Genomic DNA, 228524 nt, shown 5'->3' on the forward strand with positions numbered 1-228524 from the left:
AGCTGACTGGTACTAATAGGCCGAGGGCTTGTCCTCAGTTGCTCGCGTCCACTGTGTTGTTCCCGGGTTGCGAACAGTTATCGCACCGGTTGAACAGATCCACTTACTTAATTGAAGAGTGTGCTTGTTCGCTAAGCCCGATAGGGTTTCGGTGGTCATAGCGTTAGGGAAACGCCCGGTTACATTCCGAACCCGGAAGCTAAGCCTTTCAGCGCCGATGGTACTGCAGGGGGGACCCTGTGGGAGAGTAGGACACCGCCGAACAATCTTTCAGGACCCTTGGTCCAGCGTTCATGCTGGACCAAGGGTCCTTTTTGTTTTTCCCGAAGCGCGTCGGATGGCCGACTGCGCGAGAATGACTGCGTTACCCCAAGACAGGAGCCAACCGATGTCCACCAACTCTTCCGACGATCGTCCGGAGCGCGAGCCGCGCCGGCGAGACGGCGATGACAGGGGCGGATACCGCGGCGGTCGTGACGACCGTGCGCCGCGCCGGGACAACGATCGCGGTGGGTTCCGTCGTGACGACCGCCCCACCGGCGGCGGATACCGCGGTGGTCGTGACGACCGCCCCAGCGGGCCGCGCCGTGATGACGACCGAGGCGGGCGTCCCAGCGGTGGTGGTGGTGGCTTCCAGCGTCGCGACGACCGGCCGAGCAGCGGCCCTCGCCGCGACGACAACCGGGGCGGCCGCCCCGCAGGCGGTGGTGGCGGGTTCCAGCGTCGCGATGACCGTCCGAGTGGTGGCGGCGGTTACCAGCGCCGCGATGACCGCCCCAGTGGTGGCGGGTTCCAGCGCCGCGATGACCGTCCCAGCAGTGGGCCGCGTCGTGATGACGAGCGTGGTGGCGGGTTCCGTGGCGGTCGTGACGACCGTGCGCCGCGTCGGGACGACCGTCCGAGCGGTGGTGGGTTCCAGCGCCGCGACGACCGCCCCAGTGGTGGCGGTGGCGGGTTCCGTGGCGGTCGTGACGACCATGCGCCGCGTCGCGACGACGACCGCCCCAGTGGCGGTGGGTTCCAGCGTCGTGATGACCGCCCCAGTGGTGGTGGCGGTTACCAGCGTCGTGACGAGCGTCCGAGTGGTGGTGGGTTCCAGCGTCGTGATGACCGTCCCAGCAGTGGGCCGCGTCGTGATGACGAGCGTGGTGGCGGGTTCCGTGGCGGGCGTGACGACCGTGCGCCGCGTCGGGACGACCGTCCGAGCGGTGGTGGCGGTTACCAGCGTCGCGATGACCGTCCGAGCGGTGGTGGCGGTTACCAGCGTCGCGATGACCGCCCGAGCGGTGGTGGCGGTTACCAGCGTCGCGATGACCGTCCGAGCGGTGGTGGCGGTTACCAGCGTCGCGATGACCGCCCGAGCGGTGGTGGCGGTTACCAGCGTCGTGACGAGCGTCCGAGTGGTGGTGGGTTCCAGCGTCGTGATGACCGCCCCAGTGGTGGCGGTGGCGGGTTCCGTGGCGGGCGTGACGAGCGTGCGCCGCGTCGCGACGACGACCGCCCCAGTGGTGGTGGGTTCCAGCGTCGTGATGACCGGCCGGCAGGTGGGGGTTACCAGCGGCGTGACGACGAGCGGGGGGCTTCGTTCCCGCGTGACGACCGGTCCAGGGGGCCGCGTCGTGATGACGAGCGTGGTGGCGGGTTCCGGGGCGGGCGTGACGACCGTGGGCCCCGCCGGGACGACCGTGCGCCGCGTCGGGACGACCGTGACGGTTACCGCGGGCAGCGTGACGACCGGGAGCGTGAGCCCGTCAAGCGGCTCCCCATCCCCGAGGACGTCACGGGCCACGAGATCGACAAGGACGTGCGCCAGGAGCTCCAGAGCCTGCCGAAGACGCTGGCCGAGGACGTCGCCAAGAACCTCGTCATGGTCGCCAACCTCATCGACGACGACCCCGAGGAGGCCTACGCCTACTCGCGCATCGCGCTGAGGCTCGCCTCGCGCGTGGCCGCCGTACGGGAGGCCGCGGGCTTCGCGGCGTACGCGACGCAGCGGTACACGGAGGCGCTCGCGGAGTTCCGCGCCGCCCGCCGTATGACCGGAAGCGTCGAGTTGTGGCCCGTCATGGCGGACTGCGAGCGCGGGCTCGGGCGGCCGGAGCGGGCGATGGCGATGGCCGGTGAGCCCGAGGTGCAGAAGCTCGACAAGGCGGGCCAGGTCGAGATGCGCATGGTCGCGGCCGGCGCCCGCCGGGACATGGGGCAGATCGACGCGGCCATCGTGACCCTCCAGGGCCCCGAGCTGGCTTCGAACTCGGTGCAGCCGTGGACCGCGCGGCTTCGGTACGCGTACGCCGACGCGCTGCTGACCACCGGGCGGGAAGCCGAGGCGCGTGAGTGGTTCGCCAAGGCGATCGAGGCCGACAAGGACGGGCTGACGGACGCTTCGGACCGGCTGGCCCAGCTCGACGGCGTCGACTTCGTCGACGCTCTCGACGAGGACGGCGAGGAGTCCGGGCAGGCCCCTGTGGAGGCTCAGACCGTCGTGACGGACGACTCCGACTCCGGTTCTGACGCCGCCGAGGCCGACGGTGACTCCGCGGCTGAGGGCGAGAAGGACTGACTGAGTCCGTATGTGTGAAAGGGCGGCACCCCACCGGGGTGCCGCCCTTTCGCGTTCGGGGTCGGCTCAGCTCACGTCGAGGCTGCGCAGGACCAGGCCCGTCGCCGGCTTCGGGCCGAACGAGGTGGACTTGCGGGGCATGGTGACGCCCTGACGGGCCAGGTCCCGGACGACCTCTTCGCGTACCGGGTGCATCAGGACGGCCGTGCCGCCGTGGCGCTCCGCCTGGGTGACGGCTGCCTCGGTGCCGTGGATGTACGCGATGTGCTCGGGGGCGTCGGGGATCGACCACACATGGTCCAGGAGGGCCGCGTGCAGGACCGTCGCGTCCAGGGTGCGCCAGGCCTCGGGGCGGCCGGACGGAATCGTACGGGACAGCAGGGCCTCGTCGGGGCGGTCGACGAGGTGGAAGCCGCCGTCGCCGGCCAGCAGGAACGCGTTGCCGGCGCCGGCCGCGTCGGCCAGGGCGTCCAGGGCACGGGGGAGCGGGCCCGGGACCTCGCGGACGCGGAAGGTGTCCGCGACGGCCGCCAGGGCGTCGGCGACGGGGAGGCGGTGCAGCAGGCGGTGGATGGCACGGACCTGGAGCGGGTAGCGGGCCGTGTCGATGAGAAGGACGAGGCCGGAGTCCCAGGGGCCGTCGGCCGGGTGTTCCGCCTGGAGGCGGAGGTACGTCGCCCAGCGGTGGTGGCCGTCGGCGATGAGCGCCTGGTGGTGGGACAGGTCGGCCGTGGCCTCGGCCAGCTCGGCGGGGTCCGTGACGGACCACAGGCGATGGCTGAAACCGTCCTCCGTCGTGGTGGCCAGGAGCGGCGGGCGCAGGATGGTGCGCTCGATGACGGCGCTCGCGCCGGTCTCGGCGCCGCCGCCGCGGTACGTCAGCAGGAGCGGTTCGAGGTTCGTGGCGGTGGCGCGCATCAGGGCGGCGCGGTCGGCGACGACGTGCGGCATGACGTCCTCATGGGGGAGGACGACGCCGTCGGCGGGCGGGGAGAGGGTGAGGGCACCGATCAGGCCGCGCTGGAGGAGGTCGCCGCTGCGCTGCTCGTACACGTACAGGGCCGGCTCCGGGTCCGGGGCGAGCACGCCTTCGGACAGCCAGCGGCGCAGGGTGTCGGCGGCCTGCTGGTTGCGGACGGCCGGGGTGGCGGCCTGCGGGAGGATCAGGCGGACGATGTTGTACGGGTCGGCCGACTCCAGGTGGTGGAGGCCGTCGGGCCGTACGACCACGTCGTACGGCGGGGACGTGACAGCGGCCAGGCTGCTCACTCGCTCGGGGACGTAGCGCAGTCCACGGAACGGGGCCAGGCGCAGGCCGTGGTCCTCCTCGGGCCGACCAGGTGTACTCATTGGTGCATCGTAAGTGGGGTCGTCCGATGAGCGATGATCGGGGGACGAGCGAGGATCTAGGAGCGATACGGAATGAGCCAGCGGACCAGGACCCGGCCCGACACGAGCGCGCGTGCGCTGAGGGAGGCGTACGACACGGCTCTGCTGGATCTCGACGGGGTGGTGTACGCGGGCGGCGTGGCCGTCGCGCACGCCGTGGACGCGCTCGGGGTGGCCCGCGAGGGCGGGATGCACCTCGCGTATGTGACGAACAACGCGTTGCGGACGCCCGACGCGGTCGCCGAGCACCTGACGGAGCTCGGAGTGCCGGCGGAGGCCTCCGACGTCATCACCTCGGCGCAGGCGGTCGCGCGGCTGATCGCCGATCAGGTGCCCGCCGGGGCCCGGGTGTTGGTGGTGGGCGGCGACGGGCTGCGGGTCGCGCTGCGCGAGCGCGGGCTGGTGCCCGTGGAGTCGGCGGAGGACGATCCGGTGGCCGTGGTACAGGGGTACGGCGGGCCCGATCTGGCGTGGGGCCGGTTCGCGGAGGCGTCGTACGCCGTCGCGCGGGGGTTGCCGTGGTTCGCCTCCAACACCGACCTGACGATTCCCAGCGCGCGGGGGATCGCGCCGGGCAACGGCGCGGCGGTGGAGGTCGTGCGGATCGCCACGGGCGCCGAGCCGCAGGTGGCGGGCAAGCCGCTGCCGCCGATGCACCGGGAGACGATCCTGCGCACCGGCGCCGAGCGGCCGCTGGTGGTCGGGGACCGGCTGGACACGGACATCGAGGGGGCGAACGTCGGCGGCGTGGACTCGCTGCTCGTCCTCACCGGGGTGACGGACGCCGCGCAGCTGCTGGCGGCGGCGCCGAAGTACCGGCCGACGTATGTGGACGCGGATCTGCGGGGCTTGCTCACCGGGCAGCCGGAAGTGGCCGGGCGCGACGGCGGGTTCGCGTGCGGTGGCTGGACCGCTGCCGTGCGGGACGGGGAGCTGGTGGCCGACGGCGAGGGCGCGGCGATGGACGGGCTGCGGGCGCTGTGCGCGGCGGCCTGGACGTACGCGGGGGACGGGACGTGCGAGCTGGACGCGGGGAAGGCGCTGGAGCGGGTGGGGCTTTGACCTCACGGCGTCGCGGCACGGGGTCGTCGGCACGGCGTGGCGGCAGAGTGCCGCGGGGCGCCGTCGCCGCTCGGCGTCGTGGGAGGCCGGCGGGGGTGCCGCGTCCGTTGGTCGTAATGCGAGGGTAGGCTAACCTAACTGCGTGTTGGTCGAGAGTTCCCCCAAGCAGAGCGCGGTGCAGGCCCCTCCGGCCCCCGCGTCCCCCAGACGCAACGCCGTGCGCGCCGTGGGGCTGTTCGTCTCCGTCGGCGTCCTGTTGCTGGTCGTCGTCGCGAGCATCGCGATCGGCGCCAAGCCGCTCGCGCCGGGCGACGTGTGGCACGGCCTGTTCCAGGCCACGGGGACGGGCAACGACGTGATCGTCCAGGACGTACGGGTGCCCCGCACCATCCTGGGCGTGCTCGTCGGGGTGGCGCTCGGGCTCTCCGGCGCCGTCATGCAGGGGCTCACCCGCAACCCGCTCGCCGAACCGGGCATCCTCGGTGTGAACGCCGGCGCGGCGGCCGCCGTCGTGTCCGCCATCAGCTTCTTCGGCATCACCTCGCTGACCGGATACGTCTGGTTCTCGTTCGTCGGCGCGGGCGTCGTCTCGGTGCTCGTCTACGTCCTGGGGGGCAGCCGGGGCGCGACCCCCGTACGGCTGGCGCTCGCCGGCACTGCCGCGACCGCCGCGCTCTACGGCTACGTCAACGCCGTACAGCTGATGGACTCGGCGGCGCTGGAGCAGATCCGGTTCTGGACCGTCGGCTCGCTGGCCTCCGCCGACATGGAGATCATCGGCAAGGTCTGGCCGTTCATCGCCGCAGGTGTGGTGCTCGCCCTGCTGATCGCCCGGCCGCTCAACGCCATGGAGATGGGCGACGACACGGCGCGGGCGCTGGGCGCTCATCTCACCCGTACGCGCGTGCTCGCCATGGTCGCCGTGACACTGCTGTGCGGCGCCGCGACCGCCGCCTGCGGGCCGATCGTCTTCATCGGGCTGATGGTCCCGCACCTGGTGCGGACCCTCACGGGACCCGACATGCGCTGGATCCTGCCGTACGCCGCCGTGCTGGCGCCGGTGCTGCTGCTGGGCTCCGACGTCATCGGGCGGGTCGTGGCCCGGCCGTCCGAACTGCAGGTCGGCATCGTGACCGCGCTCGTCGGCGGACCCGTCTTCATCCATCTCGTACGCCGCCGGAAGATGGCTCAACTGTGACTGTTACCTCTCCTTCGCGGCCCCGGAACCCGTCCAGGACCCGGACCTCGCGCGCGATACGCACCGGCGGCGGGCTCTCCTTCCGGATCGAGCCGAGGGCGCTCCTCGCCACGCTGCTGCTCACCGCCGCGGCGGTGGGCATGGGGGTCGTGCTCATCGGCAGTGGCGACTTCCCGATGTCACCGGGCGACGTCGTACGTACGCTCCTCGGCAACGGCACGGCGTCGCAGGAGTTCATCGTGACCGAGCTGCGGATGCCGCGGGCCGTCGTCGCGCTGCTCGTCGGTGCGGCGCTCGGGGCCTCCGGCGCCGTCTTCCAGTCCATCTCCCGCAACCCGCTGGGAAGTCCGGACGTGATCGGTTTCGGGCAGGGCGCCACGGCCGGCGCGCTGACCGTGATCGTGCTGTTCAAGGGCAACGCGCTCGCGGTGACGGGTGGCGCGCTCGTCGGCTGCCTCCTGACGGGAGCCGCCGTCTACTTCCTCGCGTGGAAGCGGGGCGTGCACGGCTTCCGGCTGGTCCTCGTCGGCATCGGCGCGGCCGCCATGCTGACGGCGCTCAACCACTACCTGATCACCAAGGCCAGCATCGTCGACGCCACCCGGGCGACGGTGTGGATGACGGGCTCGCTCGACGGACGCGGCTGGGAGCAGGCGTGGCCGCTGCTCGGTGTGTGCGCCGTACTGATCCCGCTGGTACTGGGGCACGGGCGGTCGCTGCGCATGATGGAGATGGGCGACGACGCGGCGTACGCCCTGGGAGTGAGCGTCGAACGCGCCCGGCTCGTGCTGATGCTGTCCGCCGTCCTGCTCATCGCCGTGGCCACGGCCGCCGCCGGGCCCATCGCGTTCGTGGCGCTGAGCGCGCCGCAGCTCGCCCGCAGGCTGACGCGGTCGCCGGGCGCCAACCTCGGCGCCTCGGTGTGCATGGGCGCCACCCTCCTGGTGGTCGCCGACTGGGTCGCCCAGCAGGCCCTCGGCGGCACCCAGCTGCCGGTGGGTGTGGTGACCGGCGTGCTCGGCGGCTGCTACCTGCTGTGGCTGCTGGTCACCGAGCGCAAGGCGGGACGTATATGACGACCGAGAAGAACCCCAGGAGCATGCCAGTGCAGCGTCAGCGCCTCAGCGCGGAGTCCGTGACCCTCGCGTACGACCAGCGGGTCATCGCCGAAGACCTCTCCGTCGGGATACCCGACCACTCGTTCACGGTCATCGTCGGACCGAACGCCTGCGGCAAGTCCACGCTGCTGCGCGCCCTCTCACGGATGCTCAAGCCCACGCAGGGGCGGGTGCTCCTGGACGGGCACGCCATCGGCTCCATGCCGGCGAAGAAGGTCGCCAAGACCCTGGGGCTGCTGCCGCAGTCGTCCATCGCGCCCGACGGGATCACCGTCGCCGACCTGGTGGCGCGCGGCCGCTACCCGCACCAGGGGCTGCTGCGGCAGTGGTCGCCGCAGGACGAGCGGATCGTCGAGGAGTCGATGCGGTCCACGGGCGTCGGCGAGCTGGCCGACCGGTACGTCGACGAGCTGTCCGGCGGGCAGCGCCAGCGGGTGTGGATCGCGATGGCCCTGGCCCAGCAGACGCCGCTGCTGCTGCTCGACGAGCCGACGACCTTCCTCGACATCCAGCACCAGATCGACGTGCTCGACCTGTGCGCGGAACTGCACGAGACGCGGGGCCGCACCCTGGTCGCCGTACTGCACGACCTGAACCACGCCGCGCGGTACGCCACGCACCTGATCGCCATGCGGGACGGCGAGGTCGTGGCGCAGGGGCCGCCGGCCGAGGTGGTCACCGCGGAGCTGGTGGAGCGGGTCTTCGGGCTGCGCTGTCAGGTCATCGACGATCCGGAGACGGGGACGCCGCTGGTGGTGCCGGCGGCGCGGCAGGCGCGCGGCCGGGCCGTGGCCGCGCCGGCTACAGCAGCTTCCTGAGCCGGATCAGGTCGCGGAACCCGGCCTCCAGCCGGACCCGGCCCGAGGCCCAGGCCCTGGCGAGGTTCAGCTCGCCGCCGACCATGGCCACCAGGTCGTCGCCGGTCATGGCCAGGCGGATCTCGGCGCGCTCGCGCGGCGGCCCGTCGTGGGTGTCCCGTACGTCGATCCGGCCGTCCGCGAGGCGGCCGGTGAAGGTGACGTCCAGGTCCGTGATGTGACAGCTCAGGGAGCGGTCGAGCGCGGCGGCGCTGCGTACGCCGTCGTCGTCGGCCCGGGCCAGGTTGTCCGAAAGTGTGTCGAGTGCGCCGCGGCACTCCTCCGTCGTTGCCATCGGATCGACGGTACCCCAGGGCTTCGGGGTAGCGTCGGGGCATGAACCACGAGGTCGAGGACGCCCCCCGCCCCGGCAGCGGCGTGAGTGGCGCGCACACCGATCACGCCCGGTACGGCGACGACGACGCGGCGGCGGTGGCCGCCGGCCCGGTGCCTCTCGGCGTGGAGCGCACGCCCACCGGGCACGAGGGCGTCGACGCGCTGCTGGAGCGGCTGGGCGACGCCGACCACCTCCCGGCGGACGGGCACATCGAGGTGTACGAGGATGTACACCGGGGACTGCGTGAGGCGCTGACCGCGCTGGACGCACGCCCGGGACCTCCGGCGCCCCCTTCCTCGTACGACAACAGGAGCTGAACCGATCGTGGCAGGAGTCGCGCGCCGACGCCTCGACGCCGAGCTGGTCCGCCGGAAACTCGCCCGCTCACGGGAGCACGCGACCCAGCTGATCGCCGCAGGGCGGGTGAAGGTGGGCGGCGCCGTCGCGACCAAGGCCGCCACACAGGTCGAGACGAGCGCCGCCGTCGTGGTGCTCGCGGACGACAGCGATCCGGACTACGTCTCGCGGGGCGGCCACAAGCTGGCCGGCGCGCTGGAGGCGTTCGTACCGCTGGGGCTGAAGGTCGAAGGGCGGCGGGCGCTCGACGCCGGGGCCTCGACGGGCGGGTTCACCGATGTGCTGCTGCGCGCGGGGGCCCGGCAGGTCGTCGCCGTCGACGTCGGGTACGGCCAGCTCGCCTGGTCCTTGCAGTCCGATGAACGCGTGAGAGTCAAGGACCGTACCAACGTGCGGGAAATGACACTCGACACGATTGACGGGGAGGCGGTCGACCTGATCGTCGGTGACCTGTCCTTCATCCCCCTGGGGCTGGTGCTCCCGGCGCTGGTGCGGTGCGCCGCGCCCGACGCCGATCTCGTGATGATGGTGAAGCCGCAGTTCGAGGTGGGCAAGGACCGCCTCGGCAGCGGTGGCGTCGTACGCAGCCCCGATCTCCGGGCGGAGACGGTACGTGCGGTGGCGCGGCAGGCGTGGGGGCTTGGTCTGGGCGTACGGGGCGTCACCGCCAGTCCGCTGCCCGGGCCTTCGGGGAACGTCGAGTACTTTCTGTGGCTCCGGGCCGGTGCTCCCGAGCTCGACCCGGCGGATGTTGACCGTGCAGTGGCGGAGGGGCCGAGTTGACAACGACGACAGCGACGACCGACAGATCTGCCGAGACCCCTGGAGCGGAACGCACTGTCTTCCTGCTCGCGCACACCGGACGCCCCGCGGCGATCCGCAGTGCCGAACTGGTCGTACAGGGCCTGCTGCGCAGTGGGATCGGCGTACGCGTGCTGGCGGCGGAGGCGGCCGACCTGCCGCTGCCACCGTCCGTGGAGACGGTGGCCGAAGCCTCGCCCGCCGTACTCGTCGGCTGCGAACTGCTGATCGTCCTCGGGGGCGACGGGACGCTGCTGCGCGGTGCCGAGTTCGCGCGCGCCTCCGGAGTGCCGATGCTCGGAGTCAACCTGGGCCGCGTCGGCTTCCTCGCGGAGGCGGAGCGCGACGACCTCGACAAGGTGGTCGACCGGGTCGTCACGCGGGCGTACGAGGTCGAGGAGCGCATGACGCTCGACGTTCTGGTGCACAACAACGGCGACATCGTGCACGAGGACTGGGCGCTCAACGAGGCCGCCGTGCAGAAGGTCTCGCCCGAGCGGATGCTCGAAGTCGTCCTGGAGATCGATGGGCGGCCGGTGACCGGCTTCGGCTGCGACGGCATCGTCTGCGCCACCCCGACCGGCTCCACGGCGTACGCCTTCTCGGCCGGCGGGCCCGTGGTCTGGCCGGAGGTGGAGGCGCTGCTGATGGTGCCGATCAGCGCGCACGCGCTGTTCGCGAAGCCGCTGGTGACGTCGCCGAACTCGGTGCTCGCCGTCGAGGTGCAGCCGCACACGCCGCACGGCGTGCTGTGGTGCGACGGCCGCAGGACCGTGGAACTGCCCTCCGGTGCGCGCGTGGTGGTGCGCAGGGGCGCGGTGCCCGTACGGCTGGCGCGGCTGCACCACGCGTCGTTCACCGACCGGCTCGTGGCCAAGTTCGCCCTTCCCGTGTCGGGGTGGCGGGGGGCGCCGCACTGAGTGCGGGGTACGGGGCCCTCGGGGTACGGGGGTCTGCTCCGCCGGGTGCTCGCGCCGTCGCGTCGCCGTGACGGTCGCGCGGCGGCGCGTCACCCCCCGCGCCGACGCGCGTATCGACATGTAGACCGCACCGATCATCCGCGGAGCTGACCCGCCCGCCCCCGAACTCCTGAACGCGTGGTGAAGGGCGAAGGGGGCGGGCCCCGTGGAGCCCCCACCCGGTTCCTGGTGGGGGTTTTCCTCGTCACGCCCGGCGGATCGGGAGGGAGCGACGGGGCCCGCGGGGGAGTGTCGGTGCGGGGGCCGTCGCAATGGGGGGCCGGGACCTCGTAAGGTCGTGTCCGTGTTGGAGGAGATGCGGATACGGTCGCTGGGCGTCATTGATGACGCCGTCGTCGAGCTGTCACCGGGGTTCACCGCGGTGACGGGTGAGACCGGCGCGGGCAAGACCATGGTCGTCACCAGCCTCGGGCTGCTGCTCGGCGGGCGCGCCGACCCCGCGCTCGTGCGGATCGGGGCCAAGGCGGCGGTCGTCGAGGGGCGCATCACCGTGCCCGCCGACGCGCCCGCCGCCGTACGCGCCCAGGAGGCCGGGGCCGAACTCGACGACGGGGCGCTGCTGGTCAGCAGGACCATTTCGGCCGAGGGCCGTTCGCGGGCCCACGTGGGCGGGCGCTCGGTTCCGGTGGGGCTCCTCGCGGAGCTGGCCGACGACCTCGTCGCCGTGCACGGGCAGACCGATCAGCAGGGCCTGCTGCGGCCGGCCCGGCAGCGGCAGGCGCTCGACCGGTACGCGGGTGACGCCGTCGCCGTGCCGCACGCGAAGTACGCGGCCGCCTACCGGCGGCTGCGCGCGGTCGCGGTGGAACTCGACGAGCTGACCACGCGGGCGCGCGAGCGCGCCCAGGAGGCGGACCTGCTGCGTTTCGGGCTCGACGAGATCGCGGCCGTCGAACCGCGCGCCGGCGAGGACGTCGAACTCGCCGCCGAGGCGGAGCGGCTGGGACACGCCGAGGCACTGGCCTCGGCGGCGTCGGTCGCGCACGCAGCGCTCGCCGGGAACCCCGAGGATCCGGAGAGCGTCGACGCGACCACGCTGGTCGCCGGGGCCCACCGGGCGCTGGACGCCGTACGGTCGCACGATCCGGCGCTCGCCGTGCTCGCCGAGCGGATCGGCGAGATCGGGATCCTGCTGGGCGACGTGGCGGGGGAGCTGGCCGGGTACGCCGACAACCTCGACGCCGATCCGCTGCGGCTGTCCGCCGTGGAGGAGCGGAGGGCGGCGCTCACCCAGCTCACGCGCAAGTACGGCGAGGACGTCGGCGCCGTGCTCGCCTGGGCCCAGGACGGGGTCGCGCGGCTGACGGAGCTGGAGGGCGACGACGACCGGATCGGCGAGCTGACGGCCGAGCGGGACGCCCTGCGGGACGAACTGGGCGCACTGGCCCAGGCGTTGACCGACGCGCGGACCGGGGCGGCGAAGAAGTTCGCCGACGCGGTCACCGAGGAGCTGGCCTCGCTCGCCATGCCGCACGCCCGGGTCACGATCGACGTCCGGCAGACCGACGACCCCGAGGGGATCGAGGTGGGCGGGCGGCCGGTGGCCTACGGGGCGTCCGGGGCCGACGAGGTCGAACTGCTGCTCGCGCCGCACCCCGGCGCGCAGCCGCGGCCGATCGCCAAGGGCGCCTCCGGCGGTGAGCTCTCCCGCGTGATGCTCGCGGTGGAGGTGGTCTTCGCCGGGTCCGATCCGGTGCCGACCTACCTCTTCGACGAGGTCGACGCGGGTGTCGGCGGCAAGGCGGCGGTCGAGGTCGGGCGGCGGCTGGCGAAGCTGGCGAAGTCGGCGCAGGTCGTCGTGGTGACGCACCTGCCGCAGGTCGCTGCCTTCGCCGACCGGCAACTGCTGGTGGAGAAGACCAACGACGGGTCGGTCACCCGGAGTGGCGTCACCGTGCTGGAGGGCGAGGACCGGGTGCGCGAGCTGTCCCGGATGCTGGCGGGCCAGGAGGACTCGCAGACCGCCCGGGCGCACGCGGAGGAGCTGCTGGCCGCCGCGCGCAGCGGGGCGTAGCCGCGCCCCCGCGCTCGCGCGGGGGCTGGTGGGCTGCGGGGATCCGTGCGGGGTCCGCGGGTGTGAGCTCCGCGTGGGATTGGTGCGCTGCGGGCTCGCGGGTGAGCTCACGCGGGGCCGGCGGCGGTGAGCTCCGCGCGGGGCCGGCGGGCTGTGGGTCTTTGCCACCCGTTCGGGTGTGTACGCGTTCCTTGTTCACCCGTGTGGGTGATAACGGTCTGGTGCGACCAGCGGTTGGACCCTTTCGCGGTGCCGGAACGCGCGTACGGGCTGGCATCCTGAGCGACGCACCACCTCCGTTCGACGCCGACTCAGGAGCTCCGCGACGTGAGCAGCACCCCGGTCCCGCCGTACGGTCGGTCGCCGCTGAGTGTCGTCCAGGTCCTCGGCGGCGGCAGCGCGGGCAGTACCGCGCACGTCAGGTCGCTGGCCGCCGGGCTCGTCGCGCGGGGTCTCCAGGTGGCCGTGTGCGCCCCCGCCGTGGTGGAGGGCGCGTACGACTTCGGTGGTTCCGGGGCGCGTTTCGTCGCCGTGCCGCGGCGCAGTGATCCCGCCGCCGTGGCGGCGCTTCGCGCGGCCTGCGCCGGGGCCGATCTGGTGCACGCCCACGGGCTGCACGCCGCCGTGCGGAGCGCGCTGGCGCTGCGGGGGCGGCGGATTCCGCTGGTGGTCACCTGGCACACCCGTGCGGAGGACGACGGTCCGCGCGGTCATCTGGTGCGGCTGCTGGAGCGGAAGGCGGCGCGGGCGGCGGCCGTGGTGCTGGGGACGTCGTCCGACCTCGTGGACCGGGCCCGTACCAGGGGAGCGCGCGACGCGCGGCTCGCGCCGGTCAGCGTGCCGGCGCCGCGTCCGCCCGAGAACGCCGGCGAGAGCAAGGCCCGGGCCGACCTCGGGGCCGTCGACCGGCCGCTGGTCATGGCCGTCGGGAGTCTCGTACGCAACCGGGGGTACGACGACCTGCTCGACGCCGCCCGGACCTGGCGGGACATGGTTCCCACCCCCCTGCTCGTGGTGGCCGGCGAGGGCGGTGAGCGGGGCGCCCTGCAGCGGCGCATCGAGGCCGAGTCGCTGCCGGTGCGGCTCGTCGGGCGGCGTGACGACATCGGAGAGCTGCTCGCCGCCGCCGACGTCGCCGTGCTCGCCAGCCGGTGGGAGGGGCGGTCCGTACTGGCGCAGGAGGCCCTGCGGGCGGGCATCCCGCTGGTCGCCACGGCGGTGGGCGGAGTGCCGGAGCTGGTCGGTGACGCGGCCGAGCTGGTTCCGTACGGGGACAGCGCGGCGCTCGGGAAAGCCGTCGTACGGCTGCTGGGAGATCCGGCGCGGCGGCAGTGGCTCGCGGAGGCGGGCAGGGCGCAGGCGGCCACCTGGCCGACCGAGGACGAGACCGTGGCGCAGGTGCTGAGCGTGTACGACGAGCTGACCGGCTGAGAGAAGAGCGGGCCGGCCGGGGGCCGGCCAGGTGGTGTGGCGGCCGGCTGAGTGGTGCGGCGGCGGGCTAGGTGGTGTGGCGGCGGGCGCGCAGGGCCAGGCTCAGGGCCAGGACCGTCTGCGGGTCGTCGAGGTCCGTGCCGAGGAGCTCGGAGATGCGGGCCAGCCGGTTGTAGAGGGTCTGGCGGTTCAGGTGCAGCTCACGGGCCGTCTCGGCCTTGCGGCCGGCGTGCGCCAGATACGTCTGGAGGGTCGGCAGCAGGGGCGGGCGGGACGTCCGGTCGTGGTCGCGCAGCGGACCGATCGCCCGGTCGACGAAGGCCGCCAGGTCCGGGTGCTCGCGCAGGCGCCACAGGAGCAGGTCGATGTCGAGGCGGCGCGCGTCGTACCAGGGCCGGTCGGACAGGCCCTGGGCGGCCGTCGCCGTCTCGGCCGCGTGGCGCAGGCCCGCCGACGCCGCCGTCCAGCCGCCTGCCACGCCCACGACCACCACGGGAGGATGCGCCCCCGCCCGTTCCAGCCCGGCCCGTTCCACGCCCGCGCGCAGCGCCGCCGCGACCCGGTCGGCGACCGCCGTGCGCTCCGACTCCGAGCGCAGGCCCAGCAGCAGCGGTACGCGGCCCTCCACGGGTCGTACGCCCAGCAGCACCGGTACGCCGACCGAGGACAGCTCCTCCAGGACGGCCCGCGCCAGCACCGCCCAGTTGCCCGCCGGCTCCAGCTCGGCCGCCAGGCGCATCACGACGGGCAGCAGCGGGCCGTCGCCCGGCTTGAAGCCGAGCACCCTGGCCTGCGCCGGCGCGTCCTCGGCGGAGATGCGGCCCTCCGCCAGGTCGGTCAGGAAGTCGCCGCGGCCGCGCGCGGCGAGCTCCTCCTCCTGGCGTGCCTGCATCAGGACGACCGCGAGGATTCCGGCCGCCCGTTCCGCCGCGATCCGGTGGACCGGCAGGAGGGGTCCCGAGACCGCGAGGAGAGCGATTCTGGCCCGTACCGCTCCCGTGCCGTGGCCGCCGCCCGGCACGTCCACCAGCACACCGTTCGCGGGCGGACCCGACTCCCGGGCCTCCCGCTGGCCGCGCAGCCCCTCCCACACCTGGAGCGGATCGGCGCACGCGTCGCCCGACTCGGGCCCCGCCGCGTACAGGAGCTGCCCGTCCGCCGTCTCCAGGAAGACCGGGTTGGCCGTGAAGTCCGCCAGGATGCCGAGGACCTGGGGGATCCCGCCGCCGCCGAGGAGTGCCTCCGTACAGCGCCGGTGGACCTCCTCGGCGCGCCGCAGCAGGGTGTAGTGGCCGTTGACGATCTCCGTGTGGACCTCTTCGGTCACCGAGACGAACGCCACCTCGCGGTGCAGCTGGACGAGCGGCAGCCCGGCCGCCCGCGCGGTCTCCACTATCGTCGAGGGCAGCCGGCTGAAGCGCGGGCCCAGCTCCACGACCAGGGCGGCGATGCCCCGGTCCGCGAGGCGGCGTACGAAGGCACGCTGCTCGGCGGGGCGGGTACCGAGGCCCAGGCCGGTCGTCAGGAGCAGCTCGCCGCCCTTGAGCAGCGAGGCGATGTTCGGCACCTCGCCCGCGTGCACCCAGCGCACGGTCCGGTTCAGCCGGTCGGCGCCGGCGACGACCTCGGGGAGTCCGCCGCGCAGCCCCGGCAGCTCCAGCGCCCGCTGCACGGTGATGCCGCCTTGCGTGTCCACTGCGATGTACCTCGTGACGTCGTTCCCGCGGTGCCCCAGGAAGGCACCGCATTCGATGGACGCTACCCGCGTGTCCGTTCCAGGAACATCACCCTGCGGTCACGGGACAAGTCGCGCCGCCCGGCGGCCCGACAACTCGTCGCCCTCGCAACACTTTTGAGTGACCCCGTGTCGATTGTGGTCTGCGTCACCCGGCCCAAGACTGTCGCCCCCCGTACAACAGAGAGGGCGCGGCATGTCTGACAAACCCGCACGTCAGGTCCAGCGGCTCAAGGCGAACTCGGTGGGACTGGTCGGTGTGGTCTTCATGGCGGTCGCCACCGCGGCGCCGATCACCGCGATGACCGGAAACCTCCCCATCGCCGTCGGCTTCGGCAACGGGACGGGCGCTCCCGCCGGCTACCTCTTCGCGACCCTCGTCCTGACCGTCTTCTCGGTCGGGTACGTCGCCATGGCGAAGCGCATCACCGCCGCCGGGGCCTTCTACGGATACATCTCGCACGGCCTCGGCCGCATCGCCGGCATGGCGTCCGGGATGCTCGCCGTCCTCGCGTACATCGTCTTCGAGGCGTCGATCGTCGGCATCTTCGCCTACTTCGGCCGGACGACCGTCGCCGACCAGCTCGGCGTCGACATCCCGTGGATCGTGTACGCCGCCGGGATGCTCGCCGTCACCGGCGTCCTCGCGTACTTCGACATCAACATCACCGCCAAGGCCCTCGGCGTCATGCTCGTCGCCGAGATCGCGGTCCTCTTCGCCGTCGCCACCGCGGTCCTGCTCGCGGGCGGCGGCCCCGACGGCATTCCCACGGAACCGATCAACCCCGTGAACGCCTTCACCGGAACGTCGGCGGGGCTCGGGCTCTTCTTCGCCTTCTGGTCGTGGGTCGGCTTCGAGTCGACGGCGATGTACGGCGAGGAGTCCCGCGACCCGAAGCGCGTCATCCCGCGCGCGACGATCATCTCGGTGGTCGGCGTCGGGCTCTTCTACATCTACGTCTCCTGGATGACGATCGCGGGCAACGGCCTCGACGGCTCGGTCAAGGTGTCGTCCTCGGCCTCCCCGCTCGATCTCTTCTTCGATCCGACGCGGGCGTTCATCGGGGCGTGGGCCGTCGACGCGTTCCAGTGGCTGCTGCTCACCGGCTCGTTCGCCTGCGGCATGGCCTTCCACCAGTGCGCGTCGCGCTACCTGTACGCGATCGGCCGGGAGGGCTTCCTGCACCCCGCCCTCGGCCGCACGCACCGCTCGCACGGGTCGCCGTACATCGCGTCGTACGTCCAGTCCGCCATCGCCGCCCTCCTGGTCGCCGCCTTCTGGCTGGCCGGTGAGGACCCGTACATCCACCTCTACACGCTCCTGGCGATCCTCGGCACGATGGCGATCCTCATCGTCCAGACGCTCTGCTCGTTCGCGGTGATCGGCTACTTCCGGAAGAACCACCCGGAGGACCGGCACTGGTTCCGGACCTTCACCGCTCCGCTCCTCGGCGGCATCGGCATGATCGCCGTCGTCGTCCTGCTCGTGCTCAACATGGAGACCGCGGCCGGGCTCGCCGCCGACTCCCTCTTCTTCGAGCTGATCCCGTGGATCGTCGGCCTCGTCTTCCTCGGCGGCCTGGGACTCGGCTTGTACCTCAAGGCCAAGCAGCCCGAGCGCTACGAGATCATCGGCCGGATTGTCCTCGAGGACGCGGCCGAGCGCACCGACGACAGCCAGACCAGTCAGCCAGCCGCGACCGTCTGAGGAGCTCTCCCATGTCCCGTACGCCCGTCATGCACGCACTGCGACAACTCGCCGCCGAGCACGCCGCCGCCCGCAGGCTGCGCATGCCCGCCGCCGAGATCCGCGGCTCCAGCCGCCGTGAACTGCTCGCCCGGGCCGCCGCCCTCGGCCTGGGCGCCGCCCTGGCCGGTCCCGTTCCCGCCGCCCAGGCCGCGCCGGTGCGGATGGCCGCCGCGGGCGCGGCGGCGCCCAGGATCGCCGTGGTCGGCGCGGGCATAGCAGGCCTCACCGCCGCGCTGACCCTCAAGGACGCGGGCCTCGGCTGCACCCTCTACGAGGCGAACCCGGCCCGGGTCGGCGGCCGCATGTGGACCCAGCGGGGCCACTGGGCGTACGGGCAGACCTCCGAGATCGGCGGTGAGCTCATCGACACCAGCCACAAGAAGATCCTCGAACTGTGCCGCCGCTTCGGCCTGGCGACCGAGGACTTCCTGGGCGGCGGTCCGAACGGCGCCGAGGAGGTGCTCTGGTTCAACGGGGCCTACTACCCGCGCGAGCAGGCCGACGAGGACTTCAAGGACGTCTTCCAGGCCCTCCACCGCGACCTCCAGGAAGCGGGCGAGGTGAAGTGGGACGAGAGCACCCCGGCCGGGACCGTCCTCGACACCATGTCGATCCGCCAGTGGATCGACTCGCGCGTGCCCGGCGGCCACTCCTCGTCGCTCGGCCGCTTCATCGACGTCGCCTACACCGTGGAGTACGGCGCCGACACGTCCGAGCAGTCGGCGCTCGCCCTGGTGCTGCTGATGGGCTACCAGCCGAACCCGGGCCACTTCAACGTCTGGGGGCTGTCCAACGAGCGGTACCACATCACCGGCGGCAACGATCAGCTCCCGCGCGCCGTCGCGCAGGCCCTGCCGGCGGGCACGATCCGGATGGGCAAGCAGCTGACCGCGGTAAGGGCCAACGCCAATGGCACCCAGACCCTTACCTTCAGCGACGGGGGAACGACCACGACCGTCACCGCGGACCACACCGTCCTGTGTGTGCCGCTGCCCGTTCTCCAGCGCCTCGACCTGTCCGCCGCGGGATTCGACCCGCGCATGACGAACCTGCTGCGCGATGCCCGCATGGGCGACTGCACCAAGCTCAACATGCAGTTCTCGGCGCGTCCGTGGCGGGGCACGGGCCCCTGGCCCGGGGTGTCGGCGGGCGACTGCTTCACCGACAGCGACGTACAGCAGACCTGGGACACGACCAAGCTCCAGCCCGGGACCGGCGGCATCCTCATCCAGTACGGCAGCGGCCGGCTCGCCAGGGAGCTTGCCCCGGCCACGCCCTTCGCCACCGAGTCGGACCCCTACGTACGGGACCTCGTCGCGCGCCGTTCCCGGGAAGTGGACGCGTTCTTCCCGGGAACGTCGAGAACGTGGACCGGGAAGGCCCAGCTGTCCGCCTGGCACCGCGACCCGTACGCCCTCGGCGCGTACTCCTACTGGCCCGTCGGCTATCTGCACCGGTACGCCGGCTACGAAGGCACCCCGCAGGGGAACGTCCACATCGGCGGCGAGCACTGCAGCTACGACTTCCAGGGCTTCATGGAGGGCGGCGCGACCGAAGGGGAACGCGCCGCCCGCCAGGTGATCGGCAAGCTGCTCTAGTCAGCCGCCGTACGCGCCGCTCGCCGTCAGCCGCAGTGCCGTGTCGATCAGCGGCACGTGGCTGAAGGCCTGCGGGAAGTTGCCGACCTGGCGCTGCAGCCGGGAGTCCCACTCCTCGGCGAGCAGCCCCAGGTCGTTGCGCAGCCCCAGCAGCTTCTCGAAGAGCTTGCGCGCCTCGTCGACCCGCCCGATCATCGCCAGGTCGTCGGCGAGCCAGAACGAGCACGCCAGGAACGCGCCCTCGTCGCCCTCCAGACCGTCCAGGCCCGCGTGGTCCCCCGCGGTCGGGTAGCGCAGTACGAAACCGTCCTCCGTGGACAGCTCGCGCTGGATCGCCTCGATGGTGCCGATGACCCGCTTGTCGTCGGGCGGCAGGAAGCCCACCTGCGGGATGAGGAGCAAGGAGGCGTCCAGCTCCTTGGAGCCGTACGACTGGGTGAAGGTGTTGCGCTCCGGGTCGTAGCCCTTCTCGCACACCGTGCGGTGGATCTCGTCGCGCAGCTCGCGCCATTTCTCCACCGGGCCGTCCGCGTCACCCATCTCGATCAGCTTGATCGTCCGGTCGACGGCGACCCAGGCCATCACCTTGGAGTGCACGAAGTGGCGGCGAGGGCCGCGCACCTCCCAGATGCCCTCGTCCGGCTGGTCCCAGTGGTCCTCCAGGTAGCGGATCAGCTTCAGCTGGAGCAGCGAGGCGTAGTCGTTGCGCGTCAGACCCGTCATGTGGGCCAGGTGCAGCGCCTCGGTGACCTCGCCGTACACGTCCAGCTGCAACTGGTGCGCCGCGCCGTTCCCGACCCGTACGGGCGTCGAGTTCTCGTAGCCGGGCAGCCAGTCCAGCTCCGCCTCGCCCAGCTCGCGCTCGCCCGCGATGCCGTACATGATCTGGAGGTTCTCCGGGTCGCCCGCGACCGCCCGCAGCAGCCACTCGCGCCAGGCGCGCGCCTCCTCGCGGTAGCCGGTGCGCAGCAGCGACGACAGGGTGATCGCCGCGTCGCGCAGCCAGGTGTAGCGGTAGTCCCAGTTGCGTACGCCGCCGATCTCCTCGGGGAGCGAGGTCGTCGGCGCGGCGACGATGCCGCCCGTCGGGGCGTACGTCAGCGCCTTCAGGGTGATCAGCGAGCGGATGACGGGCTCGCGGTAGGGCCCGTGGTACGTGCACTGCTCGACCCAGTCGCTCCAGAACTCGGCCGTCGCCTCCAGCGAGGCCTCGGGATCCGGCAGCGGCGGCTCCGCCTTGTGTGAGGGCTGCCAGCTGATGGTGAAGGCGATCCGGTCGCCGGGCGCGACGGTGAAGTCGGAGTACGTCGTCAGGTCCTTGCCGTACGTCTCGGTGTCGGCGTCGAGCCACACCGCGTCGGGCCCCGCGACGGCGACCGTGCGCGTGTCGACCTTGTGGACCCAGGGCACCACGCGCCCGTAACTGAAACGCATGCGCAGGGCGGAGCGCATCCGCACCCGGCCGCTGACACCCTCGACGATCCGGATCACCTGGGGGGCGCCGTCACGCGGCGGCATGAAATCCGTCACCCTGACGGTCCCGCGCGGGGTGTCCCACTCGGATTCGAGGATCAGGGAGTCCCCGCGGTAGCGGCGGCGGGCCGCGGCCGGGGGCCCCGCGTCGGCCGCGTGGGCCGGGCCGATGCGCCAGAAGCCGTGTTCCTCGGTGCCGAGCAGCCCGGCGAAAATGGCGTGTGAGTCGAAGCGGGGGAGGCACAGCCAGTCGATCGTGCCGTCCCTGCAGACCAGCGCCGCTGTCTGCATGTCTCCGATAAGTGCGTAGTCCTCGATGCGCCCGGCCACGTTGCAATCTCCAGTCGAACGGCCACGTTCGCCCCCATGGGGCACTTGCGGTCAGGGGATTTCCGACGAGCTCTTGGTCCCGGGAGCGGGCGGGGATGGTGCCTTCGCCGGCCGGCTCGCAGCGATGTATCCGAGCAGGATACGTCGCAGCCAAGTGCTCTGCGCGACGGTACCGGCAACACGAGTCTGCCGAACGGCCGAGCTACGGGTGAGTTGTGTGGGGACTCGGGGTGAGCGGCAGGTGGCCGGTAGCCGCCTGTACGGCCCGCGTCGCGGCGCGTGGCCGGAAGCGGCCTCCTTCCGTCGCTGATAGGCTGGTACCCCGTGGACCGGTGGCCAGTCTGTGACGATCAGGCGCCCCGAAACCGCAGCGACGGCGCCACCCGGATTCCGGGCCGGCGGCCGGTACGCACCTCACTTCGCGACCACGGGAGCCCCCTCTTGGCGATGCCGCCCAAATCCATGACGACCAAGCACATCTTCGTCACCGGGGGTGTCGCCTCCTCCCTCGGTAAGGGCCTGACGGCCTCCAGCCTGGGTGCGCTGCTCAAGGCGCGGGGCCTGCGGGTCACGATGCAAAAGCTCGACCCGTACCTGAACGTCGACCCCGGCACGATGAACCCCTTCCAGCACGGCGAGGTGTTCGTCACCAACGACGGCGCCGAGACCGACCTGGACATCGGGCACTACGAGCGCTTCCTCGACGTCGACCTCGACGGCTCGGCCAACGTCACCACCGGCCAGGTCTACTCGCAGGTCATCGCCAAGGAGCGGCGCGGCGAGTACCTCGGTGACACGGTGCAGGTCATCCCGCACATCACCAACGAGATCAAGCACCGCATCCGGCGCATGGCGACCGACGACGTCGACGTCGTCATCACCGAGGTCGGCGGCACGGTCGGCGACATCGAGTCGCTGCCGTTCCTGGAGACGGTCCGCCAGGTCCGCCACGAGGTCGGCCGCGACAACGTCTTCGTCGTGCACATCTCGCTGCTCCCCTACATCGGCCCGTCCGGTGAGCTGAAGACCAAGCCGACGCAGCACTCGGTCTCGGCGCTGCGCAGCATCGGTATCCAGCCGGACGCCATCGTGCTGCGCGCCGACCGCGACGTGCCGCTGTCCATCAAGCGCAAGATCTCGCTGATGTGCGACGTCGACGAGGGCGCGGTGGTCGCCGCGATCGACGCCAAGTCGATCTACGACATCCCGAAGGTGCTCCACACCGAGGGCCTGGACGCGTACGTCGTCCGCAAGCTGGACCTGCCGTTCCGCGACGTGAACTGGACCCAGTGGGAGGACCTGCTGGACCGCGTCCACAACCCCGACCACGAGGTCACGGTCGCGCTGGTCGGCAAGTACATCGACCTGCCCGACGCCTACCTGTCGGTGACCGAGGCCATGCGCGCCGGCGGCTTCGCCAACAAGGCCCGCGTCAAGGTCAAGTGGGTCACCTCCGACGACTGCAGGACGCAGGCGGGCGCCGCCGCGCAACTGGGCGACGTGGACGCGATCGTGATCCCGGGCGGTTTCGGCGAGCGCGGCGTCAACGGCAAGGTCGGCGCCATCCAGTACGCCCGCGAGAACAAGATCCCGCTGCTGGGCCTGTGCCTGGGCCTGCAGTGCATCGTCGTCGAGGCCGCGCGGAACCTGGCCGGCATCGAGGACGCCAACTCCACCGAGTTCGACGCGGCCACCTCCCACCCGGTGATCTCCACCATGGAGGAGCAGCTCGCGTACGTCGAAGGCGCCGGCGACCTGGGCGGCACCATGCGCCTGGGCCTGTACCCCGCCAAGCTCGCCGAGGGCTCGATCGTCCGTGAGGTCTACGGCGACCAGCCCTACGTCGACGAGCGCCACCGCCACCGCTACGAGGTGAACAACGCCTACCGCGCGGAGCTGGAGAAGAAGGCGGGCATCGTCTTCTCCGGCACGTCCCCCGACAACAAGCTCGTCGAGTACGTCGAGTACCCGCGCGAGGTGCACCCCTACCTGGTCGCCACCCAGGCGCACCCCGAGCTCCGCTCCCGCCCGACCCGCCCCCACCCGCTCTTCGCGGGCCTGGTGAAGGCCGCCGTCGAACGGCAGCAGGCCGCGGCCAAGACCGGCCCGGCCGCCCAGTAGGCGCAGGAGATACGGTTGCCGGGGTACGGGCCTTCTGGGCCGGTACCCCGGTTTTCTGCTTTCCGCTCTGGGAGGACGCTTTCATGGCCATCAAGGACACCCCCGAGGAGTGGCAGGTCACCGCGACCGCGGTCCCCTTCACGGGCAACAAGACGAGTGTCCGCACGGACGACGTGGTCATGCCCGACGGGAACGTCGTCCGCCGTGACTACCAGGTGCACCCCGGCTCCGTGGCCGTCCTGGCCCTCGACGAGAACGACCGTGTCCTGGTCATCCGCCAGTACCGGCACCCCGTGCGGCACCGCCTCTGGGAGATCCCGGCCGGGCTGCTCGACGTGCCCGGTGAGAACCCGCTGAGCGCCGCCCAGCGCGAGCTGTACGAAGAGGCGCACGTCAAGGCCGAGGAGTGGCACGTGCTGACCGACGTCTACCCGACGCCGGGCGGCTGCGACGAGGCCGTACGGATCTTCTTCGCACGCGATCTCTCCGACGTCGAGGGCGAGCGCTTCGAGGTCGAGGAGGAGGAGGCGGACATGGAACTCGCCCGGGTCCCCCTGCGGGACCTCGTGCGGGGCGTGCTCGCCGGAGAACTGCACAACACCTGCCTGGCCGTCGGCGTGCTGGCACTGAGCGCCGCGCTCACGGGCGACGGCGTAGAGGCCCTGCGCCCCGCCGACGCGCCGTGGCCCGCCCGCCCCTTCGAGGCGTGACGATCACCACCCGAGAGTGACGGTCATCTGAAAATCCGCTGATCCGATCGGGTGATCCACCCGCCGCGCTCCGCACGGTTCGTAGCAGAGCGTGAACTACGCTCGAAGTTCCCGACCGCAGTCGCGGCGGGCTTGTGCGCAGGCGGACGGGAGCGTGGCCCGTGACGGATCAGGCGGTGGACACCAGCGGCATGGCGGCGGGTTCCGCGGCAGGGCGGACGACGGGCGAGTTCTTCGGCAGAGTGCGCGAGCTGAAAGAGCTGCGGGATGACATCGAGCGGACCGGACTCGACACCCTCGCCGGCCGCAGGGCTCCCAGGGCGCGCGTGCTGCTGATCGCCGGCCGCCCGGGTTCGGGGCGCACGGCCCTCGCCGCCGCACTGGCGGCGAACCTCGCCGGCGACTACCCCGACGGCACACTCCGTGCCCGGCTGACGGACCCGGGCGGCGAGCGCGTCCCCACCGAGCGGACCGCCCGCGCCCTGCTCGACGAGCTCGACGTCCCGGTCCCGCCGGGGGCCGGTGACGACGAGTTGTCCGAGCTGGTCCGCGCGGCACTCGCGCACCGGCGTGTCCTGCTGCTCCTCGACGACGCCGCCGACGCCGAGCAGGTCGATCCGCTCCTGCCGGACAACCCGGACTGCCTGGTCGTGGCCACGGCCCGGGGCCCGCTCACCGGTATCCCCGGCGTGCGGCCCTGCACCATCGGCGGCCTGGACACCGGCTCCGCCGTCGAACTGCTCGGCCGCTTCACGGGCGCGGTGCGGATCACCGTCGATCCGACCGCCGCCGACTCGCTCGCCGAGGAGTGCGGGGGACAGCCCGCCGCGCTCACGCTGATCGGCGGCTGGCTCGCCGCCAGCCCCAAGGCGTCGGTCGCCGATGTGACGAAGCGGCTGCACGACATGCCCGTCGACCCGGGCCAGCCCACCGGCGCGCGGCCGCTCGCCCGCACGTTCCGGTTCGTGTACGAGTCGCTTCCGCAGCCTTCGGCCAGGATGCTGCGGCTGCTGTCCCTCGCACCGGCCGGCGTCGTGGACGCGCACATCGCGTCCGCGCTGGCGGGCTGCTCCGTCTCCGGGGCCCAGACGGCACTGGACGACTTCGCCGCGCTCGGCCTGCTGCACCGGGTGGACGGCAGGCAGTACGAGGTCCCCGGCTGCCTCGCGCCGCTGCTGAAGGCGCTGATGGAGGACCGCGACCGTCCCGCCGAGGTGCAGCTGGCCCGGGCCAGGATGCTGGAGCGGACCGTGCGCCGGCTCCAGTCGTGCCGGGCGATCACCGAACCCGACGGCTCGCCGGCCCGGAAGAAGCTCGCCGGACTGCCGCGCGCGCTGCGCTTCCCCAACGTCCCGGCCGCCGCCGAATGGCTGCGGATCCGGCAGCCGGCCCTCCTCGCCTCGGCCCGGATGGCCGTCGAGGACGGAGAGCTCGACACCCTGGCGAGGCGGCTGGTGGCCGCGCTGGTACGGGCGCTCGCGGCCCACCGGGGCACCGAAGCGGCGGCTCCCGAGCTGTACGGGCTGCACCGGCTCGTACTCGACGTCGCCGAGCGGTGCGGTCTGCACCGCGAGAAGGCCGCCGCGCTGCTGAACCTCGCGGATCTGGACGCGCGGACCGGGCGTACGCAGGAGGCGCTGACGCGCTACCGGGCCGCGCTGGACGCCGGGCGGGCGGCGGGTGACCCGTACGCGACAGGCCGTGCGATGGAATCCGTAGGCGGTACGTACCAGGAACTCGGGGACTGGCAGCGTGCCTCCGACTGGTACGGCCGGGCGCTGGAACAGCGGCTGACCCGGGGGGAACGCGCGGACGCGGCACGGCTGTACGGGCGGCTCGGGGCCGTCCACACCTACGCGGGCCGCTACGGCGAGGCGCTGCGCAACTGGCGGGCCTCGGCCGCAGGACACCGCAAGGCCGGTGATCTGCCCGGCCACGCAAGGGCGTTGAGCGAAGTGGCCCGGGTCCAGGAGTACGCGGGACGGCCCGAGGAATCGCTGCGCACCTGCCGCGAAGCCGTGGAGTGGGCGCGGCGGGCCGAAGACGTACGGCTGCACGCGGCCCTGGAGTTGCGGCTCGCGGACACGCTCGACCGGCTGGGGGACCCGGCGGCGGCCCGGCTGCACAGGAGCGCTGCGGAAAGACTGCTGGGAGACGAGGGTTCTGCCTACGAAATCCGCAGTACTTCGGCGAGAGATTGATGCTTTGTAAGGCTAGACAGCGGGAAATCCTTCATTAGACTGGCTCTGCCGCGTCATGCTGCGGTGTTGCCCGGGTGTGCCGTGCGTACCTGGGTATGTATGGCAATGACCCACTTTTCCCCCTGAGCCAAGGACCGTGATCGACGTGAAGGTCGGCATCCCCCGCGAGGTCAAGAACAACGAGTTCCGGGTGGCCATCACCCCCGCCGGTGTGCACGAGCTGGTGCGCCACGGCCACCAGGTCTTCGTCGAGCAGAACGCCGGCGTCGGATCTTCGATCACGGACGGTGAGTACGTCGCCGCCGGTGCGCAGATCCTGGCGACCGCCGACGAGGTCTGGGCCACCGCTGACCTGCTGCTGAAGGTCAAGGAGCCCATTGCCGAGGAGTACCACCGCCTCCGCAAGGACCAGACCCTCTTCACCTACCTCCACCTCGCCGCCTCCCGCGAGTGCACGGACGCGCTGCTGGCGTCCGGCACCACCGCGATCGCCTACGAGACGGTCGAGACCGCGAACCGCGCCCTGCCGCTGCTCGCCCCGATGTCCGAGGTCGCGGGCCGGCTGGCCCCGCAGGTCGGCGCGTACCACCTGATGCGCTCGGTCGGCGGCCGCGGTGTGCTGCCGGGCGGCGTCCCGGGCACGTCGGCCGGCGAGGCCGTCGTCATCGGCGGTGGCGTCTCCGGCTGGAACGCCACGCAGATCGCCGTCGGCATGGGCTTCCACGTGACCCTGCTCGACCGTGACATCAACAAGCTGCGCGAGGCCGACAAGGTCTTCGGCACCAAGGTCAAGACGATCGTCTCCAACGCCTTCGAGCTGGAGAAGGCCGTCGTCGAGGCCGACCTGGTCATCGGCGCGGTCCTGATCCCCGGCGCCAAGGCCCCGAAGCTCGTCACCAACGAGCTCGTCGCCAAGATGAAGCCCGGAAGTGTTCTTGTCGACATTGCGATCGACCAGGGCGGCTGCTTCGAGGACTCGCACGCGACGACGCACGCCGAGCCGACGTTCAACGTTCACAATTCGGTCTTCTACTGCGTCGCGAACATGCCGGGCGCCGTCCCGAACACCTCGACGTACGCGCTGACGAACGCCACGCTGCCCTACATCGTCGAGCTCGCGAACCGCGGCTGGGTCGAGGCGCTGCGCCGCGACGCCGCCCTGGCCAAGGGCCTCAACACCCACGACGGCCAGGTCGTTTACCGCGAGGTGGCCGAGGCCCACGCGCTGCCGCACGTCGAACTGAGCACGCTGCTCGGCTGACGCGTCAACGAAAGTCGTCAACCTCACGCAACCGGCCGGACCTTGTCGACCAGGGTCCGGCCGGACGCGTTTGCGACCGCTGGGGCGCACGTGTTCAACTCGCCGTGAACGTAACCCTTTAACCGTTTCGCGACCCCTCGAAACGCGCGGTCAGCGCCCCTCTTTCGCGTCCGCGCACCCTTGACACAGGGGTGTTCCATTGCCGACACATCGGGCCGCGTCCGGCCGATTGTGTTGCTGCGGACCGGTGACACGCCATAGAGTCGCCAACCGTCGGCATGGTGCCACGCTGACCTATCGATAAGTTTCCTGGTCACGTCCAAGGAGGTAAGACGACTTGTGAATGAGTCGACATTTACTCCCGGGGGTGGTCAACCAGGAATGCCTGCACGGGGCCAGGGCCCATCGGGGCTCCAGGCTGTCGGCTCCGTCGCTGTCCGCACCTTCGCCACTCATCAGCACATGACGACAGCCCACCAGAGCATGGACGGCCTACACGTGAACGCCATGGCCGGCGACCAGAGTGGGGACAAGTCCACCACCCGTTTCGCCGACTTCGACGAGGTGCCCGAGGGGCACTTCTACGATCCCGATGCCGAGTACGAGCCCGACCCCGAGTACGCGGCCACCCTCGCACCCGACGCTGCCCGCCAGCGCCGCGAGCGGATCGGCCCGACCGGACGGCCGCTGCCGTACTTCCCTATCCCGGGCCCGCTCACCGATCACGGCCCCGCGAAGATCATCGCCATGTGCAACCAGAAGGGCGGCGTCGGCAAGACGACGTCGACCATCAACCTGGGTGCGGCGCTCGCGGAGTACGGACGACGGGTCCTGCTCGTCGACTTCGACCCGCAGGGAGCCCTGTCGGTCGGTCTCGGCGTGAACCCGATGGAACTCGACCTGACGGTCTACAACCTGCTCATGGAGCGGGGCATGTCGGCCGACGAGGTCCTCCTGAAGACCGCGGTCCCCAACATGGACCTGCTGCCGAGCAATATCGACTTGTCGGCGGCCGAGGTCCAGCTGGTCAGCGAGGTCGCGCGCGAGTCGACACTTCAGCGCGCGCTCAAGCCGCTGATGGCCGACTACGACTACATCGTGATCGACTGTCAGCCGTCGCTCGGCCTGCTCACCGTGAACGCCCTGACGGCCGCTCACAAGGTGATCGTGCCGCTGGAGTGCGAGTTCTTCGCGCTGCGCGGTGTGGCCCTGCTGACCGAGACGATCGAGAAGGTCCAGGAGCGGCTCAACCCCGACCTGGAGCTCGACGGCATCCTCGCCACGATGTACGACTCCCGCACGGTGCACAGCCGTGAGGTGCTGGCGCGCGTCGTGGAGGCCTTCGACGAGCACGTCTACCACACGGTGATCGGACGTACCGTCCGCTTCCCGGAGACCACGGTCGCCGGTGAGCCGATCACGACGTACGCCTCCAACTCGGTCGGTGCGGCCGCTTATCGCCAGCTCGCCAGGGAGGTGCTCGCCCGGTGTCACGCCGAGTGAGTCTGCCGGGGGCCGACGAGCTGTTCCGCACGACCGGGGGAACGGCGCTCCAGTCCTCCTCCCCTCGGCGCCCGCCCGTCAACGGCGAGGCACGGGTGCCGGGACCGGCGACCGAGAGCGACCCCGGCGCGGCGGCCGAGCCGTCCGAGGGCGCGCCGGGCGCGGGTCAGCCCGGCGGCCGCGAGGGCGCGGAGCACGCCGCCGCCGGCGCGGAGGCCGGCGGGCATCGCAACCGGGCCGTGGAGGGCGACCAGGCGGCCGCTGCCGCCGCCAAGGCCCGCCGGGCGCCCGAAGGGCAGCCGCCCTCCCCGCAGGCCGCCCAGCAGCGTCCTGCGGGTCCCGCCGCGGGGGCCCAGCCGCGCCGCAGGGGCGGGCGCGGGGCGAATCGCCGTCCGAGCGGACGCGAACGCCACGACGAGAAGATCACGGTCTACGTCTCGGCCGAGGAACTGATGGACCTGGAGCACGCGCGGCTGGTGCTGCGCGGAGAGCACGGGCTCGCCGTCGACCGGGGCCGGATCGTGCGGGAGGCGGTCGCCGTCGTACTCGCCGACCTGGAGTCGCGCGGCGACGCGAGCATTCTCGTACGGCGCCTGCGCGGACGCTGAGCGGACCGGGGGTAGCCTGCGCTGCTGCCCCTGCCCTCGTTCCCGCACCCTGGACCACCGCCATGCCACCGCGCCCCGACGACTCCGCCCCCGCCCCCCGCCGCCGCCTGGGGCGCGGGCCGGGGGCGCCGCAGCCGGCCGACGGGGCGGGCGGGCCGGGCGCCGCCGGGCCGACGCCGGAACCGGAGAGCGTGCCGGAGGCCGGGGCGGGCGAGCCACCCCCCGCGCCTGAGCCGCCCCCCGCGCCTGAGCCGACCCCTGAGCCCGAGCCGACCCCCGCGCCACCGCCGGAAGCCGCGGGTGGGTCGCCGGACCGCCGGGACGACGCTCCGGGGGACGGGCGGTTCACCGTTCGGCTGGTGAACTTCGAAGGGCCGTTCGACCTGCTGCTCCAGCTCATCTCGAAGCACAAGCTCGACGTCACCGAGGTCGCCCTCTCCAAGGTCACCGACGAGTTCATGGCGCACATCCGCGCCATGGGGCCCGACTGGGACCTCGACCAGACCACCGAGTTCCTCGTCGTGGCCGCCACGCTCCTCGACCTCAAGGCCGCGCGGCTGCTGCCCGCCGCCGAGGTGGAGGACGAGGCCGATCTCGCGCTGCTGGAGGCCCGGGACCTGCTCTTCGCCCGGCTGCTCCAGTACCGCGCGTACAAGCGGATCGCGGACATCCTCAGCGAGCGGCTCGACGCGGAGGCCCGCCGGTACCCGCGTACCGTCGGACTGGAACCGCACCACGCCGCGCTGCTCCCCGAGGTCGTCATCAGCATCGGCCCGGACGGCTTCGCGAAGCTCGCCGTGAAGGCCATGCAGCCCCGGGCGGAGCCGCAGGTGTACGTCGACCACATCCACGCGCCACTCGTGTCCGTGCGGGAACAGGCCGAGGTGGTCGTCGCGCGGCTGCGGGAGCGGGGGGAGGTGACGTTCCAGGTGCTCACCGAGGACGCGGCCGACACCCTCACCGTGGTGGCCCGCTTCCTCGCGCTGCTGGAGCTCTACCGGGAGAAGGCCGTCGTCCTGGACCAGGAGGAGGCCCTCGGGGAGCTCATGGTGCGATGGACCGGTGGCGAGGCGGCGCGGCCCGTCGTGACGGACGAATTCGATCAAGTGGTGGAGGAGACATCGTGAGCGAGCCCGCGGGGGTCGCGGAACTCGGCCTCAAGCCCGCCCTGGAGGCGGTCCTCATGGTCGTCGACGAGCCCGCCACCGAGGAACACCTCGCGAAGGTGCTCCAGCGGCCCCGCAGAGCCGTCGCGGACGCGTTGCGCGAGCTGGCCGACGAGTACGCCGTACAGGGCCGCGGGTTCGAGCTCAGGCTGGTCGCCGGAGGGTGGCGCTTCTACACGCGCCCCGCGTACGCGGCGGCGGTCGAGAGCTTCGTTCTGGACGGACAGCAGGCCCGGCTCACCCAGGCCGCCCTGGAGACGCTCGCGGTCGTCGCGTACCGGCAGCCGGTGAGCCGGTCACGGGTCTCGGCCGTGCGGGGCGTGAACTGCGACGGCGTCATGCGGACCCTCCTCCAGCGCGGGCTGGTAGGGGAGGCGGGCACGGAACCCGAAACAGGTGCGATCCTGTACAGGACGACGAACTACTTTCTGGAGCGGATGGGCCTGCGTGGCCTGGACGAGCTTCCGGAGCTCGCGCCATTCCTCCCGGAGGCGGACGCGATCGAGGCTGAGACGCTAGAGGGTGTGCCGTCGTTCGATCCGGACGCCCCGGACACAGACGCAGACGACAAGACGGAATTTTGATGCGAAGCAGCAGCGGCAGGAACAGCGGAAGCGGCAACGACCGGAATCAGCGGGGCGCGGGCAAGGGGCGCGACGACAAGCAGAAGCGTTCGGACCGCCCGGACCGCCCCCGTCCCGAGGAGCGCCGTTACGACGTCGGCCGTGATGCCCCCGGCGCCCGGGAGGGCGGCGGGGCGGGCCGCGGCGGCAGTGGTGCCGGCCGCGGCGGCAGTGGTGGCGCGGGCGCCGGTCGTGGTGGTGCGGGCGCCGGTCGTGGTGGCAGTGGTGGCGCGGGCGCCGGTCGTGGTGGCAGTGGCGCCGGCGGTTCCGCGGGTACCGGCAGCCGCGGCGCGTCCGCGCGCGGTGGCGCCAAGGGCGGCCCGAAGGCCCCGCAGGGCGGCTTCCGCACGCCCGGGCTGCGCCGCGGCCCGCAGAGCGCTCCGTCCCGTCCGCGCGAGCTCGACGCCAAGCTCGAGGAGCGCGTGCGGGAGCGGCACAGCAAGCCCCAGGTGAAGACGCCCAAGACGTTCCCCGGAGCCGAGCAGGAGGGCGAGCGCCTGCAGAAGGTCCTCGCCCGCGCGGGCATGGGTTCGCGGCGTGCCTGCGAGGAGCTGATCGAGCAGGCCCGGGTCGAGGTCAACGGCGAGATCGTGACCGAGCAGGGCCGCCGGGTCGACGTGCACAAGGACGAGGTCAAGGTCGACGGCCTGACGGTCGCCACCCAGTCGCACCTCTTCTTCGCGCTCAACAAGCCGGCCGGTGTCGTCGCCACCATGGGCGACCCCGACGGCCGCCAGAACCTGAACGACTACGTCAACAACCGTGAGACGCGTCTCTTCCACGTGGGCCGGCTGGACACGGAGACCGAGGGCATCATCCTGCTCACCAACCACGGCGAGCTGGCCCACCGTCTGACCCACCCCAAGTACGGCGTGAAGAAGACCTACCTCGCCGCCATCCAGGGACCGCTCCCGCGCGACCTGGGCAAGCGGCTCAAGGACGGCATCGCGCTGGAGGACGGGTACGCCCGCGCCGACCACTTCCGCGTCGTCGAGAACACCGGCAAGAACTACCTGGTCGAGGTGACCCTCCACGAGGGCCGCAAGCACATCGTCCGCCGCATGCTGGCCGAGGCCGGCTTCCCGGTCGAGCGGCTCGTGCGGACGTCCTTCGGGCCGATCCCGCTGGGCGACCAGAAGTCCGGCTGGCTGCGCCGCCTGACCAACACCGAGGTCGGCATGCTGATGAAGGAAGTCGGCCTGTAACCGGCTCCTCCCTCCGTCTTTAAGCCCCGGCGGGTTCCTGTACGTACAGGAACCCGCCGGGGCTTTCTGCCGCTTGTGGAACGGCCCCTCACCCCTTTATGGTCATCCTGACTATAAAGGAGGCGGGCGTGAGTCTCGCGGACATACTCGGGCCGTTGCAGCAGCCGCTGGTGACCGTCCTGGACACCCCGGTGAGCTGGACAGAGGTTCTCGGGTTCGGCAGTGGCGCGCTCTGCGTCTGGCTCGTCGCCCGGCAGCACCTCGCGAACTGGCCGATCGGCATCGCCAACAACCTCTTCTTCGTCCTCCTCTTCACCCAGGCGGGCCTGTACGCCGACGCCGGCCTGCAGGTCGTCTTCATCTCCCTCGCCGCCTACGGCTGGTGGACCTGGACCCACGGGGGTGGACCAGGCTCCTCGTCCCTCCCGGTACGGCGCACGAGCCGCACCGAGTGGACCTGGCTGCTGGCGGCGGGGGCGGTGGGGACCCTGGCCCTCACCCTGCTCCTGGACCGCGCCACCGATTCGACCGTTCCCTTCTGGGACGCCCTGACGACCGCGCTGTCCCTCATGGCGACGTACGGGCAGTGCAGGAAGCGCCTCGAATCGTGGTGGCTGTGGATCGCGGCCGACATCGTGTACGTCCCGCTGTACGCGCACAAGGAGCTGTACCTGACCTCCCTGCTGTACGTCGGTTTCATGGCCCTGTGCGTTCTCGGGCTGCTCAACTGGCGGCGAAGCGGTGCTTCCCGGGAACAGCCCGTTGTGCGGGCCGCCGTATGACCGCGTACAAGCACGGCCTCGTGCTCGGGAAGTTCTATCCGCCGCACGCGGGACACCACCACCTCGTGCGCACCGCACGGGAACGCTGCGAACGGCTCACCGTTCTCGTGTGCGCCTCGTCCGTCGAGTCCGTGCCGCTCGACGAAAGGGTGGCGTGGATGCGGGCGGTGCACCCGGACGCCGATGTCGTCGGCGCCGTGGACGACATCCCGGTCGACCTCACCGACCCCGCCGTGTGGGACGCGCACATGGCCGTGTTCCTGGCCGCCGTGCCCGAGGCCGTCGACGCCGTCTTCACCTCGGAGACGTACGGCGAGGAGCTCGCGCGGCGCTTCGGCGCGGACGCGGTGTGCGTGGACCCGGACCGTACGGCCTTCCCGGTCTCGGGAACGGCCGTACGCGCGGACCCCGCCCGCCACTGGCACTTCCTGGAGGCGCCGGTACGGGCCGCCCTCGCCCGGCGCGTCGTCGTCCTGGGGGCCGAGTCGACCGGGACGACGACCATGGCGCGCGCGCTCACCGCGCACTACCGGGCGCGCGGCGGCGTCTGGGAACGGACGAAGTGCGTTCCCGAGTACGGCAGGCAGTACAGCGAGCGCAAGCTCGCCGCGCTGCGCGCACAGCGGCCCGGCGCCGACTGGACGGACGTCGTCTTCGGCACGGAGGAGTTCCCGCTGATCGCGCGGCGCCAGTGCGAGACCGAGGACGCGGCGGCCGGGGAGGGCTCTCCCGTGCTGTTCTGCGACACCGACGCCTTCGCCACCACGGTGTGGCACGAGCGCTACCTCGGCGCCCCCAGCCCCGACGTCGCCCGCGTCGCCGCGCGGGGCGGCCAGCACCTGTGGCTCCTCACCGACCACACGGACGTGCCCTTCGAGGACGACGGCCTGCGCGACGGCGAACACCTGCGGCCCTGGATGACGGGTCGCTTCCGCGAGGAACTCCTCCGTACGGGACGCCGATTCGTCACCCTGCGCGGACCGCACGAGGAACGGCTCGCGGCCGCCGTCGCCGCCGTGGACGCGCTGCTCGCCGAGGACTGGGGCTTCACCGACCCCCTGCCGGAGAAGCGATGAGCGGGAACGACGCGACGCCGTACGACCCGCACGCCTTCGAGCCGTTCGCCGTGACCGTCGACCTCGCCGTCTTCACCGTCCGCGAGGGCGGGCTGCACGTCCTGCTGATCCGGCGCGGCCAGGACCCGTACGCCGGGGCGTGGGCGCTCCCGGGCGGCTTCATACTGCCCCGCGAGTGCGCCGAGGACGCCGCCCGCCGTGAACTGGCCGAGGAGACCGGCCTGTCGCAGGAGTCCGCCGCCGCCCTCCACCTGGAGCAGCTGCGCACGTACAGCGATCCCGACCGCGACCCGCGGATGCGTGTCGTCTCCGTCGCGTACACCGCGCTCGTCCCCGGTCTGCCCGAGCCGCGCGGCGGCGGCGACGCGGCGCACGCGCAGTGGACGGCCGTCGGGGCCTTGCCGGCACTCGCCTTCGACCACGCGCGGATCATCGCGGACGCGCGGGAGCGCGTCCGCGCCAAGCTCGAGTACACCAGCCTGGCCACCGCCTTCTGCCCGCCCGAGTTCACCCTGGGCGAGCTCCAGCAGGTGTACGAGACGGTCTGGGGCGTCGAGCTGGACCGGCCCAACTTCCGGCGCAAGGTGCTCGCCTCGCCCGGCTTCGTGGAGCCGGTGGAGGGGGCGCCCCGGCGTACCGGAGGACGCGGCAAACCCGCCGCGCTCTACCGGGCGGGGACCGCCACCACCCTGCATCCCGCACTTCTGCGCCCCGAACGACGATCCGAAGGAGAACGGTCCGTATGAAGCAGGCAGCCACCGGGGCCCTCGTCGGGCTCGCACTGGGCGACGCGTTGGGCTTCCCGACCGAGTTCAACGACGTACCCGCGATCCTCGCGAAGTGCGGTCCGTGGCGGGAGATGGCACTGCCGTCGCCCGCGATCGTCACGGACGACACCCAGATGACGCTCGCCCTGGGGCGCGGCATACGCACCGCCATGGATCGCGGGGTGCTCGGGCCGCCGAGGCTCGCGCGGCCCGTCCGCGAGGAATTCGTCGACTGGTACCACTCGCCCGAGAACAACCGGGCCCCCGGCAACACCTGCCTCGTCGCCTGCCGGCTGCTCGACAGCGACCGGCCGTGGCAGCAGGCCAGTCAGCTCGGCTCCAAGGGGTGCGGGGCCAACATGCGGGTCGCGCCGGTCGGGCTCGTACCGGGGCTGAGCGACGAGCAGCGGGCCGGGGCCGCGCAGTTGCAGTCGGCGCTCACCCACGGCCATCCCACCGCACTGGCGGCGAGCGACCTGACGGCGCACGCCGTGCGTCTGCTCGCGCAGGGAGCGGAGCCCACCGGCCTGGTGGGGCTGCTCCGTTCGTACGCGTACGAGAACCGCCTGCGGTACCACGAGCGCTGGCTCGGCGACCTGTGGACGCACGCCCACGACGCGTCGCCCGAGGACTTCATCGCGCGCGGCTGGGACGAGTGCCTGGCCGTACTGGAGCGGCTCACGGCGGCTCTGCGCACGCCGTCGCCGGAGACGGACCCCTGCCTCGCGACGGGCGACGGCTGGATCGCGGAGGAGGCCCTCGCGACCGCGCTGCTGTGCTTCCTCCTCTTCCCCGAGGAGCCGCTCACCGCGCTGCGCCGCGCCGCGTGCACGAAGGGCGACTCGGACTCGATCGCCTGCCTCGCGGGAGCGTTCGCGGGAGCGCACCTGGGCGCGGCCGCGTGGCCGGCCGAATGGGCCGAGCGCATCGAGTACCGGACCGAGCTGCTGGCCCTGGGCGCGCTCTGGGACGCTTGACCGATGAACGCGTACGAGAAGCGCCTGCGCGAGGCCGGGCTGCCGGACACCGACCTCTCCCCTGTCCTCGCCGAGGAGACCGACCCCCTGCTGTTCGCGACCGTCTCGGGAGCGCACCTCTACGGGTTCCCGTCCCGCGACTCCGACGTCGACCTGCGCGGTACGCACCTGCTGCCCGCGGCGGACCTCGTCGGCCTGGACGAGCCCGAGGAGACGCGCGGGCGCATGTGGGTGCGCGACGGTGTGGAGATGGACCTGGTCACGCACGACCTGCGCAAGTTCGTACGGCTGATGCTGCGCCGCAACGGCTATGTGCTGGAGCAGTTGCTGTCGCCCCTGATCGTGCGTACGACGGACGCGCACGCGGAGCTGGTGGAGCTGGCGCCCGCCGTCCTGACCAGCCACCACGCGCACCACTACCGGGGTTTCGCGGGCACGCAGTGGAGGCTCTTCGAGAAGACCGGCGAGTTGAAGCCGCTGCTCTACACCTTCCGGGCACTGCTGACCGGCATCCACCTCATGCGCAGCGGCGAGGTGCTGGCCCACCTGCCCACGCTGCTGACGCGCGTGGACGCCCCGGCCTACTTGGAGGAGCTGATCGCGGCGAAGGCGGAGGCGGAGCACGGCGCGGCCACCGGGCCGGACCGGGAGCGCCTGCGCGCCGACGCCGAGGCCCTGCACGGTGTCCTCGACGAGGCCCAGGCCGCTTCCCGGCTTCCGGCCGAGGCGACGGGGTACGAGCGGCTGAACGACTTCGTCGTACGGGCGAGGCTCGGCGGCACCGTGACCACGCCCGCCGTCGTCTCAGTGCGCTGAGGCGCGGCGAGTACGCAGCAGGAAGTCCTCCACGCGCGGACGGTCCGGCTCCGCAGGGAGAAGGCTCTTCGCCACTGCCTCGTCCGCCTCCGCCGCGAGAACCTCCATGCGGCGTTCGACCTCCCGCCACGCGACCTCCCCGCGCTTGACGGCGAGCAGCCGCTCGCGGTCCTCGCCGACGTCGGTCACCAGCTCGCCCGTACGCAGCAGATCGCGGCAGCTGCCGAGGAGCCGCAGCAGGTGCATGGCGTGCTTCCAGCGGGGGGCGCCGTGCTGCCGTACGTCCGCCATCAGCTTCTTGTGCTGACCGGCCGCGTACCGCGCGAACGTCTGGTGGACCCGGCGGGAGAGGAACGCGCCGCGCAGGGCGAGCAGCTCGCGGCCGGTGGCGTCGGCGTGCTCCACGAGGGGGGAGTGCAGGCACTCCAGGATGTTCGGGTTGGCCCGCAGGGCCAGCTCACAGAATCGTTCCAGCTCCCAGGAGAACTGCTCCTGCGCCGGCCCCTCGACGTGTGTCGGCGGCTTCTCGAAGCGCCAGAACAGCGGTGTCGGCGCGAGGAAGACACCGCGCCGGTCGGTGTCGCTGCCGTCCGTCGCCAGCCCGAAGGCGCGCGAGCCCATCACGCAGGAGTACACGGTGTGATGGCGTACGAGCTCTTCGGGCGTCGGCGCCGAGGAGGCGGGGACGGCGGGCACGCCTGCGGTCGTCCGGTCGGCGGTCGTCCGGTCGGCGGTCGTCGGGTCGGCGGTCGTCGGGTCGGCGGTCGTCGGGTCGGGGGTGGCGGGCGGGATCATGCCCGGGATTGTGCCGCAGTCAGGGCAGCCGGATCGAACCGCTTTCCACGGTGATCTGCCGCGGGGGGAGCGGCCTGCGCGCCGGGCCGCTCGCGACGGAGGCGTCCGCGACGCGGAACTTGCTGCCGTGGCAGGGGCAGTTGATGGTGCCGCCCTCGACGCTGCCGACCGTGCAGCCCTGATGGGTGCAGATCGCGGAGAAGGCTTTGAAGATGCCTTCCTCGGGCTGCGTCACCACGACCTTCTCACCGTCGAAGATCTTGCCGCCGCCGACCGGGATCTCGGAGGTGCCGGCGAGAGCCCGGCCGCCCCCGGGCGTCTGCCCGGCGGAAGGGGATTCCCCGGCGGAAGGGGACTCTCCGGTCGGCGCGGGCGGCTCGGAGGCCGTCGGCCGCGTCTCGTCGGCCTCGCCGCCGCCCTCTCCGTCGCCGCAGCCGACCGTCAGGGCGGCGCCCGCCACGGCGGCGCCGGCCGAGAGGACCGCCCGGCGGCTCGTACCCTTGCCCATCACGTGCTCCTCACCCTTCGCTCCGGACATTCGGCGCGAAGGCCAGCATCTTCGCGCGCAGGGGCCCGGAGAAGAAGCACCCGGCGGCCGGGTTCGCGTGTCTCACCCCGCGGAACGCGCCGGCCCCCGCTCCACCGTGCCCAACTACGCTGGATCACGCAGAGGCACATGAGGCACGGAGCGAGGAGCACGACGTGGCAGTACGAGCGGTGCGCGGGGCCGTCCAGCTGGAGCGGGACGAGGCCGGGCACATGGACGAGCGGGTCAGCGAGCTGCTCACGGCCGTCCTGGAGCGCAACGGGCTCACCCCGGACGACCTCATCAGCATCTGGTTCACCGCCACCCCGGATCTGCACAGCGACTTCCCGGCCGCCGCGGCGCGCAAGTTCGGCATCGTCGACGTTCCACTGATCTGCGCCCAGGAACTCGACATATCCGGAGCCATGCCCCGGGTCGTGCGCGTCCTCGCGCACGTCGAGTCCAGCCTGCCCAAGTCCTCGGTCTCCCACGTCTACCTCGGCGCCGCCGCCGCCCTCCGCAAGGACATCGCCCAGTGAGAACTGCCCTCGTCATCGGAACCGGCCTCATCGGCACGTCCGCGGCCCTCGCGCTCGCCGGGCGGGGCGTCACCGTCCACCTCACCGACCACGACCCCGCGCAGGCCCACACCGCCGCGGCCCTCGGCGCCGGCACCGACGAGGCGCCGGAAGGCCCCGTCGACCTCGCCGTCGTCGCCGTGCCGCCCGCACACGTGGCCGCGACGCTGGCCGACGCCATGGGGCGGGGGATCGCCCGCGCGTACATCGACGTCGCCAGCGTCAAGGGCGGACCGCGCCGCGAGCTGGAGGCGCTGGGCTGCGACCTCACGGCGTACATCGGTACGCACCCGATGTCCGGCAAGGAGCGTTCGGGTCCGCTCGCCGCGACCGCCGACCTCTTCGAGGGCCGCCCCTGGGTCCTCACCCCCACCCGCGACACCGACACCGAGGTCCTGAACCTCGCGCTGGAACTGGTCGCCCTGTGCCGGGCCGTCCCCGTCGTCATGGACGCGGACGCCCACGACCGCGCGGTCGCGCTCGTCTCGCACACCCCGCAGCTCGTCTCCTCCATGGTCGCGGCGCGGCTCGCGGACGCCGACGAGACCGCCGTACGGCTCTGCGGCCAGGGGATCCGCGACGTCACCCGCATCGCCGCCTCCGACCCCCGGATGTGGGTCGAGATCCTCTCCGCCAACCCGGGCCCCGTGGCGGACGTGCTCACCGGCGTCGCGGCCGACCTGGAGGAGACCGTCCAGGCGCTGCGGGCCCTCCAGTCCGCCGACGACGACAAGCGCCGGGGCGGCGCCGACGGCATCGAGGACGTCCTGCGGCGCGGCAACGCGGGCCGCGAGCGGGTACCGGGCAAGCACGGGGCCGCCCCGGCGGCGTACGAAATCGTCGCGGTCCTCATCAGCGACAGTCCGGGCGAGCTGGCCAGGATCTTCGCGGACGCAGGCCGGGCGGGCGTCAACATCGAGGACGTCCGCATCGAGCACGCGACCGGCCAGCAGGCGGGTCTGGTGCAGCTGATGGTCGAGCCGTCGGCCGCCCCCGGGCTGATGGACTCGCTCCGGGAGCGGGGCTGGTCGATCCGCCGGTAGCGGCGCTCGCGCCCCGGGGCGATGTCCGGTTTGCGGTGGCTTCGCAGGGGCGTCGAGGGCGGGGCCGGGGACTCGGTAACCTTGTGTGGGGTCCCGTGGGTCCCCGTCCGCCCATGCCCGTGTACCAGGAAGGTGTCCTACACCGTGGAAACCGCCGCCCGGACCGCCCCGGCAGCAGTGATTGTCGCCATCGACGGCCCCTCCGGCACGGGCAAGTCCAGCACCTCCAAGGCCGTCGCCGCCAAGCTCGGCCTCAGCTACCTGGACACCGGCGCCCAGTACCGGGCGATCACCTGGTGGATGCTGACCAACGGCATCGACGTCACCGACCCCGTCGCCATCGCGGACGCCGCGGGCAAGCCCGTGATCGTCTCCGGCACGGACCCGTCCGCGCCCACGATCACGGTCGACGGAATCGACGCCTCCGGGCCGATCCGCACCCAGGAGGTCACCTCCAAGGTGAGCGCCGTGAGCGCCGTTCCCGAGGTGCGCACCCTCATCACGGAACTCCAGCGCTCCATCGCGAAGGGCGCCGCGCTCGGCATCGTCGTCGAGGGACGCGACATCGGTACGACCGTCCTGCCGGACGCCGATCTCAAGATCTTCCTGACCGCGTCTCCCGAGGCGCGCGCCGCCCGCCGCAGCGGCGAGCTCAAGGGCGCGGACGTGTCCGCGACCCGCGAGGCCCTGCTGAAGCGGGACGCCGCCGACTCCAGCCGCAAGACCTCGCCGCTGGCCAAGGCGGACGACGCGGTCGAGGTCGACACCAGCGACCTCACGCTGGAGCAGGTCATCGAGTGTGTCGTTACCCTGGTCGAGGGGAAGCGGGCCGCGAAGTGACCGCACCCACACTGCGTGGTGCGGCCGTCGGACGCGGCATCGGCATCGGGCTCATGTACGGGCTGTGGAAGCCCCGCGTCCTGGGTGCCTGGCGGGTGCCCGTGAGCGGGCCGGTGATCCTGGCGGTGAACCACTCGCACATGATCGACGGCCCCATGCTGATGGGGACCGCCCCGCGTCCGGTGCACTTCCTGATCAAGAAAGAGGCGTTCGTCGGCCCGCTCGACCCGTTCCTGCGCGGAATCGGTCAGCTGAAGGTGGACCGCGCGAGCGCCGACCGTACGGCGATCTCGAACGCGCTCGGCGTCCTCGCGGACGGCGGCGTGCTCGGGATCTTCCCCGAGGGCACCCGGGGCGAGGGTGACTTCGCGTCGCTGCGCGCCGGTCTGTCGTACTTCGCCGTACGCGGTGGGGCGCCGATCGTCCCCGTGGCGGTGCTCGGCAGCACCGAGCGGCGCGGCCGGCTCATACGCGGGCTGCCGCCGCTGCGCGGCCGTGTGGACGTCGTGTTCGGCGACCCGTTCGAGGCCGGTGACGGCAGCGGACGGCGTACGCGCAAGGCCCTGGACGAGGCCACCGTGCGAATCCAGGAGCGGCTGACCGCCCACCTGGAAAGTGCCAGGCGCTTCACCGGGCGCTAGGCGAGACTTGAGTAGTGGACCGCGCGCATCGGGTGGTCCATCGATGATGATGAACGAGGAACGGACTTCATGAACGACCAGATTCACTCCGGCGACGAGCACGGAGCACTTGGCGACGCCGAGTACGCGGAGTTCATGGAGCTCGCCGCGCAGGAGGGCTTCGACCCCGAAGAGGTCGAAGGTGCCATCGGCGAGGCGGGCCACGGCCCGCTGCCCGTCCTCGCCGTCGTCGGCCGCCCCAATGTCGGCAAGTCGACCCTGGTGAACCGCATCATCGGCCGCCGTGAGGCCGTCGTCGAGGACAAGCCGGGCGTCACCCGCGACCGCGTCACCTACGAGGCCGAGTGGGCCGGCCGCCGCTTCAAGATCGTCGACACCGGCGGCTGGGAGCAGGACGTCCTCGGCATCGACGCGTCGGTCGCCGCCCAGGCGGAGTACGCGATCGAGGCCGCCGACGCGGTCGTCTTCGTCGTCGACTCCACGGTCGGCGCCACCGACACCGACGAGGCCGTCGTCCGGCTGCTGCGCAAGGCGGGCAAGCCCGTCGTGCTCTGCGCCAACAAGGTCGACGGTCTGAGCGGCGAGGCGGACGCGACCGCCCTGTGGTCGCTCGGCCTCGGCCAGCCGCACCCCGTCTCCTCGCTGCACGGCCGCGGCACCGGCGACATGCTGGACGCCGTACTGGAAGCCCTGCCGGAGGCCCCGGCCCAGACCTTCGGCCAGGCCGTCGGCGGCCCGCGCCGGATCGCGCTCATCGGCCGCCCGAACGTCGGCAAGTCCTCGCTCCTGAACCGGGTGGCCAACGAGGACCGCGTCGTCGTCAACGAGATCGCCGGCACCACCCGTGACCCGGTCGACGAGCTGATCGAGCTCGGCGGCATCACCTGGAAGTTCATCGACACGGCCGGCATCCGCCGCCGCGTCCACCTCCAGGAGGGCGCGGACTACTACGCGTCCCTGCGTACCGCTGCCGCCGTCGAGAAGGCCGAAGTCGCGGTCGTACTGATCGACGCCAGCGAGTCCATCAGCGTGCAGGACCAGCGGATCATCACGATGGCCGTCGAAGCGGGCCGCGCGCTGGTCATCGCGTACAACAAGTGGGACACCCTCGACGAGGAGCGCCGCTACTACCTGGAGCGCGAGATCGAGACCGAGCTCGCCCAGGTGGCGTGGGCGCCGCGGGTGAACGTCTCCGCGCAGACCGGCCGGCACATGGAGAAGCTCGTCCCGGCGATCGAGACGGCGCTGGCCGGCTGGGAGACGCGCATCCCGACCGGCAGGCTCAACGCCTTCCTCGGCGAGATCGTCGCCTCCCACCCGCACCCGGTCCGCGGCGGCAAGCAACCCCGCATCCTCTTCGGGACGCAGGCGGGAGCCAAGCCGCCGCGGTTCGTGCTCTTCGCCTCCGGCTTCCTGGAGGCCGGCTACCGGCGGTTCATCGAGCGCCGGCTGCGCGAGGAGTTCGGCTTCGACGGCACGCCGATCCACATCTCGGTGCGGGTGCGCGAGAAGCGCGGCCGCAAGAAGTGACGCCGAGGCCCCGAGCGGCCTAGAACCCCCTACGGGGAGCGGGCGGCAGCGCGGCCGGGAAGTGGTTCCCGGTGTGCTGCCGCCCGTTGCTGTGGGGGGTGGTGCCGCTGTCGGTGCTGGTGACCCGCCAGTAGCCGGTGTGTCCGCCGTGCGCGCCCTGACCGGTGTGACTCGTGGAGCCCTGGCCGTGACGCGGTCCCGAGGAGAAGCCCGTGAAGCCCAGATCCTCCTCGCCGGTGCGGTCGCCGGGCAGCGCCCGGAAGGACCTGCGGTACTCCGAATAGAGCGCGTCGTAGATCGGGGTGTGCGAGTGGTCGGTCTGGGTTTCCCGCGAAGGACGCATCGCGGGGATCTGGCTCTGGTACGGCTGATGGCGTGAGGGGTCGTATGAGTGCACGTATGTGCCAACGACCCCAGCGCCCGTCGGATGCGGGCCGAGTAGGGAATTCCCTGCTCGGCGGGGGTGAGCGGTCCGCACGGGCCCGCCGGACGGCCCGTGCCGGTCAGGTGCCGGCCAGCGGCATGGCGGCGGCGGCCAGCACACCCCGGGCGGCGGCCCGCTCCAGCGCGTTGCGCAGCAGGTCCTCGCGCGGCTGCTGGCCGATCGAACCGGCGGGCGCGGTGTAGACGAGGACGGTGCTCGACTTGTTGGCCGCCGTCCGCCAGCCGTCGGTGACCTGGAGCGGCTGGTGCGCCTGCCACCAGGAGACCGGGTTGCCGCCGTTGGACCCGGGCTGGAGCACGGCGTGCAGCTGGCCCATGGCGAGCAGCACGGACCAGCCCGGCAGCGCGGCGGGTACGTCGTTCATGTCGGCGACCGGCTGGAAGCCCTGCTCTGTGACGAGGGACAGGAACTCGTCGGTGGTCCGGTCGGAGCCGGGGCGGGCGACGGGCCCGGTCGGCTCGACGACCAGGGCCGGGTGCAGCTGGCCGTCGATCAGGACGAGGCCGCTGGTGATCCCGAGCACGGCCTGGCCGGGCGCGCCGCCGAACTCCTCGGCGCCGGGCAGGTCGGGGCCGCCGCCCGTGATGCTGCGTACGGCGCCCTGGAGCTGGTCCTCGGCCACCTGGACGACCTGCGAGGGGATGCAGGTGGCGTGGGCGAACGCGAGGACGGCCGTTTCGTCGCCGATGAACAGGACGGTGCTCGTGCGCTCCAGTTCGGAGTCGCCCTGGGTGCGACAGGAGGTGCAGTCGTAACTGCCCGGGGCGTTCTCGCCGGCGAGCAGGCGGTCGGCTTCTTCGTTGCCGATCTCGGCGCGTACGTCGTCGCTGACGTCGAGCATGCGCGGCACGGGGGACTCCTCGGACTCGGTGCGGGTGCCGGGCGGTTCCCGGCTCGTCAAGAAGACAACGGGTGAGCTGTCGCCGGGGTCACGCCAAGAAGGGAACAGAATCGAACCGGCCGGCCCCTGCTCGCGCGGGCCGGCGCGCGGTGGCTCCGCGCCGGGTCCCCGGCGGTCTTCCGGTCGGCCGACCGGGTGGGGCTTCGGGGCCGGGCGCGCGGCATCCGAAGCGCGGCGCGGGAGGCTGCTTAGCGTGGCGCGATGCCGAAGCTGCCGCAGTCCCGCCCTGTGCCGGTCGCCCTGCTCGCCGTACTGCTGGTCCTGTGTCCGACGGGCGCGCGGGCCGCGTCGCCGCCGTCCGCGCCCGGCGCCGCTCCTGTGCCCGGCACCGGCGGCTGCACCGCCGAGCAGGGGCCCTGGAACTGCCTCGCACAGTGCGAGAGCGGCGGCGACTGGCACATCAACACCGGGAACGGCTACTACGGGGGGCTCCAGTTCTGGCAGCCGACGTGGGTGGAGCACGGCGGGCTCGCGTACGCCCCGCGCGCGGACCTCGCCACCCGGACGGAGCAGATCGAGGTGGCGCAGAAGGTGCTCGCCACCCAGGGGTGGAAGGCGTGGCCCGTCTGTGCGAAGCGCTACGGCCTCTCCGGGCGGGCGCACGTGGTGAAGGCCGGTGACACGCTCGCCTCGATCGCCCGCCGCTACCGGCTCAAGGGCGGCTGGAAGGCGCTGTACGAGGCCAACGCGAAGGCCGTCGGCGGCGATCCGGACCGCATCCGCACCGGGATGACGCTGGTCATTCCGCCGGCGAAGGGCGCGGGGGCGCGTACGTCGGTCACGACGCCCGCCCGCTGAGGACGAGCGTTCCACGGCGCGGTGCGCGCACGCTCCTCGCGGACGACAGCTCACGCGCGCGTGCGTCGGGGCGCCTCCGCACCGCCAAGAGCCCTGCTCCGCGCGCGGATCGCTGATTCCTACCCGCCCTGATGCGTGGAGCGGGAGTTTGGTTGCGCGCTTGTGCTATCGATGTCACAACCGTATTAGAACGATTTGATGCGGCTCAGACCGATCAGTTTCCGCCCAGTACAGTCCATTTCTGAAAGCAGTCGGACATGACCGGTCCGCTGAAGATCTGGGGGTCGCGTCGTCGTATGCATATCTCTTTCCTGCTCCACAACGCGTACGGCATCGGGGGCACCATCCGTACGACGTTCAACCTCGCCCAGGCGCTGGCCGAGCGGCACGACGTCGAGATCGTCTCCGTCTTCCGTCACCGTGACCAGCCGCAGATGGGCGCCCCCGCCGGCGTACGGCTGGACTACCTGGTCGACCTGCGCGAGAAGAGCCACGGATACGACGGCGGCGACGAGCGGTTCAAGCTCCCCGCGAAGGTCTTCCCGGTGGGCGACGGCCGCCACAGGCAGTACAGCCGCCTGACCGACGCCCGTATCGCCACGCACCTGAAGTCCACGGAGGCGGACGTCGTCGTCGGCACCCGCCCCGGGCTCAACGTGCACATCACCCGCCAGACCAGGCGCGGCCCGGTGCGCGTCGGCCAGGAGCACCTCACCCTCGCCGGCCACAGCTACCGGCTGCGCCGGGAACTGAGTCACCGTTACGGCCTGCTGGACGCCGTCACCACCGTCACCGAGGCCGACGCCCACGCCTACCGCACCCGCCTCAAGCTGCCGGGCGTACGGATCGAGGCCGTGCCCAACAGCGTGCCCGCGCCCCTCGTCGCACCGGCCGACCACGGCGCCAAGTGGGTCGTGGCGGCCGGGCGCCTCACCCGGGTCAAGCGCTACGACCTGCTCGTCGAGGCCTTCGCGAAGGTCGTCGCCGCCCGCCCCGACTGGCGGCTGCGCATCTACGGCAGCGGCGACGCGAGCGGCAACGAGAAAAGCGCCCTGCACGCCCTCATCGGCGAACTCGGTCTGCACAACCACGTCTTCCTGATGGGACCGGCCAGCCCCATCGAACCCGAGTGGGTCAAGGGCTCGATCGCCGCGGTCACCTCCGAGCACGAGTCCTTCGGCATGACCATCGTCGAAGCGATGCGCTCCGGCCTGCCGGTCGTGTCCACCGACTGTCCGCACGGTCCGCGTGAGATCATCACCGACGGCCGCGACGGGCGCCTCGTGCCGGTCGGAGACACCGGCGCGGTCGCCGACGCACTCCTCGGCCTGATCAACGACGACGAACAGCGCCGCGCCATGGGAGCGGCCGCCCTCGCGAGTTCGGCCCGCTTCGACCCCGGGCGCATCGCCGAGCGGCACGAGGCACTGTTCACCGAACTGGTCTCGCGCGGCGGCAACGGCCGTTCGCGCAGCCGGATCCACGACGCGCTGTACTCCTCCCGGGGAGCGGTGCTCGACGGGGCCTGCTCCCTGCGCTACAAGGCCGCCTCCGTGCTCCGGAAAGGGCAGACCGCATGAACACCACCCCGACCCGCACGGAGCCGCCGCGCGCCGACTGCATCGCGGACTCCGCCGGCGGCATCACCTTCGACATCGTCGGTGAGGCGTCGCCGGGCGCGGTGCTCGTACTGCGGCGGCGCGGCGGGAACACGGCGGCGGACGTCGTGCGGCTGCCGCTCACGCCGACCGGCGAGGGCCGCCTGCGGGCGGTGCTGCCCAGCACGGTGGAGCTGGCCGAGGGACGCTGGGACGCGTTCACGACGCACGGCGACGAGAGCGGGGAGCAGCGCATCGAGCCCGGCATCAGGGACCTGCGCTCGCTCGTCGACCGCGCCCCCGACCCCCACCGTGCCCAGGTCGCCGTACGCATCCCGTACCCGACCGCCGACGGCAGGCTCGCGGTGCGCTGCTGGCTGCGCGCGCCGCACGCCGAGGCCGGCACCATCGGTTTCTCGCACGGTGCGATGACGCTGGAGGGGCGGCTGTACGGCGCCGGGCTCGACAGCGGCGCGGTCGCCGAGGCCCGGCTGCGCGGCGCGCACAAGGACGTGCACCGGGTGCCGGTGACGGTCCGGCCGGACGGTACGTTCGCCTTCACCCTGGACTACGAACCGCTCGCCGAGGGGCGCGGCGACGAGCAGCGGCTGTGGGACCTGTGGCTGTGCCCGGCCGAGGCGGAGCCCGGACAGGCCGCCGGGATACGGATCGGGCGCATCCTGGACGACGTCTGGGACAAGAAGGGCGTCTTCCGCTATCCGGTGCTGCCCGTCGAGGGGCCGCGCGTGACCCGGCCGACGACGGCGTACCCGTACTTCACCGTCGACAACGACCTCAGCGTGCGCCTCGACACCCTGAGATAGCGGCGGGGAGCCGCCGGAACCCGAGGGCCGTAGCTGTCCTCAAGCCCTGGCAGACTCGCCCCATGTTGGAGACCTCGGCACGTCTGCTGCGCCTGCTCTCGCTGCTCCAGGCCCACCGCGAGTGGACGGGCCCCGACCTGGCCGAGCGGCTCGGCGTCACCCCGCGCACCGTGCGCCGCGACGTCGACCGGCTGCGCGAGCTCGGCTACCCCGTCAACGCCAGCCCCGGCACGGGCGGCGGCTACCAGCTCGGCGCCGGCGCCGAGCTGCCGCCGCTGCTCCTCGACGACGAGGAGGCCGTGGCCGTCGCGGTCGGCCTGCGCACCGCCGCGGGCCAGGGCATCGAGGGCATCGGCGAGACGTCCGTACGGGCGCTGGCCAAGCTCGAACAGGTGCTGCCGAACCGGCTGCGCCGCCGCGTCGGCGCGCTCAACGCCTTCACCGTCCCCATGCTGCGCGGCCCGGGGGCGTCCACCGTCGACGCCTCCGTCCTGACCGAACTGGCCAACGCATGCCGGGACAGCGAGCGGCTGCGCTTCGAGTACCGCGACCACGGCGGCAGTTCCACCCGCCGGACCGTGGAGCCGCACCGCCTGGTGTGCACCGAGCACCGCTGGTACCTCGTCGCCTGGGACCTGGACCGTTCGGACTGGCGTACGTTCCGGGTGGACCGCGTCACGCCCACGCCGCCGCACGGCCCGCGCTTCGAGCCGCGCGATCCCCCGGCCGCGGACCTCGCGGTGTACGTCTCCCAGGGCGTGTCCACCAAGGTGTACGCGGCGAAGGCGGTGGTGCGGCTGCTGGCGCCGCTGGAGGAGGCGCGCCAGGCCGTCTCGCCGAGCGACGGCGTGCTCGAAGCGGTCGACGAGCACAGCTGTCTCCTGCGCACCGGGGCGGCGAGCCTCGACGTGCTGGTCCTTCACATCATGCTGATGGGCTTCGACTTCCAGGTGGTCGAGCCGCCCGAGCTCACGGAGCGGTTCCGGTCGGCCCGTGATCTCCTCGCGCGCGCTCTGGACCGAGGCGGGCCCGAGTGACCTGGGCGCCCGCCGGTCGGCCGCGAACGTACGGCGGCCGGGTACGTACCCGGGGCCGCGGCGACTCACCTTCGCGGGTGCGGATTCTGTGGGGGAACCGTGAATTCGCTACGACCCGTCAGTTGTGCGGCGGGAGCGCAGGGGCGGAATTCGGGGAGCGCACGAAGGTGCCGGGAATGAATTCAGAATCTGCTATTGCGTGATGATTCGAGGGGTGTTTCATTTCCGTCCCGCTGGGCAGTGGATGCCCTATTGGGCGAGGGCGTTCATGCCGAACGGCTGTCGTGATCCTGTGACACAAGTGTGACCGCTGAGGTATGTGAGGCGGTGACTCACCGCGCGGGCCCCGCACTTCCGTCCCCGTCCCCGGCGGCCTACGGTGAGGGGCATGTCACCTCTACCGACCCCCTCGTCACAGCCCGACGACGCCCCCGAGGCGTACGTGGGCCTCGATGCCGCCGGAGCGGAGCGGCTGGCCCGGGAGCGCGGCTGGACCACCGTCAGAGCGCTCGCGCCGGGCTCGATCATCACCATGGAGTACCTGGCGGGCCGCCTCAACTTCGAGGTCGACAAGGACACCGTCATCCGCTGCTGGAAGGGCTGAGAGATCCGGCCCGGCCCGGCGGGCGCGGGCGGGCACGGCGAAGGCCCCGGCGGGCTCCATCGGAGCCCGCCGGGGCCTTCGTGCGCGGGTGGGGCCTGTGCGTACCGCCCCGCGGTCCTGCGGGCCGTCAGCCGCCGGCCACCGGCCGGGGCGACGTGCCGGGGCGCGCCGCGCCCGTACGGTCGGCGTGCGGCGGCCGGCGGCTGCCCGCCGGGGTGACGGGGGTCCGCTCCGAGCGGGCCGTGTGGGGCCGCTGGGCGGGGTGGACGGCGGTCCTGGAGCCGCCCGGGGAGCGGCCGGCGCCCCCCGCGGCCACCGGCTCGCGGGCGGGGCCGTCCGCCTGCGCGGTGCTGCGGGCGGTGGGGTGGCGCTGCGGGAAGAGACCGGGCGACAGGCGTCCGCCGGCCGGTGCGGGCCGCGCGGCGCCGAGCCGGCGACGGTCGCGCCAGACCTCGCGCACCGCGAAGATCCACGCTTCGGTGCGGCCGATCAGCGGCTCGAACCACGGCAGGCTCAGCAGGATCAGCAGCCCCGCCGCCCAGCCGAGGAGCACATCGCTCACCCAGTGGGTGCCCAGGTAGACGGTCGTCGCGCCGACGCCGAGGGCGACGACGGCGGAGAGCACCGAGAGCCAGCGCCTGGCCCGCGGGGTGGTCGCCAGATAGGCCAGGATGCCCCAGGTGACCACGGCGTTCGCGGTGTGACCGGAAGGAAATATATCGCCGCCCGCGAACATCTCGGCCGAGCCGATCTCCGTCGCGTAGTGCGGGCCGCGCCGGCCGAGGCCCAGCTTCACCGCGCCCACCGTCACGTTCAGCAGGAGCAGCGAGGCGCCCAGCGTCAGCAGCGGGCGCAGGGTGTGCTGGCGCCAGGAGCGCCAGCCGAGCCAGGCCGCCACCATGACGGCGGTGGGGCCGCGCTGCCCGAGCACGACGAAGTAGTCCAGGAAGGCGTGCAGTTCCGGCCACTGCTCGTACGGCCGGAACAGCATGATCTTCCAGTCGAGAGCCACCAGCCAGGAAGTGATCAGCACGGCCCAGACGATGGCGATGTAGAACGCCAGCGTCGAACCGAAGATCGCCGTACGGGTACGGCTCATCCCGGGGATCTCTATCTTCGGCGGCTCCGGTTCCCGGTCCAGCCGGGCAAAGATTCGGTCGGTACGCACTGAATCGACGTTACAGCGAGTGAGCGACAAGCCCGGCCCATCCGGCATCTTTGTGATGACGATGTGATGTGGGGTGTGTCTCACCGGGGCGGTAATTCCAGGCCGTTCGGGAAAGCCTGAAGGTCCGCTGCGCAATTCATTCGGAGGCCCGCTCGTAAGAGTGAATGGGTGGCGATGAATTGCGTTCACCGGAACTCAACGCGGAATTTCCCGCTCCCTCACGCGCATCTCAAGATCGCGGGAGGCCCCCGGACCGGACCCCGGCCCGCCCGGCGTGACGTGGCGCACACCACACCCGGCCGTTCGCCCTGGTGAGAGGTGCGCCACGCGACCCGGGTGTGAACTCGCGTACTCTGACGGCTCACTCGCCCGTCGATGCCGGGCCCGCGGGAACGTTGGACAACGCCGTTCCCGCCGGTCCGCCGAGCGCGAGGGATGCGCCACTGGGAGGGACGTACATGTCAGGGACGACCACGGCCGGAACACAGCGGTCTGCGGGCGCCCCCGGGCACCGGCCGGGTGCGAGGGCCGTGCGGCCCGCGAAGGCCGTGCGGCGCGCCGGGATCGCCGGGCCCCTGAGAACCGTACGGGCCGCCCCCGGCAACCGGTGGGCCGTGCTGGTCGTCCTGTGCGTCAGCCTCCTGCTGGTCGCGCTCGACGCGACGATCCTGCACATCGCCGTGCCGGCCGTCTCCGAGGACCTGCGCCCCGGCGCGATGGAACTGCTCTGGATCGTCGACGCCTATCCGCTGGTCTGCGCCTCGCTGCTGATCCTCTTCGGCACCCTCGGCGACCGGGTCGGACGCCGCCGCGTCCTCCTGCTCGGTTACGGCCTCTTCGGCGGCGCGTCCGCGCTCGCCGCCTTCGCGGAGGGCCCGCACGTCCTCATCGCGGCCCGCGCGCTGCTCGGCGTCGGCGGCGCGATGATCATGCCCGCGACGCTGTCGATCCTGCGCCAGGTCTTCCCCGACCGGCGCGAGCGCGCCGTCGCCATCGGCATCTGGACGGCGGTCGCGGCCATAGGAGCCGCCACCGGACCGGTGCTCGGCGGCTTCCTCATCCAGCACTACTGGTGGGGTTCGGTCTTCCTCATCAACATCCCGCTCATGGCGCTGATCCTGCCCGTCGGCCGCTGGCTGCTGCCGGAGTCCCGGGGCAGCGGGCAGGGTCCGTGGGACGTGCTCGGCGCGCTGATGGCCGCGGCCGGTGTGCTCGGCGTGGTCCTCGGCGTGAAGCGGGCCGGCGGCGAGGGCGTCGCCGACGCGAAGACGCTGCTGCCGCTGCTGGTCGGCGCCGCGCTGCTCGTGCTGTTCGTACGGCGTCAGCGGACCCGGGCGCAGCCGCTGATCGACGTGACGATGTTCGCCAGGCCCGCCTTCTCGACGTCCGTCGGCTGCATCGTCCTCGCGATGCTCGCGCTGGTCGGCCTGGAGCTGATCGCCGTCCAGTACCTCCAACTGGTGCTCGGACTGGGCCCGCTGGAGACCGGGCTGAGGCTGCTGCCGCTGACCTTCGCCGCGATGGCCGCCGCCGCCACCGGCTCGTACACGCTCCAGCGCCTCGGCCCGCGCGCGATGGTCTCGTGCGGCTTCGCGCTGACCGCCGCGGCCGTGCTCGTACTGACCCTGATGGGTCAGCACGACCGGCCCGCGCTGCTGACCGCCGGCTTCGTGCTGCTCGGCTTCGGGCTCCAGACCACGCTGTTCGGCGCGTACGAGTCGATGCTGAGCGAGGCCCCGGCCGAGCACGCGGGCGGCGCCGCCGCCATCGGCGAGACCTCGTACCAGCTCGGCGCCGGCATGGGCATCGCCCTGCTCGGCAGCGTCATGAACGCGGCCTACGCGCCCGCCGTCGCCCGGATCCCCGGCGTCTCCCCGGCGCAGAGCGCGGGCGCGGCGAACTCGCTCGGCGAGGCGTACACGGTGGCGGACCGGATCGGCGGGCCCGCCGGTGACGCGCTGCGCTTCACCGCGCGGCACGCCTTCGTCCACGGCCTGCACGTGACGCTCTTCGTCAGCGCGGGGCTGCTGCTGCTCGGCGCGCTGGCCGCGCTGAGGCTGCCGCGGCTGATGGACTGCGGGGCGCGGGGCGCGGAGAAGGAGTACGGGGGCGAGCCGTTGCCGCAGGTGAGGCTCCCGGCCTCCCGGGAGCACGCCGGGTCTGGACGCGCCGCTCGCTGACCCCGTAACGTCGGCAGCGCGCCGTAACTACCACCGCTAGTTTTACGTCGATCGCACGCACCGCACCCCACGTACCGCCTCGCACCGTGAGCCGAGCAGCCGCCGGAGGGCCAGGAATGTCCGCAACCTCGAAGCTTCCGCCGTTCGACCCCAGCGACCCGATCGGCATCGACGACCTGCTGGCCCCCGAGGACCTCGCGATCCGCGAGACCGTGCGGAACTGGGCCGCCGACCGCGTCCTGCCGCACATCGCCGACTGGTACGAGCGCGGTGAACTCCCCGGCATCCGCGAGCTGGCCCGCGAGCTCGGCTCGATCGGCGCCCTCGGCATGTCCCTGGAGGGCTACGGCTGCGCGGGCGCGTCCGCCGTCCAGTACGGCCTGGCCTGCCTGGAGCTGGAGGCCGCCGACTCCGGCATCCGCTCGCTGGTCTCCGTACAGGGTTCCCTCGCCATGTACGCGATCCACCGCTTCGGCTCCGAGGAGCAGAAGCAGCGCTGGCTGCCCGGCATGGCCGCCGGCGAGATCATCGGCTGCTTCGGCCTGACCGAGCCCGACCACGGCTCCGACCCGGCCGGGATGCGGACGTACGCGAAGAAGGACGGCGCCGACTGGGTGCTGACGGGCCGCAAGATGTGGATCACGAACGGGTCGGTGGCGGGGGTGGCCGTCGTCTGGGCGCAGACGGACGACGGCATCGGTGCTATTCGCGGATTCGTCGTACCGACCGACGCCGCCGGCTTCTCGGCGCCCGAGATCAAGCACAAGTGGTCCCTGCGCGCCTCGGTCACCAGCGAGCTGGTCATGGACGAGGTGCGGCTGCCGGCCGACGCCGTACTGCCGGAGGCCACGGGGCTCAAGGGGCCGCTGAGCTGTCTGAGCCACGCGCGGTACGGCATCGTGTGGGGCGCGATGGGCGCCGCCCGCGCCAGCTTCGAGGCCGCGGTCGACTACGCGAAGACCCGCGAGCAGTTCGGGAAGCCGATCGGCGGCTTCCAGCTCACCCAGGCCAAGCTCGCCGACATGGCGGTCGAGCTCCACAAGGGCATCCTGCTCGCCCACCACCTCGGGCAGCGCATGGACGCGGGGCGGCTGCGCCCCGAGCAGGTCAGTTTCGGCAAGCTGAACAACGTGCGGGAGGCGATCGAGATCTGCCGCACGAGCAGGACGATTCTCGGCGCGAACGGGATCTCGCTGGAGTACCCGGTGATGCGGCACGCGACGAACCTGGAGTCGGTGCTCACCTATGAGGGCACCGTCGAAATGCATCAGCTCGTCCTGGGCAAGGCGCTCACCGGCCTTGACGCCTTCCGGTGAGCGGCCCTGCCTGTCAGCTCTGGTTGAAGAAGCCGTGCGTGTCGCGGCCCGCGGCCTCACCGCTGACGACCTCGGTGTCGGCCGGGCTCAGCAGGAAGACCCGGTTCGCGACGCGCTCGATCGAACCGCGCAGGCCGAAGGTGAGGCCGGCGGCGAAGTCGACGATGCGCTTGGCGTCGGAGGGTTCCATGGACGTGAGGTTCATGATGACCGGGACGCCGTCCCGGAAGAGCTCGCCGATGCCACGCGCGTCCCGGAAGCCGTCCGGGGTGACCGTGGCGATCCTGGGGCTCTTGTCCTCGGCGGACTCGGAGACCGCCCTCACCCGCGGGTCCGTGACCCAGGGCTCGGCCGTCTCGTTGCTTCCCTCGGCGTACTCGTCGTCGTAGTAGCGGTCGTCGTCGCTGTCCTCGACGAGCCCGAGCCAGGCACTGGCCTTGCGCACCGATCCCATGGGACGCCTCCTTTCACCGCGGTCGGTCTGTGTACCGCTCCCCCTATCGTCGTCCATCATGCGGATTACGCGCCAAGTGGATAGCCGCCGCGCAGGGGATTCGTGACGGTACTGGTGCAGAAGTTGTGGCGATTCGTCAAGGTTCCACCCCTGTCAGGCTGCTGACAGAGTGAAAAATAGGACCGTCGGGCCACACGGGTGAGGAAGGGGACGGACGGGTGAACCCGGGGGGCCCGCGACCGCCTCGGTACGATGCGGGCCGCACTGTTCAACAACTCACGGGGGAGCGCCTTGTTCGGAATCGTCAGGCCATGCGGTCATCGGCTCTCGGAGGCGCTCAGGACCGAGTGGACCGCCCATCTGTGCGGTCTGTGCCTGGCACTTCGCGGTGACCACGGGCAGCTCGCGAGGGTCGTGACCAACTACGACGGGCTGATCGTCTCGGTTCTGACGGAGGCTCAGTCCGAGCGCGCCACGGGATGGCGGCGCACGGCCGGACCCTGCCCCCTGCGCGCCATGCGGACCGCGCCCGTCGCCCAGGGCGAGGGGGCCAGGCTCGCGGCGGCCGTCTCGCTCGTCCTGGCCTCGGCGAAGATGCGCGACCACGTCGCCGACCGGGACGGGCTGTTGGCCCGCAGGCCGGTGGCGGCGGCCGCCCGGCGGGTCGCCGCGGGCTGGGACAGGGCGGGCGCGCGTACGGGCGCCTCCCTGGGCTTCGACACCGCGCTGCTGGTCGACGCGGTGGACCGGCAGGCCGGGATCGAGGCGCTGGCGGGGCCCGGCACCTCCGTCCTGACGGTCACCGAACCGGCCGAGACGGCGACGGCGGCGGCCTTCGCGCACACCGCCGTGCTCGCGGGCAGGCCGCAGAACGCGGCGCCGCTCGCCGAGGCGGGCCGGCTCTTCGGGCGGCTCGCGCATCTGCTGGACGCCGTGGAGGACCTGGAAACTGACGCGGCGTCGGGTGCGTGGAACCCGCTGACGGCGACGGGCACCACGCCGGCCGAGGCGCGCCGGCTGTGCGACGACGCCGTGCACGGCGTACGGCTGGCGCTGCGCGACGCGTCCTTCACGGACGCCAGGCTGGCTCACGTACTGCTGGCGCACGAGTTGAGCCGCTCGGTGGACCGGGTGTTCGGCACGGCGGCCTGCGGCCACCAGGGCCAGGTCCAGGCGTACGGGACACCGCCGCCCGGGGCCGGTCACGGCGGCGGCGGTCCGTACGGCTCGAACAACCCCTACGGCGGTGGCGGGGCCGGCGCTCCGGGCGGCGGTTACGGCGGCTACGGCGGTCCGGGCGTGCCCGGGGGCCCCGGCGGGATGCCGCCCGGCTTCACGGGCGAGCCGCACCGGCCCGGCCGGCGCGGCTTCTGGGCGGGGTGCGCCGTCGCGATCGGACTGTGCTGCACGTGCAAGCTCTGCTGCGCGTCGGAGTACGAAGGGGCCTGGTCGCGGAAGAAGCGCGAGGGCCTCTGCCACAAGTGCGACTGCGACTGCTGCGACTGCTGCGACTGCGACTGCTGACGCGGGAGGAAGCGGGCGGTCGCGCGGGTGGTCCGCGGGCGGGCGGTGCACGGTAGATCTGCGCGCGAGCGGGCGGTGCCCGAGTGGTCCTCGCACCGGCCGTCCGCGCGCCGGCGGCGGCAGCCGTGTCCGACGCGGGTGGTGGCTCTCGCGCTCCCCGTCCCCGCGGCGCGCGTGTGGAAGGGTGGCGCGCATGAGCACCGACCCCCAGCAGGACTGGAAGCACTGGCACGAGCGGCGCGCCGCGACGGTCTCCGCGCCGTACGGTCCGCTCTCGCTCACCGGCACGTACTGGCTCTCCGACTACCCGGAAGGCCGCGTTCCCGGCGTGCCGGGCCGGTGGACGGCCGACGGTGACGAGGTCCTCCTGACCGCCTCGCCCCAGGACGGGATCACGGCCGACGGCGAGCCGGCGGCCGGCGAGGTCCGGCTGACCGCGGACACCGGACCCGTACCGGAGTCCCGCGTCGCCGCCGCCGGACGGCGCCTGGTCGTCCTGCGCCGCGAAGGGCTGTGGGCGGTCCGGGTCTTCGACCCCCGGTCGCCCGCCCGGCGTGCGTTCGCGGGCCTGGAGGTGACGCCGTACGACGCGAAGTGGGCACTGCCGGGCCGGTTCCGTCCGTATGCCGAAGGACGCACCACCGTCCGGGTCGAGAACGCGGACGGGCGCGAGCGGGGGCTCGGGCTCGCCGGGGAGATCGCCTTCGAGATCGACGGCGCCGAGCACACGCTCCAGGTCGCCGTCGAGGACGACGGCTCGCTGTGGGCCGTCTTCGCCGACGCGACCGGCGGAGCCGGTTCGTACCGCTTCCGCTTCCTGCGGCCGCCCGCGCCCGCCGCCGACGCGACGGTGACGGTCGACTTCAACCGGGCGTTGCTGCCGCCGTGCGCCTTCGCCGACCACTTCATCTGCCCGTTCCCGCCGCCGGGCAACACCCTGCCGGTCCCGGTCCCGGCGGGGGAGCGGAACCGGATCGACCGCTGACCCGTCCCAGCGGCGGACCGGCGCCACGCCGCACCCCGGCCACGTCACCACCGCGTGGCGGGCGCCGCCGCGCAGCCCCGCCGGCCTCCGTGCCGCCGGGGCCGCGAGCCGTGCCGCGCCGCGCGTGCGGCCGAAAGGCGCCCTTGCGCGCGCTGTTGACGCCCCGAATACTCCCGAGGAGCGCTTGTCAGGAGCACAACCTGTCCGGAATCCGGACCGGTTCTCTGACTGCGCCTCACGGACCCTGCTCACCCCACGAGCGGGTCCCCTACTTCCCTCGGGAGGAACGAAAAGTGAGGATCAAGCGCACTACCCCCCGCAGTGGCATAGCCAGACGGTCCCGCCTGATCGCCGTCACGGCAGGTCTCGTCGCCGCAGCCGCACTCACCGTACCGAGCGCCAGCGCCGACACGGCCGGCACGTTCAGCGCCAACCAGCTCGCCTCCGCGAGTGACGCGGTCCTCGAAGCCGATGTCGCCGGTACCGCCTGGCACATCGACAAGGCGAAGAACGCCCTGGTCGTGACGGCCGACAGCACGGTCTCCGCCGCCGAGATCGCCAAGATCAAGCGGGAAGCCGGTGCGAACGCGTCCGCCCTCCGCGTCGAGCGCACCCCCGGCAAGTTCTCCAAGCTTCTGGCCGGCGGCGACGCGATCTACGCCACGAGCTGGCGCTGCTCGGCGGGCTTCAACGTCCGCAACAGCGCCGGTACGTACTTCTTCGTGACCGCCGGCCACTGCACCGACGGCAACCCGCCCTGGTACACCAACTCCTCCCGTACCACGAGCATCGGCCCGACGGCCGGATCGAGCTTCCCGGGCAACGACTACGGCCTCGTGCGGTACGCGAACACCTCGCTCGCGCACCCCGGCACCGTCGGCAACCAGGACATCACCAGCGCCGCCAACGCCACCGTAGGCATGTCGGTCACCCGCCGCGGCTCCACCACGGGCACCCACAGCGGCTCCGTCACCGGCCTCAACGCCACGGTGAACTACGGCGGCGGTGACATCGTCTACGGCATGATCCGCACCAACGTCTGCGCCGAGCCCGGCGACAGCGGCGGGCCGCTCTACTCCGGCAGCCGCGCCATCGGTCTGACCTCGGGCGGCAGCGGCAACTGCTCCTCCGGCGGCACGACCTTCTTCCAGCCGGTCACCGAAGCACTGAGCGCGTACGGAGTCAGCGTCTACTAGGAGCCCTGTCCCAGGACGAACCGGCTTCAGGTGAGTCCCCGTCCGGTCGAACCGGGCGGGGACTCACCGCTGAGCACAGCAGGGCCGCGCAGTCCATCAACCCGGCTTTTCGCGCGGCGAGTTGCCGCACTGCGTACGCGCGCCGCCGGAATCCGGTCCGCAGGGGCGAGTACCGGACAGGACTAGTCCTCACCCGCTGCTGCCCGGGTGATCGCACGCGGTGTTCGCGAACGCGACCGGCACAGGCGGCGCCTGGCGTGTAAAGACATCGAGGGCGTGCGGAGGCTGTCGTGTGCGCGTCCTGAAGTCGACCTTGTGTGCGGACGATCAGCCTCGGAATAGTGGGCGTACTCGGATCTGCCCCCACTTCGCAGGTCCGAAACCCCCACAGGAGGTCATTACGTGAAGCACCGACGCATAGCCAAGCGGCGTGTGGCGATGGCGGGAGCAGGCATCGCGGCGCTGGTCGCGGCGGGAGTCACCTTCCAGACTGCGAACGCCAGCGAGGAGACCCCTCAGTACACCGTCAAGACGCTGTCGGCGAAGGGGGCCGGAAAGCTCGCCTCGGACCTCGACTCGGTCCTCGGCGGCGACGCGGCAGGGGCGTACTACGACAGCGAGTCCAAGGCGCTCGTGGTCAACGTCGTCGACGAGGCGGCGGCCCAGGGCGTCCGGAAGGCGGGCGGCAAGGCGAGAATCGTCGAGAACTCCCTCGCCGAACTGAAGGCAGTGCGGAGCACTCTCACCGAGAAGGCCACCATTCCCGGTACTTCGTGGGCCACCGACCCGGTCACCAACAAGGTCGTCGTGACGGCCGACCGTACGGTCAAGGGCGACGCGTGGGCGAAGCTGGAGAAGGTCGTCGGCGCGCTCGGGCAGAAGGCCGAACTGAAGAAGTCGGCCGGGGAGTTCAAGCCGCTCATCGCGGGCGGCGACGCGATTCTCAGCGGCGGTGGGCGGTGCTCGCTCGGCTTCAACGTCGTCAAGGACGGCGCCCCGCACTTCATCACGGCGGGTCACTGCGGCCGGACGGGCAGCCAGTGGACGGACTCCACCGGCGGGGCGCTCGGCACGATGGCCGCCTCGACGTTCCCCGGCAACGACTTCGCGCTCGTGAAGTACGCCGACGGGGTCGAGCACCCGAGCGAGGTCAACCTCTACAACGGCAGCACGCAGCCGATCACCAAGGCGGGCGAGGCGACCGTCGGCATGAAGGTGACGCGCAGCGGCTCCACCACGCAGGTGCACGACGGCGAGGTCACCGCGCTCGACGCGACGGTGAACTACGGCAACGGCGACATCGTGAACGGGCTCGTCCAGACCACGGTCTGCGCCGAGCCCGGCGACAGCGGCGGCTCGCTCTTCGCGGGCGACACGGCGATCGGGCTCACCTCGGGCGGCAGCGGTGACTGCACGTCGGGCGGCGAGACGTTCTTCCAGCCGGTGCCGGCGGCACTGGCGGCGCTGGGCGCGGAGATCGGCTGACCTCGGGCCGGCCAGGGGGCCTCGTCCGGTACGCGCGTACGCCGCGTACCGGACGGGGCCTTTCGCACGCCGCCCGGGGGCCGTCCCGACCGTCAGACCCCGAACGGACGCGTGTCCGACGCGGCCGGTCTGCGCAGTACCGCCATCGCCAGGGTGATCGCGCTGCCGGCCACCGCCCACGCGGCGAGGACCAGGCACGGTCCGAGCAGCGCGTTCCCCTCGAAGTACGCGATCGAACGCGCCGCCCACGTGCCCGCCCCCGGCGGCAGGGCCGGCCCGATCGCCGCCCAGAACGGCGGCAGCATCGGCAGCGGGAACGCGCCTCCCGCGCTCGGATTGCCCGCGATCACCACCACCAGGACCGCCAGGCCGATGCCCACGATGCCGGTCAGCGCCTGGAGCGCCAGCGTGAGCGCGCCGACGGCGAAGACGACAAGCGCGCCGAGACCCCACAGCGCCAGCACGCTGCCCGGCAGGGCGCCGAGGACCGGGCCGACGATCACCGCGCCGCCGATCCCGCCCGCGATCGAGTAGAACGCCATGACGCCGAGCCTGATCACGGCCCGCTGCCCGTTGGCGGGCCGGGAGCCCGCGCTGATCGCCAGGATCGAGGCGCAGAGGTAGCCGCCGACGCACCACCCGACGACCAGGTAGAAGGCGGAGAGCCCGTCGAAGTCCTCGGGGGAGGCCGGGGCCACGTCCACGGTCCGCACGTTCCGCTGCCGGGGCGCCTCGATCTTGTTCGTGAGCGTGGTCAGGGCCGAGGACAGGACGGTGCCGCCGCCCGAGGCGACCAGCAGGGTGTCGGTGTTCGACGCGGGGTCGACGATCAGCGCGCCGTCGATGTCGCGGTTCACGATCTGCCGGCGGGCGGTGGCCTCGTCCGCGACCGTACGGGGGTCCAGCGGGTCTCCGGGCAGTCCTTCGAGCTGCTGGACGAGCCGGCCGGCCGCCTGCTCGGGCGCCACGACGGCGAAGGGGACGTCCCTCGGCTTCGGGTGGTGCAGCGCCCCGACGTACGACGTGATGAACAGCAGCTGCAGCGCCAGCACGCCGATGACGAGCAGCGCGGCCCGTGGTGTGACGGCGTTCTTCACCTCGTCGACGAAGGTCATGCCCCTCACGCTCGGTGTCCTGCGGTGTTTGCGCAGGTGGGGCCGGGCCGAATGGCTGAGGGCACGCGTATCGCACGCACGTTCGAAACTTGGTCTATGGTGGAGATGGGGGAGGTGAGACAGGATTGAGCCAGGGGATTCAGGAGGTGCGATGCCCGTGTTCACGCATCTGCACACCGTTTCCGGATTCTCCGTGCGCTACGGCGCCTCTCACCCGGAGCGGCTGGCCGCGCGTGCCGCCGAGCACGGCATGGACGCCCTCGCCCTCACCGACCGCGACACCGTCGCCGGCACCGTCCGCTTCGCCAGGGCCTGCGCGAAGGCCGGCGTCCGTCCGCTCTTCGGCGCGGAGCTGGCACTGGGGCCGGGGGAGCGCGGCCGTGACGAGGAGGGGCGCACGCAGCGCCGGCGCACGCCGGTGCGCGGCGGAGCCTTCGTCGACGAGTCCGCACCCCGCGCCACCTTCCTCGCCCGGGACGGCGCGGCGGGCTGGGCGGACCTCTGCCGGCTGATCACCGCCGCCCACGAGGCCGGCGGACGCAACCCCGTACTCGACTGGGACCGCAACCACGGCGACGGACTCACCGTGCTCCTCGGCCCGGGCTCCGACGTCGGCCGCGCGCTGGCCGCCGGCCGCCCCGACCGGGCCGCCACCCTGCTCGCGCCCTGGCGGGAGATCTACGGCGACGCCCTGCGCCTCGAAGTCGTCCACCACGGCCGTACGGGCACGGGCCCCGGCTCACTGCGGCTGGCCGCCCGCACCCTCGGCCTCGCCGCCGAACAGGGCGTGGCCCCCGTGCTCACCAACGCCGTGCGGTACGCCGACCCGGGGCTCGGGCCGGTCGCCGACGTACTCGACGCGGCCCGCAGGCTCGTCCCCGTCGACCCGCGCGGCCCTCTCGACAGCGGCGAGCGCTCGCTCAAGGGCGCGCAGGAGATGGCGCGTACCGCCGAGCTGGTCGCGGAGGCCGCCGGATACCGCCGCGCCGCCGCCCACCGGCTGCTGGCCCTGACCGAGGAGACCGCCGCCGCCTGCCGAGTCGACCCCGAGGACGACCTCGGGCTCGGCACCGTCCACTTTCCCGAGCCGCACCTCGTCGGCGCCGGCCGCCGCACCGCCCAGCGCGTGCTGGCGTCCCGGGCCACCGCCGGCATGCTGCTGCGCGGCTACGACCGGGGGCCCCGGGCCCGTGAGTACTGGCAGCGGATGCACCACGAGCTGGACATCATCGCCCACCACGGTTTCGCCTCGTACTTCCTCACCGTCGCCGGGGTCGTCGACGACGTGCAGAACATGGGCGTCCGGGTCGCCGCGCGCGGCTCCGGCGCGGGATCGCTCGTCAACCACCTCATCGGCATCGCCCACGCCGACCCCGTCGAGCACCACCTGCTGATGGAGCGCTTCCTGTCCAAGCGGCGCTCCGCGCTGCCCGACATCGACATCGACGTCGAGTCCGCCCGCCGACTGGAGGTCTACCGCGCGATCATCGGCCGCTTCGGCGCCGAGCGGGTCGCGACCGTCGCCATGCCCGAGACGTACCGGGTGCGGCACGCCGTACGGGACGTGGGCGCCGCACTGTCCATGGACCCGGCCGAGGTGGACCGCATCGCCAAGGCGTTCCCGCACATCCGGGCGCGCGACGCCCGCGCCGCGATGGAGGAGCTGCCCGAACTGCGCGAGGTGGCCGCCGACAAGGACCGGTACGGGCGGATGTGGGACCTGGTCGAGGCGCTGGACGCGCTGCCGCGCGGAGTTGCCATGCACCCGTGCGGAGTGCTGCTCTCCGACGCCTCGCTGCTGCGCCGCACGCCCGTCATGCCCACCAGCGGCGAGGGCTTCCCGATGTCCCAGTTCGACAAGGACGACGTGGAGGAGCTCGGGCTGCTCAAGCTCGACGTACTGGGCGTACGGATGCAGTCGGCCATGGCGCACGCGGTCGCGGAGCTGCGGCGGGCGGCGGACGTGACGCTCGACCTCGACGACCCGGAGCAGGTGCCGCAGGGCGACCCGGCGACGTACGAACTGATCCGCTCGACCGAGACGCTCGGCTGCTTCCAGATCGAGTCGCCGGGCCAGCGCGATCTGGTCGGCAGGCTCCAGCCCGCGACCTTCGGGGACCTGGTCGTCGACATCTCGCTGTTCCGGCCGGGGCCCGTCGCGGCCGACATGGTGCGGCCCTTCATCGAGGCCAGGCACGGTCGCGCGCCCGCCCGCTACCCGCACCCGGACCTGGCGGACGCGCTGCGCGAGACGTACGGCGTGGTCGTCTTCCACGAGCAGATCATCGAGATCCTGCGGATCATGACCGGCTGCGACCGGGGCGAGGCGGACCAGATGCGGCGCGGGCTCTCCGACCCCGGGACGCAGGGGCAGATCCGGGCCTGGTTCGCGGAGCGGACGGGGCAGCGGGGTTACTCGCCCGAAGTGACCGCCCGTACCTGGGAGATCGTCGAGGCGTTCGGGTCGTACGGCTTCTGCAAGGCGCACGCGGTCGCCTTCGCCGTGCCGACGTATCAGTCGGCGTGGCTGAAGGCCCATCACCCGGCCGCCTTCTACGCCGGGCTCCTCACGCACGACCCCGGCATGTACCCGAAGCGGCTGCTGCTCGCGGACGCGCGGCGGCGCGGGGTGCCCGTGCTGCCGCTGGACGTGAACCGGTCGGCGGCCGCTCATCAGATCGAACTGGTGTCTGGCGGAAAGGGTGCTAAAGGAGCTTCTAAGGGGATGTGGGGAATCCGGCTCGGACTCATGGACGTCCACGGCATCAGCGAGGCCGAGGCCGAGCGGATCGTCGCGGGCCGGCCCTACTCCTCGCTGCTCGACCTGTGGCAGCGGGCCCACCCGAGCCGGCCCGTCGCCGAACGGCTCGCCCAGGTGGGCGCGCTGGACGCGTTCGGCGCCAACCGCCGCGACCTGCTCCTCCACCTGTCCGAACTCCGGGCGGGGCAGCGGACCTCGGGCGCGTCCGGCGGCCAGCTCTTCCTCGGCGAGGGCCAGAAGGCCGCCCCGGCCGGGCTCCCCGATCTCAGCGAGGCGGAGCGCCTCAGCGCCGAGCTCGGCGTCCTCGGCATGGACGCCTCCCGGCACCTGATGGGGGACCACTACAGCTTCCTCAAGGAGCTGGGCGCGACCTCCGCCAAGCGGCTGCGGATGGCCGAGCACGGCCAGACCGTCCTGGTCGCGGGCGCCAAGGCCGCCACCCAGACCCCGCCGATCCGCTCCGGCCGCCGGGTCATCTTCACGACCCTCGACGACGGTACGGGCCTGGTCGACCTCGCCTTCTTCGACGACAGCCACGCGACGTGCGCCCACACCGTCTTCCACTCCTGGCTCCTGCTGGTGCGCGGAGTGGTGCAGCGGCGCGGGCCGCGCAGCTTCAGTGTGGTCGGGTCGGCGGCCTGGAACCTCGCGGAGCTCGTGGAGCTGCGGCGTACGGGCGGCCTCGACGCGGTCGCGGCGCGGCTGGCGGCGCCCGCCGGGCCGGCGGAAGAACAAGAGGGCGAGGCGGACGGCGGCCGGCGCGTCCACCTGCCCACCGGGTACGAGATGAATCCGTGGGCGGACCTCCAGCCGGCGGGCGAAGGCGTCCCGACCGGCCGCAAGTTGTGGCATTCGAGCCCGGGGAGTGCGGGATGATCCTTTACGTACGCTTCCACGCCGCGGACGCCGAGCTGTCCGAGGCCGCGCTCCCCACCCTGCTCGGGCTGATCGAGGACATCACCCCCGTCGTCCAGGCGCTGCCGCCCGACGGCGCGCTCGTCGACGTCCGGGGCGCCGAGCGGTACTTCGGGCGGGACGCGGCCGGGCTCGCCGCCCTGCTGCGGGTGCGCGCCCTCGCGCACTGCGGGGCCGACTGCACGATCGGCGTGGGCGCGAACCCGCTGCTGGCCAGGACCGCCGCGCGGGACGCGCCGCCGGGCAGGACGCTGGTCGTACCCGGCGGCCCGGAGGCTGCCGCGGAGTACCTCGGCCGCAAACCCGTCGCCTCGCTCCTCGGCGTCGGACCCGCCACGGCCCGCACCCTCTGCTCGTACGGGCTCGACACCGTCGGCCGGGTCGCCGCCGCGCCGCTCGCCACCCTCCAGCGGATCGTCGGCGCGCGGGCGGGGCGCGAGCTCCAGGAGCGGGCGCGCGGCATCGACCGTACGCCGGTCGTCCCCAACGCGGCCTCCCGCTCGCTCGCCGCCGAACGGCGCTTCGACCGCGACGAACTGGACCCGGTCCGCCACCGCCGCGCCCTGCTCTCCCTCGCGCAGGAGGTGGGGGTCAGGCTGCGCGGCGAGGAGCAGGTCTGCCGCTCGCTGGCGCTCACCGTGCGGTACGCCGACCGCTCCACCACCACCCGCACCCGGACCCTGGTGGAGCCGACGGCCCACTCGGCGGCGCTCACCGCCGGGGCGTACGGGCTCTACGCGTCCCTCGGCCTGCAACGCGCCAGGGTGCGGGCCGTCGCGCTGCGCGCGGAGGGGCTGACTCCGGCCGAACAGGCCGCGCACCAGCTGACGTTCGACCCGGCGGACGACAAGGCGCGCCGGATCGAGGCGGTGGCGGACCGGGCGCGAGCGAAGTTCGGCCCGCGAGCGGTGCTCCCGGGGTCACTGGCCGCCTGACGGGTGCGTCGGCCGAGAGTCGCGCCCGGCGGCCCGTCAACTGCCCCGGCACGCCCTGGCCGGCGGCGGGCGGTTGCCTCGGGTGTCCGCCGTGACCCGCTGGTTGACTCTTCGTCAACTTTTACCTACGCGTCACTTCACTCTTCACCTACTCGCGCGTAATTTAGCCGCAGCACGGCATCAGTGTGATCCGGATCACGCCGCCCTTTCCCCTTGAGCCGCAAGGAGATCACCCGATGCTGCCCTGGAAGCGTGCCCTCAGACCGGCCGCCGCCCTGCTCCTCGCCCTCGCCGTCATTCTCGGCCTCACCACCACCGCCACGGCGAGCACCGCGTCCGCCGCCCCCACCAGCGGATGGAACAACTACTCCTGCAAGCCGTCCACCGCCCACCCCCGCCCGGTGGTCCTCGTCCACGGCACCTTCGGCAACTCCGTCGACAACTGGCTCGGCCTCGCCCCGTACCTGGTCAAACGCGGTTACTGCGTCTTCTCCCTCGACTACGGGCAACTCCCCGACGTGCCGTTCTTCCACGGCCTCGGCCCGATCGACAAGTCGGCGCAGCAGCTCGACACCTTCGTCGACAAGGTGCTCGCCGCCACCGGCGCCCCCAAGGCCGACCTCGTGGGCCACTCCCAGGGCGGCATGATGCCGCGTCACTACCTCAAGTTCCTCGGCGGGGCCGACGAGGTGAACGCCCTCGTCGGCATCGCGCCCGACAACCACGGCACGACGCTCCTCGGCCTCACCGGACTCCTGCCGTACTTCCCGGGCGTCGGCCACCTGCTGACCACCAAGACCCCGTCCCTCGCCGACCAGGTCGCCGGGTCCGCCTTCCTGACCAGGCTCAACGCGGGCGGCGACACCGTTCCCGGCGTGCGGTACACGGTCATCGCGACCCGGTACGACGAGGTGGTCACCCCGTACCGCTCGCAGTTCCTGGACGGTCCCGGCGTACGGAACGTCCTGCTCCAGGACCTGTGCCCCGTCGACCTCTCCGAGCACGTGGCGATCGGCCTGATCGACCGGATCGCGTTCCACGAGGTGGCCAACGCCCTCGACCCGGGCCGGGCCACCCCCACCACCTGCGCGTCGGCCCTCGGCTGAGCACGGGGCTGCCGCCCCCACCCGGGAAACGAGGTGGGGGCGGCAGCGGTCGTACGGGTCCGGGTCAGCGGCGGGCGGCCCTGCGGCGGACCGAGCCGAACATCACCGCGGCGCCGACGGCGAGCGCGGCGGCGCCGCCGATCGCGATGTACGGAGTGGTGCTGTCGCCACCCGTCTCGGCCAGGTTCTCACCGGCGGCCGTGGTGACCGGCCGCGTGGCGTCGCTCTTGGCCTCCGGCGCGTTGACGCCGGGCTCCTCGGACGGCTTCCCGGCGGCGGGCTCGGCGGCCTCGTCGCCGGCGGGCCGGCCGTCGTCCTGGCCGGTGGCCGGGGCGGTCTCCTCGGCGCCGGTCTCGTGGTCGTCGTCGCCGTGGCCGCCGTGCTCCACGGACGACTCGTCGGCGCCGTCCGCGATGTCCTGCTCGCTGGGCGCGGACGCGACCGGGGCGGGCGCGGCGCCCGAGCCGCCGCCGGTGTCCTTGCCGAACACCACGTCGGAGCAGGTGTAGAAGGCCTCGGGGCTGTCCGAGCGCTGCCAGACGCTGTAGACGAGGTGACGGCCCGACTTGCCCGGGACGGTGCCGTCGAACACGTAGTCGCCGTTCTCCATGCGCGGGTCCGTGACGCTGACGAAGGGCTTGGCCTCCAGGTCGGACCACTTCAGCGGCTTCGCCGGGTCGTACCCGTCCTTCGTGATGTACAGCTCGAACGAGCCCTTGTGCGGGGCGGTGCCCTTGTAACGGAAGGTGTGCTTGCCCTCGGCGAGCGCGGACGCGGGCCAGTCGGCGCGCGGCAGGTCCAGCCCCTTGTACTTGTCGTTGCCGGCGCTGCACAGCTCGCCGTCCGGGATCAACTGCTGGTGCTTCCCGGCGGCGTTCGCGATGTTCACCGCGTTCCAGTCGTAGAACGCCTGCGCACCGCTGGCCGCGACCGCCGCCTTGCACGCCGCCGAGTCGGGGCTCTCCGGGCCCTCCGCGTAACAGGCCGACACCCGGGAGACCGGGTCCGTCATCGATCCGTGGGCGGAGGCCGGAGCGGTGGACAGGGCGGTCAGCGCCAGCGGCGCGAGGCCGAGGGCGGCTACGGAGGCTGCGGTACGACGGCGACGAGCGGTCATCGGGACGTTCTCCTTGCGGTGGGAAGCATGTGGGGGCACGGGGGCGGGGATCGAGTCCGGCGGCGCGGCCCCCCGAGAACCAGCGGCGCCGACGGACTGAACCCCACCCCGGCGATCAGCACGCTAGCCCCAGGAATCGGCGAAAACCCCTGCTGAGGACGGGGAACGGCGATCTTTATGGTCCCTTTAAGGGGCCACTCAGCGATCGTTAAGAACGGCCCGGGTCAGGCGTCGGCCGGCCCGTACGCGGTGGTCCGTCCCGGCGTCAGCCGACCCATCGGTAGCGGCGCTCCGGGCGGCCCGTTCCGCCGTACCGCAGCGTCACCTCGGCCCGGCCCGTGTCGGCGAAGTACTCCAGGTAGCGGCGCGTGCTCACGCGGGACAGCGACCCGGCCTCGGCGCACTCGGTGGCGGACAGGCCACCCGGGTGCTCCCGCAGGGTGCGCTCCACCAGCTCCGCCGTGTGCGCCGCGAGGCCCTTGGGCAGCTCGCGCGAGCCCGGCGGGCGGGTGCCGAAGATTTGGTCGACGTCGGCCTGGCGCGCCTCGCCCTGCTCGGCGAGTTCGTCGAAGCGGGCGCGCATGGACGCCACGTGCCGCAACTGCTCCTGCAAAGCGGCCCGGTTGAACGGCTTGATCAGGTAGTGCAGGGCGCCCGCCCGCAGCGCCGCCCGGATGATCTCCGCGTCCCGGGCCGCCGTGATGAACAGGGCGTCCACGGTGTGCCCGGTGGCGTGCCGCTCCTCCGCCGCGCGGAGTTCGCGCAGGACGCCGATCCCGTCCATGTCCGGCAGGTACACGTCGAGCAGGACCAGATCGGGACGAAACCGCTCGGCCGCGCGCAGCGCCTCGGCGCCGCTGTGCGCCACCGCGACGACGGTGAACCCGTCCATCGCGGACACGTAGCGGCTGTGCAGCTTGGCGACCATGAAGTCGTCGTCCACCACCAGCACCTTGGTCACCGCGCAAGGCTAGGGCGCGACCACAACGACCACAACGTCCGTTGATTGCGGAAGGGAGACAGCTTGTTAACACGCGGGCAACATGTGGGCCACTTCACAACTTCCCGTGAAACCCCAGTTCACACGACAGGTGGTGGCCCAGGTGCGCATGCGCACTCCCCTCGCCCTGCTCGGGGCGGCACTGCTGGTACTGGTGGGGCCGCCGCTGCTGACGACAGGCAGCGGCGCCGACACCGGCACGCAGATCCCCGGCCTGCGCTTCATGGTTCCCAACACACCCGGCGGCGGTTACGACATCACGGCCCGTACGGCCGCGAAGAACGCCGAGGACGCCGGCCTCACCCACACCATCGAGGTCTTCAACCTGCCGGGCGCCGGCGGCACCGTCGGCCTCACCCGGCTTGTCGGCGAACACGGCAACGGCAAGCTCGCCATGTCGATGGGCCTCGGAGTCGTCGGCGCCGTACACACCAACAAGTCGCCGAAGACCCTCGGTGACACGACCCCGATCGCCCGGCTCACCGAGGAGCAGGACATCGTCGTCGTCGCCAAGGACTCCCCGTACAAGACCATCGACGACCTCGTCGCGGCCTGGAAGAAGGACCCCGCCAAGCTCCCCGTCGGCGGCGGTTCCTCACCCGGCGGGCCCGACCACCTCGCTCCCATGCTGATGGCGCAGGCCGCCGGCATCGAGCCGAAGTCCGTCAACTACATCCCGTTCGACGGCGGCGGCGAGCTGCTCGCCTCCATCCTCGGCGACAAGGTCGCCTTCGGCGTCTCGGGCGTCGGCGAGTACCTCGACCAGATCAAGTCGGGCGAACTGCGCCTGCTCGCCGTCACCGGACCCAAGCGCGTCAAGGGCCTCGACGCCCCCACCCTGCGCGAGTCGGGCCTCGACACCGAGTTCACCAACTGGCGCGGCGTCGTGGCGCCGCCCGGCCTCACCGACGCCGAGCGCGACAAGCTCGTCACGCTCGTCGAGAAGCTGCACGACTCGCCCGAATGGCGGGAGTCGATGAGGAAGAACGGCTGGGACGACGCGTTCCTGGCCGGCGAGAAGTTCGGCGACTTCCTGGACGAGCAGGACAAGCGCGTGGACGCGGTGCTGAAGGAGCTGGGGCTGTGACCACCGGAACCCGCACCCCGGCCGAGGCCCGCACGCCCCGGTCCTGGCTGCGCGAGCACTCCGAGATCGGCGTCGGCGTACTGCTGTTGCTGCTCGGCGTCCTCGTGCTCACCGACGCCCTCACCATGGACGTCGACCTCACCCAGCGCGGCCCCGTCGGCCCCAGGACCGTCCCGGTCGTCGTCGGGACAGGCCTGCTGCTCGTCGCCGTACTCCTCGCCGTCGACGTCCTGCGCGGCGGGCGCGGCGAGGCCGAGGGCGGCGAGGACATCGACCTCAGCGAGCCGAGCGACTGGCGTACGGTCCTGCTCCTCGCGGGAGTCTTCCTCGCCCACGCCGTGCTCATCGGCCCGCTCGGCTTCCCCGTCTCGGGAGCCCTGCTCTTCTGGGGATCGGCGTACGCGCTGGGCAGCCGCCACTACGACCGCGACCCGCTCATCGCCGCCGGCCTGTCCCTCGCCACGTACTTCGTCTTCGACAACCTGCTCGGAGTCCCGCTCCCCGGTGGCCCCCTGATGGAGGTGCTCTGAGTCATGGACTCCCTCAACTCCCTTCTCGACGGCTTCGGTACGGCCCTCACCCCGGTCAACCTGCTCTGGGCCGCCATAGGCGTCCTGCTCGGCACCGCCATCGGCGTCCTGCCCGGCATCGGGCCCGCGATGGCCGTCGCCCTGCTGCTCCCCGTGACGTACGGGCTGGAGCCCACCGGCGCGTTCATCATGTTCGCCGGCATCTACTACGGCGCCATGTTCGGCGGCTCCACCACCTCGATCCTGCTCAACACCCCCGGCGAGAGCGCGGCGGTGGTCGCCGCCATCGAGGGCAACCCGATGGCGAAGGCCGGACGCGGCGCGCAGGCGCTCGCGGCCGCCGCCGTCGGCCACTTCGCGGGCGGCATGATCGGCACGATCCTGCTGGTGGCGCTCGCCCCGACCGTCGCCTCGCTGGCCGTGGACATCGGCGCGCCCGACTACTTCGCCATCATGGTGCTCGCCTTCATCGCCGTGACGTCCGTGCTCGGCTCGTCCCGCGTCAGGGGCGCGGCGTCGCTGCTCATCGGCCTCACCATCGGGCTCGTCGGCCTCGACCAGATGACCGGCCAGCAGCGCCTCACCTTCGGCTCGCTCCAGCTCGCCGACGGCATCGACGTGGTGATCGTCGCGGTCGGCCTCTTCGCGATCGGCGAGGCCCTGTGGGTCGCCGCCCACCTGCGGCGCGGCGTGTCCGAACCCATCCCGGTCGGCCGCCCCTGGCTCGGCAGGGCGGACGTGCGGCGCAGCTGGAAGTCCTGGCTGCGCGGGCCCGTCATCGGCTTCCCGTTCGGCGCCGTCCCGGCCGGCGGCGCGGAGATCCCGACGTTCCTCTCGTACGTCACCGAGAAGCGCCTGTCGAAGCACAAGGAGGAGTTCGGGAAGGGCGCGATCGAGGGCGTGGCGGGACCGGAGTCGGCGGCCTCCGCCTCGGCGGCCGGCACCCTCGTCTCGATGCTGACGCTCGGCCTGCCGACGACGGCCGTCGCCGCCGTCATGCTGGCCGCCTTCCAGCAGTACGGCATCCAGCCCGGCCCCCTGCTCTTCGAGCGGGAACCCGACCTGGTGTGGGGCCTGATCGCCTCGCTCTTCGTCGGCATGGTGCTGCTGCTCCTGCTCAACCTGCCGCTGGCGCCGCTGTGGGCGAAACTGCTGCGCGTCCCGCGCCCGTACCTCTACGCGGGGATCCTCTTCTTCGCGGCGGTCGGCGCGTACGCCGTGGGCGGCGAGGCGCTCGACCTGGTGATCCTGCTGGTCATCGGCCTCATCGGGTTCGGCATGCGGCGGTACGGGCTGCCGGTGCTGCCCGCGGTGATCGGCGTCATCCTCGGCCCGGCCGCCGAACAGCAGTTGCGGCGGGCGCTCCAGATCAGCGACGGCAGCGCGGCCGGACTGGTCGACACCCCCTTCTCGGTGACGGTCTACGCCGTCGTCGTGGTGCTGCTGGCCTGGCCCTGGCTGAAGAAGGCGGTGACGCGAGGCCGTCGTAACGTGTCGGCATGACCGACGACGCCATCCGTCCCGCCACCCCCGCCGACGTACCGAGGGTGAAGGCCGTGACCGACGCGGCCTATCACCACTACATCGAGCGAATCGGCGTCGTACCGGGCCCCATGGAGGCCGATCACGGTGCGAACGTCGCGGCGGGGCGGGTGTTCGTCACCGGCGACCCCGTCATGGGGGTCCTGGTCCTCGTGGCACACGAGGACCACCTCTGGGTGGACTCCGTCGCCGTCCACCCCGACGCCCAGGGCACCGGCACGGGCCGCCGCCTGCTCGCCTTCGTCGAGACGCACGCGCGCTCGCTCGGTCTGCCCGAGGTGCGGCTGCTGACGAACGCGAAGATGTGGGAGAACCAGAAGATGTACGCCCGCTACGGCTACGAGCAGGTGGAGCGGCGGGCGGAGGGCGAGTACGACCGCTTCCACTACCGCAAGCGGCTGCCGGCGTGAGCGCGACTGTCAGTGGCGGCTGCGACGATCGGAACCATGACGAGGATTGACTGGGACGCCACCGCCGACTCCTTCGACCGGGAGCCGGACCACGGCCTGCACGACCCCGCCGTGCGCGCCGCGTGGGCGGCGCGCATGAGGACCTGGCTGCCGGCTGACGGGCGGCCGGCCGAGGTGCTTGATCTCGGCTGCGGCACGGGCAGTCTGTCGCTCCTGGCGGTGGAGCAGGGCCACCGGGTGACGGGGGTGGACCGCTCGCCGCGCATGGTGGACCTGGCGCGGATCAAGCTGGCCGGCACGCGGGCCGAGATCCTCGTCGGCGACGCCCACCGGCCACCGGTCGGGGAGCGGAGATTCGACGTCGTGATGGCCCGTCATGTGCTGTGGCTGCTCCCCGACGCCGCGGCGGCTCTGCGGCACTGGTGCTCCCTGCTGAAGCCCGGCGGGCGACTGCTGCTGATCGAGGGGGCCTGGGGCGGCGACGGCATCCCGGCGGCCGAGCTGCTGGCGGCGCTGACCCCGCTCACCTCGCACGTACGGCACGAACCGCTGTCCGCCGACGCGACCCTGTGGGGCCGTCCGGTCGACGACGAACGGTACGCGCTGGTCGCCCGCCCCGCCCGGCGCCCCCGCCACACCGAAGTGGTCGACGTGCACCTCATCCTGCGCCGGGGCGACGAGGTGCTGCTCGCCCGCCGGTCCGGCACCGGGTACGCGGACGGGCTGCTGCACGCGCCGTCGGGGCACGTCGAGGACGGCGAGGACGTACGGGCCGCGCTGATCCGCGAAGCGGCGGAGGAGATCGGCGTCGCGCTGAGCCCCGACGACCTGCGCGTGGCCCTGGTCATGCAGCACCGGGGACCGCGCGGCAACCCGAGGACGGGCTGGTTCTTCGCAGCGGAGTGCGGCCCGGACCTCGCACCGTACAACCGGGAACCGGACAAGTGCTCCGGGCTGGCCTGGTACCCCTTGCACGCGCTGCCCGCGGACATGGTCGCCTACTGCCGGGCCGGCCTCGACGCGTACCGGGCGGGCGAGCGCTTCGTCCTCCACTGGCACGAGGACGGCGACGCGATCGTCCACGAGCCACAGGGTGTGCGCCGAGCGGTCCACCTGCCGGCGACGGACCCGCCGGCCTGAGAGAGCGCACGCGTGTACGCGAGGATGTACGGACGAGACGTGTCCCGGGCGCGCTCGCCGCCCTGCTGCCTCCGCTCGTGCTCGCCGCCTGCGGCACCGGGAAGGCGAACGACGCCGGGGGCCCGCGGTCGGCCGAACTCAGGGCGCGGGCCGGTGAGTCGGCGATCGAGCTGATCTACGTGACCGAGGCGCCGGGGTTCGAGCTGGCCGAGCAGTCCGTCGGCGTCATCGGGAACGACGGCTTCTCGGCCGCGTACGTCTCCGCCGGCACCGGCGGCCAGATACAGCTCTCGGTCGACCGGGGAAAGCTCGACGGCGCGGTCTGCCCGAAGCCGGGGGAGGGCTCCTCCGGGGCCGGCGCGACCGCCGTGTGCGAACGCGACGGCGACCTCCGGTACCGCGCGACGGGCACCACCCATGAGTACGCGCGAGCGTACGACGGCCACGTCGTGCGGGTCGGCGCCGACCCGAAGCTCGTGGACCGCGCGACCCTGCGGCGCGCCGCCGGGAAGGCGCACCGGGCCGACAACGAGGAGCTGGACGAGGTGCTCCCGCCGAGCGGCCGGGGCTCCGGCGCCGGTGGCGGCGGGATGCCCGAGCGCGGCGACCTGCCCCCGGTGGGGGGACGGCGCCCCCCGCGACGAGGTCGGCGCCTCCGGCTGATCCGCTTCCGCTCGGCCTCAGGGACCGAGCAGGCCGGCGAAGCCCCCGCCCCGGGCGCGCAGTTCGAGATCGTCGAGCGAGCGGCTCGCCTCGGCCGCCGCCTCGGGGTCGCGCGCCGCGAGCCCGCTCGCCGCGAACTCGTCCTCGTCCAGCCGCAGGACCTCGCCGCCGTCCGCCGACACCCACAGGTCGAGGTCCAGGTCCTCGACCTCCACCCGGCCGCCGCCGACGACCGCCGGGCGCGTCACGTCGCAGTACCAGCCCTTCAGCGTGCCGTCACCCGACCTGACCTCCTTGACGGCGTACCACCGGTCCCGCCAGTAGTGCTCCGTGAACACGTCGCCCGGCTCGAACCGGACGAAGCCGAAGTCCCGTACGCCGGGGGCCGCCCACGGCGCGCGCACCACGAGGTGCGTGCCGTCGTCGGAGAGGACGGACGCCGGGTAGCGGATCTTCGTACGGCCGGCCTTGACGAGCGCGATCTCGATCCCGTCGTCGTTGTCAGCCGAGTTCACGGACATGGCGTACCTCCGAGGCACAGATCTCGTAACCGAACCACTGATTGACGGCCAGCATGGGACGGTTGTCCGCGTCGTTGCTCGTGAACGCGTCCGTGTAGCCGGCGGCCCGGGCCCGGTGCAGCGAGTCGGCCTTGGCGAGCTTCGCGAAGCCGCGTCCGCGCTGGGCGCGCAGGGTGCCGGTCATGCCGGACCAGTACCGGGTGAGGCCGTCCGTATGGGCCGCGGTGAAGGCGGCGACGCGCCCGTCGGCCATCACCACCGTGGAGAGGCCGTGGTCGAGCAGCGGATGGTTCCAGGTGTGGCTGACCCAGTCGTCGAAGTCCGTGAAGTCGGTGCTGATGTCGCTCGGCTCGTCGGCCGTGGCCTCGGCGTCGGCCTCGAACATCGGCCTCGGGTCGTCCATGAAGTCCGCCGCCGTACGGAGTTCGACCCCGGCGGGCAGGGACGGACGCCCCGGCAGCCGGCCGTTCGCCAGGTCGAGGCGCTGGAAGTGCAGGGACCGGGTCGGCCGGTAGCCGCGCCGCTCCGCGAAGGCGCGGGACTCCGGCGTGTCCTGCACCCACGCGTAGACGGCCGTGGCGCCCTCGGCGCCGAGGTGCTCCTCCGCCGCGCGCAGCAGGAGCGCGCCCGCGCCCCGGCGGCGGTGGCCGGGGCCGATGTGGGGCGTGACGAAGGACTGGCCCGGTTCGGCGCTGTCGTACGCGATGCCCGCGAAGGCCGTGCCGATGACCTCGCCGTCCTCCTCGGCCACCAGCATGCGCATCTTCTTGTCCGGGTGCGCGGTCTCCCGCTCGAAGGCCACCGACTCCCTGGTCGTCACCATGAAGGGGACCGACGCGCGGCGCACCCGGATCCAGGCGTCGGTGTCGGCGGGCGAGAAGTCACGAACGAGCACGGTCATGGAGCGGCACGTTACGCGGCGGACGTCCGGTGGTGCCTCCCCTTTTCCGGCGGTGGGGGACAATCGGGCCGTGACCCTGAACATCGCCATCGACGCGGACTCCGGCAGCGCTCCGTACGAGCAACTGCGCGCCCAGATCTCGGAACAGGCCCGTGCCGGCGCCCTGCCGGTGGGCTACCGGCTCCCGACCGTACGCGGCCTCGCGGAGGAGCTGGGGCTCGCCGCGAACACCGTCGCGAAGGCGTACCGGGCGCTGGAGAGCGACGGGGTGATCGAGACGCGGGGGCGGAACGGGACGTTCGTGGCGGCGGCGGGTGACGCGGCCCAGCGCCAGGCCGCGGCGGCGGCCGCCGGATACGCGGAGCGGGCCCGGCGCCTCGGCCTCGGCCGCGCACAGGCGCTGGCGGCGGTGGAGGCCGCGCTGCGAGCGGAGTACGGGGAGTAGGCGCCGGGGTGCTCAGGCCCCCGGGGCGTCTCCTCGGCAGGGCGAACGCCGCACGGGCCGCAGCCTCCGCGCGGCGTCACGGCCGACGCCGCTACAGGTACAGCCCCGCGTCCGAGCCGTCCGGCTGGGCCGGGACCGACGCCGGGCCCGTGCCGCGGCGCAGTGCGTACAGCTCCGCCAGCGTCGCGCCGTCGCGGCCGACGGCCTCCTCCCGGCCGCTCACCTCCGGGCCCAGCCAGCCCATCGCCTCCGCCCGCGTCAGTGACCCGACCTCGATGCGCGCCATGCAGCGCCCGGGCCGCACCACCGCCGGGTGCAGGCGCTCCAGGTCCTCGTTGGTGGTGACGCCGACCAGGACGTTGCGCCCCTGCCCCAGCAGACCGTCCGTCAGGTTCAGCAGGCGCGACAGGGCCTGGCCCGCCGTGTGCTTGGCCTCGCCCCTGATCAGCTCGTCGCAGTCCTCCAGCAGGAGCAGCCGCCACCGGCCCTTCGCCGAGCCGTCGTCCTCGCCGATCGCGATGTCCATCAGATAGCCGACGTCGTTGAACAGCCGCTCCGGGTCGAGGACGCAGTCGACCTGGCACCAGTCCCGCCACGAGCGCGCGAGCGTACGCAGCGCCGACGTCTTGCCCGTTCCCGGCGGCCCGTGCAGCAGGAGCAGCCGGCCCGCGATGTCGTCCGGGGTCACCTTCATCAGCCGGTCCAGTGCCTCGGCGACCGGAGCGGTGTAGTTGGGCCGGACCTCCTCCCACGTACCGGCGGAGATCTGCCGCGTGGTGCGATGCGGGCCGCGGCGCGGGGAGACGTACCAGAAGCCCATCGTGACGTTGTCGGGCTGCGGTTCGGGCTCGTCCCGCACGCCGTCGGTCGCCTGGTCGAGGATCCGCTCCGCGAGCTCCGAGGTGGTGGCCGTCACCGTGACGTCCGCGCCCCGGGTCCACCGCGACACCAGCAGCGTCCAGCCCTCGCCCTCCGCGAGCGTCGCACTGCGGTCGTCGTCTCGGGCGGCGCGCAGGATCCGCGCGGCCGGCGGCAGGAGGGTCGCGCCCGGCTTGACGCGGTCGATCGACTTGCTGTGGGAGTACGGCTGCTCGCCCGTCGCGAAACGGCCGAGGAACAGCGCGTCGACGACGTCCGACGGCGAATCGCTGTCGTCGACGTTCAGCCGGATCGGCAGAGCGGCCTCAGGGTGTGCGGACATGGCGCCCATGATCCGGCACACGGCCGCCTGCTGCACCCCGGTTTCCCACGTTCATCCTTTCCACGCGGCAGCGTGCCGTTACGTGCCAGTTCCTCTGAATACCTACCGGAATGCCAACCCGCGCCGATACGCTGGACGGTGATGGGACGCCATGGGTGGAACTCCGGGACCGGGCGGTGGCGGCTCACCGCGTTGATCGGCGTGGGCCTTGCCGCGATGGCCCTCGCACTGACGATGTGCGCCACGTACTCCGACGGGCCCGGAGGCGGCCGTGACGCCGGCACCACCGCCGACGGCGACAAGGTGCACGGCACCCCCGTGCCGCCGCGCGGAGACCCGCAGCCCGAGCTCGGCTGGGGCTTCACGCACACGCAGTACAGCGCCGACGAGGGCGACGCCGACGCCCGGCGCCGGGCCGAACAGACGCTGTCCGCGCAGCCGGTGCCGCAGATCCAGCACATCATGGGATGGGGCGCGGAGAACCCGGAACCGTCCCCGGGCCGCTACCGGTTCGACGAGCTGGACAGCCGGATCGACCTGATCCGCAGGACCGGCGGAACCCCGGTCGTCACCCTGTGCTGCGCGCCCGACTGGATGAAGGGCGGCAAGGAGGGGGGCACCGACTGGAGCAGGAAGGCCCTGGAGACAGCTCCCCTGCCCGAGCACTACGACGACTTCGCGAAGCTCGCCGGCACCGTCGCCAAGCGCTACCCCGACGTCCGCCACTTCATCGTCTGGAACGAGTTCAAGGGCTTCTTCGACGACGATCGCGGGCGCTGGAACTACGAGGGCTACACCGAGCTCTACAACCTGGTCCACGCCGAGCTGAAGAAGGTCGACAAGGCCAACCTGGTCGGCGGCCCCTACCTCGTCATGGACAGTTACGAGCCGCGCGACCCGACGTACGCCTCCGCGCTCAAGGGGCCCTGGGGCAGCGTCGACCAGCGCGTCCTCGACGCCTACGCGTACTGGAACGAGCACAAGAGGGGCGCCGACTTCGTCGTCGTGGACGGCGCCAGCTACACCCGCGACGACGAGCTGCTGCCCGACACGTTCCGCGCCACGGAGAAGCTGACGGCGGTGAGCGAGTGGATCGGCGACCGGTCGGGCGGGCTGCCGGTGTGGTGGGCGGAGTACTACGTCGAACCGGGCGACGACGACGACGACCGTCACGGCTGGAGCGAACCGCGCCGCGTCGCCGTCCACGCGTCGGGCCTGATGGCGATGGCGAGAGGCGGCGCGAGTACGGCGTTCTACTGGAATCCGCAGAACAGGGGCGCCGCGTGCGCCGGATGTCTGTGGCGTTCCACGCAGCTGAGCGACGGCGGCGGGGCGCTGCCCATGATGAAACTGCTGTCGCGGTTCGCGAAGGAGTTCCCGCCCGGCACCCGGTACGACGACACCGTGCGGACCGCCGCCGCCGAGGACGCGCCCGACCTCCGTGTCCTGGCCGACGACGAGGTCGTCCTCGTGGTGAACACCCTCGACCGGCCCGTGCGCGCGAAGGTCGACGGCACGTCGCTCGACCTGCGCGGGTACGAGGTGAGGTGGCAGGCGAGGTGAGGCGGGCGGCGCGCCGAAGCCGCCCCGGCCACCCCTCCCACCTCACGACATCGTCAGGAAGCGCTGCACCAGCGACGCCAGCAGCACGGCCATCAGCGGCAGCGAGAACCAGAACGTGCTCTGGAGCCACTGCAACTGCCGCACGCCCGGCGCCACCGCCACCCGTACGACCTCCCGCGCCGCCAGCAGCACGATCAGCGCCAGCGCGGCCAGCGCGCCCACCACCGACCACGGCGTCCACGTGATCTTCGGACCCGGTGGGCCCGGGTCGGGCCGCTCGACCGGGCCGTCGGGCTGCTCGCGCAGCGCGTACAGCGACACGTCCGCGTTCGCCAGGACCTTCCTCAGCTCCGGCCGCTCGTCGAGGTTCGCGGTCAGCCGCTTCTCCCAGGTGGGCGAGTAGCCGGCGTCGAGCCGCAGATACGTCGACTGGCTCCGGTTGATCATGAGGTACGCGTTCGGCCCCGCGGTCTTGAGCGACTTGACCAGACCCGCGACCAGGACCGGGTCCCTGGGGGCGAGCGTCGGTACGTAAGCGACCTTCTCCATGTCCCGCGCGCCCCACGGGATCGCCGGCGTGACCTCGTCGACGGGGTCGTTGCTCATCCACAGCAGCCGCACCGACGGGTCGTCGTGCGCGTACACGAACTCCATCGCGGCCACCTCCCCACCCCGGGTCCGCTCGAAGGACTCGTTGCCCCAGCGGGAGACGAGGAAGCCGCCCATCAGGACCAGGCCCGTCAGCAGCGCGGCCAGCGGCGCGAGGCTCTTGCGGTCCGCCTCCCGCTCGGCGGCCGTGACCCCGGTCCGGGGGAACAGCGCGAGCCCGGCCAGCAGGGCGGCGCCCGGCAGCGCGAACATGAAGACGCGCAGGGCCATCTCGCCGCCGTACGACTGCATGCCGAAGCCGAGGAACGGCACGAAGGCCAGCACGAGCAGCGAGCGCTCGCTGTAACCGGCGAAGCGCCGCCGCCACCAGCCCCAGCACGCGAGGGCCATCACACCGCCGGCCATCGCGACCCGCACGTACAGCACCAGCTTGTGCGTCGAACTGCCGCCCTCGATGCGGCCGGACACCGACGAGGTCACATTGCCGCCCACGCCGCCGACCCCGCCGAACAGCTCGTCGAAGTGCCCCGACCAGTACGGCTCCGCGAAGAAGCCGATCCAGACCGCGACCAGGACGGCGAACAGCATGGGCAGCCCGCGCAGCGTGGAGCGGCCCGCCACCACCAGGACGGCGAGCACACCGAGCATCACGAACGGCGTGAGCTGGTGGGCCGGCACGGTGGCGGCGAACAGCCCGGCCAGCACCAGCAGCAGCACCGCCTTCTCGCGCCGCCCGGCCGGCCTCACCTCGGCCTCGCCAGGGCGCCGCCTGGTCCACAGCACGCGCGGCTCACGGAACCAGACCAGCAGCACCGCGACGAACGCGAGGTACATCCCGTACGTGAAGCCCTGCGGCGAGAAGTAGTCCTGGCCGACCCAGCCGCTCAGTACGAAGATCCACGCGCCCGCCCACCGGGCGCGCCAGCCCGCCCGCATCGAGCGCGTCAGCAGGAACAGCGGCGGCAGGTAGAGGAGTTGCATGGCCAGTGGCCACCAGCGGATGACCGGTGTCATGTCCGTCACGCCGCACGCCTCGGCGACGAAGGCGGCCAGGGCGAAGAAGCCGGGCCAGCTCCAGCGCGCGTCGAGGTCGGGCACCGCCGTGCCGGTCCGCTCGATGTAGTCGAGGAAGCCGAGGTGCTGCCAGGCGGTCGGGAAGCGCGGTTCGGCCTCCAGTACGGCGGGCAGGGCGTGCAGCGACACCACCGTCGCCAGCAGCGCCACGGTCAGCAGTACGGTCCTCGGCCGGTCCAGCCACAGCAGCGAGGCGAACGACACCGCGAGCAGCCCGGCGCCGAACAGCGTCGCCCCCGGCAGTACGGAGACCAGGCCGAGGCCGCCCATACGGTCCAGACCGGCCTCGCCGATGCCGCGCACCGGCAGCCAGTAGAGCGCCAGCGCCGCCAGGAGCAGCAGGACGACGGTGAGTTCGGGCGCGCGGGTGCGCAGGGCGCGCATCGTGGTGCGGCGGGGCGCGGGCGGTGCGCCGAGCGCCGGGGCGGCGGGCGGCACGCGCTCCTCGCTCGCCTCGGGGGACGGTGGGCCCGCCGGTACGGAGGCGGGGGAGCGGGCGGGCACGGCCGCCCCGGGCAGCGGCGGCCTCAGCGCCCACGTCGGCCGGGTGCCGTGGCCCTCGCCGCCCGGCCGGTCCGCCGGTGCGGGCGTACCGGCGGCCGGGGCCGGCGGCCCCGGCCGCACATCGGGCCGGCGCTCCGGGTGGTCGAAGTCCAGGCGCACTCCGAGCGGCATGGTGGGCGAGTCGAGGGCCGACCGCAGCGCCCAGCGCGTCCCGAACTCGCCGCCGGACGGCTTGTCCCACTCCGTGCGCTCGCCGCCGACGGCGACCCCCGCGTCGCCGTCGGCCGCCAGGTCCGCCAGGTCGCCGTCCGGAGCCGTCGCGTCCGCGCCGGTGGACGTCGCCGGCGGCGCCGACCGCACCACCCGGTAGAGCATCACGCCCGCGACCGAGGCCACGACCGCCAGGCTGGAGATCTCCGCGATCCCCGCCCCCACGAGCCCCATGCGCGGCAGCAGGAGAAGCGTCAGCCCGAGCACCAGGACGCACAGCCCGCCCTGGAGGTAGGCGAGCGGGGAGGTGCGGCTCTGGGCGCGCAGGACCGCGAAGTACACCTCGATGACGACGCGCAGCAGCGCGCCGACGGCGAACCAGCGCAGCAGCGGGGTCGCGGCGTCGGCGTACCCCTGGCCGAACACGCCCAGGATGTACGGGGCGCCGAAGAACAGGACCGCCGCGACCGGCAGCATGATGCGCGCCATCCGGCGCAGCGCGGCGCGGCAGTTGTGGGCCAGGGTGCTCGGGTCGTGCGCGCCTTCCACCGTCAGGGAGGCGCCCATGTTGATCGCGAGCAGGTTGACCGTGCCGCCGATGGTCGTGGTGATGTAGAAGTACGCGTTGTCCTCGGCGCTGACCTGCGAGGCGACGATCACCGGCACCGCGTAGACGACCGCCAGCGAGAAGAGCGACCCCGTGTAGTCGCCGGCCAGGAACCGGCCCATCTGGCGCAGCGTCGGCGGCCGGGCGCGGTCCTCGGTGGCCGCCACGTGCCGCGGCACCAGGCGCCGGAAGACCAGCCACCCCAGCGGGATCACCGACACGGCGATCGCCGCGACCCACGAGACGAACACGCCCGCGGTGGGGACCGAGGCGGCGATCACGACCAGCAGCACCAGCTTGACCGCCGAGAAGACGGTGTTGCCCACGGGCACCCACAGCGCACTGCGCAGGCCCGTCAGCACCCCGTCCTGGAGCGTGAGCAACGACCAGGCGACGACGGCGAGCACGAAGCCGGCGCCGTTCAGCGGGCCGTTCAGGAAGCTGTACGAAGGGCCCCACAGGCCGAGCGTCGACAGGAACACCAGCGCCGCACCCGCCACCACCACGGAACTGCCCGCGTACGTCCGCAGCACCAGCCGCCCGGTCCCGCGCCCCGCCACCGGTATGAACCGGGCGAGCGCCCCGGTCAGCGTCAGCGCGGTCAGCCCGGCCAGCAGCTTCATCGCGGCGATGGCCGCCGAGCCCTGTCCGACCGCGGACTCCGAGTAGTACCGGGCGGCGGCCAGCCAGAAGCTCAGACCGAGCAGCGCGCTGATGCCGGTGTTGAGCATCAGCGCGTAGGCGTTGCGAAAGAGCGGACTGCCGCCGCCGCTCCCCGGCAGGCGCAGGCGGCGCCCGGTCGGCGGCTCGTCCTTCGCCGGGCTTTCGGCCCGGGCGGTGGTCGTGTCAGACACGGCTCCTGTTCACCTTCCGGCCGACCGCGCGGGCTCTGCGGACCACGGCGTACCCCTTGGTGAGGACCCGGCTCCCGGCGAACGTACGGGCGACGGACCGCCCGTGCACCAGACCCTCGAACTCCTCGATGCCGGTGGTGCGCCGTACGGTCACCCGTGCCAGGGCGTACGGCCCCTGGCACCGCTGGGCGAGGGCGTTGCGCACGGCGAGCGACTGCGCGAAGCCGGCCTCGCGCACCGTGCGGCGCACCCGCCGGCTGGAATAACCGTACGGGTAGGCGAAGGACACGGGCCGGGCGCCCAGTTCCTGCGAGATGATCTCCCGGCAGCGCCGGGTCTCGAACCACAGCTCGTCGTCCGCCAGTTGGTCCATCTGCGGATGGGTGTGGCTGTGGCCGCCGATCTCGGTCCCGGCGGCGGCCAGTTCCCGCACCTGGTCCCAGTCGAGCATCGTGTCGAGCGCGCCGCCCGCGTCGTACGGGCCGCGCAGCCAGCCCGTCGAGACGAAGACGGTGGCGGCGAAACCGTGCCGGGCCAGGGCGGGGAGGGCGTGCCGGTGCACGCCCTCGTAACCGTCGTCGAAGGTGATCAGCACCGGCCGCCGCGGCAGCGTCCCGTCGCCCCGCCAGGCCGCCCCCAGCTGCGCGGTGGTCAGCGGGGTGAAGCCGCGTTCGCCGAGCAGCGCCATCTGCTCGGCGAACGCCTCGGGGGAGACCGACAGGCCGTACGCCGCCTTCGCGGGCCGGGGCCCCACCGCGTGGTACATCAGGATCGGAACCGGCCCGCTCACGGCGCCTCCCCCCGCACCCGGGGTCTGCCGGCGGTGGCCGCCGGACCCGGCCCCGGAGCCGTGCCCGGGATCGAGAACATCGCTCCTCCCCTCCGGGCCCGGAGGCTGCCGAGCACGTAACCGCCCGCGGCCGCCGCCACCCCGGCCACGATGGCCCCGGCCCGGCCCGCGCCGCCCGGCCGCCCGAGGGCCGCGTCGCGCAGCCCCCGGGCGACACCGGCCGGCAGGACCCGGGTGGTGTAGCGGCGTTCGGACTCGAGCCCCTTGCCCATGCCCACACTCCGTGCCACGAGTGCCTTCGACAACCCCTCGGCGTACGCGCGCGTACGGAAGTAGCCGAACCGCTCGCGGACGGCCGGGACCTTGTGGTGGATCACCGAGCGGTCGTCGATCAGCAGCACCGCGTCCGGCAGGGCCCGGGTGAGCCGGATGCACAGCTCCGTCTCCTCGCAGCCCAGCGGCCGCTTGTCGCCGTCCCTCCCGATGCCGGTGGCGAACCCGCCCACCACCTCGAAGGCCGACCTGCGGAAGGAGGCGTTGCCGCCGAGGACGTTGCGGACCCGCACCCGTCCGGGCGGCAGGCCCCGGTACGTACAGCCGACGATCCAGTCGAACTCCTCCGGGAACCAGTGCGGCCGGCGGCCGGACGCCCACGCCGGCTCGGTCCGGCCCCCGACGGCCATGACGCGCGGGTCCTCGTACCCCTCGGCGAAGTGGCGCAGCCAGTCGCGCTCCGCCACGGCGTCGTCGTCGAGGAAGGCGACGATCTCGCCGCGGGCGGCGGCGATACCGGTGTTGCGGCCGGCGGAGAGGCCGCGGGGGCCCGCGTTGGCGAGCACCCGCACCTCCTCGTCCGGCGTCGTGTTCGCGCGTACTTCCTCGCTCAGGCGCTCCAGCAGCGCCGGATTGTGGTCCACGACCAGCAGGGTCTCGGCGGCGGGCCGTGACTGGCGGCGCACCGAGTCGACCGCCGCGAGGATGTCCTCCCAGCGGTCCTCGGTGTACACACAGATCACCACCGAGATGTCCAGGTGGCTCAAGACACCTCTCCCCGGCTGGCGCCGGGGGCGAAGACCGGCGGGCGGCGCCGTCCGGTGCGCCGCTTCCCCTGCTCCTTCAGGATCACTCTCAGGACGCGCAGCCCGTCCCGTACGGCGCTGAGGTTGCTCATGCCGTGGATGCGGACGTACTCGTGGCTGGGGATCTCCTGGACGCGCAGGCCGGCCTTGACGACCCGGATGTTCATCAGCGTCTCGACCTCGAAGCCCGTGCAGTCGAGGTCGATCTTGTCGAGGCAGTGCCGCCAGAAGGCGTTGTAGCCGTAGCAGAGGTCGGTGTAGCGGGCTCCGAACTTGGCGTTGACCACGGCGCACAGCACCCGGTTGCCGAGCTTGCGGATCGGCGTCATGTCGTCCGTGCCGCCGCCGTTGGCGAAGCGCGAGCCCTTGGCGAAATCGGCCCCCGACACGAGCGCCGACACGTAACTGACGATCTCGTGGCCGTCGGCCGAGCCGTCCGCGTCGACCATGACGATGATCTCGCCGGTGCAGGCGGCGAATCCGCTGATGAGTGCGTCGCCCTTGCCTCTTCCGCGCTGCTTGACGACCTTGATTCCCGGCCAGAGATCACGGGCCACCCGGACGGTGTCGTCGGTCGAATTCCCGTCGACCAGGATCACTTCATGGATCCAGGCCGGAAGGGTCTTGAAGACGTACGGAAGATTCTCCGCCTCGTTCATGGCGGGGATCACGACGCTCACCGGCGGCGCGATGGCGAGATGTGAGGAGACAGGCCGGTATGGGCTGTCGGAGATCAGTGGATCCTGGCCCTCGACAGCAGGGCGGAGGAATGAGCTCATGAGTCTTTTCCCTCTCCACCGGTGGACCGCCCGCCCCCGGGCGGTCCGGATGAGTTTCCGGTTCGAAAGGGGGGTTCTCGCCCGGCCCATGACGGAATACGTCTCCGTACTGGACGGGCGAGCTGGCACAGCTTTCCCACGCGGCACGCGACTCGGCACAGCGCTGATCGAATTCAGCACTGATCGCCGAGTACGACACCCCCCCTACCGCGCCCCGCACCGGCCCCCATCGCGACGCCTGAGCCCTCCCCTGGAGTCGCTTTGCGTGATGCACCGTTGCGGGTGGATGTACGACGGTATTGATGATGTGGACCGTATGGCAAGACCTGGAACGGGGTCTTGCTTTGCTACCTCTTTGGCGTTATATCGGCGGTCAGTTCCGGAAGCGTCCCGATCGGAATTCGCCGATCCGCTTGAGCAGTTTATCGGCGGGTTCGAACAGTTCCGGTCGTTCGACGACTGTATTGCGCAGAGCGCGCAGCGGGGCGCGGTGTGCCCAGTGGCCGAGGGCCACTGGGTGACGTCGCATCATCCACCCCTCGGAAACCATGATCTCCCGGGTCTTGAGGGAGTCCTTGTACGCTTTCTGGCCGCGTCCGAGATCGATGTACGCGATACCGTCGGCGGCCGCCGCCTCCGCTATCCGCAGGTGCATGAGCAGGCCGGGCGAGAATTTCGCGAACTGCGGATCATAGGACGGAAACCAGCAGCACATGATCCTTTCCGAACGCGGACCGAAATGCGCGGCGATCGGCCGGCCGTCCGCGTACAGCACCGAGAGCAGGCCGGCGAAGGACGGCGTCCTGGTGTGGAACAAGTGGTCGACGAGTCCGATGATCCAGGACTGCGTGAAACGGTCGCTGCGCCCGGTCCTGCGGTACTGCGCGGACTTCCATCGCATCAGCGTCCGCAGCGCCGCCGGGTCTCGCTCGTCGTGCACGTACCTCAGTTCGCCGACCGAGCGGATCAGCTTGCGTTCCTTGGCGAGCGTCGTCCTGAGGAACTTCGGCGCGTTCTTCCGCAGGTGGGCGAGGTACGCCTCGTAACCGTCCGCCGTGTCGATCACCGGTGAGGGGAACGTGCCCGTGACGCCGGACCCGAACGCCTCCTGTCCCGGCGCCAGGTGGTCGAACTCCCACACCGCGAGCCCGCAGGCCCGCAGCAGCTCCCGCGCGTCCCAGATGAATCCGGGCCGGTGCACCAGGCCCTGACTGTCCGACACTCCGAGCCCGACGGCCCTGCCGACCCCGGTGGCGGACCTCTGGTGCGGGAAGAAGGCCACGGGCTCACCGTCTTCCCGTACGACGGCCACGCGCACCCCGCGCCGGTACCGGTCGAGCGCCAGGGTGAACTCGGGGGAGAGGAAAGGGTTCGCCAGCTCCGGCGCACCGTGGAGGTGGGCCTTGGACTGCATGGCTGTCCACGTCGCCCGGTCGGCGGCGCTGAGCTCGCCGGGGCGGTGCACTGCGATGTCCATGGTCAGGTGGTCCGCCTTCTCGCCGTGGAGCCGCCGGGGCGCCGTACCAGTGTCAGCACGAAGAGCAGGGCGCTGATGACGGCGACCGCCGCGACCGCGCCCCTGATGGACCAGACGTGGGTGGCCAGCATCGCCTGGGCGACCAGCAGGTTGAGCGCGACGGCCGCCGCCGCCGACGCCACCAGGCGGCCCAGCGGATCCAGGCCCCGGAGCCCCGACGCCACGGCGCAGCCCGGCGCCACGAGCAGGAAGAAGAGAGTGAACGGTGCGCGAAGCGGCGACGCCAGATCGGCGAACGCCAGGACGGCGCCGACCGCCGATACGGCGAGTGCCGCGCCCGCGAGCGCGGGCAGCGAGTCCGAGATGCGAGTCAATGGCTTGTCATCGATGGTCTGCATTGGCGACTTTGCCCCCTGAAGCGCCGGATGCCGGGCTTCAATGTCGCGCAGCGCACTCCGGCGCGTCAAGGATGCGGAGGGGTCGTGTGGAAGCCCTCGTCGAAAGTTCTTGGCATGAACACTTCCCGTGATGTATGGGGACTGCTACGACAGTTGAGGCGGAAACCCTGCTAAGGGAGGTTCCATGAAACTGTCCCGAATCGCGGCATTCTCATCCTCGCTCCTGCTCGCCGCGGCTCTCGCCCTCACCGGGGCGAGCGCGGCGCAGGCGGCCCAACAGGCCGAATCCCTGGACTATGTGGCCCTCGGCGACTCCTACTCCTCGGGCGTCGGGGCCGGCAGCTACGACAGTGCGAGCGGCGACTGCAAGCGCAGCACCCGCGCCTACCCCGTCCTGTGGGCGGCGTCCCATTCACCCTCGACGTTCGCCTTCACCGCCTGCTCGGGCGCCCGTACGGGTGATGTGACCGCCGGTCAGCTCGCCCCGCTCAACGCCTCGACCGACCTCGTCTCCCTCACCGTCGGCGGCAACGACGCCGGCTTCGCGGACGTCATGACGACGTGCGTCACCCAGTCCGAGTCCAGCTGCCTCGCCCGGATCGCCACGGCGCGCGCCTATGTCGACTCCACGCTGCCCGGCAGGCTCGACTCCGTGTACGCGGCGATCAGAGCGAAGGCCACCACGGCGCGCGTCGTCGTGCTCGGCTACCCCCGCTTCTACAAGCTGAACGGCAGCTGTATCGCCGGGCTCACCGAGCGCGAGCGGTCCGCCATCAACGGCGCCTCCGACTACCTCAACGACGCCACCGCCAAGCGCGCGGCGGACCACGGCTACACCTTTGCGCAGGTCACCCCGGCCTTCGCGGGCCACGAGATCTGCTCGTCGGCGCCCTGGCTGCACAGCGTGAAGTGGACCAACATCGGCGAGTCGTACCACCCGACCGCGGCCGGCCAGTCGGGCGGCTACCTGCCCGTCTTCACCTCCGCCGCCTGAGCGTCCGCGCATCCGCCGAACCGCCGGCCGTGTGGGAGAGCCCGCCCGTCGGGGTCTCCTGCTCGCAGGTCACCGAGAACGGCACGGAGCCGGACGTCGCCTCGACCGGGCTCCTGACCTCGACGCGGATCTCGTCGTGGTGGGTCCCGTCCTCCTTGTACGTCGTCTCCGTGTGGTTCACCCGCTTCGACTTCTCCTCGCCCGCCGCGAAGCTCAGCGTCTTCCAGCCCGGGTCCGAGGACTCCCCGCTGCCCGTCACCCAGCGGTAGCCGACCTGGACGGGGACCCGCCCGACCGTGAACGTCGCGGTGAACGCCGGGGCCCCGGCCTCCGGCGGCGGGCAGGCGCCGGAGTAGCCGCCGCGCACCGCCACGACGGTGACCTTCACGGACTGGGGCGGCGGCGCGGTCGTACCGCCGTCACCGCCGCCGTCGCTCCCGGTGCCTCCGGTGTGGCCGCCGTCGCCCCCGCCGTCGTCGCCGCCGTTTCCTCCGGTGTCGGCGCCGGTCGCGCCCGTGTCCCCGCCGGTCGCGCCGCCGCCGGTACTGGTGCCGCCGTCCGTTCCGCCGCCGTCGGAACTCCCGCCGTCATCGCCCCCGCCTCCGCCGGATCCGTCGCCGCCTGAGTCGCCGCCCGTGTCGCCGCCGCCCGTCGTGGCCGACGAGCCGCCGCTCGCGGGCGCGTTCGGGTCGTCGTCGGCGTTCATCACCGCCCACGTGATGCCCGCCACCGCGAGCAGCAGCGCCAGTACCCCCGCCGCCAGCACCACGGTCGCCCGCCGTGAGCCGTCCCGCGTCGAGGCCGAGGCCGTCGTCGCCGGGCTCCCGTACGGGGAGGACTCCGCGATCGGCGGACCCGTGGCGGCCGGGCCGTGCGAACCGGCCGGGACGAGGGGCGCCGCTGCGAACGCCGTACCCCTCGTACGCGGGGTGTCCCCCGAACCCACGGCCCGCAGCAGGCGCTCCGCCTCCGTGGCGGACATCCGCTCGGCCGGCTCCTTGCGCAGCAGCCCCTCGATCACCGGCGCCAGGGCCCCCGCCCGCGCCGGGGGCGGCAACTCCTCGTCGACCACGGCCCGCAGGGTGGACAGCGGGGTGTCCTGGCGGAACGGTGAGTCGCCCTCCACAGCGGCGTACAGCAGCACCCCGAGCGACCACAGGTCCGACTCGGGCCCCGGCGTACGTCCAAGCGCCCGCTCCGGTGCCAGGAACTCGGGCGACCCGATCAGCTCGCCGGTCATCGTGAGCGCCGAGCTCCCCTCGACCGTCGCGATGCCGAAGTCCGTCAGGACGACACGGCCGTCATTGGCGAGCAGGACGTTCGCGGGCTTCACGTCACGGTGCAGGACGCCCGCCCCGTGCGCCGCGCACAGGGCCGCCAGTACTTCCGCCCCCACGCGTGCGGCCCGCCCCGGCGGCAGCGGACCCTCCGCGTCCAGTACGTCGGAGAGCGACAGCCCGCGCACCAGCTCCATCACGATCCACGGGCGGCCCTCCTCGGTCGCCACGTCGTACACGGTGATCACGTTGCGGTGCGAGACGCGGGCCGCCGCCCAGGCCTCGCGCTCCAGCCGTGCGTACAGCCGCTGCCCGTCGGTGGCGCCGAGGCCGGACGGGGCCCTGACCTCCTTGACGGCGACCTCGCGGCCCAGGACGTCGTCGCGGGCGCGCCACACGACGCCCATGCCGCCCTCGCCCAGAGGGGCCAGCAGGCGGTAGCGGCCCGCGATCACCCGTTGTCCGTTGCCCGGCTGTCCGTTCACTGGCGAGCCCCCTGTCAGCGGCGGAGCGGCATCGCGGTGGAAACCACTCAAAGTTAGCTCAACTCAGGTCCTGTGCAGCCCCCTTGGGCGCCAATCCGCCACGCCCGAAGTGCCGCGATAGGAGAACTGTCCAACTCGCCCTGGAATCGCACGCCTTCGGAGAGTAATCGCCACCGAGTCGTCAACCCCCGTACAGGGGTGGTGAATCACAAGGGCGGGATACACGAGTGTCTCGACGGGGCGATAGGGTTAACCTGCCCGGGCCGGGTGCCCTCGTACGGGTGGGGAGTGACATGGAACAGATAACGGTGCGCAGCAGGCCACGAGTGCCTGCGATCACATGCGGGAGCGGCGCGACCAGTTCGCGCCTCGACCGTCATCTCGCGGTGCTCGGCGGACCAGCCGTGCCGCGCGGTGAGGCGGCCGCGGCGACGCTGCTGATGCGCGAGCTCACGTCACGTGATGTCGCGCACTCGCGAGCGAGCAGGAGCGCGCGGGTCTCGCTCTTCGCCCCGCTGCGACGGCTGCGTCGATCGCTCTTCGGCAGCCGCCACTGACGCGGGCGGACCTCGGTCGCACACCGCTCAGGCGACCACACCGTCCCGGCGCAGCGCTGCTGTTTCCACGTCCGACATTCCCAGGCCGTGCAGCAGCGCTTCGGTGTGCTCGCCGAGTGCGGGAACCGGGCCCATCAGCGGGTCCGCCCCGCCCGGCATCGTGATCGGCGGCAGCATCGCCCGCAGCGGGCCCACCGGCGTACCGATCTCCCGCCACCGGTCGCGTGCCGCCAGCTGAGGGTGCGCCGCCACCTCGGCCACCGTGTTCAGCCGCGCACAGGCGATCCCGGCCCCTTCCAGCGCGGCGATCGCCTCCGGCGCACTCATCACTCCCAGCGCCTCGGCCACCACCGCGTCCGTCCTCTTCCGGTTGCCCGTACGGGCGGTGTTCGTGGCCAGCGCCGGATCGTCCGCCAGTTCCGGGCGCCGGAGCACCTGTTCGGCGAGCCGCCGCCACTCCCGGTCGTTCTGCACCGACAGCAGCACCTGCCCGCCGTCCGCCGTCGGATAGGCGTCGTACGGCGCGATGACGGCGTGCGCGACCCCCGTCCGTGCCGGCGCCTCGCCGCCGTGCATGCCGTGGTGCAGCGGGTGCCCCATCCACTCGGTGAGCGCCTCCAGCATCGACACCTCGACGGGGCCGCCGCGTCCGGTCGTCGCACGCCGCAGCAGCGCCGCGAGGACGCCGGAGAACGCGTACATCGCCGCCGCGATGTCGGCCGCCGGGATGCCGGCCTTCACCGGCTGCTCGGGCGTGCCGGTCACGGACACCAGCCCCGCCTCGCACTGGACGAGCATGTCGTACGCCCGCTTGTCGGCGTACGGTCCCTCGGCGCCGTATCCCGAGATGTCCACGGCGATCAGACGGGGGTGCGCCGCGCACAGGGTGGCGGCGTCGAGGCCGAGCCGGGCCGCCGCGCCGTGGGCGAGGTTCTGCACGAACACGTCGGCCCCGGCCACGAGCCGTCGCACCACGTCGAGCCCGCGCGGGTCCTTGAGGTCCACGGCGAGTGATTCCTTGCCCCGGTTGCACCACACGAAGTGCGAGGCGAGCCCCCCGGCGGCGGTGTCGTAGCCACGGGCGAAGTCGCCGCCGTCCGGACGCTCGATCTTGATGACGCGGGCGCCGAGGTCGGCGAGCTGGCGGGTCGCGAAGGGCGCCGAGACGGCCTGTTCGACGGCGACGACGGTGATGCCCTCCAGGGGCAGCGGCTGAGTGCTCATGGGGACCTGACTATCGTGTACGTCACACCTTTGTCACCGGACACGGTGGCGGAGAACGGCCCGGGAGCGGTGTGCGAACCGGCCGCCTCGTACAACACCGGGGCTTCGCCCAGGGCTAGAGCAGCGCGAACTGCCCCTCAGGGCCCTCCTCCTGGTGGTCCAGGACCGACGCCGGACGCCGGGCCGCGTCCGGGACCGGCAGGACGCCCGCCTCCGCCAGCTCGGCGCGAGTGATCCGCTCACCGTCCCGCAGTTCCTCCCGGCCCGCCTGAAGACCGGCCAGCAGCGCCAGGACGGTGATCAGTTCGAGCAGGTCGGACGTCCACTCCTGCGGCCAGGCCGCGGGGCGGATCGCCTCCAGGGTGCCCGGCTCGCCCGGCGCCGTACGCCGCTCGAACCATGTCTGAAGCACCCGCGCCCCGCCCACGTGGAAGTCCCAGGCCGCCGCCGGTACGGGCGAGACGCGGCCCTCCCCGAGGTGCAGGGCCTCCTCCTGCGCGTCGTACCGCAGCTCCGAGGGCCACGCCGGCACAGCGGAGCGCACGTACGGCCTGCGGCCTCCCGGCAGCCTGGGACGCTCCCCGCCCCGTGCGCCCCGCACCTGCACCGAGGTCATCCGCCGTCCCAGCTCCACGCCCGCCGCCCAGACCTCCGGCCCGGCGGGCAGCGGCACCACCGCGCCGGCCGGCGTGCCCTCCGCCGCGGCGACCGCCCACGCCAGCACGTCCGCCGCGGCCACCTCGTGCCCGTACCGCTCGCTCAGCAACGGCAGCAGCCCCGGCGCCAGGTTCGGTTCGCGGCCGCCGGGGCGCCGGTGCAGCGGGCGGATGCGGCCGGGGCGGCCGGCGGGGGAGCGGCCGTCCGGGAGCAGCGCGCTGACCAGCACCGGCGGGCCCGCCGCCTGGGGCACGTGGCCCGGCTCCACGGCGAAGAGCTGATGGGAGTCGTCGGCGACCCGCCACAGCTCCGGCCGGGCGGCGTCGATCAGCCGGTGGTCGGGGATCAGCCACTGCTCGTCGAAGGGGCCGTGCGTGACGCGCACCGGCTCGGGACAGGGGCCGCTCTCGCGCGCGAGGCGCCCGGTGCCGGTCCGCTGCCCCGGCAGCGCGGCGACCGAGGTGTGCGTCGTACGGGCCCGGGTGGCGCCGAAGAGCTCCTCGCGTCCGGCGCCGTCGGCCCGTACCAGCGCGTCCCAACGGGCCCGCAGCGTCCGCCGGTCCGGGGCGAGCACCCAGCGGCGGCCGAGCCGCAGGGGCGCCACCGACCAGGGCATGAGGTCGCCGAGCAGCGGGGCGTCGGACCGCGTCGCAGGCGTGCGGGCAATCATGCGGGCATCGTAACCACGGCGGGCGGCGCGCCGGTCAGCGCGCGTCCACCGTCACCGAGAAGGAGAAGCGGTCGCCCCGGTAGCGGATGCGCGCCACGTCCACGACCCGGCCGTCGCGGTCGCAGGTCACGCCCGTGTAGTGCAGGATCGGGCTGAGCAGCGGGACGTCCAGGAGCTCGGCCGTCTCCGGGTCGGCGAGGCGCGCCTCGACCGTGTCCGTGATCCTGCCGATCCGTACGCCCACCACGTCCCGCAGTACCTTCGTCATCGGCCAGCGTTCGAGATCGGCGAGGTCGATCCCGGCGGCGACGTCCGGCAGCACCGCGTTCTCCGCCCAGTTGGTCGGCTCGCCGCTCTCCCCGTCACGGCGCAGCCGCCGGTAGGTGACGACCTCGTCGACGCCGGGGAAGTGCTCGACGAGGTCGCCGGGCACTGGCGTGGTCCCGTGCCCGAGGATCGTCGTCGGCTCCCCGGACTGCTGGGCCACGATCGCGTCGATCGAGCCGAGCAGCCGGCGCGGCGCACCGCGCCTGGCGCCCGGCTCGATGAACGTGCCGCGCCGCCGGTGCCTGCTGATCAGGCCCTCGGCCTCCAGTTCCTTGAGGGCCTGGCGCATGGTCAGCACGCTCACGCCGTAGTGCGTGGCGAGCTGCTCCTCGGTGGGCAGCCGCAGCGACGCGTCGGGCGTGCGCCCCAGTATCGAAGCGCGCAGGGACTGCGAGACCTGGTACCAGAGCGGCAGCTTCCGGTTCAGGACCAGGGAGTCGGGGGCGAATGCGGTCACGGTTTCATTTCTCCGTAGGTACTACGACCTGAAGTGGCGTTGCAGACCCTGCCACACGTCGTCGTACGCCGTCTGGAGATGGCCGGCGGTGGCCGCCTGCGCGGTGGCCGTGACCGGCCAGCGCGTCTCGAACATGAAGGCCAGGCCGTCGTCGATCTTCTGCGGCTTCAGCTCGGCGGCGCTCGCCCGGTCGAAGGTCTCACGGTCGGGTCCGTGCGCCGACATCATGTTGTGCAGCGAGCCACCGCCCGGGACGAAGCCCTCGGCCTTCGCGTCGTACGCGCCCTCGATCAGGCCCATGTACTCGCTCATCACGTTGCGGTGGAAGTACGGCGGCCGGAAGGTGTCCTCGCCGACCAGCCAGCGCGGCGCGAAGACGACGAAGTCGACGCCCGCCAGGCCCGGGGTGTCGGACGGGGAGGTGAGGACCGTGAAGATCGACGGGTCCGGGTGGTCGTAGCTGATGGTGCCCATGACGTTGAAGCGGCGCAGGTCGTAGACGTACGGCACGTGGTTGCCGTGCCAGGCGACGACGTCGAGGGGCGAGTGGTCGTACGTCGCCGACCAGAGGTTGCCGCAGAACTTGTTCACCACCTCCACCGGGCCCTCGACGTCCTCGTACGCCGCCACCGGGGCCAGGAAGTCGCGGGCGTTGGCGAGGCCGTTGGCGCCGATGGGGCCGAGGTCGGGGAGCTGGAAGGGCTGCCCGTAGTTCTCGCAGACGTAGCCGCGGGCGCTCTCGTCGAGCAGCTCGACGCGGAAGCGCACCCCGCGCGGTACCAGCGCGATGTGGCCGGGCTCGCAGCGCAGCAGGCCGAACTCGGTGCGCAGCAGCAGACCGCCGCGCTCGGGGACGATCAGCAGCTCGCCGTCGGAGTCGCTGAACACCCGGTCCGTCATGGAGGCGTTGGCGCAGTACAGGTGGATGGCCATGCCGGCGCGCTGGGTCGCGTCGCCGTTGCCGCCGACCGTCCACAGGCCGGCCACGAAGTCGGTGCCGGGCGCCGGCTCGGGCAGCGGGTTCCAGCGCAGCCGGTTCGGGTCGGGGACGGTCTCGGTGAAGGGCGCGCTGCGCAGGGCGCCGTTGTCGGTGCGGACGAAGGGGGGGTGCGCGGCCGACGGCCTGATCCGGTACAGCCACGAGCGCCGGTTGTGGGCGCGCGGCTCGGTGAAGGCCGAGCCGCTCAGCTGCTCGGCGTACAGCCCCAGCGGTGCGCGCTGGGGTGAATTGCGGCCGTGCGGCAGGGCGCCGGGAACGGCCTCGGAACTGTGCTCGTTGCCGAAGCCCGAGGAGTGGGCCAGCCCCTCGGCCGATTTCCTCGCCTGCTCGATGCCGCTCATCGTCCGCTCCCGGGGTGCCGAAGGAATCCTATGGTTGACAGTAGGATTAGCGAGGCCGCCCGTCAACGGGTGCCGCGTCCGGGGGCCGGGTCGGCATCATGGGTGCGTGCCCTCTACGAACTCGCTCCGCCGAGCCCCCGTGCAGCAGCGCAGCGCCGACCGGCTCGCCCGGATACTGGACGCCTGCGCCCAACTCCTCGACGAGATCGGCTACGAGCAGCTGAGCACCCGGGCGGTCGCCGCGCGTGCGGGCGTGCCCATCGGGTCGGTCTACCGCTTCTTCGGCAACAAGCGCGCCATGGCCGACGCCCTCGCCCAGCGCAACCTCGACCGTTACGCCGAGCGGATCAGCGCCCGGCTCGCCACGGTGCCCGCCGGGGACTGGCGCGGCGCGGTCGACGCCGTACTCGACGAGTACATCGCCATGAAGCGCACCGTGCCGGGCTTCCGGCTCGTCGACTTCGGCGTCCAGATCCCGGTGGGCGAGCGGACGGCCGAGGACGACATCAACTACCGGGTCATCGACCGCCTCACCGACCTCCTCCCGGCCCACCTCGGCCTCACCCCCGACCCGGCCCTGCGCCGCACGGTCCTGGTGGCCGTGGAAGCCGCCGACGCGCTGCTCCAGCTCGCCTTCCGCGCCGACCCGGCGGGCGACCCGGACCTGATCACCGAGACCCGCGCCGTACTGCACGCCTACCTGGCCCGGACTCTCGACTGATCCCGTCGCCCCGACCCCCTCCCGGCCATGCCTACCGGTCGGTATGCTCGGCTGTGCCCGCGCGCCACCGTCGACGCCGCCCTGGAGGGCCCATGTCCGGTCACGACGAAGCCACTGCCGCCCGTACCGCCCCGTCCCGCACCGCCCTGCGCGTCTGTCCGCTCTGCGAAGCCACCTGCGGGCTGACCCTCACCATCGAGGGCACCAGGGTCACCGGCGCGCGCGGCGACCGCGACGACGTCTTCAGCAAGGGGTTCATCTGCCCCAAGGGCGCGTCGTTCGGAGAGGTGGACGCCGACCCCGACCGGCTGACCGGACCGCTCGTCCGCGAGGGCGGCGCACTGCGCGAGGCGACCTGGGACGAGGCGTTCGACCTCGTCGCCGCCCGGATGCGGCCGCTGATCGAGGAGTACGGGCCACACTCCGTCGGCGTCGTACTCGGCAACCCCAACGTCCACACCATGGCCGGCGCGCTCTACCCGCCCGTGCTGCTCTCCATGCTGCGCACCCGCAGCCTGTTCACCGCCAGCACCGTCGACCAGATGCCCAAGCACGTCTCCAGCGGCCTGCTCTTCGGCGACCCGCTGGCCATCGCGGTGCCCGACCTGGACCGTACGGACCACCTGCTGCTCCTCGGCGCCAACCCGCTGGAGTCCAACGGCAGCCTGTGCACCGCCCCCGACTTCCCCGGCAAGCTCAAGGCGCTGCGCCGGCGCGGCGGCACGCTCGTCGTCGTCGACCCGCGCCGCACCCGTACCGCCAAGCTGGCCGACCGGCACGTCGCCATCCGGCCCGGTACGGACGCGCTGCTCCTGGCGGCGCTCGCCCAGGTCCTCTTCGAGGAGAAGCTCGCCGACCCGGGCGTCCTGGCGGAGCACCTCGACGGCCTCGGCGAAGTACGGGAAGCGGTAAGGGACTTCACCCCGGAGGCCGTGGCCGCTGCCTGTGACGTGCCCGCCGACGAGATCCGGCTGCTGGCCCGGGGGCTCGCCGCCGCGCCCACCGCCGCCGTGTACGGCCGGGTCGGCAGCTCCACCGTCGAGTTCGGGACCCTGGCGAACTGGCTCGTCGACGTACTGAACGTCCTCACCGGCAACCTCGACCGCCCGGGCGGCGTCCTCTTCCCGCTCTCGGCAACCGCCCCCGCGCCCCGTCCCGCCGGGCCCGGCAAGGGCTTCGCGCTCGGCCGGTGGACGAGCCGGGCCGGCGGCCACCCCGAGGCCAAGGGCGAACTGCCGCTGGCCGCGCTCGCCGAGGAGATCGACACCCCCGGGGAGGGGCGGGTGCGCGCGCTGATCGCCATCGCCGCGAACCCCGTGCTCTCCGCCCCCGACGGGCTGCGGCTCGACCGCGCCCTGAGCGAGCACCTGGACTTCATGGTCAGCGTCGACCCGTACCTCAACGAGACCTCACGCCACGCCGACGTCGTCCTGCCGCCACCGCCGCCGTCCCGCAGCGCGCACTTCGACTTCGCCTTCAACGCCTTCGCCGTGCGCAACCAGGCGCGCTTCACCCCCGCCGCCGTGCCCCTGGAGGACGGGCGAATGGACGAGAGCGAGATCCACGCCCGGCTGATCCTCGCGGTGAGCGGTATGCACGGCGCCGACCCCTCGGCGGTCGACGACCTCGTCATCGAGCGCGCCCTCACCAAGGCGGTCGCCACGCCGCACTCACCCGTCCACGGCGACGACCCCGCCCGGCTCGCCGCCGCACTCACCGGGACGAGCGGCCCCCAGCGGCGCCTGGACATGATGCTGCGCCTCGGCCCGTACGACCTCGTGCTGGACGACCTGCTGGCGCACCCGCACGGCGTCGACCTCGGCCCCCTCCGGCCGCGCCTGGCGCAGGTCCTCAAGACCCGCAGCGGCAAGATCGAGCTGCTGCCCGGACCCGTCGCCGCCGACCTGCCGAGGCTGCGGCGCGCGCTGGAGACACGGCCCGCCGCGCTCGTCCTCGTCGGCCGCCGTCATCTGCGCTCCAACAACAGCTGGATGCACAACATCCCCTCGCTGACCGGCGGCAGCAACCGGTGCACCCTCCAGGTCCACCCGCACGACGCGGCGCGGCTCGGCCTCACCGACGGAGCGGACGCCCGTGTCGCCGCCGAGGGAGGGGCGCTGGTGGTCCCGGTCGAGGTGACCGACGCGGTACGCGCCGGAGTGGTGAGCCTGCCGCACGGCTGGGGGCACGACCGCGAGGGCGTACGGATGGCGGTCGCCGCCGCCGCTCCCGGCGTCAACGTCAACCAGCTCCTCGACGGCAGCCGGCTCGACCCGCTGTCGGGCACGGCGGTGCTCAACGGCTTCCCCGTCGATGTAACACCCATATCGTGACCTGGGGTTTTGCGCTTATTGCTCGCACCTCAACATCTTGTTAACGCCTCACGACGCGACCTAACGTCATCGGACCGCCTGGCCTGGTGGGAGTTCAAGGGCGAACGTGAGGTACCCCAAATGCTGACCATCCTCGGATTCGTCATGATCGCGACCTTCCTGGTCCTGATCATGATGAAGAAGATGTCGCCGATCGCGGCGCTCGTACTGATCCCCGCGCTCTTCTGCGTGCTCGTAGGACAGGGGGCGAAGCTCGGGGACTACGTCCTCGAAGGCGTCGGGAACCTGGCGCCGACCGCCGCGATGCTGATGTTCGCCATCGTGTACTTCGGCGTGATGATCGACGTGGGTCTCTTCGACCCGATCGTGCGCGGCATCCTGCGCTTCTGCAAGGCCGATCCGATGCGGATCGTGGTCGGCACGGCCGTGCTCGCCGCGATCGTCTCGCTCGACGGCGACGGCTCGACCACCTTCATGATCACGGTCTCGGCGATGTATCCGCTCTACAAGCGGCTCGGGATGAGCCTGGTGGTGATGACCGGCGTCGCCGCCACCGCGAACGGCGTGATGAACACACTGCCCTGGGGCGGCCCCACCGCCCGCGCCGCCACGGCGCTGAAGCTCGACGCCGCCGACATCTTCGTGCCCATGATCCCGGCCCTCGCCGTCGGACTGGTCTTCGTCTTCGCCCTCGCCTACGTGCTGGGCCGGCGGGAGCGCAAGCGCCTCGGCTGCCTCACCCTCGACGAGGCGGTCGAGGCGCCGGCCGAGGTCCTCGTCACGGCCGGCGGCGGGGGCGGCGAGGCGCCACGCAAGAGCCCCGGCGGCGGGGACGACGCGGACGCCGGTCCGGCGTACGCCGCCGACGGTGGGGGCTTCCAGGGGCTCGACCCCGACCGTGCGACCCTGCGCCCCAAGCTCTACTGGTTCAACGCCGGGCTCACCGTCGTACTGCTCGCTTCGATGATCATGGAACTGCTGCCGATCCCGGTCCTCTTCCTCATCGGCGCGGCCCTCGCCCTCACGGTCAACTACCCCAACATGGCCGACCAGAAGGCCCGCATCGCCGCCCACGCCGACAACGTCCTCAACGTCGCCGGCATGGTGTTCGCCGCCGCCGTCTTCACCGGCGTCCTCACCGGCACCGGCATGGTCAAGCACATGGCCGACTGGCTCGTCGGCGCCGTCCCCGACGCCATGGGCCCGCACATGGCCCTCGTCACCGGCCTGTTGAGCCTCCCGCTGACGTACTTCATGTCGAACGACGGCTTCTACTTCGGCGTCCTGCCCGTCCTGGCGGAGGCCGGCGCGGCGCACGGGGTGTCGTCGCTGGAGATCGCCCGCGCCTCGCTCGTCGGACAGGCGCTGCACATGTCCAGCCCGCTGGTGCCCGCCGTGTACGTCCTGGTCGGCATGGCCAAGGTCGAGTTCGGCGACCACACCCGGTTCACCGTCAAATGGGCGGCGCTCACCTCGCTGGTGGTGCTCGGCGCCGGAATCCTCTTCGGCATCATCTGATGCGTGGCAGGGGGTGGTTGCTGCGCCTGGTCATCGCCTTCGGCTTCGCGCAGGCGGCGGTGTCGATGGCGCGCCCGGCCGTCTCGTACCGGGCCCTGGCCCTGGGCGCGGACGAGCGCGCGGTCGGCGTGATCGCGGGCGTGTACGCGCTGCTGCCCCTGTTCGCCGCCGTACCGCTGGGGCGCAGGACGGACTTCGGGCGGTGCGCACCCCTGCTGCCCGTCGGCGTCGTCCTGATCTCCGGCGGGTGCGCCCTCAGCGGTACGGCGGACTCCCTCGCGGCGATGGCGGCCTGGAGCGGGGTGATGGGGCTCGGGCACCTGTGCTTCGTCATCGGCGCCCAGTCGATCGTCGCCCGTCAGTCCGCCCCGGCCGAACAGGACCGCAACTTCGGCCACTTCACCATCGGGGCGTCGCTCGGCCAGCTCGTCGGCCCGGTCGCCGCCGGCCTGCTGGTCTCCGGCCACGACGGCGCCATGGCCCGCACCAGCGCCCTCGCCCTGGTCGTCTCGGCGGGCGTCGCGGCGGTGTCGTTCACCTCGCTCTGGCGGATCGAGCACCGGTCGCGGGGCGCGGCGCGCGCCGGGCACGCGGCCAAGGTTCCGGTCCACCGCATCCTGCGGACGCGCGGCGTGCCGGCCGGGATCTTCATCAGCCTCGCGGTGCTCTCCGCGACCGACGTCCTCACCGCGTACCTCCCGGTCGTCGGTGAACACCGGGGCATCGCCCCTTCCGTCGTCGGCCTGCTGCTCAGCCTGCGGGCCGCGGCGACGATCGCCTGCCGGCTGGTGATGACGCCGATGATCCGGCTGCTCGGCCGTACCGCGCTGATGACGCTCACGTGCGTGCTGGCCGCCCTGCTGTGCGCGGGCGTCGCGTTCCCCGTGCCCGTGTGGGCGCTGGCGCTGATGCTGGCCCTGCTCGGCTTCTGCCTGGGCGTGGGCCAGCCGCTGTCGATGACCACGGTGGTCCAGGCGTCCCCGCCGCAGGCGCGCTCGACGGCCCTGGCCCTGCGCCTGACGGGCAACCGCTTCGGGCAGGTGGCGGCCCCCGCGTCGGCGGGGCTGGTGGCCGGCGTGGCGGGGACGGCGGCGCCCTTCCTGATGCTGGGCGTGCTCCTGCTGGGGGCGGCGGGGCTGGCCCTGCGCGGCCGACGGAGCGACGCGCCCGGTGGGCCCAGCGGGTCGGGGGAGTCTGGCGGAGCCGGTGGGGGAGGGGCTGCCTCCCTCGGTCGGCAGACACCCGCTGTCGGCCAGTCAGGTCATATCTGACGACTTCTCAGCGTTTCTAGGCTTCTTCGCGCCCGATATGTGACATCTAATCAGGCGATCGAGTGATCAGTACGACAATCATCTCGGCTTGAAGGAGCCCCGCATGACCACCTCGACATCTCTTCGCTCCCACGGCGTCCGTCCGGGCATGGCCGCCCTCGCCACGCTGGCCCTCGCAGGGGTGTCCCTGTGGGGCGCGCCGGCTGCCTTCGCCGTCCCCGGTGACAGCGGCGAGGTCAAGATCCACAAGGCCGGCACCAGCTTCAACGACAGCAAGGACCACTACGAGGTCTGTACGTTCAACCTGGCCGCCTCCAACTTCGAGACGGTACCGCTGGTCAACTGGACCATCACCCCGCAGCCGAAGACGCCTCCCCAGCCCACCCTGACGGGCGGCATCAACATGGCGAGCGGCAAGGGCCACACCGCCGACTACTCGCTCCCGGACGGCCACTACCAGCTCAACTGGACGTTCCCGGGCGGCGTGCCGAAGCAGAAGATCTTCAAGGTCGACTGCGCCAAGAAGCAGGACAACAAGCCCGCTCCGCGCGGCGCCGTACCCGCCGGCGGCGGCGGGGCGGCGGACACGGGCGCGGGCACCGGTACCGGCGCCGGCAACGACGACGGCTCCTCGCTCGGCATGGCTCCCGCGCTGGTCGCGGGCGCCGCCGGCGTGGCCGGGCTGATCTTCGTCCGTCGGGCCCGCCGCCGCGCAAATGGCGCCGCGTAACACCCGTTCCCGCCGCCGTCGCGGACCGAGCCGGGGCTGCCGCCTCGCCCTGACGGCGACCGTGACGGTGACGCTGATGACCGGTGTCGTCCGGGGGTGCGGCGACTCGCCCCCGGACGCGCCGGTCGTCACCGCCGCTCATGACACCGCCGCCCACGACACGGCCGCCAAGAACCCGGCGCCGGAACCGGTCCCGCGACCGGCGACGACGCCGCCGGTGTCCAAGCCGCCGGTGCCGTCGCCGGCGGTGTCGAAGCCCGGGGTGCCGGTGCCCGTGGTCTCGAAGCCCGCGGTCCCGTCGCCCTGGGCGGTGAGTCCCGCGCCGTCGAAGCCGGTCCCCGCGCCGTCGAAGCCGGTCCCCGCGCCGCCGAAGCCGGTGGCGCCGTCGCCCTCGGCGTCGAAGCCGTCGCCGAGCCCGGCCGGGGCGACGTACCCGCCCCTGTCGCACTCGCCCCCGGCGAGGGTGGCGGTGCCCCGCATCTCCATCGAGGCGCCCGTCGTCGGCATGGGACTGGACCCCAAGGGCACCCTCGCCACCCCGCCGGTGGACGACCCCGCCCTGGTCGGCTGGTACCAGGACGGCCCGAGCCCCGGAGAGGCGGGAACCTCCCTCCTCGTCGGGCACCGGGACACCCGGACCGGCCCGGCCATCTTCCTCAACCTCAACATCCTCAACCCCGGTGACATCGTCAACGTCGTACGCGCGGACCACCGCATCGCGCAGTTCACCGTCGACGCGGTGAAGACGTACAAGAAGGAGGCATTCCCCGACGCCGAGGTGTACGGCAACAAGGCCGGCCGCCCCGAACTGCGCGTGATCACCTGCGGCGGGACCTTCGACAAGAAGAAGGGGTACGCCTCCAACGTCGTCGTCTTCGCCCACCTCACGGGCGTCAAGTCCGTGTGACGGTCCGCGCCGTCACCCGGAGCGTCGCCCACACCGTCTTGCCCACCTGCCGGTCGACGACCCCCCACGTCTCGGCCAGCGCCTCCACCAGCAGCAGCCCTCGCCCCGTCTCCGCGTCAGGAGGCGGGGCATTGGGCGGTGGCGCGGGCAGGCCGCGTTCGGCGCGGGCGTCGGTGACCTCGACGCGCAGCAGCCCGCCCGCCTCCAGCACCAGCCGCAGCTCGAAGTCCCGGCCCGCCACCCGGCCGTGCGTGACGGCGTTCGCGGCGAGCTCGGCGACGATCAGCGCGGCGACGTCGGAGGAGTCGCTCCCGTACGGGACGCCCCACTCGTGGAACTGGTGCACGGCCAGCAGCCGCGCCAGCCTGGCCGCCTTGCGCGTGGCGGAGAACCGCTGCCGGAACACACGTACGGTAAGGGGAGGTTGGGCAGCGGACGGCTGCGTCTCGGTATGCATGAAGCCCACCGTGGCGGGCCCGGCACCACCGTGACCAGCGGACACGTCCGTACGCTGGGCCACCGTACGGACACACGCTGTGGACAGTACGGTCGCTGATGCCGTAACCCTGGGTGAGCTGAGTGCGGGGAGATTCGCTCACTGGGAGGTGGCCGTCCATGGCCGGGGACTGGGAACACGACGAGCCGGAATCATCGGACAGCCTGAAGACCTTCGGGGCGTTCGTCCAGGGGTTGCGGGAGCACGCGGGCTTCACCAGGGAGGAGTTCGGGCCGCTGGTGCGGTTCTCCAAGCACACGATCGAGTCGATCGAGCTGGGCAGACGCATGCCGGACAAGGACTTCGTGGAGCGCGCGGAGCTGGCGCTGGGGAGTACGGGCGCCCTGCGCCGGGCGTTCGGCCACCTGACGCGGCAGCCGGGGCTGGCGGCGTGGTTCAGGAAGTGGGCGCGGCTGGAGCAGCAGGCGCTCAGTCTGGGCAACTACGAGTGCAGGCTCGTGCCGGGGCTGTTGCAGTCGGAAGGGTATGCGCGGGCTGCGTTCAGCAACCGCATCCCGCCCCTGTCGGATCAGCAACTGGAAGCTCAGGTTGCCGCGCGAATGGAGCGGCAGAACTTGCTGTGTGAACGGCCCAACACCTCGTTCAGCTTTGTCATGGACGAGCACGTCCTGCAACGCACCCTCGGAGGAATCGAAGTCACGCGTGGGCTGCTCGGTCACATCCTGGCGTACGCCGAGCTGCGAAACGTCTCGGTGCAGGTCATGCCGACGCGCAGTGAGTGCCATGCGGGACTGGACGGTCCTCTCGCGCTGTTGGAGACTCCGGACGGCAGGCGTCTCGCGTATTCGGAGGGGCAAGAGTCGGGTCGATTGATCGCCGACTCGAAAGAGGCCGCCGTGCTGCACCAACGGTATGCCACACTCCGCTCACAGGCCCTCAGCCCGACTGTCTCCGTGGGCCTGCTGGAGCGAATCAGAGGAGCGCTATGAGCACCACGGAACTGGCGTGGTTCAAGTCCAGCTACAGCGGGACCTCGGGCGACAACTGCGTCGAAGTGGCCCTGTCCTGGCGCAAGTCCAGCTACAGCGGCACCGAAGGTGACAACTGCGTGGAAGTGGCCGCCTCCCCCCACACCGTCCACGTCCGCGACTCCAAGGACAAGGCCGGTCCCGTCCTCGCCCTCCCCTCCCGCGCCTGGGAGGCATTCCTCGTCCTCGCGCGCGGCTGAGCGGTCCGGCGGGGCGGCGGGTGACTTCGGGCCCTGGCGCGTAAAAACTAACAGCGCTAGTTTGGGGTGCGGACCACTACGGCAGCCCGGTAGCTCTGGAGGATCAGCGATGAAGGCCCATGACGCGATGTACATCGGCGGCCAGTGGCGGCCCGCCGTCGGCCAGGACACGATCGCGGTCGTGAACCCGGCCGACGAGCAGGTCATCGGCCACGTCCCGGCCGGTACCGCCGAGGACGTCGACGCGGCGGTACGGGCCGCCCGCGACGCCTTCCCCGGCTGGGCCGCGACCGCTCCGGCCGAGCGCGCCGCCAGGATCGCCGCCCTGCGCGACGTGCTGGTGGCCCGCAAGGACGAGATCGCCGAGACGGTGACCGCCGAGCTGGGCGCGCCCCTGGGCTTCTCGCAGGCGGTGCACGCGGGGGTGCCGATCCTGGTCGCCGGTTCGTACGCCGAGCTGGCCGCGACGTACTCCTTCGAGGAGAAGGTCGGGAACTCGACCGTGTTCCTGGAGCCGGTGGGCGTGGTCGGCGCGATCACGCCGTGGAACTACCCGCTGCACCAGATCGTCGCCAAGGTGGCCCCCGCCCTTGCGGCCGGCTGCACGGTGGTGCTCAAGCCCGCCGAGGACACGCCGCTGACCGCTCAGCTCTTCGCCGAGGCCGTCGAGGAGGCCGGCATCCCCGCCGGTGTCTTCAACCTGGTCACCGGCCTCGGCCCGGTCGCCGGCCAGGCGCTCGCCGAGCACGAGGGCGTCGACCTCGTCTCCTTCACCGGCTCCACCGCCGTCGGCAAGCAGATCGGCGCGACGGCGGGCGCGGCCGTCAAGCGGGTCGCGCTGGAGCTGGGCGGCAAGTCGGCCAACGTCATCCTGCCGAGCGCCGACCTGGCGAAGGCCGTCAACGTCGGTGTCGCCAACGTCATGGGCAACTCCGGTCAGACGTGCAGCGCCTGGACCCGGATGCTGGTCCACGAGGACCAGTACGACGAGGCGGTGGCGCTGGCGGCCGCCGCCGTGGCGAAGTACACCGTCGGTGAACGGGTCGGTCCGCTCGTCAACGCCAAGCAGCAGGCGCGGGTGCGCGGCTACATCGAGAAGGGCGTCGAAGAGGGCGCACGCCTCGTCGCGGGCGGCCCCGACGCCCCGCTCGACACCGGCTACTACGTCGCGCCGACCGTCTTCGCGGACGTCACCCCCGACATGACCATCGCGCGGGAGGAGATCTTCGGCCCGGTCGTGTCGATCCTGAAGTACGCCGACGAGGACGAGGCGCTGCGCATCGCCAACGGCACCGTCTACGGACTCGCGGGGGCGGTCTGGGCGGCGGACGACGCCCAGGCCGTGGCCTTCGCCCGCCGTATGGACACCGGGCAGGTCGACATCAACGGCGGCCGCTTCAACCCGCTGGCCCCCTTCGGCGGTTACAAGCAGTCGGGAGTCGGCCGCGAGCTCGGCTCGCACGGCCTCTCCGAGTACCTCCAGACCAAGTCCCTCCAGTTCTGAGCCCCGGGAGCACCCCACACCATGGCCCGCGTCCGCGCCGCAGTCCTGCCCGCCGTCGGTGCTCCCCTGGAGATCACCGACATCGACCTTCCGGCCACCGGCCCCGGCCAGGTGAGAGTCCGTCTCGCCGCCGCCGGTGTCTGCCACTCCGACCTCTCCCTGTCCAACGGCACCATGCGTGTGCCGGTCCCCGCCGTGCTCGGCCACGAGGGGGCCGGCACGGTCGTCTCGGTGGGCGAGGGCGTCACGCACATCGCCCCCGGCGACCCCGTCGTCCTCAACTGGGCGCCCTCCTGCGGCGTCTGCCACCACTGCGGCATCGGCGAGGTGTGGCTGTGCGCCGACGCCCTGTCCGGCGCCGGGAACGTGTACGCCCGTACCGCCGGCGGCACCGACCTCCACCCCGGCCTGAACGTCGCGGCGTTCGCCGAGGAGACGGTCGTCGCCGCGAACTGCGTCCTGCCCGTCCCCGACGGCATCCCGCTGACCGACGCCGCGCTGCTCGGCTGCGCGATCCTCACGGGGTACGGAGCCGTCCACCACAGCGCGCGGGTGCGCGCGGGGGAGTCGGTCGCGGTCTTCGGAGTCGGCGGGGTCGGTCTCGCCGTCCTCCAGTCGGCCCGTATCGCCGGGGCCGGACAGATCGTCGCCGTCGACGTATCGCCGGAGAAGGAGGAGCTGGCGCGGGCCGCCGGGGCCACCGACTTCGTGATCGCCTCCGAGACGACCGCCCGGGAGATCCGCAAGCTCACCGGCGGGCAAGGGGCGGACGTCGCCATCGAGTGCGTGGGCCGGGCCGTCACCATCCGTACGGCCTGGGACTCGACCCGCCGGGGCGGGCGCACCACGGTCGTCGGCATCGGCGGCAAGGACCAGCAGGTCACCTTCAACGCCCTGGAGATCTTCCACTTCGGCCGTACGCTCTCGGGCTGCGTGTACGGGAACTCCGACCCGGCGCGCGACCTGCCCGTACTGGCGGAGCACATCCGGGCCGGCCGTCTCGACCTGGGCAGCATGGTCACCGAACAGATCGGCCTGGACGGCATTCCGGCCGCCTTCGACAACATGATCGCGGGCAAGGGCGGCCGCGCCCTGGTCGTCTTCTAGCCACCCCGCCCCCGCACCCCGGCCGCTTCCGTGCGGCCGGGGTGGTCGTGCTGCGCGGATTCCGGTTCGGGCGGACGGGGCGGCGAAAAGTGCCGGCGTCGAACCCGTTGACCTCCGTACCGCCCGGTCGGTACGGTCCGGCACATCTCGACGCCACCCCCTCCTCCGTCCCCGCACCCACCGGAGTGTGCAGCGCATGGACACAGCATCTTCCCCGCTCCAGGACCCCACGGCAGCCCCTCCCGCCGACCGCAACCGCCGCAAGGTGGCCACCGCCGCCGCCCTCGCCTCAGCCGTCGAGTGGTACGACTACTTCGTCTTCGGCATCGCCGCGGCCCTCGTCCTCGGCGACCTGTACTTCCCCTCCGGCAGCTCGTCGGCCGGCGTGCTCGCCGCCTTCGCGACCTTCGCCGTCGGGTTCCTCGCCCGGCCCGTCGGCGGTGTCATCGCCGGGCACCTGGGCGACAAGCGCGGCCGCAAGCCGATGCTGGTCATGGCCCTGACGCTGATGGGCGTGGCCACCACCGGCATCGGCCTCCTGCCGACGTACGAGACCATCGGGATCGCGGCGCCCGTGCTGCTCGTCCTGCTCCGCGTCGTCCAGGGCATCGCCGTCGGCGCCCAGTGGGGCGGGGCGATGCTGATGGCCACGGAGTACGCTCCCGAGGGCAAGCGGGGGCTGTACGGCAGCCTCGTGCAGCTCGGAGTGCCCATCGGCGTCGTCACGGCGAACACGGTCTTCCTGATCGCGGGCGCCACGACCAGCGAGAGCGCGTTCGCGTCGTGGGGCTGGCGGGTGCCGTTCTTCGTCGGCGTCCTGGTGCTCGTCCTCGCGTGGTACATCCACACGCGGGTCGAGGAGACACCGGCCTTCCGTGAGGCGGAGCGGGCGCTGGCCGAGCAGGAGAAGGGGGCGTCGCGCTCTCCGCTGCGCACCATCCTGACCAAGCACCTCGGCACGGTGTTCCTGGCGGGCGGATCGTTCGCGGTCAACACCGCGACCTTCTACATCATCATTACCGGAGTCCTGGACTACGCCACCCGCGAGCTGGAGATGGAGCGCAGCGCCGTCCTCACCGTCTCGCTGTGCGTCAGCCTCACGCAACTGGTCCTCATCCCCGCCTCGGCTGCGCTCTCGGACCGGATCGGACGACTGCGGATCTACGCGCTGGGGGCGGTGGGGCTGCTGGTGTGGGCGGTGCCGATGTTCCTGCTCATCGACACGAAGTCGCTGCTGTGGCTGGCCGTCGGCACGTTCGTGACGAGCTGCTTCCTCAGCATCATGTACGGGCCGCAGGCGGCGCTGTTCGCCGAGCTGTTCACGGCGGAGATGCGGTACACGGGGGCGTCCCTCGGCTACCAGATCGCGGCCGTGTTCGGCGGTGGGCTGGCGCCGTTCATGATGGTGCTGCTGCTGGAGGCCACCGGTACGTCGATGGCGGTGTCCGCGTACATCATCGGCCTCGCGGTGATCGCGCTGATCTCGATCAGGATCCTGGCCAACCGGGCGCGGGCGGCGGGGGACGGGGCGCGGTAGGAGCGCCGGGCGCGGGGCCCGGGGGCTCAGCCCGGACCCCGCGCCCCGCGACACCGGGGCCCGGCGCTACTTCCCGTACGCGTCCGACCAGGCGTCCGCCGTCGCGTACGTCGGCACGCCCGGCGTGTCCGCCTCGCCGTGGGACACCGCCCGCGCCACATCGACCGCGTGCCGCACGGCGGCCCGGAACAGGAGCGACCCCGTACTGACCCTCGCCACGCCCAGCTCCGCGAGCCGGGCGACCGGCAACCGCCCCGGTGCGTACAGGATGTTGAGCGGAAGCCCGTACTCGGCGGCCAGGGCGGCGATGACCGGCTCCTCCTGGAGCCCGGGGACGAACAGGCCGTCCGCGCCCGCCTCCCGGTACGCGGACAGCCGCCGCGCCGTCTCGTCCGCCCGGTCCGGCAGCCAGTACGTGTCCGCGCGCGCGTTGACGAACAGGGTCGGCGCCGCTTCCTTCACGGCGCCGATCAGTTCCCGCTGGAAGCCGAGCGGCGCGAGCGTCCCGTCCGGGCGGCCGTCCTCGATGTTCACCCCGGCCACCCCCGCCCGTACGAGATCGGCGGCCAGCGCCGCGACACCGTCCGGGCCGGCGCCGAAGCCGCCCTCGATGTCCACCGTGACCGGCACCGGCAGCCGCGCGAGCCGGCGCCCGAGGTGGAGCGTCTCCTCGCGTGCCGCGCCGGTCGCGTCCGGTTTGCCGGCGGTCGACGCCACACCGAGGCTGGTGGTCCCGATCGCGGCGAACCCGGCCTCGGCGAGTGCGGCGGCGGACGCGTGGTCCCAGGCGTTGGGGAGGACGAGCGGCGCGCCGGGGCGGTGGTGCAGGGCGCGGAACGCGTCGTAGCGGTCCTGGTTCACGAGGCTTTCTCCTCCGGTAGTACGTCGAGTACGCCGCAGGCCAGCGCGAGGGCGTGACGGGATCCGGGGCACGGGCGGACGCCGTGCCCGAAAGGCGCCCCGGCCGCTGCCAGGTCCAGGGGGACTTCGCTGCCCTCCGGCACGGGCCGGCCGTTCAGCGCCGCTTCCGGGCCGGCGACGCGCTGGGTGCCGCGCACCGGCGGGGACAGCCGGAGCGTGTCGGTCAGCAACTCCTCGACGGAGCCGGGCGGCCGGCCCGTGGCGGCGCGTTCCAGCGCGCCGGTGATCAGCGCGGCGGTGGCGTCGCAGGTCTGCACGAGCAGCCCGATCCGGTTCGCGACGCTCTCGGCCTCGCCGTCCGGCAGCAGGCCCATCAGGGTGCGTACGCCCTCGTCGGCCCGTGCCGTCAGCTCCGGCGACGCCCCGGGCCGGTAGGCCGCGGCGACCGCACGCGTCGCCGGCACGACGTCCCCGCGCGCCCCGAGCGCGGCCCCGAGGACGGCCACCGGGACATGGGGCGCGGCGTCCGGCGACGCGGCGGCGCGGGTCGCGGTCCTGGCCGCCTCCCGCAACCGCGAGGGGTCCAGGCGCCGCAACTCGGCCTCGGCGAGAGCGCGTCGCCGGGCGTGCGTGGGGCCGTTGCTGAACCGCGGCACGGCGCCGCGCAGCCAGCGCATGGATCCGGGCGCGCCACCGGAGGGCGCCTGCGGCACGAGGAAGCGGGGGTCGCAGAGCAGGGCACGGGCGTCGGGCGTGGGCGTCGGCGTCGTCATGTCCACGAACGTAGTGGCGTGACGTTTCGGTCACGGCCGAAGCGTTACGGCTCCGCCCGCGCCTCACGCCCCCGGCGTCCCGGCCAGTGCCCCCGGTTCGATCCCCAGCACGTCCCGCAGTGCCCGCTCGCCCTCCCGCGACACCTTCACCGCCCGTTCGGAGCCGATGCGTACGCACCAGCCCGCCTCCAGCGCGTGGCGGCAGAGCGCCGCCCCCGCCACCCCCGCCAGATGCGGGCGGCGTTCGGTCCAGTCGAGGCAGGAGCGCACCAGCGGGCGACGGCCCGAGCGTTCCAGAGGGATGCCCAGCGCGTCGAACCAGGCCAGCCCCTCGTCGGTGAGCGCGAACCCCACGTCCTGCCGCAGCAGACCGCGCGCCGTCATCGCGTCCGTGATGACGATGCCGACCCGGCCGGCGAGGTGGTCGTAACACGTGCGGCCCCGCGCCATCGCGCTGCTCGCACTCGCCGCCCGCAGGGTGCGGGGCGCCTCGTCCCGCCCGGCGGCCGGCGGCGCGGTCCGTGCGGCGAGGTCCTCCACCAGGTGGGCCGCCCCCGGGCCGGCGAGGCGGACGTACCGGTGCCTGCCCTGCCGTTCCTCGGTGAGCAGCCCGCCGGCGACCAGCCTGCCGAGGTGTTCGCTCGCCGTCGAGGCCGCCACCCCCGCGCGGCGCGCCAGTTCGCCCGCCGTCCACGCCCGGCCGTCGAGCAGCGCCAGGCAGAACGAGGCGCGGGTCTCGTCGGCGAGCAGGGCGGCGAGCGCGGCCAGCCGCCCTGCGGCGGAGAGCGAGGAATCAGGGGAGACCGAGGAGACGGGGGAGTCGTCGTGTGCCATGGGGCCAGGATGCGTCAGGGACTCTTCGGCGTCCGCCGAACCGTCCTCAGCTGCTCGTACTGGAGCCCCAGGCCGTCGATCAGCGCCCGCAGCCCCGTCTCGAACGCGCCCTCGTCGACCTGCTGCCGCCGCTCCGCGAGGAGATGCGCCTGGCCGAGGTGCGGATAGTCCTCCGGGTCGTACGCCGCCTCGTCGTCGACGAAGCCGCTCGCGAACGAGCCGAGCGCCGACCCGGTGATGAAGTACCGCATCAGCGCACCGATGTGCGTCGCCTGGGCGGGCGGCCACCCCGCCCCGACCATCGCTCCGAACACCGCGTCGGCGACCCGCAGACCGGCCGGGCGTCGCCCGGGGCCGCGCGCCAGTACCGGCACGACGTTGGGGTGTTCGGTGAGCGCGGCGCGGTAGGAGACGGCGTAGTCGTGCAGCGCCGTCCGCCAGTCGCGGCCGTCCGCCGGGTCGAACATCGACAGGTCGACCTTGGCGCTCACGCCGTCGGCGACCGCGTCGAGGATCTCGTCCTTGTTGTGGAAGTGGTTGTAGAGGGACGGCCCGCTCACCCCGAGCTCGGCCGCGAGCCGGCGCGTGGAGAGGGCGTCCAGCCCTTCGGCGTCCACCAGCGCGCTCGCCGCCCCCACGATGCGGTCACGGCTGAGAAGGGGCTTGCGCGGTCGGGCCATGCGGCACATAGTAGGCCCGGCAAAAGAAACTAGCAGTGCTAATTAAAAGTGGGGTGCCGGGATGAATCTGGAACTCAGCGAGGAGCAGACCGCCGTACGGCAGCTCGCCAGGGACTTCAGCGACCGCGAGATCGCTCCGCACGCCGTCGCGTGGGACCGGGCGGAGAGCGTCGACCGGGCGATCGTGAAGAAGCTCGGCGCCCTCGGCTTCCTCGGCCTGACGATCCCCGAGGAGTACGGCGGCTGTGGCGGCGACCACCTCGCGTACTGCCTCGTCACCGAGGAACTCGGCCGGGGCGACTCCGCCGTGCGCGGCATCGTGTCCGTGTCGCTCGGCCTGGTCGCCAAGACACTCGCCCACTGGGGCACCGAGGAGCAGAAGCGGCAGTGGCTGCCCGGCCTCACCTCGGGCGAGCTGGTCGGCTGCTTCGGGCTCACCGAGCCCGGCACGGGCTCCGACGCGGGCAGCCTCACGACCCGCGCCGTGCGGGACGGCGACGCGTACGTCGTCAACGGCTCCAAGATGTTCATCACGAACGGCACCTGGGCCGATGTCGTGCTGCTCTTCGCCCGCTCCACCGACGCCCCCGGACACAAGGGCGTCTCCGCGTTCCTGGTGCCCACCGACACCCCCGGCCTGACCCGCCGCGAGATCCACGGCAAGCTCGGCCTGCGCGGACAGGCCACGGCGGAGCTGGTCCTCGAGGACGTGCGGGTCCCCGCCTCCGCGATGCTGGCGCCCGAGGGCAAGGGCTTCTCGGTCGCCATGTCCGCGCTCGCCAAGGGCCGCATGTCGGTCGCGGCGGGCTGCGTCGGCATCGCACAGGCGGCCCTGGACGCGGCGGTGGAGTACGCCACCGAGCGCGAACAGTTCGGAAAGACCATCGCGCACCACCAGCTCGTCCAGGAGCTCCTCACCGACATCGCGGTGGACGTGGACGCCGCCCGCCTGCTGACCTGGCGCGTCGCCGACCTGATCGACCGGGGGCAGCCGTTCGTCACCGAGGCGTCCAAGGCGAAGCTCTTCGCCTCCGAGGCCGCCGTACGGGCGGCGAACAACGCGCTCCAGGTCTTCGGCGGTTACGGCTACATCGACGAGTACCCGGCGGGCAAGCTGCTGCGCGACGCCCGCGTGATGACGCTGTACGAGGGCACCAGCCAGATCCAGAAGCTCGTCATCGGCCGCGCGCTCACCGGAGTGTCCGCCTTCTGACCCGGCCGGCGCCCCCTTCCCGCGGGGCGGCCCGGTCCGCCGCCTGAGTACGTGAGCTGAGTACGCGAGCGGATGTGACCCGCGCCTCATCCGGCCATGCTGTCCGTCATGAGCGACACACCCGTCAAGCAGCAGAACACGACGGCCTACTACGGGCAGGCCGTCGCCGCCTTCGCCGCGGCCCTGGGAGCGGTGACCCTCGGCATCCTCTACATGGACGCCGACCCCTGGGTGCGCGCCTTTCTCGGCATCGGCGTCCTGTACCTGGTGACCTCCGCCTTCACCCTCGCCAAGGTGATCAGGGACCGGCAGGAGGCGGGGCAGATCGTCAGCCGCGTCGACCAGGCGCGGCTGGAGAAGCTCCTCGCCGAGCACGACCCGTTCCAGAAGCTCTGAACGGCGCGCTAAGCGCTTGCTCACCTTCGGGGTATGGTGTTCGTTCCTGTCGGACGGAAGGGGCGAGCCATGAGTGCGGCGGAGGAAACGGCCGAGCCACACGACGACACGGCCAAGCCGTGGGGTGAGGTCACCCCCGAAGCGGCCAGGAAACTGCTGGTCGCCGCCGTCGAGGCGTTCGCGGAGCGGGGCTACCACGCGACGACGACCCGCGACATCGCGGGCCGCGCGGGGATGAGCCCGGCGGCGCTCTACATCCACTACAAGACGAAGGAAGAACTGCTCCACCGGATCAGCCGCATCGGGCACGACAAGGCCCTGGAGATCCTCCAGGCCGCCGCCGGGGGCCCGGGCACCGCCGCCGAACGGCTCGACGGCGCCGTACGCTCCTTCGTCCGCTGGCACGCGGAGCGCCACACCACCGCGCGCGTCGTCCAGTACGAACTCGACGCGCTCAGCGACGAGCACCGCGCCGAGATCATCGAGCTGCGCCGCCGCAGCGACACGGCCGTCCGGCGCATCCTGAACGACGGCGTCAAGGCCGGGGAGTTCGACGTTCCGGACGTCCCCGGCACCACGCTGGCCGTGCTGTCGCTGTGCATCGACGTGGCGCGCTGGTTCAACGCGCAGGGGCGCAGGACGCCCGACGAGGTCGGCGCGCTGTACGCCGACCTCGTCCTGCGGATGGTCGCCGCTCAGAAGTAGGAGCGGGCCCGGGCGCGGAAGCGGGACCAGGAGCGGCGGGCGGACTCAGAAGTAGTAGCGCGACACCGACTCCGCCACGCACGCCGGCTTGTCGCCGCCCTCGCGCTCGACCGTCACGACCGCCGTCACCTGCACGCCGCCGCCCGCGTCCGTGACCTCCTTGAGCACCGCCGTGGCCCGCACCCGCGAGCCGACCGGCACGGGGGAGGGGAAGCGGACCTTGTTGGAGCCGTAGTTGATGCCCATCTTCATGCCCTCGACCCGCATGATCTGCGGGACCAGGGCGGGCAGCAGCGACAGGGTCAGATAGCCGTGCGCGATGGTCGTGCCGAAGGGGCCGGCCGCCGCTTTCTCCGGGTCCACGTGAATCCACTGGTGGTCGCCGGTCGCCTCGGCGAACAGGTCGATCCGCTTCTGGTCGACCTCCAGCCACTCGCTGTGCCCCAGCTGCTCGCCGACCCCGGCGCGCAGCTCCTCGGCGGACGTGAAGACCCTCGGCTCTGCCATGTCCCGGCCCCTGCCTCTCGTACGGCTGACATGCGCGTACCCACAACGTTTCTAAGCGCTTGCTCAGCATGCTGGGGACTCCCTGTTCTGTCAACGGAGGCCCGGTAGGGTTCGGGGAGTGCCGCAGATACCAGAGAAGATCCACGAACTCACGGTCGGCCAGCTGTCCGCACGCAGCGGCGCCGCCGTGTCGGCCCTCCACTTCTACGAGTCCAAGGGCCTGATCACGAGCCGCAGGACCTCGGGCAACCAGCGGCGCTACGGCCGTGACGCGCTGCGCCGCGTCGCCTTCGTGCGCGCCGCCCAGCGCGTCGGCATCCCGCTCGCCACGATCCGCGACGCCCTGTCGGAACTCCCCGAGGAGCGCACGCCCACCCACGAGGACTGGGCCCGCCTCTCGCGGGCCTGGCGTTCGGAACTGGACGAGCGCATCAAGCAGCTCGGCCGCCTGCGCGACCACCTCACCGACTGCATCGGCTGCGGCTGCCTGTCGCTGGAGTCCTGCGTACTGTCCAACCCGGACGACGTGTTCGGTGAGCGCATCACCGGCTCCCGGCTGTACGCGGAGCGCCGCGGGGCGCAGGAGCGCAAGGCGGAGCCCAGCGCCTGAGCCGCCCGGCCCGAGCGCCGCACCGCCGCAACGACGCCGCGCCCGGCCTACCGCAGCGCCGCGCGCACCAGCTCGGCACTGGACGGCGCCGGCCGGCCGTCGGGAAGCAGCAGGGTGTCCTCAAGGCCGGTCCTGGTGGCCAGGCCCAGCGCACGGGCCAGCCGCAGCACCGGCCACGCGCCGCCGTCCTCACCGTGCAGCAGCACGGACATGCCCCGCGCGTCGCCCAGTTCGGCCAGCAGGGCCCGGGCCGAGGTCTCGGCCGTGGCCGGATCGGTGTCCGTCACCTCGGCGAGCACCCGCAGCACCCGGGGTGCGAGCGGCGAGGCGAGGAAGCGGCGTACGCCGTCGGTGCCCGACCAGAGGCCGGCCTCCACGCCGACACCGCGCTCCACGAGGGCCGCGGCCACCTCTTCGGCGCCCGGCTCGTGCCAGTTCACGGACGCGTGGTCCGGCAGCACCGTCCAGGCGCGCACCTGCTCGGCCCGTCGCCGCGGATCGGGCTCGGCCCAGGCGCCCGTGGTGACCCCGACGGGGACCGTCGCGGGGAGCGCGGCCCGTATCGCCGTCAGCGCCGCGGCCACCGCTCGCGGGGACAACGTGTCCTCGCCGCAGGGGGACTTGGGGTGCACGTGCACGTCACAGGCGCCGGCGGCCACCGCCGCGACGGCGGCCTCGGCCATCGCGCCCGGCGTCACCGGCACAGCCGCGCTCTCGCCCGCACCGCGCGGGCCGTTCAGACAGACCTGGATCCGGAACATGCTCATGGCTCCGATGGTGACAGCCGCCACTGACAACGCGGCGGCCCGCGCGGCGCCTTGCGACGGTACGGGCGACACGGGGACGCGGCGGTCGGCCGAGCGCCGGGCCCCCGCGCGCTCACGCCACCGACGCCAGCTCCCTGCGCCGTACCCTCTTCGCCTCCGCCAGGGCCTCGGGCGTCAGGACGGGCTGCGGCACGAGAATGCCGCAGCCCGTGCACACCGGCCCGTACCAGGGGTCGTGCGCCAGTCCCTGCTTCCAGACGATCCCGCTGTCCGCGCACACGGGGCAGTTGGCCCCCGGCCCGGACTCCAGCGCGGAGATCAGCCGGCGCAGTACGTCGCCGAGCGGCGCCACCGGATGAGCCGCGGGATCGTCGCACCAGGCCACTCCGCACCCGCCCCAGGTGCGGCGGTGCCAGTCGTCGAAGGAACCGGGGCGCCGCAGCCCGTCGTGCTTCTCGCGCTTGCGCCGCCGGGCGAACTCCACTTCGTAGGCGAGCCACACGGCCCGCGCCTCCTCCAGCTCCTCGAGCGCGGCCACCAGCCGCGCCGGATCGGGGGCCCTGTCCTCCGGTTCGATCAGGTGCCTCGAACACAGATGGTCCCAGGTCGCCCTGTGCCCGTAAGGGGCGAACCGTTCCAGGCATTTGCGCAGCGAGTACCGCCGCAGCGCCAGATCGCACCGCGGGTCGCGTACTTGTCTCGCAAGACTCCGGAATCCGGCCATCGCACTTGCCACCTCCGTCGCTTGTACTTCGGCGTCACAGAGTGGACGTACGGGTGCCCCGATCGGTGCCATCGAAAATCGAATGGCCGACATCAGTGGGGGATTCGGAAAAAGTGACGCATGCTCACTTTCGGGCGGCCGCGTACCGCCAGTAACGTCCGTCGCACCTGCCGCCCCCCGAGGAGCTCGCATGCGACGACGACGTACCGGTCCCGCACAGCACCGAACAGCCCTGGCAGCAGCGGTGATCGCCCTCGCCGCAGGCCTGCTGTCCCCTCTGCCGCAGGCCGCGGCCGACACCGCGCGGGCGGCCGCCCAGGACCCCGCCCCCGCGGCGGACCACTGCGGGGGCCAGTGCGACGACATCCTGCCGCCCGGTCAGAACGGCAACGCCACCCTGGCCGAAATCCTCGCGCACCGCGTCCTCGGCACCCGCCCCGCACACAGTTCCGACCAGATGTCCAAGTACGACGCCCTGGTCGCGGGCCACCAGGGCCTCACCGACGAGAAGCTGACCGACTTCTTCAACGACGCCTCCTTCGGCGTCCCCGAAGGCCGGGCGGCCTCCGTGATCCGCCCCCGGGACGACGTCACGATCACCCGCGACAAGGCGACCGGCGTCCCGCACATCAAGGGCGCCACCCGCTACGGCACCGAGTTCGGCGCCGGCTACGCGGCCGGCCAGGACCGGCTCTGGCTGATGGACCTCTTCCGGCACATCGGCCGCGGCGAACTGACCTCCTTCGCGGGCGGCGCCCTCGCCAACCAGGGCCTGGAGCAGCAGTTCTGGCCGCAGGCCCCGTACACCGAGGAGGACCTGCGGGCCCAGGTCGAGCGGATACGGACGACCAAGGGCGAGCGCGGCGAGCTGGCGATGGCCGACGCGCAGGCGTACGTCGACGGCATCAACGCGTACCGCGAGAAGGCCAAGAAGGGCCGCTACTTCCCCGGCGAGTACGTGCTCACCGGCAAGGTCGACGCGATCACCAACATCGGCGAGATCAAACCCTTCAAGGTCACCGACCTGATCGCGCTCGCCTCCGTCGTCGGCGGCCTCTTCGGCGGGGGAGGCGGCGGCGAGGTCCAGTCCGCGCTGTCGCTGCTCGCCGCGCAGCAGAAGTACGGCGTCGCCGAGGGCACCGAGGTCTGGGAGTCCTTCCGCCAGCGCAACGACCCCGAGGCCGTCCTCACCGTCAACGACGGCACCAGCTTCCCGTACGCCGGAAAGCCCGCCGACCCGCGCGGCACGGCCCTGCCCGACCGCGGCTCCGTGACCCCCGAGCAGCTCGTGTACGACCGCCAGGGCGCCGCGAAGACCGCGCGCGCCGGGCAGAAGCACCCCGTCCGGGCCCCGAAGAGGCTCAGGCCCCTCCAGGGCATGTACGACGACGGGGTCCTGCCGGGAGCCGACTTCTCCAAGAAGCGCGGGATGTCCAACGCGCTGCTCGTCTCGGGCCGGCACACCGCGAGCGGGAACCCGGTCGCCGTGTTCGGCCCCCAGACCGGCTACTTCGCCCCGCAGCTGCTCATGCTCCAGGAGCTCCAGGGCCCGGGCATCAGCGCCCGCGGCGCGTCCTTCGCCGGCGTCGGCATGTACGTGCAGCTCGGCCGGGGCCAGGACTACGCCTGGTCGGCCACCTCCGCCGGACAGGACATCACCGACACGTACGCGGTGGAGCTGTGCGAACCGGGCGGCGGCGCCCCGGACAAGACCTCGGCGCACTACCTCTTCCGGGGCGCGTGCACCCCCATGGAGAAGCTGGAGAAGCGCAACGCCTGGAAGCCGACACTGGCCGACTCCACCGCCGCCGGCTCGTACCGGATGCAGGTCTGGCGCACGAAGTACGGGACGGTCACCCACCGCGCCACCGTCGGCGGCAAGCCCGTCGCGTACACCTCCCTGCGCTCCACCTACCGGCACGAGGCCGACTCGATCATCGGCTTCCAGATGTTCAACGACCCCGGGTACGTGAAGGACGCCGCGTCCTTCCAGAAGGCGGCGCAGCACATCGACTACGCCTTCAACTGGTTCTACGCCGACGCGCGCACCGCCGCCTACTACAACAGCGGCATGAACCCGGTGCGTGCCGAGGGCGTCGACGCCTCGCTGCCGGTGAAGGCAGAGAAGGCCAACGAATGGCGGGACTTCGACCCGGCGTTCAACACCGCCGCCTACACCCCGCCCGCCGAACACCCGCAGTCCACCGGCCAGGACTACTACATCTCCTGGAACAACAAGCAGGCGAAGGACTACACGGCGGCGGGCTTCGGCAACGGTTCCGTGCACCGGGGCGACCTCCTCGACCACCGGGTCGCGAAGCTGGTCGCCGACGGCGGCGTCACCCGCGCCTCGCTGACCCGGGCCATGGCCGAGGCCGCCGTCACCGACCTGCGCGGCGAGGACGTGCTGCCCGCACTGCTCAAGGTGCTGCGTTCGAAGCCCGTCACCGATCCGGACACGGCCAGGGGCGTCCAGCAGTTGGAGTCCTGGCGCGCCGCCGGCGCCCAGCGCAAGGAGACCGCCCGGGGCTCGCGGACCTACACCCACCCCGACGCGGTGCGGATCATGGACGCCTGGTGGCCGCTGCTCGTCGAGGCCGAGTTCCGGCCCGGCCTCGGTGACGAGCTGTACGGCGAACTCACCAGGAACCTCGGCACCGACGAGTCGCCGTCGGCCGGGCACGGCCCGACCGGGGCGCACGCCGGCTCCGCCTTCCAGTACGGCTGGTGGAGTTACGTCGACAAGGACCTGCGCAAGGTTCTGGGGCAGCGGGTCGAGGGCCCGCTGGCCAAGACGTACTGCGGCGGCGGCGACCTCTCCGCCTGCCGCGACACGCTCCTCGCCACCCTGAAGCAGGCCGTCGCCAAGCCCGCCGCCGAGGTGTACCCGGGCGACGACAGCTGCGACGCCGGGGAGCAGTGGTGCGCCGACTCGATCGTGCACCGCGCGGTGGGCGGCCTCACCCACCCGGCGATGCACTGGCAGAACCGGCCGACGTACCAGATGGTCAGCGAGTTCCCGTCACACCGCTGACGCGCCGCTCGTACGCAGGAGGGCCTGATCCCGCCGGTGGGGCGGGATCAGGCCCTGCGGCAGTCCCCGGGGACGGTCGCGCTCAGCCGGTGAGCCGGCCCGCGGCCAGCACCATCCGCGCCAGCTCCGGGTGCAGGATGTCGCTGTGGGCTCCCGAAGGCGCGCCCCCGCGCCGTACGACCGCCGCCGCGTCGACGTTCACGCACCCCGCACCGGGGACGCCGTCGGTCAGCGCCCGCGCCAGCGTGAGCCCCACCGTCCCCGGCACCGCCTTGATGCCGTCGAAGCCGACCGCGCCCCACCGGCTGCCGAGCCCGGCCAGCCCGGCCGAGTCGCCGGCCAGCCGCGAAGCCAGCGGGTAGATCACCCCGAGCGCCGAGTCGTGGCGCGAGTGGCAGGCCACCACCGGCCCGTCCACCCGCCGCTGCGCCCCGCGCAGCGCCCCGCCCCGCCCCCTCGCGTGCGGCAGCCGCTCCGCGAACGCGTAGTGCGAGAAGGCCCCTTGGAGCAGGGTCACCGACTTCACGTTCCGTACGCCGTCGGGCAGCCCCCGCAGCGCGAAGGCGACCAGCCGCGCCCCCTGGCTGTGCCCCACCAGGTGCACCCGCACGGACGGGGACGACCGGGCGAGCTGCCCGAGCACCGGCCCGAGCCCCAGCCGGCCCACCGTGCCCGCCCGGCGCTTCATCTCGAAGTACGTCGCCTGGCGGAGCAGTTCCTTCGCCCCGTTCCAGGCCTTCTTCAGGCCGCCGCCGAGCGCCAGGCTCCGGGCCCCCGGCTCGGCGTCCGCCTCCGTGAGCGCCGCCGCGAAGCCCTGGCACACGGTGAGCGTGTCGTCGCGCAGCATCAGCGGCTCGTCCGCCGCGGGCTCCTCGCCCGGCACCGGCTCCTCGTCCGACGCCGACGCCGGCTCGGGCTGCGTGCCCCCGTCGGAGGCCCGCGCCGCCGTGCTCCCGCCCCCGCCGCCCGCGCCCCCTTCCGTCAACCGCCGTACGAGCGCCCCGAACTCCTCGAACGCCGCCGGCTCCTCGGGCCGCTGGGTGAGCAGTTCGCCCAGCCGCTCCACGATCCCCTCACAGCCGGGGAACGCCCCCACCAGCGCCTCCCGGGTCTGCTGGTCGAGGCCGGGCTCCGTGGGGGCGGCGGCGAGGCTCCGGCCGAAGTCCGGTACCGGCTCGTCCGCGAACCGCATCGACGGCCACACGACGCCCGCGTAGCCGAGCCGCACGCCGGTGGAGTCCGCGAGCAGGCCGGGGAAGGGGGCGTAGAAGCGCTCGTACATCCGGGTCGCGACCGAGCGTCTGCTGTTCCAGCCGTGCGCGAACATCACCAGGTCGGTGACTTCGAGCCGCGCCAGCCGGTCGCGCTGACGTTCGTTCACCTCACCCCGCGCGTCGAAGGTGATCTCCTGGTACGGCTCCGCAACCGCATCCGTCATGGCGCACCCCTCGGGTCCGAACGGCCTGCTCACGCCCCAGCATCCCGCCGGACCGCACCACTGGCCATACACCACGTCGGACGAGCCCTCACCGGTACAGCAGGTACTCCCGGCGTACGGACCTGAACGCCGCCAGGTCGGCCCGCCAGGCGTCCACCACCTCGTCCGTCCCCGCCCCGGCGTCGATCATCGTCCGTACGCGCGTGTTGCCCGTCAGCTTGTCGATCCAGTGGTCGGCCCGCCACGCGAAGCCGCTCCAGCTCCGCTTCGCCGTGATGAGCAGCGCGATGCCGGTGCGGACCGGGTCGTACGCCTCCCGGTCGTGGACGTGCACCTGTACGCCGCCGATGGTCTTCCCCTGGAACTTGGAGAACGTCGGCGCGAAGTACGCCTCACGGAAGTGCACCCCCGCCAGCCCGGCCGCGTTCGCGGTCTCGGCCCACCGGCGGTCGACGCCCTCCGCGCCCAGCAGTTCGAACGGCCGGGTCGTGCCCCGCCCCTCCGACAGGTTGGTGCCCTCGAAGAGGCAGGTGCCGGAGTACACCAGCGCGGTGTCGGGCGTCGGCATGTTGGGGCTCGGCGGCACCCACGGCAGCCCGGTCGTGTCGAAGAAGTCGCCACGCCGCCAGCCCGACATCCGCACCGTCTCCAGCTCCACCGGCCGCGTCAGGAACTCGCCGTTGAACAGCCGCGCCAGCTCGCACACCGTCATCCCGTGCGCCTGCGCGATCGGCTCGCGCCCCACGAACGTCGCGAAGGCCTTGTCCAGGACCGGCCCGAGGGCCGCCCGCCCCGTCACCGGGTTCGGCCGGTCGAGGACCACGAACCGCTTGCCCGCCAGCACGGCGGCGGCCATGCAGTCGTACAGCGTCCAGATGTACGTGTAGAAGCGCGCGCCCGCGTCCTGGATGTCGAACACCACCGTGTCCACGCCCGACGCAGTGAAGATGTCGGCGAGCGGCTGCCCGCTCTTCAGATACGTGTCGTACACCGGCAGCCCCGTCGCCGGATCGTCGTAGCGCCCCTGGGAGCCGCCCGCCTGCGCGGTGCCCCGGAAGCCGTGCTCGGGCCCGAAGACGGCGGTGAGGTTCACCCGGTCGTCGGCGTGCATGACGTCCACGATGTGCCGTACGTCGGAGGTGACGCCCGTCGGGTTGGTGACGACGCCGGCCTTCTGGCCGGCGAGCGCGGCGTACCCGTCGGCGGCCAGCCGGTCGAAGCCGGTGCGCACCCGGAACCGCCCGGGACGCCCGGCGGCGGCCGCGCTCCCCGCGGCGCCGAGGGATCCGGCGGCCCCGGCCGCTCCCGCCGCCCCCGTGGCGGCCAGCAACCCGCGTCTGGACAGGTTCATCCCAGTACCTCCGTGATCGGCGCCGTCTGTCATGGCCACGCACGCTAGCGCGCGTGGCGGCCGCGGGGAACGAGCCGCGCAAGGCGGGTCGGCGGTGTTCCACCCCTTCCGCAGCTCCATACCGACCGGTTAGTCTGCCGAGGTCGGCGGCACGATCGGCAGGCAGGATCGGCAGGAGAGGCGGGCCTCAAGGATGAGCCAGTTCCAGGACGCGGGAGTCGTCGTCACCGGCGCGGGAGGCGGCATAGGAGCCGCCCTCGCCCGCAGATTCGCGGCAGAGGGAGCGCGTGTCGTCGTCAACGACCTCGACGCGAGCAGGATCAAGGCGATCGCCGACGAGACCGGCGCGACCGCCGTCGCCGGCGACGCCTCCGCGATCGTCGAGGAGGCCCGCGAGGCGCTCGGCGGCCGGGTCGACGTGTACTGCGCCAACGCCGGCCTCGCCTCGCCCGGCGACGCCTTCGCCGACGAGGCGGTCTGGGCCGCGGCCTGGGACGTCAACGTGATGGCCCACGTCAGGGCGGCCAGGGCGCTGCTGCCCGACTGGCTGGAGCGCGGCAGCGGCCGGTTCGTCTCGACCGTCTCGGCGGCCGGCCTGCTCACCATGGTCGGCGCGGCGCCGTACAGCGTCAGCAAGCACGGCGCGCTGGCCTTCGCGGAGTGGCTCTCGCTGACGTACCGCCACCGGGGGGTCAAGGTGCACGCGATCTGCCCGCAGGGGGTGCGCACCGACATGCTGACCGCCGCGGGCTCGGCCGGCGAACTGGTCCTCGCGCCCACCGCCATCGAGCCGCAGGACGTCGCGGACGCGCTCTTCGACGGCATGGCGGCGGACCGCTTCCTGATCCTTCCGCACCCCGAGGTGGCCGGCTACTACCAGGCGCGCGCCGGGAACCCCGACCGCTGGCTGGCCGGCATGAACCACCTGCAGCAGAAGTGGGAGGAGGCGGGCCGATGAGCGAGACGACCAAGGAATCCCCCACCGGACAGGTGTACGCCGCCAAGCCCTGGCTGGCCCAGCTCACCGACGCCCAGCGGGCTCCCGTCGACCCGCCCGCCACCCTGCTGCACGCCTTCCGCGACGCGGTGGCCCGGGCGCCGGAACACCCCGCCCTCGCCTACTTCGACGGCCGCCTCACCTACCGCGAGACCGACGCGCTGTCGGACTCCGTCGCGGGCCACCTGGCCGCGAAGGGCCTGCGGCACGGCGACCGGGTCGCCGTCATGCTCCAGAACAGCCCGCACTTCGTGATCGCCCTGCTCGGCGCCTGGAAGGCCGGGGCCGTCGTCGTACCGCTCAACCCGATGTACAAGTCGGCCGAGGTCGGCCACGCGCTCGGCGACGCCGAGGCGAGCGCGCTGGTCTGCTCCGACCGGGCGTGGGAGGCGTACCTGCGCGACACCGCCGCCGCCTCGCCCGTACGGATCGCCCTCACCGCCTGTGAACTCGACCTCCAGACCCGGAACGACACCCGCGTGCTGAACTTCGAGCGGGCGGCCCCCGCCTCCGACGCGGACGACCTGGTGGCCGTCGCCCGCCAGGGGCTCGCGGCCCCGGCGGACCGGGAGCTCACCGCCACCGACGTGGCGCTGATCAGCTACACCTCGGGCACCAGCGGCACGCCCAAGGGCGCCATGAACCTGCACGGCGGGATCATGCACAACGCCGAGCGCCAGCGCACCGGCCACCCGATAGCCGAGGGCTCGACGTACTTCGCCCTGGCGCCCCTCTTCCACATCACCGGCATGGTGTGCGAGCTCGCCGCCTGCGTCGCCAACGCCGGCACGCTGGCCCTCGCGTACCGCTTCCACCCGGGCGTCGTCCTCGACGCGTTCACCGAGCACCGCCCCGCCTACACCGTCGGCCCGTCCACGGCCTTCATGGCGCTCGCCGCCACTCCCGGCGTCACCCGGGACCACTTCGCGTCCTTCGAGGTCATCTCGTCGGGCGGCGCGCCGGTGCCGCCGGCGCTGGTCGAGAAGTTCCGGGCCGGCTTCGGTCCGTACATCCGCAACGGCTACGGCCTCACCGAGTGCACCGCGCCCTGCGCGTCCGTGCCGCCCGAGAAGGAGGCCCCGGTCGACCCGGCCTCGGGAACGCTCTCCGTGGGCGTGCCGGGCCCGGACACGGTCGTGCGCATCGTCGACGAGACGGGCGCGGACGTGCCCTTCGGCGAGCAGGGCGAGATCGCCGTCAGCGGCCCGCAGGTCGTGCCCGGCTACTGGCGCCGCCCGGAGGCGAGTGCCGAGGCGTTCCCCGGCGGGGAACTGCGCACCGGGGACATCGGCTTCATGGACGAGGGCGGCTGGCTGTACGTCGTCGACCGCAAGAAGGACATGATCAACGCGTCGGGCTTCAAGGTCTGGCCGCGCGAGGTCGAGGACGTCCTCTACACCCACCCGGCGGTGCGCGAGGCGGCCGTCGTCGGCATCCCCGACGCGTACCGGGGGGAGAGCGTCAAGGCGTACGTCAGCCTGCGCCCCGGGGCCGAGGTGGCGCCGGCGGACCTGTCGGCGTACTGCGAGGAGCGGCTGGCCGCGTACAAGTACCCGCGCGAAGTGCAGATCCTGCCCGAACTTCCCAAGACGACGAGTGGGAAGATCCTCAGGCGGGAACTGCGTTCCCGTTCCTGAACCCCCAACCGGTTGTTTCGACGAAAGGCAGGTGGCGGCCATGGCCAGGACGACGGACGGAAGCGGCATTCCCGTCCCCCAGAGGCTGCTGGCCGCCGCCACCCGCCTGTTCGCCGAGCGCGGCTACGACCGCACGTCGGTGCAGGAGATCGTCGAGGCGGCGGGCGTCACCAAGGGCGCGCTCTACCACTACTTCGGTTCCAAGGACGACCTGCTGCACGAGGTGTACGCCCGGGTCCTGCGGCTCCAGCAGGAGCGGCTCGACGCGTTCGCCGACGCGGACGCGCCGGTGGAGCGGCGGCTGCGGGACGCGGCGGCGGACGTGGTGGTGACCACCATCGACAACCTCGACGACGCGTCGATCTTCTTCCGGTCCATGCACCACCTGAGCCCGGAGAAGGACAAGCAGGTACGGGCCGAGCGGCGGCGCTACCACGAGCGGTTCCGGGCGCTGGTGGAGGAGGGGCAGCGGGAGGGCGTGTTCTCGACCGCGACCCCGGCCGATCTGGTGGTGGACTACCACTTCGGGTCGGTCCACCACCTGTCGACCTGGTACCGCCCCGACGGCCCGCTCACGCCCCAGCAGGTGGCGGACCACCTGGCGGACCTGCTGCTGCGGGCGCTGCGGCCGTAGGCGGTGGCGCGGGGCGAGCCCGCCCGGCGGCGATCTCCAGCCCCTCCGGCGAGGACCCGGGCCCGGGGCGGCGCCCCGTTCGGTAAGGGGCGGGGTGGGGACAGGCCCGCCCGTCGGCGCACCGCACCCCCCGCCCACCCCGGCCCGCGCTACACGTACCGCCCCAGCTCCCGCCGCGCCAGCGACCGCTGGTGGACCTCGTCCGGGCCGTCCGCCAGCTTCAGCGTCCGCGCCCCCGCCCACAGCTCCGCCAGCGGGAAGTCCTGGCTGACGCCGCCCGCGCCGTGCAGCTGCACCGCCTTGTCGAGGATGTCGACGACCGCACGCGGTGTTGCGATCTTGATGGCCTGGATCTCCGTGTGCGCCCCGCGATTGCCCACCGTGTCCATCAGCCACGCCGTCTTCAGCACGAGCAGCCGCAACTGCTCGACCGCCACCCGCGCGTCCGCGATCCAGGTGTGCACCACGCCCTGCTGGGCGAGGGACTTGCCGAAGGCCGTACGCCCGACCGCCCGCCGGCACATCAGCTCGATCGCCCGCTCCGCCATGCCGATCAGCCGCATGCAGTGGTGGATCCGGCCCGGTCCGAGCCGTGCCTGGGCGATGGCGAAACCGCCGCCCTCCTCGCCGACCAGGGCCGACGCCGGCACCCGCGCCCCGTGGAAGACGACCTCCGCGTGCCCGCCGTGGGAGTGGTCCTCGTACCCGTACACCTGCATCGCGCGCCGGATCTCGACCCCCGGCGTGTCCCGCGGCACCAGGATCATCGACTGCTGGCGGCGGACGTCCGCGCCGTCCGGGTCGGTCTTGCCCATGACGATGAAGATCTTGCAGTCGGGGTTCATCGCCCCGGAGATGTACCACTTGCGCCCGGTGACGACGTACTCGCTCCCGTCGGCGGACCGCTCGATCCGGGTCTCGATGTTCGTCGCGTCCGACGAGGCCACCTCCGGCTCGGTCATCGCGAAGGCGGACCGGATCTCACCCCTCAGCAGCGGCTCCAGCCACTGCTTCTTCTGCTCGTCCGACGCGAACTGCGCCAGCAGCTCCATGTTCCCGGTGTCCGGCGCCGCGCAGTTCAGCGCGGTGGGCGCGAGCTGCGGGCTGCGGCCGGTGATCTCGGCGAGCGGCGCGTACTGGAGGTTGGTGAGCCCGGCGCCGTACTCCGCGTCCGGCAGGAAGAGGTTCCACAGGCCCTGCCTGCGGGCCTCCGCCTTGAGGTCCTCCACGACCTGCGGGGTGTCCCACGGCGAGGCGAGCCGCTCGCGCTGCTCGTGCGCGACGGCCTCGGCCGGATACACGAACTCGTCCATGAACGCGAGGAGTTTGGCGCGGAGCTCTTCGGTCCGTGCGTCGTATGCGAAATCCATGGCGGGGTCTCAGCCTTCCTGAAGGGTGGTCAGGCCGTGCTCGATGAACACGGGCACGAGGTCGCCGATCCGGTCGAAGCCGGCGCCGACGGTCTGCCCGAGCGTGTAGCGGTAGTGGATGCCTTCGAGGATCACGGCGAGCTTGAACCAGGCGAACGCCGTGTACCAGGCGATGGCGGAGGTGTCCCGGCCGGACCCGGCGGCGTACCGCTCGACGATCTCGCGGGCCGACGGATGGCCCGGCGCGCCGGCCGTCGTGGAGACCGGGGAGTCGGGCAGCCCCAGCTCGGAGCTGTACATGACCAGCAGCCCGAGGTCGGTGAGCGGGTCGCCCAGCGTCGACATCTCCCAGTCGAGGATCGCCCGGATCCGGTCGCCCTCCCCGCCGATCAGGACGTTGTCGAGCCGGTAGTCGCCGTGTACGACCGTCGGCCTCGGGGAGTCGGGCAGGGAGCGTCCGAGCGCGGCGTGCAGTTCGTCGATGCCCGCCAGCTCACGGTCGCGGGAGGCGTCGAGCTGCTTGCCCCAGCGGCGCAACTGCCGGTCCAGGAAGCCCTCGGGGCGGCCGAAGTCGCCCAGGCCGACCGCCTCGGGGTCCACGGCGTGCAGGGTCACCAAGGTGTCGACCAGGCCGAACACGGCCGCGCGGGTGCGCTCGGCGCCGAGCGCGGCCAGCTCGTCGGCCGTACGGTACGGGACGCCCTCCACGAACTCCATGACGTAGAACGGCGATCCGACCACCGACTCGTCCTCGCACAGCAGCAGTGGCCCGGGCACCGGTACGTCGGTCGGGTGCAGCGCGCTGATCACCCTGAACTCGCGCTTCATGTCGTGCGCGGTCGCCAGCACGTGGCCGAGCGGCGGCCGCCGCACCACCCACCGGGACGTGCCGTCCGTGACGGCGTACGTCAGGTTCGAGCGGCCGCCCTCGATGAGCCGGACGCTGAGCGGCCCGCTCACCAGCCCCGGCCGCGCGCGGTCGAGATGGGCGCGCAACCGCTCGGGATCGAGACCTGGCGGGTGAACAGCACTCATGGGGGCACCTCCGAGGGCGGACAGGACGTCGCGTCTCATCATGCCGACCAGTCGGTATGCCGTCCAGTGGGCCGACGTGACCCGAGACGTGGATCACGCGTGGCAGGCGACCGGTTTCCCGCCGTTCATGACCGCCATGTCGCCGAAGACGAGCAGCGGGTCGAGCGGCGAGCCCTCCGGGGCGCCGTCCAGTTCGGCGTACGCGCGGTGCAGGTTGGCGACGAGCCGCTCGCTCTCGCGCAGGCCGCCGAAGGGCCCGGGGCCGGCCTCCCGGGCGGTCTCCAGGGGCGTACGGCCCTGGGCGTGCCCGGCCTCGGCGACCTCGGCGACGTACCGCAGGTAGCTTTCGGTCGCGTCGTACGCCGACGGGTCGGTGACCGGGCCGTGGCCGGGCACGACGGTGTCGGCGCCGAGCGAGCGGAGCAGGCCGAGGGCGCGCAGGGACCCGCTCAGCGATCCCATGGGGAGGAACGGGGTGCCGCCCTGGAAGACCAGGTCGCCGGTGAAGACGACGCCGTACTCCGGCAGGTGGACGATCGAGTCGCCGGTGGTGTGCGCGACGCCCGGGTGGATCAGCCGCACCTCGGTCCCGCCCGCGTGCAGGGTCAGCCGCTCGCTGTACGTGAGGGTGGGGGCGGTGACGGTGATGTCGCCGAAGTCGTTGTCCGGCCACACGAGGTGCAGCTGGAGCCCGGCGGCGAGCACTTCGGCCCGGCAGGTGTCGTGCCCGACGATCGTGGCCCCGGGCACGAAGACGCTGTTGCCGTAGGTGTGGTCGCCGTGGTGGTGGGTGTTGACGACGGTGCGGGGGAGCGGCGCGCCCGTCGTCAGGAGCGCTTCGCGCAGGGCGTGCGCGCGGCGCTCGGTGGCCGCGGTGTCGACGAGGAGGGTCGAGGCGCCGTCGCTGACGAACCCGGCGTTGTTCAGGCACCATCCGCCGTCCGGCTGGATGTACGCGTGCACGGCGGGCGCGAGCTGGACGAGGTACGGGTCCGTGGCGGGCACTGGGTTCCCCCGGGTCGGTGTCGGGTCGTTCGGGGTTCGAACCGGTCGGGACGAGCCTGCCAGTCGGCGCCCGCCCGGGGGAAGGGAGGCCGGGTACCGGAACCTTTCCTCAGTGGTCGTCCCAGTGGCCGTCGTGAGCGGCGTGGCGGTGGCCGTCGTGGACGTAGTCGAGGTGGTCGCCGTGCCGGACGGCGGTGTGGCCGCAGTCCTGCCCGTGCGCGTGGGCGTGAGCGCCGTGCGCGCGGTGGTCCGCGGACTCGCACTCGTCCCAGTGTCCGGAGTGCTCCCGGTGCAGGTGCCCGTCGTGCGCGTAGTCGGTGTGGTCACCGTGCGGCACGGCGGTGTGCCCGCAGGCCGGCCCGTGCGCGTGCTCATGGGTGGCGTGCTCCTGGTGCAGGGCGCTCATGTACGTTCACCTCTGGTGCGATTCCGGATGATCTGCGGTACTTCCAAGCTAGCCCTGGGGGACCGCTCCGGTCGTCGGCCCCGCCCACGGCGCGTCCGTCCCGTGTTCCACCGGCCGCCGGTACCCACCCGTCGCCCGGCGCGCCCGGGTCACACGACGATCGCCACGGCGAAGGCGGCGAGGGCGATCGTGCAGAGCGTCGCGGTGAGCGCGGCCCGGGCCGGCATCGGCGCGGGCCGGGGGGCGCTGCCGAGGGTCCGGATGCGGTGGTGGGCGACCCGCAGGAAGCCGAGCCAGACGAGCAGGCAGAGCGCCGCGGCGATCAGCCCGGCCGGGCCGATCTCGTCGTGGACCGCCTGCTTCGCCGCCAGTACCGCCACCACCGTGCAGGCCAGCGTGGTCCTGCGCCAGGCCAGCCGGGTCCGCTCCGGCTGCAGGCCGGGGTCCCGTTCCCGGACGGCCGCGGCCGGGCCGGTCAACTGCCGCCCTCCCAGCCGAAGAGGACGACCACCACCATGACGACGGCGACGACCGCGACCACGACAGAGAGCACCGTCGGGAAACGGGTCACGGGCAGGTCCTCGCCGCGCCGCATGGCCCGCTCGCAGCGCACCCAGTGGTTGACCGCCCGCAGCGCGCACAGCACACCTGCCGCCAGCAGCCCGAGCGCCATCCCGGCGCGCACGCCCCACGCCAGTCCGGGCAGGAACTGGTCGACCGCGAAGCCGCCGCCGATGAGCGCCAGCGCCGTACGGATCCACGCCAGGAACGTGCGCTCGTTGGCCAGCGAGAAGCGGTAGTCGGGGGTCTCGCCCTCTTCCCGGACGCGCTGCGGCGCGAACCAGAGCCGCAGCCCCCGTACAAACTCGGTCACCCGCCGCACCCTACCGGCCCGGTTGTCAGTGGCCGCCCCTACGCTGCGGCGCATGGACGACGTGGTGCGCTTCCCCCTGTACGAGACGCGGTACGAGCTGGTCGGGGCCGAGGAACTGGCCGAGGACCCGGCGTTCTGGCTCGCGCACCTGTGGAGGACCGCGGGGGAGCCGCAGGAGACGGCCGAGCGCTTCGGCACGGACACGGCGGACCTCGACGCCGTGCTGGACCGGCTCAGCGACGAGGCACGGCCGTGGCCGGTCCTGCGGGTCCCCTTCGCCGGCGGGCACACCGCGGTCGTCGTCTACCGGAACTTCCCCGACGAGAGCGGCATCGACTTCTTCGTCCACCACCCCGACTGGGGGCGGACCGGCCACCTCGGACATTTCGACGGCCACGACGCGGGCCCCGGCCTCACCTGGGCGGAGCTGACGGCGATCGCCGCCTCCCCGGCGGACGGACGCGAGGGCCTCGACGACCCGTCGCGGCGCCTGCTGCTCCTGCTCCCGATGCTCGGTGACGCCGACACGCCCGACGACGCGGCGGCCGTCGTCGAGCGGGCCCTGACCGAATGCGGCATACCGGCCGACCGGGCCGCCGAGACCGCCGTACACCTGCTGGACACGAGCTTCTTCGGCGACGGCGCCCACTGGTACGTCACGGACGTCAGCCCGCTCGCCGTCTGCGACGAGCCGCACAGCCCCCGCAGGGTCCCGCTCGCGCGGGGCGTCACCGACGCGCAGGCGCGGGCCCTCGCCGACGCCCTGGCGGGGCGAGCCGCCGGGGCGTGATCAGAGCCTTGGCGGTGCGAGTGCTGGGGGCGTGATCAGGCCGGCCCTGGACCCCCCGGGCGCTCGAACGCGCGCAGCCGCTCCCAGGCCGCCAGGCCGTCCGGCACCCACTGCCACGCGCCGTCGGCGAGCCGGTGCTCCAGCTCGGCGGCGGTCAGGAAGGCGTGCCAGGCGACCTCCTCCGGCTGCGGGCTCACCGGCGGCTCGCAGCGCACCTCGTAGACGTACGACCACCAGGTCTGCGCCCCGTCCGGGCTCGCGTACAGGAACTTGAACAGGGGGACGGGCGAGGGCAGCCCGGACACGCCCAGCTCCTCCTGCGCCTCCCGCAGCGCGGCCTCGTCGTACGACTCGCCGGCCCCCACGACCCCGCCGACGAACATGTCGTACAGCGAGGGGAAGACCAGCTTCACCGGCGTCCGGCGGTGCACGAAGTACCGGCCTTCGCCGTCCCGCGCCAGGACGAAGACGCAGCGGTGGCGCAGGCCCCGTGCGTACACCTCGCCGCGCGGGGCCTGCCCGACCACCTCGTCGTTGTCGTCGACGACGTCCAGGATCTCGTCCGCGGGAGTCATGCGGACCATCCAACCCGATGGCGCCCGGCGGTTGACGCCCCGCCCGCCGCTGCCGAAGATCTGACGCACGGGTAACTTCTCGCCCCACCCGCCACCGGCAAGGACGGAAACCATGGCGTACGACGCTGACGTGATCGTGATCGGGGCGGGCCTCGCGGGCCTCGCGGCCACCGCCGAACTCGTCGACGCGGGCCGCAAGGTGATCCTGCTCGACCAGGAACCCGAGCAGTCCGTCGGCGGTCAGGCCCACTGGTCCTTCGGCGGGCTCTTCTTCGTCGACTCGCCCGAACAGCGCCGCATGCGTATCAAGGACAGCCACGAGCTCGCCCTCCAGGACTGGTACGGCACGGCGGGCTTCGACCGAGCCGAGGACCACTGGCCGCGCAAGTGGGCCGAGGCGTACGTCGACTTCGCGGCCGGGGAGAAGCGGGCGTGGCTGCACGGGCAGGGCGTGCGCTTCTTCCCAGTCGTCGGATGGGCCGAGCGCGGCGGCTACGACGCCACCGGGCACGGCAACTCCGTACCCCGCTTCCACATCACCTGGGGCACCGGCCCCGGCCTCGTCGCCCCGTTCGAGCGCCGGGTGCGCGAGGGCGTGGCGCGCGGTCTGGTCCAGCTGAGATTCCGCCACCGGGTCACCGGGCTCGACCGGAGCGCCGGCTCCGTGGACACCGTCACCGGCGAGATCCTTCAGCCCTCGGCCGTCGAGCGCGGGGCCGCCAGCAGCCGGGAGGTGGCCGGGACGTTCGAGTACCGGGCCCAGGCGGTGATCGTCACCTCGGGCGGCATCGGCGGCAACCACGCCCTCGTACGCGCCAACTGGCCCGAGCGGCTCGGCACCCCGCCCGCCTCGATGCTCTCCGGCGTGCCCGCGCACGTCGACGGCCTGATGCTCGGTGTCACGGAGGCGGCGGGCGGCCGCATGATCAACCGCGACCGGATGTGGCACTACACCGAGGGCATCCAGAACTGGAACCCGGTCTGGGCCAAGCACGGCATCCGTATCCTGCCCGGCCCCTCGTCGCTGTGGTTCGACGCGCGCGGCAAACGCCTGCCGGTGCCGCTCTTCCCCGGCTTCGACACGCTGGGCACGCTCGACCACATCATGCGGACGGGGTACGACTACACCTGGTTCGTCCTCGACCAGAAGATCATCGGCAAGGAGTTCGCGCTGTCGGGTTCCGAGCAGAACCCGGACCTCACCGGCAAGTCCGTCCGTGGCGTGCTGGGCCGCGCGCGGGCCGATGTCCCCGGCCCGGTCCGGGCGTTCATGGACAAGGGCGCGGACTTCGTCGTCGAGAAGGACCTGGCGTCACTGGTGCGCGGCATGAACGCGCTCACCGAGGAGCCCTTGATCGACGAGGCGGAGCTGCGCCGGGAGATCACCGCGCGGGACCGGGAGATCACCAACACCTTCACCAAGGACCTCCAGGTCATGGCGATCCGCGGCGCCCGCAACTACCTGGGCGACAAACTGATCCGCACGGCCGCGCCGCACCGCCTCCTCGACCCCCAGGCGGGCCCGCTCATCGCCGTACGCCTGCACATCCTCACCCGCAAGTCGCTCGGCGGCCTGGAGACCGACCTGTCGTCGCGCGTGCTCACGGAGGGCGGCGACGCGCTGCCGGGTGTGTACGCCGCCGGGGAGGCGGCGGGGTTCGGGGGAGGGGGCGTCCACGGGTACCGCTCCCTGGAGGGCACGTTCCTCGGCGGCTGCCTCTTCTCCGGCCGCACGGCGGGCCGCGCCGCCGCGCGCGCGGTGGCGTAGGACCCTCAGCTCCGCAGGCGCTCCACGACCCGGAAGCGCTCCGCGACGATCATGGTCGTGTCGTCGACGGTGAACTCCGGGTCGCCCAGCGCCTCGCGCATCTCCTCGCTGTGCCAGAACCTCTCGTGCCCCGCGCGCCACTCGGCCACCGAGGTGTGGCCCTCGCCCTCGTCCAGCGCGTGGCGCAGGTCCACTTCGCCGAGCGCCAGGACCCGTACCCCGGTGAGCTCGATCACCGCCACCTCGCGGCCGTCCGAGTCGATCACCACCGACCGCTCGCCGACCGGTGGCAGCTCTTCCTGCTCGGCCTCGTACTCGGCGAGCAGCCCGGTGGTCGAGACCTTCTCGCCCGACAGCACGGCGGCCACCAGCCGGTCCCGCAGCGGCCCGGGGAAGGCCAGGAGGTACGGCGGAAGCGAAGAGTGTGCAGACATGCGGCCAGCCTAGGCCCCGTGCGGCGGGGCGGGCGGACGGCCGTCCGGGGCCGCCGGACGGGCGGGCGGACGGGGCCAGGTCCGGCGGGCCGGGCGGGTCGGTGCAGGTGGGTGCCCGTTCAACTACCGGATGTCGGCCGAAAGTTGGTTTAGACCGCCCTTGACGTGGAGTGCCCCCTACCGCTTTGCTGTGCGTGATCAAACGCTCGCACACTGCGCCGTGGAGGACCCGCGGATGCCCCCACCTCCGCCACCCCTCGGCCGCTCGCGCCGCCGCAGCGACCCGACGTTCGACGCCGCCCTCGACGACGCCGAACTCGTCACCGTACGCGGGCAGCTGTCCCAGGGGCGCTGGACCAGGGCGCGCTCCCTGCTCGCCGCGACCGGCGACGACTGGGACCGCCGCGGCCACCGTCTCGTCGTACTCGCCCAGGCCAACGGCGCCGCCGCCTGGGCCGGCGACTGGCTGCTAGCCGAGCCCGAGAGCGCCGACGCCGTCACCCTCATCGCCTGCGCCGCCGTCCTCGGCGCGCTGCGCGGCAAGGACTCCGAGGGCCGCGCCCGCGAAGCCTGCCGCCGCGCCGCAGACCGCTCGCCGGCCGACCCGACGCCGTGGCTCGGCCTGCTGCTCCTGGCCCGTTCGCTGGGCACGGAGGAGGAGGTCGGCCAGCTCTTCGACCAGGTGCGGCTGCGCCACCCCGAGCACCACCACGCCCACCACCTGATGGCCGCCCGCCTCGCCGAACGCCGCCCGGACATAGGCAACGACCCGCTCCACGAGGTGTACGACTTCGCCGCCTGGGCCGCCGAGCAGGCGCCCGCCGACTCCCCGCTCGCCGTACTCCCCGTGGTGGCGCACGCCGAGCGCTACCGCGCCCTCGCCCTCGCGGGCCAGGAACCGATGGACCCGGCGGCCTCCGCGCACTGGTCGGGCCGGCGCGCCCGCCAGGTGATGAAGGCGGCGTTCGACTGGTGGCTGGAGTGGGAGCACGAGGGCCACCCGCGCCGGCACATCGACCTCAACTACCTGGCCCACGCGAAGCTCTGCGAGGGCAGGCCCGCCGAGGCCGCCGCCCTCCTCAACCGCATCGGCCCCCACGCCACCGAAGCCCCGTGGTCGTACCCCGACCGCGACCCGCACAAGGCCTTCCGCGCCGCGCGCAGCGCCGCGCTCGGGATCGCATGACCCAGCACGTCCAGGCCAAGGCCAACGCCACCTCACCGAAGCGAAGGGACCAGCCCGCCATGTCGACGGGAAGTTCGAGCACGAGCGAGAGAAGCAGACAAGCCGCGGACAGCGGCGAGATCCGTACGTACAAGGGGCAGGAGCGCGCCCTGCGCGCCGGCCGTCTCGGCACGACCGGGCTCCTGCTGTCCGTACTGGCCGCGAGCGCCCCGCTCATGGTCGTCGCAGGTGTCATGCCCACTACATACGGCGTGATGGGGATCGTCGGCCAGCCCCTGCTCTTCGTCATCCTCGGCGTGGTCCTGATGCTGTTCAGCGTCGGATACGCCGAGATGAGCCGCCACGTCCACAACGCCGGCGCCTTCTACGCGTATATAGCCCGCGGCCTCGGCCCGACCGCCGGCGCCGGAGCGTCCCTGGTCGCCCTCGTCGCGTACAGCGCCATGCAGGTCGGCATCTACGGCATCCTCGGCTTCGAGATCTCCGGGATCTTCGCCGCCTACCTCGACATCACCCTCGCCTGGTGGATCCCCGCCCTCGTCGCCGTGCTGGTCGTCGGCGCGCTCGGCTGGCTCAAGATCGACCTCAACGCCAAGGTGCTCGGCGTCCTGCTCGTCGTCGAGTGCGCGCTCGTCGTGATCTTCGACGTGGCGGCCATCGTCGAGCCGGCGAAGGAGGGCCTGTCCCTCCAGGCGTTCAACCCCGAAACCCTCACCGGCGCCGGACTCGGCACCGCGCTCTGCTTCTGCATCGCCGCCTTCGTCGGCTTCGAGCAGGCCCCGGTGTACGCCGAGGAGACCAGCCGCCCGCAGATCGTCGTCTCGCGCGTGATGTTCCTCGCCGTCGGTTACGCCGCGCTCTTTTTGGCCCTCAGCGCCTGGGCGCTCAGCGTCGCCGCCGGACCCGGGCAGATCGTCGAGGTGGCGGGGGAGCAGGGGCCCGGACTCCTCTTCGCGCTCACCGAGAGCCGGCTCGGCTCCACCTTCACCGACGTCCTCCACATCCTCTTCGTCACCGGCATGTTCGCCGCGCTGCTCAGCTTCCACAACGTCGTCGCGCGGTACGCGTTCGCCATGGGCCGCGAGGGCCTACTGCCGGCCTCCTTCGGCCGTACGAACAAGACGAGCGGCGCCCCCGCCGCCGGTTCGCTGCTCCAGTCCGGCCTCTCCCTCGCCGTCGTCCTCGCCTTCGCGGTCAGCGACGACAAGCCGGCCGGCGACCCGACCGTGCCCGTGCTGCACCTGTTCACCTGGATGGGCAACGTCGGCGCGCTCGGCGTCATCCTGCTGATGGCCGCCGCCTCCGTCGCCGTCATCGCCTTCTTCGTACGCCGGGGAGCCGGCCGGGCGCAGGCCGGACGCCTGGTGGCCTCGGGCATCGCCGCGGTGGCCCTGCTGGTCATCGCCTTCTACACGGTGCGGGACTTCGACGTGCTCGTGGGCGCGGGTCCCGGCTCGGCGCTCAGCTGGATCCTGCCGGGCGTCATCGGCGTCGCGCTCGTCGGCGGGCTGGTGTACGGGGCGGTGCTCCGCTCGGCGAAGCCCGAGGTGCACGCCCGGATCGGCCTGGGCAACGAGGCCTTCCAGCTGGAGAAGCAGGCCGGCGAGATGTGACGGAAGACGGACGGACCCCCGCGGTCGCTGGCCCTCGGCGGCCGCGGGTGTTCGAATGGTCCTGTGACACCTGGACCACCGCCCGGCCCGGACGGCGGCGGCGCGCCCGTCGGCCGCCGGCTCGTCCTCGGCATGCTGGGCCTGGGCGCCGTGGGCCTGGCCACCGCGCCGTACCTCCAGAAGGGGCTCGAATCCTTTCTCGGCGCGGCCGCGGACAAGGACCCCACCGGCCTGACCGGCCTGCTGCCCAACGGCGGCGGCTTCCGCTACTACTCCGTCGCCTCCTCCGTGCCCCGCAAGGGCCCGGACACCTACCGGCTGACGGTCGACGGGCTGGTGGACAGGCCCGCGACGTACGCGCTCGACGACCTGCGGGCGATGAAGCAGACGCGCCTGGTGCGCGACGTCCAGTGCGTCACCGGCTGGCGGGTCCCGCGGACCCCCTTCGAAGGGGTGCGGCTGTCGGCGCTGCTGGCCGCCGCGGGGGTACGGCCCGGGGCGAAGGCCGTCCGCTTCACCTGCTTCGACGGCACGTACAGCGAAAGCCTCACCCTCCAGCAGGCCGACCGCAGGGACGTACTGGTCGCCCTGCGCATGCGCGACGAGCCGCTCGGCCACGCGCACGGCGGCCCCGCGCGGCTGTACGTCGCGCCCATGTACTTCTACAAGTCCGCGAAGTGGCTCTCCGGCATCACCGTCACGTCCGAGGTCCGGCCCGGCTACTGGGAGAAGCGCGGTTACGACGTCGACGCCTGGGTCGGCCGCTCCAACGGACGCGACGATGCCCCCACGGTCTGAACCGGACTCCCGGCTGCGCCGCTTCAGCCGCGCCGAGCGCTGGGTGCACCGCGCCACGGCGGGGCTGACGCTGCTGTGCGTCGCGACGGCGGCCTGTCTGTACGTCCCGCAGCTCGCCGAACTCGTCGGACGCCGCCACCTGGTGGTCACCGTGCACGAGTGGTCGGGGCTGCTGATCCCGGCGCCGCTCCTGCTCGGCCTGGCCTCCCGGGCGGTGCGGGCGGACCTCGGCCGGCTCAACCGCTTCGGGCCGCACGACCGGCGGTGGCTGAAGGCCGCGCTGCGGCGGGACACGCGCCAGGCGTCCCGCCCCGCCGGGAAGTTCAACGCGGGGCAGAAGCTCTACGCGGGCTGGATGGCGGGGGCGGTGCTGGTGATGCTCGGTACCGGGCTGCTGATGTGGTTCACCGGCCTGGCCCCGCTGGTCTGGCGGACGAGCGCCACCTTCGTCCACGACTGGCTCGCCCTCGCCATGGGCGTCGTGATCGCCGGGCACATCGCAATGGCCCTGGCACGGCCGGAGTCCCGGCGCGGCATGCGCACCGGGACGGTCGACCGCGCGTGGGCGGAGGTGGAACACCCGCTGTGGGCGCAGGAGGTGAACAGCCGACGGGACCTGGAGGACGGGACCTAGAGAACGAGTGACAACAGCAGGACGAAGCCCAGCGAGACCACCGAGATGATCGTCTCCATCACCGACCAGGTCTTGATCGTCTGGCCGACGTCCATGCCGAAGTACTCCTTCACCAGCCAGAACCCCGCGTCGTTGACGTGGCTGAAGAAGAGCGAGCCCGCGCCGACCGCGAGGACCAGCAGCGCCGCGTGGGAGGCCGACATGTCCGCCGCCAACGGGGCCACCAGACCCGCCGCCGAGATGGTGGCGACCGTGGCGGACCCCGTCGCGAGCCGGATGGCGACGGCGATCAGCCAGGCCAGCAGCAGCGTCGGGATCGCCCAGTCCTCGGAGAAGTCCAGGATCATCTGGCCGACGCCCACGTCGATGAGCGTCTGCTTGAAGCCGCCGCCCGCGCCGACGATCATCAGCACGCCCGCGATCGGGGCGAGCGACTTCTCGACGGTCGAGGACAGCCGGTCCTTGGTGAATCCGGCGGCGCGGCCCAGTGTGAACAGCCCCACCAGTACGGCGGCGAGCAGCGCGATCAGCGGCGAGCCGATGACGTCCGTGACCCGCTGGACGGCGTTCTCGGGGTCGTCGACGACGATGTCCACGAGCGCCTTGGCCAGCATGAGCACGACCGGCAGCATGACGGTGGCCACGGTCGCCCCGAAGCCGGGGCGGTGCTCCAGGTCCTCCGAGGGACGCTGCGGGATCATGCGTTCCGGCGCCGGGATGTCCACCCAGCGGGCGGCGTACTTCGAGAACACCGGCCCCGCGATGATCACGGTCGGGATCGCGACGAGCACACCGAGCCCCAGCGTGATGCCCAGGTTGGCCCCGATCGCGTCGATCGCCACCAGCGGCCCGGGGTGCGGCGGGATCAGCCCGTGCATCACGGACAGGCCGGCCAGCGCCGGGATGCCGATCCGCATCAGCGAGTAGTTGCCGCGCTTGGCCACCAGCAGCACCACGGGGATCAGCAGCACGATGCCGACCTCGAAGAAGAGCGGCAGCCCGATGATGCTGGCGATCAGCACCATCGCCCACGGCATCGCACGGCCGCTCGCCCTCGCCAGGATCGTGTCGACGATCTGGTCCGCGCCGCCGGAGTCGGCCAGCAGCTTGCCGAGGACCGCGCCGAGCGCGATGAGCACGCCGACGCCGGCGACCGTGTTGCCCAGGCCCGTCGAGAAGCTGGCGATCGTCTTGTCGAGCGGGGCGCCCGCGAACGCCCCGAGTGCCAGCGATCCGATGGTCAGCGCCAGGAAGGCGTGGAGCTTGAACTTCGTGATGAGCAGGACGATGACGGCGATGCCGGCGAGGACGGCTATCCCGAGCTGGGCGTTGCCCGCCGAGGTGATCGGCTCGACGGCGCCCGCTGCCAGCGTCTCGACGCTGAGACTGGTCACGGTGGGCTCTACTTTCTGAAGTCGTTGCTGTCGAGCCGGCGCAGGGCCGCGACGGCTCGTTCGGTGATGTCCTCGGGAGACCCCGCGACGTCCACGGACACGCCTGCCTCGTCGACCTGGAGCGGCTGGAGGGCGGCGTACTGCGAATCGAGCAGCGCGGTCGGCATGAAGTGGCCCCTGCGCTCCCGCATCCGCCCCTCGATCAGCTCCCGGTCGCCCGTGAGGTGCAGGAACACCGCACCGGGCGCCGCCGCGCGCAGCCGGTCGCGGTAGGCGCGCTTGAGGGCGGAGCTGCTGACGACGCCGCCGAGCCCCGAGCGGCCGTGCGCCCACGCGCCGATCGCGTCGAGCCAGGGCAGGCGGTCCGCGTCGTCCAGCGGGGTGCCGGCCGACATCTTGGCGATGTTGGCCGGCGGGTGGAAGTCGTCACCCTCGGCGTACGGGACACCGAGCCGGCCAGCGAGCAGGGGACCGATGGTGGTCTTGCCGGTCCCTGCCACGCCCATCACCACGACGACGTGGGGGGTGTTCATGAGTGGAGTGCCTCGCTGTCTTCATCGACATCGGTCCGTCGCGCTACTGAAACCTATTAGGTACGACGTATTCAAGAGGCTGTGACATAAACGTCGTACTTTTTGTTGCCGGCGCCCGCCCCGTACGCTGAGCCCCATGACCAACCAGGCCCGGGGGCTGCACGCCCAGCTGCTGGAAAGCCTCGGTCCCGCGATCACCGCCGGTGAGTACCCGCCCGGCAGCGTGTTGCGTACGGACGAGCTCGCCCAGCGCTTCGACGTCTCCCGCACGGTGATCCGCGAGGCGGTCCGGGTCCTGGAGTCGATGCACCTGGTGGAGTCGCGCCGCCGGGTCGGCGTGACGGTGCGCCCCACCGAGGAGTGGAACGTCTACGACCCGCAGGTCATCCGGTGGCGGCTGGCCGGCGCCGACCGGCCCCGCCAGCTGCGCTCGCTGACCGTGCTGCGCTCCGCCGTGGAGCCGGTGGCGGCCGGACTCGCCGCGCGGTTCGCCACACCGGAGCAGTGCGCGGCGCTCACCGAGGAGGCGCTGGGCATGGTCGCGACCTCGCGGGGCCGGCAGCTCGACGCGTACCTCGTGCACGACATCGCGTTCCACCGCGTCGTACTGCGTGCATCAGGCAACGAGATGTTCGCCCGGCTCGGCGACGTGGTGGCGGAGGTGCTCAGCGGACGCACCCGGCACCAGGTGATGTTCGAGGATCCCGACCCCGCCGCCGTCACGCTGCACGTCCAAGTCGCCGAAGCGGTACGGGAAGGAGACGCGGACCGGGCGGAACGGCTCACCCGTGAGATCGCCGTCGGCGCCCTCCAGGAGCTCGACGTCCTCGCCCCGTGAGCGCCCGGAATGTCCGCCCCATTATCCTTTTGTTCGTTCTGAATCAACTCTCTGAACACTCTTGACGCTTGCGTGTCCGACATCCGAGCATTCTCCGCATGGTCTTGTCAGACAGCCGGACAGGTGGCGGAGCTCCCCGGCGCATCAGCGCGATGGAAGCCGTCCTGGGGCACCTCCGGGACGCCATCGAGCGGGGAGAGCTCGCCGTCGGCGAGAAGCTCCCCACCGAGGCCGAGCTCGGCAGGCGCTTCGAGGTGAGCCGCTCCGTCGTACGCGAGGCGCTGCGCGCCCTCCAGGCGCTCGGCCTCACGGTGTCCCGGGCCGGCAAGGGTACGTACGTCGCGGCCAGCGGCCCCGACCAGAACCCGATCTTCGGCTCGTACTCCGCCCGCGACCTGCTCGAAGTGCGACGGCACGTCGAGATCCCCGTCGCGGGTTACGCTGCTGTCCGGCGCACGCGGGACGACGTGGACCTGCTGACGCACCTGATCGGGAAGATGGAGCAGGAGCCCGACCCCACCGCCTGGGTGGCGCTGGACACGCTCTTCCACATCTCCGTCGCCCAAGCGTCCGGCAATCCCGTCTTCCACAAGATCATCGAAGAGATAAGGGACGCCCTCGCCCGGCAGTCCACCTTCCTGAACCAACTCGGGGACCGGCGACGCCAGTCGGACCTCGAGCACCGGGCCCTCGTGGAGGCGATCGTCGGCGGCTCAGAGGGAGCGGCGGTGCAGGCCATGGCCGCTCACCTCGAACACGTCGAGATCACCCTCAACACCATCGTGCGGCCCGGTACCGCACAGCACCCCCCAAATGAAGGCGAATAAACAGCATGAGCGACCGCATCCTCCCTGCGGCCCCCGCCGGTCCCGCCGATCCCGTGTCGACATCCCCACATGTCGACGCGGGTGACGAGGGTTACAGCAAGGACCTGAAGTCCCGCCACATCAGCATGATCGCCATCGGCGGAGCGATAGGCACCGGCCTGTTCCTCGGCGCCGGTGGCCGCATGGCCGGAGCAGGCCCCTCGCTGGCCATCGCGTACGCCGTCTGCGGCGTCTTCGCCTTCTTCGTGGTCCGCGCGCTCGGTGAGCTCGTGCTCTACCGGCCGTCCTCGGGCGCGTTCGTCTCGTACGCCCGCGAGTTCATGGGCGAGAAGGGCGCCTTCGCCGCCGGCTGGCTGTACTTCCTCAACTGGTCGACCACCGCCGTGGCGGACATCACAGCGGCGGCGACCTACGCCCACTTCTGGGCCATGTTCAGCGACGTACCGCAGTGGATCCTCGCGCTGATCGCCCTCGCCGTCGTCCTCACCGCGAACCTCATCTCGGTGAAGTACTTCGGCGAGATGGAGTTCTGGTTCGCCATCGTCAAGGTCGCCGCCCTGGTCGTCTTCATGGCCATCGGCATCTACCTGGTCGCCACCCAGCACCAGCTCGACGGCCACACGCCCGGCTTCTCCACCATCAGCGACGGCGGCGGCCTGTTCCCCGTCGGCATGCTGCCGATGCTCCTGGTCATCCAGGGCGTCGTCTTCGCCTACGCGTCGGTCGAGCTGTGCGGCGTCGCCGCGGGCGAGACGAAGAACCCCGAGAAGATCATGCCGAAGGCGATCAACTCGATCATGTGGCGCGTCGGCCTCTTCTACGTCGGATCCGTCATCCTGCTCGCGCTGCTGCTCCCGTACACGGCGTACTCCGGTGACGAGAGCCCCTTCGTCACCGTCATGAACAAGCTCGGCGTGCCGGGCGCGGCGGACGTCATGAACCTCGTCGTCCTGACCGCGGCCCTCTCCAGCCTGAACTCCGGCCTGTACTCCACCGGCCGCATCCTGCGCTCGATGGCGCTCTCGGGCTCCGCGCCGAAGTTCACCGGCCGCATGAACAAGGGCCAGGTGCCGTACGGCGGCATCCTGCTGACCGCCGGCTTCGGTGTCCTGGGCGTCGGCCTCAACTACCTCATGCCGGGCGAGGCCTTCGAGATCGTCCTGAACTTCGCGTCGATCGGCATCCTCGGCACCTGGGGCATGATCATGCTCTGCTCGCTGCTGTTCTGGCACCGCTCGAAGGACGGCCGGGTCACCCGCCCCGCGTACCGCCTCCCGTGGGCCCCGTACACGCAGATCGTCACGCTGTTCTTCCTCGCCTCCGTGGTCGTCCTGATGTGGTGGGGCGGCGGCGTCGGCCGGACGACCGTGATGTGCCTCCCGCTGATCGCGGCGGCGCTGGTCGGCGGCTGGTACGTGGTCCGGGGGCGCGTGGCCGCCCTCGCGGCCCAGCGCGAAACCCTCTGACCCCACCGCACGCGCCCCCGCGCGCCGGACGGGCCTGAGGCCCACCACGCCGACGCGGCTCCTCCGGGAGCCGCGTCGGCGCCGGCGTTTTCCGGGGCCATGGGCCCCCGGCCCGCGTTCGCGTGTTCGGCGGCGCGTTACGGCCCCACGCGTCGCTTCCGGACGCCGACCGGAATCCGCACGCCGCGCGCGTCACCCCGGCCCGCGTCCCGGAACCGCCGCCCGTGCCCCGGGCGGCGGCGGGCCGGGGGAGCGGACCGCCCCCAGCCGCGCCTGGGCCGCGGCCAGCACCATCTCCAGCGCCGCCGGGTACCCGCTGCGCCCCATCTCCGCCACCAGCACCGGAGCGGTCGCGGCGATGTGCGGATGGCTCTGGGCCGGCAGCCGCGCGTACGTCCCCCGCCACGCCCCCTCCTCCGCCTCCCGCGCCCCCGCCGGCAGCGCCAGCGTCGCCGCGTCGAGCGCCGCGAACGACAGCGTCTGGTCCACGAAGACGTGGTAGACCCGTACCGCCTCCGCGTCCGGGAAGCCCGCCCCGCGCAGGATTCCGAGGATCGTCTCCACCGCCTGGATCTCGTACGCCCGCCCCGTCACCCGCGCGCAGGTCAGCAACGCCGCCTGCGGATGCGCCTGGTAGTCGGCGTGCATCATCAGCCCCAGCGTGCGCAGATCGGCCCGCCACGCGCCGGTCGGCCGAAAGCGCCGCAGCGTACGCCCGATGAGCTCGTCGGCGACCGCGAGCAGCAGGTCGTCCGTGTCCCGGAAGTACCGGTAGAGGGCGCTCGGATCGGCCCCCAGCGACGCCCCGAGCCGCCGCACCGTGAGCGCGCCCGCCCCGTGCTCGCCGATCAGCCGCAGCGCCGTGTCCACGATCAGCCGCTCCGACAGCACCGTGCCCTGCTTGGTGGGCCGCCTGCGCCGCCGCCCCTCCTCCGGCACCACTCGCTCGCTCATGGCCCGCACGTTATGACAACACCGTTGACCTGGAAACCCCCCGCGGAGTTCGATGTGCCGCCATCGGGGCCGTCCGGCCCCCCGGTGAAGGAGCGAGCGATGACACCGCCGAAGACGCCGTACGGCGGCGAACCACCCCCGCGGTCCACCCTCACCAGGTCCCTCGGCGTCATGGACGGCTTCGCCATCGCCGCCTCCAGCACGGCGGCCACCACCAGCATCGGCATCGGCCTGGGCGTCACCGCGGGCGTCGTCGGCCTGCACCTGCCGATCATCATGCTGCTCGCCTTCCTGCCCGTCCTCGGCATCGCGAGCGCCTACGCCCGGCTCAACCGGTCCGAACCCAACATGGGCAGCGGCTACGTCTGGGTGGGGCGCTCCCTCAGCCCCTGGCTCGGCTTCCTCGTCGGCTGGATCGGCCTCGTCGCCACGGTCGTCTTCCTCTCCTACACGACCGCCGTCACCGGCTCCGCACTCCTCCAGCTCGCCCGCCTCGCGGGCCTGGACGCCGTGGCGGGGCTCACCCCGGACCCCGACTCCACCGCCCAGTCCACCGCGCTCGGCATCCTCGTCCTCGTCGCCGTCACGCTCACCGCCGTCACCGGCCTGCGCTCCGCCGCCAACCTCCAGAAGTACCTGCTGGTCTTCGAGTACGCCGTCCTGCTCGCCTTCTGCGGCTACGGCCTCGTCGTCGGCCCGCACCCCTTCAGCCTCGACTGGCTGAACCCCTTCACCATCCCCTCCGGCCAGGCCCTCGCCCAGGGACTGATCCTGTCGGTCTTCTGCTACTGGGGCTTCGAGTCCTCCTTCAGCGTCAACGAGGAGGTGCGCGACCCGGCGGACGCCTCCAAGGCCGGACTGATCACGCTCTTCACCATGCTGGGCCTCTTCCTGCTCGGCTCGTTCGCCTTCCAGCGCGTGCTGTCCCAGGACGAACTGGCCGGCAACGGCGCCCAGGGCCTCGCCTTCCTCGGCGACCGGCTCGCCGACCAGCCGCTCGCCGCCCTCCCGCTGATCGCGCTCACCTTCTCCGCCGTCGCCTCGCTCCAGGCCGGTGTCATCCCCACCGTGCGCGGCATGTTCGCGATGAGCCGCGACCGCACGATGGGCCCGCTCTGGGCGCGGATCAGCCCCCGCCACGGGACACCGGCGGCCGGCACGCTCGCGATCGGCGCGATCGCCGCCGCCGTCGCGGTCCTCTCCCTGGTCCTGCCGAAGATCGGCGACGTCATCCTGGCCTCGGTGAACGCGATCGGCGTCGTCGTCTCCCTCTACTACGCCCTCATCGCGCTCGCCGCCGCCGCGCGCTTCCGCGCGCGACCGCTCACCGTCGTCGTCCCGGTGCTCAGCGCGGCCGTCCTGCTCGCCCTCGGCGGTTACCTCTGCTGGACCTTCTACACCTCGGCCGACCACTTCGAAGTCAGCCCCGACAACGGCTGGTTCATGCTCGCGTGCCCCGCCGTGATGCTGTTGACCGGGATCATGGCCGCGGCCTGGGCGAAGTGGGTGCGCAAGTCCCCGTACTTCGTCACCGGACGCGGCACCGACCCCGACGCGGTCCCGCTGACCGCCTGACCATCCGCCACCTCCCACCCATCCGCACCTGCCGAAGGAACCCGCACCATGCGCCACCACCCCGCCGACCTGGTCCTCACCGGCGGCCCCGTCCTCACCCTGGACGCCGCCCGCAGCCGCGCCACCACGGTCGCCGTCACCGACGGCCGGATCACCGCCGTGGGCCACGACGAGGTACGCGACCTCGTCGGTCCCAGGACCGAAGTCGTCGACCTCGCCGGCAAGCTGCTCCTCCCCGGCTTCCAGGACGCCCACGTCCACCCGGTCGCGGCCGGCCTGGAGCTCGCCCAGTGCGACCTGACCTCCGTCCGCACGGCCGCCGAGACGCTCGCCGCCGTACGGGCGTACGCCGACGCCCACCCCGACCGGGAGTGGATCACGGGCGGCGGCTGGTCCATGGAGGCGTTCGCGGGCGGCAGCCCGACCAAGGACCTGCTCGACGCGGTCGTCCCCGACCGGCCCGTCTACCTGCCCAACCGCGACCACCACGGCGCCTGGTGCAACAGCCGCGCCCTCGCCCTCGCCGGCATCGACCGCACCACCCCCGACCCCGCCGACGGCCGCATCGAACGCGCCGCCGACGGCACCGGCGAGCCCACCGGCCTCCTCCAGGAGGGCGCCATGGAACTGGTCGCCCGCCACACCCCGCCCTCCACGCCCGCCGACCGGCTCGCCGCCCTCCTGCGCGCCCAGCGGCTGCTCCACTCGCACGGCGTGACCGCCTGGCAGGACGCCATCGTCGGCACCTTCGGATCGATGGACGACCCCGCCGACGCCTACCTCACGGCCGCCCGCGACGGCACGCTCACCGCCCGCGTCACCGGCGCCCTGTGGTGGGACCGCGAGCGCGGCGCCGAGCAGATACCCGCGCTCGTCGCGCGCCGCGAGGAACTGAGCCACGGCCGGTTCCGCGCCACAACCGTGAAGATCATGGTGGACGGAGTCGCCGAGACCGGCACCGCCGCGCTCCTCACCCCGTACCTGGACGGCTGCGGATGCCCCACGGCCAACCGCGGCACCAGCTTCATCGCCCCCGCCGACCTGCGCCGGTACGTCACCGCACTGGACGCCCTCGGATTCCAGTGCCACTTCCACGCCCTCGGCGACCGCGCCGTCCGCGACGCCCTGGACGCCGTCGAGGCCGCCCGCGCCGCCAACGGATGGCGCGACACCCGCCCGCACCTCGCCCACCTCCAGATCGTCCACCCCGACGACATCCCCCGCTTCCGGCACCTGGGCGCCACCGCCAACATCCAGCCGCTGTGGGCCGCGCACGAACCGCAGATGGACGAGCTGACCATCCCCTTCCTCGGGCCCGAACGGGCCGGCCACCAGTACCCCTTCGCCGCGCTGCTGCGCTCCGGCGCCACCCTCGCGGCCGGCAGCGACTGGCCCGTCAGCAGCCCCGAACCGCTGCTCGGCGTCCACACCGCCGTCAACCGCGTCGAACCCGGCAGCTCCGCCCCCGTGTTCCTCCCCGACCAGCGCATCGGCCTCACCGACGCCCTCGCCGCATACACGGCGGGCTCCGCCCACGTGAACCACCTCGACGACACCGGCAGCGTCCGCGCCGGCGCCCTGGCCGACCTGGTGGTCCTGGACCGCGACCCGTACGCCGCGCCGCCCGAGGAGATCGCCGAGACCCGGGTGGCCCGTACCTACGTGGCCGGACAGTTGGTCTACGACGCGGGTCTGTAGAGCGAGTACGGTGCGGTTACGGTGCCCGTACTCGACGCGCGCGGAAGGAAGTTCGCCCATGACACAGCAGGTCCGAGGGGTAATCGCACCGGGGAGGAACGAACCGGTGCGCGTGGAGACGATCCTCGTCCCGGACCCGGGGCCCGGCGAGGCCGTCGTGCGGATCCAGGCGTGCGGCGTGTGCCACACCGACCTGCACTACAAGCAGGGCGGCATCAACGACGACTTCCCCTTCCTCCTCGGCCACGAGGCGGCGGGCATCGTCGAGTCGGTCGGGGGTGACGTCACCGACGTCGCCCCCGGCGACTTCGTCGTCCTCAACTGGCGTGCCGTGTGCGGCCGCTGCCGGGCCTGCCTGCGCGGCCGTCCGCAGTACTGCTTCGACACCCACAACGCCCGCCAGAAGATGACCCTCCTCGACGGCACCGAACTGTCCCCGGCGCTCGGCATCGGGGCGTTCGCCGAGAAGACGCTGGTCGCGGCCGGCCAGTGCACGAAGGTCGACCCCGAGGTCTCGCCCGCCGTGGCGGGCCTGCTCGGCTGCGGCGTCATGGCGGGCATCGGCGCCGCCCTCAACACCGGACAGGTCGGCCGCGGCGACTCGGTCGCCGTCATCGGCTGCGGCGGCGTCGGCGACGCGGCCGTCGTGGGAGCCAGGCTCGCGGGCGCGGCGAAGATCATCGCGGTCGACATCGACGACCGCAAGCTGGAGGCCGCCCGCACCATGGGCGCCACCCACACCGTGAACTCCCGCTCCACCGACCCCGTCGAGGCGATCCGCGAGCTCACCGGCGGATTCGGCGCCGACGTCGTCATCGAGGCGGTGGGCCGCCCCGAGACGTACAAGCAGGCGTTCTACGCCCGCGACCTGGCCGGCACCGTCGTCCTCGTCGGCGTCCCGACCCCCGACATGCGGCTCGACCTCCCGCTCATCGACGTCTTCGGCCGCGGCGGCTCCCTCAAGTCCTCCTGGTACGGCGACTGCCTGCCCTCCCGCGACTTCCCGATGCTCGTCGACCTGCACCAGCAGGGCCGCATCGACCTCGCCGCGTTCGTCACCGAGACCATCGGGCTGGCCGACGTCGAGAAGGCGTTCGCGCGCATGCACGAGGGCGACGTACTGCGCTCGGTGGTGGAGTTCGCATGACCTCCGCACGCATCGACCACCTGGTGACCTCCGGCACCTTCGCCCTCGACGGCGGCACCTGGGACGTCGACAACAACGTCTGGATCGTCGGCGACGACACCGAGGCGATCGTCATCGACGCGGCCCACGACGCCGGTGCCATCGCCGCCGCGCTCGGCGGCCGCACCCTGCGCGCCATCGTCTGCACACACGCCCACAACGACCACATCGACGCGGCTCCCGCCCTCGCCGAGGCCACGGGCGCGCCGATCCTGCTGCACCCCGACGACCTGCCGCTGTGGAAGCAGACCCACCCCGACCGCGCCCCCGACGGCGAGCTCGTGGACGGCGCCACCCTCACCGTCGCCGGCACGGACCTCACGGTCCTGCACACACCCGGCCACGCCCCCGGCGCCGTCTGCCTGTACGCCCCCGGCCTGGGCACGGTCTTCACCGGCGACACCCTGTTCCAGGGAGGCCCCGGCGCTACGGGCCGTTCCTTCTCCCACTTCCCGACGATCGTCGACTCGATCCGTGACCGGCTGCTCACCCTGCCGCCGGACACCGAGGTCCGCACCGGACACGGCGCGAGCACCACCATCGGCGCGGAGGCCCCGCACCTGGAGGAGTGGATCAACAGAGGGCACTGAAAACAGAAGAACCCCCAGGTCGCTGGGGGTTCTTCGCTGGTGTCCGAGGGGGGACTTGAACCCCCACGCCCGATAAAGGGCACTAGCACCTCAAGCTAGCGCGTCTGCCATTCCGCCACCCGGACAAGGTGTCTGTCTCACGGCCCTGGGCCGTTCCGACGTGGAAAACCATAGCAAACATTCAGACCCCCTGATCACACCCCCTGGTGAGGCAGCGGGAGGATGAGGGGGACCACCAGCAACGCCAGTGGGAGGAAGCAGCGTGAGCGAGTCGAAGGCGGCCGTTCCGGCCGGCCAGGCCGAGCGGGCAGCGGGCGAGGACGAGGTCACCGATCTCTGCCGTGACCTGATCAGGATCGACACCAGCAACTACGGAGACCACTCGGGGCCCGGCGAGCGGGCGGCCGCGGAGTACATCGCGGAGAAGCTCGCCGAGGTCGGGCTCGAACCGCGGATCTTCGAGTCCCACCCCGGGCGGGCCTCCACCGTGGCCAGGATCGAGGGCGAGGACCCCTCGAAGCCCGCGCTGCTCATCCACGGGCACACCGACGTCGTACCGGCGAACGCCCAGGACTGGACGCACCACCCCTTCGCGGGCGAGATCGCGGACGGCTGCGTCTGGGGCCGGGGCGCGGTCGACATGAAGGACATGGACGCGATGACCCTCGCGGTCGTCCGCGACCGGGTGCGCAGCGGCCGCAAGCCCCCGCGCGACGTCGTGCTGGCCTTCCTCGCCGACGAGGAGGCCGGCGGCACGTACGGGGCCCGGTATCTGGTCGACCAGCACCCGGACCTCTTCGAGGGCGTCACCGAGGCGATCGGCGAGGTCGGCGGCTTCTCCTTCACCGTCAACGAGAACCTGCGGCTGTATCTCGTGGAGACGGCCCAGAAGGGCATGCACTGGATGCGGCTCACCGTCGACGGCACGGCCGGCCACGGCTCGATGACCAACAACGACAACGCGATCACCGAGCTGTGCGAGGCCGTCGGGCGGCTCGGGCGGCACACGTGGCCGGTGCGGGTGACCAAGACCGTACGGTCGTTCCTGGACGAGCTCTCCGACGCGCTCGGCACCCCGCTCGACCCCGAGGACATGGACGCGACGCTCGCCAAGCTCGGCGGCATCGCGAAGATGATCGGCGCCACCCTGCGCAACTCGGCCGCCCCGACCATGCTCGGCGCTGGCTACAAGGTGAACGTGATCCCCGGGCAGGCGACCGCGCACGTCGACGGGCGCTTCCTGCCGGGGTACGAGGACGAGTTCCTCGCCGATCTCGACCGGATCCTCGGCCCGCGCGTGCGGCGCGAGGACGTGCACGGCGACAAGGCGCTGGAGACCAGCTTCGACGGGGACCTCGTCGACGCGATGCAGGTGGCGCTCAGGGCGGAGGACCCGATCGCGCGGGCCGTCCCGTACATGCTCTCCGGCGGCACCGACGCCAAGTCGTTCGACGACCTGGGGATCCGCTGCTTCGGCTTCGCTCCGCTGAAGCTGCCGCCGGAGCTGGACTTCGCCGGAATGTTCCACGGCGTGGACGAGCGGGTCCCGGTCGACGGGCTGAAGTTCGGCGTACGGGTCCTGGACCGCTTCCTGGACAACTGCTGAACCGGCACCCGCTGAACCGACAAGTACTGAAACGACTTTCCAACTAATCGGCCGGACGTGCTATTTGACTGAAAAGAGTGAAAGGAACCATAGGCTAGTAGCCCCATTGCTTTCCCTTCGTTACAAGGTGTGCGGTCCGCGGCTGGGACCGCATTGGTTGCCAACAAGGAGGAAAAGTAATGATCAAGAAGGTCGTCGCTGCTGCGGCTGCCACTGGTGGTCTGGTTCTCGCCGGCGCGGGCATGGCCGTCGCTGACTCGGGTGCCCAGGGTGCTGCTGTCAAGTCCCCCGGCGTGATTTCGGGCAACGTTGTCCAGGTCCCGATCCACGTGCCGGTGAACGCGTGCGGCAACACGGTCTCCGTGATCGGGCTGCTGAACCCCGCCTTCGGCAACACCTGCGTCAACAAGTGACGTTGTGCACGCACCCGTAAGGGTCTGAGTCCCGGGCGGCCCCGGAGTGCGCTCCATGCACTCCGGGGCCGCTGGGCATTCGTCCCGCGGCGGCACCGACGTCCCGCGGGCATTCGGAGAAGGCACAAGGCAGAGGAACGTACCAATGCGTCAGGTAGCCAGGAAAAGCCTGATCACCGTGGCGGCCGCGAGTGGCCTGCTGGCCATCGGCGGCGGCAACGCGCACGCCGGTTCGGGGGCAGGGGGGTCCACGTCGGATTCTCCCGGCGTCCTGTCCGGGAATTCCGTGCAGGCTCCCGTGCATGTCCCCGTCAATGTGTGCGGGAACACCGTCAACGTGGTCGGCGTGCTCAATCCCGCCATGGGCAACAGCTGCGTCAACGACTCGCACGGCGCGAAGCCCGGGAAGAACCACGGCGGCGGATCGACGGCCGGGGGGCGCGCCAGCGATTCCCCCGGAGTCGGCTCGGGCAACCACGTCCAGGCACCGGTCCACGTGCCGGTGAACGCCTGCGGCAACAACGTCAGCGTCGTCGGCCTCGGCAACGCGGCCACGGGCAACGACTGCGCCAACGACTCCACCGGCCCCCACAACCCTCCGGGCAAGCCGGGGAAGCCGGTCGAGCCCGGCAAGCCGGGGAAGCCGGGGAAGCCCGGGGAGCCGGGGAAGCCGGGAGAGCCGGGCAAGCCCGGTGAGCCCACCGAGCCCACGCAGCCGGGCAAGCCCTCCGAGCCCGGTGTGCCCGCGGACCCCGACGAGCCGGGCACCGGGGACGAGCCGGGCAGCCCCGACGGCCCGGACACGCAGACCGTCACCCAGCCCCAGGGCACCGACGCCCTCGCGCAGACGGGCTCCGGCGCTCCGCTCGGCGTCGTGATCCCGGCCGGTGCGGGCCTCCTGCTGGCCGGTGCGGTGCTGTACCGCCGGTCGCGTTCCGCGGCGTAAGGCAGGAAAAGCGCTGGTGCGGCCCGCTCCGTCTTCACCAGGTGGCTCGCACCTGTCGGATGATGCGCCTGCGCAGCCGCACGCGGCGGCTGCCGTCCCGGCGCAGACTCAGTCGGTCCAACTCCCAGTGTCCGTACTCGGCATGGTCGGTCAGCAGACGGGTCGCCTCCTTGCGGGAAACCCCGCGCGGGACGTACACGTCGACAAATTCGTATTCCGGCATCGCATCTATTGTGCGGGCAGAGCCCCGGTACGGATAGCGTCTGCACTATGTCTGATGCTGCGCAGCCCACCGCTGCCGAGGTACGCGCCGCCGCCGAGGCGGTCAAAGTCGCGCTCGACCGTCACCTCGAGGCGGTCGAGCGCCGCACCGGGGACGACGACCCTGCCGTCTACGACGCGTTCAACGAGCTTGCCGCTGCCGCCGAGGCGTACGACGAGCGGCTCTACGACCGCTACGACGAGGTCACCCCCTTCGAGATTCCGGGATCCGACGACTCTCTGCCCCCTTACGCGGGGCCCGAGGAGCCCAACGCGCTGAGCGTCCTGATCCGCCGCGACTACGCGGTGGTCGAGACCCAGCGGCTGCTCGCCCAGGCACAGCGCATCGCCGATCTCGACCCGGACGTCGACGCCCCGGCGATCGAGGTCGAGCTGGACACCGACGTCGACGCCGAGGAGCGCGGCAACGCCGTGGCGATCGTCGGGGGCAGCGTCCACGCCGCTCTCGGCGTGCTCTTCGGCGAGTACGAACCCGATGAGATCGCTTCCCGGCACAAGGAGTTCGGTCTGGAGGAGGGCGACTCCACGCTGTGGGTGGCCGCCGTGGACGAGCTGCCCGAACCGGGGGAGTGGCTCAACGCCCCGTTCGAGGAGGCCGACGCGCAGCGGGTCGTGTGCCGCTTCGACGTCAGCTCGGTCTTCGACGACGAGTTCGACGAGGCCGACGGCCCCGGCCACGGCTGAGCGGCCCCGGCCGGAACCCGGGCCCGCCCGCCGGGCCCGGGTTCCGGCCTCCGGAGGCGCCCGCTAGGGCGCGCTCTGCCCGGCGGCCGCCTCCGGGGCCTCCTCCGCCAAGGGCTGGACGGGCGGCTGGAGCAGGGTGCGCAGGCGCGTCGTGCGCGGCCGGTCCGGGATCTCGGCCACCGCGCGCGGCAGTGCCTGGTCCACGCCGTGCACCACCGACAGGTGGCGCTCCCCGCGGCTGAACGCCGTGTAGATCCACGGGCGGCTCAGGGCCGGGGCGGCGTCGCCCGGCAGGACCACCACGACCGCGGGCCACCTCATCCCGGTCGCCTGGTGCGCGGTGAGTGCCCAGGCGTGCCGCACCGCCGTCTCCACCCGCTCCTTGGGCACGACGACGGGCGTGCCCTCGCAGTCCAGGTGCAGACCCTCGGCGTCCGCCGACACCACCGTGCCGGGCAGCGTCCTGCCGGGCGCCGGGACGTACGCGACCCGGTCGCCGGGGTCGAAGCCGCCGAACCGGCCCGGGCCGGGGTTGAGCCGCTGCTTGAGCGCCGCGTTCAGCGCGCGCGTTCCGGCGGAGCCGCCGTGGCCGGGGGTGATGACCTGGGTCTGGGCGGGCGACACCCCGAAGGCGCGCGGCACGGAGTCCGCGACCAGCTGGACGGTACGGTGCACGGCCTCGCCCGCGTCGCGGACCGGGACGATCACCACCTCCTTGCCGGGCGCCTCGACCTGGTTCAGCTCCCCGATCCCGATGCCGGAGACCAACTCGCCGATCGGGCCGGGGTCCGGCGTGCGCGACACGATCTGCGGGCACGCGCGGGCGGCCAGCAGGTCCGCGAAGACCCGGCCCGCCCCCGCGGAGGGCAGCACGCCCGGATCGCCGCTGAGGACGAGCCTGGTGCCGTCCGCCAGCGACTCCACGAGCACCGCGGCGTTCTCCACGTCCAGCTGCGGTGCGTCCAGGACGACCAGCAGGTCGAGGGCGAGCGCGCCCTCCGCGTCCCGGCCGGGCCCCTCGACGCCGGCGAGCAGACCCGCGACGGTCACCGAGGCCGACGCGTCGCCGAGCGCGGCGCCGAGACGCCGGCGGCCGTCCGCGCTGTGCGAGGCGGCGTACGCCCGCAGGCCGAGCCCCCGTGCCACGGTGACCAGAGCGGCCGGCTCGGAGCGGGCGGCCTCGCCGCCGCTGTGGGTTACCAGGCCGTTCGACGCGACGGCGCGGATCAGCTCGGCGGCGGAGGGCGGGACGGACCCCGCCCCCCACTCGCCGGCCTCGGACGCCTCGTCGGCGAACGTACTGGCCAGCCGGGCGAGACCGTCGGCGAGGCTCTCCTCGGCGAGGGCGTACCGCTCGAGCCCCAGCAGGACCTCCACCGGCTCCCCGCCGTCGGCGGTCTCGTCCACGCCGTCCTGGAAGACCAGCGCCACGCCCTCGGCGACGGCGTGCTCCACGGCCTCGTCCGGGTCGGGCACCTTGTGCTCCGCCAGCGCCTTGCGGACGGCGCCGGACTCCAGGACCGTGTGGCCCTGGACCGCCGCCCGCTCCAGGAGCCGGCCGATGAGCGCGGCGGTACGGCGTTCGTCGCCGGGCCCGCACTCCGCGCCGAGCAGGGCGCGGGCGAATCCGTCGGCCTGTTCCGGCCGCACACCCGGTACGGACAGCAGCTGCCACGGGTCGTCGCGCAGGACCTGTGCGGCCTGTTCCCCGAGTACGCCGGCCACGGACGCGGCCAGAGCTTCCGGTGCCCCGCCCTCGGCCAGCACGACCCGTACCGCGGTCACCGCCTCGGGCGCGGCGGCGGCGACGGCCGCCCGGTCCGCCGGCCGCTCCACCGCCGGACCCGCCCCGGGGCCCGGCGGGGGAGCGGGCGCGACGCGGCGCGGCGGGGGCGCCGCGAAGGGCGTGTCCCCGGACCTGGCGCCGCTCTCCACGGCCCGTACCGCGGCCAGCAGATCGGCCGCCTGGCCGCTGAGCTTGGCACCGGCCTCGACGGGCGCCGTCTTCTCGGCCTTGCGCCGCTCGATCCGCTCCCGCAAGGCCCGCTGGGCGGCGAGCTCGGCCTCCGCCTCGGACAGCTGAGGCCCCGCGTCCGCCCCGGCGACGGCCTCCCCGGGCTCGGCATCGGGTCCCGCGCCGGTCGCCTCCGCGTCGTCCTCCGCCCCGGCGACGGCCTCCCCGGGCTCGGCATCGCGTCCCGCGCCGGTCGCCTCCGCGTCGTCCTCCGCCCCGGCGACGGCCTCCCCGGGCTCGGCATCCGGTCCCGAGCCCATCGCCTCCTCGTCCTCCGCGCCCGCCACCGGACCCGAAGCCTCCGCCGCGCCGTCACCGCCGGACGGAGCCCCGGCGTCCGGGGCTTCGTCGTCGGCTCCGGCCGGCGCGGTCTCGGCGTCGGGCTGCGGGGTGTTGTCGTCGTGCTGCACGTCGGTACCTGCGTCCTCGGTCGCGTCCTTAGGGTGCTCCGCCGGGTCCGCGTCGTCCGGGGCGTCGGCTCCGGTGGCGGTCACCGGCCCGGTGCGGGGCTTCTCGACGTCCCCGGCGGGGCCCCGCACCGGGACCGCCGGCGTGGGGGCCGGCTCGGTGGCGGGCGCCGCGGCGTCGCGGTCGTCGGCCGGGGATCCGGGGGTTGCCCCCCGGGGAAGCGCGGTCACAGCGTGCTCCAGTCCTGGTCGGGATAGCGGTGCACGGGCGCCGACACGTCGTCGAGCGCCCGGCAGATCTCGTCTGGAAGACTAAGCGCCTCCACTGACAACGCCGCCGCGAGCTGCTGCGCGTTGCGCGCCCCCACGATCGGGGCGACCACGCCCGGCCGGTCGCGGACCCACGCGAGAGCCACCTGCAACGGGGTCGTGGCGAGCCCGTCGGCGGCCGTCGCGACCGCGTCCACGATGCGGCTCGACGCCTCGTCGAGGTACGGCGCGACGAACCCGGCCAGGTGCTGCGACCCGCCGCGCGAGTCCGGCGGGACGGCGCGCCGGTACTTGCCCGTCAGGACGCCCCGGCCGAGCGGTGACGACGGCAGCAGCCCGACGCCCAGGTCGAGCGCGGCCGGCAGCACCTCCCGTTCCACGCCGCGCTGGAGCAGCGAGTACTCCATCTGGGTACTGGCCAGCCGGGTGCGTACGCCGGGCACCGCGAGCTGCCAGGTCGCGGCCTTCGCCAGCTGCCAGCCGGAGAAGTTGGACACCCCGGCGTACCGCGCCCGTCCGCTGGCGACCGCCAGGTCGAGCGCCTGGAGGGTCTCGTCGAGGGGTGTGGCCGCGTCGAAGGCGTGCACCTGCCACACGTCCACGTGGTCCGTGCCGAGCCGCTCCAGCGACGCGTCGAGCGCCGCGAGCAGGTGGCCGCGTGACCCGTCGAAGCGCCGGTCGGGGTCGGGCACGCTGCCCGCCTTGGTGGCGACGACCAGGTCCCGCCGCGGCACGAGCCGCTCCATGAGCTGCCCGAGCAGGTACTCCGCCTCCCCGTCGCCGTACACGTCCGCCGTGTCGACGAGCGTGCCGCCCGCGTCCCAGAAGGTCTTCAGGACGTCGGCGGCGTCGTGCTCGTCGGTGTCCCGGCCCCAGGTGAGGGTGCCCAGCCCGATTCTCGATACGCGCAGGCCCGTGCGGCCGAGATGCCTCTGCTCCATGGCCGCGAGATTACTGGCCGTGGGCCTGCGGGCAGGAGACCTGTGGACAAGTCCTGTGGACGAGTGCGCCCCCTGACGTATCGCGGCCCCGCGCGCTAGAGTCCCCGGGCAACAGGGACGTTACTGATCAGTAAGGGGAGCGGCATGCGGCTCGGCATCAACCTCGGTTACTGGGGCGCGGGGATGGACGGCGACAATCTGGCCGTCGCCCAGGAAGCGGACCGGCTCGGCTACGACGTCTGCTGGGCCGCCGAGGCCTACGGGTCGGACGCCGCCACCGTGCTCTCCTGGGTCGCCGCCCAGACCGAGAGCATCGACGTCGGCTCCGCGATCTTCCAGATCCCGGCCCGTACGCCCGCGATGACCGCGATGACCGCCGCCACCCTCGACTCCCTCTCCGGCGGCCGTTTCCGCCTGGGCCTCGGCGTCTCGGGCCCGCAGGTCTCCGAGGGCTGGTACGGCGTCAAGTTCGACAAGCCGCTGGCCCGCACCCGCGAGTACGTCGAGATCATCCGCAAGGCCATGACCCGTGAGCGCCTGTCGTACGAGGGTGAGCACTGGACGCTGCCGCTGCCCGACGGGCCGGGCAAGCCGCTGAAGCTCACCGTCCACCCGCAGCGCGAGCACATCCCGCTCTACATCGCCGCCATCGGCCCCAAGAACCTGGAGCAGACCGGCGAGATCGCCGACGGCGCGCTGCTCATCTTCCCGTCCGCCGAGCACATCGAGGACACCGCGCTGCGCCACATCCGCGCGGGCCGCGAGAAGGCCGGGAAGACGATGGACGGCTTCGACGTCTGCCCCACCCTTCCGCTCGCGGTCGGCGACGACGTGGCCGCGCTGGCCGACATGTTCCGCCCGTACACCGCCCTGTACGTCGGCGGCATGGGCAGCCGCAAGCAGAACTTCTACAACCAGCTCGCGCAGCGCATGGGCTACGAGAAGGAAGCCGCCGAGATCCAGGACAAGTACCTGTCCGGCGACAAGACCGCCGCCGCCGCCGCCGTCCCGCACCAGCTGATCGACCAGACGGCCCTGCTGGGCTCCGTGGAGCGGATCGCCGAGCGGATGCAGGCGTACGCCGAGGCCGGAGTGACGACGCTGACGCTGGCCCCCGCCGGCTTCACGCTCGACGAGCGGATCACCGCCCTGCGGGCCGGCACCGACGCCCTGGAGCGCGCCGGTCTGGCGTAGTCCCGCACGGGACGAAGGAGCGGAGAGAAAGTCTGCGGCCGTGGTGGGGGCTCGGGGGTCTCCCCGCCACGGCCGTCATGCACAACAACGCCGTACGGCCCGGTGGGGTTACGCGCCCGTACCGCCGCGGGGTTCATTCGTACGGCGCAGTTGACCGCCGCCCCTGTTGCCTGCCCTTCCGTACCGCTCTTGACTTGTCCTTTGCGGACGCCTGCCCGGAGGTACACGGAGGTAAGCACTGATGCTGTCGGCCCGAAGTCTCTTCCAGGAAATCCTCGACGACGACGACTCCTTCCAGCTCTTCTGCTCCATAGCCGCGAGCGGCGAGGCCCAGGGCGGCTGGGAGAACGGCCGCATCGCGGCCCTCGTGCCCGACGGCATGAGACACCTCGCCCCCAAGATCACCCGGCACGGGGCCGACGAGGACAAGCACGGCCGGCTCTTCAACGCCCTGCTCAAGAAGCGGGAGCTCGACCCGGTCCCCGTCCCGCCCGAGACCGACTACACGATGCTGCTCGAACAGCGCGGCATCGGCCTCGCCCACGACAAGCTCCGCCGCGACGAGCCGCTGACCGAGGAGGACATCCTCGTCTACCTCTCGCACAGCCGGGTGACCGAGCAGCGGGCCGCCGACCAGATGGACATGCTGGTCAAGTACTTCGGCGACCACCCCGAGGTGGGCCGGCCGATCAGGATGATCTGCGACGACGAGGAGAACCACCTCGCGTACTGCCACGAGGAGCTGCTCCGGCTCGCCCGCGCCGGCCACGGCAGGACCATCCTGCGCGTCCTGCGCGAGTGCGCCCTGGAGGAGTGCCGCGTCTACCGGGACGTCAGCCTCGCCGTCATGGCGCACATGGGGCGCATCCTCAAGTGGCCGAAGCCCAAGTCCGCCGCGCTCGCCGCGGGCATCCACGCCATGTACGCGTACGAGCGCCTCGGCGGCTGGCGGCGCATGGTGAGCCTGTCGACGCCCGAACGGCGCGACGCGCTGGGAGGCCCGGCCACGTCGGCCGTCGGAGTCGTCTGACGGCACCGGGGGCACCGCGCCGCGGCGGTACGGGTCAGAGCCAGCCGCGGCGCTTGAACAGCCGGAACAGCCCGACCTCGCACATCACCATCAGCAGGATCACAGCGGGATAGGACCACACCCACCGCAGCTCGGGCATGTGGTCGAAGTTCATGCCGTAGACGCCGGCCACCATCGTCGGGACGGCGGCCATCGCCGCCCACGCCGAGATCTTCCGCATGTCGTCGTTCTGCCGCACGCTCATCTGCGCCAGATGCGCGGACAGGATGTCCGACAGCAGCCGATCCAGCCCGTCCACCTGCTCGTTCGCGCGGGTCAGGTGGTCGCTGACGTCCCGGAAGAAGGGCTGGGCGTGCTCGTCGACGAACGGCAGCCCGGGGCTCGACAGCCGCAGCATCGGCTGGGCGAGCGGCCCGGTGGCACGGCGGAACTCGAGCACCTGCCGCTTGAACGTGTAGATCCGCGCGGCGGTGTTCGTCGCGTCGCGGCCGACCGGGGCGAAGACCTCCGCCTCCAGCTCCTCCAGGTCGGTCTGGAGCTCCGCGCCGACCTCTATGTAGTGGTCGACGACCGCGTCGCTGACGGCGTACAGGACGGAGGTCGGACCGTGCCGCAGCACTTGCGGCTCGGCCTCCAGGCGGTCGCGTACGGCCGCCAGCGGGGCGCCCTCGCCGTGCCGCACCGTCACCACGAACGAGTCGCCCACGAAGACCATCAGCTCGCCCGTCGTCACGGTGTCGCTCTCCGGCTCGTACATCACCGGCTTCAGCACCGCGAAGAGCGAGTCGTCGTACACCTCCAGCTTGGGCCGCTGATGGGCGCGCAGGGCGTCCTCGACGGCCAGCGGGTGCAGCCCGAACTCGGTGGTCACGAGATCGAATTCCTTCTCGGTCGGCTCGTGCAGCCCGATCCACAGGAAGGCGTCACCGGTCGACCGCGCCCGGGCGAGCGCGTCGGAGAAGTCGGAGGGGCCCTCGGTGCGGCACCCTTCCCGGTAGATGGCACAGTCGACGATCACGGCGCGCATCCTCCCCCGGTACGGACCCCGGCACACCCCGGAGCCGCATTCCGCCTAGGCTGGCCGACATGGCCACGCTGATCCTCGTACGCCACGGACGTTCCACCGCCAACACCGCGGGACTGCTCGCCGGCTGGACGCCCGGCGTCACGCTCGACGAGCGCGGCGCCGCACAGGCGGCGGCGCTGCCCGGCAGGCTGGCCGGCGTGCCGCTCGCCGCCGTGGTGACCAGCCCGCTCGAACGCTGCCGGGAGACCCTGCAGCCGCTGCTCGACGCGCGGCCCGGACTGCCGGCGCACACCGACGAGCGGATCGGGGAGTGCCACTACGGCGACTGGTCGGGCCGCAAGCTCGCCGAACTCTCCGACGAGCCGCTGATGGCCGCCGTGCAACAACACCCCTCCTCCGTGACGTTCCCGGGCGGCGAGTCGATGCGGGCCATGCAGGCGCGCGCGGTCGACGCCGTACGGGAGTGGAACGCGCGCATCGAGGCCGAGCACGGCGAGGACGCCGTGTATCTCATGTGCTCTCACGGGGACATCATCAAGTCCGTCGTCGCGGACGCGCTCGGGCTTCATCTCGACCTCTTCCAGCGGATTCACGTCGACCCGTGTTCCCTGACGGCCATCCGGTACACGGGGCTGCGGCCATTTCTCGTGCGGCTCGGCGACACCGGCGACCTCTCCTCGCTGGCGCCGCGCGACAACGGCGGCGACGGGGACGCGGCCGTAGGGGGCGGCGCGGGCGCACCGTGATCGCTCCGCGCAGTAGGGTGGACGCGCCCCAGGACCGCGCATACAGACGATTTCGACGCCGGCGTCCCCGCCGGCTGTGGGATCGACGATCTCAAGGGAGACAGGACGTGTCCCGTCAGGTATTCCTCTACGACCCGCCGGACCGCTTCGTCGCCGGTACGGTCGGGCTGCCTGGACGCCGTACGTTCTTCCTCCAGGCATCCGCGGCCGGCCGTGTCACCAGCGTCGCCCTGGAGAAGACCCAGGTGGCGGCGCTCGCCGAGCGGATCGACGAGCTGCTCGACGAAGTGGTACGCCGCACCGGGGGCAACGCCCCCGTGCCCGCCGTGGCCCCGGCCGACGTCACCGACAGCGCCCCCCTCGACGCCCCGGTCGAGGAGGAGTTCCGCGTCGGCACGATGGCGCTGGCCTGGGACGGCGAGGAACAGCGCATGATCGTCGAGGCGCAGGCCCTCGTCGAGCTGGACGTGGAGACCGAAGAGGATCTCGCGGAGGCCGAGGAACGGCTGCTCCAGGACGAGGAGAACGGCCCGCCGATGCTGCGGGTCCGGCTCAGCGGCGCGCAGGCCCGCGCCTTCGCCAAGCGCGCCCTCGACGTCGTCAACGCGGGCCGCCCGCCGTGCCCGCTGTGCAGCCTGCCGCTCGACCCGGAGGGACACGTATGTCCGCGCCAGAACGGATACCGCCGCGGGGCGTGACTCCGCCCGACGGCCTGCTCACCGTGCTGGCGAAGGGCAGCCTCACGGTGCGCGGACGCGTGCGCGAGGCGTCCAACGCTGTGCTGTACTGCGGGATCGAGTACGACGGCGTGTCGGCGTCCTGCGTCTACAAGCCCGTCGCCGGTGAGCGGCCGCTGTGGGACTTCCCCGACGGCACACTCGCCGGCCGCGAGGTGGCGGCGTACGAGATCTCCGAGGCGACCGGGTGGGGGCTCGTGCCGCCGACCGTGCTGCGGGACGGGCCGTACGGCGAGGGCATGTGCCAGCTGTGGATCGAGACGGCCGCCGACGGGCCCGACGGGGGACTGCTGGCCCTGGTCGAGGACGAGGAGCCGGCCGAGGGCTGGAAGGCGATCGCGTACGCCGAGGTGGGGGAGGGGCGCACGGCGCTGCTCGTGCACGCCGACGATCCGCGCCTGCGCCGCCTGGCGGTCCTGGACGCGGTCATCAACAACGCCGACCGCAAGGGCGGGCATCTGCTGCCGGCCCCCGACGGGCAGCTGTACGGCATCGACCACGGGGTCACGTTCAACGTGGACGACAAGCTCCGCACGCTGCTGTGGGGCTGGGCGGGCGAGCCGCTGACCGCCGAGGCGGTCGAGGTGCTGGCCCGGCTGGCGGCGGAACTGGCCCCGGGGCGCCCGCTCGCCACCCGGATGGCCGAACTGATCACCCCGGCGGAGCTGGAGGCGCTGCGCGGGCGGGTGGCGGCGCTGCGGGAGACCGGACACCACCCGGAGCCGAGCGGCGACTGGCCGGCCATCCCCTGGCCGCCGGTCTAGGCACGCCGGTTGGGCTCGCGCAAGAGTGGCTCACCGGCCACACTTTCGTATCCGGTTCGTATCCGGAACGTGCGTCCGGTTACGCTCAAGGCATGCATGCCTGGCCCGCTTCTGAGGTCCCCGCCCTGCCTGGCAAGGGCCGCGACCTCCAGATCCACGACACCGCGACCGGTGGTCCGATCACCCTCGACCCCGGTCCCGTCGCCCGAATCTATGTCTGCGGCATCACGCCGTACGACGCGACCCACATCGGTCACGCGGCGACCTACAACGCGTTCGACCTCGTACAGCGCGTGTGGCTCGACACCAAGCGGCAGGTTCACTACGTCCAGAACGTCACGGACGTCGACGATCCCCTGCTCGAGCGGGCGATCCGCGACGGACACGACTGGACCGAACTCGCGGAGCGCGAGACCGCGCTGTTCCGCGAGGACATGACCGCCCTGCGGATGCTTCCCCCGCGGCACTACATCGGCGCCGTCGAGGCGATACCCGGCATCGTGCCGCTCATCGAGCGGCTGCGGGACGCGGGCGCGGCGTACGAGCTCGAAGGGGACGTGTACTTCTCCGTCGAGGCCGACCCGCACTTCGGTGAGGTCTCCGGTCTCGACGCGGACGCGATGCGGCTGCTGTCCGCCGAGCGCGGCGGCGACCCCGAGCGCCCCGGCAAGAAGAACCCGCTCGACCCGATGCTCTGGATGGCCGCCCGCGAGGGCGAGCCGAGCTGGGACGGGGCCTCGCTGGGCCGCGGCAGGCCTGGCTGGCACATCGAGTGCGTCGCCATCGCCCTGGACCACCTGGGGATGGGCTTCGACGTGCAGGGCGGCGGGTCCGACCTCGCCTTCCCGCACCACGAGATGGGCGCCTCGCACGCCCAGGCGCTGACCGGCGAGCACCCGTTCGCCAAGACGTACGTACACGCCGGAATGGTCGCCCTGGACGGCGAGAAGATGTCGAAGTCCAGGGGCAACCTGGTCTTCGTGTCGAAGCTGCGCCGCGACGGCGTGGACCCGGCCGCGATCCGCCTCACGCTGCTCGCGCACCACTACCGGGCCGACTGGGAGTGGACGGACCAGGTGCTGGAGGACGCCGTGGAGCGGCTCGGGCGCTGGCGCGCGGCCGTCTCCCGCCCCGACGGGCCGTCCGCCGACGCCCTGGTGGAGGAGATCCGCGAGGCGCTCGCCGACGACCTCGACGCCCCGGCCGCGCTCGCCGCCGTGGACCGCTGGGCCGCCCTCCAGGCGTCCGAGGGCGGTACGGACGAAGGCGCCCCCGGCGTCGTCTCGCGCGCCGTCGACGCACTGCTGGGCGTGGCTCTGTAGCCGCTGTCGCAGCCTGCCGCCCCCGGCCCCTCTACCAGGAGGGCCGGGGGCGGCCGCGTTCGGCGCGGAGCAGGCGGGGCGGCGACGCGACGGCGGGGCGGCGCCCGATGGCACCGCCCCGCCGCCGCGTCGCTCCGTACGCGCTACTCCTCAGGGGAGTCTTCCGCCCCGTCGGCCTCGTCCGCGCCCGCCGCGCCCTGAGGGGGCTCGGCCGGCTCCGCGCGCGGCGGCTTCGGGGGCCGCGCACGGCCGCCGGAGCTGTCGCGCAGGTACGTACCGGTGCCCTCGCTCCCGTCTGTCGCGTGCCCGGGCCCGGGACCGCCGTCACGCCGCCGCAGATACCGCTCGAACTCGCGCGCGATCGCCTCGCCCGACGCCTCGGGCAGCTCCGCGGTGTCCCGCGCTTCCTCCAGCGACTGGACGTACTCCGCCACCTCGCTGTCCTCGGCGGCCAGTTGGTCCACGCCGACCTGCCACGCCCGTGCGTCCTCGGGCAGTTCGCCGAGGGGGATCCGCAGGTCGATGAGGTCTTCGAGGCGGTTGAGCAGCGCCAGCGTGGCCTTGGGGTTCGGCGGCTGCGACACGTAGTGCGGCACGGCGGCCCACAGGCTCACCGCCGGCACCCCCGCGTGCGTACAGGCTTCCTGGAGGATGCCGACGATGCCCGTGGGGCCCTCGTACTTGGTCTCCTCCAGGTCCATGGTCCGCGCCAGATCCGCGTCCGACGTCACACCGCTGACCGGCACCGGCCGGGTGTGCGGGGTGTCGCCGAGCAGCGCGCCCAGGATCACGATCATCTCGACGCCCAGCTCGTGCGCGAAGCCGAGGATCTCGTTGCAGTACGAACGCCAGCGCATGGACGGTTCGATGCCGCGGACCAGCACCAGGTCACGGGGCTTGTCGCCGCCGATGCGCACCACGGACAGCCGTGTGGTCGGCCAGGTGATCCTGCGGACCCCACCGTCGAGGAACACCGTGGGCCGGTTGACCTGGAAGTCGTAGTAGTCCTCGGCGTCGAGCGCCGCGAAGACCTCGCCCTTCCACTCCCGCTCCAGATGCGCGACCGCGGTGGAGGCGGCGTCGCCGGCATCGTTCCAGCCTTCGAACGCGGCCACCATGACCGGGTCGATCAGCTCGGGAACTCCCTCGAGCTCGATCACCCAGCGCCCCCTTTCGAAGTTCCCTTGTGCACGCATCAACCTTACGGCTTCCACCACGTGCGGTGACGCCTGATGCGCATGCGGGAAGCGTGCCCTGCGCCCGCCGGATCAACCGCCGTGTCCCGCACGACGGGTAAGGGGCAGCCGTCCAGGCGGCTGCCCCTTACCCGTCCGCCCGTGCGCCCGGCGCGTCAGGCCCTGCGGCCCAGTACGTCCTCCACCTTGGCGCGGACCTCGTCCGTGGCCAGGCCGCGGATCGTCAGCGTCGTACGGCGGCGCAGTACGTCGTCCGCGGTCTCGGCCCACTCGTGGTCGCGGGCGTAGACGACCTGCGCCCAGATCTCCGGCGCGTCCGGGTGGACGCGCTCGGCCAGCGCCGGGTCCTCGTTGGCCAGGCGCGCGATGTCGAACGACAGCGAGCCGTAGTGCGTGGCCAGGTGGCGGGCGGTGTCGGCGGCCATCCGCGGGCCCGGCGTACCGCCGTCGACGAGCAGCCGGTGCGCGACCGCGTTCGGGTTGGATATGCCCGGCAGCGGCAGCTTCCTCGGCAGCCGCGAGATCGGCTCCATGTCCTCGCCCAGCGGGTGGCCGGGCAGGGCGGCGAGCTTGTTCATGACGGTGCGCCCGATGTGACGGAACGTCGTCCACTTGCCGCCGGCGACCGACAGCATCCCGCCGCGTCCCTCGGTGACGACCGTCTCGCGCTTGGCCTTCGAGGTGTCACCGGGACCGCCCGGCAGCACCCGCAGACCCGCGAAGGAGTACGTGATGAGGTCACGGGAGAGCTGCTGGTCGCGGATCGAGTAGGCGGCCTCGTCCAGGATCTGGGCGATGTCCTTCTCGTTGACGGACACGTCCGCCGGGTCGCCCTCGTACTCCTCGTCGGTCGTGCCGAGCAGGAGCTGGTCCTCCCACGGCAGCGCGAAGGTGATGCGGTACTTGTCGATCGGCGTGGCCAGCGCGGCCCGCCAGGGGGCGGTCCGCTTGAGCACCAGGTGCGCGCCCTTGGAGAGGCGGATGGACGGCGCCGCGTTCGGGTTCTCCATCGTGCGCAGGTGGTCGACCCACGGCCCGGTGGCGTTGAGCACCAGACGGGCCGTCACGCCGAACTCCGCGCCGTCCAGGCGGTCCTTGAGCTCGGCGCCCGTGACCCGGCCGTTGGTGAAGCGAAGGCCGGTGACCTCGGCGTGGTTGAGGACGGTCGCGCCCGACGCGACGGCGGCACGGACCGTCATGAGGGCCATGCGCGAGTCGTTCATCTGGTCGTCGCCGTAGACCGCGACGGCCTTGAGGTCGTCCGTACGGAGCTCGGGCACCGCGCGCGCGGCCTTCGCCGGGCTGATCACGTGGCCGACGCCGTCCCCGAAGGCGGACAGCGCCGAGTAGGCGAAGACGCCCGCGCCGAGCTTGGCCGCGCCGTGCGGACCGCCCTTGTAGACGGGGAGGTAGAAGGTCAGCGGGTTGGCGAGGTGCGGCGCGACGTCACGGGAGACGGCGCGCCGCTCGAAGTGGTTCTCCGCCACCAGCTTGACCGCGCCGGTCTGCAGGTAGCGCAGTCCGCCGTGGAGCAGCTTGGAGGAGGCGGAGGAGGTGGCGCCGGCGAAGTCGCCGGCGTCCACCAGGGCCACCCGCAGTCCCGACTGGGCGGCGTGCCAGGCGGTGGAGATGCCCAGGATGCCGCCGCCGATCACCAGGAGGTCGTACGTCGCCTTGGAAAGGTGTTCCCGGGTTTCGGCGCGGCTCGTTGTGGCACAGCCGTCGGCCGGGCGCGTCCCGAGGGTCGGGACGCTCTGCAGGGTGGTCATGTTCGTGACTCCTCGTCAGCTCTCGTCTTCGAGCCAGCCCATGGACCGCTCAACGGCCTTGAGCCAGCTCTTGTACTCGCGGTCCCGCGTGGCCGCGTCCATGCGGGGGGTCCACTCGGCGGCCCTGCGCCAGTTGGCGCGCAGCTCGTCGGTGCTGGACCAGAAGCCGACGGCGAGGCCGGCGGCGTAGGCGGCGCCGAGGCAGGTGGTCTCGGCGACCATCGGGCGCACGACGGGTGCGTCCAGGAAGTCCGAGAGCGTCTGCATCAGCAGGTTGTTGGAGGTCATGCCGCCGTCGACCTTGAGGGCCGTCAGCTCGACGCCGGAGTCCTTGGTCATGGCGTCGCTGATCTCGCGGGTCTGCCAGGCGGTGGCCTCCAGGACGGCACGGGCGATGTGCGCCTTGGTGACGTACCGGGTGAGGCCGGCGATCACACCGCGGGCGTCGGGACGCCAGTACGGGGCGAAGAGGCCGGAGAAGGCCGGCACGAAGTACGCGCCGCCGTTGTCCTCGACCGAGGAGGCCAGCGTCTCGATCTCGGCGGCCGACTTGATCAGGCCCATCTGGTCGCGCATCCACTGGACGAGCGAGCCGGTGACGGCGATGGAGCCTTCGAGGGCGTAGACGGCCTTCTGGTCGCCGATGCGGTACCCGACGGTCGTCAGCAGGCCGTTGTACGAGTTGACGGGCGTGTGACCGGTGTTCATCAGCATGAAGGTGCCGGTGCCGTACGTCGACTTGGCCTCGCCCTGCGAGAAGCAGGTCTGGCCGAACAGGGCGGCCTGCTGGTCACCGAGCGCGGAGGCGACGGGCACGCCCTTCAGCGGGCCGGCCTTGGCGACGCCGTACACCTCGGCGGAGGAACGGATCTCCGGCAGCACGGCGGCCGGGATGTCCATCGACTGGAGGATCTTCTCGTCCCAGCGCATCTCGTGCAGGTTCATGAGGAGGGTGCGCGAGGCGTTGGTGACGTCGGTGACGTGCACGCCGCCCTCCGTGCCGCCCGTCAGGTTCCAGATGACCCAGGAGTCCATGGTGCCGAAGAGGATGTCCCCGGCCTCGGCGCGCTCACGCAGGCCCTCGACGTTGTCGAGCAGCCAGCGGACCTTGGGACCGGCGAAGTACGACGCGAGCGGCAGGCCGGTCTCGCGGCGGAAGCGGTCCTGGCCGACGTTGCGGCCGAGCTCCTTGCAGAGCGCGTCGGTGCGGGTGTCCTGCCACACGATGGCGTTGTGGACGGGCTCGCCGGTGTTCTTGTCCCACAGCAGCGTGGTCTCGCGCTGGTTGGTGATGCCGATCGCCTTGACGTCGGCGGGCGTGATGCCCGCCTTGCTGATCGCGCCGGCGACGACTTCCTGGACGTTGGTCCAGATCTCGGCCGCGTCGTGCTCGACCCAGCCCGGCTTCGGGAAGATCTGCTCGTGCTCCTTCTGGTCGACCGAGACGATCCGGCCGTCCTTGTCGAAGACGATGCAGCGGCTGGAGGTGGTGCCCTGGTCGATGGCCGCGATGAACGGGCCGGTGGTGTGTGCGTCGGTCACGGTGTGCTCCCGGAGGTCTGTAGAGGGTCGGCCGGTCGGCTCAGGCGAACGCGATGTTGTAGATACCCGCGGCGAGCGCTCCGCCGATCAGCGGGCCGACGACGGGGATCCAGGCGTAGCTCCAGTCGGAGCCGCCCTTGTTCGGCAGCGGGAGCAGGGCGTGCACGATGCGCGGCCCCAGGTCACGTGCCGGGTTGATCGCGTAGCCGGTCGGGCCGCCGAGGGAGAGGCCGATGCCGACGACGACGAAGGCGGTGATCAGCGCGCCGAGCACGCCGAGGCCCTTGCCGCTGTCGTTGAGGCCCTGGGTGAGCACCGCGAGAACGAGCACGACGGTGCCGATGATCTCGGTGGCGAGGTTCTGCCAGACGTTCCGTACCTCGGGGCCGGTGGAGAAGACGCCGAGGACCGGGCCGGCCTTGGGTGCGGCCTTCTGGTCGACCATGCCCTCCTCGGCCGGCTGCTCCGCGAGGATCTCCGGGTCCGTGAGGTGGGCCTGGAACTGGCCGTAGTACGCGATCCAGACCAGGGCGGCGCCGATCATGGCGCCGAGTATCTGGCCGGCGAAGTAGACCGGAGCGTTGCTCCAGTCGCCGTCCTTGATCGCGATGCCGACGGTGACCGCCGGGTTGAGGTGGGCGCCGGAGAGGCTGCCGGTCATGTAGACCGCCGTCATGACGGCGAATCCCCACCCGAAGGTGATGGCGAGCCAGCCGGCGTTCTGCGCCTTCGAGCGCTTGAGCACGACGGCGGCCACGACGCCGCCGCCGAGCAGGATGAGTACGGCGGTACCAATGATCTCGCCGATGAAGATGTCGGAGCTGGACACCCGCGACTCCTTTGTCCTTCGTCCAGGGGAAAGGCGAACCCCGGGTCCCTCCGGGTGGTCCGCGCCCTCGGTGAGGGCCTAACCGGTCCCTTGGCGTTGCCACACTCTAGCGCGTATTGCCGGTAGGTGTTCGGCATTGCCGACCGATGAACGGCAGTTTTGCCCTCGGTTAAGAGGTGCGTCAAGAGTTCCGTGACCGGTATCCCGATCGTTACCAGCCTGCCAGGAGGCGGCGGAGCCCGCCTTTCAGAAGCGGCTGGCGCCCAGATCCCGGGACACCGCGCGCGCGCAGTCCCGTACGGCCGCCACCAGGTCGGTGCGCAGGGCGCCGTCCTCGCGGATCCGTTCCACGGCGCCGGTGACGCCGACCGCGCCGACGGGCATCCGCCGGCGGTCGTGGATGGGGGCGGCGATCGAGGCCACCCCGTCCCAGGTCTCCTCCACGTCGGCGGCCCAGCCGCGCGCGCGGGTCAGGTCGAGCACCGCCTCGAAGTCCACCGCGTCCGTGACGGTGTGCGGGGTGAAGGACTTGCGCTCGTTCTCGACGACCTCGTTGTGCGCCACCGGGTCGTACGCCGACAGCACCTTGCCCAGCGCGGAGGAGTGCAGCGGCTGCATCGCCCCGACCTCCAGCACCTGCCGGCTGTCGTCCGGGCGGAAGACGTGGTGGACGATCAGTACGCCCTGCTGGTGCAGCACGCCCAGATAGACGCTCTCGCCGCTGGAGCGGGCCAGGTCGTCGGTCCACACGAGCGCGCGGGCCCGCAGTTCGTGCACGTCCAGATACGTGCTGCCGAGGCGCAGCAGCTCGGCGCCCAGCTGGTAGCGGCCGGAGGCCGGGTCCTGTTCGACGAAACCCTCCGCCTGGAGGGTGCGCAGGATGCCGTGCGCCGTACCCTTGGCAAGACCGAGGGACGAGGCCACCTCGGACAGGCCGAGCCTGCGCTCGCCCCCCGCGAGCAGGCGCAGCATCGCCGCCGCCCGCTCGAGCGACTGGATGTTCTTCGCCACGCTCGGCCACCTCCACCTCGGTTCGACAATGCTGAACACTATCGGCTCATGCCGACTGGGTGTCACCGTCCGAGGCCCGCCCGGCGACCGTGAGCCATCAGAACACGGCCTGCAACCGGCACCGTCCGCCTCGTGGGACGCCTTCACGCCACGGACGGGGTCGCGGCTACGCTGGCCAGGTGCGCCGTCCGCCGGGAGGGCGCAAAGCCGACAGCCGTCGCACTCCAGGGAGCAGATCCATGGCCTCGTTGCCGACCCCCACGCCTGCCAGCCACAGCAGCCGCGCCGACGCCCTCCGCGAAGCACTCGCCAGCCGGGTCGTGGTCGCCGACGGGGCGATGGGCACCATGCTCCAGGCGCAGGACCCCACCCTCGAGGACTTCGAGAACCTCGAAGGCTGCAACGAGATCCTCAACATCACCCGCCCCGACATCGTGCGCTCCGTCCACGAGGAGTACTTCGCCGTCGGCGTGGACTGCGTCGAGACGAACACCTTCGGCGCGAACCACTCGGCGGCCAACGAGTACGAGATCGCCGACCGGATCTTCGAGCTGTCCGAGTCCGGTGCGCGCATCGCCCGCGAGGTCGCCGACGAGTTCGGCGCCAGGGACGGTCGCCAGCGCTGGGTCCTGGGCTCGATCGGCCCCGGCACCAAGCTGCCCTCGCTCGGCCACATCGCGTACGACGTCCTGCGGGACGGCTACCAGCAGAACGCCGAGGGCCTGCTCGCCGGCGGTGCGGACGCCCTGATCGTGGAGACCACGCAGGACCTGCTCCAGACGAAGTCGAGCCTGATCGGCGCACGCCGGGCCATGGACGCCCTGGGCATCGACGTGCCGCTGATCTGTTCACTGGCCTTCGAGACGACCGGCGTCATGCTGCTCGGCTCCGAGATCGGCGCGGCCCTGACCGCCCTGGAGCCGCTGGGCATCGACCTGATCGGCCTGAACTGCTCGACCGGCCCGGACGAGATGAGCGAGCACCTGCGCTACCTCGCCCGCCATTCGCGTACGCCGCTGATGTGCATGCCGAACGCGGGCCTCCCCGTGCTCACCAAGGACGGCGCCCACTTCCCGCTCGGCCCCGTCGGCCTCGCCGACGCCCAGGAGACGTTCGTCCACGACTACGGCCTGTCCCTCATCGGCGGCTGCTGCGGTACGACGCCCGAGCACCTGCGCGCCGTCGTCGAGCGCACCCGCGACCTCACCCCGGCGCAGCGCGAGCCGCGCCCCGAGCCGGGCGCCGCCTCCCTCTACCAGTCGGTCCCCTTCCGCCAGGACACCGCCTACATGGCGATCGGCGAGCGCACCAACGCCAACGGCAGCAAGAAGTTCCGCGAGGCCATGCTCGAAGCCCGCTGGGACGACTGCGTGGAGATGGCCCGCGACCAGATCCGCGAGGGCGCGCACATGCTCGACCTGTGCGTCGACTACGTGGGCCGCGACGGCGTGGCCGACATGGCCGAGCTGGCCGGCCGCTTCGCCACCGCCTCCACCCTTCCCATCGTCCTGGACTCCACCGAACTGGCCGTCATCCAGGCCGGTCTGGAGAAGCTCGGCGGCCGCGCTGTCATCAACTCCGTCAACTACGAGGACGGCGACGGCCCGGAGTCCCGCTTCGCCAAGGTCACCGCGCTCGCCAAGGAGCACGGCGCCGCCCTGATCGCGCTGACCATCGACGAGGAGGGCCAGGCCCGTACCGTCGAGCACAAGGTCGCCATCGCCGAGCGGCTGATCGAGGACCTGACCGGCAACTGGGGCATCGACGAGTCGGACATCCTCATCGACTGCCTGACCTTCACCATCTGCACCGGCCAGGAGGAGTCCCGCAAGGACGGCATCGCGACGATCGAGTCGATCCGCGAGCTCAAGCGGCGTCACCCGGACGTGCAGACCACCCTGGGCCTGTCCAACATCTCCTTCGGCCTCAACCCGGCCGCCCGCGTCGTCCTGAACTCCGTCTTCCTCGACGAGTGCGTCAAGGCCGGCCTGGACTCCGCGATCGTGCACGCCTCCAAGATCCTGCCGATCGCCCGCCTGGAGGAGGAGCAGGTCAAGGTCGCCCTCGACCTGATCTACGACCGCCGCGCCGAGGGCTACGACCCGCTCCAGAAGCTCATGGCCCTCTTCGAGGGCGTCAACATGAAGTCGATGAAGGCCGGCCGCGCCGAGGAGCTGATGGCCCTCCCGCTCGACGAGCGTCTGCAGCGCCGCATCATCGACGGCGAGAAGAACGGCCTGGAGGCCGACCTCGACGAGGCCCTGCGCAGCCGCCCGGCCCTGGACATCGTCAACGACACCCTCCTGGCGGGCATGAAGGTCGTCGGTGAGCTGTTCGGCTCCGGCCAGATGCAGCTGCCGTTCGTGCTCCAGTCCGCCGAGGTGATGAAGACGGCGGTGGCTCATCTGGAGCCGCACATGGAGAAGACGGACGACGAGGGCAAGGGCACCATCGTGCTGGCCACCGTCCGCGGCGATGTCCACGACATCGGCAAGAACCTCGTCGACATCATCCTGTCCAACAACGGTTACACCGTCGTCAACCTCGGCATCAAGCAGCCCGTCTCCGCGATCCTGGAGGCCGCCGAGGAGCACAAGGCCGACGTCATCGGCATGTCCGGCCTGCTCGTCAAGTCCACGGTGATCATGAAGGAGAACCTTCAGGAGCTCAACCAGCGCAAGATGGCCGCCGACTTCCCGGTCATCCTCGGCGGCGCGGCCCTGACCCGGGCGTACGTGGAGCAGGACCTGCACGAGATCTACGAGGGCGAGGTCCGCTACGCCCGCGACGCGTTCGAGGGCCTGCGCCTGATGGACGCCCTCATCGGCGTCAAGCGCGGCGTGCCCGGCGCGGCGCTTCCCGAGCTCAAGCAGCGCCGCGTGGCGAAGAAGGACACGGCCGCCTTGGAGGTCGAGGAGCCGGAGGGCTCCGTGCGCTCCGACGTCGCGACCGACAACCCGGTCCCCACCCCGCCCTTCTGGGGCACCCGGGTGGTGAAGGGCATCCAGCTCAAGGAGTACGCGCCCTGGCTCGACGAGGGCGCGCTCTTCAAGGGGCAGTGGGGCCTCAAGCAGGTCCGCAACGGCGACGGGCCCACCTACGAGGAGCTGGTGGAGACCGAGGGCCGTCCGCGCCTGCGCGGCTGGCTCGACCACCTGCAGTCCAACAACCTTCTCGAAGCGGCCGTCGCCTACGGGTACTTCCCCTGCCACTCCAAGGGCGACGACCTGATCCTGCTGGGCGAGGACGGTTCCGAGCGCACCCGCTTCACCTTCCCCCGCCAGCGGCGCGGCCGCCGGCTGTGCCTGGCCGACTTCTTCCGCCCGGAGGAGGCCGGTGAGCCCGACGTGGTCGGCCTCCAGGTGGTCACGGTCGGCTCCCGTATCGGCGCGGAGACCGCCAAGCTCTTCGAGGCCAACTCCTACCGCGACTACCTCGAACTGCACGGGCTGTCGGTGCAGTTGGCCGAGACCCTCGCCGAGTACTGGCACGCCCGGGTCCGCTCCGAGCTCGGCTTCGCCGGCGAGGACCCCGACGCGATGGAGGACATGTTCGCCCTGAAGTACCGCGGCGCGCGCTTCTCCCTCGGTTACGGCGCCTGCCCCGACCTGGAGGACCGGGCGAAGATCGCGGACCTTCTCCAGCCGGAGCGGATCGGCGTCCACCTGTCGGAGGAGTTCCAGCTGCACCCGGAGCAGTCCACCGACGCGATCGTCATCCACCATCCCGAGGCGAAGTACTTCAACGCGCGCTAGACCCGGACGAGTCGTACACTGGTCGGTCCAGCGCAGGCCGGTCGCCTTCCCACCCGGGGAGACGGCCGGCCTTCTCGTCCCTTCAGGAGGTGTGCCCGGATGACCAGCACCGTCCCCGCGCCCAGTACCCGTACGGCCGAAGGCTCCGCACTGCAGGCCGTCTTCCTCGACATGGACGGCACTCTCGTGGACACCGAGGGCTTCTGGTGGGAGGTCGAGGCGGAGGTCTTCGCGGACCTGGGCCATGTGCTGGACGAGGCGTGGCGCGACGTGGTGGTCGGCGGGCCGATGACGCGCAGCGCGGGCTATCTCATCGAGGTGACCGGCGCCGACATCACGCTGCCCGAGCTCACGGTGCTGCTCAACGACCGCTTCGAGAAGCGCATCGGCTGCGGGGTGCCGCTGATGCCGGGGGCGGCCCGGCTGCTCGCCGAGCTCGCGGCGCACGAGGTGCCCACCGCGCTGGTCTCCGCCTCGCACCGGCGCATCATCGACCGGGTCCTGGAGACGCTGGGCCGCGAGATGTTCACGCTCACCGTGGCGGGCGACGAGGTGCCCCGTACGAAGCCGCACCCCGACCCGTATCTGCACGCCGCGGCGCGGCTCGGCGCCGAGCCGGGGAGATGCGCGGTCGTCGAGGACACCGCGACCGGTGTGGCGGCCGCCGAGGCCGCCGGCTGCCGGGTGGTGGCGGTGCCGTCCGTGGCCCCGATCGCGCCCGCGCGCGGACGGGTCGTCGTGGGGTCGCTCGAAGAAGTCGACCTCGCTTTTCTGACGACTCTGATCACGCGGCCGAACTGATCCCTTCACCGAGCGTGCTTTCGCTATCGGGCGGGAACTCTCGGCATTGGACCGTGCATTTTCCGTGACACACCGAAATAGAAATGCACTCTCGATCAAAACTATTCATAGGGTGACCTTAGTCACGCTCCGTGCTGCCCACAGGGGTGCCCCTCAGCGTCAAAGCCCTTCAGCGCGCCCCGGTTTGGCGCCTTTGTGTCCTGATTGATGGAGTGGTGTACGAAACATTCCCGCCCCGCCGCGCCGGCCTGCCCGGTCCCATGATCACCGAGCGGTAACGGTGGGCAGCGGCCCGGTCGGGCCCCTCGGGTGATTCCCACTAATCTCAAGTCGAGAACTTCGCCGCACCCCATGTGCTCCAGCGCTCAACCAGTTGCTGGTACCACAGAACCGATCGCTCTGATCCCGGCCCGATCGCTCCGCCCCGACCGGGCGGCGCGGCGGAGTATCCCGTACACCGCTGAAAACTCAGTGCCGGATGAGGGAGAACGTCCAGGATGAACCGCAAGACTCTGGTGCTGCCGGCCGTGCTCGGCCTGCTCGCGCCCGCGCTGGCCGCCTGCGGCGGCGTGGGCGGCGGCGGGAAGGGCGGTGACGCCATTGTCGTGGGCACCACGGACCAGTTCGTGGCCACGAAGGACGCTCCCGCGCCCTTCGACCCGGCGTTCGCCTACGACGCCGGCGCCTGGAACGTTCTGCGTCAGACCGTCCAGATGCTGATGCACGTCCCGCGCGGCGGCGGCGAGCCGGTGCCGGACGCGGCCTCCAAGTGCGGCTTCACGGACACCCAGAACGAGAGCTACCGCTGCACCCTGCGCGGCGGGCTGAAGTTCGCCGACGGCGACGCGCTCACCGCCGAGGACGTGAAGTTCTCGGTCGAGCGCGTGCTGAAGATCAAGAACAACAACGGTCCGGTCGCGCTGCTCTCGAACATCGACATGATCGAGACGAACGGCGACCACGAGATCGTCTTCCACCTCAAGACGCCGGACGCCACGTTCCCGTACAAGATCGCCACGCCTGCGGCGGCCATCGTCGACTCCGAAACGTACGAGGCCGACAGGCTCCGGGACGGCTTCGCCGCCGAAGGCTCGGGCCCGTACACACTGGAGACCGAGACCGAGGGCGACCGGGTCGTCAAGGCCGTCTTCACCAAGAACCCCGAGTACAAGGGCGACTTGAAGCTCCGCAACGACAAGATCGAGCTGCGGTCCTTCACCGACACCGAGTCGATGGAGAAGGCGCTGAAGGACGGCGACATCAGCATGATGACGCGCACCCTCCAGCCCGAGCAGATCAAGGACCTGTCGGAGAACCCGGCCGAGGGCATCGACCTCATCGAGATGCCCGGCCTGGAGATCCGCTACCTCGGCTTCGACACCGACGACTCCACGGTCAAGAGCAAGGCGGTGCGCCAGGCGCTGGCCGCCGTCGTCGACCGCGGGGACCTCGCGAGCAAGGTCTACCCGGCGACGGCCGAGCCGCTGTACTCGCTCATCCCGAACACCATCACCGGGCACCAGAACGCGTTCTTCAACAAGTACGGCGAGCCGAACCGGCCCAAGGCCGCCGGAATCCTGAAGGCGGCCGGCATCAGCACGCCGGTGAAGCTGACGCTGAACTACACGACCGACCACTACGGCCGTGCGACGAAGAAGGAGTTCGAGGTGCTCCAGGAGCAGCTCAACGCCACGAGCCTCTTCGACGTCGACATCAAGGGAACCGAGTGGTCGAAGTTCCGTGACAGCCAGAAGCGCGGTGAGTACGCCGTCTACGGCATGGGCTGGTTCCCGGACTTCCCGGACGCCGACAACTACGTGGCGCCGTTCCTGGACAAGGACAACTTCCTCAACTCCCCGTATGTGAGCAGCGAGGCCAGGAACAAGCTCATCCCGGAGTCGCGCCGCGCGGCCGACCGGGCCTCGGCCGCCGGGCCGTTCGAGCGGATCCAGGAGATCGTCGCCAACGACGTGCCGGTGCTGCCGCTGTGGCAGGGCAAGCAGTACGTCGCCGCGCGCGACGACATCACCGGCGTCGAGTGGGCCATCAACTCCTCGGCCGACCTGCAGTTGTGGGAGCTGGGCCGCGGCGTCTCCTGACGCCGGCAGTATCCGGCGGCGAAGACCGCGCCGCCGGTGGGACATTCGTTGAATCTGTGAGGCAAGGATCCGTGAAAAGGCGTAACCAGTGGCTGACGGCCCCGCTCGCGGCGGGACTGGCGGCGGGGCTGCTCAGCGGTTGTGGCACCGAAGAGGGCGGCTCGGGGGGCACTGAGGGTGGTGTGGTCATCGGAATGTCGGACGAGGTGCTGGCCACCGACCCGGCATCGGGCTACGACCCGGGCTCCTGGCTGCTGTTCAACAACGTCTTCCAGTCGCTGCTGAGCTTCCCCAAGGGCAGCACGTCCCCGCAGCCCGAGGCCGCGAAGACCTGCGACTTCGACAAGGGCGGCAGCACGGTCTTCCGCTGCACCCTGCGCGACGGCCTGAAGTTCAGCAACGGCAACGAGCTGACCTCGAAGGACGTCAAGTACTCCTTCGAGCGCTCGCTGAAGATCAACGACAAGGCCGGCCCCGCGGCGGTCATGCTCGGTTCCATCGGCACGATCGAGACGCCCGACGCGAAGAACATCGTCTTCCGCCTCAAGGTGCCGGACGCCACCTTCCCGAGCAAGATCGCCTCGGGCGCCGGCTCCATCGTCGACCACCGCGAGTACGCGTTCGACAAGCTGCGCACGGACAACAAGGCGGTCGGCTCGGGCCCGTACACGCTGGACTCCTTCGGCCGGGCCGACGCGTCCTTCTCGGTCAACGAGAACTACCAGGGCACCGCCGAGACGAAGAACAACGGCGTCACCATGAAGTTCTTCCACGGTGACCAGAAGGCGCTGGCGGCCTCCCTCAAGAAGCGCGACGTCGACATCGCCTACCGAGGACTCACGGCCGACGACATCGCCGACCTGGAGACCTCCACCGCCCACCGTGAGAAGGGCATCGAGGTCGTCGAGGGCTCCAGCGCCGAGGTCCAGCACCTGGTCTTCAACGTGAACGACCCGGTCGTCGGCAAGCCGGCCGTGCGCAAGGCCATGGCGTACCTCATCGACCGCGACGCCCTGGTGCGGGACGTCTACCAGTCCACCGCCACCCCGCTGTACTCGATCATCCCGAGCGGCATCGGCGCCCACAACACGGCGTTCTTCGACACCTACGGCGGCAGCCCGCAGCCCGCCAAGGCCCAGCGCGTCCTGCGCGGCGCGGGCATCACGGACAAGGTGAAGCTCACCCTCTGGGCCACGCCCAGCCGCTACGGCCCGGCCACCGTCGAGGAGTTCAAGGCGATAGCCAAGCAGCTCAACAGGAGCGGGCTGTTCGACGCGACGGTCGAGTCGGTCGAGATCAACGAGTACGAGCGGAACATCGCGGCCGGCAAGTACGGCGTGTACGTGAAGGGCTGGGTCCCCGACTACCCGGACCCGGACAACTTCACCCTGCCGTTCTTCGGCAAGGACAACGTCCTCGCCAACAACTACGAGAACCGCAAGATCACGGAGGGGATCATCCCCGACACCGCCGCCGCGACCGACCGTCCCATGGCGGAGGAGGACTTCAACAAGCTCCAGGACATCGTCGCCGACGAGGTGCCGATCATCCCGCTGTGGCAGGGCAAGCAGTACGCCGTGGCGTACGACGACATCTCGGGCCTGGAGTGGACCCTGGACGCGTCGACCGTCTTCCGGTTCTGGGAGATCAGCAAGGGCTGAGCCCTGGCCGCCGGCGCGTGAAGCCGGACCCAGCCCCCCGGGGCCGGGTCCGGCTTCACGCCGTACGGGTGCTACTGGGCGCCCGGCCTGACCAGGCCGCTCTCGTACGCGTACACCGCGGCCTGCACCCGGTCGCGCAGCCCGAGCTTCGTCAGCACATGCCCCACGTGCGTCTTCACAGTCGTCTCGCTCACGAAGAGGTCGGCGGCGATCTCCGCGTTGGACAGCCCGCGGGCCACCAGCTTCAGCACCTCGACCTCACGCTCGGTGAGGGTGTGCAGCGTGTCGGGGACCTGCTCCTCGCCCGACGGCAGGTGGTCGGCGTACTTGTCGAGCAGCCGGCGCGTGATGCTCGGCGCCAGCATCGCCTCGCCCGCCGCGACGACCCGGATCGCCTGCACCAGCTCGGTGGCGGGCGCGTCCTTCAGCAGGAAGCCGCTGGCCCCGGCGCGCAGCGCCTCCACGACGTACTCGTCGAGGTCGAACGTGGTCAGCACGAGCACCTTCGCCGGGCCGTCCTTGCCGGGGCCGGTGATCTGACGCGTCGCCTCCACGCCGTCCATCCGGGGCATCCGGATGTCCATCAGGACGACATCGGGCTGCAGCGCCCGCACCTGGTCGAGCGCCTGGAGACCGTCTCCGGCCTCACCGACGACCGCGAGATCCTGCTCGGCCTCCAGAATCATCCGGAAGCCGGTGCGCAGCAGGGGCTGGTCGTCGACCAGTAGGACGCGGATAGCCACGGAGGACTCCTTCTCTAGACCGCGTCCATTCTGCCCTGGCCGCCCTCGGCCGGATCGGCCGGGCGCACCGTCAGCTGCACGGGCAGCGGGTACACCGGGGGAGTGCCGCCGAATTCCGGGCACACCGCCCGGTGATCGCACCAGCCGCACAGCTTCGTCGGCCGCGGTCGCCACTCACCGGTCTCGGTGGCTTCCTTGATGGCCTCCCACAGCGCGAGCAGCTTGCGCTCCACGCGCTCCAGATCCGCCTCGACGGGGTCGTACGTCAGAACGTCGCCACTGCCGAGGTACACCAGCTGCAGCCGGCGCGGCACGACGCCCTTCCACCGCCAGATCACCAGCGCGTAGAACTTCATCTGGAACAGCGCGCCGTCGGCGTACTCGGCCCGGGGCGCCTTGCCCGTCTTGTAGTCGACGATCCGCACCTCACCGGAGGGCGCCACGTCCACCCGGTCGATGATGCCGCGCAGCCGCAGTCCCGACTCCAGCTCCGTCTCGACGAAGAGCTCCCGCTCGGCGGGCTCCAGCCGCGTCGGGTCCTCCAGCGTGAACCACCGCTCGACCAGCTCCTCGGCCTCCACCAGCCAGCGCGACAGCCGCTCGCCCTCCGGATCCTCCGCGAACAGCTCTGTGAGCTGCGGCTTCGACTCCAGCAGCCGGTTCCACTGACCGGGCACCAGCGCCCTGGCCCGCCCCGCCGTGCGCTCCGTCGCCGGTACGTCGAAGAGCCGCTCCAGCACGGCGTGCACCAGCGTGCCCCGGGTCGCCGCCTCGCTCGGCTTCTCCGGCAGCTTGTCGATCACCCGGAACCGGTAGAGCAGCGGGCACTGCATGAAATCGCTCGCCCGCGAGGGGGAGAGCGAGGTGGGGCGCTGGGCAGCGTCGGCCCGACCGGAACTCGTAGTCATGCCACGACCCTAAGACCCCGCACTGACAGACCCGGCATCAATGGCCGCGAATGGGGAGCCGAGGCGGAGTCCGGCGGGGCAGTCCGCATACCATCGACGGCAGACCCCTCTCGCGCTGCGTGGCCGGTGGACGCGGCGCGAGGACGCCTGCGAACGAAGGGACCCTGTGAACGAGAGCGGCGAGCGCGACAAGAGCGGCGGGAGCGGCGGCAAGCCGCAGCGCCCGCGCGAGCCGGGCGGCGGCCTCCTCATGGGCCGCCCGTTCGGCGTGCCGGTCTACGTCGCCCCCAGCTGGTTCCTCGTCGCCGCCCTCATCACCTGGGTCTTCGGCGGCCAGCTCGACCGCGTCCTGCCGGAGTTGGGCAACCTCCGGTACCTGGTCTCCCTCTTCTTCGCCGTCGCCTTCTACGCCTCCGTGCTGGTCCACGAGCTGGCCCACACCGTCGCCGCGCTCCGCTTCAAGCTGCCGGTGCGCCGGATCCAGCTCCAGTTCTTCGGAGGGGTCTCGGAGATCGAGAAGGAGTCCGAGACTCCGGGGCGCGAGTTCGTCCTCGCCTTCGTCGGCCCGCTGCTCTCGCTCGTCCTGGGCGGTGTCTTCTACGCCGGCATGCGGATCGTGGAACCCGGCACGGTGCCCGGCGTCCTGCTGGCCGGCCTGATGATCTCCAACCTCATCGTGGCGGCCTTCAACCTGCTGCCAGGCCTCCCGCTGGACGGCGGCCGGATGCTCCGGGCCGTCGTGTGGAAGATCACCGGTAAGCCGATGAGCGGCACCATCGCCGCCGCCTGGGTCGGCCGGGCGCTCGCCGTCGCCGTCCTCATCGGCCTGCCGCTGCTCACCCACACCGGCGCCCTCGGCAACTCCACCGAGGACATCGGCGGCATGGAGACCGTCACCGACGCCCTGCTCGCCGCCATCCTCGCCGCCATCATCTGGACCGGCGCCGGCAACAGCCTGCGGATGGCCCGGCTGCGCGAGCACCTCCCCGACCTGCGCGCCCGTACGCTCACCCGCCGCGCGGTCCCCGTCGAGTCGGAGACCCCGCTGTCCGAGGCCCTGCGCCGTGCCAACGCGGCCGGGGCGCGCGCCCTGGTCGTCGTCGACGGGCAGGGGGAGCCCACGGGGGTCGTCCGCGAGACGGCCATCGTCGGCGTACCGGAGCACCGCAGGCCATGGGTCGCGGTGAGCGGACTCGCCCAGGACCTCACCGAGGACATGAAGATCGCGGCCGAGCTGGCGGGCGAGGCCCTGCTGGAGCGTCTGCGGGCCGCCCCGGCGACGGAGTACCTGGTGGTCGAAGAGACCGGCGAGATCTACGGCGTGCTGTCCACCGCCGACGTGGAGCGCGCCTTCGTGTCGGCCATGGCCCGCCCGCAGTAGACGCCCGCGCCCCCTCCGACGGCGTACCGCGGCGAATCGGGCCCCCGAAAGACCGGTACGCTGGTCACATGTCCGAACCGACCGGTGCCGCCCGCCGTCGCGGCCCCTTCCAGGTCGGGGACCAGGTCCAGCTCACCGACCCCAAGGGACGCCACTACACGTTCACGCTCGAGGCCGGGAAGAATTTCCACACCCACAAGGGTTCCTTCCCCCACGACGAGCTGATCGGTGCTCCCGAGGGCAGTGTTGTCCGTACCACGGGAAACGTCGCCTACCTCGCGCTGCGCCCCCTGCTCCCCGACTATGTCCTGTCCATGCCCCGCGGCGCCGCCGTGGTCTACCCCAAGGACGCGGGCCAGATCCTGGCCTTCGCCGACATCTTCGCCGGCGCCCGCGTCGTCGAGGCGGGGGTCGGATCCGGCTCGCTGAGCAGCTTCCTGCTGCGCGCCATCGGCGACCAGGGCATGCTGCACTCCTACGAGCGCCGCGAGGACTTCGCCGAGATCGCCACGCAGAACGTGGAGCGCTACTTCGGCGGTCCGCACCCCGCCTGGCAGCTCACCGTCGGCGACCTCCAGGACAACCTGACCGACACCGATGTCGACCGGGTGATCCTGGACATGCTCGCCCCGTGGGAGTGCCTCGAGGTCGTCCGCAAGGCGCTCGTCCCCGGCGGCATCCTCTGCTGCTACGTGGCCACCACCACCCAGCTGGCGCGCACCGTCGAGTCCATCCGGGAGATCGGCTGCTTCGCGGAGCCGACCGCCTGGGAGTCGATGATCCGCAACTGGCACGTCGAGGGCCTGGCCGTGCGCCCCGACCATCGGATGATCGGCCACACCGGCTTCCTCCTCACCGCCCGCCGCCTCGCGGACGGCGTGGAGCCCCCGCTGCGCCGCCGCCGCCCCGCCAAGGGCGCGTACGGCGAGGACTACACGGGCCCCGGCAGCGAGAGCGGTTCCGCCTCCCGGGGCTGAACCGGCAACGAGCCAGCGCCGCCGCCGAGTTCCCCGACCGACCGGGGAACTCGGCGGCGGCGCTTTTCCGTTACCGGATGTTTGCCCCACCGGTACGGACCCCCCGGTTCCGCCGGGCTGTGACGTGTGGCACGATGCTCGCCACCCCACCGGTACAGCCCCAGGAGACACCCCGCGTGCAGACCTCCGCCGCCGCCCTGGACCTCGCGCACACCCGGCCCCGCCCGCTGCACTGGCTCGCCACCGCCGCCGCCATGGCCGCGGTCGTCGCCGCGGCCGGCCTGCTCCAGCCCGAGGCGGCCACCGCCTCCCAGACGGCCGTCGGAGCGGCGGCCGGGCCGGTGGAGGCAGCAGCGGCGCCCGCCCCCGACGCGTCGGGCGCGGTGTACCCCCTGGACTGCCACGGCCAGAAGCCCGCCGTGGTGGAGAAGGGCTCAGGCGACCTGGACGGCGACGGCCGGCCCGAGACCGTGGCGGTCGTGCGCTGCGTGTCGGGCATCGGCACCCCGCCGAGCGGGGTCTTCGTACTCACCGGCCCGTCGTCGCGCGTGGTGGCGACGCTGGTGGACCCGGCCGACGGGATGGGCGTCACTGACTTCGCGGTACGCGGGGGCGCGGTCCGGGCCACGCTGCTCGGCTACTCGTCGCCGGACGTGCCGCGCTGCTGCCCCGACCGGCGGGAGATGGTCAAGTGGCAGTGGCGGGGCGGCAAGTTCGCCCGGACCGTACTGCCGGACGCGCGCAGTATGTGAGCGGTCACTCCGCGTCGGGGCCGTAGACCTCGACCTGGTCCGCGACACGGCGTACGTGGATGCAGTCGCCCGGGCACTCCTTGGCCGAGTCGACGACGTCCCGGAGAAGCGGCAGCGGCACGGGCGTTGTGGCGCCGGGGCTCTGCAGCAGCTCGTCGCCGGGGCTCTTCACGTACGCCAGCCCGTCGATGTCGAGCTCGAAGACGTCGGGGGCGTACTGGACGCAGATGCCGTCGCCGGTGCAGAGGTCCTGGTCGATCCACACCTCGAGCGGGTCGCCGGTCTGTGCGCCGTCGTCGGTGGGAGCCTTCTGCTGCACGGTCATATCTCCTGCCGTTTCCTGCGCGGTTGTAGCAATTGGAGCCAGCCCTGACGGGTGTTGAACACTTCGACGATACAACCGGCCGCTTTCCGATGTTGATGGGTGGGTATTCCCCTGGTGTGAGGGAGTACGCAAGGGTGAAGATCGGACACACCCCGCAGTCTTTGTGATCTAGGGGTTTCAACCCGCACCCGCCCAGGTAGGGTCAGGAAGCGTCCAGCTCCCCTTGGAGGAGGTGAGGACCGTGGCAGCCCACGACGACGACATCAACCGCGGCATCCGGCCGGTGCGAGGGTCTGAGGACCCCGCCGGTCAGGTTGCCTATCTCGAGCAGGAAATCGCCGTCCTGCGCCGCAAGCTCGCCGACTCTCCGCGTCATACGAGGATTCTCGAAGAGCGGATCGTCGAGCTGCAGACCAACTTGGCCGGCGTGTCCGCTCAGAACGAGCGGCTCGCCAATACGCTCCGTGAGGCCCGCGACCAGATCGTGGCCCTCAAGGAAGAAGTCGACCGGCTCGCGCAGCCGCCGGCCGGCTTCGGTGTCTTCCTCACGGCGAACGAGGACGGCACGGCCGACATCTTCACCGGTGGCCGCAAGCTACGGGTGAACGTCAGCCCCAGCGTGGAGCTCGAAGAGCTCCGGCGTGGCCAGGAGGTCATGCTCAACGAGGCCCTCAACGTGGTCGAGGCCATGGCGTACGAGCGCGCCGGGGAAATCGTCACCCTCAAGGAGATCCTTGAGGACGGCGAGCGCGCCCTGGTGCAGGGGCACACCGACGAGGAACGGGTGGTGCGGCTCGCCGAGCCGCTGCTGGACGTCACCATCCGCCCCGGCGACGCCCTGCTGCTGGAACCCAGGTCCGGCTACGTCTACGAAGTCATCCCGAAGAGCGAGGTCGAGGAGCTCGTCCTCGAAGAGGTCCCGGACGTCGACTACGACAAGATCGGCGGTCTGGGCGGCCAGATCGAGATGATCCGCGACGCGGTCGAGCTTCCGTACCTCTACCCCGACCTCTTCAAGGAGCACGAACTGCGGCCGCCGAAGGGCATCCTGCTCTACGGTCCGCCCGGCTGCGGCAAGACGCTGATCGCGAAGGCCGTCGCCAACTCCCTTGCGAAGAAGGTCGCCGAGGTGACCGGCCAGCCCGCGGGGAAGAGTTACTTCCTCAACATCAAGGGCCCCGAGCTCCTCAACAAGTACGTCGGTGAGACCGAGCGGCACATCCGCCTCGTCTTCCAGCGTGCCCGGGAGAAGGCGAGCGAGGGCACCCCCGTCATCGTCTTCTTCGACGAGATGGAATCGCTCTTCCGCACCCGTGGCTCGGGTGTCAGCTCGGACGTGGAGAACACCATCGTTCCGCAGCTGCTCGCCGAGATCGACGGTGTGGAGGGTCTGGAGAACGTCATCGTCATCGGCGCCTCCAACCGCGAGGACATGATCGACCCCGCGATCCTGCGGCCCGGCCGGCTCGACGTCAAGATCAAGATCGAGCGTCCGGACGCGGAGGCGGCGAAGGACATCTTCGCGAAGTACCTCCGCTCCACCCTGCCGCTGCACGCGGACGACCTGGCCGAGCACACCGGCTCCAGGGAGGCCGCGGTCCACGGCATGATCCAGTCGGTCGTCGAGCAGATGTACGCCGAGTCCGAGGAGAATCGCTTCCTCGAGGTCACGTACGCGAACGGCGACAAGGAAGTCCTGTACTTCAAGGACTTCAATTCCGGCGCGATGATCCAGAACATCGTCGACCGGGCCAAGAAAATGGCCATCAAGGCATTCCTCGACCAGAACCAGAAGGGTCTGCGGGTCTCCCACCTCCTCCAGGCCTGCGTGGACGAGTTCAAGGAGAACGAGGACCTGCCGAACACCACCAACCCGGACGACTGGGCCCGAATCTCCGGAAAGAAGGGCGAACGGATTGTATTCATCCGTACGCTCGTCACCGGAAAGCAGGGTGCGGACACCGGACGCTCCATCGACACGGTGGCAAACACCGGTCAGTACCTCTAGATCGCAGACCGGCTGCGGGTGCCCCCCGGGCATCCGCAGCCGGCTGCTTTCCAGCCACCCCGGCCGCCACACCGATCACACCCGAGCAATGACCGAATTGATCTCCCCGCCAGCGCAGAGGCGTTCTAGGCTCTTCGGTACCGCCGAGTCGCGCAGTGCGGGGCCGGGCACCGCACACGCACCGGAGAACCAGCGGTACTTGAGTGCCGCCCCCGTCCGGGGGCGACGCCGGGCAAGGAGGGCCGCATGACCGTACGGCGAGTAATGGGCATCGAGACGGAGTACGGGATCTCCGTCCCCGGCCATCCCAACGCCAATGCCATGCTCACCTCGTCCCAGATCGTCAACGCCTACGCGGCGGCGATGCACCGGGCGCGCCGCGCCCGCTGGGACTTCGAGGAGGAGAATCCGCTGCGGGACGCGCGAGGCTTCGACCTCGCCCGGGAGGCCGCCGACAACAGTCAGCTCACCGATGAGGACATCGGCCTGGCCAATGTCATCCTCACGAACGGCGCGCGGCTGTACGTCGACCACGCGCACCCCGAATACAGCTCCCCGGAGGTGACCAACCCGCTGGACGCGGTCCTGTGGGACAAGGCCGGCGAGCGGATCATGGCGGAGGCCGCCGAGCGGGCGGCGCAGCTGCCCGGCGCCCAGCCGATCCACCTCTACAAGAACAACACCGACAACAAGGGCGCGTCCTACGGCACGCACGAGAACTACCTGATGAAGCGGGAGACCCCCTTCTCGGACATCGTGCGCCACCTGACGCCGTTCTTCGTGTCCCGGCAGGTCGTCACGGGCGCCGGCCGGGTGGGCATCGGCCAGGACGGCCACGAGCACGGCTTCCAGATCAGCCAGCGCGCGGACTATTTCGAGGTCGAGGTCGGCCTGGAGACCACGCTCAAGCGCCCCATCATCAACACCCGGGACGAGCCGCACTCCGACGCGGAGAAGTACCGCAGGCTGCACGTCATCATCGGGGACGCGAACCTCTCCGAGATCTCGACGTACCTCAAGCTGGGCACGACGTCGCTGGTGCTGTCCATGATCGAGGACGGCTTCATCAATGTCGACCTGGCGATCGACCAGCCGGTACGCACCCTGCACCAGGTCTCGCACGACCCGACGCTGGAGCGGCTGATCACGCTGCGCAGCGGCCGGACACTCACCGCTGTCCAGCTGCAGATGGAGTACTTCGAACTGGCGCGCAAATACGTCGAGGAGCGGTTCGGCGTCGACGCGGACGACCAGACCAAGGACGTCCTGGGGCGCTGGGAGGACGTGCTGAACCGCCTGGAGAACGACCCGATGAGCCTGTCGGGGGAGCTGGACTGGATCGCCAAGCGAGAACTCCTCGAGGGCTACCGCAGGCGCGACAGCCTCGACTGGGACGCCCCCAGGCTCCATCTGGTGGACCTGCAGTACGCCGACGTACGCCCCGAGAAGGGCCTGTACAACCGCCTGGCGGCCCGCGGGAAGATGAAGCGGCTGCTGGACGAGGACACGGTGCTGCGGGCCTCGACGAAGCCACCAGAGGACACCAGGGCCTATTTCCGCGGGCGCTGCCTGGAGCAGTACGCCGACGACGTCGCGGCGGCCTCCTGGGACTCGGTGATCTTCGATCTGCCCGGCCGGGACTCGCTCCAGCGCGTCCCCACGCTGGAACCGTTGCGGGGTACACGTAATCACGTCAAGGAGCTCCTCGACCGGTGCAGGACGGCGGAAGACCTGGTCCGCGTGCTTTCGGGCGGCTGAAAGGGGCGCCGGGTGGGAATCATCGAGATGGTCCCCACGCGTTGTGAAAGTACGGCGCGGATGTCAGACCCCGCTTGTAGGGTCTGATCAAGGACATCGAACCGAGCGAGCGGGGTGAGGTAGAGATGGCGACCAAGGACACCGACGGCGGACAGCAGAAGGCGACGCGTTCCACCGGGGAGGCCGAGGAGACCGCGCAGGACGCGCAGGCTTCCGAGGACCTCAAGGAGCGCCAGGAGAAGCTGTCGGACGACGTCGACTCGGTACTCGACGAAATCGACGACGTGCTCGAGGAGAACGCGGAGGACTTCGTGCGCTCCTTCGTCCAAAAGGGCGGCGAGTAGAGCCGGTTGTCCGTCCCGGTGGCCGTGGACCGAGGTCCGGCACACCGGGACGGATGACCGGCCACCGTAGGGGTATCGTCCCTGCACAGTTCGCAAGATCGGCCCGGCCTCCCAGTGGCGGGCCGCCGCCTACCCGGAAGGAAACGCGTGGAAGCCAACCCTCGTAGCACCGGGCGTCTGCCGGCTGCCTTCCTGACGCCGGGCTCGTCGTCGTTCATGGACTTCCTGGGCGACCATGCGCCCGAGATGCTGCCGGGAAGGCGCGTCCTGCCGCCCGTCAAGGGCGTCATAGAGGCTCCGCACGGCACGACGATCGTCGCCGCCGCGTTCCCCGGCGGCGTGGTGCTCGCCGGCGACCGGCGGGCCACCATGGGCAACATGATCGCGCAGCGGGACATCGAGAAGGTGTTCCCCGCCGACGAGTACTCGGCGGTGGGCATCGCCGGGACCGCCGGCCTGGCGGTGGAGATGGTCAGGCTCTTCCAGCTGGAGCTGGAGCACTTCGAGAAGGTGGAAGGCGCCCAGCTCTCCCTGGAGGGCAAGGCGAACCGGCTCTCCACGATGATCCGCAGCAACCTCGGCATGGCGATGCAGGGCCTGGCCGTCGTCCCGCTCTTCGCGGGCTGGGACGTCGACCGCGAGAAGGGCCGCATCTTCTCGTACGACGTGACGGGCGGCCGCTCCGAGGAGCAGGGCTACGCGGCGACGGGCTCCGGCTCCATCTTCGCCCGCGGCTCGATGAAGAAGCTCTACCGCGACGACCTGACGGAGCAGCAGACCACCACGCTGGTCGTCCAGGCGCTGTACGACGCCGCCGACGACGACTCGGCGACCGGCGGCCCGGACGTGGCCCGCCGGATCTATCCGATCGTCACCGTGATCACCGAAGAGGGCTTCCGGCGGCTCACCGAGGCGGAGTCCTCGGAGCTGGCCCGCTCGATCCTGGAGCGGCGGCTGGAGCGGCCCGACGGTCCCCGGGCCGCGCTCCTCTGACGGCTCCTGTCCTCGGAATCCACGTGACAACGACAGAAAGGGACGGATAGCCGGTGTCGACGCCGTTCTATGTCTCACCCCAGCAGGCCATGGCCGACCGGGCGGAATACGCCCGGAAGGGCATCGCCCGCGGTCGCAGCCTTGTCGTGCTGCAGTACGCCGACGGCATCGTATTCGTCGGCGAGAACCCGTCCCGCGCGCTGCACAAGTTCAGCGAGATCTACGACCGGATCGGCTTCGCCGCCGCCGGCAAGTACAACGAGTACGAGAACCTGCGGATCGGTGGCGTCCGGTACGCCGATCTGCGCGGATACACCTACGACCGCGAAGATGTGACGGCCCGTGGCCTCGCCAACGTCTACGCGCAGACGCTGGGCACGATCTTCTCCAGCAACGCCGAGAAGCCGTACGAGGTGGAGCTGGTCGTCGCCGAGGTCGGGGCCCGCCCCGAGGGCGACCAGATCTACCGGCTGCCCCACGACGGTTCGATCGTGGACGAGCACGGGTCGGTCGCGGTCGGCGGCAACGCGGAGCAGATCAGCAGCTTCCTCGACCAGCGCCACCGGGACGGGATGACGCTGGCGGAGGCGCTCAAGCTCGCCGTGCAGGCCCTGTCCCGGGACACCAACGGCAGCGAGCGGGAGATCCCCGCAGAGCGGCTCGAGGTGGCGGTCCTGGACCGCACGCGCCCGCAGGAGCGGAAGTTCAAGCGCATCGTCGGCCGTCAGCTCGACCGCCTGCTGGAGGCGGACGGCGACGCGGCCGCGCCCACCGACACCCCGTCGGACACCGAGGAATAGCGACCGCGGACTTCATGTCCGGTGCCCCGGTCCGCCCAGCGGTCCGGGGCACCCGCATGACCCGACGGGGCGTCAGGCGGGCGCGCTGGAGCCGCGGACCATCAGTTCCACGGGGATGTCGCCGCTCTCGGGCGTCCGTCCGTCCAGCACGGCCAGCAGCGCCGCCATGCCTCGCTCGCCGACCCGCTCGGCGGGCAGTCGTACGGTCGTGAGTTCCGGCTCCACGGCGGTCGCGAGGGCCAGGTCGTCGAAGCCGGTGACCGACACGTCCTCGGGCACCCGCAGGCCGAGGCGGCGTACCGCCTTGCAGGCGCCCGCCGCGACGATGTCGTCGTCGCAGACCAGTGCGGTCGGCCGCGGCCCCGGGCCGGTCAGGGCCAGTTCGGCGGCCCTGCGCGCGCCGTGTACGTCCAGCGGCGCGTGCACCGTGCGCACCACGGCGTCGGGGACCTGGCGCAGTGCCTCCTGAAGGGCCGTCGCCCGTACGTCGAACGTCCAGGAGGCCACGGCCGACGCGAGATGCGCGAACCGGCGGTGGCCCAGGGTGAGCAGATGGTCCGTCACCAGGCGCATGCCGTCGGCGATGCCGAGGTTCACGTACGCGGCGGCCCCCGGATCCGCCGGGTCGCTGTCGAGCATCACGAGCGGCAGCCCCGTGCCCCGGATCGCCTCCAGGGCGCCGGTGGCCATCGAGGAGGCGATGACCCCGTCCAGCGCCGCCCGCGCCGAGGCGAAGGGGTCCCGGGCCGGCCCGGTGCCTTCGGGGGAGGGGTAGAGGACGACGCCGAAGTCGTGCTCGGCGGCCGTGCGGGCGGCCCCGGCGTAGACCCGGGCGAAGAACTCGTTGGTGAGCGCGGGCACGACGAGCAGCGCGGTCCTGGTCCTGCCGAGCCGCAGGTTCCGGGCGGCGAGATTGGGGCGGTACCCCAGCTCCCGCGCCGCCCCGCGCACGAGGTCCGCTGTGCGCTCCGACACCCGGCCGCGCCACTTGTCACCGAGCACGAGCGAGACGGTCGCCTGCGAAACCCCGGCGGCCCGGGCCACGTCCCTGCTGGTCGGCGGCGTGGGGGGCGTTCCCGCGCCGGCGCCGCTGGTGTCGTCCGGGGTCTCGTCCGGGCTGGTCACGCGTGCCTCCGCAGCAAGGGCTCTACGCCGCGAGGTGGACCCGCGGCCTGGCTCATGGTACGTATGACGCCAGAGGTTATACGTACAACTTCGGTGCGCGCCGGAGCGGAGAGGGGCGGACATGGCCGCGGGATACGCGGAACTGCTGAGGACGCGGCACGCCGCACGCCTGCTGGCGGGCACGCTGGTGGGGCGGCTGCCCAACGCCACCGCCCCCATCGCGATCGTGCTGCTCGCCCGCGCCGAGGGGGGCAGCTACACCCTGGCCGGCGGCCTCGCGGCCGTGTACGGGCTGGCCAACGCGGTGGGACAGCCGCTGCTCGGCCGCGCCGTGGACCTGTACGGGCAGCCGCGCGTGCAGCTGCCCGCCGCCGTCCTGTCCGCCCTCGGCATGGTCCTGCTCACCATCGCCGGGACCGACCCGCTCCCGCTCGCGTACGCCGCCGTGGCCCTCGCCGGCGTCTTCACCCCGCCCCTCGAAGGCGGGCTGCGGGCCCTGTGGCCCGACGTGCTCGGACGTGAGGACCGGGTGCACCGGGCGTACGCCATGGACGCCGTGGCGCAGGAGATCATGTTCACCGTCGGCCCGCTGCTGGTGACGCTGCTCGTGGCGCTCTGGTCACCGGCGGCAGCCCTCCTCGTCATCAACGCCGTGGGCGTGCTGGGCGCGCTCTCGGTCGTCCTGTCCGAGCCTTCGCGCACCTGGCGCTCGGCGCCCCGCGAGGCGCACTGGCTGGGCGCTCTGCGCTCGCCCGGGCTGCTGGCCCTGCTCGGCTCGTTCTTCTTCGTCGGTCTCGCGCTCGGCTCCATCACTGTCGCGGGGGTCGCGTACGCCGACGACCACGGGCGCGAGGCGGTCTACGGCTGGCTCATGGCGGCGCTCGGCCTCGGCGCGCTCGGGGGCGGCATGCTGTACGGCGCCCGGCAGTGGGCCGGCGCCCCCGAACGGCGGCTGCGCTTCATCGTCGCCCTGCTCGCGGCGGGGTACCTGCCGCTGATGCTCACGCCCGGCGTCCCCGCGATGGTCGTGCTCGCCGCCGTCTCCGGGGTCTTCCTCGCCCCCGCGCTCGCCTGCGCGTTCATCGTCGTCGACCGGCACGCCCCGCGCGGCACCGTCACCGAGGCGTTCTCCTGGCTGGTCACCACCTTCGGCGTAGGCGCCGCGGTGGGAACCGGCGTCGCCGGACCGGCGGTCGAGTACGGCGGTACCGCGGCCAGCTTCGCCGTCGCGGCAGGGGGCGGAGTGGCCGCTCTGGTGGTGCTGCTGACCACCCGGCGGGTTCTCACGATTCCCGTCACCGCTCCCCTTCCCCGGGACTCTGTCGTAATCCCTTGCGAAAATGATCGAATCGGAGCGGCCGAACCCGGTTTCAGGACAGGCCATCAGGCGTAATGTTCAGTCATGGACCGCCGCATTTTCGGGCTGGAGAACGAGTACGGCGTCACGTGCACGTTCAGGGGACAGCGCCGACTGTCTCCTGACGAAGTGGCGCGCTACCTCTTCCGCCGTGTTGTGTCATGGGGCCGCAGCAGCAATGTCTTCCTGCGGAACGGCGCCCGCCTCTACCTCGACGTGGGATCGCATCCGGAATACGCAACTCCCGAATGCGACGACGTGACCGAGCTCGTCACCCACGACAAGGCCGGCGAGCGCATTCTCGAGGGCCTGCTCGTCGACGCCGAACGCCGCCTGCACGAGGAGGGAATCGCGGGCGACGTCTATCTCTTCAAGAACAACACCGACTCTGCGGGAAACTCCTACGGCTGCCACGAGAATTACCTCGTGGCCCGCCATGGAGAGTTCTCCAGGCTCGCGGACATCCTCATCCCGTTCCTCGTCACCCGGCAGCTCATCTGCGGCGCCGGCAAGGTGCTGCAGACCCCGCGCGGCGCGGTCTTCTGCGTCAGCCAGCGCGCCGAGCACATCTGGGAGGGCGTCAGCTCCGCCACGACCCGCTCCCGGCCGATCATCAACACCCGCGACGAACCGCACGCGGACGCCGAGCGCTACCGCAGGCTCCACGTCATCGTCGGCGACTCCAACATGTCCGAGACGACCATGCTGCTCAAGGTCGGCGCCACCGACCTCGTCCTGCGCATGATCGAGGCGGGCACGGTGATGCGCGACCTCACCCTGGAGAACCCCATCCGGGCCATCCGCGAGGTCAGCCACGACATCACCGGCCAGCGCAAGGTGCGCCTGGCCAGCGGACGCGAGGCGTCCGCCATAGAGGTGCAGCGCGAGTACTACGAGAAGGCCGTGGACTTCGTCGACCGCCGCGGCATCCGCACCGGCACGGTCGAGCAGGTCCTCGAACTGTGGGGCCGCGCGCTCGACGCGATCGAGGCCGAGGACCTCGACCGGATCGGCACCGAGATCGACTGGGTCATGAAGTACAAGCTCATCGAGCGCTACCGCGCCAAGCACAACATGACCATGTCGCACCCCCGGGTCGCCCAGATAGACCTCGCGTACCACGACATCCACCGTCGGCGCGGGCTCTACTACCTGCTGGAGAAGAAGGGACAAGCCGCTCGCATCTGCAACGACTTGAAGATCTTCGAAGGCAAGTCGGTGCCGCCGCAGACCACCCGCGCCCGGCTGCGCGGCGACTTCATCCGCCGGGCCCAGGAGCAGCGGCGCGACTTCACCGTCGACTGGGTGCACCTCAAGCTCAACGACCAGGCACAGCGGACCGTGTTGTGCAAGGACCCCTTCCGGTCGGTCGACGACCGGGTGGAAAAGCTCATCGCCGGTATGTGATCCGGCCATTTCCGGTTCTCCGGAACGCGACCCGGGCCCCGCACGTTCCTCGTGCGGGGCCCGGGCCACGCCTTAGAGTGGCGGGCGACTACTGTGCCGTCTGAGATCTGAGGAACACGTGCGCCGACTTGCCGGCCTACTTGTCGTCCCCCTGCTGCTGCTCTCGACAGCGGCGTGCGGCAGCGACGACAAGGGCTCCGACTCCACCTCGTCAAAGAACGGACTGCCGGCGATCACCGCGGGAGCCAAGTTCGGCGAGAAGCCGACCCTTGCCAAGGGTGAGGGCGATCCGCCCAAGGAACTGAAGACCGAGGTCCTCAGCAAGGGCAAGGACGATGCTGCGACCCTCAAGAAGGGTGACGCCATCGAGGTGAACTACCTCGGCCAGCAGTGGGACTCCACGAAGCCCTTCGACAACAGCTTCGACCGCAAGCAGCCGTTCCCGCTGACCCTCGGCGCGGGCATGGTCATCCCCGGCTGGGACAAGGGCCTGGAGGGCCAGAAGGTCGGCAGCCGCGTCCAGCTCGTCATCCCGCCGGAGATGGGGTACGGGGCGCAGGGCCAGCCGCCCACGATCAAGCCGAACGCCACGCTGGTCTTCGTCGTGGACATCCTGAAGGCCAAGAGCATCCCCGCCTCCGCCAAGGGCACCGAGGTCGCGCAGGACAACATCGACCTGCCCAAGGTCGGCACCAACACCGACGGCAAGGCGCCCAAGGTCACCGTCCCCAAGCAGTCGGACCCGTCGAAGAAGCTCGTCTCCCGGTACGTACTGGAGAGCGACGGCCCGGTGGTGAAGGCCACCGACACGGTGTCGGTCGCCTACCAGGGCCTGGTGTGGAAGGACGGCAAGCTCTTCGACAGCACGTACGCGCAGGGCAAGACCCAGCAGTTCGCGCTCCCGCAGCTCACCCTGAAGGGTCTCAAGGACGGTCTGGTCGGCAAGAAGGCCGGCAGCCGCGTGCTCCTCGTCATCCCGCCGGACCAGGCGTTCGGTGACAAGAAGCAGCAGACCATCCCCGCCAACTCGACGCTGGTGTTCCAGGTGGACATTCTCGCGGTGATGTAAGACTGTCCAGGTTGCCCAGTTCGTAGTACAGAGGAGCATTTCCGTGAGCATCGACAAGCCCGAGGTCGACTTCCCGGGTGGCGAGCCGCCGAAGGACCTGAAGATCAGGGACATCTGGGAGGGCGACGGCGAGGTGGCCAAGGCGGGCCACAACGTCAAGGTCCACTACGTGGGCGTGGCGTTCTCCACCGGCGAGGAGTTCGACTCCAGCTGGAACCGCGGCACCCCGCTGCAGTTCCCGCTCGGCGGCGGGCGCGTCATCGCCGGCTGGGACCAGGGCGTGCAGGGCATGAAGGTCGGCGGCCGTCGCGAGCTGATCATTCCCCCGCACCTCGCGTACGGCGACAGCGGCGCCGGCGGCGTCATCAAGCCGGGCGAGACGCTGATCTTTGTCTGCGACCTCGTCGCGGTCTGATCGAGGCGCGTTCCGATCAAGTAGGAGCGCTACGAGGGCCCATGCCGTCCGGCATGGGCCCTCGGCTTTTGCCGCGACACCCCGGGGCGGTACGGTCGAGGGTCGTAGAGCAAGAAAGAGGGTGCCGATGGCGATCGCCAAGGCCGAACGGTTGATGAACCTGGCGTTGTGCCTGCTCGGGACCCGGCGCCCGCTCAGCAAGCGGGAACTGCGCGAGTCCATCGAGGCCTACCTGGAGGCCGGCACCGACGACTCCTTCAACCGGATGTTCGAGCGTGACAAGGACGATCTGCGCGAACTCGGCCTGGTGATCGAAACCGTCGAGAACCTCGACGGCGACGTCGGCTACCTGGCCCGCCGTGACAGCAACCGCCTGCCCGCCATCACCCTCGACGCCGAGGAGGCCGCCGCCCTGGGCCTCGCCGCCAAGGTCTGGCAGCAGGCCCGCCTCGCCGGCGCCGCCAGCGGCGCCCTGCAGAAGCTGCGCGCCGCCGGCATGCCCGAGGCGCAGGACCCCCTCGACGGGCACCACAGCGCCCTCGAACCCCGCATCCCGGTCCACGAGACGGCCTTCGAGCCGCTGATGCTGGCCTGCCGCGACCGGCGGCCCGTCGTCTTCGACTACCGCAAGGCCAACGCCGCCCGCCCCGAGACCCGGCACGTCGAGCCATGGACGCTGGAGTGCTGGCGCGGCCACTGGTACCTCGCCGGCTGGGACCGCGAGCGCGGCGCCGAGCGCGTCTTCAGGCTCTCCCGCATCACCGGGAAGGTCCGCTCCCGCACCGGGTCGTTCACGGCCGAGGTGCCGGACGTGGTGACCGTACGCGAGACCGTCGAGAGCTGGGCCGGCGAGACCGCGACCCGCAGTGCCCTGATCAAGCTGCGCCAGGGCTCCGGCTACCCGCTGCGGGCCAGGGCCACCGCCGTACGGGACCTGGGCGACGGCTGGGACGAGCTGGCCGTCCCGTACGGTCACGGGCTCGACGCCTGGCTGGTCGAGCTCGGGCCCGAGGTCGTCGTACTGGAGCCCGCTGATCTGCGGGCGGACGTCGTGGACCGGCTGCGCGCCGTGGCCAAGGACTGAGAAGGACCGAGGAAACAGCCTCCATGGCCACGAACGCGATCGACCAGACCCGGCGGATGCTCTCCCTGGTGACGTATCTGCGGGAGCGCCCCGGCGCGCACGTCAGCGACGTCGCCCGCGCCTTCGGGATCACCGAGGACGAGCTGATCTCCGACCTCGACGTGCTGCCCATGTGCGGCACGAGCTTCCGGGGCGGCGACCTGCTCGACATCGACACGGACGGCGACCGGATCTGGTGGCGCAACCCGGACGCCTCCGGCACGAGCACGGCCGAGCCGCTGCGGCTCGCCGCCGACGAGGCCACCGCGCTGCTCGTCGCCGCCCGCGCCGTCGCCACCCTCCCCGGCCTGCGCGAGGGCGACCGGCAGGCGCTGCTGCGCGCCACGGCGAAGCTGGAGGCCGCGGCGGGCGAGGCGGCGGGCGCCAGTTCCCGGCTCTCGGTGATCTTCGAGGCCGAGGGCGGGGTCTTCGCGGACGTCGACCGGGCGATCGCGGAGCGGCGCCGGCTCTGGCTGCGCTACTACTCGCCGGCGCGCGACCAGCTCACCGAGCGCGAGGTGGACCCGATCCGGCTCTTCGCCGTGGGACACACCTACATGGAGGCCTGGTGCCGGCAGTCCGAGGCACGGCGTACGTTCCGGCTCGACCGGGTCGCCGAGATCAGGCTGCTGGACGAGCCGTCCGCACCGCCGGAGATCGAGCTGCGTGACCTGTCGGAGGGGCTCGTGCAGCCCTCGGCGGACGATCCCGAGGTCGTGGTGGAGGTCGGGCCCGGCGGGCGCTGGGTCGCCGAGTACTACCCGCACGACAGCGCCGAGGAGCTGCCCGACGGCGGCCTGCGGATCACCCTGCGGACGCCCGAACCGGCCTCGCTGCGGCGGCTCGCGCTGCGGCTCGGCAGGGACGGTCACATCGTGTCGCCGCCGGAACTGGCGGTCAGCGCGCGCGAAGCGGCCCGCGAGGCGCTCGCCGCGTACGAGAGCGCCGGTCAGGCCTGAGGAGATTGGTGGACATGTCGCTACTGCCCAAGATCCCCGCCCAGGGGATCCACGCCCAGGTGGGCCCGGTCCTCTTCAAGGCGGGCTGCCCCGACTGCGGCGCCCGCTTCGAACTGTCCGCGGGCTCGCTGCGCCTCGCGATCGGCGCCAGCAGCCGTACGACCTTCTACTCCTTCACCTGCCCCGAGTGCGAGGCCGCGGTGCGCAAACCGGCGGGGGAGCGGATCGTGGAACTGCTCACCGGAGGCGGCGTGCGGACGCTGCGACTCCACTCCACCGTCTGACCGTCTAGGCTCTGCCCATGCTCTGGCCGATGCTCGCAATCGCTCTTGGTTTCTGTGGTCTCGCCGTACTGGGCGTCCTGGCGATCCGGGTCTTCGTGGAGGTCCAGCGCCTCGGGCGCCAGGTCGCCGAGACCTCGCGGGACATCAACACGGCCGCGGAGAACCTGGAGCGCGCGGCGGAGAACCTGGCCCGCACTGGCGAAGCGTGGCGGTAGCCCTGAGGGGCTGCCACGGGCTGGGGGCGGGGGCGTAGGCTGGTCGGGCGGCTCTTGGATCGAGGCGCGGGCCGCAATCCGCAGTACGCGCAAGCATTGCCCCGCGTTTACTCGTACGGGTTACGATCGCTTGCAGCGTTGAAGGGCGGACATCGGTCCGACCGGAGGGACAGCCCCGTAGTACCACCCCAGCCGCCTCGGTGAGAAGGAAGTCGCACATGATCGGCAATCTGAAGCCCCTCGAGATCGTTCTGATCCTCGCCGTCATTCTGTTGCTCTTCGGTGCCAAGAAGCTTCCGGACATGGCGCGCTCCCTCGGCAAGTCCGCTCGTATCCTCAAGAGCGAGGCCAAGGCGATGAAGAAGGACGACGAGGCGGCGAGCCCGGCCGACGCCGCTCCGACGGCCCCCGAGCAGCAGACCCAGGCGCCGCGCACGATCAAGGCCGCGCCCGGAGACGTCACCACCGCGCGTCCGGTGAACGACCCGAGCCACACCACGCAGAGCTGACGCGGTTCAGCCGAATCACCAACTGACAGCTGCCGCACGAGACGAGGGGCGTGGGTTGCTCAAGTCTGCCCGCAAGCAGGTGAAGGACGACGAGGGGCGCATGCCCCTCGCCGAGCACCTGCGTGAGCTGCGTAACCGCCTGCTGAAGTCTGTGCTGGCCATCGTTGTCATGGTGGTCGTCGCAGCGTTCTACCAGCGGGAGATCTTCCGGTTCCTGATGCAGCCGATCCTGTCCTCGGTCGGCTGTGTGGACGGCGCCGTCACCATGCGCAACGGGAAGCCGTGCGCGTCGATGACCACCAACGGTCTGCTGTCCCCCTTCACCATCGCGCTCAAGGTCTCACTGATGGCCGGCGTCCTGATCGCCACTCCGGTGTGGCTCTACCAGCTGTGGGCATTCGTCGCGCCCGGCCTGCACCGCACCGAGAAGCGTTACTCGCTGGCCTTCGTGGCGGCGGGAGTCCCGCTCTTCGCGGGCGGCGCCTACCTCGCGTACGCGATCCTCCCGCAGACCGCCGAGATCATGCTCAGCTTCACGCCGGACGACGCGCAGAACCTGCTGCCGCTCGACGACTACCTCGACCTGATCACCCGCATGGTGATCGTCTTCGGCCTCGCCTTCGAGCTGCCGCTGCTGCTCATCCTGCTCAACATCACCGGCGTCATCACGGGCGCGCGCATGCTGCGGTGGTGGCGCGGCATGCTCGTCGGCCTCACCGCCTTCGCGGCCATCGCGACCCCCGGTGGCGAGCCCATCTCGATGCTCCTGCTGGCCGGCCCGCTGGCCGTCCTGTACTTCGTCGCGGTCGCGTTCTCGCTTCTCAACGACAAGCGCCGACAGCGCAACAACCCGGACGCCGAACTGGACGCCGACGAGGCGTCGGAACTCGATCTCACGCCGGAGTCGATCGGGGAGATCGAGGCCGTGTCCGCCTCGCGCGCGCTGCCCGGGCAGGCCACGGGTGAGAGCGCCGGGGCGGGACCGAAGCAGCTGAACGGTTACGACGACATCACCTGACCTTGTAGGGTCCGCCGGGTGACCAGTGAGATCACCCTCTTCGTCAATCCCACCGCGGGCCGCGGCCGGGGCGCGCACGCCGCGCAGCCGGCCGCTTCCGCGTTGCGGGGCGCGGGATTCTCCGTGCGCACGGTCCTCGGCCAGGACGCGGACGACGCCCTGCGGCGGGCGCGCGAAGCAGTCGCGGGCGGGACCGGGGCCCTCATAGCCGTCGGCGGGGACGGCATGGTCTCGCTGGCGCTGCAGGCCGTCGCCGGGACGCAGACTCCGCTGGGCGTGGTCGCCGTCGGGACCGGCAACGACTTCGCGCGGACGCTCGGCCTGCCCGTGCGGGACCCGGCCGGCGCCGGGGCGCTGGCCGCCGAGGCGCTCAAGGGCGGCCGGATCGCGGACGTCGACCTGGGGCGGGTGGGGGAGAAGTGGTTCGGGACCGTCCTCGCCTCCGGGTTCGACTCGCGGGTCAACGACCGGGGCAACCGGATGCGGTGGCCCAGCGGGCGGTTGAAGTACGACCTCGCGATGGTCGCGGAGCTGGCCTCCTTCAAGCCCGTCCCGTACCGGATCACGCTCGACGACGGGGACGTGCACGAGGTCGAGGCGACGCTGGTGGCCGTCGGGAACGGGACGTCGTACGGCGGCGGGATGCGCATCTGCGCCGGCGCGCGGACCGACGACGGGCTCTTCGACGTCACGGTGGTCGGCGACTGCTCCCGTACGACGCTGATCAAGGTCTTCCCCCAGGTCTACCGGGGCACGCACCTCGGCCACCCCAAGGTCACCGTCCACCGGGCGGCCAGGGTGGAACTGGCCGCGCGGGGGAGCACCGGGTACGCCGACGGGGAGCCGCTGGGCGCGCTGCCGCTCACGGCCGAGTGCGTGCGGGGCGCGGTCAGGGTCCTCGGCGCGCGGGATCTCCAAGCCTGACTTCGCGGGATTTCCAAGCCCGATTTAAAGATCGGGCTGACTGTCATACGTGGCGGGTAGGCTCGAAGACAAGATGACAGAGGACCTTTCCCCAGCTGAGCGTTACGCCGCTGCCCGGACCCGCGCCGCCGAGCAGGCCACCGCGCTTGCGCCCTTCCGCGAGCTGTACGACTTCGAGCTGGACCCGTACCAGATCGAGGCGTGCAAAGCCCTGGAAGCCGGGAAGGGCGTGCTCGTGGCCGCCCCGACCGGATCCGGCAAGACCATCGTGGGCGAGTTCGCCGTGCACCTGGCGCTCGCCGAGCGCCGCAAGTGCTTCTACACCACGCCCATCAAGGCGTTGTCGAACCAGAAGTTCCAGGACCTGGTGAGGCGCTACGGCGCCGACAAGGTCGGACTGCTGACCGGCGACAACAGCGTCAACGCCGACGCCCCGGTGATCGTCATGACCACCGAGGTCCTGCGGAACATGCTGTACGCGGGATCGCAGGCGCTGCGCGGGCTCGCCTATGTGGTGATGGACGAGGTGCACTACCTCTCCGACCGCTTCCGCGGCGCCGTCTGGGAAGAGGTGATCATCCACCTCCCCGATTCGGTGACCCTCGTGTCGCTCTCGGCGACCGTGTCCAACGCGGAGGAGTTCGGCGACTGGCTGGACACCGTCCGCGGCGACACCGAGGTGATCGTCTCCGAGCACCGGCCCGTGCCGCTGTGGCAGCACGTGCTCGCCGGGCGCAAGATGTACGACCTCTTCGAGGAGTCCGACGACGGCAGGGGTGGCCGGCGCGAGGTCAACCCCGACCTGGTGCGCATGGCCCGGATGGAGAACAGCAGTCCGTTCGCGCGCGGCCGAGGCCGCGGCAACCTGCGGGAGGCCGACCGGGAGCGGGAGCGCAGACAGCGCAGCCGCATCTGGACGCCCGCGAGGCCCGAGGTCATCGAGCGGCTCGACAGCGCGGGCCTGCTGCCCGCCATCACCTTCATCTTCAGCCGGGCCGGCTGCGAGGCCGCCGTACAGCAGTGCCTGTACGCGGGCCTGCGGCTCAACGACCAGGACGAGCGCATGCTGGTGCGCGAGATCGTCGAGGAGCGCACGGCCTCCATTCCCGGCGAGGACCTGCACGTCCTCGGGTACTACGAATGGCTGGAGGGCCTGGAGCGGGGCATCGCCGCGCACCACGCCGGGATGCTGCCGACGTTCAAGGAGGTCGTCGAGGAGCTGTTCGTACGCGGACTGGTCAAGGCCGTCTTCGCGACCGAGACGCTGGCGCTCGGCATCAACATGCCGGCCCGCTCGGTGGTGCTGGAGAAGCTCGTCAAGTGGAACGGCGAACAGCATGCCGACATCACCCCCGGCGAGTACACCCAGCTGACCGGCCGGGCCGGGCGGCGCGGCATCGACGTCGAGGGCCACGCGGTGGTGCTCTGGCAGCGCGGCATGGACCCGGGGGCGCTCGCCGGACTGGCCGGGACGCGCACGTACCCGCTGCGCTCCAGCTTCAGGCCGTCGTACAACATGGCGGTCAACCTGGTCGAGCAGTTCGGGCGGCACCGGTCGCGCGAACTGCTGGAGACGTCCTTCGCCCAGTTCCAGGCCGACAAGTCGGTCGTCGGGATCTCGAAGCAGGTCCAGCGGAACGAAGAGGGGATCGAGGGCTACCGGGAGGGCATGACCTGCCACCTCGGCGACTTCGAGGAGTACGCGCGGCTGCGCCGCGAACTCAAGGAGCGCGAGACCGAGCTGGCCAAGCAGGGTGCCACGCAGCGGCGGGCCGCGGCGGCCGCGTCGCTGGAGAAGCTCAAGCCCGGTGACGTCATCCACGTGCCCACCGGCAAGTTCGCGGGACTGGCTCTGGTGCTCGATCCGGGGCTGCCGGCCGGGCGCGCCAACGGGCACCGCGGGTTCGACCAGCACGACGGGCCGAGGCCGCTGGTGCTGACCGCCGAGCGGCAGGTCAAGCGGCTCGCTTCGATCGACTTCCCGGTGCCGGTGGAGGCGCTGGAGCGGATGCGGATCCCGAAGTCGTTCAACGCGCGCAGCCCGCAGTCGCGGCGTGACCTGGCCTCCGCGCTGCGGACCAAGGCCGGGCACATCGCGCCGGAGCGGCACCGTAAGCAGCGCGCGGCGGCGGCCGACGACCGCGAGATCTCACGGCTGCGCACCGAGCTGCGCGCGCACCCGTGCCACGGCTGCGACGAGCGCGAGGACCACGCCCGCTGGGCCGAGCGCTACCACCGCCTCCAGCGGGACACGCGGCAGCTGGAGCGGCGCATCGAGGGGCGGACGAACACCATCGCCCGTACCTTCGACCGGATCTACGCTCTGCTGACCGAGCTGGACTACCTGCGCGGCGACAAGGCCACCGAGCACGGCAAGCGGCTCGCCCGGCTCTACGGCGAGCTGGACCTGCTGGCGTCCGAGTGCCTGCGCGAAGGGGTGTGGGAAGGGCTCAAGCCGGCCGAACTGGCGGCGTGCGTCTCGGCGTTGGTCTTCGAGGCGCGGCAGGCGGACGACGCGGTCGCGCCGAAGGTGCCGACCGGGCCGGCGAAGGCCGCACTGGGCGAGATGGTCCGCATCTGGGGCAGGCTGGACGCCCTGGAGGAGGACTTCAAGATCAACCAGGCGGAGGGCGTCGGCCAGCGCGAGCCGGATCTCGGCTTCGCCTGGGCGGTGTACATGTGGGCCTCCGGCAAGGGGCTCGACGAGGTGCTGCGCGAGGCGGAGATGCCGGCGGGCGACTTCGTCCGCTGGTGCAAGCAGGTCATCGACGTCCTGGGGCAGATCGCGGCGGCGGCGCCGTCGTCGGCCGAGGGCAGTACGGTCACGAAGAACGCGCGCAAGGCGGTGGACGCCGTGCTGCGGGGCGTCGTCGCGTACTCGTCGGTGGGCTGACGGTTCGTCGTCGGGATGCGGTGCCGGTGGTGTTGTTCGGCGTCGCTGCTGCCGCTCCGGTGTCGTTGGCGCTGTTGGTGTTGGTGCTTCTGGTGCGCCGCTTCCTCCGGGTCCTCACGTGTGAGGCTCGGAGGAAGCGGCGCATTGGTGTGAGCGGGGCCAACGGGGCCTGTGTGGCGCGTGGTTGGAGTTATCCACAGGGCTGGTGTGGTGTCGGACCTGTGCGCTTCGATAGGTCGTGCGAAGCGCACCGCACGGAGTGCGCCGTCCGAGCAGGGGAGTCCCGTCATGACCACGCACACCGGTACCGCCTCCGGCGTACAGCCCAAGGAGCCGGGGACGCCGGGGACGTCGGGGACGCCAGGGACGACCGTGGCGGGTCCGCGCGGGGTGCCGGTGCTGGGCAATCTGCCGCAGTTCGGGAAGGACCCGCTCGCCTTCTTCGAAGGGCTGCGGGCCCGGGGGGACATGGTCCGCTGGCGGTTCGGCCCCAAGCCGTCGCTGTTCCTCGCCGATCCGGAGCACATCGGTGAGCTGATGAGGGAGACGGAGGGGACGTTCGACCAGCCTGAACTGGGCATCGCCTTCCGCACCGTGATGGGCAACGGCGTGGTGGTGGCGCGGGGACAGGACTGGCGGCGCAAGCGCTCGCTGGTGCAGCCGTCCGTACGGCCCAAGCAGGTGCGGTCGTACGCCGCCACGATGGCCGAGTGCGCCGTGGAGCTCGCCGACCAGTGGTCCGGCGGCGAACGGATCGACATCAAGCGCGAGATGGCCGTCCTCACGCAGCGGATCGCCGTCCGCACCATCTTCGGCGCGGACATCGGCGCGGACGCCGAGGCGATCGGCCGGGCGATGGATGTCGCGCAGCGGGAGATCGGGGCGGAGTTCAGCGGCATCGGGGCGCTGCTGCCGGACTGGGTTCCGACCCTGGGCAGGGCCAGGATCAAGCGGGCCTCGGCGGTCATCGACGCGGAGGTCGCCCGGGTCGTCGCACAGCACCGGCAGGGCGACGGGGAGCGCCCCGACCTGCTGAGCAGGCTGCTCACCGCGCAGGACGAGACCGGGGCGCGGCTCTCGGACGCGGAGATACGCGACGAGACGGTCACCCTCTACATCGGCGGCCACGAGACGACCAGCAGCACGCTCGTGTGGGCCTGGTACCTGCTCGCGCGCGAACCGAGGGTGCGCCAAGCCCTCACCGCGGAACTGGAGAGGGTGCTCGGTGACCGCGAACCCGGTTTCGAGGACTACGCCCGGCTGACCTACGCGCAGTCCGTCGTGAAGGAGACGCTGCGGCTGTATCCGACGATCTGGCTGCTCACCGGGGTGGCCAGAGAGGGGGCGAGCATCGGCGGGCTGCCGCTGGTCGCGGGGACGCGGGTGTGGAGCAGCCAGTGGGCCACCCATCGCGACCCCCGGTGGTTCCCGGAGCCGGAGGAGTTCCGGCCCGAGCGGTGGAACCCGGACGGCGGCGACGAGATACCGGAGTACGCGTGGTTCCCGTTCGGCGGCGGGCCGCGGGTGTGCCTCGGGGCGCGGTTCGCCATGGTCGAGGCCGTGCTGGTGCTGGCCGTGCTGGCGCGGCGGTTCGACCTGGACGTGGACCCCGGTGAGATACGGCCGGTGCCGTCGCTCACCCTCCAGCCGGACCGCGAGGTGCTGGCCACCGTACGGGCCCGGTAGCCACATCGGGCGGATCGGGCGGATCGGGCGGAGTGGCGGAGCGGGGGGCAGGAGCCGCGGGGAGTGGCCGTGGCGCCGGGCGGGTGCCGGGAGTGGCCGGGGTGGCGGGCGGGCGCTGGGAGCGGCAGGCAGCGGGCGCGTCCGGGAGCGGCCGGGGTGGCGGGCCGGCGTCGGGGGCGGGCGGGGCTGGTGTGCGACGATCGGTGGCATGAGCACCACAGGACGGCGGGTCGGACGGCCGCGCGCCCAGCAGCGGCCGGACAGCGGTCTGACCCCGCGCGAGGAACTCCTCGAAGCGGCGGCGGAGTTGTTCACGACTCACGGCTACGCGGCCACGACGACCCGCGCCGTCGCCGAGCGTGCCGGGATGCGCCAGGCGACGATGTACCACTACGTCGCGGGCAAGGAGGAGTTGCTGGCCGGGCTCCTGGAGTCCACCGTCGCCCCGTCCCTGGTGCTGGCCCGCCGGCTGCTCTCCGATGGCACGGCGTCGGCCGAGGCCAGGCTCTGGCAGCTCTGCCGCTCCGACGTCGAGCTGTTGTGCGGCGGCCCGCACAATCTCGGCGCGCTGTACCTGCTGCCCGAGGTGCGCACCGAGGCGTTCTCCGGCTTCCGCCAGGTGCGGGCGGACCTCAAGGCCGCCTACGGGCAGCTGCTCGCCGCGACGGAGGCCTGTGGCGGACTGGACGCCGATGAACTGGCCCTGCGTACGGACCTGGTGTTCGGGCTCATCGAGGGCGTCATCCTGATCCACCGCTCCGACCCGGGCCGCCCGCCCGAGTCCTTCGCCGCCGCGACGGCCGACGCGGCCCTGCGCATCGCCGGTGCCGCGACGCGCGTGGCCGGCTGGCCCCGGGCCGGCTGAGCGCCGGGCGGGGCGGGCGCAGGGCAGGCCGGGTGCCGGCATCGGCCGGGGCGGCTGAGCCGCTCGGGCCGGTCACGGCGGTCGTCGGACGGTGGTCACCCGGGCACCGGTACGGCGGCTACTTGGGCATCAGGACGGTGTCGACGATGTAGACGGTGGCGTTGGCCGTCGGGACGTTGCCGCAGACCACGTTCGACGTGTCGTTGACCTTGTACGACTCGCCGGAGCCCGAGGTCGTCAGCATGCCCTTCTGGAGCGTCTCGAACGTGCCGTTCTCAAGCTGCTCGGGCGTGAGCTTCTGGCCCACCACGTGGTAGGTGAGGATGCTGGTGAGCGTTTCCTTGTCATTGAGGACCTTGTCGAGGTCGGCCTTCGGGATCTTCGCGAAGGCGTCGTTGGTCGGGGCGAACACCGTGATGTTCTCGGCGGAGTTGAGCGTGTCGACCAGTCCTGCCTTCTTCACCGCGGTGACGAGGGTGGACAGCGCGGGATTGTTCGACGCGGCGGTCGCCACCGGGTCCTTCGCCATGCCGTCGAAGCTGCCGGCGCCGTCCTTGGGCACCGACGCGCAGCCGGGGCCGAAGGGCTTGTCCGTCGTCGCCGCCTGGTCGCCCCCCGTGGCCTCGGAGGACCCGGAGGACTCCTGCGCCGCGGTGGGCGATCCGGCGGCCCCGCTGTCGTCGCCGTCGCCACCGGAACAGGCGGTCAGCGACAGGGGAAGCAACGCGGCCCCGGCGACGACGACGGCCAGGCGCTGGAGGCGGGTGGTCATCATGGTGGTCTCCTTCAAGCGGTACGTACGAAAGGGGGCGAGGGGACGCGGAGGTGCGCCGGGTGCGGAGCTGTTACGCCCCGCCCCGACGCCGCTTCCCGGTCTCCGCTCACACCTGCTATTCGGCGCCGCTGGAGCCGCGGATTGGTCGTTCCCCCCATCTGGTCAATCTCCGTACGTGTGAGCGGGCGGACGTGGCCCGCGCGCGGTCACAGCAGACCGCGTGCCCGCTCGAACCGGGCACGCCCCTCGGCGAGGTCCACCACCGGATCGGGGTAGTCGAAGCGGGCCCGGTCCGGTCCCGGGGCCGTCCACGGCTGGTGGACGGCGGCGCCCGCGAGCCCGGCGAGTTCGGGCACCCAGCGCCGTACGTAGTCGCCGGACGGGTCGAAGCGCCTGGCCTGGGTCAGCGGGTTGAGCAGCCGGTTGGGGCGCGTGTCGGTACCGGTGCCCGCCACCCACTGCCAGTTGAGCTGGTTGTTGGCGATGTCCCCGTCCACCAGCAGATCAAGGAAGTGCCGGGCGCCCACCCGCCAGTCGACGTACAGCGTCTTGGCCAGGAAACTCGCCGTCAGCAGCCTGCCCCGGTTGTGCATCCATCCCTCGTGCCGCAGCTGGCGCATGGCCGCGTCCACCACCGGATAGCCGGTGCGGCCCTCTCGCCAGGCGGCGATCTCCCGCTCGTCCGTACGCCAGCGGTCGCCGCGCGCGCGGTAGTCGGTCCACGAGGCGGCCGGGCGGGCCGCGAGGACCTGGTAGTGGAACTCCCGCCAGGCGAGCTGGCGTACGAACGCGTCCGCGCCGGGGCCCCCCTTCTCCCGCGCCCGCCGGACCGTCTCGGCCGCCGAGAGGCAGCCGAAGTGGAGGTAGGGCGAGAGCCGGGACGTGGCGTCACCGGAGAGGTCGTCCTGGCCTTCTCCGTACGCCTCGACGCCGTTGGCCAGCCAGCCGCGCAGACGCTTGCGGGCCTCGTGCTCGCCGCCCCTCGCCAGAGCGGGCGACGTCCCCGCGACCGCCGCGCGGGACGGCAGGGGCTCGCTGTCGACCGTGTCGGGCACCCGTACGGCCCGGGGCGCTTTCCCGGTGTCGCGGACGCCGGCCGCCTCCCACTTGCGCAGGAACGGGGTGAAGACGGCGAAGTGGTCCTTGCCGGCCGGTGTGACACGCCCCGGCGGTACGGCCGTGACGACCGCGTCGTGGACGTGCAGCGCGCACCGGTCGCCGGCGAGGGCGGCGCGCAGCCGTTCCTCGCGGTGCGCGGCGTAACCGCTCACCCCGGCCGCGACATGCACCTGCGTGGCCCCGCACCGGGCCACCACACGGCAGACCTCCTCCACCACCTCGCCGGTACGGACCACCAGGCGCCCGCCCCGCTCGCGCAGCCCCGCGTCCAGCGAGGCCAGGCAATCGGCGAGGAAGGCGCGGCGGTTGGGCGCGTCGAAGCCGGCCTCGGCCACGCCCCGGTCCCGCACGAAGAGGGGCACCACCTCGTCGGCCCCGCGCAGGGCCGCCCCGAGCGCCGGTTGGTCGTACAGCCGCAGGTCGGAGGTGAACAGCACCACGGCGACGCTCATACGTTGTCCTTGCCCTCGTGTGTCTCTCGGTCGTGTCCCCCGCCCCCGCCCCGCCTCCCCGGCCCCCGCCTCCCCGCCCCCGGCCCCCGGCCCCCGTCGTCCGGTCAGGCGGTGGGGAAGTCCATGAGGGCCAGGGCGGCCCCCGTCGGCCGCTCGGAGCCGCCCGCAGGCTCGACGGTGATCCCCATGCCGTCGGCCGTGTCGACGGGGCCCTCCATCAGCACCGCGAGCGCCGGCCCGGTGAGCGCCGAGCCGTCCATCAGCCCGGCCGGCCGCATCGTGCCGTCGTCGTCGAACCACAGTTGGTACACCTTGCCGCTGGGCGGCTCCGGCATCCCGGAGGCCAGGAAGGCCGCCTTGTTCCGTTCGCGCGAGACGACCACCGTGCCGCTCGCGCCGTCCGCCAGCTTTCCGGTGGTGACCTTGGCGTCCGGCGCGGCCAGCACCGAGGCCAGCTCCTCCGACTGCCGCTCGGAGCGCCGCGCCTCCTCGCGGGCGTCACTCGCCTCCTGCTGCTGCCACACCGCGACGCCGCCGAAGGCGGTGGCCGCGGCGACGCAGGCCGCGAGGACGAAGCGGGGCAGCGCGCGTCCCCGGCGCCGGGCGCCCGAGGCGGGGGAGGGCTGCTGGACCTTGGGCGGGTCCTGGCGTTCGGTGGTGATCCGCCGCATCACCTGTTCCTTGAGCGCGGCCGACGGCGTCACGTTGACCGCGAGCCCCAGCCGCGCGGCGGTGGCGGTGAGTTCCCGCACCTCCTGGGCGCAGGGCGCGCAGTCCTCCAGGTGCCGCTCGAACTCGGCGCGCTCCTCGGCGCTCAGCGCGTGCAGCGCGTACGCCCCGGTCAGCGTGTGCAGCTCCGCGGTGCTCATGCGCCGACCCCCAGACAGTCGCGCAGCCGGATCAGTCCGTCGCGCAGGCGTGTTTTGACCGTGCCGAGCGGTACGGCCAGCAGTTCGGCCACCTCGCGGTAGGCCAGCCCCCGGTAGTAGGCGAGCGTCACCGACTGCCGCTGGAGTTCGGTGAGGGTGCGCAGACAGCGCCGTACCTGCTCGCGTTCGAGACGGCTCTCCACCTCCTCGGTCACCTCGTCGAAGGCAGGTGTCCGGTCCAGCAGCGCCGCCTTGCGCTCGCGGTCCGACGACGCCTGCGCGGACCGCACCCGGTCGACCGCCCGCCGGTGCGCCAGCGTCAGCACCCAGGTCATGGCCGAGCCGCGGGACGGCTGGAAGCGCGCGGCGCCCCGCCAGACCTCGATCAGCACCTCCTGGGCGACCTCCTCGGCCTGGGCCGGATCGCGGAGCACCGCGCGCACCAGCCCGAGTACGGGCCCGCAGACCGCGTCGTAGACGTGGCTGAAGGCGTCACGGTCCCCGCGGGCCACCCTGCCCAGCAGTTCCTGGAGATCGGGCGGCATCGGGGCGATGCCCCCGATGTGTACGACTTCGTTCACGCGGCTTTCCTCCACGGTGCGGACCGGCGGGCCCGGAGCTGGCTTCACTCCGCATTCGGAGCCGCCGGCCGCCCGGATTGGTTCTCGACGCAGATCGTTGCATCGCGCGGTGCCACCTCACCTCAGCCGCGCGCGGGACCGGTTGTTCGTTTCGCCCGGGATCCTGCGGGAAGCACCGCGGGCAGCCGTGCGGGCACCTTGAGGAGGGCGCAAACGCCAGGGCCCCCGCCGAGTCCGGCGGGGGCCCTGCGGAAGAAGTTTCGATCAGGCGGCGGACTCCTGCTCGCGCTCCACCTGCTCGTTCCACTCGCGCTTGACCGCGCGCCACGCGTCGTCGTCCTGGCCGAGGCGCCAGTATCCCGAGACGGAGAGCCGCTCGCGGGGGATCAGGCGGTCCACGCGAAGATGACGGCGCAGGTCCTTCACGAAGCCCGCCTCGCCGTGGACGAAGGCGTGGACGTCGCCCGCCGGGAAGTCGAGGCCGCGCACCGCGGCGATCAGGGCCTCGCCCACCGGCCTGTCGCCCCGGTGCAGCCATGTCACCGCCACCCCGTCGGGCGTGACGATCTTCTGCTCCTCCTCGGGGCCCGCCACCTCGACGAAGGCGTGCACCACGGCGCCCTGCGGCATCCGTTCCAGGGCGGCGGCGATCGCGGGGAGCGCGCTCTCGTCGCCCACCAGCAGGTGCCAGCCGGCCGCCGGGTCCGGCGCGTAACCCCCACCGGGTCCGAGGAAGCGCACCCGCTCGCCGGGCCGCACCCGCGCCGCCCACGGGCCCGCGAGGCCCGCGTCGCCGTGCACCACGAAGTCGACCGTCAGCTCGCGCTGTACGGCGTCCCAGGCGCGCACCGTGTAGGTCCGGGTGACCGGCCACTGCCCGGCCGGGAACTCCGCCCGGACGCGTGCCATGTCGAACGGCTCCGGGTAGGTCACTCCGGCCGGCGGGAACAGCACCTTGATGTAGTGGTCGGTGAACTCGTCGGCCGCGAAGCCGGCCAGCCCCTCACCGCCGAGGACGACGCGCACCATGTGCGGCGTGATCCGCTCGGTGCGCACCACCTCCGCCTCGCGGGCCTGCGGTGACGTGCGGGCCGGTCGTTCTGCCACGGCGCTCTCCCTGACTCTCGCTTGCTCGACGCTGCTTAGGCTTACCTAAGTTAACAGCCTAGCCGCGCAGTGTCGCCAGCAGCCGCTCCAGCGAACTGCCGAGTCCCCACCGCGCCGCCAGCGCGTCGAGCGCCGCCGGGTCGCGCGGCTCGGCCGGCAGCGCCGGGTCGAAGGCGGGCAGCGGTACGTCGGAGGCGACGCGCACCACCTTCGGCGCCACGGCGACGTAGTCCCGCGCCTCGTCCAGCCGCTTGCGCTGCGACGGCGTCAGCTTGGAGGAGGGGTCCGCGACCGCCGCCATGATCCCGGCCAGGTCGCCGTAGGCGTCGATGAGCTTCGCGGCCGTCTTCTCGCCGATGCCGGGGACGCCCGGCAGTCCGTCGCTCGGGTCGCCGCGCAGGAGTGCCAGGTCGACGTACCCGGGCCCGTTCACGCCGTACTTCTCACGGAGCCACGCCTCGTCGGTGAGCTGGAGGGTGCCGACGCCCTTCAGCGGGTACAGGACGCGCACCCCGCGGGCGTCGTCGACCAACTGGTAGAGGTCACGGTCGCCCGTGACGATGTCGACCGGCCCGGGGGCCGTCCCCGCGAGCGTGCCGATCACGTCGTCCGCCTCGTACGGCTCGACACCCACCCGGGCGATCCCGAGCGCGTCCAGGACGTCCTCGATGACCGGCACCTGCGGCGAGAGGGTGTCCGGGATCTCCTCCTCGTCGGGCCCGGTGACGGTCAGTTCGGCGACCCGGTGCGCCTTGTACGAAGGGATCAGCTCCACCCGCCAGTGCGGCCGCCAGTCGGCGTCCATGCAGGCGACGAGGTCGTCGGGATGGTGGTCCTGCACGAGCCGGGTGATGAAGTCGAGCAGGCCGCGCACGGCGTTGACGGGCGTGCCGTCCGGGGCGCGCACGGAGTCCGGGACCCCGTAGTACGCGCGGAAGTAGAGGGAGGCGGTGTCGAGGAGCATCAGGCGTCGCGTCACACCCCGATCATGCCGTACGCCCCCGCGCGCCGTAGGCCGCCGAAGCGACCGGCCGGTGAACCGAATCGTTCTTGTGGTCGGCCATTACCGAGAAAGTGGCGCCGACGGCCCGTGCGGACGCGTCACCGCAGGTCCGCCGAGGGGTGGGACTCGTCTTGTGGCGAGGCCCGCCCCTCGGTGCTGTCCTGGACAGGGGGGTCTTCCCTGACGTATGTACGAAACCGGCGGGCGAAGCTGCGTAGGCTGCATTCAGCGTCGACGACCACGAGACAGGGAGGGAGCCGGAGCGATGGACGACAAGGAAACCCTTCGGGTCGGTACGGCCGTCCGGAGGCGCCGCAAGTCCCTGGCCCTCACCCTGGCCACGGTCGCGGCGCGCAGTGGGCTCTCGGTGCCCTTCCTCAGCCAGATCGAGAACGAACGGGCCAGACCCAGCCCCCGCTCCCTGGAGCGGGTGGCCAAGGCGCTGGAGACCTCCGCGGCCGAGCTGATCGCCGCCGCGGACTCGGGCCGTACGGTCGATGTCGTACGGGCCGGGCAGTACGACGGCGCACCCGTCGAGGCCGTGCGATGCGTGGTGCGCGGCAGGCACCAGCTGCGGGCCACCGAGTACACCGGGGAGCAGGACACCGGACGCGAGTTCCAGCACCACGGCGACGAGCTGATGTACATCGCCGACGGCGCCGCCGAGGTGGAGGCGGAGGGCCGCGCGTACCGGCTGGAGCGCGGTGACACGCTGTTCCTGTCCGGTGGCGTACGGCACCGGTGGCGGGCCACCGAGGAGGGCACCCGGATCCTCGTCGTCGCGGCGGCCGGCACCGTCGGGCACGACGACGACACCGACGCGGGCCCCGGCCTCCACGGCGGCGACGCCGGTCACGACGGCTGACGGGCCCGTGCGCGTCGTCTCCCTCGTACCGTCGCTGACCGAGGCCGTCGCCGTGAGCGCGCCCGGCCTGCTCGTCGGGGCGACCGACTGGTGCAGCCACCCGGCGGACCTCGACGTCGTCCGTGTCGGCGGCACCAAGAACCCGGACGTCGAGGCGATCGTGCGGCTGCGCCCGGACCTCGTGGTCGCCAACGAGGAGGAGAACCGCGAACCGGACCTCGCCGCCCTCCGGGACGCCGGGCTCACCGTCATGGTCACCGTGATCCGCGACCTGCCCGAGGCCCTCGCCGAGCTGGAGCGCGTGCTCGTCGGCGGCTGCGGCCTCGCCGCCCGCCCCGGCTGGCTCGACGCGGCCGAGGAGGCGTGGAGCGGCGCGGCGGCCGACGGCCCGCGGCGCACGGCGATCGTGCCGGTCTGGCGCAGGCCGTGGATGGTCCTGGGCCGCGACACGTTCGCCGGGGACCTGCTGGACCGGCTCGGCGTCGACCACCTCTACGCAGCCCACCCCGAGCGCTACCCCCGCGTCCCCCTCGACGCCCTGCGCGCCGCCGGGGCGGACCTCGTCGTCCTGCCCGACGAGCCCTACCGCTTCACCGCCGACGACGGCCCCGAGGCGTTCCCCGGGCTGCCCGCCGCGCTGGTCAGCGGGCGCCACCTCACCTGGTACGGGCCGTCCCTGGCCGAGGCGCCCCGGGTGCTGCGAGCAGCACTCCGCTGACCAGGCCGCGCAGCGTCCGTACGCCCGCGACCGCCCACGCGAGAACGAGCCCCGCGTACAGGGCCGCCGCCAGCCAGCCGAGGGCGTCGAGCCCGGTGTGGCGGGCGAGCCCGGCGGCGCCCGTCACGCACGTACCGACGGGGAAGGTGAACGCCCACCACGTCATGGCGAACGGCATGCCGTTCCTGGCCGCCCTGACCACCATCGCCGCCGCGAGCGCCAGCCACATCAGCGCGAAACCCATCACCGGCACGCCGTAGAGGACCGCGAACGTGCCGAGCGCGTCGGCGTACGGAGCGCCGATCGCGCCAGGGGCCACGTCCGCCAGGGAGTTGACGGCGGTGGTCGACTGCCCCAGCGGCCCGAGGACCAGGAACAGGGCGGGGGTCAGCGCGAGCGGCAGCGGCCCGCCGTGGACGAGGCGGCCGAAGATCAGCGGCAGCATCAGCAGTGTGGCGAGCAGGCTGAGGCCGAACATCGCGTAGCAGGCGAGCAGCATGGCCTCCCGCCACTGGCCCGCGGGCAGATGGGGGACGAGCTGGGGGCCGAGGGCGGCCGAGACCATCGGCGCCACCACCGGGAGCAGCCACACGGGCGAGGCACTGCCCGGCTCGACCCGGTGCCGTACGACCATCAGGTACGGGATCGCCACAGCGGCCGTCAGGCCCACCGCCGTCCCCAGGCACCACAGCACCGCCCCGGCGCCGAGCGCGGTCGGTGGGCCCACGACGTCCCCGCCCACCGTCACGGTGGCGCCGCCGACAGCGAGCAGCGCCATGGCGAGGCAGCCGTAGAACGGGGCGACCGCGGGGTCGAGGAGATGCGCGCCTGCCTGGTCGCGGTGGAACGCCCAGTGGCCGGCCCGCGCGAGCAGCAGCCCGCCGAGCAGCACGACGGACAGCCCCCAGACGGCGGTGAGCGCGGGGCGCAGGCCGGGGAGGGCGAAGGGGAGGGCGGCGCCCGCGTTGGCCACGATGGCGGTGCCCATGACCGTGGCGTACCAGTTGGGCCCGAGATGGCGCAGGGCGGGCAGGCGCGGGGCGGCGAGGAGGGGACGCGACTGCGCGTACGTGGCCATGGGGCCAGCGTGGACGTACCGGGCAGACCCCACCAGGGACGATTGTTGTATGAGGTCATAAACTGACGTTATGAGCCTCGACGACCCAGGTAACGGTCACGCCTCCGGCCCCGATCCCGGGTTCGGCCAAGCCCCCGGCGACCGGGCGCCGCTCGCCCACCGGGTGCCCGACCTCGGCGCCATGGAGCTGCTGCTCGGTGTGGCCCGGCTCGGCAGCCTGGGGCGCGCGGCCCGCGAGCTGGGCATCAGTCAGCCCGCCGCCAGCAGCCGCATCCGCTCCATGGAACGCCAGCTCGGTGTCGCCCTCGTCGACCGTTCGCCGCGCGGCTCGCGCCTCACCGAGGCCGGCGCGCTCGTCACCGACTGGGCCCGCCGGGTCGTGGAGGCGGCCGAGGCGTTCGACGCCGGGGCGCAGGCGCTGCGCGGGCGGCGCGACTCGCGGCTGCGGGTCGCCGCCAGTATGACGATCGCGGAGTACCTGCTGCCGGGCTGGCTGATCGCGCTGCACGGACAGCGCCCGGGCACGGCGGTCTCGCTGCTCGCGGGGAACTCCGCCGCCGTCGCGCAGCGCCTGCTCTCCGGGGAGGCCGATCTGGGCTTCGTGGAGGGCCTGTCCGTACCGGACGGTCTCGACGGCGTCGTCATCGGGCACGACCGGCTCGTCGTGGTCGCGGCCAAGGAGCACCCCTGGGCGCGCAGGCGCCGTCCGGTGGCCGCGCGGGAACTGGCCGAGGCGTCGCTGATCCTGCGCGAGAAGGGCTCCGGCACCCGGCAGGTCCTGGACGCGGCGCTGGGGGAGTACGGCGGCCTCGCCGTCCCCCTGCTCGAACTCGCCTCCACGACAGCGGTGAAGGCGGCGGCCGTCAGCGGCGCCGGGCCCAGCGTCCTCAGCGAACTCGCCGTACGGGAGGAACTGGCCTCCCGCCGGCTGGTCGAAGTCCCCGTCGAGGGCGTACGGCTGAGCCGCGATCTGCGCGCGGTCTGGCCGACGGGACCCAAGCCCACCGGGCCGGCCCGTGACCTGCTGGGGCTGACGCGTCCGGCTCCGGGCAAGGGTTGACCGTTTGTCACGGCTGTGAGCGGATACCCGAAGAGCATGACTGAACAGGACAAGAACACCAAGACCAAGGCCACCGCGACCCGAGCCGCCAACGGCGCCACCGGCAAGGCCGCGAACGCGACCGGCGCCGCCAAGTCCGCCGCCTCCGGCACCACGGCCAAGGCCGGGGCCACCGCGGGCACCGCCAAGGCCGCCGCGTCCGACACCACCGCGAAGGCCGCCGACATGGCCGGCTCCGCGAAGGCCGCCGGACTCAAGGGAGTCGAGGCGAGCCGCCAGGCGCTGGGCTCCGCGGCCGGCAAGGTCGCGTCGACCGCGTCCACCGCGTGGGTGCTCCTCAACGCGCGTAAGGCCGTCGTCGCGGGCGCGGGCGCCGGCGCGGTGGCGATCGGCGCGGCGTCGTTCGTCGCGGGCCGCAAGGCCGAGCAGCGCGCCATGGGCCCGGTCACGCGCTTCCTGTCGAGCCGCATCTGACCCCGCGTCCGGCGCGAGGCCGGTGGCCGTCACGGCGCTCACGCCCGTGCCACCGCTGTCCGGGCGCCGACGCGGAACGCGCCTACCCAGGGCGCGGGCCGACGCGAGAACGGGACGGCGGCGGCCGGGTCACGGCCCCGCCACCCGTCTCGTCGGACCGCCGGCCGGCGAACTCCGCGACACGGCGGGCCGCCCCGCCCCCTCCCGCGTGTCAGGTCAGGAGCTGCCGCTCGCGCAGCGGCGCCCGGCCGAGGGCGGCAGCCGCCACCAGGGCCCGCATCACCCGCGGGTCCTCACCCATCTCCGGGTGCCACTGGACACCGAGCACCCAGTGTTCGCCGGGCAGTTCGAGCGCCTCGGGCGTTCCGTCCGCGGCGTACGCCGACACCACCAGGCCGTCGCCGATCCGGTCGGCGGCCTGGTGGTGGTACGTCGGTACGCCGGTCTCCTCCGGTACGACCGAGGCGTAGCGCGTGCCGGGCACCGGCCGCACCGTGTGCCGACCGATGACGCCGCGCCCGCCGGTGTGGCCGTCCAGGTGCTGCACCAGCGTGCCGCCGCGGGCGACGTTCAGCAGCTGCATGCCCCGGCAGATGCCCAGCAGCGGCGTACCGGACGCCAGAGCAGCCCCGATCAGGGCGAGTTCCCACGCGTCCCGCTCGCGGGCCGGCGGCCCGGTGCGGGGGTCCGGCTCCGCGCCGTACCGTACGGGCTCGACGTCCGCGCCGCCCGCGATCACCAGCCCGTCGAGGCGCGCCACCACCTCGTCGGCGTACGACGGCGTGTCGGGCGGGACCATCGCCGCGAGGCCCCCCGCCGCCTGCACGAGGCGCGGATACCCGGCCGGCAGCAGGGCGGCGGGCATGTCCCAGACACCCCACTTGGCGGGCTCCAGGTAGGTGCTGATGCCGATGAGCGGCTTGGACACGGAACCTCCGGTCGGTGCGGGTCGTAAGGGACTTGGCGGTTGTACGGGTTGTACGGGTTGTACGGGACCTGCGGGGGTGCGGGAACTCAGTCCCGGCTCACCGGTCGCGTTCGAGTTCCGCCTCGGCCTCCGCCAGGGCGGCGAACTCCTCCTCGGGCGCGGTGGCGACGAGCCGGTGGCGACTGTAGAACGCGAAGTAGGCGAGAGCGACGCCGTACACCGCGAGCGCGATGAACGCCGCGTCCTTGTCCACCAGGAACGTCGCCACCAGCGCGGACAGCGCGAGCGCGAACGCCACGGACGAGGTGAGCACGCCGCCCGGCGTGCGGTACGGGCGGTGGAGGCCGGGCTCGCGGCGGCGCAGCACGATGTGGGAGAGGGCCATCAGGGCGTACGAGATGGTCGCCCCGAAGACCGCGATGTTCAGCATCCGGGCGCCGTCGCCCGTCCCGGCGGCCAGCGCGAAACCGATCGCCCCGGGGATCAGCAGCCCGAGGTACGGGGCCTTGCGGCGGCTCGTCAGGGACAGGAAGCGCGGCAGGTAACCGGCCCGGGAGAGGGCGAAGAGCTGCCGCGACCCGGCGTAGATGAGTGAGAAGAACGAGGCGACGAGACCCGCCAGGCCCGCGTAGTTGACGAAGCGGCTGAGCGGCGTCGGATCGCCGTCCCCCTGCAGCGCCACCACCAGCGGGTTGCCCGCGTCCTGCACGGCGGCCGAGCCACGCGCGCCGGTGGCGGCGAAGAAGGTGACCAGGGCGAGCAGCGCGAGGACGGCCATGGAGATGGCGAGCGCGCGCGGCATGGACCGTACGGGATCCTTGGCCTCCTCGGCGGCCAGCGGAACACCCTCGACGCCGAGGAAGAACCACATGCCGAAGGGGAAGGCGGCCCAGATGCCGAGCAGCCCGAACGGCAGCCACGAGTTGGCGCCGAGCGCCTCCTTGTCGACCGGGATGTCGTTGAGGCCGTCCGCGCTGAACTCGGTGAACGCGCCGACCGCGAAGATCAGCAGCGCCGCCACCGCTATGGCGGTCACGATGAGGCTGAACCGCAGCGCCTCGCCGACGCCCCACAGGTGGATGCCGATGAAGATGGCGAAGCAGGCCAGGTAGACCGGCCACCCGGCGGTGAGCCCGAAGAGGTTCAGCGACTCGACGTACTGGCCGATGAAGATGGAGATGGCGGCCGGCGCCAGGATGTACTCGATGAGGATGGCGGTGCCGGTCAGGAAGCCGCCCCAGGTGCCGAGCGCGCGCCGGGCGAAGCCGTAGCCGCCGCCCGCCGTGGGCAGGATCGCGGACAGCTCGGCGAGGGAGAAGACCAGGCAGGCGTACATCACGCCCATCAGGAGGGTGGCGATCGCGAGGCCGCCGAAGCCCCCTTCGGCGAGGCCGATGTTCCAGCCGGAGAAGTCGCCGGAGACGACGTAGGCGACGCCGAGCCCGGTGAGCAGCAGCCAGCCGGCGCTGCCGCGGCGCAGGGTGCGCCGTTGCAGATAGCCGGCGTCGGCGTCAGGGGAGGCGGGTGTTACAGGTGGTGCGGTGCGCGAGTCGGTGCTGTCGGCCATGAGCCGCTCCTGCCTCGGGTCAATGGTGGGATGCCATACCTTTGTGGTCCGGCGGGTCCCGGCGCAAGGCCTGTGCGTCAAGCCGCTGTTACGGATCCGCATCGTCCGGCGTCACATGAGAGGTGAGCGGTCACATCAGGAAGCCCCGCAGCAGCGCGGCAGTGCCCGCGCAGTGCTCGCGCATCACCTCGCGCGCTCCGTCCGCGTCGCCGTCGAGCACCGCCTCGACCAGCGCGGTGTGCTGCTGCTGGGAGTGCTCCAGGTTGCGCACGAGCAGCGGGATGCAGTCGAGCAGCCCGTTCACCGTGGCGCGTACGGCGGCGTACTGCGCCGTCAGCGTCGGTGATCCGGACAGCTCGGCAAGCGTGAGATGCAGCAGCGTGTCCAGCCTGCGGTAGTCCGCGAGCGGCGCGTCGTGGGTGGCGGCGAGCGCCGCCCGCAGCCGTTGTACGCCGTCGTCCGTCAGCCCGTACGCCGCGCACAGCCCGGCCGCGCCGACCTCCAGCACCTCGCGGAAGCGCAGCGTGTCCTCCACGTCGACGGCCTCCACGCGCCGGCGCAGCTCACCCTCCCCGGAGGCGTCCGGGCGCGGCAGCACGAACGTACCGCCGTACCTGCCCCGCCTGCTCTCGACCAGCCCCTGGTCCTGGAGGACCTTCAGGACCTCGCGCAGGGTGACCCGGCTGATCCGCAGCCGGTCGGCGAGCTCGCGCTCGGCGGGCAGCCGCTCCCCGACGGGCACCAGGCCGAGGCGCAGGACCTGGAGGATCTGCTCCAGCGCCTCCTCGAATCCGTTGCCCGCCCGCACGGGCCGCAGTACGGGCGTCAGACGGTCCGCAGAATCGATTTCGCTCGCCACCTTGCGGTTTCCCCTTCCCAAGCAATGGTCTTCAGCAATACCTTATGGCTTCCGGCTGACCGAAGGAGGAACTTTCCGTGGCAGACCGCACACCCCCGCTCGCTCTTGAGGAGCTCCGCGCCCTCGTGGCGAGCGGTGAGATCGACACAGTCGTCCTGGCCTTCCCCGACATGCAGGGTCGCCTCCAGGGCAAGCGGTTCGCCGCCCAGTTCTTCCTCGACGACGTACTGGACCACGGCACCGAGGGCTGCAACTACCTTCTCGCCGTCGACACCGAGATGAACACCGTCGACGGATACGAGATGTCCTCCTGGGACAGCGGCTACGGCGACTTCGCCATGCACGCCGACCTCTCCACCCTGCGCCGCGTCCCCTGGAACGACGGAACGGCCATGCTCATCGCCGACCTGGCCTGGAACGACGGTTCACCCGTCGTCGCCGCGCCCCGCCAGATCCTGCGTCGCCAGCTGGAGCGCCTCGCCGAGCTCGGCTACACCGCGCACGTAGGCACCGAGCTCGAATTCATCGTCTTCAAGGACAGCTACGAGCAGGCCTGGGACCGCGGCTACAAGGACCTCGTACCCGCGAACCAGTACAACATCGACTACTCGGTCCTCGGCACCGGACGCATCGAACCCCTCCTGCGTCGCATCCGCAACGAGATGACCGCGGCGGGCCTGACCGTCGAGTCGGCCAAGGGCGAGTGCAATCCGGGCCAGCACGAGATCGTCTTCAAGTACGACGAGGCCCTCGTCACCTGTGACCAGCACGCCATCTACAAGACGGGTGCCAAGGAGATCGCCGCACAGGAGGGCGTCTCGCTCACCTTCATGGCGAAGTACAACGAGCGCGAGGGCAACTCCTGCCACATCCACCTCTCCCTGCAGTCCATCGAGGAGGCCGGGCGCAACGTCATGGCGGACGCCGCCGCCTCGGACGGCATGTCGCCCGTCATGCGGCACTTCCTCGCCGGACAGCTGGCCGCGCTCCGCGACTTCTCCCTGCTCTACGCCCCCAACATCAACTCGTACAAGCGCTTCCAGCCCGGCTCCTTCGCCCCCACCGCCGTCGCCTGGGGCCACGACAACCGCACCTGCTCCCTGCGCGTCGTCGGCCACGGCCGTTCCATGCGCTTCGAGAACCGGCTGCCCGGAGGCGACGTCAACCCGTACCTCGCCGTCGCCGGCCTGATCGCGGCCGGCCTCCACGGCATCGAGCAGCAGCTCGAACTGCCGGAGGTCTGCACCGGCAACGCCTACACCGGCGACTACGCGCACGTCCCCACCTCCCTGCGCGAGGCCGCCGAGCTCTGGGAGAACAGCCCCATCGCCAAGGCCGCCTTCGGAGACGAGGTCGTCGCGCACTACCGCAACATGGCGCGGGTCGAACTCCGGGCGTTCGACTCCGCGGTGACCGACTGGGAGCTTCGCCGCTCCTTCGAACGACTGTGAGGCCCGCCGTGTCCTTCGAGCACCACATCCTCAACCCGGCCACCGAAGAGGTCGTCGCCACCGTCACGGCCTCCACTGCCGCCGACGTCGACGCGGCCGTCGTACGGGCCACCGGGGCGCAGCGCGCCTGGGCGGCCGCCGCCCCCGCCGACCGGGCCCGCCTGCTGCGCCGCTTCGCCGCCACGGTGGACGAGCACATCGAGGAACTCGCCCGCCTGGAGGTCCGCGAAGCCGGCCACACCCTGGGCAACGCGCGCTGGGAAGCGGGCAACGTACGCGACCTGCTCGACTTCGCCGCCGGGGGAGTCGAGCGCCTGAACGGCCGTCAGATCCCGGTCGCGGGCGGCCTGGACATCACCCTCCTCGAACCGCTCGGCGTCATCGGCGTGATCGCGCCGTGGAACTTCCCCATGCCGATCGCCGCCTGGGGCACGGCCCCCGCCCTCGCCGCCGGCAACGCGGTCCTCCTCAAACCCGCCGAGACGACACCGCTCACCGCGCTGCGCCTCGCCGAGCTCGCCCTCGAAGCGGGCCTGCCCGAGCACCTCTTCCAGGTCCTGCCGGGCGCGGGCGACGTGGCGGGCCACGCCCTCGTCGAGCACCCCGGCGTGGCGAAGATCGTCTTCACCGGCTCCACGCGCGTCGGCAAGCGGATCATGGCCGAGTGCGCGGACCGCGTGAAGCGCGTGACCCTCGAACTCGGCGGCAAGAGCCCCAACATCGTCTTCGCCGACGCCGACATCGAGGCGGCCGCCGCCGCCACCCCGATGTCCTTCCTGGACAACTCCGGCCAGGACTGCTGCGCCCGTACCCGCATCCTCGTCCAGCGCACGGCGTACGACCGCTTCATGGAACTGCTCGCGCCCGCGATCGAGGCCGTCGTCGTGGGCGACCCGTCGGACGACAAGACACAGATGGGCCCGCTGATCTCCAGGTCCCAGCTGGAGCGGGTACGGGCGTACGTCCCCGGGGGAGCGGAAGCCATCCGCGGCAGCGCGCCCGAGGGGCCCGGCTTCTGGTTCCCGCCGACCGTCCTCACGGGCACCGCCCCGGACGCCCCCGTCGCGACGGAGGAGGTCTTCGGCCCCGTCGCCGTGGTGCTTCCCTTCGACGACGAACAGGACGCGGTCCGCCTCGCCAACGCCACCCCGTACGGCCTGTCCGGGTCCATCTGGACGCGGGACGTCGGCAGGGCCCTCCGGGTCTCCCAGGCCGTCCGGGCGGGCAACCTGTCCGTCAACTCCCACAGCAGCGTCCGCTACTCGACGCCCTTCGGCGGCTACAAGCAGTCCGGACTGGGCCGCGAACTGGGCCCCGACGCGCTCACCGCTTTCACCGAAACCAAGAACATCTTCATCAGCACGGAGGCCTGAGACCATGACCGAGACTGTTGAGAGCGCCGGCACCGACGCCGCCGTCTGCCGCCGACTCGTCGGCCGTACCGCCGTGATCACCGGCGCCGGCAGTGGCATCGGCCTCGCGGCCGCGCGCCGCCTGGCCTCCGAGGGCGCGCGGGTCGTCTGCGGCGACATCGACGAGACGGCGGGCAAGGCCGCCGCCGACGCGGTGGGCGGCACGTTCGTACGGGTCGACGTCACCGACCCGGAGCAGGTCGAGGCGCTCTTCAAGGCGGCGTACGACACCTACGGCTCGGTGGACATCGCCTTCAACAACGCCGGCATCTCGCCGCCCGAGGACGACTCGATCCTGACCACCGGCCTGGAGGCGTGGAAGCGCGTCCAGGACGTCAATCTCACCTCCGTGTACCTCTGCTGCAAGGCCGCCCTCCCCTACATGCGGCGCCAGGGCCGGGGCTCGATCATCAACACCGCGTCGTTCGTCGCGATCATGGGCGCGGCGACCTCCCAGATCTCGTACACGGCGTCCAAGGGCGGCGTGCTCGCCATGTCGCGCGAGCTGGGCGTGCAGTTCGCCCGCGAGGGCATCCGGGTCAACGCGCTCTGCCCGGGGCCGGTCAACACCCCGCTCCTCCAGGAACTGTTCGCCAGCGACCCGGAGCGGGCCGCGCGCCGGCTCGTGCACATCCCGGCCGGGCGCTTCGCGGAGGCGGACGAGATCGCGGCGGCGGTGGCGTTCCTGGCCAGCGACGACTCGTCGTTCATCAACGCCACCGACTTCCTGGTCGACGGAGGCATCGCGGGCGCGTACGTGACCCCGCTCTAGCCACCGCGCCGCGGGCCGGGCCCGGCCACGAGGCCCGGCCCGCGGCCCTACAGGAAGGTCCGCCCTTCCCCCCGGTACGTCGGTACGGTCGCCACCACGGCGTCACCCTCGACGAGCCGGAGCTCGTCGAACCGCTCGCACAGCTCGCCGGCCTTGGCGTGCCGGAACCACACCTTGTCGCCGATCAGCAGATCGTCGGCGGCCGACCCGTGCAGCGGCGTCTGCACCTCGCCGGCCCCCTCCTGGGGGTCGTACCGCAGTCCCTCCGGGAGGTACGGAACGGGCGAACGGTCGGGCCCGGCGGCCCCCGAGGCGGGATAGCCGCCGCCGAGCACCGTCACCACACCCACCCCCGGCCTGCGGACGACCGGCTGCGCGAACAGGGCGGCGGGCCGGCCCGTGAACGACGAGTAGTTGTCGAAGAGCCGCGGGAGGTACAGCCCCGAGCCCGCCGCGATCTCGGTCACCGCGTCCTCGGCGGCGGTGTGCTGGACGCTGCCGGTCCCGCCGCCGTTGACGAACTCCAGATCCGGGGCGACGGCCCGCACCGCGCGCACGACCGCCGCCCGGCGGGCCGCCAGCTCCTTGCGCGCCGCGTTCTGCATGACCCTGACCGCCCGGGAGCGCAACGGCCGGCCCGCGACCACGTCGCCCACCCCGGCGACGTGCCCCTCGTACGCCATGACGCCGACCAGGCGGAAACCGGGACGCCGGACCGCCGACCGGGCCATCTCGGCGAGCTGGGCGGGCTCCCGCAGCGGCGAGCGCAGCGCGCCGATCCGGACGCGGCCCCCGAGCAGCCGCAGCGAGGTGTCCAGCTCCAGGCAGACCCGGATCTCCTCCCGGCCGCCGTCCCTGGCCCGGTCGATCAGCTCCAGCTGCGCCGGGTCGTCGACCATCACGGTGACGGCGGCGGCGAGCTTGGGATCGGCGGCGAGCTCCGCGAACCCGCCCCGGTCCGCCGACGGATAGGCGAGCAGCACGTCCTCGAACCCGGACCGCGCGAGCCACAGCGACTCCGCCAGCGTGAACGACATGAGGCCCGCGAACCCGTCGCGCGCCAGCACCCGCTCCAGCAGAGCCCGGCAGCGTACGGACTTGCTCGCCACCCGGACCGGTTTGCCGGCGGCCCGGCGGACCAGGTCGGCGGCGTTGTCGTCGAACGCCTCGAGATCGACGACGGCGACGGGAGCGTCGAGGTGGGCGGTGGCCCGGTCGTACCTGGCCCGGTCGGCAGCGCGCGGTGTCATGGCCAGAGCTTGCCAGAGCGGATTACCACTGGGTAGGGGGATCATCCGGTCAGATGCCGCAAGGCCGGGGACTGGTTCCCCTCGGGTCCCCACCAGCCCGTAGAGTGACGCCCACGCGGTGAGGACGGCTCGAACGAACCTGCCCCGAAAGGCGATCGGGCACCGCGGGGGCACAGGCCGGGCGGACCAGGAACTGGGGGGCGGATGAACACCGAGGCACACCGCCCCCCGTACCCGCCCACGCCCCCACCACCCCAGCGGCCCCACACCACCCCACTGCCGCCCCAGCCCACACCTACGGGCCCACCGGCCCCCACCGGCGCCCCGCACCAGCCGCACCCGACGCCCGCCGGCGCCCCGGCCCGCACCAGCCTCCCGTGGCAGCCGCACCCGGTGCCCCAGCCGTCGTCCGCCGGGGGAGCATCGCAGCCGACGCCCGGTTCCTCGTCCGCCGGAACCACGGCGCGTCCGGCACCCCACCTGTCGCCCGCCGGCGGAGCGCCGCAGCCGAACCCGTGGCCCGCGTCCCCCGAGGGCGCCAGGCAGTCGCAGCCACACCCGCGACCCGGGTCCGACGCGAGCGAGCGGCAGCCGCGGCCCGCGAACCAGCCGCAGCCCGCGAGCGAGCAGCAGTCGCGGCCCGGGAGCCGGCCCTCGTCCGCCCGTGGCGTGACGCCCTCCCCGCGCCAGGCCCCCGCGGACGAGTGGACCCCTCCACCGGCCCCACCGCGTCGGCCCGGTACGCCGCCCGCGCCCGGTGGCCATGGCGGGCCGTCCGCCCCCGCCTCGTCCGCTGCCGGCAGCGCGGACGCGCCCGCCGGGCCGCCGCGCCGCCCCGCGCCGCCCGCCGCGCCCCAGCGCCACCCCGGGCCGATGCCCCCGCCCGCCGTCCCCCGTCCGACCCCGGCCGAGACCACCGCGCGGCTTCGCCCCGTGCCCGCCGCCCCCGGGCCGCTGCCCGCGCAGGTCCCGCCGCCGCCCGCGACTGCGCCCGTGACGCCGCCGCCCGGTGCCCCCGCCGCGCCCCGGCCCGCCCACTTCGCCGCGCCCCGGCACTGGGGGGCACCGGAGGCGCCGGCCGAGACGACCACCCGGCTGCGGCCGGTCCGCACCCGGCGCCCCGCCCGTGTGGCCGCCGCCGCGGCCTGCCTCGTACTCGGCGTCGGACTGATCGGCGGCGCCGTCACCGGGAGCTGGCTCACCGGCGGCGCGGACGCCGAGGCCGCCGCGCCCACCGGTTACGCCGAGGCGCGCGGCCTGTGGCACAGCACCCCCGTGAACAAGCTCTTCCCGCCCACCATCAAGGGCGACGGCGCCGGCCCCGGCGGCGCCGACCGCGTCTGGACGCGCGTCGCGGTCGCACCCGACAGCGGCTGCGCGAAGGCCCTCGACCCCCTGCTGCTCAAGGCGCTGGAGCCGGTCGGCTGCCTGCGCCTGCTGCGCGCCACCTACAGCGACGCCACCACCAGCAGCGTCACCACCGTCGGCATGCTCTTCACCGAGGCGGACGCCCCGGCCATGCAGGCGCTGCGTGCCCGCTTCAGCAACGAGGGGCTCGCGGACCGCACCGACCTGATGCCCCGCACCTACCCTGCCGAGGGCACCGTCGCCGCCGGCTTCGGGGACCGGCAGCGCGCGAGCTGGACGGTGCGCGTACTCACCGACGTGCCCGTCGTGGTGTACGCCGTCTCCGGCTTCGCCGACGGCCGCGCCGTCGCCGACCCGCAGCCCGCCGGCCGGGCCACCGTCGCCGGCGCGACGAACGCCCCCGCCCAGGCGGGCCTCGGCCACGAGGCGAAGGGCATCGCCGACCGCGTCGAACGAGGTCTGCGCAAGACCGCACAACCGGCCACGGAGCCGCCCCGATGAACCACCCGACCGCCACCACCGGCACGCCGCCAACCGCGCCCCGCACCACCGGCACGCCCGACGCCGCACCCCGCCGCACCCCCGCCCCGCAAGCGGCCGCGCGCCCGGCGCGGACCACCGGCCCCGCCCCCCGCCGCGCCGCCCCGCGCGCCCTGGCCGCCGCCCTCGTGGCCGCTGCGGTCGCCGTGCTGCCCGCCCCGGCCGCGTACGCCGACAGCATCCGCGCCCAGCAGTGGGCGCTCGACGCACTCCACACCGACGAGGCGTGGCGTACGACCAAGGGCGAGGGCGTCACCGTCGCCGTGCTCGACACCGGCGTGGACGGCAGCCACCCCGACCTCGAAGGCCGCGTACTGGAGGGCAAGGACCTCATAGGCTTCGGCGCGGGCAAGGGCGACCGCGCCTGGGCCCGCCACGGCACCGCCATGGCCGGGATCATCGCCGGTCACGGCAGCGGTCCCGGCCGCTCCGACGGCGTCGTCGGCATCGCGCCCGAGGCGAAGATCCTCCCGGTCCGGGTGATCCTCGAAGGCGGTGACCCGGCCCGCAAGCGAGCCCGCAGCACCCGGGGCAACGCACTGGCCCAAGGCATCCGCTGGGCCGCCGACCACGGCGCCGACGTCATCAACCTCTCCCTCGGCGACGACAGCAAGTCCGCCCACCCCGAGCCCGCCGAGGACGCCGCCGTCCAGTACGCCCTGGCCAAGGGCGCCGTCGTCGTCGCCTCCGCCGGCAACAGCGGCGAGGAGGGCGACCACATCTCGTACCCCGCCGCCTACCCCGGCGTGATCGCGGTGGCCGCCGTCGACAGCTCCGGCACCCACGCGTCCTTCTCCACCAGCCGCTGGTACGCGACCGTCAGCGCCCCCGGCGTCGACGTGATCATCGCCGACCCCGACCGCCGCTACTACGAGGGCTGGGGCACCAGCGCCGCCTCCGCCTTCGTCTCCGGCGCGGCCGCCCTCGTCCGCTCGGCGCACCCCGACCTGACCCCCGCCCAGGTCAAGAAGCTCCTGGCGGACACCGCCCGCAACGCACCCGAGGGCGGCCGCGACGACGCCCGCGGCTACGGCTTCGTCGACCCCGCCGCCGCCCTGGAGGCCGCCGGCAGGCTCCGCCCGGCGCACCTGCGACCGGCCTCGGCCCCGCACGGCGGGAAGTACTTCGGCGCGGGTCCCGACCCGGTGCGCGAGGCCGGCGAACCGGCAAGCTGGTTCGCCCCGGCCGCCGGCGGCGTCGGCGCGCTCCTACTGGCCGGCGCGGTGGCCCTGTGGCGCACCAGCCGGCCGACGGCCTCCCGCCACTTCCACTGACGTCCGCTCCACCACCGCGATCCCCGCCTCCTTCGTGGCGTGCCCCTCGGACAGCACGGCGATCAGCAGCGCCCGCCCGCCCGGCGCCCGGACCCGCCCGACGCTGTGCACGGCCCACAGCCCGGTGGCGTCCCGCGTCATCCATCCGTTCTTCAGCGCGGCGCCCCGGCCGGCCGCCGACACACCCCAGTCCTGCCCCGGCACGACCTGCCCCATCAGGGCCGTGAGGTAGGCACGGGAGTGCGCGTCCAGCACGCCGGGCCCGTCCGCGTCCCCGTCGTCGAACACCGCCCGCAGCAAAGCCACCTGATCCCTCGCCGTGGTGCGCGTACGTCCCCACGCCCGGTCCGCCGACGTCTCGGTCAGGCCGAGCCGCGCGTGCGCCGCGTCCAGCCCCGCCGGGCCGCCGATCGCGGCCCACAGCGCCGACGCCGCGTCGTTGTCACTGCGCCGGATCATGGCCTCCGCGTACGCCCGCTCGGCCGGACCCGGCCGCCGCCCCTCGTCCTGCGCCCGCAGCAGCAGCGCCGCGAGGACGCCGACCTTGACGACGCTCGCGGCGGGAAAGCGCCCGGCCCCGTACACGGCGGTTTCCGGGCCCCCGCACGGGCGGACGGCGGCCGACACGACACAGGAGGCATCCACAGCCGGTGCGGTGCCCACCGGCCCCGTGCGGAAACCCCCGCCGCCCGGCGGATAGTCTCGTGGCGTGGCGCTCAAGAACATCCCGGACCCCGGTTTCTCCGAAGACGACGGCACGGCCGACCCGCGGCTCACCGCGGCGCTCGCAGCGTGGGCCGAGGACCCGGCGGCCGAGCCGCAGGTGCTCGCGGCGCTGGCCGGCGCCCGGCTCCTGGTCCCCGTCGTCGCCGTGCTCGGCGAGGCCGAGACCGACGAGGAGACCGGTCTGCGGCGCGAGAAGACCAGCGACATGGCCGTGCCCACCCTCCAGGCGGGCGAACGCCGCGCGCTGCCGGCCTTCACCTCCACCGCGTCCCTGGCCCGCTGGAACCCCGAGGCGCGCCCCGTCGCCGTACCCCTGCACCAGGCGCTCCAGGCCGTCGCCCACGAGCGGGCCGACACGCTGGTCCTGGACCTGGCCGGCCCGGTGCCCTACCAGCTGACCGGGTCCGCACTGCTCGCCGCCGCCGAGGGCCGCACCAGCGCGGTGCCGCTCGACGACCCGGCCGTCACCGAGGCGGTACGGGCGGCTGTGGCCGCCGAGCCCGCCGTGCTGCGCGCCCACCTCGGCCCCGGCAGCGCCGACGGCACCCTCGCGCTCGTCCTCGCCCCCGGCGCCGAACCGGCCGGGGCGGCCCGCCGCGTCGCCGGGGCCCTGGCCGCCGACGAAACGCTGAGGGCCCGCCTGGTGCGCGGCCTCGACCTGGCACTGCTGCCGGCCGGTGCCACGCCTCCCGGCGAGCCCCTGTTCGTACGCGGATAAGAAGGCCGGTCAGCCGTACACCGGGCCCGTGTACTTCTCGCCCGGGCCCTGGCCGACCTCGTCCGGCACCGCCGACGCCTCGCGGAACGCCAGCTGCAGCGACTTCAGCCCGTCGCGCAGCGGCGCCGCGTGGAAGGAGCTGATCTCGGTCGCGCTGGCGTCCAGCAGGCCGGCCAGCGCGTGCACCAGCTTGCGGGCCTCGTCGAGGTCCTTGTGCTCGTCGCCGTCCTCGGTGAGGCCGAGCTTCACGGCGGCGGCGCTCATCAGGTTGACCGCCACCGTAACGATCACCTCGACTGCCGGGACTTCCGCGATGTCGCGCGTCATGGCGTCGAAGTCGGGAGATTCATTGGGGGAGGTCGCGTCACTCATGACGCACACGATATGCCCCCGCCCAGCGGCGGCCCCGGCCCGACCGGGGTCGCCGCTCCCCGGCGGAGCTGCTAACCTTGTGTAACGACCGGCCGGACACCTCTGTGCCCGGCCCACAAGTGGAGGCTCCGATCTCCCACCTGGCTGTCCTCACGGACGGCGGGTCACCGGTCAAGCGGTCCCCATCGTTCCGTACGGACGATGGAGCGCCGCTCGATGTGCGCCCCGCGGTTGATGCGCGGTGGTGCTCCGGTATTTCCAGGAGCCCCGCCTGTGTTCCCGTCCGGGGCATTTTTCATGGCTCCCTGAGGTTGGTCTCACGAAACAGACGTTACGCGGCTGTCTGCCAGACAGTCGTGTGGTGCTACTGAGGAGGATCCATCAGCGCTGAGCCCCGCATTAACGACCGGATTCGCGTTCCCGAGGTGCGACTCGTCGGACCCAGCGGCGAGCAGGTCGGCATCGTGCCCCTTGCGAAGGCCCTGGAGCTTGCGCAGGAGTACGACCTTGACCTGGTCGAGGTCGCGGCGACCGCCCGTCCGCCCGTGTGCAAGCTCATGGACTACGGGAAGTTCAAGTACGAGTCGGCCATGAAGGCCCGTGAGGCGCGCAAGAACCAGGCGCACACGGTCATCAAGGAAATGAAGCTCCGGCCGAAGATCGACCCGCACGACTATGAC

At 72.3% G+C, this 228524-nt stretch carries 208 protein-coding genes, 1 tRNA gene, 1 rRNA gene and 1 pseudogene (1 of these 211 running past the window's edge); 134 read left to right on the top strand and 77 right to left on the bottom strand.

From position 1 onward, the window contains the following. Positions 1-147: 147 nt before the first annotated feature. A 5S ribosomal RNA gene (gene rrf, locus IE185_RS04620) occupies positions 148-264 on the top strand. A gap of 100 nt (positions 265-364) precedes the next feature. On the opposite strand, the gene IE185_RS33945 is transcribed toward rrf, so the two are convergent. Then, positions 365-1789 carry a hypothetical protein gene (locus IE185_RS33945; protein WP_194552806.1) on the bottom strand — a complete coding sequence of 475 codons (1425 nt, stop codon included), beginning with the start codon at positions 1787-1789 and terminating at the stop codon, positions 365-367. A gap of 15 nt (positions 1790-1804) precedes the next feature. Between IE185_RS33945 and IE185_RS32910 the strand changes: the two genes are divergently transcribed. Further along, entirely contained in the window at positions 1805-2563 is a 759-nt protein-coding gene (locus tag IE185_RS32910; protein ID WP_194552808.1) for a tetratricopeptide repeat protein, read from the top strand. 66 nt (positions 2564-2629) lie between these two features. Here the strand turns inward: IE185_RS32910 and IE185_RS04630 are convergent, their stop codons facing one another. Further along, positions 2630-3913 carry a DUF1015 family protein gene (locus tag IE185_RS04630; RefSeq protein ID WP_138898526.1) on the bottom strand — a complete coding sequence of 428 codons (1284 nt, stop codon included), beginning with the start codon at positions 3911-3913 and terminating at the stop codon, positions 2630-2632. A gap of 72 nt (positions 3914-3985) precedes the next feature. On the opposite strand from IE185_RS04630, the gene IE185_RS04635 reads away from it, so the two are divergent. The 4 genes from IE185_RS04635 (at position 3986) to IE185_RS04650 (ending at position 8148) form a co-directional block, all read left to right on the top strand. Further along, a complete protein-coding gene (locus IE185_RS04635) occupies positions 3986-5014 on the top strand; it encodes an HAD hydrolase-like protein (protein ID WP_189714678.1) in 1029 nt (342 codons plus the stop codon). A gap of 142 nt (positions 5015-5156) precedes the next feature. Further along, the gene (locus IE185_RS04640; RefSeq protein WP_373303687.1) at positions 5157-6212 is read left to right on the top strand and encodes a FecCD family ABC transporter permease; all 1056 of its coding nucleotides are present in this window, start codon (positions 5157-5159) and stop codon (positions 6210-6212) included. Beyond that, complete coding sequence (locus IE185_RS04645) at positions 6209-7288, top strand: FecCD family ABC transporter permease (RefSeq protein WP_170198389.1); 1080 nt, start codon at positions 6209-6211, stop codon at positions 7286-7288. Before IE185_RS04640 ends, IE185_RS04645 begins: the two co-directional genes overlap by 4 nt. A gap of 23 nt (positions 7289-7311) precedes the next feature. Next, complete coding sequence (locus IE185_RS04650) at positions 7312-8148, top strand: ABC transporter ATP-binding protein (protein ID WP_189714680.1); 837 nt, start codon at positions 7312-7314, stop codon at positions 8146-8148. Here the strand turns inward: IE185_RS04650 and IE185_RS04655 are convergent. Further along, a complete protein-coding gene (locus tag IE185_RS04655) occupies positions 8132-8482 on the bottom strand; it encodes an SCP2 sterol-binding domain-containing protein (RefSeq protein WP_138898168.1) in 351 nt (116 codons plus the stop codon). The genes IE185_RS04650 and IE185_RS04655 overlap by 17 nt on opposite strands. A gap of 41 nt (positions 8483-8523) precedes the next feature. Between IE185_RS04655 and IE185_RS04660 the strand changes: the two genes are divergently transcribed. The 5 genes from IE185_RS04660 (at position 8524) to IE185_RS04680 (ending at position 14107) form a co-directional block, all read left to right on the top strand. Further along, entirely contained in the window at positions 8524-8841 is a 318-nt protein-coding gene (locus IE185_RS04660) for a hypothetical protein (protein WP_229843355.1), read from the top strand. Between the two features lie 7 nt (positions 8842-8848). After that, complete coding sequence (locus tag IE185_RS04665; protein ID WP_138898169.1) at positions 8849-9664, top strand: TlyA family RNA methyltransferase; 816 nt, start codon at positions 8849-8851, stop codon at positions 9662-9664. After that, complete coding sequence (locus IE185_RS04670) at positions 9661-10602, top strand: NAD kinase (RefSeq protein WP_138908782.1); 942 nt, start codon at positions 9661-9663, stop codon at positions 10600-10602. Before IE185_RS04665 ends, IE185_RS04670 begins: the two co-directional genes overlap by 4 nt. A gap of 355 nt (positions 10603-10957) precedes the next feature. After that, complete coding sequence (recN, locus tag IE185_RS04675) at positions 10958-12676, top strand: DNA repair protein RecN (protein WP_138898825.1); 1719 nt, start codon at positions 10958-10960, stop codon at positions 12674-12676. Between the two features lie 327 nt (positions 12677-13003). After that, positions 13004-14107 carry a glycosyltransferase family 4 protein gene (locus tag IE185_RS04680; RefSeq protein WP_138898824.1) on the top strand — a complete coding sequence of 368 codons (1104 nt, stop codon included), beginning with the start codon at positions 13004-13006 and terminating at the stop codon, positions 14105-14107. A gap of 67 nt (positions 14108-14174) precedes the next feature. Here IE185_RS04680 and IE185_RS04685 read toward each other — a convergent pair whose 3' ends face one another. Further along, positions 14175-15803, bottom strand: a complete 1629-nt coding sequence (locus IE185_RS04685; protein WP_189714682.1) for a PucR family transcriptional regulator — start codon at positions 15801-15803, stop codon at positions 14175-14177. Positions 15804-16038: 235 nt separating this feature from the next. On the opposite strand from IE185_RS04685, the gene IE185_RS04690 reads away from it, so the two are divergent. Both IE185_RS04690 and IE185_RS04695 read left to right on the top strand, forming a co-directional pair. Then, positions 16039-17550 carry an APC family permease gene (locus IE185_RS04690; protein ID WP_138897103.1) on the top strand — a complete coding sequence of 504 codons (1512 nt, stop codon included), beginning with the start codon at positions 16039-16041 and terminating at the stop codon, positions 17548-17550. 11 nt (positions 17551-17561) lie between these two features. Beyond that, the gene (locus tag IE185_RS04695) at positions 17562-19190 is read left to right on the top strand and encodes a flavin monoamine oxidase family protein (RefSeq protein WP_138897102.1); all 1629 of its coding nucleotides are present in this window, start codon (positions 17562-17564) and stop codon (positions 19188-19190) included. On the opposite strand, the gene IE185_RS04700 is transcribed toward IE185_RS04695, so the two are convergent. Beyond that, positions 19191-20993, bottom strand: a complete 1803-nt coding sequence (locus IE185_RS04700) for a glycoside hydrolase family 15 protein (protein WP_138897101.1) — start codon at positions 20991-20993, stop codon at positions 19191-19193. It lies immediately after the preceding gene. 447 nt (positions 20994-21440) lie between these two features. Between IE185_RS04700 and pyrG the strand changes: the two genes are divergently transcribed. The 14 genes from pyrG to IE185_RS04770 all read left to right on the top strand — a co-directional run bounded on the left by pyrG (position 21441) and on the right by IE185_RS04770 (position 36809). After that, positions 21441-23114: a CTP synthase gene (gene pyrG / locus IE185_RS04705; protein WP_189714684.1), complete on the top strand. Its 1674-nt coding sequence runs from the start codon at positions 21441-21443 to the stop codon at positions 23112-23114. An 83-nt stretch (positions 23115-23197) separates the two neighbouring features. Then, positions 23198-23824 carry an NUDIX domain-containing protein gene (locus tag IE185_RS04710; protein ID WP_138897837.1) on the top strand — a complete coding sequence of 209 codons (627 nt, stop codon included), beginning with the start codon at positions 23198-23200 and terminating at the stop codon, positions 23822-23824. A gap of 161 nt (positions 23825-23985) precedes the next feature. Then, on the top strand, positions 23986-26025 hold the full coding sequence (locus tag IE185_RS04715; RefSeq protein WP_138897836.1) for a tetratricopeptide repeat protein: 2040 nt from the start codon (positions 23986-23988) through the stop codon (positions 26023-26025). Positions 26026-26170: 145 nt separating this feature from the next. Further along, the gene (gene ald / locus IE185_RS04720; protein ID WP_138897839.1) at positions 26171-27286 is read left to right on the top strand and encodes an alanine dehydrogenase; all 1116 of its coding nucleotides are present in this window, start codon (positions 26171-26173) and stop codon (positions 27284-27286) included. A gap of 381 nt (positions 27287-27667) precedes the next feature. Then, positions 27668-28789, top strand: a complete 1122-nt coding sequence (locus tag IE185_RS04725) for a ParA family protein (protein ID WP_069935438.1) — start codon at positions 27668-27670, stop codon at positions 28787-28789. Then, positions 28774-29397, top strand: coding sequence for a hypothetical protein (locus tag IE185_RS04730; RefSeq protein ID WP_189714686.1), 624 nt, complete (start codon positions 28774-28776; stop codon positions 29395-29397). Before IE185_RS04725 ends, IE185_RS04730 begins: the two co-directional genes overlap by 16 nt. Positions 29398-29459: 62 nt before the next feature. Further along, positions 29460-30524, top strand: a complete 1065-nt coding sequence (locus IE185_RS04735) for a segregation and condensation protein A (RefSeq protein WP_189714688.1) — start codon at positions 29460-29462, stop codon at positions 30522-30524. Next, positions 30452-31147, top strand: a complete 696-nt coding sequence (scpB, locus tag IE185_RS04740) for an SMC-Scp complex subunit ScpB (RefSeq protein ID WP_373303688.1) — start codon at positions 30452-30454, stop codon at positions 31145-31147. The genes IE185_RS04735 and scpB overlap by 73 nt, the downstream gene beginning before the upstream one ends. Continuing rightward, positions 31147-32391 (top strand): pseudouridine synthase, encoded by a 1245-nt coding sequence (locus IE185_RS04745; RefSeq protein WP_138897373.1) that lies wholly within the window; start codon positions 31147-31149, stop codon positions 32389-32391. Before scpB ends, IE185_RS04745 begins: the two co-directional genes overlap by 1 nt. A 128-nt stretch (positions 32392-32519) precedes the next feature. Continuing rightward, complete coding sequence (pnuC, locus tag IE185_RS04750; RefSeq protein WP_138897374.1) at positions 32520-33173, top strand: nicotinamide riboside transporter PnuC; 654 nt, start codon at positions 32520-32522, stop codon at positions 33171-33173. After that, positions 33170-34249, top strand: a complete 1080-nt coding sequence (locus IE185_RS04755; RefSeq protein WP_138897375.1) for an AAA family ATPase — start codon at positions 33170-33172, stop codon at positions 34247-34249. The genes pnuC and IE185_RS04755 overlap by 4 nt, the downstream gene beginning before the upstream one ends. Continuing rightward, positions 34246-34995 (top strand): NUDIX hydrolase, encoded by a 750-nt coding sequence (locus IE185_RS04760; protein ID WP_138897376.1) that lies wholly within the window; start codon positions 34246-34248, stop codon positions 34993-34995. Before IE185_RS04755 ends, IE185_RS04760 begins: the two co-directional genes overlap by 4 nt. Then, positions 34992-35993 carry an ADP-ribosylglycohydrolase family protein gene (locus IE185_RS04765; protein WP_138897377.1) on the top strand — a complete coding sequence of 334 codons (1002 nt, stop codon included), beginning with the start codon at positions 34992-34994 and terminating at the stop codon, positions 35991-35993. The genes IE185_RS04760 and IE185_RS04765 overlap by 4 nt, the downstream gene beginning before the upstream one ends. 3 nt (positions 35994-35996) lie before the next feature. Beyond that, entirely contained in the window at positions 35997-36809 is an 813-nt protein-coding gene (locus IE185_RS04770) for a nucleotidyltransferase domain-containing protein (protein ID WP_138897378.1), read from the top strand. Here IE185_RS04770 and IE185_RS04775 read toward each other — a convergent pair. Both IE185_RS04775 and IE185_RS04780 read right to left on the bottom strand, forming a co-directional pair. After that, positions 36798-37604, bottom strand: coding sequence for a nucleotidyltransferase domain-containing protein (locus IE185_RS04775; protein WP_189714690.1), 807 nt, complete (start codon positions 37602-37604; stop codon positions 36798-36800). The two genes, IE185_RS04770 and IE185_RS04775, sit on opposite strands and share 12 nt — an antisense overlap. 19 nt (positions 37605-37623) lie before the next feature. Then, positions 37624-38112, bottom strand: a complete 489-nt coding sequence (locus IE185_RS04780) for a Rieske (2Fe-2S) protein (RefSeq protein WP_189714692.1) — start codon at positions 38110-38112, stop codon at positions 37624-37626. Positions 38113-38306: 194 nt separating this feature from the next. On the opposite strand from IE185_RS04780, the gene aroH reads away from it, so the two are divergent. The 5 genes from aroH (at position 38307) to der (ending at position 42762) form a co-directional block, all read left to right on the top strand. After that, complete coding sequence (gene aroH / locus IE185_RS04785; RefSeq protein WP_138899429.1) at positions 38307-38669, top strand: chorismate mutase; 363 nt, start codon at positions 38307-38309, stop codon at positions 38667-38669. Next, positions 38666-39751 (top strand): prephenate dehydrogenase, encoded by a 1086-nt coding sequence (locus tag IE185_RS04790; RefSeq protein ID WP_189714694.1) that lies wholly within the window; start codon positions 38666-38668, stop codon positions 39749-39751. The genes aroH and IE185_RS04790 overlap by 4 nt, the downstream gene beginning before the upstream one ends. A gap of 132 nt (positions 39752-39883) precedes the next feature. Further along, entirely contained in the window at positions 39884-40591 is a 708-nt protein-coding gene (cmk, locus tag IE185_RS04795; RefSeq protein ID WP_229843356.1) for a (d)CMP kinase, read from the top strand. A 53-nt stretch (positions 40592-40644) separates the two neighbouring features. After that, complete coding sequence (locus IE185_RS04800) at positions 40645-41232, top strand: lysophospholipid acyltransferase family protein (protein ID WP_138896719.1); 588 nt, start codon at positions 40645-40647, stop codon at positions 41230-41232. A gap of 69 nt (positions 41233-41301) precedes the next feature. After that, a complete protein-coding gene (gene der, locus IE185_RS04805) occupies positions 41302-42762 on the top strand; it encodes a ribosome biogenesis GTPase Der (RefSeq protein ID WP_138896711.1) in 1461 nt (486 codons plus the stop codon). A 19-nt stretch (positions 42763-42781) separates the two neighbouring features. On the opposite strand, the gene IE185_RS04810 is transcribed toward der, so the two are convergent. Together IE185_RS04810 and IE185_RS04815 are read right to left on the bottom strand one after the other, a co-directional pair. Further along, a complete protein-coding gene (locus IE185_RS04810) occupies positions 42782-43105 on the bottom strand; it encodes a hypothetical protein (protein WP_373303689.1) in 324 nt (107 codons plus the stop codon). A 160-nt stretch (positions 43106-43265) separates the two neighbouring features. Further along, entirely contained in the window at positions 43266-44057 is a 792-nt protein-coding gene (locus IE185_RS04815; protein WP_138896713.1) for a DUF8842 C-terminal domain-containing protein, read from the bottom strand. Positions 44058-44309: 252 nt separating this feature from the next. On the opposite strand from IE185_RS04815, the gene IE185_RS04820 reads away from it, so the two are divergent. From IE185_RS04820 to IE185_RS04840, 5 genes are all read left to right on the top strand, one after another. Further along, entirely contained in the window at positions 44310-44906 is a 597-nt protein-coding gene (locus IE185_RS04820; protein WP_138896714.1) for a LysM peptidoglycan-binding domain-containing protein, read from the top strand. Positions 44907-45202: 296 nt separating this feature from the next. After that, positions 45203-46486, top strand: coding sequence for a glycosyltransferase family 4 protein (locus IE185_RS04825; RefSeq protein ID WP_138896715.1), 1284 nt, complete (start codon positions 45203-45205; stop codon positions 46484-46486). Further along, a complete protein-coding gene (locus tag IE185_RS04830) occupies positions 46483-47328 on the top strand; it encodes a hypothetical protein (protein ID WP_138896716.1) in 846 nt (281 codons plus the stop codon). Before IE185_RS04825 ends, IE185_RS04830 begins: the two co-directional genes overlap by 4 nt. Positions 47329-47390: 62 nt before the next feature. Next, entirely contained in the window at positions 47391-48365 is a 975-nt protein-coding gene (locus IE185_RS04835) for a helix-turn-helix transcriptional regulator (protein WP_138896717.1), read from the top strand. A gap of 388 nt (positions 48366-48753) precedes the next feature. Then, positions 48754-48969: an I78 family peptidase inhibitor gene (locus IE185_RS04840; RefSeq protein ID WP_138896718.1), complete on the top strand. Its 216-nt coding sequence runs from the start codon at positions 48754-48756 to the stop codon at positions 48967-48969. Between the two features lie 127 nt (positions 48970-49096). Here the strand turns inward: IE185_RS04840 and IE185_RS04845 are convergent, their stop codons facing one another. Next, positions 49097-50137, bottom strand: coding sequence for a phosphatase PAP2 family protein (locus IE185_RS04845; protein WP_189714696.1), 1041 nt, complete (start codon positions 50135-50137; stop codon positions 49097-49099). A 458-nt stretch (positions 50138-50595) separates the two neighbouring features. On the opposite strand from IE185_RS04845, the gene IE185_RS04850 reads away from it, so the two are divergent. Beyond that, positions 50596-52317, top strand: a complete 1722-nt coding sequence (locus IE185_RS04850; RefSeq protein ID WP_138895449.1) for an MFS transporter — start codon at positions 50596-50598, stop codon at positions 52315-52317. Between the two features lie 116 nt (positions 52318-52433). Continuing rightward, positions 52434-53633: an acyl-CoA dehydrogenase family protein gene (locus tag IE185_RS04855; RefSeq protein WP_138895448.1), complete on the top strand. Its 1200-nt coding sequence runs from the start codon at positions 52434-52436 to the stop codon at positions 53631-53633. 13 nt (positions 53634-53646) lie between these two features. On the opposite strand, the gene IE185_RS04860 is transcribed toward IE185_RS04855, so the two are convergent. Next, positions 53647-54087, bottom strand: a complete 441-nt coding sequence (locus IE185_RS04860) for a cell division protein SepF (RefSeq protein ID WP_138895447.1) — start codon at positions 54085-54087, stop codon at positions 53647-53649. Positions 54088-54378: 291 nt separating this feature from the next. On the opposite strand from IE185_RS04860, the gene IE185_RS04865 reads away from it, so the two are divergent. The 4 genes from IE185_RS04865 (at position 54379) to IE185_RS04880 (ending at position 59277) form a co-directional block, all read left to right on the top strand. Further along, positions 54379-55611, top strand: a complete 1233-nt coding sequence (locus IE185_RS04865; RefSeq protein WP_189714698.1) for a DUF5685 family protein — start codon at positions 54379-54381, stop codon at positions 55609-55611. Positions 55612-55804: 193 nt separating this feature from the next. Beyond that, the gene (locus tag IE185_RS04870; RefSeq protein ID WP_138895445.1) at positions 55805-56596 is read left to right on the top strand and encodes a DUF1684 domain-containing protein; all 792 of its coding nucleotides are present in this window, start codon (positions 55805-55807) and stop codon (positions 56594-56596) included. Positions 56597-56889: 293 nt separating this feature from the next. Beyond that, positions 56890-57792, top strand: coding sequence for a S1 family peptidase (locus tag IE185_RS04875; protein ID WP_138895444.1), 903 nt, complete (start codon positions 56890-56892; stop codon positions 57790-57792). A 402-nt stretch (positions 57793-58194) separates the two neighbouring features. Next, on the top strand, positions 58195-59277 hold the full coding sequence (locus tag IE185_RS04880; protein WP_138895443.1) for a S1 family peptidase: 1083 nt from the start codon (positions 58195-58197) through the stop codon (positions 59275-59277). A 92-nt stretch (positions 59278-59369) separates the two neighbouring features. Here IE185_RS04880 and IE185_RS04885 read toward each other — a convergent pair whose 3' ends face one another. Next, positions 59370-60392, bottom strand: a complete 1023-nt coding sequence (locus IE185_RS04885; protein ID WP_138895442.1) for a DUF3533 domain-containing protein — start codon at positions 60390-60392, stop codon at positions 59370-59372. A gap of 151 nt (positions 60393-60543) precedes the next feature. On the opposite strand from IE185_RS04885, the gene IE185_RS04890 reads away from it, so the two are divergent. From IE185_RS04890 to IE185_RS04900, 3 genes are all read left to right on the top strand, one after another. Continuing rightward, positions 60544-64029, top strand: coding sequence for a DNA polymerase III subunit alpha (locus IE185_RS04890; protein ID WP_138895441.1), 3486 nt, complete (start codon positions 60544-60546; stop codon positions 64027-64029). Then, the gene (locus IE185_RS04895) at positions 64026-65003 is read left to right on the top strand and encodes a DNA polymerase Y family protein (protein ID WP_138895440.1); all 978 of its coding nucleotides are present in this window, start codon (positions 64026-64028) and stop codon (positions 65001-65003) included. Before IE185_RS04890 ends, IE185_RS04895 begins: the two co-directional genes overlap by 4 nt. Before the next feature lie 236 nt (positions 65004-65239). Further along, the gene (locus tag IE185_RS04900) at positions 65240-66109 is read left to right on the top strand and encodes an esterase/lipase family protein (RefSeq protein WP_189714700.1); all 870 of its coding nucleotides are present in this window, start codon (positions 65240-65242) and stop codon (positions 66107-66109) included. Positions 66110-66173: 64 nt separating this feature from the next. On the opposite strand, the gene IE185_RS04905 is transcribed toward IE185_RS04900, so the two are convergent. Together IE185_RS04905 and IE185_RS04910 are read right to left on the bottom strand one after the other, a co-directional pair. Beyond that, a complete protein-coding gene (locus IE185_RS04905; protein WP_138908256.1) occupies positions 66174-67226 on the bottom strand; it encodes a lytic polysaccharide monooxygenase auxiliary activity family 9 protein in 1053 nt (350 codons plus the stop codon). 265 nt (positions 67227-67491) lie between these two features. Continuing rightward, complete coding sequence (locus IE185_RS04910) at positions 67492-68187, bottom strand: response regulator (protein ID WP_268246655.1); 696 nt, start codon at positions 68185-68187, stop codon at positions 67492-67494. A 142-nt stretch (positions 68188-68329) separates the two neighbouring features. Between IE185_RS04910 and IE185_RS04915 the strand changes: the two genes are divergently transcribed. From IE185_RS04915 to IE185_RS04935, 5 genes and pseudogenes are all read left to right on the top strand, one after another. Next, positions 68330-69313 carry a Bug family tripartite tricarboxylate transporter substrate binding protein gene (locus tag IE185_RS04915; protein WP_138897356.1) on the top strand — a complete coding sequence of 328 codons (984 nt, stop codon included), beginning with the start codon at positions 68330-68332 and terminating at the stop codon, positions 69311-69313. Then, complete coding sequence (locus IE185_RS04920) at positions 69310-69843, top strand: tripartite tricarboxylate transporter TctB family protein (protein WP_138897355.1); 534 nt, start codon at positions 69310-69312, stop codon at positions 69841-69843. The genes IE185_RS04915 and IE185_RS04920 overlap by 4 nt, the downstream gene beginning before the upstream one ends. A gap of 3 nt (positions 69844-69846) precedes the next feature. Continuing rightward, positions 69847-71346, top strand: coding sequence for a tripartite tricarboxylate transporter permease (locus IE185_RS04925; RefSeq protein ID WP_138897354.1), 1500 nt, complete (start codon positions 69847-69849; stop codon positions 71344-71346). Further along, positions 71343-71795, top strand: a complete 453-nt coding sequence (locus tag IE185_RS04930) for a GNAT family N-acetyltransferase (protein ID WP_138897353.1) — start codon at positions 71343-71345, stop codon at positions 71793-71795. The genes IE185_RS04925 and IE185_RS04930 overlap by 4 nt, the downstream gene beginning before the upstream one ends. A 36-nt stretch (positions 71796-71831) precedes the next feature. Beyond that, a pseudogene (locus IE185_RS04935) lies at positions 71832-72917 on the top strand (methyltransferase domain-containing protein); the annotation flags it as partial. 193 nt (positions 72918-73110) lie between these two features. On the opposite strand, the gene IE185_RS33825 reads toward IE185_RS04935, so the two are convergent. The 3 genes from IE185_RS33825 to IE185_RS04950 form a co-directional block, all read right to left on the bottom strand. Further along, the gene (locus IE185_RS33825; protein WP_189714705.1) at positions 73111-73347 is read right to left on the bottom strand and encodes a hypothetical protein; all 237 of its coding nucleotides are present in this window, start codon (positions 73345-73347) and stop codon (positions 73111-73113) included. Positions 73348-73615: 268 nt separating this feature from the next. Further along, a complete protein-coding gene (locus IE185_RS04945; protein WP_138897329.1) occupies positions 73616-74119 on the bottom strand; it encodes a ribonuclease FAU-1 family protein in 504 nt (167 codons plus the stop codon). Continuing rightward, positions 74100-75020 carry a GNAT family N-acetyltransferase gene (locus IE185_RS04950; protein WP_138897330.1) on the bottom strand — a complete coding sequence of 307 codons (921 nt, stop codon included), beginning with the start codon at positions 75018-75020 and terminating at the stop codon, positions 74100-74102. The genes IE185_RS04945 and IE185_RS04950 overlap by 20 nt, the downstream gene beginning before the upstream one ends. Positions 75021-75090: 70 nt before the next feature. Between IE185_RS04950 and IE185_RS04955 the strand changes: the two genes are divergently transcribed. Continuing rightward, the gene (locus tag IE185_RS04955; protein WP_189714707.1) at positions 75091-75465 is read left to right on the top strand and encodes a GntR family transcriptional regulator; all 375 of its coding nucleotides are present in this window, start codon (positions 75091-75093) and stop codon (positions 75463-75465) included. 91 nt (positions 75466-75556) lie between these two features. On the opposite strand, the gene IE185_RS04960 is transcribed toward IE185_RS04955, so the two are convergent. Beyond that, positions 75557-76666 (bottom strand): DUF5925 domain-containing protein, encoded by a 1110-nt coding sequence (locus IE185_RS04960; RefSeq protein ID WP_138897332.1) that lies wholly within the window; start codon positions 76664-76666, stop codon positions 75557-75559. A gap of 141 nt (positions 76667-76807) precedes the next feature. Between IE185_RS04960 and IE185_RS04965 the strand changes: the two genes are divergently transcribed. Continuing rightward, the gene (locus IE185_RS04965) at positions 76808-78229 is read left to right on the top strand and encodes a glycoside hydrolase family protein (RefSeq protein WP_138897333.1); all 1422 of its coding nucleotides are present in this window, start codon (positions 76808-76810) and stop codon (positions 78227-78229) included. Positions 78230-78271: 42 nt separating this feature from the next. On the opposite strand, the gene IE185_RS04970 is transcribed toward IE185_RS04965, so the two are convergent. The 6 genes from IE185_RS04970 to IE185_RS04995 form a co-directional block, all read right to left on the bottom strand. After that, positions 78272-82087: a lipopolysaccharide biosynthesis protein gene (locus IE185_RS04970; protein ID WP_189714709.1), complete on the bottom strand. Its 3816-nt coding sequence runs from the start codon at positions 82085-82087 to the stop codon at positions 78272-78274. Further along, entirely contained in the window at positions 82080-82853 is a 774-nt protein-coding gene (locus tag IE185_RS04975) for a polysaccharide deacetylase family protein (protein ID WP_138909603.1), read from the bottom strand. The genes IE185_RS04970 and IE185_RS04975 overlap by 8 nt, the downstream gene beginning before the upstream one ends. Positions 82854-82873: 20 nt before the next feature. Then, positions 82874-83917 carry a glycosyltransferase family 2 protein gene (locus IE185_RS04980; RefSeq protein WP_138899257.1) on the bottom strand — a complete coding sequence of 348 codons (1044 nt, stop codon included), beginning with the start codon at positions 83915-83917 and terminating at the stop codon, positions 82874-82876. Continuing rightward, entirely contained in the window at positions 83914-84735 is an 822-nt protein-coding gene (locus tag IE185_RS04985) for a glycosyltransferase family 2 protein (protein ID WP_138899256.1), read from the bottom strand. Before IE185_RS04985 ends, IE185_RS04980 begins: the two co-directional genes overlap by 4 nt. Positions 84736-85108: 373 nt before the next feature. Beyond that, the gene (locus IE185_RS04990) at positions 85109-86212 is read right to left on the bottom strand and encodes a GNAT family N-acetyltransferase (protein ID WP_138895594.1); all 1104 of its coding nucleotides are present in this window, start codon (positions 86210-86212) and stop codon (positions 85109-85111) included. Positions 86213-86214: 2 nt separating this feature from the next. Further along, positions 86215-86610, bottom strand: coding sequence for a hypothetical protein (locus IE185_RS04995; protein ID WP_138895593.1), 396 nt, complete (start codon positions 86608-86610; stop codon positions 86215-86217). Between the two features lie 184 nt (positions 86611-86794). Between IE185_RS04995 and IE185_RS05000 the strand changes: the two genes are divergently transcribed. Next, on the top strand, positions 86795-87604 hold the full coding sequence (locus tag IE185_RS05000; RefSeq protein WP_138895592.1) for an SGNH/GDSL hydrolase family protein: 810 nt from the start codon (positions 86795-86797) through the stop codon (positions 87602-87604). Here IE185_RS05000 and IE185_RS05005 read toward each other — a convergent pair. Next, positions 87588-89366, bottom strand: a complete 1779-nt coding sequence (locus IE185_RS05005) for a serine/threonine-protein kinase (protein WP_138895591.1) — start codon at positions 89364-89366, stop codon at positions 87588-87590. The two genes, IE185_RS05000 and IE185_RS05005, sit on opposite strands and share 17 nt — an antisense overlap. A 293-nt stretch (positions 89367-89659) precedes the next feature. On the opposite strand from IE185_RS05005, the gene IE185_RS05010 reads away from it, so the two are divergent. Beyond that, entirely contained in the window at positions 89660-89923 is a 264-nt protein-coding gene (locus IE185_RS05010) for a hypothetical protein (protein WP_138895590.1), read from the top strand. A 27-nt stretch (positions 89924-89950) separates the two neighbouring features. Here the strand turns inward: IE185_RS05010 and IE185_RS05015 are convergent, their stop codons facing one another. The 4 genes from IE185_RS05015 to hmgA all read right to left on the bottom strand — a co-directional run bounded on the left by IE185_RS05015 (position 89951) and on the right by hmgA (position 94599). Continuing rightward, the gene (locus IE185_RS05015) at positions 89951-91147 is read right to left on the bottom strand and encodes a CaiB/BaiF CoA transferase family protein (RefSeq protein ID WP_138895589.1); all 1197 of its coding nucleotides are present in this window, start codon (positions 91145-91147) and stop codon (positions 89951-89953) included. A 115-nt stretch (positions 91148-91262) separates the two neighbouring features. Then, complete coding sequence (locus IE185_RS05020; protein WP_138895588.1) at positions 91263-92474, bottom strand: type ISP restriction/modification enzyme; 1212 nt, start codon at positions 92472-92474, stop codon at positions 91263-91265. Between the two features lie 34 nt (positions 92475-92508). Continuing rightward, a complete protein-coding gene (locus tag IE185_RS05025; RefSeq protein WP_138895587.1) occupies positions 92509-93258 on the bottom strand; it encodes a GntR family transcriptional regulator in 750 nt (249 codons plus the stop codon). Positions 93259-93279: 21 nt separating this feature from the next. Then, positions 93280-94599, bottom strand: a complete 1320-nt coding sequence (hmgA, locus tag IE185_RS05030) for a homogentisate 1,2-dioxygenase (protein ID WP_138895586.1) — start codon at positions 94597-94599, stop codon at positions 93280-93282. Positions 94600-94705: 106 nt separating this feature from the next. On the opposite strand from hmgA, the gene IE185_RS05035 reads away from it, so the two are divergent. The 6 genes from IE185_RS05035 to IE185_RS32980 all read left to right on the top strand — a co-directional run bounded on the left by IE185_RS05035 (position 94706) and on the right by IE185_RS32980 (position 102079). Then, positions 94706-95320 (top strand): TetR/AcrR family transcriptional regulator, encoded by a 615-nt coding sequence (locus IE185_RS05035; RefSeq protein ID WP_229843357.1) that lies wholly within the window; start codon positions 94706-94708, stop codon positions 95318-95320. Between the two features lie 92 nt (positions 95321-95412). Beyond that, positions 95413-97653 (top strand): molybdopterin-dependent oxidoreductase, encoded by a 2241-nt coding sequence (locus IE185_RS05040; RefSeq protein WP_138895584.1) that lies wholly within the window; start codon positions 95413-95415, stop codon positions 97651-97653. 120 nt (positions 97654-97773) lie between these two features. After that, positions 97774-99171, top strand: a complete 1398-nt coding sequence (locus IE185_RS05045; protein WP_138895583.1) for a CitMHS family transporter — start codon at positions 97774-97776, stop codon at positions 99169-99171. Next, positions 99171-100442 carry an MFS transporter gene (locus IE185_RS05050; RefSeq protein WP_229843358.1) on the top strand — a complete coding sequence of 424 codons (1272 nt, stop codon included), beginning with the start codon at positions 99171-99173 and terminating at the stop codon, positions 100440-100442. Before IE185_RS05045 ends, IE185_RS05050 begins: the two co-directional genes overlap by 1 nt. A gap of 103 nt (positions 100443-100545) precedes the next feature. Beyond that, positions 100546-101172, top strand: coding sequence for a hypothetical protein (locus tag IE185_RS05055; RefSeq protein ID WP_189714713.1), 627 nt, complete (start codon positions 100546-100548; stop codon positions 101170-101172). A 376-nt stretch (positions 101173-101548) separates the two neighbouring features. Continuing rightward, positions 101549-102079 carry a class F sortase gene (locus IE185_RS32980; protein ID WP_229843371.1) on the top strand — a complete coding sequence of 177 codons (531 nt, stop codon included), beginning with the start codon at positions 101549-101551 and terminating at the stop codon, positions 102077-102079. Here IE185_RS32980 and IE185_RS05065 read toward each other — a convergent pair. Continuing rightward, positions 102066-102536 (bottom strand): ATP-binding protein, encoded by a 471-nt coding sequence (locus IE185_RS05065; protein ID WP_138898295.1) that lies wholly within the window; start codon positions 102534-102536, stop codon positions 102066-102068. The two genes, IE185_RS32980 and IE185_RS05065, sit on opposite strands and share 14 nt — an antisense overlap. Before the next feature lie 158 nt (positions 102537-102694). Here IE185_RS05065 and IE185_RS05070 point away from each other — a divergent pair, with 158 nt between their 5' ends. The 5 genes from IE185_RS05070 to IE185_RS05090 all read left to right on the top strand — a co-directional run bounded on the left by IE185_RS05070 (position 102695) and on the right by IE185_RS05090 (position 107912). Continuing rightward, positions 102695-103525: a helix-turn-helix domain-containing protein gene (locus IE185_RS05070; RefSeq protein ID WP_138898294.1), complete on the top strand. Its 831-nt coding sequence runs from the start codon at positions 102695-102697 to the stop codon at positions 103523-103525. Beyond that, positions 103522-103764, top strand: coding sequence for a DUF397 domain-containing protein (locus IE185_RS05075; protein ID WP_138898293.1), 243 nt, complete (start codon positions 103522-103524; stop codon positions 103762-103764). The genes IE185_RS05070 and IE185_RS05075 overlap by 4 nt, the downstream gene beginning before the upstream one ends. 109 nt (positions 103765-103873) lie before the next feature. Continuing rightward, entirely contained in the window at positions 103874-105268 is a 1395-nt protein-coding gene (locus IE185_RS05080) for an aldehyde dehydrogenase family protein (RefSeq protein WP_138898292.1), read from the top strand. 21 nt (positions 105269-105289) lie between these two features. Further along, entirely contained in the window at positions 105290-106375 is a 1086-nt protein-coding gene (locus tag IE185_RS05085; RefSeq protein ID WP_138898291.1) for a Zn-dependent alcohol dehydrogenase, read from the top strand. 196 nt (positions 106376-106571) lie between these two features. Continuing rightward, the gene (locus IE185_RS05090) at positions 106572-107912 is read left to right on the top strand and encodes an MFS transporter (protein ID WP_138909214.1); all 1341 of its coding nucleotides are present in this window, start codon (positions 106572-106574) and stop codon (positions 107910-107912) included. 66 nt (positions 107913-107978) lie between these two features. Here IE185_RS05090 and IE185_RS05095 read toward each other — a convergent pair whose 3' ends face one another. The 4 genes from IE185_RS05095 to IE185_RS05110 form a co-directional block, all read right to left on the bottom strand. Then, positions 107979-108773: an isocitrate lyase/PEP mutase family protein gene (locus IE185_RS05095; protein ID WP_189714717.1), complete on the bottom strand. Its 795-nt coding sequence runs from the start codon at positions 108771-108773 to the stop codon at positions 107979-107981. After that, on the bottom strand, positions 108770-109546 hold the full coding sequence (locus IE185_RS05100) for a cytochrome P450 family protein (protein WP_138899464.1): 777 nt from the start codon (positions 109544-109546) through the stop codon (positions 108770-108772). The genes IE185_RS05095 and IE185_RS05100 overlap by 4 nt, the downstream gene beginning before the upstream one ends. A gap of 63 nt (positions 109547-109609) precedes the next feature. After that, on the bottom strand, positions 109610-110380 hold the full coding sequence (locus IE185_RS05105; protein ID WP_189714719.1) for an ArsR/SmtB family transcription factor: 771 nt from the start codon (positions 110378-110380) through the stop codon (positions 109610-109612). A gap of 14 nt (positions 110381-110394) precedes the next feature. Beyond that, complete coding sequence (locus IE185_RS05110; RefSeq protein WP_138896832.1) at positions 110395-111060, bottom strand: TetR/AcrR family transcriptional regulator; 666 nt, start codon at positions 111058-111060, stop codon at positions 110395-110397. Between the two features lie 61 nt (positions 111061-111121). Here IE185_RS05110 and IE185_RS05115 point away from each other — a divergent pair, with 61 nt between their 5' ends. From IE185_RS05115 to IE185_RS05125, 3 genes are all read left to right on the top strand, one after another. Continuing rightward, the gene (locus IE185_RS05115; protein WP_138896833.1) at positions 111122-112273 is read left to right on the top strand and encodes an acyl-CoA dehydrogenase family protein; all 1152 of its coding nucleotides are present in this window, start codon (positions 111122-111124) and stop codon (positions 112271-112273) included. Between the two features lie 108 nt (positions 112274-112381). Continuing rightward, positions 112382-112669, top strand: coding sequence for a YiaA/YiaB family inner membrane protein (locus IE185_RS05120; protein ID WP_138896834.1), 288 nt, complete (start codon positions 112382-112384; stop codon positions 112667-112669). A 69-nt stretch (positions 112670-112738) separates the two neighbouring features. Next, positions 112739-113374: a TetR/AcrR family transcriptional regulator gene (locus IE185_RS05125; protein ID WP_138896835.1), complete on the top strand. Its 636-nt coding sequence runs from the start codon at positions 112739-112741 to the stop codon at positions 113372-113374. Between the two features lie 45 nt (positions 113375-113419). Here the strand turns inward: IE185_RS05125 and IE185_RS05130 are convergent, their stop codons facing one another. Beyond that, a complete protein-coding gene (locus IE185_RS05130) occupies positions 113420-113881 on the bottom strand; it encodes a MaoC family dehydratase (RefSeq protein WP_138896836.1) in 462 nt (153 codons plus the stop codon). A gap of 118 nt (positions 113882-113999) precedes the next feature. Between IE185_RS05130 and soxR the strand changes: the two genes are divergently transcribed. After that, positions 114000-114491: a redox-sensitive transcriptional activator SoxR gene (soxR, locus tag IE185_RS05135; RefSeq protein ID WP_138896837.1), complete on the top strand. Its 492-nt coding sequence runs from the start codon at positions 114000-114002 to the stop codon at positions 114489-114491. 47 nt (positions 114492-114538) lie between these two features. Here soxR and IE185_RS05140 read toward each other — a convergent pair whose 3' ends face one another. Then, the gene (locus IE185_RS05140; RefSeq protein ID WP_229843359.1) at positions 114539-115258 is read right to left on the bottom strand and encodes a 3-keto-5-aminohexanoate cleavage protein; all 720 of its coding nucleotides are present in this window, start codon (positions 115256-115258) and stop codon (positions 114539-114541) included. Between the two features lie 112 nt (positions 115259-115370). After that, on the bottom strand, positions 115371-115982 hold the full coding sequence (locus IE185_RS05145) for a hypothetical protein (protein ID WP_138896838.1): 612 nt from the start codon (positions 115980-115982) through the stop codon (positions 115371-115373). A gap of 190 nt (positions 115983-116172) precedes the next feature. Between IE185_RS05145 and IE185_RS05150 the strand changes: the two genes are divergently transcribed. Continuing rightward, a complete protein-coding gene (locus tag IE185_RS05150) occupies positions 116173-119016 on the top strand; it encodes a penicillin acylase family protein (protein WP_138896839.1) in 2844 nt (947 codons plus the stop codon). 82 nt (positions 119017-119098) lie between these two features. On the opposite strand, the gene IE185_RS05155 is transcribed toward IE185_RS05150, so the two are convergent. Continuing rightward, the gene (locus tag IE185_RS05155) at positions 119099-120454 is read right to left on the bottom strand and encodes an alpha/beta hydrolase family protein (protein WP_189714721.1); all 1356 of its coding nucleotides are present in this window, start codon (positions 120452-120454) and stop codon (positions 119099-119101) included. An 88-nt stretch (positions 120455-120542) separates the two neighbouring features. Further along, positions 120543-121805 (bottom strand): exo-beta-N-acetylmuramidase NamZ family protein, encoded by a 1263-nt coding sequence (locus tag IE185_RS05160; RefSeq protein WP_138898216.1) that lies wholly within the window; start codon positions 121803-121805, stop codon positions 120543-120545. 193 nt (positions 121806-121998) lie between these two features. On the opposite strand from IE185_RS05160, the gene IE185_RS05165 reads away from it, so the two are divergent. Genes IE185_RS05165 through IE185_RS05175 form a run of 3 tightly spaced genes read left to right on the top strand, consistent with a single transcriptional unit; the run spans position 121999 to position 125073 of the window. Next, positions 121999-122763 (top strand): SDR family oxidoreductase, encoded by a 765-nt coding sequence (locus IE185_RS05165; protein WP_138898217.1) that lies wholly within the window; start codon positions 121999-122001, stop codon positions 122761-122763. Beyond that, positions 122760-124439: a class I adenylate-forming enzyme family protein gene (locus IE185_RS05170; RefSeq protein WP_138898218.1), complete on the top strand. Its 1680-nt coding sequence runs from the start codon at positions 122760-122762 to the stop codon at positions 124437-124439. Before IE185_RS05165 ends, IE185_RS05170 begins: the two co-directional genes overlap by 4 nt. 40 nt (positions 124440-124479) lie before the next feature. Then, positions 124480-125073 (top strand): TetR/AcrR family transcriptional regulator, encoded by a 594-nt coding sequence (locus tag IE185_RS05175; protein ID WP_138898219.1) that lies wholly within the window; start codon positions 124480-124482, stop codon positions 125071-125073. 149 nt (positions 125074-125222) lie between these two features. Here the strand turns inward: IE185_RS05175 and IE185_RS05180 are convergent, their stop codons facing one another. The 6 genes from IE185_RS05180 to IE185_RS05205 form a co-directional block, all read right to left on the bottom strand. Further along, on the bottom strand, positions 125223-126443 hold the full coding sequence (locus IE185_RS05180; RefSeq protein ID WP_189714723.1) for an acyl-CoA dehydrogenase family protein: 1221 nt from the start codon (positions 126441-126443) through the stop codon (positions 125223-125225). A gap of 9 nt (positions 126444-126452) precedes the next feature. Next, positions 126453-127478, bottom strand: coding sequence for a phosphotransferase family protein (locus IE185_RS05185; RefSeq protein ID WP_138897480.1), 1026 nt, complete (start codon positions 127476-127478; stop codon positions 126453-126455). Between the two features lie 93 nt (positions 127479-127571). Continuing rightward, the gene (locus IE185_RS05190) at positions 127572-128483 is read right to left on the bottom strand and encodes an MBL fold metallo-hydrolase (protein WP_138897479.1); all 912 of its coding nucleotides are present in this window, start codon (positions 128481-128483) and stop codon (positions 127572-127574) included. A 109-nt stretch (positions 128484-128592) separates the two neighbouring features. Then, complete coding sequence (locus tag IE185_RS05195) at positions 128593-128889, bottom strand: hypothetical protein (RefSeq protein ID WP_138897478.1); 297 nt, start codon at positions 128887-128889, stop codon at positions 128593-128595. Between the two features lie 149 nt (positions 128890-129038). Continuing rightward, on the bottom strand, positions 129039-129368 hold the full coding sequence (locus tag IE185_RS05200; RefSeq protein ID WP_138897477.1) for a DUF202 domain-containing protein: 330 nt from the start codon (positions 129366-129368) through the stop codon (positions 129039-129041). Continuing rightward, a complete protein-coding gene (locus IE185_RS05205; protein WP_138897476.1) occupies positions 129365-129763 on the bottom strand; it encodes a YidH family protein in 399 nt (132 codons plus the stop codon). The genes IE185_RS05200 and IE185_RS05205 overlap by 4 nt, the downstream gene beginning before the upstream one ends. A gap of 52 nt (positions 129764-129815) precedes the next feature. Here IE185_RS05205 and IE185_RS05210 point away from each other — a divergent pair, with 52 nt between their 5' ends. Then, positions 129816-130553 (top strand): hypothetical protein, encoded by a 738-nt coding sequence (locus IE185_RS05210; protein ID WP_138897475.1) that lies wholly within the window; start codon positions 129816-129818, stop codon positions 130551-130553. A 35-nt stretch (positions 130554-130588) separates the two neighbouring features. On the opposite strand, the gene IE185_RS05215 is transcribed toward IE185_RS05210, so the two are convergent. Beyond that, entirely contained in the window at positions 130589-131128 is a 540-nt protein-coding gene (locus IE185_RS05215) for an NUDIX hydrolase (RefSeq protein WP_138897474.1), read from the bottom strand. 112 nt (positions 131129-131240) lie between these two features. Here IE185_RS05215 and IE185_RS05220 point away from each other — a divergent pair, with 112 nt between their 5' ends. Further along, positions 131241-132896: an FAD-binding dehydrogenase gene (locus tag IE185_RS05220; protein ID WP_189714725.1), complete on the top strand. Its 1656-nt coding sequence runs from the start codon at positions 131241-131243 to the stop codon at positions 132894-132896. A 5-nt stretch (positions 132897-132901) separates the two neighbouring features. Here the strand turns inward: IE185_RS05220 and IE185_RS05225 are convergent, their stop codons facing one another. Then, positions 132902-133330, bottom strand: a complete 429-nt coding sequence (locus IE185_RS05225; RefSeq protein ID WP_189714727.1) for an ASCH domain-containing protein — start codon at positions 133328-133330, stop codon at positions 132902-132904. A 235-nt stretch (positions 133331-133565) separates the two neighbouring features. Here IE185_RS05225 and IE185_RS05230 point away from each other — a divergent pair, with 235 nt between their 5' ends. The 4 genes from IE185_RS05230 (at position 133566) to IE185_RS05245 (ending at position 137561) form a co-directional block, all read left to right on the top strand. After that, positions 133566-134516, top strand: a complete 951-nt coding sequence (locus IE185_RS05230) for a hypothetical protein (protein WP_138896726.1) — start codon at positions 133566-133568, stop codon at positions 134514-134516. Positions 134517-134575: 59 nt separating this feature from the next. Beyond that, positions 134576-136129 carry an APC family permease gene (locus IE185_RS05235; protein WP_138896728.1) on the top strand — a complete coding sequence of 518 codons (1554 nt, stop codon included), beginning with the start codon at positions 134576-134578 and terminating at the stop codon, positions 136127-136129. Between the two features lie 132 nt (positions 136130-136261). After that, on the top strand, positions 136262-136927 hold the full coding sequence (locus tag IE185_RS05240; RefSeq protein WP_138896727.1) for a molybdopterin-dependent oxidoreductase: 666 nt from the start codon (positions 136262-136264) through the stop codon (positions 136925-136927). Then, positions 136911-137561 (top strand): cytochrome b/b6 domain-containing protein, encoded by a 651-nt coding sequence (locus tag IE185_RS05245; protein ID WP_138896725.1) that lies wholly within the window; start codon positions 136911-136913, stop codon positions 137559-137561. Before IE185_RS05240 ends, IE185_RS05245 begins: the two co-directional genes overlap by 17 nt. On the opposite strand, the gene IE185_RS05250 is transcribed toward IE185_RS05245, so the two are convergent. Continuing rightward, a complete protein-coding gene (locus IE185_RS05250; RefSeq protein WP_138896724.1) occupies positions 137558-138955 on the bottom strand; it encodes a GntT/GntP/DsdX family permease in 1398 nt (465 codons plus the stop codon). The two genes, IE185_RS05245 and IE185_RS05250, sit on opposite strands and share 4 nt — an antisense overlap. Positions 138956-138963: 8 nt before the next feature. After that, a complete protein-coding gene (locus IE185_RS05255) occupies positions 138964-139488 on the bottom strand; it encodes a gluconokinase (protein WP_138896723.1) in 525 nt (174 codons plus the stop codon). Positions 139489-139624: 136 nt separating this feature from the next. Between IE185_RS05255 and IE185_RS05260 the strand changes: the two genes are divergently transcribed. The 3 genes from IE185_RS05260 to IE185_RS05270 all read left to right on the top strand — a co-directional run bounded on the left by IE185_RS05260 (position 139625) and on the right by IE185_RS05270 (position 142619). Then, complete coding sequence (locus tag IE185_RS05260; RefSeq protein ID WP_138896722.1) at positions 139625-140326, top strand: FadR/GntR family transcriptional regulator; 702 nt, start codon at positions 139625-139627, stop codon at positions 140324-140326. Between the two features lie 98 nt (positions 140327-140424). Then, complete coding sequence (locus IE185_RS05265; protein WP_138896721.1) at positions 140425-141153, top strand: FadR/GntR family transcriptional regulator; 729 nt, start codon at positions 140425-140427, stop codon at positions 141151-141153. A 5-nt stretch (positions 141154-141158) separates the two neighbouring features. After that, complete coding sequence (locus IE185_RS05270; protein WP_138896720.1) at positions 141159-142619, top strand: amino acid permease; 1461 nt, start codon at positions 141159-141161, stop codon at positions 142617-142619. A 192-nt stretch (positions 142620-142811) separates the two neighbouring features. On the opposite strand, the gene IE185_RS05275 is transcribed toward IE185_RS05270, so the two are convergent. Next, entirely contained in the window at positions 142812-143573 is a 762-nt protein-coding gene (locus IE185_RS05275; RefSeq protein WP_189714729.1) for a TetR/AcrR family transcriptional regulator, read from the bottom strand. A gap of 99 nt (positions 143574-143672) precedes the next feature. On the opposite strand from IE185_RS05275, the gene IE185_RS05280 reads away from it, so the two are divergent. Genes IE185_RS05280 through IE185_RS05295 form a run of 4 tightly spaced genes read left to right on the top strand, consistent with a single transcriptional unit; the run spans position 143673 to position 148622 of the window. Then, positions 143673-145148: an APC family permease gene (locus tag IE185_RS05280; protein WP_138899200.1), complete on the top strand. Its 1476-nt coding sequence runs from the start codon at positions 143673-143675 to the stop codon at positions 145146-145148. Between the two features lie 48 nt (positions 145149-145196). Next, positions 145197-146846: an amidohydrolase gene (locus IE185_RS05285; protein ID WP_189714731.1), complete on the top strand. Its 1650-nt coding sequence runs from the start codon at positions 145197-145199 to the stop codon at positions 146844-146846. Between the two features lie 58 nt (positions 146847-146904). Continuing rightward, entirely contained in the window at positions 146905-147993 is a 1089-nt protein-coding gene (locus IE185_RS05290) for an S-(hydroxymethyl)mycothiol dehydrogenase (RefSeq protein ID WP_138896172.1), read from the top strand. Further along, a complete protein-coding gene (locus IE185_RS05295) occupies positions 147990-148622 on the top strand; it encodes an MBL fold metallo-hydrolase (RefSeq protein ID WP_138896171.1) in 633 nt (210 codons plus the stop codon). Before IE185_RS05290 ends, IE185_RS05295 begins: the two co-directional genes overlap by 4 nt. A 37-nt stretch (positions 148623-148659) precedes the next feature. On the opposite strand, the gene IE185_RS05300 is transcribed toward IE185_RS05295, so the two are convergent. Then, a tRNA-Leu gene (locus tag IE185_RS05300) sits at positions 148660-148747 on the bottom strand. A 137-nt stretch (positions 148748-148884) separates the two neighbouring features. Between IE185_RS05300 and IE185_RS05305 the strand changes: the two genes are divergently transcribed. From IE185_RS05305 to IE185_RS33830, 3 genes are all read left to right on the top strand, one after another. After that, positions 148885-150228, top strand: a complete 1344-nt coding sequence (locus tag IE185_RS05305) for a M20/M25/M40 family metallo-hydrolase (RefSeq protein WP_138896170.1) — start codon at positions 148885-148887, stop codon at positions 150226-150228. A 179-nt stretch (positions 150229-150407) separates the two neighbouring features. Continuing rightward, entirely contained in the window at positions 150408-150641 is a 234-nt protein-coding gene (gene chpH / locus IE185_RS05310; RefSeq protein WP_138896169.1) for a chaplin ChpH, read from the top strand. Between the two features lie 145 nt (positions 150642-150786). Next, positions 150787-151587 (top strand): chaplin, encoded by an 801-nt coding sequence (locus IE185_RS33830; protein ID WP_138896168.1) that lies wholly within the window; start codon positions 150787-150789, stop codon positions 151585-151587. Positions 151588-151621: 34 nt separating this feature from the next. On the opposite strand, the gene IE185_RS05320 is transcribed toward IE185_RS33830, so the two are convergent. Then, on the bottom strand, positions 151622-151810 hold the full coding sequence (locus tag IE185_RS05320) for a DUF5703 family protein (RefSeq protein WP_018535088.1): 189 nt from the start codon (positions 151808-151810) through the stop codon (positions 151622-151624). Between the two features lie 47 nt (positions 151811-151857). On the opposite strand from IE185_RS05320, the gene IE185_RS05325 reads away from it, so the two are divergent. After that, on the top strand, positions 151858-152553 hold the full coding sequence (locus IE185_RS05325) for a hypothetical protein (RefSeq protein ID WP_138896167.1): 696 nt from the start codon (positions 151858-151860) through the stop codon (positions 152551-152553). Between the two features lie 63 nt (positions 152554-152616). Here IE185_RS05325 and IE185_RS05330 read toward each other — a convergent pair whose 3' ends face one another. After that, positions 152617-154827: a helix-hairpin-helix domain-containing protein gene (locus IE185_RS05330; RefSeq protein WP_138896174.1), complete on the bottom strand. Its 2211-nt coding sequence runs from the start codon at positions 154825-154827 to the stop codon at positions 152617-152619. A 374-nt stretch (positions 154828-155201) separates the two neighbouring features. Further along, entirely contained in the window at positions 155202-156185 is a 984-nt protein-coding gene (locus tag IE185_RS05335) for an aldo/keto reductase (RefSeq protein ID WP_138896166.1), read from the bottom strand. A gap of 144 nt (positions 156186-156329) precedes the next feature. Between IE185_RS05335 and IE185_RS05340 the strand changes: the two genes are divergently transcribed. Both IE185_RS05340 and IE185_RS05345 read left to right on the top strand, forming a co-directional pair. Next, positions 156330-157379, top strand: coding sequence for an LLM class F420-dependent oxidoreductase (locus tag IE185_RS05340; protein ID WP_138896165.1), 1050 nt, complete (start codon positions 156330-156332; stop codon positions 157377-157379). A gap of 241 nt (positions 157380-157620) precedes the next feature. Then, complete coding sequence (locus IE185_RS05345; RefSeq protein ID WP_189714733.1) at positions 157621-158409, top strand: ferritin-like domain-containing protein; 789 nt, start codon at positions 157621-157623, stop codon at positions 158407-158409. A gap of 34 nt (positions 158410-158443) precedes the next feature. Here IE185_RS05345 and corA read toward each other — a convergent pair whose 3' ends face one another. Then, positions 158444-159436: a magnesium/cobalt transporter CorA gene (gene corA / locus IE185_RS05350; protein ID WP_138894541.1), complete on the bottom strand. Its 993-nt coding sequence runs from the start codon at positions 159434-159436 to the stop codon at positions 158444-158446. Positions 159437-159495: 59 nt separating this feature from the next. Between corA and IE185_RS05355 the strand changes: the two genes are divergently transcribed. The 4 genes from IE185_RS05355 to mshC all read left to right on the top strand — a co-directional run bounded on the left by IE185_RS05355 (position 159496) and on the right by mshC (position 163005). Beyond that, on the top strand, positions 159496-160182 hold the full coding sequence (locus IE185_RS05355; RefSeq protein WP_138894542.1) for a histidine phosphatase family protein: 687 nt from the start codon (positions 159496-159498) through the stop codon (positions 160180-160182). A gap of 107 nt (positions 160183-160289) precedes the next feature. Continuing rightward, complete coding sequence (locus IE185_RS05360) at positions 160290-160880, top strand: DUF3090 domain-containing protein (protein ID WP_138894543.1); 591 nt, start codon at positions 160290-160292, stop codon at positions 160878-160880. Next, positions 160844-161683 (top strand): SCO1664 family protein, encoded by an 840-nt coding sequence (locus tag IE185_RS05365; RefSeq protein WP_138894544.1) that lies wholly within the window; start codon positions 160844-160846, stop codon positions 161681-161683. The genes IE185_RS05360 and IE185_RS05365 overlap by 37 nt, the downstream gene beginning before the upstream one ends. A 92-nt stretch (positions 161684-161775) precedes the next feature. After that, on the top strand, positions 161776-163005 hold the full coding sequence (mshC, locus tag IE185_RS05370) for a cysteine--1-D-myo-inosityl 2-amino-2-deoxy-alpha-D-glucopyranoside ligase (RefSeq protein ID WP_138894545.1): 1230 nt from the start codon (positions 161776-161778) through the stop codon (positions 163003-163005). 143 nt (positions 163006-163148) lie between these two features. On the opposite strand, the gene IE185_RS05375 is transcribed toward mshC, so the two are convergent. The 5 genes from IE185_RS05375 to IE185_RS05395 all read right to left on the bottom strand — a co-directional run bounded on the left by IE185_RS05375 (position 163149) and on the right by IE185_RS05395 (position 169352). Further along, positions 163149-164165: a PAC2 family protein gene (locus IE185_RS05375; RefSeq protein ID WP_138894546.1), complete on the bottom strand. Its 1017-nt coding sequence runs from the start codon at positions 164163-164165 to the stop codon at positions 163149-163151. 191 nt (positions 164166-164356) lie between these two features. After that, positions 164357-165970, bottom strand: a complete 1614-nt coding sequence (locus IE185_RS05380) for a glycerol-3-phosphate dehydrogenase/oxidase (RefSeq protein WP_138894547.1) — start codon at positions 165968-165970, stop codon at positions 164357-164359. Positions 165971-165985: 15 nt separating this feature from the next. Further along, positions 165986-167512, bottom strand: coding sequence for a glycerol kinase GlpK (glpK, locus tag IE185_RS05385; RefSeq protein ID WP_138894548.1), 1527 nt, complete (start codon positions 167510-167512; stop codon positions 165986-165988). A 40-nt stretch (positions 167513-167552) separates the two neighbouring features. Next, positions 167553-168341, bottom strand: coding sequence for an MIP/aquaporin family protein (locus IE185_RS05390; RefSeq protein WP_138894549.1), 789 nt, complete (start codon positions 168339-168341; stop codon positions 167553-167555). Between the two features lie 246 nt (positions 168342-168587). Continuing rightward, positions 168588-169352 (bottom strand): IclR family transcriptional regulator, encoded by a 765-nt coding sequence (locus IE185_RS05395; RefSeq protein WP_138894550.1) that lies wholly within the window; start codon positions 169350-169352, stop codon positions 168588-168590. Between the two features lie 239 nt (positions 169353-169591). Between IE185_RS05395 and metH the strand changes: the two genes are divergently transcribed. The 4 genes from metH to IE185_RS05415 all read left to right on the top strand — a co-directional run bounded on the left by metH (position 169592) and on the right by IE185_RS05415 (position 177668). Next, a complete protein-coding gene (metH, locus tag IE185_RS05400) occupies positions 169592-173107 on the top strand; it encodes a methionine synthase (RefSeq protein ID WP_138894551.1) in 3516 nt (1171 codons plus the stop codon). A 99-nt stretch (positions 173108-173206) separates the two neighbouring features. Next, positions 173207-173908 (top strand): HAD family hydrolase, encoded by a 702-nt coding sequence (locus IE185_RS05405; protein WP_138894552.1) that lies wholly within the window; start codon positions 173207-173209, stop codon positions 173906-173908. A 497-nt stretch (positions 173909-174405) separates the two neighbouring features. Further along, positions 174406-176007, top strand: a complete 1602-nt coding sequence (locus tag IE185_RS05410) for an ABC transporter substrate-binding protein (protein ID WP_138894553.1) — start codon at positions 174406-174408, stop codon at positions 176005-176007. A 71-nt stretch (positions 176008-176078) separates the two neighbouring features. Beyond that, the gene (locus tag IE185_RS05415) at positions 176079-177668 is read left to right on the top strand and encodes an ABC transporter substrate-binding protein (protein ID WP_138894554.1); all 1590 of its coding nucleotides are present in this window, start codon (positions 176079-176081) and stop codon (positions 177666-177668) included. A 71-nt stretch (positions 177669-177739) separates the two neighbouring features. On the opposite strand, the gene IE185_RS05420 is transcribed toward IE185_RS05415, so the two are convergent. Further along, entirely contained in the window at positions 177740-178411 is a 672-nt protein-coding gene (locus IE185_RS05420; RefSeq protein ID WP_138894555.1) for a response regulator, read from the bottom strand. Between the two features lie 14 nt (positions 178412-178425). After that, complete coding sequence (locus IE185_RS05425; protein WP_138894556.1) at positions 178426-179319, bottom strand: RecB family exonuclease; 894 nt, start codon at positions 179317-179319, stop codon at positions 178426-178428. A gap of 166 nt (positions 179320-179485) precedes the next feature. Between IE185_RS05425 and IE185_RS05430 the strand changes: the two genes are divergently transcribed. The 3 genes from IE185_RS05430 (at position 179486) to IE185_RS05440 (ending at position 182429) form a co-directional block, all read left to right on the top strand. Further along, a complete protein-coding gene (locus IE185_RS05430) occupies positions 179486-180700 on the top strand; it encodes a site-2 protease family protein (RefSeq protein ID WP_373303690.1) in 1215 nt (404 codons plus the stop codon). Positions 180701-180768: 68 nt separating this feature from the next. Next, the gene (locus tag IE185_RS05435; RefSeq protein WP_138894557.1) at positions 180769-181677 is read left to right on the top strand and encodes a tRNA (adenine-N1)-methyltransferase; all 909 of its coding nucleotides are present in this window, start codon (positions 180769-180771) and stop codon (positions 181675-181677) included. A gap of 176 nt (positions 181678-181853) precedes the next feature. After that, the gene (locus IE185_RS05440; protein WP_138895648.1) at positions 181854-182429 is read left to right on the top strand and encodes a hypothetical protein; all 576 of its coding nucleotides are present in this window, start codon (positions 181854-181856) and stop codon (positions 182427-182429) included. Between the two features lie 4 nt (positions 182430-182433). Here IE185_RS05440 and IE185_RS05445 read toward each other — a convergent pair whose 3' ends face one another. Further along, entirely contained in the window at positions 182434-182754 is a 321-nt protein-coding gene (locus IE185_RS05445) for a ferredoxin (protein WP_138895647.1), read from the bottom strand. A 241-nt stretch (positions 182755-182995) separates the two neighbouring features. On the opposite strand from IE185_RS05445, the gene arc reads away from it, so the two are divergent. The 5 genes from arc to prcA all read left to right on the top strand — a co-directional run bounded on the left by arc (position 182996) and on the right by prcA (position 188657). Then, the gene (gene arc / locus IE185_RS05450) at positions 182996-184762 is read left to right on the top strand and encodes a proteasome ATPase (RefSeq protein ID WP_138895646.1); all 1767 of its coding nucleotides are present in this window, start codon (positions 182996-182998) and stop codon (positions 184760-184762) included. Positions 184763-185008: 246 nt separating this feature from the next. Beyond that, entirely contained in the window at positions 185009-186520 is a 1512-nt protein-coding gene (gene dop, locus IE185_RS05455; protein WP_341873302.1) for a depupylase/deamidase Dop, read from the top strand. A gap of 125 nt (positions 186521-186645) precedes the next feature. Continuing rightward, on the top strand, positions 186646-186864 hold the full coding sequence (locus tag IE185_RS05460) for a ubiquitin-like protein Pup (protein WP_069929576.1): 219 nt from the start codon (positions 186646-186648) through the stop codon (positions 186862-186864). Between the two features lie 147 nt (positions 186865-187011). After that, complete coding sequence (gene prcB / locus IE185_RS05465) at positions 187012-187857, top strand: proteasome subunit beta (RefSeq protein ID WP_138895645.1); 846 nt, start codon at positions 187012-187014, stop codon at positions 187855-187857. A 53-nt stretch (positions 187858-187910) separates the two neighbouring features. Further along, positions 187911-188657: a proteasome subunit alpha gene (prcA, locus tag IE185_RS05470; RefSeq protein WP_138895644.1), complete on the top strand. Its 747-nt coding sequence runs from the start codon at positions 187911-187913 to the stop codon at positions 188655-188657. 72 nt (positions 188658-188729) lie between these two features. Here the strand turns inward: prcA and IE185_RS05475 are convergent, their stop codons facing one another. Then, a complete protein-coding gene (locus IE185_RS05475) occupies positions 188730-189701 on the bottom strand; it encodes a LacI family DNA-binding transcriptional regulator (RefSeq protein WP_229843373.1) in 972 nt (323 codons plus the stop codon). A 202-nt stretch (positions 189702-189903) separates the two neighbouring features. Between IE185_RS05475 and IE185_RS05480 the strand changes: the two genes are divergently transcribed. The 14 genes from IE185_RS05480 (at position 189904) to IE185_RS05545 (ending at position 204506) form a co-directional block, all read left to right on the top strand. Beyond that, positions 189904-191175 (top strand): MFS transporter, encoded by a 1272-nt coding sequence (locus IE185_RS05480; RefSeq protein WP_138895642.1) that lies wholly within the window; start codon positions 189904-189906, stop codon positions 191173-191175. A 9-nt stretch (positions 191176-191184) separates the two neighbouring features. Beyond that, positions 191185-192546 carry a Pup--protein ligase gene (pafA, locus tag IE185_RS05485; protein ID WP_138895641.1) on the top strand — a complete coding sequence of 454 codons (1362 nt, stop codon included), beginning with the start codon at positions 191185-191187 and terminating at the stop codon, positions 192544-192546. A 118-nt stretch (positions 192547-192664) separates the two neighbouring features. Continuing rightward, on the top strand, positions 192665-193615 hold the full coding sequence (locus IE185_RS05490; protein WP_138895640.1) for an FKBP-type peptidyl-prolyl cis-trans isomerase: 951 nt from the start codon (positions 192665-192667) through the stop codon (positions 193613-193615). Between the two features lie 43 nt (positions 193616-193658). Next, positions 193659-194030 (top strand): FKBP-type peptidyl-prolyl cis-trans isomerase, encoded by a 372-nt coding sequence (locus tag IE185_RS05495; protein WP_138895639.1) that lies wholly within the window; start codon positions 193659-193661, stop codon positions 194028-194030. Between the two features lie 127 nt (positions 194031-194157). Beyond that, on the top strand, positions 194158-195114 hold the full coding sequence (locus IE185_RS05500) for a helix-turn-helix transcriptional regulator (RefSeq protein WP_138895638.1): 957 nt from the start codon (positions 194158-194160) through the stop codon (positions 195112-195114). A 23-nt stretch (positions 195115-195137) separates the two neighbouring features. Next, positions 195138-196112: a helix-turn-helix transcriptional regulator gene (locus IE185_RS05505; protein ID WP_138895637.1), complete on the top strand. Its 975-nt coding sequence runs from the start codon at positions 195138-195140 to the stop codon at positions 196110-196112. Between the two features lie 14 nt (positions 196113-196126). Beyond that, positions 196127-196396 (top strand): hypothetical protein, encoded by a 270-nt coding sequence (locus tag IE185_RS05510; protein ID WP_138895636.1) that lies wholly within the window; start codon positions 196127-196129, stop codon positions 196394-196396. Positions 196397-196413: 17 nt separating this feature from the next. Continuing rightward, on the top strand, positions 196414-196611 hold the full coding sequence (locus IE185_RS05515; RefSeq protein WP_138895635.1) for a hypothetical protein: 198 nt from the start codon (positions 196414-196416) through the stop codon (positions 196609-196611). 218 nt (positions 196612-196829) lie between these two features. Then, positions 196830-197120 carry a Sec-independent protein translocase subunit TatA gene (gene tatA, locus IE185_RS05520; protein WP_138897690.1) on the top strand — a complete coding sequence of 97 codons (291 nt, stop codon included), beginning with the start codon at positions 196830-196832 and terminating at the stop codon, positions 197118-197120. A 55-nt stretch (positions 197121-197175) separates the two neighbouring features. Further along, entirely contained in the window at positions 197176-198138 is a 963-nt protein-coding gene (tatC, locus tag IE185_RS05525; RefSeq protein WP_138897689.1) for a twin-arginine translocase subunit TatC, read from the top strand. Between the two features lie 18 nt (positions 198139-198156). Then, the gene (locus tag IE185_RS05530; protein WP_138897688.1) at positions 198157-199062 is read left to right on the top strand and encodes a diacylglycerol kinase; all 906 of its coding nucleotides are present in this window, start codon (positions 198157-198159) and stop codon (positions 199060-199062) included. Positions 199063-199135: 73 nt separating this feature from the next. Next, entirely contained in the window at positions 199136-201955 is a 2820-nt protein-coding gene (locus IE185_RS05535; RefSeq protein WP_138897687.1) for a DEAD/DEAH box helicase, read from the top strand. Between the two features lie 288 nt (positions 201956-202243). After that, on the top strand, positions 202244-203641 hold the full coding sequence (locus IE185_RS05540; protein ID WP_189714735.1) for a cytochrome P450: 1398 nt from the start codon (positions 202244-202246) through the stop codon (positions 203639-203641). Positions 203642-203849: 208 nt separating this feature from the next. Continuing rightward, positions 203850-204506, top strand: a complete 657-nt coding sequence (locus IE185_RS05545) for a TetR/AcrR family transcriptional regulator (protein WP_138899018.1) — start codon at positions 203850-203852, stop codon at positions 204504-204506. A gap of 118 nt (positions 204507-204624) precedes the next feature. Here IE185_RS05545 and IE185_RS05550 read toward each other — a convergent pair whose 3' ends face one another. The 6 genes from IE185_RS05550 to IE185_RS05575 all read right to left on the bottom strand — a co-directional run bounded on the left by IE185_RS05550 (position 204625) and on the right by IE185_RS05575 (position 210373). After that, a complete protein-coding gene (locus tag IE185_RS05550; RefSeq protein ID WP_189714737.1) occupies positions 204625-205281 on the bottom strand; it encodes a fasciclin domain-containing protein in 657 nt (218 codons plus the stop codon). A gap of 206 nt (positions 205282-205487) precedes the next feature. Further along, positions 205488-206852 carry a cryptochrome/photolyase family protein gene (locus IE185_RS05555; protein WP_138899020.1) on the bottom strand — a complete coding sequence of 455 codons (1365 nt, stop codon included), beginning with the start codon at positions 206850-206852 and terminating at the stop codon, positions 205488-205490. Positions 206853-206956: 104 nt separating this feature from the next. Then, a complete protein-coding gene (locus IE185_RS05560; protein ID WP_138909414.1) occupies positions 206957-207721 on the bottom strand; it encodes an anti-sigma factor in 765 nt (254 codons plus the stop codon). Then, positions 207718-208302 carry a sigma-70 family RNA polymerase sigma factor gene (locus IE185_RS05565; RefSeq protein ID WP_373303691.1) on the bottom strand — a complete coding sequence of 195 codons (585 nt, stop codon included), beginning with the start codon at positions 208300-208302 and terminating at the stop codon, positions 207718-207720. Before IE185_RS05565 ends, IE185_RS05560 begins: the two co-directional genes overlap by 4 nt. Before the next feature lie 264 nt (positions 208303-208566). Then, complete coding sequence (locus IE185_RS05570) at positions 208567-209409, bottom strand: siderophore-interacting protein (protein ID WP_189714739.1); 843 nt, start codon at positions 209407-209409, stop codon at positions 208567-208569. Positions 209410-209467: 58 nt separating this feature from the next. Further along, complete coding sequence (locus IE185_RS05575) at positions 209468-210373, bottom strand: 5'-3' exonuclease (protein ID WP_138898539.1); 906 nt, start codon at positions 210371-210373, stop codon at positions 209468-209470. Positions 210374-210677: 304 nt separating this feature from the next. Between IE185_RS05575 and IE185_RS05580 the strand changes: the two genes are divergently transcribed. Both IE185_RS05580 and IE185_RS05585 read left to right on the top strand, forming a co-directional pair. Further along, positions 210678-211277 carry a helix-turn-helix domain-containing protein gene (locus tag IE185_RS05580; RefSeq protein WP_138898538.1) on the top strand — a complete coding sequence of 200 codons (600 nt, stop codon included), beginning with the start codon at positions 210678-210680 and terminating at the stop codon, positions 211275-211277. A gap of 7 nt (positions 211278-211284) precedes the next feature. Continuing rightward, positions 211285-211995 (top strand): helical backbone metal receptor, encoded by a 711-nt coding sequence (locus tag IE185_RS05585; RefSeq protein ID WP_189714741.1) that lies wholly within the window; start codon positions 211285-211287, stop codon positions 211993-211995. Here the strand turns inward: IE185_RS05585 and IE185_RS05590 are convergent. Continuing rightward, complete coding sequence (locus IE185_RS05590) at positions 211934-213073, bottom strand: TDT family transporter (RefSeq protein ID WP_189714743.1); 1140 nt, start codon at positions 213071-213073, stop codon at positions 211934-211936. The genes IE185_RS05585 and IE185_RS05590 overlap by 62 nt on opposite strands. Before the next feature lie 181 nt (positions 213074-213254). On the opposite strand from IE185_RS05590, the gene IE185_RS05595 reads away from it, so the two are divergent. After that, positions 213255-214133 (top strand): LysR family transcriptional regulator, encoded by an 879-nt coding sequence (locus tag IE185_RS05595; protein WP_229843374.1) that lies wholly within the window; start codon positions 213255-213257, stop codon positions 214131-214133. Between the two features lie 36 nt (positions 214134-214169). Further along, positions 214170-214607, top strand: a complete 438-nt coding sequence (locus tag IE185_RS05600; RefSeq protein ID WP_189714745.1) for a hypothetical protein — start codon at positions 214170-214172, stop codon at positions 214605-214607. Between the two features lie 211 nt (positions 214608-214818). On the opposite strand, the gene IE185_RS05605 is transcribed toward IE185_RS05600, so the two are convergent. The 3 genes from IE185_RS05605 to IE185_RS05615 all read right to left on the bottom strand — a co-directional run bounded on the left by IE185_RS05605 (position 214819) and on the right by IE185_RS05615 (position 217961). Continuing rightward, positions 214819-215535 (bottom strand): gamma-glutamyl-gamma-aminobutyrate hydrolase family protein, encoded by a 717-nt coding sequence (locus tag IE185_RS05605; RefSeq protein WP_138896611.1) that lies wholly within the window; start codon positions 215533-215535, stop codon positions 214819-214821. Positions 215536-215632: 97 nt separating this feature from the next. Further along, positions 215633-217102 (bottom strand): ethanolamine permease, encoded by a 1470-nt coding sequence (gene eat / locus IE185_RS05610; protein ID WP_138896612.1) that lies wholly within the window; start codon positions 217100-217102, stop codon positions 215633-215635. A 130-nt stretch (positions 217103-217232) separates the two neighbouring features. Continuing rightward, positions 217233-217961, bottom strand: coding sequence for a FadR/GntR family transcriptional regulator (locus IE185_RS05615; RefSeq protein WP_138896613.1), 729 nt, complete (start codon positions 217959-217961; stop codon positions 217233-217235). 77 nt (positions 217962-218038) lie between these two features. Here IE185_RS05615 and IE185_RS05620 point away from each other — a divergent pair, with 77 nt between their 5' ends. Genes IE185_RS05620 through IE185_RS05630 form a run of 3 tightly spaced genes read left to right on the top strand, consistent with a single transcriptional unit; the run spans position 218039 to position 221596 of the window. Then, the gene (locus IE185_RS05620; RefSeq protein ID WP_138896614.1) at positions 218039-219412 is read left to right on the top strand and encodes a glutamine synthetase family protein; all 1374 of its coding nucleotides are present in this window, start codon (positions 218039-218041) and stop codon (positions 219410-219412) included. 8 nt (positions 219413-219420) lie between these two features. Then, positions 219421-220785: an aldehyde dehydrogenase family protein gene (locus IE185_RS05625; protein ID WP_138896615.1), complete on the top strand. Its 1365-nt coding sequence runs from the start codon at positions 219421-219423 to the stop codon at positions 220783-220785. A gap of 4 nt (positions 220786-220789) precedes the next feature. Then, the gene (locus tag IE185_RS05630) at positions 220790-221596 is read left to right on the top strand and encodes a 3-oxoacyl-ACP reductase (protein WP_138896616.1); all 807 of its coding nucleotides are present in this window, start codon (positions 220790-220792) and stop codon (positions 221594-221596) included. A 47-nt stretch (positions 221597-221643) separates the two neighbouring features. On the opposite strand, the gene IE185_RS05635 is transcribed toward IE185_RS05630, so the two are convergent. Next, positions 221644-222846 (bottom strand): amino acid deaminase/aldolase, encoded by a 1203-nt coding sequence (locus IE185_RS05635; RefSeq protein WP_138896617.1) that lies wholly within the window; start codon positions 222844-222846, stop codon positions 221644-221646. An 873-nt stretch (positions 222847-223719) separates the two neighbouring features. Here IE185_RS05635 and IE185_RS05640 point away from each other — a divergent pair. Both IE185_RS05640 and mycP read left to right on the top strand, forming a co-directional pair. After that, on the top strand, positions 223720-224715 hold the full coding sequence (locus IE185_RS05640) for a hypothetical protein (protein WP_229843361.1): 996 nt from the start codon (positions 223720-223722) through the stop codon (positions 224713-224715). Continuing rightward, on the top strand, positions 224712-226028 hold the full coding sequence (mycP, locus tag IE185_RS05645; protein WP_189714747.1) for a type VII secretion-associated serine protease mycosin: 1317 nt from the start codon (positions 224712-224714) through the stop codon (positions 226026-226028). Before IE185_RS05640 ends, mycP begins: the two co-directional genes overlap by 4 nt. Here the strand turns inward: mycP and IE185_RS05650 are convergent. Continuing rightward, a complete protein-coding gene (locus IE185_RS05650) occupies positions 225963-226655 on the bottom strand; it encodes a serine hydrolase (protein ID WP_308432727.1) in 693 nt (230 codons plus the stop codon). The genes mycP and IE185_RS05650 overlap by 66 nt on opposite strands. Before the next feature lie 82 nt (positions 226656-226737). Between IE185_RS05650 and IE185_RS05655 the strand changes: the two genes are divergently transcribed. Further along, the gene (locus tag IE185_RS05655; RefSeq protein ID WP_189714751.1) at positions 226738-227472 is read left to right on the top strand and encodes an SseB family protein; all 735 of its coding nucleotides are present in this window, start codon (positions 226738-226740) and stop codon (positions 227470-227472) included. 9 nt (positions 227473-227481) lie between these two features. On the opposite strand, the gene IE185_RS05660 is transcribed toward IE185_RS05655, so the two are convergent. Further along, positions 227482-227844 carry a DUF1844 domain-containing protein gene (locus tag IE185_RS05660; protein ID WP_138898716.1) on the bottom strand — a complete coding sequence of 121 codons (363 nt, stop codon included), beginning with the start codon at positions 227842-227844 and terminating at the stop codon, positions 227482-227484. Between the two features lie 380 nt (positions 227845-228224). Here IE185_RS05660 and infC point away from each other — a divergent pair, with 380 nt between their 5' ends. Beyond that, positions 228225-228524 carry the start of a translation initiation factor IF-3 gene (infC, locus tag IE185_RS05665; RefSeq protein WP_229843375.1) on the top strand. It continues 366 nt past the right edge of the window, so only the first 300 of its 666 coding nucleotides appear in the window; its start codon is at positions 228225-228227; its stop codon lies beyond the right edge, outside the window.

Origin of the sequence: Streptomyces chryseus (assembly GCF_014650755.1) — a bacterium.
GTDB classification, from domain to species: Bacteria; Actinomycetota; Actinomycetes; order Streptomycetales; family Streptomycetaceae; genus Streptomyces; species Streptomyces chryseus.

Coding starts and splice junctions, on each gene's coding strand:
- IE185_RS04630 (WP_138898526.1), bottom strand. CDS start 3,913: ATGAGTACACCTGGTCGGCCCGAGGAGGACCACGGCCTGCGCCTGGCC.
- IE185_RS04635 (WP_189714678.1), top strand. CDS start 3,986: ATGAGCCAGCGGACCAGGACCCGGCCCGACACGAGCGCGCGTGCGCTG.
- IE185_RS04650 (WP_189714680.1), top strand. CDS start 7,312: ATGCCAGTGCAGCGTCAGCGCCTCAGCGCGGAGTCCGTGACCCTCGCG.
- IE185_RS04655 (WP_138898168.1), bottom strand. CDS start 8,482: ATGGCAACGACGGAGGAGTGCCGCGGCGCACTCGACACACTTTCGGAC.
- IE185_RS04660 (WP_229843355.1), top strand. CDS start 8,524: ATGAACCACGAGGTCGAGGACGCCCCCCGCCCCGGCAGCGGCGTGAGT.
- recN (WP_138898825.1), top strand. CDS start 10,958: ATGCGGATACGGTCGCTGGGCGTCATTGATGACGCCGTCGTCGAGCTG.
- IE185_RS04690 (WP_138897103.1), top strand. CDS start 16,039: ATGTCTGACAAACCCGCACGTCAGGTCCAGCGGCTCAAGGCGAACTCG.
- IE185_RS04695 (WP_138897102.1), top strand. CDS start 17,562: ATGTCCCGTACGCCCGTCATGCACGCACTGCGACAACTCGCCGCCGAG.
- pyrG (WP_189714684.1), top strand. CDS start 21,441: ATGCCGCCCAAATCCATGACGACCAAGCACATCTTCGTCACCGGGGGT.
- IE185_RS04710 (WP_138897837.1), top strand. CDS start 23,198: ATGGCCATCAAGGACACCCCCGAGGAGTGGCAGGTCACCGCGACCGCG.
- IE185_RS04725 (WP_069935438.1), top strand. CDS start 27,668: ATGCCTGCACGGGGCCAGGGCCCATCGGGGCTCCAGGCTGTCGGCTCC.
- IE185_RS04735 (WP_189714688.1), top strand. CDS start 29,460: ATGCCACCGCGCCCCGACGACTCCGCCCCCGCCCCCCGCCGCCGCCTG.
- scpB (WP_373303688.1), top strand. CDS start 30,452: ATGGACCGGTGGCGAGGCGGCGCGGCCCGTCGTGACGGACGAATTCGA.
- IE185_RS04745 (WP_138897373.1), top strand. CDS start 31,147: ATGCGAAGCAGCAGCGGCAGGAACAGCGGAAGCGGCAACGACCGGAAT.
- IE185_RS04755 (WP_138897375.1), top strand. CDS start 33,170: ATGACCGCGTACAAGCACGGCCTCGTGCTCGGGAAGTTCTATCCGCCG.
- IE185_RS04760 (WP_138897376.1), top strand. CDS start 34,246: ATGAGCGGGAACGACGCGACGCCGTACGACCCGCACGCCTTCGAGCCG.
- IE185_RS04765 (WP_138897377.1), top strand. CDS start 34,992: ATGAAGCAGGCAGCCACCGGGGCCCTCGTCGGGCTCGCACTGGGCGAC.
- IE185_RS04770 (WP_138897378.1), top strand. CDS start 35,997: ATGAACGCGTACGAGAAGCGCCTGCGCGAGGCCGGGCTGCCGGACACC.
- IE185_RS04775 (WP_189714690.1), bottom strand. CDS start 37,604: ATGATCCCGCCCGCCACCCCCGACCCGACGACCGCCGACCCGACGACC.
- IE185_RS04780 (WP_189714692.1), bottom strand. CDS start 38,112: ATGGGCAAGGGTACGAGCCGCCGGGCGGTCCTCTCGGCCGGCGCCGCC.
- IE185_RS04800 (WP_138896719.1), top strand. CDS start 40,645: ATGTACGGGCTGTGGAAGCCCCGCGTCCTGGGTGCCTGGCGGGTGCCC.
- der (WP_138896711.1), top strand. CDS start 41,302: ATGAACGACCAGATTCACTCCGGCGACGAGCACGGAGCACTTGGCGAC.
- IE185_RS04810 (WP_373303689.1), bottom strand. CDS start 43,105: ATGCGTCCTTCGCGGGAAACCCAGACCGACCACTCGCACACCCCGATC.
- IE185_RS04820 (WP_138896714.1), top strand. CDS start 44,310: ATGCCGAAGCTGCCGCAGTCCCGCCCTGTGCCGGTCGCCCTGCTCGCC.
- IE185_RS04825 (WP_138896715.1), top strand. CDS start 45,203: ATGCATATCTCTTTCCTGCTCCACAACGCGTACGGCATCGGGGGCACC.
- IE185_RS04830 (WP_138896716.1), top strand. CDS start 46,483: ATGAACACCACCCCGACCCGCACGGAGCCGCCGCGCGCCGACTGCATC.
- IE185_RS04835 (WP_138896717.1), top strand. CDS start 47,391: ATGTTGGAGACCTCGGCACGTCTGCTGCGCCTGCTCTCGCTGCTCCAG.
- IE185_RS04840 (WP_138896718.1), top strand. CDS start 48,754: ATGTCACCTCTACCGACCCCCTCGTCACAGCCCGACGACGCCCCCGAG.
- IE185_RS04850 (WP_138895449.1), top strand. CDS start 50,596: ATGTCAGGGACGACCACGGCCGGAACACAGCGGTCTGCGGGCGCCCCC.
- IE185_RS04855 (WP_138895448.1), top strand. CDS start 52,434: ATGTCCGCAACCTCGAAGCTTCCGCCGTTCGACCCCAGCGACCCGATC.
- IE185_RS04860 (WP_138895447.1), bottom strand. CDS start 54,087: ATGGGATCGGTGCGCAAGGCCAGTGCCTGGCTCGGGCTCGTCGAGGAC.
- IE185_RS04870 (WP_138895445.1), top strand. CDS start 55,805: ATGAGCACCGACCCCCAGCAGGACTGGAAGCACTGGCACGAGCGGCGC.
- IE185_RS04885 (WP_138895442.1), bottom strand. CDS start 60,392: ATGACCTTCGTCGACGAGGTGAAGAACGCCGTCACACCACGGGCCGCG.
- IE185_RS04890 (WP_138895441.1), top strand. CDS start 60,544: ATGCCCGTGTTCACGCATCTGCACACCGTTTCCGGATTCTCCGTGCGC.
- IE185_RS04895 (WP_138895440.1), top strand. CDS start 64,026: ATGATCCTTTACGTACGCTTCCACGCCGCGGACGCCGAGCTGTCCGAG.
- IE185_RS04900 (WP_189714700.1), top strand. CDS start 65,240: ATGCTGCCCTGGAAGCGTGCCCTCAGACCGGCCGCCGCCCTGCTCCTC.
- IE185_RS04905 (WP_138908256.1), bottom strand. CDS start 67,226: ATGACCGCTCGTCGCCGTCGTACCGCAGCCTCCGTAGCCGCCCTCGGC.
- IE185_RS04925 (WP_138897354.1), top strand. CDS start 69,847: ATGGACTCCCTCAACTCCCTTCTCGACGGCTTCGGTACGGCCCTCACC.
- IE185_RS04930 (WP_138897353.1), top strand. CDS start 71,343: ATGACCGACGACGCCATCCGTCCCGCCACCCCCGCCGACGTACCGAGG.
- IE185_RS04945 (WP_138897329.1), bottom strand. CDS start 74,119: ATGTCCGTGAACTCGGCTGACAACGACGACGGGATCGAGATCGCGCTC.
- IE185_RS04950 (WP_138897330.1), bottom strand. CDS start 75,020: ATGACCGTGCTCGTTCGTGACTTCTCGCCCGCCGACACCGACGCCTGG.
- IE185_RS04960 (WP_138897332.1), bottom strand. CDS start 76,666: ATGTCCGCACACCCTGAGGCCGCTCTGCCGATCCGGCTGAACGTCGAC.
- IE185_RS04965 (WP_138897333.1), top strand. CDS start 76,808: ATGGGACGCCATGGGTGGAACTCCGGGACCGGGCGGTGGCGGCTCACC.
- IE185_RS04975 (WP_138909603.1), bottom strand. CDS start 82,853: ATGTACCACGCGGTGGGGCCCCGGCCCGCGAAGGCGGCGTACGGCCTG.
- IE185_RS04985 (WP_138899256.1), bottom strand. CDS start 84,735: ATGAGCTCATTCCTCCGCCCTGCTGTCGAGGGCCAGGATCCACTGATC.
- IE185_RS04990 (WP_138895594.1), bottom strand. CDS start 86,212: ATGGACATCGCAGTGCACCGCCCCGGCGAGCTCAGCGCCGCCGACCGG.
- IE185_RS04995 (WP_138895593.1), bottom strand. CDS start 86,610: ATGCAGACCATCGATGACAAGCCATTGACTCGCATCTCGGACTCGCTG.
- IE185_RS05000 (WP_138895592.1), top strand. CDS start 86,795: ATGAAACTGTCCCGAATCGCGGCATTCTCATCCTCGCTCCTGCTCGCC.
- IE185_RS05010 (WP_138895590.1), top strand. CDS start 89,660: ATGGAACAGATAACGGTGCGCAGCAGGCCACGAGTGCCTGCGATCACA.
- IE185_RS05015 (WP_138895589.1), bottom strand. CDS start 91,147: ATGAGCACTCAGCCGCTGCCCCTGGAGGGCATCACCGTCGTCGCCGTC.
- IE185_RS05020 (WP_138895588.1), bottom strand. CDS start 92,474: ATGATTGCCCGCACGCCTGCGACGCGGTCCGACGCCCCGCTGCTCGGC.
- hmgA (WP_138895586.1), bottom strand. CDS start 94,599: ATGAGCGGCATCGAGCAGGCGAGGAAATCGGCCGAGGGGCTGGCCCAC.
- IE185_RS05040 (WP_138895584.1), top strand. CDS start 95,413: ATGTCCGGTCACGACGAAGCCACTGCCGCCCGTACCGCCCCGTCCCGC.
- IE185_RS05045 (WP_138895583.1), top strand. CDS start 97,774: ATGCTGACCATCCTCGGATTCGTCATGATCGCGACCTTCCTGGTCCTG.
- IE185_RS05050 (WP_229843358.1), top strand. CDS start 99,171: ATGCGTGGCAGGGGGTGGTTGCTGCGCCTGGTCATCGCCTTCGGCTTC.
- IE185_RS05055 (WP_189714713.1), top strand. CDS start 100,546: ATGACCACCTCGACATCTCTTCGCTCCCACGGCGTCCGTCCGGGCATG.
- IE185_RS05065 (WP_138898295.1), bottom strand. CDS start 102,536: ATGCATACCGAGACGCAGCCGTCCGCTGCCCAACCTCCCCTTACCGTA.
- IE185_RS05070 (WP_138898294.1), top strand. CDS start 102,695: ATGGCCGGGGACTGGGAACACGACGAGCCGGAATCATCGGACAGCCTG.
- IE185_RS05075 (WP_138898293.1), top strand. CDS start 103,522: ATGAGCACCACGGAACTGGCGTGGTTCAAGTCCAGCTACAGCGGGACC.
- IE185_RS05080 (WP_138898292.1), top strand. CDS start 103,874: ATGAAGGCCCATGACGCGATGTACATCGGCGGCCAGTGGCGGCCCGCC.
- IE185_RS05085 (WP_138898291.1), top strand. CDS start 105,290: ATGGCCCGCGTCCGCGCCGCAGTCCTGCCCGCCGTCGGTGCTCCCCTG.
- IE185_RS05090 (WP_138909214.1), top strand. CDS start 106,572: ATGGACACAGCATCTTCCCCGCTCCAGGACCCCACGGCAGCCCCTCCC.
- IE185_RS05100 (WP_138899464.1), bottom strand. CDS start 109,546: ATGACGACGCCGACGCCCACGCCCGACGCCCGTGCCCTGCTCTGCGAC.
- IE185_RS05105 (WP_189714719.1), bottom strand. CDS start 110,380: ATGGCACACGACGACTCCCCCGTCTCCTCGGTCTCCCCTGATTCCTCG.
- IE185_RS05110 (WP_138896832.1), bottom strand. CDS start 111,060: ATGGCCCGACCGCGCAAGCCCCTTCTCAGCCGTGACCGCATCGTGGGG.
- IE185_RS05115 (WP_138896833.1), top strand. CDS start 111,122: ATGAATCTGGAACTCAGCGAGGAGCAGACCGCCGTACGGCAGCTCGCC.
- IE185_RS05120 (WP_138896834.1), top strand. CDS start 112,382: ATGAGCGACACACCCGTCAAGCAGCAGAACACGACGGCCTACTACGGG.
- IE185_RS05125 (WP_138896835.1), top strand. CDS start 112,739: ATGAGTGCGGCGGAGGAAACGGCCGAGCCACACGACGACACGGCCAAG.
- IE185_RS05130 (WP_138896836.1), bottom strand. CDS start 113,881: ATGGCAGAGCCGAGGGTCTTCACGTCCGCCGAGGAGCTGCGCGCCGGG.
- IE185_RS05140 (WP_229843359.1), bottom strand. CDS start 115,258: ATGAGCATGTTCCGGATCCAGGTCTGTCTGAACGGCCCGCGCGGTGCG.
- IE185_RS05145 (WP_138896838.1), bottom strand. CDS start 115,982: ATGGCCGGATTCCGGAGTCTTGCGAGACAAGTACGCGACCCGCGGTGC.
- IE185_RS05150 (WP_138896839.1), top strand. CDS start 116,173: ATGCGACGACGACGTACCGGTCCCGCACAGCACCGAACAGCCCTGGCA.
- IE185_RS05155 (WP_189714721.1), bottom strand. CDS start 120,454: ATGACGGATGCGGTTGCGGAGCCGTACCAGGAGATCACCTTCGACGCG.
- IE185_RS05160 (WP_138898216.1), bottom strand. CDS start 121,805: ATGAACCTGTCCAGACGCGGGTTGCTGGCCGCCACGGGGGCGGCGGGA.
- IE185_RS05165 (WP_138898217.1), top strand. CDS start 121,999: ATGAGCCAGTTCCAGGACGCGGGAGTCGTCGTCACCGGCGCGGGAGGC.
- IE185_RS05170 (WP_138898218.1), top strand. CDS start 122,760: ATGAGCGAGACGACCAAGGAATCCCCCACCGGACAGGTGTACGCCGCC.
- IE185_RS05175 (WP_138898219.1), top strand. CDS start 124,480: ATGGCCAGGACGACGGACGGAAGCGGCATTCCCGTCCCCCAGAGGCTG.
- IE185_RS05180 (WP_189714723.1), bottom strand. CDS start 126,443: ATGGATTTCGCATACGACGCACGGACCGAAGAGCTCCGCGCCAAACTC.
- IE185_RS05185 (WP_138897480.1), bottom strand. CDS start 127,478: ATGAGTGCTGTTCACCCGCCAGGTCTCGATCCCGAGCGGTTGCGCGCC.
- IE185_RS05195 (WP_138897478.1), bottom strand. CDS start 128,889: ATGAGCGCCCTGCACCAGGAGCACGCCACCCATGAGCACGCGCACGGG.
- IE185_RS05210 (WP_138897475.1), top strand. CDS start 129,816: ATGGACGACGTGGTGCGCTTCCCCCTGTACGAGACGCGGTACGAGCTG.
- IE185_RS05215 (WP_138897474.1), bottom strand. CDS start 131,128: ATGACTCCCGCGGACGAGATCCTGGACGTCGTCGACGACAACGACGAG.
- IE185_RS05220 (WP_189714725.1), top strand. CDS start 131,241: ATGGCGTACGACGCTGACGTGATCGTGATCGGGGCGGGCCTCGCGGGC.
- IE185_RS05225 (WP_189714727.1), bottom strand. CDS start 133,330: ATGTCTGCACACTCTTCGCTTCCGCCGTACCTCCTGGCCTTCCCCGGG.
- IE185_RS05230 (WP_138896726.1), top strand. CDS start 133,566: ATGCCCCCACCTCCGCCACCCCTCGGCCGCTCGCGCCGCCGCAGCGAC.
- IE185_RS05235 (WP_138896728.1), top strand. CDS start 134,576: ATGTCGACGGGAAGTTCGAGCACGAGCGAGAGAAGCAGACAAGCCGCG.
- IE185_RS05240 (WP_138896727.1), top strand. CDS start 136,262: ATGCTGGGCCTGGGCGCCGTGGGCCTGGCCACCGCGCCGTACCTCCAG.
- IE185_RS05245 (WP_138896725.1), top strand. CDS start 136,911: ATGCCCCCACGGTCTGAACCGGACTCCCGGCTGCGCCGCTTCAGCCGC.
- IE185_RS05255 (WP_138896723.1), bottom strand. CDS start 139,488: ATGAACACCCCCCACGTCGTCGTGGTGATGGGCGTGGCAGGGACCGGC.
- IE185_RS05260 (WP_138896722.1), top strand. CDS start 139,625: ATGACCAACCAGGCCCGGGGGCTGCACGCCCAGCTGCTGGAAAGCCTC.
- IE185_RS05265 (WP_138896721.1), top strand. CDS start 140,425: ATGGTCTTGTCAGACAGCCGGACAGGTGGCGGAGCTCCCCGGCGCATC.
- IE185_RS05270 (WP_138896720.1), top strand. CDS start 141,159: ATGAGCGACCGCATCCTCCCTGCGGCCCCCGCCGGTCCCGCCGATCCC.
- IE185_RS05275 (WP_189714729.1), bottom strand. CDS start 143,573: ATGAGCGAGCGAGTGGTGCCGGAGGAGGGGCGGCGGCGCAGGCGGCCC.
- IE185_RS05280 (WP_138899200.1), top strand. CDS start 143,673: ATGACACCGCCGAAGACGCCGTACGGCGGCGAACCACCCCCGCGGTCC.
- IE185_RS05285 (WP_189714731.1), top strand. CDS start 145,197: ATGCGCCACCACCCCGCCGACCTGGTCCTCACCGGCGGCCCCGTCCTC.
- IE185_RS05290 (WP_138896172.1), top strand. CDS start 146,905: ATGACACAGCAGGTCCGAGGGGTAATCGCACCGGGGAGGAACGAACCG.
- IE185_RS05295 (WP_138896171.1), top strand. CDS start 147,990: ATGACCTCCGCACGCATCGACCACCTGGTGACCTCCGGCACCTTCGCC.
- chpH (WP_138896169.1), top strand. CDS start 150,408: ATGATCAAGAAGGTCGTCGCTGCTGCGGCTGCCACTGGTGGTCTGGTT.
- IE185_RS33830 (WP_138896168.1), top strand. CDS start 150,787: ATGCGTCAGGTAGCCAGGAAAAGCCTGATCACCGTGGCGGCCGCGAGT.
- IE185_RS05320 (WP_018535088.1), bottom strand. CDS start 151,810: ATGCCGGAATACGAATTTGTCGACGTGTACGTCCCGCGCGGGGTTTCC.
- IE185_RS05325 (WP_138896167.1), top strand. CDS start 151,858: ATGTCTGATGCTGCGCAGCCCACCGCTGCCGAGGTACGCGCCGCCGCC.
- IE185_RS05330 (WP_138896174.1), bottom strand. CDS start 154,827: ATGGGCTCGGGACCGGATGCCGAGCCCGGGGAGGCCGTCGCCGGGGCG.
- IE185_RS05335 (WP_138896166.1), bottom strand. CDS start 156,185: ATGGAGCAGAGGCATCTCGGCCGCACGGGCCTGCGCGTATCGAGAATC.
- IE185_RS05340 (WP_138896165.1), top strand. CDS start 156,330: ATGCGGCTCGGCATCAACCTCGGTTACTGGGGCGCGGGGATGGACGGC.
- IE185_RS05345 (WP_189714733.1), top strand. CDS start 157,621: ATGCTGTCGGCCCGAAGTCTCTTCCAGGAAATCCTCGACGACGACGAC.
- corA (WP_138894541.1), bottom strand. CDS start 159,436: ATGCGCGCCGTGATCGTCGACTGTGCCATCTACCGGGAAGGGTGCCGC.
- IE185_RS05355 (WP_138894542.1), top strand. CDS start 159,496: ATGGCCACGCTGATCCTCGTACGCCACGGACGTTCCACCGCCAACACC.
- IE185_RS05365 (WP_138894544.1), top strand. CDS start 160,844: ATGTCCGCGCCAGAACGGATACCGCCGCGGGGCGTGACTCCGCCCGAC.
- mshC (WP_138894545.1), top strand. CDS start 161,776: ATGCATGCCTGGCCCGCTTCTGAGGTCCCCGCCCTGCCTGGCAAGGGC.
- IE185_RS05380 (WP_138894547.1), bottom strand. CDS start 165,970: ATGACCACCCTGCAGAGCGTCCCGACCCTCGGGACGCGCCCGGCCGAC.
- metH (WP_138894551.1), top strand. CDS start 169,592: ATGGCCTCGTTGCCGACCCCCACGCCTGCCAGCCACAGCAGCCGCGCC.
- IE185_RS05405 (WP_138894552.1), top strand. CDS start 173,207: ATGACCAGCACCGTCCCCGCGCCCAGTACCCGTACGGCCGAAGGCTCC.
- IE185_RS05410 (WP_138894553.1), top strand. CDS start 174,406: ATGAACCGCAAGACTCTGGTGCTGCCGGCCGTGCTCGGCCTGCTCGCG.
- IE185_RS05425 (WP_138894556.1), bottom strand. CDS start 179,319: ATGACTACGAGTTCCGGTCGGGCCGACGCTGCCCAGCGCCCCACCTCG.
- IE185_RS05435 (WP_138894557.1), top strand. CDS start 180,769: ATGTCCGAACCGACCGGTGCCGCCCGCCGTCGCGGCCCCTTCCAGGTC.
- IE185_RS05445 (WP_138895647.1), bottom strand. CDS start 182,754: ATGACCGTGCAGCAGAAGGCTCCCACCGACGACGGCGCACAGACCGGC.
- dop (WP_341873302.1), top strand. CDS start 185,009: ATGACCGTACGGCGAGTAATGGGCATCGAGACGGAGTACGGGATCTCC.
- IE185_RS05460 (WP_069929576.1), top strand. CDS start 186,646: ATGGCGACCAAGGACACCGACGGCGGACAGCAGAAGGCGACGCGTTCC.
- IE185_RS05480 (WP_138895642.1), top strand. CDS start 189,904: ATGGCCGCGGGATACGCGGAACTGCTGAGGACGCGGCACGCCGCACGC.
- pafA (WP_138895641.1), top strand. CDS start 191,185: ATGGACCGCCGCATTTTCGGGCTGGAGAACGAGTACGGCGTCACGTGC.
- IE185_RS05500 (WP_138895638.1), top strand. CDS start 194,158: ATGGCGATCGCCAAGGCCGAACGGTTGATGAACCTGGCGTTGTGCCTG.
- IE185_RS05505 (WP_138895637.1), top strand. CDS start 195,138: ATGGCCACGAACGCGATCGACCAGACCCGGCGGATGCTCTCCCTGGTG.
- IE185_RS05510 (WP_138895636.1), top strand. CDS start 196,127: ATGTCGCTACTGCCCAAGATCCCCGCCCAGGGGATCCACGCCCAGGTG.
- IE185_RS05515 (WP_138895635.1), top strand. CDS start 196,414: ATGCTCTGGCCGATGCTCGCAATCGCTCTTGGTTTCTGTGGTCTCGCC.
- tatA (WP_138897690.1), top strand. CDS start 196,830: ATGATCGGCAATCTGAAGCCCCTCGAGATCGTTCTGATCCTCGCCGTC.
- IE185_RS05535 (WP_138897687.1), top strand. CDS start 199,136: ATGACAGAGGACCTTTCCCCAGCTGAGCGTTACGCCGCTGCCCGGACC.
- IE185_RS05540 (WP_189714735.1), top strand. CDS start 202,244: ATGACCACGCACACCGGTACCGCCTCCGGCGTACAGCCCAAGGAGCCG.
- IE185_RS05545 (WP_138899018.1), top strand. CDS start 203,850: ATGAGCACCACAGGACGGCGGGTCGGACGGCCGCGCGCCCAGCAGCGG.
- IE185_RS05550 (WP_189714737.1), bottom strand. CDS start 205,281: ATGATGACCACCCGCCTCCAGCGCCTGGCCGTCGTCGTCGCCGGGGCC.
- IE185_RS05555 (WP_138899020.1), bottom strand. CDS start 206,852: ATGAGCGTCGCCGTGGTGCTGTTCACCTCCGACCTGCGGCTGTACGAC.
- IE185_RS05560 (WP_138909414.1), bottom strand. CDS start 207,721: ATGAGCACCGCGGAGCTGCACACGCTGACCGGGGCGTACGCGCTGCAC.
- IE185_RS05575 (WP_138898539.1), bottom strand. CDS start 210,373: ATGCTCCTCGACACCGCCTCCCTCTACTTCCGCGCGTACTACGGGGTC.
- IE185_RS05580 (WP_138898538.1), top strand. CDS start 210,678: ATGGACGACAAGGAAACCCTTCGGGTCGGTACGGCCGTCCGGAGGCGC.
- IE185_RS05590 (WP_189714743.1), bottom strand. CDS start 213,073: ATGGCCACGTACGCGCAGTCGCGTCCCCTCCTCGCCGCCCCGCGCCTG.
- IE185_RS05595 (WP_229843374.1), top strand. CDS start 213,255: ATGGAGCTGCTGCTCGGTGTGGCCCGGCTCGGCAGCCTGGGGCGCGCG.
- IE185_RS05600 (WP_189714745.1), top strand. CDS start 214,170: ATGACTGAACAGGACAAGAACACCAAGACCAAGGCCACCGCGACCCGA.
- eat (WP_138896612.1), bottom strand. CDS start 217,102: ATGGCCGACAGCACCGACTCGCGCACCGCACCACCTGTAACACCCGCC.
- IE185_RS05630 (WP_138896616.1), top strand. CDS start 220,790: ATGACCGAGACTGTTGAGAGCGCCGGCACCGACGCCGCCGTCTGCCGC.
- IE185_RS05635 (WP_138896617.1), bottom strand. CDS start 222,846: ATGACACCGCGCGCTGCCGACCGGGCCAGGTACGACCGGGCCACCGCC.
- IE185_RS05640 (WP_229843361.1), top strand. CDS start 223,720: ATGCCCCCGCCCGCCGTCCCCCGTCCGACCCCGGCCGAGACCACCGCG.
- mycP (WP_189714747.1), top strand. CDS start 224,712: ATGAACCACCCGACCGCCACCACCGGCACGCCGCCAACCGCGCCCCGC.
- IE185_RS05660 (WP_138898716.1), bottom strand. CDS start 227,844: ATGAGTGACGCGACCTCCCCCAATGAATCTCCCGACTTCGACGCCATG.